This window comes from Vannielia sp. ABF1_015 (assembly GCF_056160745.1).
In genome coordinates, this window is record NZ_JBSWXT010000001.1 from 1,186,994 (window position 1) to 1,416,076 (window position 229,083).

Genomic DNA, 229,083 nt, shown 5'->3' on the forward strand with positions numbered 1-229,083 from the left:
GGTTTTGTCTGTAACCACGGTGGCCACGTCTCGATCCAGGCCCTGGGTCGCCCGTTCAAGCTGGGCCTCGATTGCCTGGGAGACGCCGAAGAGGTCGAGCACGCCCGGCTTGGCGTTTTCGATGATCCTGCGCAACTCGACGGTGCAGCGCGAAACCGCCTTGGCGATTTCCTGCAACTCGGTTCTGTCAGCGCCCGGTTCGGCGGCGAGCCGCGACACGCGCCGGTAGACGGTGGAGAGATCGGCGAGGGTTTGGTCGTGCAGTTCCATGCCAAGACGAAGGCGCTCGGTTTCCATCGCTTCCGTGAGCCGCTGCGCGCCGTGGCGGAGGCTATGCTCCCGCCCACGCGCCGCGCCTTCAGCCCGCGCCGAGGATTTGGCCTGATCCGACATGATGACGGCGTAGAAATAGGGCGCGATCAGGTCGGCCACGTTTTGCGCCTTGCGCACGTCATCCGGCCCGTAGGCGTCTCTGCGGGGAGAAGAGAAACTGAGCACGCCGATCACGTCGCCGTGGACGGTCAGCGGCACATGGATGCGGCTGCGCAGGTTGGCCTCGAAAATCGGCGCATCGTCTGCCCCGTCGAAGTGAAAGCGCGGATCCGCCCAGGCATCGCCCGTCACGAGGTTGCCAATTTCGCCGCTGAGCACTTGCCGCACTGGCGCGAGTTCGTTTGGTCGGCCCTCACCATCGCGGTTCCAAACCGTCTCGATGCCGGTTTCGAGCGCGAAGTGTTTTGAGCGGTCGCCCGGCAAAACAACCGCCACGTCGAGGTGGTGGTAATCCAGAAGCTTGGATTTGACGGCACCGGCGATGCCGTTGAGAACGTTCTGCAAATCCATCTCACCGGCCACGGCGCGAGATATGGCCAGGTAGTGATCAAGCTCCGTTTCCGCACCGTCCATCATCATGCGCCTCCTCCTCCGCGACGCGATGCTACGCGCTCCCCTGGCAGCCGCCAAGGTGCCGCGATGCGAGGGCACGCGTCATTGGCTGCGGATTCCCGCAAGGGCTCCTGCGTATTGCCGAAGGCGATTGCCCGTATCAGAGCCTGTTGAATGCGACGCTCCGAGCTACCCTGTCAGCCGGGAGGAGCCGCATTGGACAGCAAGTTGGAGGCCGCAGGGCGTGCAAGCCCTGCGCCGGAGCAGGAGCGAGCCGATCTGGTGGTGACGTTCGGCACGGACGAGCCGCCGGTGCCTTGGCGCCGCATTGCGCTCGGCCCCCTCTCCTTTCTGCTTTCCGATCAATCGATCCGTCGGATCAGCTGGCATGGTGTGGAGTTGGTGCGGGCGATCAGCTGGCCGATCCGCGATGAAAACTGGGCCACCTATGCGGCTGTTACGCTCGATGAGGCAACGGCACGGTCGGAAGGGCGCATCACTGGCCGCATCGAGCAATCTGTCGATGGCGGGCGGCTGGCCCTTACAGTCGAGTTCTCCGCCAGCGAGGAGGGCACGCTGTCGGTTGCGGTGACGATGACACCGAAGGGGGGAGCGTTTGCCACCAACCGTGCCGGGCTGACGGTGTTGCATCCGATACGCGGGCTCACGGGCGCGCCGGTGACGCTCACCCACCCTGATGGATCGAGCGAGGATGCCCGGTTTCCGGAACTGATCAAGCCGTCACAGCCCATGAAAGACATTTCGGCGCTTGCCTATGGCATTGGCCCGGCAGCGGTGGACATGCGCTTCGAGGGTGAGGTTTTCGAGATGGAAGACCAGCGCAACTGGTCGGATGCCTCCTACAAAACCTATTGCGTGCCGCTGAAGGAGCCTTTCACCTACGAGATCACCGAGCCGCAGACGCAGCGGGTCTCTTTTTCCTTCTCTGGCAGCCCCTTTGCCTCGACGCCCCAAGGCAGCGAAACGCCGCCGCGCGTTGAATTGCTGGGCCGGAATGCGCCCGATGTTGGGCTGGTTCTTGAAGAAGGCTGGCTCGGCGGCGCGCCCACGCTTGACGCCATGAAGTTATGTGGCGCGTCGCACCTGCTCCTGCGCATTGATGCGACGACGAGCGCCGCGTTCCTCGACGATGTCGTTCAACTGGCCCGGACCTTGGCGGTGGAGATCGACCTTGAACTGGTGCTTGATGACGCCCGCCCCAAGGCGGCGATGGAGGCGCTGGCGGTGCGCATTGCTACGGCTGGCATCGTGCCGCGCCGGGTAATCGCTTTGCCCGAGGCTTACCTCAAAAGCTACCAACCCACGGCGACCTGGCCCGATGGGCCGTCGCCCTCCGCTCTTGTCGAGATGGCGCGACAGGCCTTCCCCGAGGCGCTCATCGGTGGGGGCATGCTGACCAACTTCACCGAGTTCAACCGGTGCCCGCCGGAGCCGGAGCTGTGCGACTTTGTCTTTCACGGTAACTCGGCAACGGTGCATGCCAGCGACGACCTGTCCGTGGTCGAAACTCTGGAGGCCCTGCCGCAGGTCTTTCGGAGCGCAGAGGCGCTGGCGGGGCAGGCGGCTTATCGGCTGGGGCTGGTGTCTATCGGTATGAGAACCAACCCCTACGGCGCGAAGGTTTCGGATAACCCCGAACAACTGCGTGAAACGATGGCCCGCGCCGATCCGCGCCACCGTGGCCTCTTCGCGGCGGCATGGGCCGTGGGTGTTCTGGCCAGCACCGGCCAATCCAATGTGGAAGCGCTGTGCCTTGCGGCTCCCACTGGCCCTTTTGGCATTGCCTACACCCCGCAAGCCTACGCCCAGCCCGGTTTCGATCAAGGCGAGGGCGTCGTGGTGCCGCTGTTTCATGTTCACCGGGAGGCGCGCCGCTTGGCTGGGGCTCCTGGCGTGACGATGGGGGGGCTTCCTGAGGGCGTCGCCGCCTACGGCGCAAAGGTTGAAGGGCAAACACGGATCATGATCGCCAACCTTTCACAGGTGCGCCGTACCGTTACGCTCCCCGAGACAAGTTTGGCGCTTGTGCTGGATCGGGGCAGCGCCCGAACGGCGATGGCCGATTCCGACTGGCTGCGCACCGCGCTGCGTGTGCCAATGCAGGATCTCAGCCTCGCCCCCTATGCAGTTGGCTTCTTGTCGATGGGGGCGCAAGCGTGACTGGAATGGCCAGACAAACACGAGGGGCGGCGTTGCTGATGCCGATGCACCCGCGCCCAAGGACATCTGCGGATTGCCGCAGCCATCTGGCTGAAACGCCCCTTAATTGGCGCGGGGCCTCTCTCTACACTGTCGCGGGCGAGGGCCGGAGGAGAACGAGGGGGAGACAATGCTAAGAGGTGGAATCATCGGCACCGGCTTTTTTGCCGGCAATCACCTGAACGCATGGAAGATGGTTGAGGGTGCCGAGATCGTGGCGCTCTGCGACCTTGATGAGGCAAAGGCCCGCGAGGCTGCGGAGGCCTTCGAAGTCTCTCATGTTTATACCGGCGCCGAGGAAATGCTGCGCGACGGTGCCCTCGACTTTGTCGACATCATCACCACGGTGCCCAGCCATCGGCCGCTGGTTGAACTGGCTCTGCGGCATGGGGCGCATGTGGTCTGCCAAAAACCCTTTGCCGAGAACCTGGCGGATGCCAGGGCCATGGTGGAGGCCGCCGAAGCCGCCGGTAAAACGCTGATGGTGCATGAGAACTTCCGCTGGCAATCCGCCGTACGGCGGGTGATCGAGCTTGTGCGTTCAGGCCGTATCGGCGCCCCGTTTTTCTGCCGCGCATCGTTTCGCTCGGCCTACGATGTGTTCTCCGGCCAGCCTTACCTCGCTGAAGGCAAGCGTTTCATCATCGAGGATCTCGGTATCCACGTGCTCGATATCGCGCGCGCGCTGATGGGCGATGTGGAGCGCCTTGCCGCTGTGACCCATCGCGTGAACCCGAAAATCGCGGGGGAGGATGTGGCCACTATCCTGCTCACCCATGAGAGTGGCATGGCGAGCGTTGTCGACTGCTCCTACGGCACGCGCCGCAGCCCGGAGACCTTCCCCGAGACCCTGCTGGAAATCGACGGGCCCCGGGGCACGATCCGGCTGGATGCCGGTTACCGGCTGACCGTGCAGGCAGACGGGGCGGAGGAGCAACTGGACGTGTCGCCACCTGTGCTCGAATGGGCGGAGCGGCCTTGGCACAACATTCAGGAAAGCGTGGTTGCCATCCAAGAGCATTTCATCCGGTGCCTGTCGGAGGGCACGGCGCCGGAAACCTCCGGTGCCGACAATCTCAAGACGTTGGCACTGGTGGAGGCTGCCTATGTTTCGGCGGCCGAAGGGAGGAGCGTGCGGCCCGACAGCCTTGGTTGAGGGCGGCGCGAATAAAATCCGGAGCCCGAAAGTTGGGGTGCCGGTCAACACGGAGGAGAGAAAGACATGACGTTCAAGACCAAGATACTGGCCGCTGCGACGGCTCTGATGACGCTACCGGTCATGGCCGCAGCCGATACCATTGCGATCATCACGCCGAGCCACGACAACCCCTTCTTCAAGGCCGAGGCCGATGGCGCCGCCGCGAAGGCGGAAGAACTGGGCTACGAGACAATGGTGCTCGTGCATGACGATGACGCCAACAAGCAATCGGAACTCTTTGACAGCGCAATCGCCGCCGGCGTGGTTGCGATTATCCTCGACAACGCCGGGGCCGATGCTTCGGTGGCTGCCGTGCAGAAGGCCAAGGACGCGGGCATCCCCTCGTTTCTGATCGACCGCGAGATCACCGAAACTGGCGTGGCCGTCAGCCAGATCGTTTCGAACAACTACCAAGGCGCGCAACTCGGGGCCGAGGAGTTCGTGCGCTTGATGGGCGAAGAGGGCAAATACGCGGAACTGGTGGGCAAGGAGAGCGACACCAACGCAGGCATCCGCAGCCAAGGCTACCATGACGTGATCGATCAGTACCCCGAGTTGGAGATGGTCGCGCAGCAAACTGCCAACTGGTCGCAGACCGAGGCCTTCACGGTGATGGAATCAATGCTTCAGGCCAACCCTGACATCAAGGGCGTGATCTCTGGCAATGACACCATGGCAATGGGCGCTTGGGCCGCGCTGGAGGCCGCTGGCCGGACCGACGTGATCGTGGTGGGCTTTGATGGCTCCAATGACGTGCGCGACTCGATCCTCGCGGGCGGCATCAAGGCCACCGTGCTTCAGCCTGCTTACGCACAGGCGCAGATGGCTGTGATGCAGGCCGATCAGTACCTCAAAACTGGCTCCACCGGGCTCGACGAAAAGCAGCTGATGGACTGCGTGCTGGTGAACGGCGACAACGCCAGCCAACTCGAGACGTTCGCGCTGCAGTAAGCGACGGTGCACTTTGCGCCCCGCGCGTGCATGTCACGCGCGGGGCGCTGTCTTCACTGAGCGAGGAAACAACTCATGATCAGGCCACTCCTGCTTGCACTCGCAGCGGCGGCACTCACATCGGCGTCGGGCTGCAAGATCGTCTTCGACTCCGATGGCGATGACAGTGAAATTCCCGCAGGCCCTGAGGGGGACGACGCCCGCAACGCCAAGCGGCTCGAAGAGAGTTTCGAGCCACAGCTTTTGCCGCACCTGCGGGAGAACGCGGTGGAGATCGGCGAACTGCGTGCCGGGATCGCGGCGGATATCGAAGCCATCGGCACCGCCCGTGCGCAACGTGGCAGCGGGGCCGGTGCCGCATGGAATTTTCCCGTCTCCGGCGAGGGCGTGGTGGTTGAGGCCAATCTCGAAAGCCGGGCGCGGACCTTGGCGCTTGATACCGACGACGACGGCAAGGCCGACACAACGCTCCAGATGGGGCCGGTCATCAAGGGCACGGCCTTGCGCGATGGCGTGCCTTTCTACAATTTCGACGATTTTCGCGATCAGATCGAATATGCCAAGCTGGCCCGTGCCCTGAACGACGAGGTCACCGCACGCATCACGCTTCCGGAAGGGGAGCTTGCGGGGAGCACCGTGCAATTCTTCGGGGTGACACCGCTGCGCACGGCGAGCGAGGCAATCCTTGTGACCCCGACCGAAGTGACCTTTCTGCCATGAGTGAAGATCATCCCATCGGGCTTTCCATCCGCGATGCGGTGAAGGTCTACCCCGGCACGCGCGCGTTGAAGGGGGTCGATTTTGATATCCGCATGGGCGCCGTCAACGTGTTGGTCGGCGAGAACGGTGCCGGCAAATCGACGCTGATGAAGGTGATCTCGGGGGTGGAGGCGCTGACCGAGGGCGAGGTCACCATGAATGGCCAGCCGGTGCAGTTTCACAACAAGGATGATGCCGTGAAGGCGGGCATCGGGATCGTCTTTCAGGAGCTGAACCTCTTTCCCGAGATGTCGGTGGCCGAGAATATCTTTATCGGCAACGAGCTAACCCGCGGCGGGGTGCATCTGGACATCGCCGCCCAGCGGACTCGCAGCAGGGAGATCCTTCAGCGGCTGGAACAGGATATCGACCCGGACACCCCGCTCGGCTTTCTGAGGATCGGCCAGCAGCAGATCGTGGAGATCGCCAAAGCGCTGGCGCAGGATGCCCGAATCCTAATCCTCGACGAGCCAACCTCGGCCCTGTCTGCCGTGGAGGTTGAGGTGCTGTTCCGGCTGATTGACGAGCTCAAGGCGCATGGCGTCGGCATTGTCTACATCTCGCATCGTCTGGAAGAGCTGATCCGGCTCGGGGATTACATCACCGTGCTGCGCGATGGTGAGATCACCGGCGCTCGCAGCATGGACGGGGTCGACCTGCGCTGGATCGTGGAGGCGATGATTGGCGGCAAGTCGAAGGACTTTGCCGAACCGATCAGCCATGAACCGGGGGACGAGGCCTTTCGTGCCGAGGACGTCATGCTGCCCAAAATGGGCGGCGGGTTTCATGTTGATCACGTGTCTCTCTCGGTCCGCTCCGGCGAGATCGTCGGGATTTACGGGCTGATGGGCGCAGGCCGCACCGAGCTGATGGAGTGCATCATCGGCCGACATCCCGGCACCTCGGGAGGGCGCTATTTCATCGACGGCAAGGAAATTCGTAGCGGCGCAATTGCCGACCGCATCGCCAGCGGCATCGCGCTGGTGCCGGAAGATCGCAAGAAGGACGGCCTCGTGCAGATCATGGCGATCCGCGAAAACCTCACCCTGTCATCGCTCGGGCAACTGGCCCGCAGCTTTCATCTTGATCTCAGGCGCGAGGCGGGGCGGGCGATGGAGTTCATCAAGCGGCTCACAATCAAGGTCTCCAGCCAGGAAAACCCGGTTTCGTCCCTCTCGGGGGGCAACCAGCAGAAGGTGGTCATCGGCAAGGCGTTGATGACCCAACCCAAGATCTTGCTGATGGACGAGCCCACGCGCGGTGTCGACGTGGGGGCCAAGGCCGAAATCTACCGGGTGATGCGCCAGCTCGCGGTAGACGGCTTGGCGGTGCTGTTTTGCAGCTCGGAGATCGAGGAATGCATGGCCCTGAGCGACCGCATCCTGGTGATGGCGGACGGCAGGGTCACCGGAACATTCGACAAGCAGGCCGAGGCGGCGGAGGTCATTGCCGCCGCGACGCCCGGCGTAAATACCAAGGAGAACGCGGCATGAGCGCCACGGCAGACACACCAACCAAGGGCGGAACCAACTGGCTCCTTTTGTTGCTGAAGGCGCGCACCTTCGTGGCGCTGATCCTCGTGTTCGGTTACTTCTCCTTCGCCGCGCCCAACTTCCTGAGCGTGGCCAATGCTGTGCTTATCTCGAAGCACGTGGCGATCAACGCCTTCCTCGCTATCGGCATGACTTACGTGATCATCACCGGGGGCATCGACCTGTCGGTGGGCTCGGTCGTCGGCCTGACCTCGATGATCGCGGGCTACCTCATCCTCAACGGGATAGACCTTGGCCTCGGCTGGTCGATCCAGTTCAACACGCTGGAAATCGTGCTGCTCGTCTGTCTCGTCGGCGTTTTCGTCGGCTGGGTGAACGGGCTATTGATCACGCGGCTCAATGTGGCCCCCTTCATTGCGACGCTGGGGATGCTCTACATTGCGCGGGGCGCAGCGCTGCTGATGTCGGGTGGGCGGACCTTTCCCAACCTGAACGGCAACCCTGACTACGGCTCGCACACCTTTCCGCTGATCGGGGCTGGCACTCTTTTTGGTATCCCGTTGATGATCTGGATCCTGATCGTGGTGGCGCTGGTGGCAACCTATATAGCGCAGCGCACCCCGCTGGGCAGGCACATCTACGCCACCGGGGGCAACGAGAGCGGGGCCGAGCTTTCCGGCGTTCGGGTACGTCGGGTCAAAACCTTTGTTTACATGTTCTCCGGCCTCATGGCCGCGATTGTGGGCATCATCATCGCCTCCCAGCTCAAGGCGGCCCACCCGGCAACGGGGGAGTTCTTCGAGCTCAACGCCATCGCGGCGGCGGTGCTGGGCGGCACCTCCATGTCGGGCGGGCGGGGCCGGATCTGGGGCACCATCATCGGTGCCTTCGTGATTGGCATATTGTCTGACGGACTCATCATGATGGGGGTCTCGTCATTCTGGCAGATGGTGATCAAGGGCCTCGTGATCGTTGCCGCCGTCGTGGTCGATCAGGCGCAAAGCCGTCTGCAAGCGAGGGTGGCACTGGCGCAGGAGGCCGCGAGCTAGGGCTGGCGCCATTGGCCAGTAAGAGGGGCGATTGCGATGGCTGACACGAAGGCCGCTACGTAAGGCGTTTGGCCAGCCTTTCGCGCAACCTTGGTTTGCAGGGGTGTTGATGCCCTCTTCTCCCAAACCCGCAGGCGGAGCTTCGCACATAGGCTGTTGATGGCGTGAGCGGATCTGACGGAAGCACAGGCTGGCGGTGAGTCAGCCCCTTCCACCTGTGCCCGTTTCTTCGACAGCAGTGAAATTTGCCAAGCCGTTCTCGCCGCCCGGCCATTTCCGGCTGCGGGGTGCTCAGGGCTAGGCAAAAAGCCCCCAAAAACGACACTGCTTGACAATACTCACATGTTACATGTTACACGTCATGGACAGATGGTCCGGATGCGCGGTAGCGCCGAAGACCGGGGAGGAATTGACGTGACCAGCGATACCGTTTTGCGAGACCGGCTGAGCCGCGGGCTATTGACCGTTGCGCCCGGCGCGCCAGACCCGTTGACGGCCCGCATTGTGCAGGCGCAGGGCTATGATGCCGTCTACATGACGGGGCTTGGCGCGACGGCCGCGCGGCTGGGCCAGCCAGACCTTGGATTGCTGACGCAGACGGAAATGGCCGATCACGCCCGCGCGATGGTTCGGGCAGTGGATATTCCGGTGATCGCCGATGCCGACACCGGCTATGGTGGCGCGCTGAACGTGGCGCGGACGGTGCGGGAATACATGCAGGGCGGCGTTGCGGCGCTGCATCTGGAAGATCAGGTTTCTCCCAAGCGCTGCGGCCAGCTGGCCGGCGTGCGGCTGGTGTCTCCCGAGGAGGGCGCGGCCCGGTTGTCGGCGGCGGTGGAGGCGCGGGGCAAGAGCGACCTGGTCATCATCGGACGCACCGATGCGCTTCCGGCCATGGGGATGGACGAAGCTGTCGCGCGGGCGGCGCGTTACCGGGATACCGGCGTTGATCTTGTCTTCGTCGACGGGGTGAAGACCCGCGCCGAGGTTGAGGCCATCGCACAGAGGGTCGAGGGGCCAAAGGTTTTGAGCCTTGTCGATGGCACTGATGCCGCGCTGCTGACCACGGACGAGGTGCAGGAGATGGGCTTTGCCGTTGTCATGTATGCGGTGACGGCGCTCTTTACCGCAGCGCGCGCCACGCAAGACGCTTTGGCTGCCCTGAAAGCCGAGGGCCGGCCGGCCACGGCCGGGGCGCTCAGCTATGCCGAGTTCTGCGACGTGGTGGACCTGGCCGGACATCAGGCTTTTGCCCACAGGCACGGCGAATGACGGCGGTTGTCCTCATCACCGGCGCAGGCTCGGGTATCGGGCTTGCAACCGCGCGAGCCGTTGTGGCACGCGGCGCACGGGCGATCCTCTGGGACATCTCGGGCCCGGCGCTGGACGCGGCACGCGCGGAGCTTGGCGAGGACGCGGTCAGCACTGCGATCATCGACGTCTCTGACCCTGACGCCGTGGCTATGGCGAAGCTGGATGGCGTGACGCATTTGGTGAACAACGCAGGCATTCTGGGCCAGCGCATGGATTGGGCCGAGCTTGACGCTGACCACCTTCAGTCCGTCTTCCAAGTCAATCTTGTGGGGCTGATGCTGGTCACACAGGCGTTTGCCAAGGCGCGGGTGGGGCACCCGACGGCCAGTATCGTCAACATGTCATCCATCGCTGGCGAAAATGGTGGTGGCCCGGGCTTTGCCGCCTACGGCGCGTCCAAGGGTGCGATCATGGCCCTGACGCGTGCCATGGCGCGAGACTTTGCCCCTGATATGCGGGTCAACGCGCTGGCGCCGGGGATCATCGACACGCCTATACAAGACGCCATCATGACCGCGCCCAACGCGCGCGCGCAGGCTGCCGAGGGCATTCCCATGGGGCGCATGGGCACCGCCGGTGAGGTGGCGCAGGCAGCGGAATGGCTGCTGTTCGACGCCCCCTATACCACGGGCGAAATCATTCGCATCGCGGGAGGGCGACGGTGAAACTGGTCGATTATTTCTTCAAGGCGCTGGAGGTGGTGCTCGTCTTCCTGCTGGCGGGCATGACGATCATGGTCTTTGCAAATGTGGTGCTGCGCTACGGCTTTGGCTCGGGCATCGACATCAGCGAGGAGTTGTCACGATTCTTCTTTGTCTGGCTGATCTTCCTCGGGGCCATCGTTGCCATGCGGCACAACATGCACATGGGGTTTGACCTCGTGGTGACGAGCGTGAGCGAGCCGGTGCGGCGCGTGCTGCTGACGGTGGCCAACGGGCTGGTGCTGGCGGTTTGCATCATGGTGCTCTGGGGGGCTTTGGCGCAATTCCATGTCAACGCGACGAACATCGCGCCAGTTACACGGATGCCGATGTTCTGGGTGTTCGGGGTGCTGATCCCGATGTCCTCTCTGATCGGCCTGATGGCCGGGCTGCGGATGCTGGGTTATGCGACGGGCCGCTTGAAAGGCCTGCCGACCTCGGGGCGGAGTGTGGCCGAATGACCCTCGCCCTCTTCATCGTTACCCTCGCCATCACCCTGTCGATTGGCGTGCCGGTTGCCTTCGCCCTGCTGATATGCGCCGCCGTCATGGGCTTTCACATGGACCTGTTTGACGCGCAGGTGATCTCGCAGCGCATGGTCGTAGGGGCGAACAACTTTTCTCTGCTGGCGATCCCGTTCTTCCTGCTCGCCGGAGAGCTGATGAACGCGGGCGGCATGTCAAAGCGGATCATCGGTTTCGCCATGGCCTTCGTCGGGCATGTGCGCGGCGGGCTGGGCGTGGTGGCGATCTTTGCCGCGATCATCCTTGCCTCGCTCTCCGGGTCGGCGGCGGCGGACTCGGCGGCGCTGATCGCGATCATGCTGCCGATGATGAAACAATCGGGGCATGATGAGGCGCGCTCTGTCGGGCTCATGGCCTCGGGCGGTGTTATCGCGCCGATCATTCCGCCCTCCATCGCCTACATCATCTTTGCCGTGGCCACGAACCTGTCGATCACCCAGCTGTTCATGGCAGGCATCGTGCCCGGCGTGATGATGGGGCTTGGTGCCATCGTCGCCTGGTTGATCGTGGCGCGGCGCGACAATGTGCAGCCGCAGCCAAGGCAGGGCTGGGATGTGCGCCTGCGCGAGACCCGCAAGGCCCTGTGGTCGCTGGGCATGCCTGTGATCATCCTCGGCGGCATCCGCTTTGGCGTGGTCACACCAACCGAGGCCGCCGTCATTGCCGCTGTCTACGCCATCTTCGTCGGCATGGTGGTGCACCGCGAGTTGAAGGTGAGCCATCTGTTCCGCGTTTTCCGCGACGCGGCGCTGACCACGGCTGTGGTGATGATGTTGGCGGCGGCGGCCCTTGCGACGGCGTGGTTCATCACACTGGCGGACCTGTCCGGCATTGTGCTTGACCTCGTCGGCCCGTTGGTCGACAGCCCAACCCTGCTGCTGATCGTCATCATGGCGCTGGTGCTGATGATCGGCACCATGCTCGACATGGGGCCAACGATCCTGATCCTCGCGCCGGTGCTGCTGCCCGTGGTCGAGGAGGCGGGGATCGACCCGATCTACTTTGGCGTGCTCTTCGTCATCAACTGCGCCATCGGCTTGGTGACACCGCCCGTTGGCATCGTTCTCAGCGTCTCGGCCGGGGTGTCCGGCGTGCCGCTGCACAAGGTGGCCAAGGGCGCGGCGCCGTTTCTCATTGCGCAGATTATCGTGCTCGCGCTGCTGGTGATCTTTCCGCAACTCGTTCTCACGCCGCTGGATTGGCTGCGCTGAGCGCGTTCTCGACTGAATAAACAAGGAGGAGACCTGATATGAAACTGAAGACTCTCGCGGCTCTGGCATTTGCCACGGCCCTGACAAGCCCGGCGCTTGCCGCCGAATACGGCAGCCACACTTTCAAAATCTCGAGCGGCGCGGCCAAGGATCACCCGATTGCCACGGGCATCGAGGCGATGTCGGCCTGCATGGAAGAGGGTTCGGGTGGCAACATGAAGCTGCGCGCCTTCTACTCGGGCCAGCTCGGCGATGATGCCGATGCCACGCAGGCCACGCGCTCCGGCTCCATCGAGATGGTGGTGACGGGCTCTGCTGCAATCGCGGGCATTGAACCAGCGCTGGGCGTGTTCACCCTGCCGTTCATGTTCGAGAACGACGCCGAGGTTGATGCGATCATGACCGGCCCGTTCTTTGACTATGTCGCCGAGAAGATGCCCGAGCATGACCTCGTGATGCTGTCGATGTGGGAAAACGGTTTTCGCAACGCCACCAACTCCAAGCACCCGATCTTGGCGGTGTCGGATTTCGAGGGGCTGAACTTCCGCGTCATGCAAAACCCGATCTTCCTCGACACCTTCCGCCGTCTGGGTGCAAATCCGGTGCCGATGGCCTTTGGCGAGGTGTTCACCGCGCTGGAAACCGGCGCTGTTGACGGGCAGGAAAACCCGCTGCCGCTGATCGAAGCGACGAAGTTTTATGAGGTGCAGAAGTACCTCACCCTCACCCGTCACGCCTATTCGCCCAACCCGGTTTTGGTGAACAAGGGTGTCTGGGAAGGGCTGAACGGCGACGAGCAGGCACTGATTCAATCCTGTGCCGAAAGCGCCCGGGACGCGCAGATCGAGCGCTCGCGCGCTGCTGTGGGTGAATCCGCCGAGAAGCTGACCTCCGAAGGCATGGAAATCTCCGAAATGCCAGCCGAGGAGATGGCCAAGCTGCGCGAACTGGTGGCGCCTGTCTACGAGACCTCAATGGACTCCGTCGGCAAGGAAAACTTTGACCGGCTGTCCGAAGAACTGGCCAAAATTCGCAACTAAGCCCGCAAGGGCCTGACGGGACCGGCGCGTGGCTCTCCCCCGCGCGCCGGTCCACCCAATTTCAAGGATCGCACTCCCATGCCGCTCGACACCGCCTCCTTCATCGCTCGCCTTGCCGAGGCCTTCCCGGGCCCGGCGCTGCTGGCAGGCGACGACATTCCGGCGCGCAATCTGCATGACACTTCGTTTCTTCCGGATGTGACACCACTGGCCGTGCTCCGCCCGGATACGCCCGAGGCTGTGGCAGAAGCGGTGCGGCACTGTGCCGAGGCGGGCGTGCCGATGGTGCCCCAAGGCGGGCTGACCGGCCTGGCAGGTGGGGCCCACCCGATTGATGGCGCGGTGATGATCTCGCTTGAGCGGTTTTCGGGGATCGAAGAGATCGACCCCGCCAGCGCCACCATGACAGTGCGCGCGGGCACCCCGCTGGAGGTGATCCAAAAGGCCGCCGATGAGGCTGGCTTCTTTATCCCGCTGGACCTTGGCGCGCGCGGCTCCTGCCTGATTGGCGGCAATATCGGCACCAATGCGGGCGGCAATCGGGTGATCCGCTACGGCATGACCCGTGAGATGATTCTTGGCCTCGAATACGTGCTGCCGGACGGCACCTTGGTCAGCGGGCTGAACAAGATGCTGAAGAACAACGCGGGCTATGACCTGAAACAGCTCTTCATAGGCTCCGAGGGCACGCTCGGCATCGTCACCCGTGCGGTGCTGAGAATGCACCCTAAGCCCGGTTGCGTGAACGCGGCGCTTTGTGGCCTCGGTTCCTACGAAGATGTGGTTAAACTGCTGGCGGAGGCCCGGCGCGGGCTGGGGCCGATGCTGTCGGCCTTTGAGGTGATGTGGCCCGACTACTGGCAGGTGGTGACCGAGACAGTGGGCACACGCTCCCCGCTGGAGGGGCAGCACGCCTTTTATGTGTTGCTCGAAACCCAAGGGCTGGAAGAAGAGATTGACGGTCCGCGCTTCATGTCATGGGTCGAGAAGGTCTATGAAGCCGGCCTTCTGGAGGATGCTGCCATCAGCCAGAGCTTGTCGGATGTGCAGCGCTTTTGGGACGTGCGCGATGCTTGCGGCGAGTTCATGACGCGGCTCGGCCCGCATTGCGCTTTCGACATTGGTCTGCCGGTCACATCCATGGATGCCTTTGCCGGTGCTTGCCGGTCGCGTCTGGTCACGGCGATGCCGCAGGCGCTCAGCGTCTATTACGGGCATATCGGCGACGGGAACCTGCATATCGTGGCACTTGACCGCGCCGCCGCCGACCAGCCGATGAGCCAGATCAGCGCTATCGTTTACGATACGGTGCGCGACTTCGGCGGCACCGTGTCTGCCGAACATGGTATTGGACTGCTTAAGAAGCCCTACCTACCCTATACTCGCTCGGCCGAGGAATTGGCGCTGATGGCCCGCATCAAGGCCGCGCTCGATCCGGCAGGGCTGCTCAACCCGGGCAAGGTTATCGACGCCCCTATCGGAGATCGCACATGAACCCCCTGAAATCCCGTCTGCTGTCCGGCGAGTTCGTCACCGCCGCCTGGGCCGAACTGGGGCATCCCGACATCGCGGAGATCCTCGTGCGGCATGGCTGGCCCACCGTGCTGATCGACGGTGAGCACGGCATCGGCGACCTTGAAACATGGGTCGCGGTGGCCCGGGCCGTTGAAGCGGCAGGTGGCGAGACCCTCCTGCGCGTGCCGAACGGCTCCGACACGACCTTGAAGAAGGCGATGGACCGGGGCTTTCGGTCGATCATCGTGCCGATGGTGAACACGGTGGAGCAGGCAACCCGCATCGCGGCCTCCTGTCACTACCCGCAGCGCGGCGCGGGCGGCATCGGGCGTGGATATGCAGCGCCGATTGTGCGCGGCTCCGATTATGGCACGCGTCCCGATTATGCCGTGCAGACGGCAAACGACGATTTGTTGCTCTTCGTGCAATGCGAAACCCCGGAAAGCGTTGCCGCGCTGGCCGAGATCGCGGGCGTCGAGGGGATCGACGGAATTTTCCTTGGCCCGAACGACCTGGCCGCAACCATGGGGCATATCGAGGATATGGACCACGCGAGCCCACAAGCGGCCTTTGCCGAGGTGGAAGCCAAGGTTCGGGGCGCCGGCAAGCTTCTGGCCACGGTGCCGGGCGGCGGGCGCGACTGGGCGACCCTGCGCGACAAGGGCTTCAACCTGGTCGCCGGGGTCAACGATGTGTCCTTCCTTGTGGAAGCGGCCCGCGCCTCTGCGCAGGACCGCGACGCGCAGCTGGGCACCCAGACCGCGCGCACCGAGAGCGTCGCCCGCTACTGAACAAGGCCATGCTCACCACGGATTCCTTCACCGGTGGGGGCCTCCGTGATAGAACCTCCCAACCGCCGACGATACAGGGAAAACCCGCCAGATGCCTGCAACACCCGGGATGCAGATCGAACAGCCCAAGACGCTGACGGAGATCGTCGTAGAGCGCATACGCGCAGCGATCATCGACGGGCAGTTCGCCTTTGGTGAGAACATCTCGGAGGACAAGCTGGCCACTGCATTCGGCGTCAGCCGCTCACCCGTTCGCGATGCGCTGAATGCCTTGCAGTTTACCGGGCTGGTGACGATCAAACCAAAGCGCGGCAGCTTCGTTTTCAACCCGACCGGTGAGGAAGTTGCGGAGATTTGCGACTATCGTCTGATGCTTGAGCGCGAGGCGCTGCGGTTATCTATGGCTGCCGACCGGGAGGGTTTTTTGGCCGCGCTGGACGATGCCTTGGACAGAATGCGCGAGCGGATGCAGGCGGGTGACGAGATTGGCTATGTGCGGATCGACACGGAGTTTCACAACCTGTTCTTCGACCATTGCGGCAATGGCCTGGTGCAGAACGCCTTTGACCTTGTGGAGGCCCGTATTGCCACAATTCGCACAGCGCTAAACGCCCGCTTCAAGCAGCGCCGCGAAGACAGTTTTGACCAGCACGTTGCCATCGTTGAGGGGTTGAAGCGCGGAGATTGGGAGCAGGTCCACGATGTTCTGGGCAAGCACATCACCTCGATCCGAACCGATGCCATCGACGAATTGTCGCGCAGCGCGGCAGCCGGGTAATCGCGTCGGGATCTTTTGCTGGCTTCCAGCAAGGTGCTTAGGTGCGCAATCCCGATAGCGGGTAGGCCGCAAATGCCTCGATCGGCACTGTTTTCCCTTTTCTGTCGAGTTTGCTTGTAGATGAGGCTAGTTAGGCGGCCTGCAAATTGCCGGTCGTCGTGGAACCGTCGACCCGCGTGCGTTGTTAACCACTGCAATTGTATCGGCACCACACCAACCTGATCGTTCGGTTGCCTCTATCCGTCTGGCCGTTGGCCCGGCAGTGGCGCGGATATTTTCCCTCGAATTGGGGCAGGTGAGAGCCGCCATGCCGCTCCAATTAGCGGATCGCGCACTCGGAAGGCAGAATTTTTGTATCCACACCATTCCTTTACGATCTCTTCGATAGCAGCTTGACAATCGTAGTTCAGTTGTCCACGTACTGAACGGTATAGTTTAGGTGTGCCGAATGAACGAAGCTGAACAAGCATTGCTCGACGCCGCGTTGCGGGTGTTCTCGCGCTATGGCGTGAATCGAAGCAGTATGAGCGACCTCTGCGAGGAGGCCGGTGTATCGCGCCAGACTTTTTACAACCACTTCCGGAACAAGGGCGACATCCTCCGCGCGCTGATCCGAAGCTTCACCGAACGTGCTCTTGCCGGAATCGAAGCTGGCCGACGAACACGGTCCACGCTGGGTGACCAGCTTGACCTTGTTTTCGAACAAACCGTGGTCGCAGGCTACGACATGGTTACAGCGATGCCCAATGCCGAAGACTTCGTTGATGGCGTCCATGACAGCAGCAAAGAAGGCATGGAAGCCGCCCACCAACAATTTCGCGACGTGTTTGCAGAAATCCTCGCGCCATATGCTGCTACGCTGAACGACAGTGGGCTCGACGTGGTCGCGCTGTCGGAACTTTTGCAACGCGCGTCCAAGGCGGCAGGCCTCAACGCGCGCGACCGCGACCATCTTTTAACCCAACTCGCCACGCTGCGCCGACTCTGCCTCGCAGCGACCGGCCAGCCGAATGGCAACTGAATAAGGAACCTCCCGATGATCTCTTTGCCCCGTGTCGCCGGGCGGCACGCTTTGACCCATTTGGGGCTCGCTGCCCTTGCGACCACCGTTGCCCTTGGGGCCTTCATCGCGCCGGCCCGCGCCGAAACGCCTGTCGTCAAGCTCACCGAGGTGAGCGCCGGGGCGGGTGAACTGCGCCGTGCCTTCTTCGGCAAGGTCGTGGCCCGTGAAACTGTCGATCTGGCCTTTCAGGTCGGCGGTCAGGTTGTGGAGTTTCCGGTTGAAGAAGGCGCATCGGTGCCGGAGGGCGGGCTGGTTGCACGTATGGATCTGGAACCCTTCCAACTGGCGCTCGACGAGGCCGAAGCTCGCGCTGCCCAGGTCACCCGCACCTTGGAGCGGTATCAGAAGCTCGTTGGCTCGGCGGTTACGGAAACCAATCTGGAAGACGCGCAGACGCAGGTGGACCTTGCCAACATCGCGCAACAGGATGCCGAACGCTCGTTGCGCAATGCCACCTTGCAAGCGCCTTTCGACGCCATCGTGGCCGCACGGCTGGTGCCGAACTTTTCCACCGTCAATGCCGGCACGCCGGTGGTGCGGCTGCACGACATGTCGGATCTCAGGATCGAGATCGACGTGCCGGAGACGCTTTTTCAACGCGCCGGACAGGATCCAGACCTCACGCTCACTGCACAATTTCCAGCAAGTGAGCGCACGTTCCCGCTGGAGATTCGCGAGTTCAACGCCGAGACGGCGGAGGTTGGCCAGACCTATCGCCTGACCCTCGGCATGGCCGCGCCTGAGGACATCACCGTGCTCCCCGGCTCCTCGGCCAAGGTCAACGCGGTTCTGAACACCGGCGCCAGCCGCATCGAACTGCCCGCCTCGGCGATCGTGATAGAGAATGATCGCAGCACCAGCGTCATGGTTTTCGAACCCGCAGGTGCCGAGACGGGCACTGTCACCGCCACTCCCGTGGAGGTAACACCAACCGACCGTGGCACCGTTGCCGTTACCTCCGGGCTGGAGCCCGGGCAGGAGGTTGTTGCCATCGGTGGGGACCAGCTTGCCGACGGCACGCAAGTGCGTCGGTTCACCGGTTTCGGAGACTGAGCCCATGGATATCGCGCGCGCCTCCATAGATCGGCCGGTCTATACTTGGATCGTCATGCTGATCTGTCTGCTGGGTGGCATCTGGGGCTTTGCATCGCTTGGCCGTCTGGAAGATCCGGCCTTCACAATTAAGACCGCCGTGGTCGTTACACAGTATCCGGGTGCCTCGGCTGAAGAGGTGGCGCTTGAGGTCACCGAGCCGCTTGAATCGCAAATCCAGAAGATGAGCGAGGTCAAGGATATCGAGTCGATGAACCAGCCGGGTCTGTCTTGGATCACGGTGAACATGAAAGACAATTACGACGGCTCGGAACTGCCGCAGATCTGGACCAAGCTCAGGAACAGGGTGGGGGAGGCGGCGCTCCCCTCGGGGGCCACCGCGCCCTTCGTCAACGACAGTTTCGGCGACGTTTACGGGCTTTACTATGCGGTCACCGCGCCCGGCTATTCGGACGCCGAGATCAACCGGCTTTCCACCTATCTGCGGCGCGAACTGCTGACGGTGGACGGCGTGTCGGACGTGGCCCTTTCGGGCGTGCCCAACGAGGTGATCTACATTGAGCCGGACCCTGCGCTGACCGCCACAATGGGTATTCCGCCCACCGCGATCCTCGGGGCCGTCAACAGCGCCAACGAGATCGTCGATGGCGGCACCCTGCAAAGCACGGACGGGCGCATGCTGGTTCAGCGGCCCGAGGGCTCTGACAGCGTATCCGAGATTGCGGCGCTTTCCCTCGGTGTTAGCGGACAGATCGTTAACCTCACCGACTTCGCGCATATCTATCGCGGCCCCGAAGCCAACCCCGAGCTCATCGTGCGCCACAACAGCACGGATGCCTTCACGCTGGGGGTGGCCGGCATCGCCACCGAAAACATCGTCGAGGTCGGCAAGCGCGTGGATGCGCGGCTCGCCGAACTGCGCGAAACGCTGCCGCTCGGGATCGAGGTGCAATCGGTTTACCGTCAACACACGGTGGTTGAGGAGGCCTCCAACGCCTTCCTCGTAAACCTCGCGATGTCGGTTGGTATCGTGGTCGTGGTGCTGGCCCTCTTCATGGGCTGGCGCGCGGCGGTTGTCGTGGGCTCTACCCTGTTGCTGACCGTGGTGGGCACGCTGTTCTTCATGAACCTCGCTTCCATCGAGATGGAGCGGATCTCTCTCGGTGCGCTGATCATTGCGATGGGGATGCTGGTGGACAACGCCATTGTTGTGGCGGAGGGAATGCAGATTGCCATGCGGCAAGGCAAAAGCTCGCGTGAGGCCGCGACAGAGGCAGCCAGCAAAACGCAAATCCCCCTGCTTGGCGCAACCGTGATTGGCATCATGGCCTTCGCCGGGATCGGGCTTTCGCCGGATGCTACAGGCGAGTTCCTGTTCTCCCTCTTTGCCGTGATTGCAATTTCGCTGCTGCTCTCGTGGGTGCTCGCCATCAGCGCGACGCCGCTTCTGGGGCACTACTTTTTCAAGCGCGGCGCTGCGGGTGGTGGCGATGGCTACGATGGTGCTCTGTTTCGTGGCTATGCGGCGGTTCTACGCGCCTCGCTCAAGCTGCGCTGGCTGGTGATCGCCGCGCTGATCGGGGGGACGGCCGTGTGCTATATGCTCTTCGGCCAAGTCAAACAGCAGTTCTTCCCCGACAGCAACACGCCGCTCTACTTTGTCGATTACAAGCTGCCGCAGGGCGCGTCGATCCACCAGACCTCTGCCGATCTCTCCGTGATGGAAGACTGGCTGGCCGAGCGCGATGACGTGCGGGCGGTGACATCGTTCACCGGTCAGGGGGCTTCGCGTTTCATGCTGACCTATCAGTCGGAGGATCCGAACCCGAGCTACGGCCACCTCATCGTGCGTGTTTCTTCGCTTGACGTGATTGAAGGCGAGATGGACGAGCTCGAAGCTTTTGCCACTGAAGCGCTTCCGCAAGGCGAGTTCCGGGTGAAGCGGCTGGCCTTTGGCCCCGGCGGCGGTGCGCCCATCGAGGTGCGCTTCTCCGGCCGTGATCCCAATGTTCTGCGCGACCTTGCGGATGAGGCGATGGCGCGGATGAAGGCCGCCTCCGACAACGTCGTTGCTCTGCGCCAGGACTGGCGCGAACGCGAACTGGTGCTGCGTCCGATCTATGCCGAGGATCGCGCTCAGGACGCTGGCATTTCTCGCAGCCAGATCACTGAGACGCTCCAATTCGCAACCGAAGGAATCGACGCGGGCACCTTCCGTGAAGGTGACCGCCAGATCCCCATCGTCATCCGGTCGCCGCGCGATGCCGACCTCGCCCTGACCGATCACACGATCTACTCCGAAAGCGGCAACACGCTTGTATCGCTGGAGCAGGTGATCGACGGCTTCCGCTTTGAGCCGCAGGATACGCTGCTGCATCGCCGTGATCGGATGCAGGTGATCACCATGGGTGCAGACATACCGCGTGGGATGACCGCAGCACAGGTGCAGGCAGAGGTGCAGGATGCGGTTGAGGCCATGACCCTGCCCGAAGGTTACCGCATGGAGTGGGGCGGGGAGCTGGAGAGTTCCTCCGATGCACAGGCTTCGCTCGGCAGCCAATTGCCCCTGAGCGCCATTATCATGATCCTGATCTCTGTGCTCTTGTTCAACGCGCTACGTCAGCCGCTCATCATCTGGCTGTTGGTGCCGATGGGGGTCAATGGTGTGAGCCTCGCGCTTCTGGGCTCGGGCCTGCCCTTCACGTTCACCGCCTTGCTTGGGCTCCTCTCGCTCTCCGGCATGCTGATCAAGAATGGTATCGTGCTGGTCGAAGAAATCGACCTGACCCGTGAGGCCAACCCAGCCATGCCGCTGAAGGACGCCATCGTCTCCGCATCCACCTCGCGACTGAGGCCTGTCTTCCTTGCGGCGGCAACGACGATCCTTGGCATGTTGCCACTCCTGACCGACGCTTTCTTCCAATCTATGGCGGCAACCATCATGGGCGGCCTCGCCTTCGCCTCGGTCCTCACCCTGATCGCGGCCCCGGTGTTTTACTTCGTCATGTTCCGCAAAACGGACCTGAGAGCGAAAGCCGCCCTGGCAGCCACCCCGGCCTGATGGAACGTGCTCGGTGGCCGCCGAAAAACCGGTGCGCCACCGAGCACAGCAGGACTGGGCAGTGGGCAAGGCGCACCTGAGGCACTCGCTGGAAGTGGTCTGCGACAGCAAGAACCGGCGCACGTGCCATGCAGGAGCGGAAACGGCACAGCTACCAAGCGGAGGCGATGAAGGGTCGCCATCGCCAGCCAAACCCATGAGGGGCGTTGGCTCAGGTGGACGCAAACAAGATGCCCGGGCTGGCATCTGTCGTACCGCCCATAAGCAACTGCGCGGCGCAGTCATGCTCACGCCATACGATTGCTATAAACGTCTCTGAAAGAGGGGCGCTGCCTTGGGCACCGTAGTCCAATGCTATGCAAGGGGGCTGCTGGCTGGGGTGGTAGGATTCGAACCTACGGTACACGGTACCAAAAACCGCTGCCTTACCGCTTGGCTACACCCCAACAGCGAGGGGGTTCCTACTGAGTCTCGCGCCGCTGCGCAAGCCCCCAGGCGTGGGAAAATGCGGCTTATTCCACCTTCGTGCTGTGATCGAGCAGGTCGTCCTCGTGTCCTTCCTCGGCGCGCTCCGCCTCCACCATCGCTTCCAGTTCCTTTTCCTCCGTCGCGGCGACTTCGGCGAACTCGGTCACCGGGGCGGGCGCGGGTGCCGTGGGCTCCTGCGGGGTGGTCACGGGCGCACGCTCTGCTTCGCCCGGTGCGGCGGCGGGCAGGGCGCCAATCGGCGGATCGAGGCGCAGGCGGTAGGTGGTGTCTGGCACGGTCAGCCCATGGGCCTCCAGCGCGCCCTTGACCTGCCGCAGCGCCTCGCCCTTGGCCAGCAGCAGCGAGGTTTCCGTCTGGTCGATCCAGCCGGTGCAGGTCAGGATGATGCCCGCATCCGAAATACGGTCGATCCATGTCTTGGCGGCCGGGGTTTCGAGGATGAAGGGCAGGGCCTGCACCGTCTGTTCGGCGATGAGGCGCACCGCCTCCATGTCCATATCGCCCTCAAAACCGATCTCGAAGAGCACCCGGCGTTCGCGGTTGCGGCTGAAATTGACGATCCGGCTCTTGAACACCGTGGAGTTGGGGATGCGGATGTGGTTGCCGTCCCAGCTGAGGATGATCGTGGCACGGCTGGTCAGGCGGATCACCTTGCCCTCGTCGCCATTGATCTCGATGGCGTCATTGGGCCGGAACGGCTGACGGATCGAGAGCATGATCGAGGCAATGAAGTTCTCCACCGTGTCCTTCACTGCAAAACCGATGGCCAGACCGATGATACCGGCGGCACCGAGGATGGTGCCCAGCAGAGCGGTGGCGTTGAGGATATCCAGCGCCACCACGATGCCAGCGACCACGAAGGCCAGCCGCAGCAGCATCCGGTAGATGTCGGCGATGAAGGCATTGGGCGCGAGCCGGTCCCACGGCTGCTTCATGCGGGCCAGCAGAACCCCGATGAAGGCGACGATGAGGAAGGCTCCGAAGGCAATGATCAGCAGCGGGGCCCAAGCGATCATCTGGCCGATGCGCTCCTGAAAGCGCTCCATCGCTGGGTTCAGCCGCTCCACGACGTCGGTGCTTTCCACCACTTCATTCTCGATGGCAACCACGCCGTCGACCCGGGCTACGAGATCGTTCAGCGCACGGGCCTTGGCGGCGTCCAGCGTGGTGCCGCGCAGGGTGACGATGCCGGATTTCACCGCCACGGTCACATCCTCGTAGCCCTCCAGCTCGCTCAGGATGGCGCGGATGCGCTGGGCGATGGCCGCATCCTGCTCACGGCTTTCCTCCACACCGATGGTGCCCGTCGGCTGGCTCTCGCCGGCCTCCTGTGCGCGGGCCATGGGGGCGGGGAGGGTGAGGAGGAGGGCAAGGCTGAGGAGCAGGCAGCGAAGGGCAATGCGCATCGGGTCAAATCCGTGGGTGCTGGAATGTCGCGCCATGGTAGGCGGGCCGGGCGGCGGGGAAAAGCCCCGTTGCGCAGCGCAGCTCATCGCGGTACTGCACCTGCGGCGTGACCGCTCTTCGCAGACTTTCGTCTAGCGTTTCTTCACCACGAAGTAGAGCGCGGCGGCGGCGCCGGCGATGACCGCAAGGATCAGCAGGTATTTCAGCACGAAGAAGAGCAGCGGCAGCAGCAGCAGGCCGAGGTAACACAGCAGCACAACGCCCGCGCCCATCACAGCGGCCACCTCGTCATCGAAGCGGCGCTCTGTGGCGCGGTTGATGGCAAATCCGGCGGCAGCCCCGGCAATGAGAAGCAGAACGATATACATCAGGCCCCGAGCCTGCCCGGAAGCGTCAGCCCGCGCAAGAGTTCGGCGGCCTCCATTGGCCTTTTGCCCTGTCGTTGCGCCTGAAGCACCTCGACCGCGCCGCTGCCGCACGCCACCGTGAAGCCGCTCAGTACCTCGCCCGGCGCACCGCTGCCCTCGGCCAGCCGCGAGCGCAGCAGTTTTACCCGCTCGCCGTCCACGTCCGTCCAGGCGCCGGGGAAGGGGGAGAGGCCGCGAATGTGGCAGTCGACCTCTTTGGCCGAGCGGGTCCAGCCCACCGCTGCCTCCGCCTTGTCGATCTTCTCGGCATAGCTCACGCCCAGCTCGGGCTGCGGCATCGGCTCCAGCGCGCCCGCGCGTTCGGCAGCGCTCACGATCAGCCGTGCGCCGATTTCGCTAAGCCTGTCGTGCAAATCGCCCGTCGTCTCCTCCGCCTCAATCGCCGTGCTCTCGCGCAGCAGCACCGGCCCGGTATCCAGCCCTGCCTCCATCTGCATGATGCACACGCCCGTTTCCGCATCCCCCGCCATCACCGCCCGGTGGATCGGCGCGGCTCCACGCCAGCGCGGCAGCAGCGAGGCGTGGATGTTCATGCAGCCAAATCGCGGCGCATCCAGCACCGGCTGAGGCAGGATCAACCCGTAGGCCACCACCACGGCCAGATCGGCCCCGAGCGCTGCAAAGGCCTCCTGTTCCTCCGCGCCCTTCAGCCGGGCAGGGTGGCGCACCTCGAGCCCGAGCGCCTCCGCGCGGGCTTGCACGGGTGAGGGCCTGTCTTTCTTGCCGCGCCCGGCGGGGCGGGGCGGCTGGGTGTAGACGCAGGCAATCTCGTGGCCCGCGGCATGGAGCGCGTCCAGCGCGGGCACCGAAAAATCGGGCGTTCCCATGAAGATGATCCGCATCGCTGCCTCCCTCGTGCGGGCCTCAGCCCCGCTTGGCCGCCTTCTTCAGCAACATCTGCCGCTTGGTCCGGCTCAGCCGGTCAAAGAACATCCGGCCCCCCAGATGGTCGATCTGATGCTGCACGCTCGTCGCCCAGAGGCCTTCAAACTTCTTCTCCACCCGCGCGCCGCTCTCGTCGGTATAGGCCACCGCCACCCGCGACGGGCGCGACAGCTTGGCCGAAATGCCCGGCACATTCGGGCTCGCCTCTTCCCAGTCGAACAGCTCTTCGCCCAGCATGGTGATCTCGGGGTCGGCCAGCCGCACCGCCTGCCCGCGCTCCTTGGAGCAATCCACCACTGCGAGTCGCAGCATCACGCCGATTTGCGGTGCGGCGAGGCCATAGCCCGGCATGGCCTCCATCGTGTCCACCATGTCATCCCAGATCGCGCGGATTTCGTCGGTGATCTCGCCCACCGGGGCGGCAGCGGTTTGCAGGCGCTTGTCGGGCCAGGGGATGAAAGGGCGGGCGCTCATGCCCGCGCCTCTTCTTCGAGCCCGTCGATGATGAGCCTGCCGTCGAGATGGTCGGTCTCGTGCTGCGCAATCGCCGCCTCGGCCCCCTCAAGCTCCACGCTCTGCGCGGCACCGTCCAGATCGCGATAATCAAGCCGGATGCGCGCGGGCCGTGTTACCTGCACCGGACGTCCGGGGATGGAGAGGCAGCCCTCTTCCATCGTGGCCATCTCCTCACCCAGCGGTGTGATCACCGGATCGAGGCACACCCGCGGCGTCGTCTCTCCCGTCTTCCAGCCCGCATCCATCACGAAGATCCGGCGCAGCACGCCTACCTGCGGCCCGGCAAGGCCACGGCCCGGGGCGGCATACATGGTCTCCAGCATATCCGCGGCCAGCGCGGCCATATCCTCACCGCCCACCGGTGCGCAGATGGCCTTCAGCCGGTCGTCCGGCCATTGGACGATCGGCAGCACGGTCAAGCGCGGGCCTTCTCGCGTTTCAGCTTCTGCATCTTGCGGGTGATCATCTGCCGCTTCATCGGGCCGAGATAATCAATGAAGAGCTTGCCGTTCAGATGGTCGATCTCATGCTGCACGCAGGTGGCCCAGAGCCCGCTGAACTGCTCTTCCTGCTCACCGCCATCAAGCCCCTGCCAGCACACCTTCACCTCCGCCGGGCGGGTGACATCGGCATATTGCTCGGGAATCGAGAGGCAGCCCTCTTCATAGGTGTTCTGCTCTTCCGATGACCACACGATCTGCGGATTGATCAGCACCATCGGGCGGGCCTCTTCGGCATCGTCCTTGATGCAATCCATCACCAGCAGCCGGTGCATTTCGCCAATCTGCGGTGCGGCCAGCCCGATGCCGGGAGCGTCATACATGGTTTCTAACATGTCATCGGCCAGCCGCCGGAGCTCGCGGTCGAACTCGGTCACGGGGTCGGCGGGCTTTTTGAGCCGGGGGTCGGGGTGGATGAGGATATCACGCAGGGCCATGAGAGGGGATTTAGGACAGGCGCGGGCGCGGCGCAACAAGGGTTGCACCCGGCGTGCGCTGCGTTAGCTTCGCGACGAAGCAAGGAGCCACCATGAATTTCGACGAGATCATCGAACGCCGAGGCACCCATTCCGCGAAATGGGACAAGATGGAAGCGATCTATGGCGTGCCCGCCGACACCGGCTTGCCGATGTGGGTGGCCGACATGGATTTCCGCCCGCCCGCCTGCGTTCAAAGCGCCGTCGAGAAGATGGCCGCCCATGGGCTTTATGGCTACTACGGCGAAGACAGTGGCTATCTTGAGGCAATTCGCTGGTGGATGGCCGAGCGTCATGGCTGGAAGGTAGAAGACAGCTGGATTCACACCACCCACGGGCTGGTCAACGGCACCGCGCTTTGCGTCGATGCCTTTACCGCGCCGGGGGATGGCGTGGTGCTAATGACGCCAGTCTACCATGCCTTCGCCCGAGTCATCAAAGCGGCGGGCCGCGAGGTGGTGGAATGCCCGCTGGCGCTGCGTGACGGGCGCTACGAAATGGACTTCGACGCTTGGGATGCGCAGATGACGGGCCGCGAGAAGATGCTGGTGCTCTGCTCGCCCCACAACCCCGGCGGCCGGGTCTGGACCCGCGCCGAGCTGGAGGGCGTGGCCGCCTTCGCCAAGCGGCATGACCTTGTGCTTGTGTCGGACGAAATCCACCACGACCTGCTGATGCCCGGCCAGAGCCACACGCCCATGGCGCTGATCGACGGCGTGGAAGACAGGCTGGTGATGATGAGTTCCACCACCAAGACCTTCAACATCGCCGGTGCCCACACCGGCAACGTGATCATCCCCGACGAGCGCCTGCGGGCGCGCTTTGCCACCCGCATGGCGGCGTTGGGCCTCTCGCCCAACTCCTTTGGCCTGTTCATGGCCGAGGCCGCCTATTCGCCCGAGGGCGCAGAGTGGGTGGACGCGCTCTGTGCCTATCTGGACGGCAACCGAAAGGTTTTCGACGAGGGAATTTCAGCCATTCCCGGACTTGCTTCGATGCCGCTGGAGGCGACCTATCTTAGCTGGGTCGATTTTTCCGGCACTGGCATGGAGCAGGCAGAGTTCACGGGCCGGGTGGAGAAGGTCGGCAAGATCGCGGTGAATCATGGCGATACCTTCGGCAAGGGCGGCGAAAGCTTCCTGCGCTTCAACATCGCCACGCCTCGGGCGCGGGTCGCCGAGGCAGTGGAGCGGATGCAGGCGGCCTTCAGCGACTTGCAATAGGGCACCCGGAGGGCAGGCTAATCCTTCTGCCAGCCTTCGCGCTTGCGATAGATCGTTGAGGGTGAAAGCTGAAGGATACGGGCGGCACGAGGCACAGAGCCGCCTTCCCGCGCGATGGTCTCTTCGATCACCAAGCGCTCGATTTCTGCCAGCGGCTTTCCGATGAGCCCGTCAAGCTCCGGGCCGGGGGCAGGGCGCTCGGCGGCGTCCCGGTGGGCAACGCGCGCGGCTTCTGCGCGGGCTTCCACCTCGTGGTGAAGCTCCATCGGCAGCATCGAAAGCTGTACCTCTTCGGCATCATGCAGCACCACAACGTTGCGCAGAACGTTCAGCAACTGCCGCACGTTGCCCGGCCAATCGAGCGTGCAAAAAAGCTCTTCGACCTCGGGCGAAATCCGGGAGAAGCGCTTGTTCTCTTCGGCAGCAAATTCTGCCAGCGCGTGGTGGGCAATCTCGATCACGTCGCGCCCGCGCTCGCGCAGGGGCGGCAGGTGGAGCGGAACCACATGAAGGCGATAATATAGATCCTCGCGAAAACGCCCTGCACGCACTTCCGAAAGCGGGTCGCGGTTGGTGGCGCAAAGGATGCGCACGCTTACCTTGCGCGGCTTGGTGGAGCCGACGGGCTGGATGGTGGAGGTTTGCAGAAAGCGCAGCAGCTTGGTTTGCAGCCCCAGATCCATCTCGCAGATTTCATCGAGAAACAGCGTGCCCCCGTCCGCCGCCGCCGCCGCGCCGGGCTTGTCGGCCAGCGCGCCGGTGAAGCTGCCCTTGAGGTGGCCAAACACCTCGCTTTCCAGCAAGTCGCCGGGAATGGCCCCGCAGTTCAGCGCGATGAAAGGCCCGTTGGCGCGGGACGATGTGTCGTGCACCGCGCGGGCACAAAGCTCCTTGCCCGTGCCGCTTTCGCCCGAGATGAACACCGTGGCCATGGAGCGCGAAACCGAGCCGATCTTGTGCATCACCTCGCGCATCGGTGTGGAGGAGCCGATGAGGCCGGTCTGCTCGGCGGCAGGCAGTCGCGGCGCCGGGTCGGTCAGATGGCCGTTTCCATTGCGCTGCCCGGTGGCGCGGGCGTGGTCTGCCGTTGCGCCCGACACCGCGTCGAGCAAGCGGGCCTCATCAAAAGGCTTGACTAAAAACTCCCAAGCCCCTGCGCGCATCGCTTCCACCGCGCGGTTGATCGAGCCATTGGCGGTGATGACGATCACATGGGTAAACGGGTCTGCGGCGATGAACTCCTCGATCAGCTCCAGCCCGTCACGGTCGGGCAGCATGAGGTCCACCAGCACCACTCCCGGCCTATGCTGGCGAAACTTCTTCAACCCGTCTGCCGCGGTTGAGGCGCTTTCTACGCTGTGGCCTGCCGCCTTGAGCACGGATTCATACACCAACTGCATCGACGCGACGTCCTCGATGAGCAGCACTGGCGTCATTCAGAGGCCTCCCCGGTGGGGCGTTCGCCCTCGAAGCGGCTGGAGATCTCGGCGCTGATGCTCTTTATCAGGCCGGCGAGGCGGCTGTCGATCTCTACCAGAGTGCGGGCGAGGCTTTCAGACGGTTCGGCGCGATGCGCCGCGGCATTGGCGAGGTTGGCGAGGTCTTGCAGGGGCAGGGCGCCAACGGCACCGGAGAGCGAGATGATCACATGGGTCTGAGCGCGGATCTCATCGGCGTTTCCGATCGCCCCCGCCTGCGCCAGCGAGATGCGGCTGCGGCAAAGGTCGGCGTGCAGACGGCTGAGAAACTCGCGCCCGCCATCATCGCCCGAAATTGCGATCAACCGATCCAGCCTCTCAGGGCAAAAGTTCGGCGGCGGGCCCTCATGGCTGCGGGGTGGCTCTGGCGTCGCCTCGATCTGGCGCGGCGCGGTGCCACGGGTGCGCAGCATCAGCGTGGCGATGGATTGGCCAAAGGCTGCCAGCGAGCCGACCGGCTTGGCAAGGATCCCATCGGCCCCGGCATCATAGATCTTCTCGCGGTGTTCCTGCAGCACATAGGCGGTGACGGCCAGCATGGGGATGAGTCGGGTGTCGCCCTTCAGCGCGCGGGTGCGAGCGATCACCTCGGTGCCCGAAAGCTTGGGCATGTCGATGTCCACCAGCGCAAAGTCAAACCCGCCGCCCGACAGCAGGCGCAAGGCTTCTGCACCATCCGGGGCCAGCTTCCACGCTGCGCCGAGGTGGTCGAGCATCTGGGTGAAGAGCAGCTGGTTGGTGGCGTTGTCCTCCGCCACCAGCGCGGTGAGGCCCGACAGATCGGGCAGCGTCGGTGGCGCATCGGCGCTTGCAAGGTCGGCCCCGGCAGAGGGGTGCCATGCCCAAGATTGACGTGGCAGCAACAGCGAAACTTCGGCCCCGCCTTCACTGGAGTTCGAAACCTGAAGCTGCCCGCCCAACCGGGTGGCGATCTCCTTGGCAATGTGCATCCCCAGCCCGCTGCCCGGCTTCGTCTGCCCACCGGGCCTGCCGCCGCGCTCAAACAACCGTGCCAACGCCGCGTCAGAAAATCCGGGCCCCTGATCGCGCACGCGGAAGCGCAGTTCATCGCCGGAGCGCATGTCGACAGAAAGCACCACCTCGCCCCAGTCGGCATATTTGAACGCGTTCGAAAGCAGGTTGGCCAGCACCCTGTCGAGTGCCCCGGCGTCGAGGTGCAGCACTGTGGGCAGGTCGGCGGCGATATCGAGGCGCAGCGCCATGGAAAGCTCGCGGGCGTGGCCGGCCCAGCGGCGTTCAAGGTTGCGCATCACCGCCAGCAGGGGCACCGGCTCCTGCGCCGGATCGCGCTCTGGCATCGTCAGCCCGCCCTCTCCAAACTGGCGCAGGGCGCTGTCCAGCAGCCGGGCAAGGCTTTCTCCGGCAGTTGATACGCGCTGAAGCTGGGCCGCAGTGGCTGGATCAAGCTGAGAAAAGTCAACCAACCTCAATCCGCTGAGCACATCGGCTACAGCCGAGCGAATGTCGTGTGAGAACAGCTCAATGGTGCTGTTTGCTTTTTCTGTGCCCGGCGAGGGCACGGAGCCTGGCAGCCAGTCTTCAGCCATGATGAGACCCCGCCGTAAGTGGCGCAAAGCCGTCGATCGGAGATTCCCGCAAAGGTTGCACGATCGCTGGTTTTAAACAAACCCTAACTGCGCAGCCACTTGTCTTTAAAGGCAGGTTTTCCAGACCCATGGCTCGTATCTGGCCTTGTTACGCTGGGTAACCCAGCGTGGAGAGCGCCTCCTTGATCTCGTCAAGAATGGCGGGGTCGTCGATGGTGGCGGGCATCTTGTAGTCCTTGCCATCGGCGATGCTCACCATCGTTCCCCGCAAAATCTTGCCCGAGCGGGTTTTTGGCAGCCGGTCCACCACGCAGGCGAGCTTGAAGGCGGCAACCGGGCCGATCTTTGCCCGCACAAGGCCGATGCAATCCTTGATCACCTCTTCATGCGGCTTGTTGCAACCGGTGTTGAGGCACACAAACCCCATCGGCAACTGGCCCTTGAGCGTGTCGCTCACCCCGATCACCGCGCATTCGGCAACATCCGGGTGGGCGGCCAGCACCTCCTCCATCGCGCCGGTCGAAAGCCGATGCCCCGCGACGTTGATGACATCGTCGGTGCGGGCCATGATGTAGAGATAGCCGTCTTCGTCGATCATCCCCGCGTCGCCGGTTTCGTAATAGCCCGGGAAGTGCTCCAGATAGGCCTTCTTGTAGCGCGCTTCTGCATTCCAGAGCGTGGGTAGGGTGCCCGGCGGCAGCGGCAGCTTGATGGCAATGGCCCCCAACTCGCCCGGCGCCATTGGGTGGCCACCCTCGTCGAGGATCTGCACATCATAGCCCGGCAGCGGCACCGAGGGAGAGCCAAGTTTGATTGGCAACTCCTCGATCCCGATGGGATTGGCCGCGATGGGAAAGCCGGTTTCCGTCTGCCACCAGTGATCGACGATGGGCACGTTCAGCATCCGCTGCGCCCAGGTGATGGTGTCAGGGTCGGCCCGCTCACCGGCAAGAAAGACGGTCTTCAGGCACGAGAGGTCATACTTCGCCACCAGCTCGCCTTTGGGGTCTTCGCGCTTCACCGCGCGAAAGGCTGTGGGGGCGGTGAAAAAGCTCTTAACGCCGTGCTCTGCGATCACCCGCCAGAAGGTACCGGCATCCGGCGTGCCCACCGGCTTGCCCTCAAAGACAACAGTGGTGTTGCCGTGAATCAGCGGCCCGTAACAGATATAGCTATGGCCCACGACCCAGCCCACATCGGAGGCCGCCCAGAACACATCACCCGGATCGACGTTGTAGATGTTCTTCATCGTCCAGTTCAGCGCCACGATATGCCCGGCCGTATGGCGCACCACGCCCTTGGGTTGGCCGGTCGTGCCGGAGGTGTAGAGGATATAGGCCGGGTGGTTGCCCTCAACCGGCACGCATTCGGCAGGGGGCGCGCCGTACTGGAACGAGTGCCAGCCAAAATCGCGCCCCTCGACCATGTGGGCCACTTCCTGTTCGCGCTGGTGAATCACGCAGAACTCGGGCTTGTGGGTCGATTGCTCAATCGCGTCGTCCAGCAGCGGCTTGTAGTGCACGATCCGCCCCGGCTCGATGCCGCAGGAGGAGGCGAGGATGGCCTTGGGCTTGGCGTCGTCGATGCGCACCGCAAGCTCGTTGGCCGCGAAGCCGCCAAAGACCACGGAGTGAATTGCACCTAGGCGAGCACAGGCAAGCATGGCCTCCACCGCCTCGGGCACCATCGGCATGTAGATGATCACCACATCACCTTTCTCGACGCCCTTGGCCCGCAGCGCCCCGGCGAGAGTGGCAACGCGGTTGCGAAGCTCGGAGTAGGTGATCTTGTGGGTGCGCCCGGTGATCGGGCTGTCGTGGATGATGGCATATTGCGGCCCGCGCCCGGCTTCGACGTGCCGGTCCACCGCATTCCAGCAGGTGTTCACGCGAGCATCGGCGAACCACTCGAACATGTGCTCGCCCTTCTCGAAGAGCGCCTTGCTTGGCTTCTCGTCCCAGTCGATGGCCTCGGCAGCCTCCATCCAGAACTTCTCCGGGTCCGCCTGCCAAGCAGCGTAGACGTCTTTATATGCCATGTGACTCCTCCTCCGGCTTTCTCTTAGGGAGCCGTGTGCGCTTCTGGCAAGCGTTCTGGTGTGGGGCGCGGCAGAATGGCTCATAAGGTTTGCATTTTTGGCGAATCCAGGCTGCAAATATTTGCAAAACCCCGGAAACTTCGCTGCCTGCTTGGGGCTTTTGAGCAGGTTTGCAAATTTCTGGCAGTTCGAGTTTGCCCTCGGCAGGTAGCGCGCTGATTCTCTGCCAGCATGGCGCGAAACCAGCCCTCGCCTGCGCCCCGCCGCCACTCGCCCCTGCGCTGCGCAGAAAATCGCCTGATGCCTGCAAGGGGTGGCAGTCTTCCGCCGAGGTTGCAGGAAGCACACATGATTTGACACATCCCGCGGGAGTTTTGATTTGGGCCGGATTCGTGCCCTGTCTATCTGGCTACAGTGGGTCGCTGAGGTGCGCATTGAGCCAATTTAGTAAACAATCATAGCGAAGATTTTCCCTGTCCAAGCCCGGTCTCATCTCCTTGCGATCTCTTCCTTAGGTAAAATTGGCAAAATTTTACTCATCCCAAAGTTGAGGACTCGGCATCCCCAGATTTTTTCCGTAAGCCTTGATTCAACTTTAGCGAGTTCTGGGTGGGGGCACCCAGACAGACGGGGGCCAAGCTATGGCAACAGCAGACATTACTGTGACCGAATACATCGGGTCTCTGGCCGGAACTGATCTGTTTGGCGGGCAAACGATTTTGCTCAACGGGTTTGGCGGAAGCCAGACCGGGACGCTGGAAGATGACGACGGTTTTCTGGGTGACATCGATGATGGGACGGCCACCTATAACGGCGATCCGATCAACTATATCGGCAGTGGCACGGTTCAGCCGGGCATTGATGCGGGCCTCATCATCGTGCCGCTTGGCGCAAAGAGCGACGTGGTCGTGTTTGAGGCTGGGGGTAACACTTACTTCCACTATCCCGACGGTGAGCCAAACGTGTTGGGTGCGGTCGCGCTGATCGTTGATATCGACGACACGCCATACGAGGTGTTCACCCCGATCTGCTTCGGCCCCGATACGGTGATTCTAACTCCAAGCGGCTATTGCCCGGTCGGAGAGATCGGCGTGGGCGACTGGGTGTGCGATGCGGATGGCCGGGCCCACGAGGTGCTCTGGTCCTCGTCCCGAAAAGTCGAGATTCCCTCCCACCCGGCTTTCGACAAGTGGAGGCCCATCCGCATCGCACGCAACAGCTTCGGCAACGGGCTGCCATTCCGCGACACATACCTGTCCCCGCAGCATCGGGTGGAGCTGCGCGGTTGCCCCGCAGAGATGGTGCTGGGCGCCGAGCGATGCCTTGCGGCGGCCACGGGGCTGGTGAACGGCAAAGGGGTGCGGGTGGACCGCGAGGTGCCGTCTATCCGCTATCACCACTTGGCCTGCGCCGAGCATGTCTCGCTGGTGGCCAATGGGTTGCTGGCCGAAAGCCTCTATCTCAACCCCGAAACGCCCGAGTTCCGGCTGGACGCCGGATCACAGGAGGCGGCGCAGCTGTTTCCGGAACTGACAATGAAATTGAACGCGCCAGTCGCAAGCTGCCGGGAGGCGGCGGTGCTGGCCACGTTTTTCTAGGGCTTAGCAGACGCCCTGGAAAGCCGGCCTTTGCCCCCCAGGTTTGGGCCGGACCACCCGCGTTGCCCCTGCAGCGCGGGTGGTTTCTTATCTGCCCCCCCCAATTGACGTGGCGCGACGGCATTTTCCTTGGAAGACCGCCTTTTAATGGCGCCACGGCGCGTGAGCCGAACTTGACAAGTGTGCCAGGCCCGGTCGCCCGTCTCCGAGCTGCCGCCTTGCGTGGGCCGGGCGTGGCCGCTAAGCCGGTGATGACTGGCGAGGAGTTCAGAAAATGCGTGGAATTGCGGCTCTCATCGTGGCGGTCCTCAGCACGAGTGGCGCTGCCAGCGCCTCAGACCTGCGCGCGCAGTTGTCTGGCAAGGTGCTCTATTTCGAAGGTCGGGGGGAGGAGACCATCCTTTTAAGCCTCAACCCGGATGGCACCGGTATCGGGCAAGAAACGCGCGACGGGCGGCCTCGGCCTGAGGCGATCCGCTGGCGGGTAAAGGGCTCGCGGCTCTGCATCAAGGGCAAGCCGGGCGGAATGAGCGCCAGCGGGCGTGAAGAATGCGTGCTCGTCACCCTGCGCGGCAATCGCGTTAAGCTCGGGCCCAAAGGGAACGGGCTTGAGGGCGTGCTGACAACCCGCAAGAAGTGACCCGGCGGGCTATCGGCCTCTAGCTGTAGTGGCCCACCGGCGTGCCGGCCAGTGCCGACATGTTGAGAAGCCCGCGCGCGGTGATCGACGGCGTCACGATATGGGTGCGGTTGCCCATGCCCATAAGGATCGGCCCCACCTCCAGCCCGCCAGCGCGCATCTTCAGGATGTTACGCACCGCCGAAGCGGCATCGGCGGAAGAGAAGATCAGCACATTGGCCGCCCCGTCGAAGCGGGCGGCGGGCAGGTGGCGGGCGCGCAAATCGGGGTCTAGCGCAGAATCCACATGCATCTCGCCTTCATAGGCAAAGTCGAGGTCGCGGTCGTCGAGCATCTCCAGCGCCTCGCGCATCCGGCGCCCACCTTCGCTGTCGAGGTTGCCAAACTGGCTGTGCGAGCAAAGCGCTATCTTCGGCTCCAGCCCGAAGCGCCGCACATGCCGGGCCGCGCCAATCACCGTTTCGCAGATTTCATGCGGCTTCGGAAACTGGTGCACCTGCGTATCGGCGATGAACAGCGGCCCGTCTTCCAGAATCATCAGCGAAAGCGCGGCCACCGGGTGGTGCGCCTTGTCGGCAAGGATCTGGCGGACGTAGTTGAGATGCCAGAGAAACTGGCCAAAGGTGCCGCAAATCATGCTGTCGGCCTCGCCGCGATGCACCATCACCCCAGCAATCGCGGTGGTATTGGTGCGCATCACCGAGCGGGCAAGGTCGGGGGTGACGCCGCGCCGCGCCATGAGGGTGTGGTAGGTTTCCCAGTAATCGCGGTAGCGCGGGTCGTTCTCGGGGTTAACCAGTTCGAACTCTCGGCCCGGGCGTATCTTCAGCCCCGCCCGCTCGCAACGCGCCTCAACTACCTCGGGGCGACCGATGAGAATGGGCAGATCGGTGGTTTGCTCCAGCATCGCATCGGCGGCCCGCAGCACGCGCTCATCCTCGCCCTCGGCAAAGACGATCTTGCGCTCGGCCTGCGCAGCGGCCTCGAAAACAGGGCGCATGAGCAGGGCGGACTTGAACACAGAACGATCGAGCGTGGCCTTGTAAGCGTCAAAATCCTCGATCGGGCGGGCAGCCACGCCGCTCTCGCAGGCGGCCTTGGCCACGGCTGTGGCGACCACCCCCATCAAGCGCGGATCAAACGGCTTGGGGATAAGATACTCGGGGCCAAAGGTAAGCTGCTCGCCCTTGTATGCCGCCGCCGCCTCGGCGGAGGTGGTGGCACGGGCCAGGGCCGCGATGCCCTCGATGCAGCCGAGTTGCATGGCGTCGTTGATCTCGGTTGCCCCGCAATCCAGCGCGCCTCGGAAAATGAACGGAAAGCACAGGACGTTGTTGACCTGGTTGGGGTAGTCGCTGCGCCCGGTGGCGATGATCGCGCCGGGGGCCACCTCGCGCACGAGATCGGGCAGGATTTCGGGCGTGGGGTTGGCGAGGGCGAATATGATCGGCTTCTCAGCCATCTTCGCTGCCATCTCGGGCTTCAGCACGCCGGGGCCGGAGAGCCCGAGGAAGAGATCAGCACCTTCGATCACATCGCCCAGCGTCGCGGGCGAGGTGCCCTGCGCAAAAGCGGCCTTCTGCGGCGTCATCTCCTCCTCACGGCCCTCGTAAACAAGGCCGGCAATATCGCAGAGCCAGACGTTCTCTCGCTTTACGCCCAGTTTGAGCAGCATGTTTAGGCAGGCGATGCCCGCCGCGCCGCCGCCGGTGGAGACCACCTTGATATCGGCCCAGTCCTTGCCCGCCAGCCGCAGGGCGTTGGTGGCCGCCGCGCCGACGACGATGGCGGTGCCGTGCTGGTCGTCATGGAAGACGGGAATGTTCATCCGCTCGCGGCAGAGCTTTTCGACGATGAAGCAGTCGGGGGCCTTGATGTCTTCAAGGTTGATGGCGCCGAAGGTGGGCTCGAGCGCGCAGACGATATCGGCCAGCTTCTCGGGGTCTTTCTCGTCAACTTCAATGTCGAAGCAGTCGATATTCGCGAACTTCTTGAAGAGCACCGCCTTGCCCTCCATTACCGGCTTGGAGGCCAGCGCGCCGATGTTGCCCAGCCCCAGCACGGCGGTGCCATTGGAGACCACGGCTACGAGGTTGCCACGCGCGGTATAACGTGTTGCCAGCGCGTTGTTCTCGGAGATGGCGGTGCAGGCCTCTGCCACTCCGGGGGAATAGGCGAGTGACAGGTCGCGCCCGTTGGCCAGCGGCTTGGTCGCCCGCACCTCCAGCTTTCCGGGTTTCGGGTTGGCGTGGTAGAGCAGCGCGGCGCTTTCTGCCGGGCTATCGGGCGTGTCGTTCATGGGGTCTCCCGAAAGTGGTTTAACGTTAAACCATCTGGTTAGCGCGGAATGGCACAAAACCAACCCGCGTTCAAGCCCGTGGCCTGCCCGCGCCCCACTATGTCACAAGACTTTTGCATTTTGCAATTTCCTGTTTCGCCACGTTCTCGAACCGGTTAAAAACACCTTGGTCAATCCGGGCATCTCGCCCCATGGTTGGCCGATCCTCGAAGGCCAGTGTTTTACTGTATTGCGGTGCGAGGCAGTCGTGTGCGACCCAAGGACCAAGGGTGCATAAGAGAAGACCGCGCCTATCGGGTCGGGCCGAATTTTGCGGTTTGAAAGCGCAATGTGCGTGCAATGAGCGGCCAGTGGGCCGGGTGGGCAGGCGCCAAGGTAGACGGAGAGGGTGATGAATCTGGTCGATGCGGCGCGAAATGCGCGCGAAAAGGCTTACGCCCCTTACTCGCAATTCAAGGTCGGCGCGGCGATCCGGGCCGAGAGCGGCACAGTGTTTTGCGGCGTGAACGTCGAAAACGTGGCCTATCCGGAGGGCACCTGCGCCGAGGCGGGCGCAATTGCGGCGATGGTGCTTGGCGGCGACAGCAAGATCGCCGAAGTGGCGGTGATTGCCGATAGCCCCGCCCCCGTGCCCCCCTGCGGCGGTTGCCGCCAGAAATTGGCCGAATTCGCAGACATGGATGTGAAGGTAACGCTGGCCACCACCCGTGGTGAGGTGTTGGAAACCACGGTCGGGGCCCTGCTGCCCGGTGCCTTCGGCGCGGGCCATCTGGTGAACACGCCGGATAACAAGGCCTGAGCATGGACGCCCGAAAGGTTCTGCATGCCCTGCGAAAGAGCGAAACCCTCAGCCCGGAGGCGGTTGACTGGTTTGCCCATGCGCTCGCGGATGAACGCGTAAGCGACGCGCAGGTGGGGGCCTTTGCAATGGGCGTCTGCCACGCCCCCTTGAGCGCCGAGGCGCGGGTGGCTCTGACCCTTGCCATGCGCGACTCGGGCGAGGTGCTTCAGTGGGATCTCGATGGTCCGGTGGTCGACAAACATTCTACCGGCGGCGTGGGGGATTGCGTCAGCCTCGTGCTCGCCCCCGCGCTGGCCGCCTGCGGGGTGTACGTGCCGATGATCTCGGGCCGCGGGCTGGGCCACACCGGCGGCACGCTCGACAAGCTGGAGGCGATCCCGGGGTTCAGCTCCGAAATTCCGATCGACAAGCTGCAAAAGATCACCCGCGAGGTTGGCTGCGCCATTGCCTCTGCCTCGGTGGATATCGCCCCCGCCGACAAGCGGCTCTACGCAGTGCGCGATGTGACGGGCACCGTGGAAAGCCTGGATCTGATCACCGCCTCGATCCTCGCGAAAAAGCTGGCCGCCGGGTTGGGAGGGCTGGTGCTGGATGTCAAATGCGGCGCTGGAGCCTTCATGAAAACACCGGCCGAGGCCCGCAAGCTGGCGCGCTCGCTGGTGGAAACCGCTAACGGGGCAGGTTGCCCGACCCGGGCGCTTATCACCGACATGAGCCAGCCGCTTGTCCGCTCGGCGGGCAATGCGGTCGAGGTAACAGAGGTGATGGACACGCTCACCGGCTCAGGTGCATCCGGGCCTCTCAGCCACCTGACGGCCAAACTGGGCGGCGAATTGCTGGCGATGGTGGGGGTGACTAAAAATGCCTTCGATGGTGCCGATATGGTGCTCGACAAAATCCGCTCCGGCGAGGCCGCAGAGCGGATGGGCCGGATGGTCGCCGCGATGGGCGGGCCGAGCGACTTCCTTGGCCGTTGGCGCGACAGGCTGCCCGCCGCCCCGGCAACCGCCCGCGTGCGGCCCGAAGGCGAGGGCTACGTTGAGGCGATTGACACCGAAGCGCTGGGCCTTGCCGTGGTGGCCATGGGCGGCGGGCGAAAGCGCGCGCGCGACCGGATCAATCCCTCCGTTGGCCTCAGCCAGATCGCGCAAATCGGCGATCGGGTCGACAAGGAGCGCCCGCTGGCCCGCATCCATGCCGCCCGCCGCAGCGAGGTGGAGGCGTTTGAGCCTTGGGTGCGTGCGGCTTTCAAATTGAGCGAGACCCCGGTAAACCCTCCCAAGCTGGTGCTTGGACGGGTGGAGTAAATGCCGCGAGCCTTTCTGGTTGTGATGGATTCCGTGGGCTGCGGCGGGGCGCCTGATGCGGCGGACTTCGGCGATGAAGGCTCAAACACGCTGGGCCATATCATGCAGGCCTGTGCCGAGGGCCGCGCAGAAGAAGGCCGCAGCGGCCCGCTGAAAATGCCGGTGCTCGACGGGCTGGGGCTGGCCGATGCCGTCGCTCTGGCCAGCGGCGTCGTGGGCGAGGGCCTGACCGGGCACCCAACGGGCCTCTGGGGCTGCGCCACCGAGATTTCACCGGGAAAAGACACGCCCTCAGGCCATTGGGAGTTAGCAGGCGTGCCGGTGCCGTGGGATTGGCACTACTTCCCAGATGAAGATCCGGCCTTTCCGCAATACATCCTCGATGCGCTGGCCTCGATGGCGGGCACGGGCGGGACGCTTGGCAACCGGCACTCCAGCGGCACGGTGATCCTTGAGGAAGAGGGCACCCGCCACATGGCGACAGGCTGGCCCATCGTCTACACCTCGGCCGACTCGGTGCTCCAAATCGCCGCCCATGAAGAGCGCTTCGGGCTGGAGCGGCTGCTGGACCTCTGCCAAGAGATTGCTCCGACCATGCACGCGATGAAGGTTGGCCGCGTCATCGCACGCCCCTTCCTGGGCTCGCCCGAAGAGGGCTTCACCCGCACCACCAACCGCCGCGACTTTGCCATCGCTCCGCCCGAGCCGACCCTGTGCAACTGGGTGCAGGACGCGGGCCGCACGGTGCATGCGGTTGGCAAGATCAAGGATATCTTCGCCGGTCACGGCATTGATGACGTGGTAAAGGGCGATGACGCCGTGCTGATGCAGCATCTTTCGCGGCTTGTGGACGAGGCCGAAGAGGGCTCGCTCACCTTTGCCAATTTCGTCGAGTTCGACAGCCTCTATGGCCACCGCCGCGACGTTTCGGGTTATGCCCGCGCGCTTGAGTGGTTTGACGCCTGCCTGCCACCGATCCTCGCCAGGTTGCGTGCGGGCGACATGATGGTGTTCACCGCCGATCACGGCAATGATCCAACGTGGCGCGGCACCGACCACACCCGCGAGCGGGTGCCGGTGGTGATCGCGGGGCGGGGCGCGGGCGAAATCGGCCATTGCGGCTTTGTCGATGTGGCGGCCTCCGTGGCGGCGCATCTGAACGTACCGGCGAAGGGGCCGGGGAGGAGCTTTTTGTGAGCTGGAAACAACTGCCCAAGACAGAGCTGCACCTGCATCTCGAAGGCGCCGCGCCGCCGGAGTTCATCCGCTCCCTCGCCAAGGAGAAGAAAGCCGACATTGGCGGCATCTTCGACGAGCAGGGCAATTACGCTTACGCGGATTTTGCGGAGTTCCTGAAGGTCTACGAGGCGGCAACTTCTGTGCTGACCACGCCCGAGGACTATGCCCGCCTCACCCGCGTTGTGCTGGAGCAATGCGCCGAGCACGGGGTGATTTACGCCGAAACCTTCCTCTCGCCCGATTTCTGCGGCGGCGGCGATGTGAAGGCCTGGTGGGAGTATTGCGCGGCAATGGCCGAGGTGGCCGAAGAGGCCGAGAAGGATCTGGGCATAACGCTCAAAGGCATCATCACCTGCATCCGCCACTTTGGCCCCGAACAGGCCCGCGCCCCGGCGATCTGCGCCGCTGAGAGCGCGGGCGATTTCATCACCGGTTTCGGCATGGCGGGCGCAGAGACGGTGGGCAAGCCGGGCGATTATGCCTGGGCCTTCGACTGCGCCCGCGAGGCCGGGCTGCGGCTCACCTGCCATGCGGGCGAGTGGGGCGGCCCCGAGATGGTGCGTGCCACGCTGGACCAGCTTGAAGGCATCGAGCGGATCGGGCATGGCGTGGCGGCCTATCACGACGGCCCGCTGATGGAACGGCTCGCGGAAAACGGCATTACGCTGGAGGTCTGCCCCGGCTCCAACATCGCGCTCGGCGTCTTCCGCCACTGGCATGACCACCCGATCGAGAAACTGCGCGAAAATGGGGTCGCGGTGACGGTGAGCACCGATGACCCGCCGTTCTTTCACACTACGATGACGCGGGAATACGAAAAGCTGAACGAGGTGTTCGGCTGGGACGAGGGCGACTTTGCCGCGCTGAACGAAGACGCGATGGCCGCCGCCTTCTGTGACGAGAAAACCCGCGAAGACATTCTGAAGAGGCTTAAGACATGACCAAGCACCTGACCGTCGTCGATCACCCGCTGGTGCAGCACAAGCTGAGCCTGATGCGCGAGAAGGAAACGCCAACGGCGGTGTTCCGTCAGCTCTTGCGCGAGATCAGCCAGCTTCTGGCCTATGAGGTGACACGCGAGTTGCCGATGACGACCAAGCGGATTGAGACGCCGCTGGTGGAAATGGACGCGCCGGTTCTCGACGGTAAGAAACTTGCGCTGATCTCGATTCTCCGGGCAGGCAACGGGCTGCTCGACGGGGTGCTGGAGCTGATTCCAAGCGCGCGAGTCGGCTTTGTTGGCCTCTACCGCGATGAGGAAACGCTTCAGCCGGTCGAATACTACTTCAAGGTGCCCGCCGAGTTGGGCGACCGGATGGTCATTGCCGTCGATCCGATGCTGGCCACCGGCAATTCCAGCGCAGCGGCGATCACGAAGCTGAAGGAGGCAGGTGCCGTAAATATCCGTTTTCTCTGCCTTTTGGCGGCACCCGAGGGCGTGGCGCGGATGAAAGAAGCGCATCCCGACGTGCCGATTGTAACCGCAGCGCTCGACGAGCGGCTCAACGATCTGGGCTATATCATGCCCGGTCTGGGCGACGCTGGAGACCGGATGTTCGGCACCAAGTAATGGTTTGTCCCTTTACGCATTGCCGCTAATCCTTTAGCTTTGCTGGATATTTTTGGGGAGCATTCATGATGCTGAAACGTGTACTTTCGGCTGCCGCCGTTGTTGCATCTCTCTTTTCGGGCGCGATGGCGCAGGCCCAGTCCAAGGGCACCCCGGCGGAATTTCCGCCCGCCAGTTACAAGGGCGCGCAATACGTTGACAGCAAGGGCTGCGTTTTTGTGCGCGCCGGGTTTGAGGGCGCGGTGTCTTGGGTTCCGCGGATGACGCGGGGCCGCAAGCAGATCTGTGGGGTCAGCCCCACCTTTGCCAAGGCCCCCAAGCCGAACGTGCCGGTTGTGACCGATGCGCCAACGCGGACGGTGGCCGCACGCCCGGCCCCCGCGCAAACCCAAACCCGCACCCGCACGGCAACCTCAAGCGAGGCCACAACGCGGACCCGGGTGGTCAAACAGCGGTCTTCCGTCCCTTCTGCCACCACGCGTTCCGAGCCACGGGTTGTGCGCCGCGCGGCAACGCCTGAAACCCGTCAGGCGAGCACGCGGACGACCACGGAAACCCGGGTGATCCGCCGCCAGTCGTCCACCTCCTCAGTCACACGCGGCGAGCCAAGGGTGGTGCGTCGCGAGGTGGCTCCCGCGCCGCGCCAGCCCGCAGCCCAGCCGCGTGTTGTGCGGCGCTCTGCGGCTTCGGCCCCGGCCACCACGCGCCAGCCCGCCGCAGCCTCCTCCGGCCGCTACGTCCAGGTGGGCACCTTCTTTGACGATATCGAAGCTCGGCAAACCGCATCGCGGCTGCGCGGCGCGGGCCTGCCGGTGCGCACCCGCGCGATGACCCGCAGCGGCAAGCGAATGACCATCGTGATGGCCGGCCCGCTGGCCGGCAGCGCGTTGACGGCAGGGCTGCGCAAGGCGCGTGCACTGGGCTTCAGCTCGGCCTACGTCCGCTAGGGGCCAAGAGACATCTGAAAATGAATGCGCCTCGCAGGGAAACCTCGCGGGGCGCGTTGCGTTTCGAGAGGGCAGCCCATTCGCCCCCTGTCTGCGGCGCGGGGGCCGGTGGTGGGCCTGCCTACTCGCCGCAGATGCCTTGCAGAGCAACCCAGTCAGCATCTTCCAGCACGGGCTCCGCACCGCCACCACGCATCGGATCGGCCTCGATCAGCGGCAAGGTGCTCTCCCCGGTAACATCCACCGCATAGGCATAGGGCGTCGTGGCCAGCTTGGCCTCCGCGAAGCGCGCAAGCAGCGCCTCATCGGGCACAGGCGCTTGCGGTGCTGTCACGAGCTCCTCAGCATAGGCATCCAGCGCAGCCTCGGGCAGCGCGCCCGTCGTCAGCAGGCGGATGGTGGCGATAAGCCCGGCGTGCTCCAGCAGCCGTTCGAGTGGGTCTGTCTGCGCGGAGCGGGTGGCTTCGGCAAGGATGTAGCCAGCCACCACATCGGGACTCTCATAATCTTCCACCAGCGCGCGGTTCATCAGGATCAAACCGCCGGGCAGGGCCACGGTATTGGTGATTCCACCGCGCAGCACCAGCAGCCCGCCCTTTTCAGGCGCGCGCAGGCGTGTGTGCAGCCGGGCCAGCGCCCTGTCACCGCGCGGGCTACGGCAGGGCGCACCAGACACGCGCCCGATTGCCCGAAAAACATGCCCACCCAGCTCCGCGCGGGTCGGCTCCGGGACCACGCGCACGGTGTGCGAGGTCAGCGCCCCGGGCAGCCAAACAAAGGCAGCCACGGCCAACGCCGCCGAGCCGCCCCACAGGATCACCCGCCGCAGCCAGCCCTCGCGCGGCCTGCGCCGTGCAATCACCTGACGGACCCGCTCGACCGCCTCGATCATGGTCTCGTCTTCAAGCTCCAGTAGCTCCAGCGCCTCGGCAGAGGGAGCGTATAGCGCCGGCATCTCGCCGGGGTTCACCCGCTCCACGGCAGCAAGCGACCAATGCGAAAGCACCCGCCCCGCGCCATCGGTGATCGCGAGGGAAGCGTCGCCAAAGTTGACGACAACATTCTGCCGCTGCGCCTCCGGCTCAGGGCGCCAGAGGCCGGCACATTCCAACCGTTGATATTCTTTGAGCGCTGTCATGCGCGGGGTGGCCTGCTCGTTATTGCTCTTGTTCGTTGCGGCAACACTAGCGGGTTTTCGCTCACAAGGGAATCGGCAAGCTGTGCCGCCCTGCGGTGAGGCGGGGCGGCACAATCTGAAGTAGTTACATGCTGTTGAGGCTCACGAGATAGGCGTAGACATTCGCCGCATCTTCCTCGCCCTTCAGGCGGAACGACATCTTCGACTTGGCCTTCGAGTTGCCGGTGAACTCTTTGAGAAAGCCGCGCGGATCCTGCACGTAGGCCACGAAGTTCTCCTCGCTCCAGACAAGGCCGTTCTCTTCGCCGGCAGCCACCAGATCCTTGCTGTAGCGAAAGCCTTCAACCGCCCCGGCCTTGTGGCCAGCCACGTTGAACAGGTTGGGCCCGGTCTTGGAGGCCTTGCCCGCCAGCGTATCGCCCGCCTCGTTCTTGACCACGTGGCAGGTGACGCAGCGCTTGGCAAAGATCGCTTCGCCTTCTGCCGCATCGCCGCTCGGGGCGGGCATTTCGGCCATCTCGGTTTCAGTGGTCTCTGCGGCCTCATGGCTCTCGGCCAGCGCCGGGCCGGCCAGCAGGGCGGCGAGGGCGATGGCGGTAATAGGTGTTCTCATGGCTTCCTCCTTGAGGGGTTGTGCTGTGTGAACCCGCGCGTTCGTGTTGCCTTGTTAGCCAAGCCGCACCCCGATAAACACGCGACGCTGTGGCACAGGGATTCAAATAGATGAGCAAAGGCGCCGACCATCCGACGACGGTGCAGGCAGGGATGATCCCGGCCTGGGTGGAGGGGCAGCTGCAGCCGGTGGAAAAGCTGGCCGCGCACCGGCAGGGGCTTCGCCACAAGGCCGTGTCTGTCTTCGTCTTTGATGGAGAGCGGTTGCTGATCCAGCAGCGGGCGGCGGAAAAGTACCATACGCCCGGCCTCTGGGCGAACACCTGCTGCACCCACCCGCATTGGGGCGAGGATGACGCGATGTGCGCCGAGCGGCGGCTCGGTGAGGAGTTGGGCCTGCGCGGCGTAGCGCTGGAGCCGGTCGGCGAGGTGGAGTATCGCGCCGACGTGGGCGGCGGCATGGTGGAGCACGAGGTCGTGGCGATGTTTCGGGGCGAGGCCCCGGGGGCCGCGCTTCAGCCAGACCCGGCGGAAGTGCAGGCCGTGCGCTGGCTGACGCTGGAGGCGCTCGATGGCGAAATCGCGGCGACGCCAGAGCACTTCACACCTTGGCTGCGGATTTACATGGCAGAGCACCGGGGCGTGTTTGAACGCTGAAGCCAGCGCTTCGCGCCTTGTCGGCTTTCATCGCACCAGCGGTGAGGGCCAAATGGCCCGACGGGCGGCTAGGGCGTTACCTCAAGCGCGCATGCCGTCGGAGCGCAGGCGTTGCTATCGGCCATCGCCTCAAAGCGCAGGGTGGCGCCAAGGGCGATGAGCAGGGTGAGGGCGGCGATGCGCGCCATGGGCTGTCCTCCGGGTGCGTTTCACACCGGGCCGCTGCGGGCCCGTTGAAGGTAATACGCATCAGCAGGGCCAATCCTTTGACGGCATGGCGAAAAATTCACCTCACGCGCGGTAAGCTGCTGAAAGTTAGGAAAAGAAAGTTTGGTTGTGCGGTCAGGTGCCGTAGCGGGCGATGAACATGTCAATCGCGCCGTCAATCACCTGTTTGCGCTTTTCGGGGGTGAACTCGCACTCCAGCCCCATCAGGCATTTCACCCAAAGCTCGGCCTTGCACAGCTCCATGAGCTGATAGGCCGCCAGCTCGTAATCGTCGATATCATGCAGCTCGCCGCGGGCTTCGGCGTTTTGCAAAAGCGGCACGATGCTGTCGCGTACAAAGCGGGGGCCGTACTTGTAAAACTCGCGCCCCAGCTCCGGGAAGCGGCAGCTCTCGGCCACGCAGATGCGGAACATGCCGCGCCCGAGTTCGGAGAGCATGAACTCCTGCATCCGCTCGGCCACCAGCCGCAGAACTTCGCGCACCGGGCGGTTCGGGTCGATCTCCGACACAGCGATCTCGGCCTGACGCTGACACTCGCAAGTGGCAACTTCCATGAACAGCAGGCCCTTGTCGGGGAAGTAGCTGTAGAGCGTCGCCTTGGAAACCCCGGCTTCTTTGGCAATCAGGTCAACACTGGCGCCTTCGAATCCATCAGCCAAAAAGATCTTGCGGGCGCCTTCAAGCACCTGATCGAACTTCCTGCCGCGTTTGATTTCACCCACCGGTGCGTTCATGTCCAACTCCGTTCCCCTGACCAACTATAAACCAGACAGTTTAGTTCCGGCAAGGCAATGCGGGCCTCGCCGGAACTTTCCGTCGATGGAAGAGTGGTGGCTTCGCTCACTTGGAGCCAGCTTGGGTGCCCGTGGCAAGGATGGCGGGCGCGCTGTGGGAGCGGTCGGGCAACTCGGGCGCGCTGGGGCTTGCGGTGGAGGCGCTGGTAAAGGTCACACGGGGCAGGTCGGTCGCGAAACTGCCAGCGTTGGCAGCGTGAAGGGACGCGCCGAGGGCGATGAGAACGGTGAGGGCAGAGATGCGCAGCATCGGATTATCCTTTCGAATCTGAACTGAACCACTCGGTTCAGATGGGTATCTAAACCGTTCGGTTCGTTTTGCAAGACTTTTATGAACCGGCCGGTTCAGTTTTCTCCGCGCGGCCCCTGCGCCGCTGCGGATGGTGGACATTCGGGCAGGGGGCCGGGATAGTCGCCGCAAATCTGATTTGAGGAGGCGGGCCGATGGAAACGGTAGCGGAAAACAGGGCATTCGGTGGGGTTCAGGGCGTGTATCGGCACGGCTCAGAGGCGTGTGGCTGTGATATGACCTTCGGTCTGTTCCTGCCGGAAGAAGCCAAGGATGGGCCGGTGCCGGTGCTGTGGTATTTGTCCGGCCTCACTTGCACCCATGAGAACGCGATGACCAAGGCGGGCGCGCAGGGCTGGGCTGCCGAGCAGGGAATCGCGCTGATCTTCCCCGACACCTCGCCGCGCGGTGAGGATGTGCCCGACGACGAGGCCTATGACCTTGGCAAGGGCGCGGGCTTTTACGTGAATGCCACGCAGGAGCCTTGGGCCAAGCACTTCCGCATGTGGGATTACGTCGCCGAGGAATTGCCTTCTCTGGTCGGCGCGGAGTTTGCCGTCGACATGGAGCGCCAGGGCATCACCGGCCACTCGATGGGCGGCCACGGCGCGCTGACGCTGGCAATGCGCCAGCCGGGCCGGTTTGCCAGCGTGTCGGCCTTCGCGCCGATTGCCCATCCAACCCAGTCCGACTGGGGCAAAAAGCAACTCAGCGCCTATCTGGGCGACAGCGGCTGGGAGGAGCATGATTCCACGCTGTTGATGCGCGAGCGTGGTTTTGACGGGCCGGTGCTGGTGGATCAGGGCGGCAGCGACCAGTTTCTCGATCTGCTCAAGCCCGAGGCGCTCAGCGAGGCAATGGCGGCACGGCGGCAGGAGGGTAGCTTCCGGGTGCAAAAGGGCTATGACCATTCCTACTTCTTCGTCTCTAGCTTCATGGAAGAGCATGTGAGCTTCCACGCAGAGGCGCTCTGGTCAAAGTGACGATCTGGGTCGATGGAGATGCCTGCCCGGTGAAGGCCGAGGTGGAGCAAGTGGCCAGCCGGGTAAAGGTGCCGGTGAAGATAGTTTGCAACGGCGGGCTGCGGCCCTCGCCCAACCCGCTGGTGGAGGTGGTCTACGTCTCCGAGGGGCTGGACGTGGCCGATGATTTCATCGCCGAGAATGCCGGCAAGGGGGACGTGGTGGTGACCGCTGACATTCCGCTCGCGGCCCGCTGCGTGGAGGCCGGGGCGCTGGTGGTGAAGCCCGATGGCGAGCGGCTGACGGCGCGCAACATCGGCTCGGTGCTGGCGACGCGCGACCTGATGACCGGGCTGCGCGAGGCCAACCCGCTGAACCAGGGCGGCGGGGCGAAGCCGTTTTCGAAGGCGGATCGCTCGCGGTTCATGGATGGGCTGGAGCGGGCGCTCAGGGCGGCTGGGCGATAAGTGCAACAGATTTTGTTCTTGGTCTGTCCCGTGAACATTGGTTCTGGACTCGTGCTGCTTCATCCCTAACCTAAGAGCCATGATAGTCCCGAAGGAATCGGTGTGCGCTGATAGGGGCGGCGCAATTCGGCTCCGAGGGTGGCAGGCCCAACCTGCCCTTTTTGGTTGAAAGGACATTCCAATGGCCAAGAAGACTTTCAAGATCGGAAGGAACGCCGGGAACGGTCGTTTCACTACGGTCAAAAAGGCTCAGCAAGCGGCGAAGACGCACGTTGTTGAGACTATCAAAAAACCGGGTAAGTAACCGGATTTCAGGGTGGTTTTCTTGCAAGGAGGGCCACCCTGTTTCCATGAATCGCATAGCGGTCGCCGGTTGGCAACGTGCGATCAGCAGTTTTTCGGAATTGGTAGTCGGTGGGGGCGCAAGCGACATCGTGCGATTGAGGGTGAGAACAAAACGTGAAAATATGAAGCGAAGGAATCGCCCGTGTTTGCCGAACTGTCTGCCACATCGAACTTCACCTTTCTCACCGGGGCCTCGCATCCCGAGGAGTTGATGGAGCGTGCCGGGCTGATGGGCGTGCAGGCGCTGGCGGTTGCCGATGAGAACTCGGTGGCGGGCATCGTGCGGGCGCATCAACGGGGCCGGGAGATTGCGCGCTCGGTGGCGGCGCGGCGGGCGGCGATCGAGGCAGCTGGAGAGATTGGCCCGCCTGCACCGGAGTGGGCAGAGCGGGGCCCCTCGCTGGATCTGGACTGTGTGCCGCGCCTGCTGCCCGGCGCGCGGGTGGTGCTGAGCTGCGGCTTTCAGGCGACGGTATTGCCGCGTGATCGCACGGGGTGGGGGCGGCTGTGCCGTTTGCTCTCGCTCGGGCGGCTGAGGGCAGAGAAGGGGGCCTGCCTGCTGCATGTGGGCGATCTGGTGGAATGGGGCGAGGGGCTGGAAATTCTGGTGCATCCCGACGGCGATTGGCAGAGGGTCACGCAGCGGCTTGTGCGGCGCTTCGGCGAGGCGGTAAGCCTCTGTGCCGCGCCGCGCTATGACGGGCGGGACGCCGGGCGCATTGCACAGCTGGCGCGGGAGGCGAAGCGGCTGGGCGTGCTACTGGTGGCCTCGGCCCGCCCGATAATGCACCACGGCGCGCGGCGGCGGATGGCCGATGTGCTCACCGCGATCCGGCAGGGCTGCCGGGTGGATGAGCTGGGCCGCGCCGCGCTGGCCAATAGCGAGCAGCGGCTGCGCAGCGAGGCGGAAATGCTGCGGCTCTTTGCCGGCCATGAGGGCGCGGTGGCGCGGTCGGGCGAGGTGGCGGCGCGTTGCACCTTCTCGCTCGACGAACTGCGCTATGAATACCCCTCGGAGGTGAGCGGCGGCGAGACGGCGGGCGAGCGGCTGGCGCGGCTGGCGCGCGCGGGCCTGCGCTGGCGCTACCCCTCGGGCGCACCGGAAAAGGTGCGCGGGATGTTGGAGCATGAGTTGGAGCTGATCGGCAAGCTGGGCTACGAGCCCTACTTTCTGACCGTGCATGACGTGGTGGAGTTTGCCCGCTCGCGAGGCATCCTTTGCCAGGGGCGCGGCTCGGCGGCCAACTCGGTGGTGTGCTACTGCCTTGGGGTGACCTCCGTGAGCCCCGAGATCGGCACGATGGTCTTTGAACGTTTCGTCAGCGAGGCGCGGGACGAGCCGCCGGATATCGACGTGGATTTCGAGCATGAGCGGCGCGAGGAGGTGATCCAGCACATCTACGAGCGCTACGGGCGGCACCGCGCCGGGCTTTGCGCCACGGTCATCCACTATCGCGGCAAGCGGGCCACGCGGGAGGTGGGCCGGGCAATGGGGCTTTCGGACGATACGCTCTCGGCCATGTCCTCGCAGATCTGGGGCTGGGGCTCTGTCTCGGGCCAGATGATGGACAGCCGACTGCGCGAGATCGGGCTGGACCCCGCCGACAAGCGGCTGATGCTGACGCTGAGCCTGATCGAAGAGATACAGGGCTTTCCGCGCCACCTCAGCCAGCATGTCGGCGGGTTCATCATCACCGAGGGGCGGCTCGATGAGCTGGTGCCGGTGGAAAATGCCACGATGGAAGATCGCACGGTGATTCCGTGGGACAAGGACGATATCGACACGCTGGGCATCCTGAAGGTGGATGTGCTGGCGCTGGGGATGCTGAGTTGCATCCGCAAGGCGTTTGACCTGCTGGCCGAGCACCACGGCCAGCGGTTTGACCTTGCCACGCTGCCACCTGAAGACCCGCGCGTTTATGACATGCTCTGCAAGGCGGATAGCCTCGGTGTGTTTCAGGTGGAGAGCCGGGCACAGATGAACTTTCTGCCCCGGATGCGGCCGCGCTGCTTTTACGACCTCGTGATCGAGGTGGCGATCATCCGGCCCGGCCCGATTCAGGGCGACATGGTCCACCCCTTCCTGCGGCGGCGGAACGGGGAGGAGAAGGTGGAGTTTCCCTCCGACGAATTGGGCGAGGTTCTGGCCAAGACGCTGGGGGTGCCGCTGTTTCAGGAGCAGGCGATGCAGATCGCGATCATCGGGGCGGGGTTCAGCCCCGATGAGGCCGATCAGCTGCGCCGCGCGCTGGCGACCTTCAAGAAGCTCGGGCGGGTGAGCGATTTCGAGGGTCGGTTCATGAAGGGGATGCTGAAGAACGGCTATGACGCCGATTTCGCCGCCCGCTGCTTCTCCCAGATCGAGGGCTTCGGCTCCTACGGCTTTCCCGAGAGCCACGCGGCCAGCTTTGCACTGCTGGTCTATGCCAGCGCATGGCTGAAGCGGCACCACCCCGGGGTGTTTGCCTGCGCCCTGCTCAACAGTCAGCCGATGGGCTTCTATGCCCCGGCGCAGATCGTGCGGGACGCCCGCGAGCATGGGGTCGAGGTGCGCCCGGTCGATATCAACGAGAGCTTTTGGGACAATACGATGGAGCCCGACGGCAAGGGCGGTTTGGCGCTGCGGCTCGGGTTTCGCCAGATCAGGTCGATGCGCGAGGAGGAGGCGCGGTGGATCTGCGCGGCGCGGGGCAACGGCTATCTCGATGTGGCTGCGGTTTGGCGGCGCGCCGGGGTGGCACCGCAGATGGTGGAAGCGCTGGCAGAGGCCGATGTGTTCGCCACGCTGGGGCTGAGCCGGCGCGAGGCGCTGTGGCAGGCCAAGGCGCTGAAGGGCGATGCGCCGCTGCCGCTTTTCGCCGGGGCGCTGGAGGGCGAGGGCATCGCCGAGGCGGCGGCTGTGCTGCCGCAGATGAGCCTCGGGGAAGAGGTGGTGGAGGATTACGTCGCAATGCGCCTGAGCCTGCGCGCCCATCCGGTGGCGCTGCTGCGGCCGGTGCTAACCCCCGAAGCCGGTGGCCCCGCCCCCGCAATGTCAGGGCCGGGCACCGGGCGCGGGTTCAGGGTGCGGCAAGACCGTTGGGACGCTGGCGGGAAGAGCTGCGAAAGCAGCACGGTCTAGGCTGCTCGCAGCGGGGGGCGGTCAAACTCAATCCTCGAACAGCACCTTGCCCTCGGCGGCCATCTCATCGAGATCCACAAGCGCACTGAGGCCGTCCTTCACCTTCGCCTCCAACTCATCTTCCGCGCTCTTCACCTCCGGCAGCTTTGCCGCCACCGCGTCGATCCGGGCCAAGGGGATCACCACTGCGCCGTTCTCATCGGCCACGATCAGGTCTCCGCTTTGCACATACTGGCCGCCAATCGCGGCCCCCATGCCCACCGTGCCGGGGCCGTGGCCATAGGGGGAGTTGGGGTTCAGCCCGGTGCACCAGCAGGGCATGCCGTGGGCCATCACGCCCTCACGGTCACGCATTGGCCCATCGGTCACAAAGCCCGCCGCGCCAGCGTTCTTCATCATGCCGGTGATCTGGTCGCCCGCCGCCGAGCAGCCCTGATGGCCCTCGACCGCCGAAATCACAACGTCACCCGCCTCGATCAGCCCGAGGCTGGCCACCGTGGCCAAAATCTCCGCCGGGCCGTTGTTGGCCACCAGCGCAGGGCCGCAGATTGCAGGCTGGCCGAAGTCGAGCGGCGATATTGCCGTGCCGAGCGCGCCCTTGCCGTCCATCGCATCGCAGATAAAGCCGGTCGGCACACCGCGAAAGGCGTCGATCTGCGCGGCGGTGGGGCGGGGAAACGTCCGGCGAATGCGCAGGAGAGGGGGCTCTTCGATCATGTCAGTCAGGCTCCGGTTATGAAGTGCAAAAGGTAAAGGCTGCCCATGCCCGCAACGATGGCGGGCACAACGCCAAATCTCACCCCGGCCGCAAAGGCGGCGGCGGCGGCGAGCAGGCGGATAGGGTCTGTGGTGCCGCCCGTGGCGTCGGGCCAGAGTAGCAGCGGGGCAATGAGCGCCGGAAACACCGCAGCGCCCACGTATTTAAGGTGCAGCAGCGCCCAATCCGGCAATTGGCGCCCGCCCAGCAGGCCCAAAAAGGAAAAGCGGATCAGGAATGTGCCGAGCCCCAGCAGGGCGGTCAGCACCCAAAAGCCCGTCTCCGAAATCATGCCGTGGCCCTCCGCTTGAGCGCCAGTTCCACCTGCGCCCCGGCGAGGATGCCAAGCAGAGCGGCCATGAAGATGCCCAGCGACCATGGCAGCCCGGCAAAGGCGACAGAGCCAGCGCAGGCCACAAAGGCGGCCGCCATATGCGGCAGCGAGCGCAGCAGCGGCGCAACCAGCGCGATGAAGCAGACCGGCACGGCAAAATCGAGCGACCAGCTCGCCGGGATCGCCTCGCGCAGCAGCGCACCGGCCAGCGTGGAGCCGTACCAAAACGGGCAGATCAGGGCCATGCAGCCGAAGTAATAAGCTACCTTGGCGGGCGGGCTCATGTCGGGGCGCTCTTCATAGGTGCGCACCGCCACGGCGAAAGCCTGATCCACCATGAGGTAGGCGGCGAGCGCGCGCAGGCCGAGGGGGGCGTGGCCGATGTGCGGGACGAGGGCGGCGGAATACATCGCCATCCGCAGGTTGACCGCCAGCGCCGCAAGCAGCGCGATGAACACCGGAGCCTGATCCTGCAACAGCGCCAGCGCGGTGAATTGCGAGGCCCCGGCGATGACGATGGCTGACATGGCGAAGGTTTGCAGCACGTCGAGCCCGGCGTCGCGGGCCACCACGCCGAACATCATCGAATAGGGCACCACGATGAGGATGAAGGGGGCGCAGTCGAGATAACCGCGCCAGAAGGCTCGGTGCGGGCTCATTCGCGCAGGGCCAGCCGGAGCTTGAGCCATGTCACTGCAGAGACAGCCGTAGTGCAGCGGGCCTTGCCGCGTTCGATATCGTTAAGCTGGTGATCGCTCAGCATGGCCAGCTCCTTGGCACGTTCGCAATCGAGCAGGGCGGTGAGCATGTCGTATTTCGCGTTGATCGTGAAATAGCCGGTATCGACAGGCATGTTCAGCTCCGAGAGCCGCTGGCGCTCGGCGGTGATCCCGACATCGAAGCTCTGGCGGGCGGTCTCGTAGCACAGCATGGCAACGGCGGGCGTTTCATACTCCACCGCGTCGCAGGGTGCGAGGGCGGGTTCGATGCAGGCGGCGGCGAGCGCCGGGCTGGCGGCGGCTTCGGCACAGCTTGCGATGGCGTCGAGATCGACCTGCGCTTGCTGGCCGACGGCAGGTGAGGCGGCAAGCGCCGCCATGAGCATGGCTGCTCGATGTCTCATGAAGTCCTCCCCGAGCCGAGAATGCCCTTGCATTTGGTATACCAAACCGTGAAGTTGCCGCAAGCATGTCGCAGGGCGGGGAGGCCCTGAACGCAAGGGAGGCCCCAGCCATGAGCGATACCCGAGCCAACAAGCGATTCCGCAGCCAGGAGTGGTTCGACAACCCCAACAACCCGGGGATGACGGCGCTCTACGTGGAGCGCTACCAGAACCAGGCCTTCACCCGCGAAGAGATTCAGGGCGAGCGCCCGATCATCGGGATCGCGCAGACCGGCAGCGACCTTGCGCCCTGCAACAAGATCCACGTCTTCCTGATGGACAGGATCAAGGCGGGCATCCGCGACGGTGGCGGCATCCCGATGGAATTTCCGGTGCACCCGATTCAGGAAACCGGCAAGCGCCCGACAGCGGCGCTGGACCGTAACCTGAGCTATCTCGGCCTCGTCGAGGTGCTGCACGGCTACCCGATCGACGGCGTGGTGCTGACCACCGGCTGCGATAAGACAACCCCCGCCATGCTGATGGGCGCGGCCACAATGGATATCCCGGCCATCGCCCTCAATGGCGGGCCGATGCTGGACGGCTGGTGGAAGGGCAAGCTGGCGGGCTCGGGCACGATCATCTGGGAGAGCCGCCGCTTGCTGGCCGAGGGCAAGATCGACTACGATGAATACATGGGCCGGGTCTGCGCCTCTGCGCCCTCGCTGGGCCATTGCAACTCGATGGGCACCGCCAGCACGATGAACGCGATGGCCGAGGCGCTGGGCATGTCGCTCACCGGCAACTCCGCCATTCCCGCGCCCTTCCGCGAGCGCATGGCCATGGCCTATGAAACCGGCAAGCGGATCGTGCAGATGGTGCTGGATGACCTGAAGCCCTCCGACATCCTCAGCCGCGAGGCCTTCGAAAACGCGATCATGGTCTGCACCGCCATCGGCGGCTCCACCAACGCGCCGCCGCACCTGCAGGCGATTGCCCGCCATGCTGGCGTCGAACTGGACGTGAAGGATTGGGAGACCATTGGTTTTGACGCCCCGCTCTTGGTAAACATGCAGCCCGCAGGCGAATACCTCGGCGAAAGCTTCTTCCGCGCAGGCGGGGTGCCTGCGGTGATGGGCGAGCTGCTGAAGGCCAGGCGCATCCACGAAGGCGCGATGACCGCGACGGGCTACACCATGGGGGTGAACCTTGCGGGCATCGAGAGTGTGGATACACGGGTCATCAAAACCTGCGCCGAGCCGATGCGCGAGCAGGCGGGCTTCAAGGTGCTCTCGGGCAACCTCTTTGACTCGGCGCTGATGAAAACAAGCGTGATCTCTGAAGACTTCCAGAAGCGCTTTCTCAGCGAGCCCGGCAAAGAGGGCATATTGGAAGCGCGGGCCATCGTGTTCGAGGGCCCTGAGGATTATCACGACCGGATCAATGACCCGTCGCTGGACATCGACGAGCACTGTATCCTCTTCATTCGCGGCGTCGGCTGCGTGGGCTATCCCGGCTCCGCCGAGGTGGTAAACATGCAGCCCCCCGACGCGATGCTGAAAGAGGGCGTCAACCACCTGCCCACCGTGGGCGACGGGCGGCAATCGGGCACCTCCGAGAGCCCGTCGATCCTGAACGCCTCGCCCGAGGCGGTGGTCGGCGGCGGGCTGGCCTATCTCGAAACGGGCGACACCGTGCGCCTCGATCTGGGGGCAAGCCGGATGGATGCGGTGGTAGACGACGCCGAGTGGGCCGCCCGCAAAGAGGCTTGGAGCCCGCCAAAGCTGGAGCATCAAACGCCGTGGCAAGAGATTTACCGCACCCACGTTGGGCAACTGGCGCAGGGCGGCTGCCTTGAGTTGGCAACGGCTTACCAAAAGGTGCGCGAAGCGCTGCCACGCGACAATCACTAGGGGGAGTGGGTTTTACCCACCCTACAGCGGAGACGAACGGCGGGAAAATGACCCGCCCGAAGGGAGGACTTCATGACCAAGAGCATCATCATCACCGGCGGCGGCTCCGGCGTGGGCCGCGCCACCGCAGAAGCGTTCTTTGACGCGGGCTGGAAGGTTGGCCTGATCGGGCGGCGCAAAGAAGCGCTGGAAGAAACGGCAAACGGCCGCGAGGCACTGGTGCTGCCCTGTGACGTAACCGATGAAGCGGCCGTCGAGGCGGCGTTTGCGCAAGCCATGGGCGCTTGGGGCCGGGTCGATGCGGTGTTCAACAACGCCGGTGTCAGCCTCGGGGGCGCGCCGATCGACGAGATCGACGTTGCCGAGTGGCGCAAGCTGATCGACGTAAACGTCACCGGCAGTTTCATCACCGCGCGCGCCGCCTTCGGCGTCATGCGCAAGCAGGAGCCGCAGGGCGGGCGGATCATCAACAACGGTTCTGTCTCGGCCTATGTGCCGCGCTGGGGCTCCGCACCCTACACCGCCTCCAAACACGCCGTCACCGGCCTCACCCGCTCCATCTCGCTCGACGGGCGGCCCTTCAACATCGCCTGCGGGCAGATCGACATCGGCAATGCGCTGACGCCTATGGCCGCCAAGATGCAAAAGGGTGTGCCGCAGGCAGATGGCTCCATCGAGGTTGAGCCGGTGATGGATGTCAGCCATGTGGGCAGCTCTGTGCTGCACATGGCCGAGCTGCCGCTGGAGGCCAACGTGCAATTCATGACGGTGATGGCAACCAACATGCCCTACATCGGGCGGGGCTGATCGGCGGTTAGAAGTTCGGGTGGGCGGCGTCGATGATCTGGCGCTTCCGCACGGCGCGCTCGCGCTGCCAGATGTAAAGGCCGGAGCCGATGATGATAAGGCCGCCTGCGAGCGTCCAGATCGTCGGCCACTGGCTGAACACCAGAATACCGGAAACCGCAGCCAGAAAGATCTGGCTATAGACCATGGGCGCGAGGATGGAGGCATCGGCCCAGCGGTGCGCCGTGGTGGCGAGGATATGGCCGAACATGCCAAAGCCGCCGATGGCGAAGAGCACGGCGATCTGGGTTGCGGTTTCGGGCCATGTCCAGACGGAGGCGGCGAAGGGGGCGAGCACCACGGAGGCCAGCCCGGCGGACCAGACTTGCTGGGTGGCATTGGTTTCGATTCCGGCGAGCATCCGCGTCATCACGAAGTAGAGCGAGGCGGAGATCAGCGCGCCGAGCGAGAAGAACATCGCCGGGTGCCACTCTGCCCCCCAGGGCTGGATCACCACCAGCACACCGATGAAGCCGGTGGCCACGGCGAGGAAGCGGCGCAGCCCCACGGTTTCGCCCAGCAGCGGGATGGCCAGCAGCGTCACGACGATGGGGCCGGCGAACATGATCGTCGTGGTCACGGTGATCGGCAGATACTTCAGCGCGAAGAAGTTGAGCACGGTGGAGCCGAAGAGGAAGGTGGAGCGCAGAAATTGCTTGAGCGGCGCGCGCGAGCGGAAGCAACCCAGCCCCTCCTGCGGCAGGTAGATGGCGCAGGCATAGACGAAGTGCCCGAAGTAGCGCGCGAAGACCACCACCAGCACCGGCAGGCCGGTGAGCGTGAGCCACTTGGCCGAGGTGTCGATGCAGATGAAAAAGCACACCGCAAGCAGCATGGTGACAACGCCCGCGGCGGTGCGGTCTTCTCTGGGGAGTGGTTCGCTCAAGGATTGCGCCTCAGTTCGACATTCCGCCATCAATGGCGATGCACTGCCCGGTCATGTAACGGCTTTCATCGCTGCCGAGGTAAAGGGCAAGGTCTGCAATCTCCTGCGGCAGCCCGATGCGGCCCATCGGCTGGCGGGCAACAAAGGCCTTCATCGCGGCCTCGTAATCGCCGGTGGCCCGCAGGCGCTCGTGTAGCGAGGGGCTGTCAACGGTGCCGGGGCAGATCGCATTGCAGCGGATGCCGTCGGCTATGCAATCGGCGGCGACCGACTTGGTAAGCCCCAGCACGGCGGCCTTGGACGTGCCATAAACGAAACGGTTGGGCACGCCCATGATCGAGGAGGCCACCGAGGCGATGTTCACAATCGCCCCACCACCCTTGCCCCGCAAAATCGGCAACGCGGCTTGAATCGCGTGCATCTGAGCACGGACGTTGAGGTTGATGGCAAAGTCGAGGTCGCCGTCACTGGCCTCTTCGATGGTGCCCGCGTGCACGACCCCGGCGCAATTGACCAGAATGTCAGGCGCGGCGGCCTGGATGGCCGAGGTCAGCGCCGCACGGTCGAGCACGTCGAGCGCAAAGGTTTCCGCATCCAGCCCTTCCAGCAGGTCGGCCTTCAGGTCGGTCGCCACCACCTCCGCGCCCTCGCGGGCAAAGGTTTCGGCAATCGCCCGGCCAATGCCCTGACCGGCGGCGGTGATGAAGGCTTTCTTGCCTGCGAGTCTCATTTCGGATCCTTTCCGAGGTTGCCGCCCATCCAATCGACCAGTTCTGGCACCATGATATCCCCCGAGCCACCGTCGCGGGCCTCGCGCAGGGTGGCGTCTGTGGCGGTCGACATGCGGCTGTTGAGCCCGAGGTCCGCCGCCATCTGGCGATAATACCCCACGTCCTTCGCGCCATTGGTGACGGAGAAGGCCAAGTCGATCTGGCCGCCGGTGGCATAGTTCTTGATGAAGTCCATCATGCCCGAATGGTTCGGGCCGGCGGCCATCACGTCATAAAGCGCGCCGCGCTCAATGCCCGCCGCATCGGCCATGGCAAAGGCCTCTGACATGGCCGAAGCCGTTGTCATCGCATAGAAGTTGTTGATCAGCTTGATCGTGTGCCCGTTGCCGGACTTGCCGAGGTGAAAGACGTTCTCGCCCAGCGTGTCGAGCACCGGTTTCACCTTGTCGTAGGCGGCCTTGTCGCCCGCGCACATGATGTTCAGCTCACCCTTCTCGGCATGGGCCGGGGTGCGCCCCAGCGGCGCGTCGAGATAGGTGGCGCCCTTCTCGGAAAGGTCGGCGGCGATCTTCTGGGTGGAGGCGGGCAGCGAGGTGCCAAAGTCGATCACCACCTGCCCGGGCTTGGCCCCGGCCAGCACGCCATCCTCGCCGTAAATGCGGCCTTCCACATGCTCGGACGTGCCCATGCAGAGCATCACGATGTCCGCAGCCTCAGCCAGCGCGCGGGCGCTCTCGGCCTCAGAGCCACCGCGTGAGATCGCCTCTTCAATGCCGCTGCGGTCCCGGTTGCCAAGCGCAATCACCGGGTGGCCCGCCGCTTGCAGACAGCCCACCATGGCGCGGCCCATGAGGCCGAGACCGATGAAGCCAATGGTTTCCTTGCTCATTTCATACTCCCGTGTAGTCGCCCGGCACCTCTGCCGGGGTGATTGGCTTGTCGCTCTTGCCCGACAAGGCGGCGGCAAGTGTCATTTCCATTGCAGCGATTCCGTCGGCGCCGATGCAAAGCACGCTGTCTTGCCCGCCTGCGACGACTGCGGCGAAACGTTCGATCTGGGCAAGCAGCGGGTCGATCCGCCCAAAGCCCGCTCCCTCTTCCCGCACCAGCGGCTTCGACCACTCAATCTCACCCGGCGCGGATCGCCCCCAGCGGGTGAGCGAAGGGAAAGCCAGCGCGCCCTCGGTGCCGACGATACGAATGTAATCCTCGCCCGACCCGGCGATGGCCGGGTTCTCATAGCTCGCCGCCTCGAAAGACCAGGGTGAGGCCCCGGCGTCGGAGATAAGGAAGGAGCCAAGTGCCCCGTTGGCGAAGCGGAAGGCCACGGCGGCGGTGTCTTCAATCACGAAGCCGCGCCGGGCGGAGGAGAGCAGGGCGGTGGCCTCTGTCATGTCGCCCACGAAGAAGCGCAGCAGGTCGATCTCATGGGTGAGGTTCGTCAGCAGCGGTCCTGCACCGGGGGCGCGGCGCCAGTCGACATCATAGTAGGTGTTGTGCTTGCGCAGGCTCCAAAGCCCCTGCACGCCGACCATCTCGCCTATTCCTTCCAGCGCCTCGCGGGCGGCGATGGAAAAGGTGTGGCAGCGGCGGTGGTGGCCGGTGAAAAGCGGAAGGCCAGCAGCCTCCGCCTCGGCCACCACGGCGCGGGCCTCGTCGAGCGTGGCGGCGGTGGGCTTTTCAACCAGCACGGCCCAGCCACGCGAGAGGCAGGCGGAGGTGCTTGCGGCGTGGTCGCCCGTGGGGGTGGCGATGACGGCGGCGCGGGTGTGTGGCGGCACTTCTGCCAACGAACCCACAGCGCAAAGGCCCTGCGCAGCCAACTCCGCCCGGCGGGGGGCATAGGGCTCCACCACGGCGGTGATCTCCACGGCGGGCGAAGCGGTGCTCACCTCGACGTGGCGCATGCCAATGGAGCCTGCACCGACGATGCAAAGAGGCAGCGGAGCGGTCACGGGCGAGGACGTCTCGAAGGACAGACGAGCCGCATGTGGCTCATCGCGAGCATCGCCCGCTCTTCGCCCTGAATTGCGGCGAGCCCCCTCACATCACCGCCCCGATCTGCCAAGGGACGAACTCGTAGTCGCCAAGCCCCTGCGCTTCAGACTTGCTCTGCTCGCCCGAGGCCATGCGCAGCCACATCTCGTAAATCTCGCGGCCCACTTCCTCGACGGAAGCGCCTCCGGTGAGGATGCGGCCGGCGTTCACGTCCATATCCTCGGTCATCCGGTTGAACATCTCGGTGTTGGTGGCGACCTTCATCGACGGGCTGGGCTTGGCGCCAAAGGCGGAGCCGCGCCCGGTGGTGAAGCAGACGAGGTTGCAGCCCGAGGCGATTTGCCCCGTCACGGAGGCCGGGTCGTAGCCCGGGGAATCCATGAAAGTGAAGCCCTTGGCGGTGACTTCCTCGGCATATTTGTAAACGCCAGTCAGCGGCGTGGTGCCGCCCTTGGCCGCCGCGCCGAGCGACTTCTCAAGAATGGTCGTCAACCCACCCTTCTTGTTGCCGGGCGAGGGGTTGTTATCCATCGAGCCCTTGTTGCGGGCGGTGTAATCCTCCCACCACTTGATGAGGCCAATGAGCTTTTCGCCGGTCGCACGGTCTACCGCGCGGGCAGTCAGCAGGTGCTCGGCGCCGTAGATCTCAGGCGTCTCGGCCAGCACGCCGGTGCCGCCCTGCGCCACCAGCAGATCGCAGGCATAGCCCACGGCGGGGTTGGCGGTGACGCCTGACCACGCATCGGAGCCTCCGCATTGCAGGGCGACCGTGAGATCGGAGGCCGGGCAGTCTTCGCGCTGCACGTCGTTGACCAGCGGCAGCATGGCCTCGATCTTCTTGATGCCCAGCTCGACGGTTTTGCGCAGCCCGCCGACATCCTGAATGTTCATGGTCTGGAACAGCGGGCCGGGGACGAGGCCGTAGGCTTCGATCAGCCAGTCGATCTGGTTCATCTCGCAGCCCAGCCCGGCCATCAGCACCGCGCCGATGTTGGGGTTCTTGGCGTAGCCCCACATGACCCGTTGCAGCGCCTCGAACCCATCGCCATCGCCCGCCATGCCGCATCCCGTGCCGTGCACGAAGGCCACCACGCCATCGACGTTGGGATAGGCTTGGAGCGTGTCCGGGGTGAAATGCGCGGCGATCATCCGGGCGGCGGTGGCCGAGCAGTTCACCGAGGTCAGCACGGCGATGTAATTGCGGGTGCCGACCTTGCCGGAGGCGCGGCGGTAGCCTTTGAAGGTGTCGCGCTGCGCCGCCGGTTCGACAGGCCGCAGGTTGGTGGAAAACTCGTAAGCCGTGTCGACGTTGCGAAATTCGAGGTTGTGCGAATGCACATGCGCCCCTGCCGGGATCTCCTCCGCCGCATAGCCGATCACCTGCGCATATTTTCGCACCGGCGCGCCCTTGGCGATATCCTCAACGGCCATCTTGTGGCCACGCGGGATCAGCTGGGTGGCACCCTCTGTGCCAACTTCCAGCGGGCTGATGGCGGTGACAACGTTATCATCGGGAGAGAGGCGAACGGTTTGGCTCATATTGGCTCCGGGATGGTGGGCAAATTGCCCACCCTACAGGGGTGGATCAGGCGCAGACGGGGGCGTTGCCGTCCCATCGGTGAATCGGGATATGCGGCTCGGGCGCGAGGCGCGTGCGGGTGTCTTCCCACATCTGCTTCCAGATGCGCCAGTCCTTCAACTCGCTTTCCGGCTTGGCCCGAGAGCGGGCAACAAAATCGGGGAAGTGGGCGCGCCCGGTGGGCTGGCCGGTAACATTGTAGCGGATGTCAAAGGACCAGCGAAAATCATCGGCCACGTTATCCAGCGAGGCATGGGGCGTCAGCGGATGAAAGATCACCGCGCCGCCCGCCTTTACCGGCAGGGGGCGGGCCTTGCTCTCGTCCAGCAGGCCGGGGGCGATGGAGGTCTGCTTTTGCGGGCAATGCGGATACATTTGCGGCTTGCCGGGCACCACCTGAAGGCAGCCATTCTCCAGCGTGGCATCGGAAATCGCCAGCCACACGGTCACCATCTGCGTGTTGTCGCCCTCGGCATGGGCCACGGCGCGATCCTGATGCCAGTCGGTGGCCTGAATATGCGCGGTGGTTTCGCCCGCGCGCAGGGTGCGTGAGGGTGGCTTGAGGCGGACGTGCTGGATTGGGTTGGAGGTGATCTCGGGCCCGATCAGCGACTCCACCATATCCAGCAACCGCTCGCAGCGGAGCATCTCGAAAACCGCGGGGCCCTGATGCATCGGCGTGTCGGCGGTAAACGCGCCGCCGGGCAGGGTAATATCCATCGGCTGAAACCACTCGCACCCCGCCTCGTAGCTCACCAGCAGCTTCTGCCAAAAGTCCATGCCCTCCGACGCGGGCACCCGGCCCTCGGCGTGCCAGCCCTCGTAGAGCCGGTCGAGCAGGGCGGTGTATTCGGCCTTCACACCCTCCAGCACGGGGACGGGGAGCACGTCTTCAACAACGAGCACGCCTTCGGTGTTGAAGGTTTCAATCTGGGCTTGGGTGAGCATTCTGGCTTCTCCTCAGGCGCGGCAGGCGTCCAGTTTGTCCCAGTCGAACGCCATGCCGTGGCCCGGGTTCTCGGGCGCGGTGACATGGCCTTCCACCACGGTCAGCGGGGTTTCGATGTAGTCGTTCAGCCCAAAGCTGTGGGTCTCCATGAAGCTCCGGTTGGGGCAGGCGGCGAGCAGGTGAACTGTGACGTCATGGGCGCCGTGGCTGGTGACGGGCAGATGGTGGGCCTCGGCCAGCGCGGCGATTTTCATGAAGCCGGTCACACCGCCGCAGCCGGTGACGTCAGGCTCAGGGTAGCTAACGCCCTTGCTGTCGATCAGCGTCTTGAACTCCCAGAGCGTGCGCAGGTTTTCCCCGGTGGCCAGCGGGATGCCCCCTTCGGAGAGAATGCGGGCGTGCCCCGCCGGATCGTCTGGCGGGATAGGCTCTTCAAACCACGTCAGGTCAAACTCGCGAAAGGCGCGAGCGGCGCGAATGGCACCATCGACGGTGAACTTCATGTTGGCGTCGGTCATCAGCGGCATATCCGGGCCAAAGGCCTCTCGCATCCCCGCCATCCGAGCCACGTCCTCGCGCAGCGCATCGCGGCCGCATTTGATCTTGATGTGGCGGTGCCCGGCCTCGAAGTTGCGGTGAGTCTGCTCCACCAGCTCTTCCGGCGACAGGTGCAGATCGACCCCGCCCATATAACAGGGCACACGTGCGTCATATCCACCAAGAAGCCGCCAGAGCGGCAGAGCGGCGCGCTTGGCCTTCAAATCCCACAGCGCAATGTCGAGCGCCGAAAGTGCCATAACAGTCGGGCCGCCGCGCCCGCCGTAGTGGCAGGCCCACCAGAGATCTTTCCAGATCGCTTCAATCAGGTCGGCGTCGCGGCCCGCCACCCGCGGGGCCATCTCGCGGGTGAGAATATCGGCAATCGCGCCGCCGTTCACGCCGCAGGTATAGGTGTAGCCCACGCCCTCCGCGCCGTCAGAGTCGGTGACGCGGGCGGTGATAACCTCGAAATTCTCCATCGCGCCGTGCATCGAGTCTTCGAGCACCTGCGGCAGTGGGATGATGTAGTGGTCGGCCTGAAGGCGGTCGATCTGGGCCATGGAATTGCAAGCTCCTTGCGGCCTGAAAAATGGAAGCGCCGGGGCGAGGCTATGCCGCCCCGGCGGATATCAATGCCTCAGAGGAACACCGAGACAATCGGCGGCCAAATCAGCAGCACCGAGAGGGCCAGCAGCTGGAGGCAGATGAAGGGCAAGAAGCCACGGAAGATCGCCGTGAGGGTGATGTGCGGCGGAGCCACGGACTTCAGGTAGAAGGCCGCAGGGCCGAAGGGTGGCGAAAGGAAGCTGACCTGCATGTTCATACAGAACACCACACCAAACCAGATCGCCACGTGGCGCGGGTTCAGCTCGCCGAAGATGCCGATATCCTCAACCGGCAGCTTCAGCACGATCGGCAGGAACACCGGCATGATCAGCAACACGATGCCGACCCAATCCATGAACATCCCCATGATGAGGAAGATCAGCATCATTGCCAGGATCACACCCATGGTGGGCAGTTCGGCAGCAACGATCAGGTTGGCCACATAGGTTGGCCCGCCCGCGAGCGTGTAGGCCGCAGCAAGTGCGGCCGCGCCGATGGTCACCCAGATGATCGTGCCGGTGGATTTGAGCGTGCGCATCAGGCTGTCCCAGACGATATCAAAGCTCATCTCACGGCGCAGAACCGAGATGGTGAACACTGCCACCACGCCCATGCCCGCCGCTTCGGTGATGCCGGTGATACCCATGTAGATCGAGCCGAGCACCACGCCGATAACGATGATCGGCGCAACGAGGCCCTTGCCCATTTCCCAGCCCTCGCGGGTCTGCTCGCGGCCTACAAGGAACACCGCCGCAAGGCACAGCGCGAAGGCACCCGCGAGCCAGGGCATATGATAGACCATGCCGAGCGCAATCGGGTCGATCCCCTCGATCACGTAGCCCTCGCCGGTGGCCCAGAAGAATGCCGCGCGCAGGAAGAGCACGCCGGTGATCCAGAGGCCGAAGTAGGCGAGGAAGCCGAGGAAGCGAAGGCCCTTTTCCTTGCCCACCACTGCGCCTTCTTCCTCCGGCGGAAGCGGGGCCAGCGAGGGGTTCAGGTTGGTGCGGATCAGGATGTAGACGATGAAGAAACTGGCCAGCATGAAGCCAGGTAGGAAGGACGCGGTGAAGAGCGCCTTGATCGAGGTTTCCGTTACCAGACCGTAAAAGATCAGCACGATGGACGGCGGGATCATGGTGCCAAGGCTGCCGCTTGCACAGATCGTGCCGATGGCGAGGTTCTGATTATAGCCCAAGCGGAGCATCTGCGGCAGGGCAATGAGGCCCAGCAGCACCACTTCGCCGCCAATGATCCCCGACATTGCCGCCATGATCACGGCCATGATCGATGTGACGATGGCAATGCCGCCGCGCATCCGGCTCAGCCAGACGTTCAGCGAGTTGTACATGTCCTTGGCAATGCCCGTTCGTTCCAGCAGGGCGGCCATGAATATGAACAGGGGTATCGAGATCAGAACGTAGTTCGTCATCTGTCGATACACCGCCTGCCCGAGCACCGAGAAGGGGCCCTTGCCGAAGGTGCGGAACAGGATGTCGACGTCAAACTTGAGGATCAGCGTCACCACCGCAAGGAAGGCGGAGGCAAAGCCAAGGGGCATGCCGATGGCAAGCAGGATGAACATGCCTGCAAGGACGAGCAGGCTGAGGGTGCCGATATCGACCATGGATCAGTCCTCCAGCGTCTTGCGAATGTTTTCGATTTCTTGCTCGTCAAGCTCGTCGGTGTGGTGCTCGGGGGCCTTGTTCCAATCCGCGATGAGGTTGGACACGGCCTGAACGGCGACGAGACAGATGATGAACAGAATGGCGGCCTTCATGGTGCCCGGAATGGGCGGATCCCACGCGGTGCCGAAGGTCTCCATCCGCAGCAGGCGGGTCTTGGCATCGCCGTAGCCGCCCCAGACGAGGGCGAAGGTGAAGCCGAGGATGAGGCCGACCGACACGCAATCGGCGGTCTTCTGCGCCCAGCGGGGCATGATGTCGTAGATCACGTAGATGCGGATGTGGCTGCGCTGCTGCATGGCGTATTGCCCGGCAAACAGAAAGACCACGCCCGCGATCCAGAGCGAAAGCTCGTTGGCCCAAAGCGTCGGCCGCGAGAAGACGTAACGCGAGACCACCTCGTAGAACATGACGATAACGATCAGCGCGATCATGATCATCGCCATTCGCGAGGTCACAAGCGACAGAATGTCGAAAAACCCGCCGGGCTTGTCTTCGATCGCGCCAATGAAGTCCGAAAGGTAGATCGACCCGAAGAGAATGGCGCCAAGTAGGCTGCCAAGCATCGCCCAGACAATCGGCTTGCCGGCCGGGCGGATCATTTCGTGCATGCCATAGGCATCTTCGGAGATCAGGTTGTTGACCACCAGCCAAAGCCAGATCAGCAGGGCCACGGCGGTAAAACCAATCGCGGCCATCCGCACCGGGCCTCGGAGCGATCCGAGCCAAACACTTTCTTTTTCGAGAATTTCCGACACGGCGCGCCTCCCCAAGCGGTCATGTTTCAGGTGCAGCGCTTGTGCTGCGAAGGTGCGATGAGCCCCGGCGGGCGGGGCTCATCGGTGTGTCCGGGCGCACCTCGCAGCGCGCCCGGATCAAGCGATTACTCGCTGATCAGACCGAGCTGCGAGAGGTAGGCCTTGTGGCTTTCCAGCAGGGCAGCAGCCTCGGGCGAACGGGTGCCCCAGTCGTCCCATGCAGCCTGAGCGGCCTTGCGGAACTCGGCGCGGTCTTCCTCGGACCATGCGTGAAGGGTCACACCTTGCTCGGTGAGCATCGCAGCAGCTTCGGCGTTGGCCTTCTCGTTGGAGAGGGCGATCTGGAAGCTGAGCTTCTGCCATGCCGTGTCGATGATCCGGCGCTGCTGCTCGGTCATGCCGTCCCAGACGTCCTTGTTACAGGCAAGGTGGTCAGAGGGCATGGAGTGGAAGCCCGGGTAGGTGGCGTGCTTCACGATGTCGTAGAGGCCGAGGCCCACATTGTTGGCCAGGCCCGAGGCGTCAGCACCGTCGATGATGCCGGTTTCCAGCGCGGTGAAGATCTCGGTGAAGTCCATCACGATCGGCGAGGCGCCGAGCTTTTCGAAGATCTCGGTTTCCATGCCCGGGGGCGAACGGAACTTCCAGCCTTTCAGGTCTTCGAAGCCAGCGATGGGCTTGGAAGACGAAAGGCTCTCCTGGCCGTAGATCGACCAACCGATAAGCTGCATGCCCTGGGCGTTGTAGAGCTCCTGCGCAGCGGCGTAGCCGTCACCGTAGTAGAGCCAGGAATACTGCTGCCACGGGGTGTCGTAGCCGCCCATGATGTCGCCGACGAACTGGAACGCCGGGTTCTTGCCGGTCTGGTAGGCACCGCCGGTGGCGTCGCAATCGACGATGCCGTTGATGGCGGCGTCGAAGGTCTCGGTCGTGGCAACCACGGACGAAGAGTAGAACATCTCGACGGTGATATCACCGCCTGACATGGTCTGAACATCATCAATCCAGGTGGCCAGCGCCTGCCCGGTGGGGTGCTCGGTGGCGTAGTGGGTCTGAATCCGAAGCGTGATCGGCTCCGCGGACACGGCACCTGCCATAAGGGCAGCAGCAGTGGCCGTCGTGAAAACGGTCGAAAGTTTCATAGAGTTATCCTCCCTGCGCGGCCCTTTCCCTCCCCGGGATGAACCGCTTTTCATACGGCGCGTCCTCCAACGCGCGGCGAAAGATGGCATACCATCTGGAGCGGGACGCTAGCCGAAGCGTGGTCGACAATCAACGACTTTTGGTATACCAAATTTTCCGGAGAGGCACTTTTTGATGGTTGAACATTCGGCGTTTGCCCAAGTTCTGCCCGTGCCGTGGAGGGAATCGCGGGGAAGAGGCGGAATATGGCGGATAAACTGCTACCGGAGCAGATCGCGAAGCGTCTGCGGCGTGAAATACTGAGGGGCGCGCTGCGTCCGGGTGCTTCCATAAAGGAGCGCGACAACGCCGCAGAACTGGGCGTGAGCCGCACGCCGATGCGCGAGGCGATTCGCATTCTGTCGCTGGAAGGTCTGGTCGAGCTGCGCCCCTCGCGCAGCCCCATCGTGGCCGACCCGACATGGAAAGAGGTCGTGGACAATCTAGAGGTGCTGAAGGCGTTAGAGCTGCTCTCCGGCGAGCTTGCCGTGGCGCATGCGACCGAGGCCGAAATAGATGCCGCCGCCGCCGTGCAGGCCCGGATGGAGGAACTCGCCCCAACCACCGACGAGATCGACCTGTTCGAAATCGACATGGAGTTTCACAGTGCCATCGTCCGCGCCTCCGGCAACCCGGCTCTGGCAGAAACCCACGGTACCTATCTTGCCAAGCTCTGGCGCGCGCGGTTTTTGGGCAGCCGGATCGGGCGCAGCCAGCAACGTGTGTTCGACGAGCACAACGGCATCATTCAGGGCCTGCGCGACCGTGACAAGCGCAAGGTCAAAGTCACCATTTCGGCCCACCTCGATGCGCTGCGTCGCCAGATCCGCCGACATTTCGATACCAACACCCGCGTCGGCGAGTTGCAGCCCGGCGCACCTGCAAATGCCCCGGAGCCCACTCCTAACGTCAAGTGACGGCCCCGGACAGTGAACACTCAACAAAGGAAATGAGACTTTATGAAACTCTTGCGTTTTGGCCCCGCAGGCGCGGAAAAGCCCGGCATTCTCGACGGTGAAGGCAAGGTCCGCGACCTGTCCGGCAAGGTCGGCGAGCTTGCGGGCGAGGGCGTTTCACTCGAAGCGCTCGATGCGATCCGCGCGCTCGACGTGGCAAGCCTTCCGGTGGTCGAAGAGCCCGGCCGGATCGGCAGCTGCGTGGCCTCGGTGCCCAACTTCTTCTGCATCGGCCTGAACTACACCAAACACGCCGAAGAGACCGGCGCGGAGCCGCCCAAGGAGCCGATCATCTTTTCGAAGGCGAGCAGCGCCTTGAGCGGCCCCTTCGACACGGTCGTCATTCCGCGCGACTCCGCCAAAAGCGACTGGGAGGTCGAGCTTGGCGTCGTGATCGGCAAAGAGGCCCTCTATGTCTCCGAGGCCGATGCTCTGAGCTACGTGGCCGGATATTGCACCATCAACGATGTGTCCGAGCGCGAATTCCAGATCGAGAAGGGCGGCCAATGGATCAAGGGCAAATCCGCCCCCACCTTCGGCCCGACCGGCCCTTACCTCGTTACCGCCGACGAGGTGGCAGACCCGCAAAAGCTGCGCGTTTCGCTCGACCTCAACGGCGAGACGGTGCAGGATTCCAACACCGATGACATGATCTTCACCGTGGCCCAAATCATCAGCTACATGAGCCGTTTCATGAAGCTCCAGCCCGGTGACATCATCGCCACCGGCACGCCCTCGGGCGTGGGCATGGGCATGAAGCCGCAGCGCTTCCTCAAGCCCGGCGACGTGATGGAGATCGAGGTGGAGGGCCTTGGCCGCCAGCGGCAGGAGACCGTGGCGGCAGAGTAAGGAAACAGGGATGGCACGAACGGAAAACCTGAATGCCATCCTCTATTTCGAGTCGGTGGCGCGGCGGGGCACGCTCTCCCGCGCTGCCGAAGAGCTTTCGGTGTCCCCCTCCGCCGTCAGCCAGCAGATCAAGCTCTTGGAGCAGCAGCTCGGCGTAAAGCTGTTTCGCCGCGACGGGCGGCAGCTGTCGCTGACGCTGGAGGGCGAGCAGCTTTACCAATCGGCGGGCACCGCGCTGCGGATGCTGAAGGATGCGCGGCAAAACCTCGGGCGCTCGCGCGAGACCCGGCGCTTGAACCTGCGCGTGGCGCCCAGCTTCGGCGTGCTCTGGCTCGGGCCCCGGCTGTCGCGCTTCGTCGAAAAGCACCCGGAGTGGGAGTTGCGCGTGGACGCCGCGCCCGACCCCACCGATTTTGACCGCGAAATCATGGACCTCGACATTCGCTACGGCACCGGCAACTGGGGTGGCATGCATGTGGAGCCGGTGGTGGACGATCACATTCTGCCGCTGGCAACGCCGGCCTATCTGGCCGCGCTGGGGGGCAACCCGCTGGAGACGGGCCGGTTCATCGATTCCGCCCGCAACCTCTGCCAATGGGACACGTGGTTGCTGCGCAATGGCATCGAAACCCCCGCCAACCGAAAGAGCCTGCTGATGGACCGCTCGTCCATGGCCCTACAACTTGCGCTGGACGGTATGGGCATTGTGCTGGAGTCGCTGGCCGTGGCGAGTGCCGAGGTGGCGGAGGGGCGGCTGGTGCCGGTCATGCCCGATCTGCCGGTGCTGCGGTTTCCGGCGCATTGGGCGATCTGCCCGAGCCGCTATCTAAACCGAAAAGCGGTGCAGATCTTCCTTGGATGGATCTCGGAAGAGGCCGAGCGGCATGGGCGCGAGGTCGAGGAAATCGTGGCGCGGCATAGTTTGACGGTGGAAAGCTTCGAGAGCGCAGCGGAACTGGCGGGGTAGGGGAGCTGCTCATCCGCCCTTCGAGGCGTCTTCGCAGGGGCGAAGAGACGGGCGAGCCCGTGGATGAGCCCGCGCCCCAAGCAACCTTCAGTGAATCAGCGAACCGCCGTTCACATCCACCTCCGAGCCAGTGACATAGGCCGCAAGGTCCGAGGCAAGGAACAGCGCGCAGCCCGCCACGTCAGAGGCCTCCCCGGCGCGGCCCATCGGGATACCGTCAAGCACCATGGCCTTCATCTCGTTGGTCAGCTTGCCCGCCGTGATGTCGGTCGAAATGAAGCCGGGGCAAATGGCATTGGCCCGCACATTGTCGGGCGCGGCCTCGCGGGCCATTGCCTTGGTCAGCCCCAGTATCCCAGCCTTGGCCGCCGAATAATGCGGCCCACCAAAGATGCCGCCGCCGCGCTGAGCGGAGACGGACGACATGTTGATGATCGAGCCGCCTTTGCGCCCTCGCATATGCGGCAGCGCGGCCTGGCTCATATAAAGCGTGCCGCGCAGGTTCACATCCAGCACCGCGTCGTAATTCTCGGGTGCGATCTCCATGAACTTCAGCGGCTGGGTGATCCCGGCGTTGTTCACCAAGATATCCACCGCGCCGAAACCCTCCAGCACCGCCGCAAAGGCTGCCTCGCAGGCCTCCTTGTCGGTCACATTGCAGGCCAGCCCGATGTGGCCCTCGCCGGGCAGGTCCGCCGCCGCACCCGCAGCCGCATCGGCATCAAGGTCCAACACGGCCACGCGACAGCCATGCTCGGCAAAGAGCCGCGCGGTGGCCTTGCCAAGGCCGCGTGGAGAGGCGGCGCCGGTGATGATGGCAGTTTTTCCGGTGAGAAGATCGGGCATTGGCGTTTAGCTTTCGTGAACGGGTTTTCCGGTGAGCGCCTCATAGGCGCGGATAACAAGCGCATCATCCGCCTTGCCGTGGCCAAGGGCGCGGGCGGCGGAGAAGAGTTGCAGCGAGAGGGCGGCGAGGGGCACGGGCGCCTCGGCCTCCTTGGCGGTTTCTTCCACCAGCCCGAGATCCTTGATGAAGATATCGACGGTGGAGGTCACTTCCGGGTCGGCCTCCATCATTCGCGGGCCGCGATTGCCGAGCATCCAGCTCGCGCCGGCAGAGGCCATGACGATCTCATGCAGCTTCTCCGGGTCACAGCCCGCCTTCGCGCCAAAGCTTATCAACTCGGCGGCGGCGGCAATATGCACCCCGGCCGCAAGCTGGTGCACCACTTTGTAGGTCGCGCCCATACCCGGCTCATCGCCAAGTCGGTGGAGCGTGCCACCGGTGGCCTCCAGCACCTTTTCGGCGCGCGCGAACGCGGCGGCAGAGCCCGAGGCCATGATGGTGAGCGTGCCCGCTTCGGCCCCGACCTGCCCGCCCGAAACCGGCGCATCAAGCAGGTGGTGGCCCATTGCGGCCAGCTCTTCGCCGATAGCGCGGGCGGCAGAGGGGGCAACGGTGGACGAGAGCATGACGGTCGCGCCGGGAGAGAGCGCCTCGGCGGCCCCTGCCTCGAACAGCGCGGTACGGGCCTGCACGGCGTTGACCACCATGAGAATCAGTAGCGAAGCCCCGTTTGCCGCCTCCGCAGCAGAGGCCGCAGGGGTGCCGCCCATCTCTTTCAGCGCGTCAAGCGCAGGCTGCGCCATGTCGAACCCCGTCAGCGGAATGCCCGCCGCGAGGATGTTCTTCGCCATGCCGCGCCCCATGACTCCGAGGCCGATGATTGCCGTGCCAGTGTTCGTGTCAGTCATTGAGCCAGCCCTTTACCCTTGTGGTGATGCTACGCACCGATAGCCCGTATTGCTCATGAAGCGAAGGCAGCGCCCCGGCGTCGAGAAACTCATCAGGCAGGGCAACCTGCCGAAAGGGCACATGCACTTGGTTGCGGGCCAGCGCCCCGGCCACGGCCTCCCCCAGCCCGCCGGTGATGGAGTGGTTCTCCGCCGTCACCACCAGCCGCCCGCCCTTGGCGGCCTCGGCGCAAATCGTGGCCTCATCCAGCGGCTTGATGGTGGGCGAATGCAGCACGGCGCAGCTCACCCCGTCCTTCTCCAGCGCGGAGGCGGCGTCGAGGCAGCGCATCGTCATGAAGCCGGAGGAGACGAAGAGCACATCACTGCCGCCCCTTATTTCCTTGGCCTTCCCAAGCTCAAACTCATAGCCGTATTCGCCCAGCACGTTGGGCACCTTGCCGCGCAGCAGGCGCATGTAGGCCGGGCCGGGATAATCGGCCAGCGCACGGGTGGCTTGGTCGGTTTCCACCGCATCACAAGGGTCGAGCACCGTCATGTTCGGCATCCCGCGCATGATGGCGAGGTCTTCAGTGGCCTGATGGCTGGGGCCGTAGCCAGTGGTAAGGCCGGGCAGGGCGCAGACGATCTTCACCGGCAGGTTCTCCTCGGCAATCGCCATGACGATAAAGTCATAGGCGCGGCGCGAGGCGAAGACGGCGTAGGTGGTCGCAAAGGGGGTAAAGCCCTCCCGCGCCATGCCCGCTGCGGCAGACATCAGCAGCGCCTCGGCCATGCCCATCTGATAGAACCGGTCGGGGTAGGCCTCAGCAAACACATGCAGGTCGGTGTATTTGCTCAGGTCGGCGGTAAGGCCAACGATATCATCCCGGCTCTTGGCCAGATCAACGAGCGCGTGGCCAAAAGGGGCGGCCATGGTGTCGCGGCCCTCGGCATCCAGCGAGGCGATCATGGCAGAGGTGCGTGCGCCGCGCTCGGCGGGCTTTGGCCGGGCAATATGCGCGGGCGTGCGGCGGGAGTTGGGGCCGATACTCATGCGGGCTTCTCCCCGTCCAGATGGGCCAGCGCCTTTGCCCATTCCTCGGGCTCCACGCGGACGAAATGGGTAATCTCGCGCTCCTCCAGAAAGGGCACGCCCTTGCACATCTTGGTATTGCAAATAATCGCGCGGGGCCTCGGCTCTTTCAGGTGCCGCGCCCGGTCAAACGCCGCCACAACGGCGTCAATATCGTTGCCGTCCACCTCCTCGGCGTGCCAGCCAAAGGCCTGCCACTTGGCGGCCTCGGTGCCCGGCCCAGTGGCCAGCGCCTCCATCGTCGGCCCGTCCGCCTGCTGGTTGTTGAAGTCGACAATGGCGATGAGGTTATCCAGCTTCCACGCAGCGGCCCCCATGACCGCCTCCCAAGTGGAGCCCTCGCCCAGCTCGCCGTCACTCAACATGTTGTAAATAAAGGCGCCGTTCTTCTTGCGCTTCAGCCCCAGCGCCATGCCCACTGCAATGCCCAGCCCGTGGCCGAGCGAGCCGCCGGTAATTTCCATCCCCGGCGTATAGGCCGCCATGCCGCTCATCGGCAGGCGCGAGTCGTCCATCCCGTAGGTCTCAATCTCATCCTCAGGCAGAATCCCGGCCTCGATCATCGCCGCATAAAGCGCGATGGCGTAATGGCCGATGGAGAGAAAAAAGCGATCTCGCCCTTCCCAGTCGGGATCGCCGGGCCGATAGCGCATGGCATGAAAGTAAGACACCGCCAGAACGTCGGCCGCTCCCAGCGCCTGCCCGATATATCCCTGCCCCTGCACCTCGCCCATCCGCAGCGCATTGCGTCGGATGGCCCAGGCCCGGCGCGCAAGGCTCACGTTCGATCCTGCCGCGTGTTCCACTGGCCACTCCTCCCTTTGCGCTCCGGTTCTCCAACGAGGGTTCTGGCAGGGTGCTCGGCGGCAAACAACGACGTATTCTTAAACTGTGGTGAAGCCCTGCTTAATCACAGCATAGGAGAAATTGATAGATACGCCCGCGCAGGCCCGCCTAGTTTGCCGCCAACACAAGGGAGTCGTACATGAACCTGTCGAGCAAGCTGGCGGCACGGGTCGCTGAAGGAAAGCCGGTCCGCGTCGGGCTGATCGGGGCCGGAAAATTCGGCTCGATGATCCTCGCGCAGGCCCGGCACATCGAGGGGCTGCATGTGGTCGGCGTGGCCGATCTCGATGTGCAAAAAGCCCGCGGCTCGTTCGAGCGGGTGCATTGGCCGCGCGAGCAGTTCGCGGCCACCTCGGCACAAGATGCGCTCGCGAGTGGCCACACATGGATCACCGAAGACGCCGCCGCGCTGATGGCCTGCGACGAGATCGAATGCATCATCGAGGCCACCGGCCACCCGCTTGCGGGCACCCGCCACGCGCTGGCGGCAATCGCGGCAGGCAAGCATGTGGTTATGGTCAACGTCGAGGCCGATGTGATGGTCGGTGCGCTGCTTGCTGAAAAGGCCCGCGCGGCAGGGGTCGTCTACTCCATGGCCTATGGCGACCAACCGGCGGCAATGTGCGAGCTGGTGGATTGGGTCAAAAGCTGCGGCTTCGAGCTGGTGGCGGCGGGCAAGGGGATGAACTTCTGCCCTTCCTACCGCTACTCCACCCCCGATACCGTCTGGGACTACTTCGATTTCACTCCCGAGCAGGTGGCCTCGGGCGACTTCAATCCGAAGATGTACAATTCTTTTACCGACGGAACGAAAGCGGCCATCGAAATGGCGGCGGTCGCCAATGCCACCGGGTTGGATTGCCCGGTCAACGGCCTCGCCTTCCCGCCCGCCGGGCTGCAAGACCTTGCCGAAGTATTCAAACCGGTGAGCGAGGGCGGGCAGCTGGAGAAAGAGGGCATCGTCGATATCGCCGCCTCTCGCGAGCCCGATGGGCGCACCGTGCTGAACAACATCCAATACGGCATGTTCGTCACCTTCCGCGCGCCCAATGAATACACCCGCCAGTGCTTCAACCAATACGGGCTGATGACCGACAAGAGCGGTTGGTATGGCTCAATGTGGCGGCCCTTCCACCTGATCGGGCTGGAAACGGCGGTGTCAGTGCTGTCGGCCTGCCTGCGGCACGAGCCAACCGGGGAGTCCCGCCTGTTTCGGGCCGATGCGGTGGCAACGGCCAAGGGCGCGTTTGAGGCGGGCGACTATCTCGATGGCGAGGGCGGCTTCAAGGTTTGGGCCAAGGCCATTCCGGCGCGCGAGTCAGTCGCGCTCAACGCCCTGCCCATCGGGCTGGCGCATCATGTGAGGCTCAAGCGCTCGGTGAGCCGCGATCAGGTGGTGAGCTTGGACGATGTTGATATCGTTGACGATCTCGACATTCACAGCCTGCGGCAAGAGCAACGCCGACTGCTCTCGCCGGGGGCAGGGGGCTAACGCCCGCAAACGGGCCTAGGTGGCTCCCGGTGCGGCGGTGCTCTGACGGGCCACCAGTTCAACGCCAACCATCTCGACGCAGCTGCCATCATCGGCTGCAAGCGGGTCGTTCGTGGCTGCGATCCGTTCCAGCAGCAGCCGCGCAGCCCGCGCACCAAGGGCATGCCGGTCCTGCCGGATGGTGGTGAGCGCAGGGGTATAGACCTTGCTGAGATCAATATCATCGAACCCCACCACCGAAATATCCTCAGGCACCCGCACGCCCGCCGCCATCAGCGTTGACATCAGCGCAAAGGCCACCTGATCGGAGGCGCAGAACACAGCCGAGGGGCGCTCCCTCATGGCAATGATCCGCTGCGCGGCCTCCCGGCCCGAAGCCAGCGAGAAATCCCCCCGGATGATCCAGTCATCCCGGCTGGGCAGGCCAAGCCGCGCGCGCTCGGCCAGCATCCCCGCGCGCCGCGCCTTGGTCAGCACGTTGCCCGCCGGTCCGGTCACATGGGCAATGTCGCGATGGCCAAGATCATAGAGGTGCTGCACCGCCAGCCGCGCACCCGCTTCATTGTCAGATCGCACAGAGGGCAGGGTGGCCCCATCGACCCATTCGCAGGCAAAGACGATCCGGTCAGCCACGCCCGCCGCATCAAAGGCGGCAAGATCGCTCCGGGCCAACCCGCCATCGAGCGAAATCATCCCGTCGATCCGCCCGTCGAGGAAGTACCCGGCAAGTTCCCGCCCGCCGGATTCGCCGCTCGCGGTATCGGCAATGAGCACCGAGGTATCGCTGCCCGCAAAACTCTCTGAGATCGCGGCAAGGATCGTGCTGAAAAAGGGGTTGCCGAGGTTGGGCACCAGCACCAGCACCGCGCCCGCCCGCTGCATCCGCAGGTTCCGCGCGGCGTGGTTCACCCGGTAGCCGGTGATTCGCACCGCATCTTCCACCGCCTTGCGTGTGCTTTCGGTCAGCAGATCGGGATTCGACAGCGCCCTGCTCACCGTCGCGGTGGAAACCCCGGCAGCCCGTGCAACATCCCGAATTCTGACCGTTTTTTGAGCCATCGAATTAAATCCCTCGCGTCGCAGTCGTTTAGCGATGAACCCGCGCTTGACAAGGGCGGCTCTGGGCGAAAATATCCATGTAATCGTTTACATGCAAGCGTGGGCGCAAAGCTCTGAACGTGTAAACGATTACAAGCGCCGAAGAGGACGGCGCGTGACAGACATGGGCCGCCGGAAGGCGTGGCCCGCAGGGAGGAATAAAATGACGTTTCGCACCATCCTGATGGCGGGCACGGCGCTTTGCGCGGGTTCCGCTCTTTCTGCTGCCGATCTGGAGGTCACCCATTGGTGGACCTCGGGCGGCGAGGCGGCTGCCGTGCAGCAGTTTGCCACCGAGTTTGAAGGCCAGACCGAGCACAAATGGGTCGACGGCGCGATTGCCGGCGGCGGCGGCACCGCTCGCCCGGTGATGGTCAGCCGGATCATCGGCGGCGATCCCATGGGCGCCTTCCAGTTCAACCACGGCCGGCAGGCCGAAGAGCTGATCGAGGCCGGTCTCCTGCGCGACATGACCCACGTGGCCGAGGCCGAGGGCTGGAAAGATATCGTAAACCCCAGCTCCCTGCTCGACTCCTGCACGGTAGATGGCCGGATCTATTGCGCACCGGTCAACATCCACTCCTGGCAGTGGCTGTGGCTCTCCAACGGTGCCTTCGAGAAGGCCGGCGTGGACGTGCCAACCAACTGGGACGAGTTCGTGGCCGCCGCACCGGCGCTGCGCGAGGCCGGTATCCAGCCGATGGCGCTGGGCGGGCAGCCTTGGCAATCGTCGGGCGCCTTCAACGTGCTGATGGCCACGCTGGCCGGGCCGGATGTGCTGCAACAGGTCTACGGCGAGGGCGATGCCGAAATGGCGGCGGGTGAAGAGCTCGCGCGCGTATTCCAAGCCGCCGAAGACATGCGCGGCATGGTCGAAGGCTCCAACGTGCAAGACTGGAACCAGGCGACCAACCTTGTCATCACCGATGCCGCAGGCGGCCAGATCATGGGCGACTGGGCGCAGGGTGAGTTTGCCGTAGCCGGTGAGGTTGCGGGCGAAGATTACACCTGCCTGCCCGGCCTTGGCGTGATCGAGGTGCTCTCGACCGGCGGCGATGCCTTCTACTTCCCCGAAACCGGCGATGCCGAGACAGAAGCCGCGCAGGATGCCTTGGCCGCAACGCTGCTTAAGCCCGAAACGCAGGTGGCCTTCAACCTCAAGAAAGGCTCGCTGCCGATCCGGGGTGATGTGGACCTCGCCAATGCCAACGACTGCATGAAGAAAGGTCTCCAGCTGCTCGCCGACGGCAAAACCATGCCCGACGTGAACCAGCTGAACACCGAAGATACCAACAACCAGCTGAACGACCTCTTCGTCCAGTTCTTCCAGGATCCGTCGATCAGCGCCGCCGACGCTCAGGCCCGCTTTGTCGACATCGTGGCGAACAAGGACTGATACCGCGTCCACCCGGGGCCGGGCTGCGCAAGCGGCCCGGCCCCTTGGCTGAAATCGACCAGCGCGAGAGGGGAGCGTTATGGCCTCGGCCCGCCCGTTAGGGCTCTTTCGAAACATCAACGCCAAGATCGCCGCCATCCCGATGGTGCTGACGGCGCTTGTCGTATTCACCGGCGGCACGATCTGGACGGTGGTGTATTCCTTCACCAATTCCAAGCTTCTGCCCCGCGAGAAATGGGTGGGTTTGCAGCAATACGAGCGCCTCTGGGGCACCGAGCGCTGGAACGTGGCCATCGAGAACCTGCTGATCTACGGCGCCTGCATGGTGGTGTTCTCGCTGGTGATCGGCTTCGTGCTGGCAGCATTGCTTGATCAGAAAATCCGGTTCGAAAACACCTTCCGCACCATCCTGCTCTACCCCTTCGCCCTCTCCTTCATCGTCACCGGCCTTGTCTGGCAATGGCTGCTGAACCCAGACTTCGGCATTCAGTCGGTGATCCGGGCGATGGGGTGGGAGAGCTTCGATTTCGACCCGCTGTATAACGCGGATATCGTCATCTACGGCGTGCTGATCGCCGGGCTCTGGCAGGGCACCGGCCTCGTGATGTGCCTGATGCTCGCGGGCCTGCGCGGCATCGACCAAGAGATCTGGAAGGCCGCGCGGGTAGACGGTATCCCGATGTGGAAGACCTATATCTTCATCGTCATCCCGATGATGCGTCCGGTCTTCATCACCACCCTCGTCATCATCGCCTCGGGCATCGTGCGCCTCTACGACCTGATCGTGGCGCAAACCGGCGGCGGGCCCGGCATCGCCTCGGATGTGCCCGCCAAATACGTCTACGACTACATGTTCCAAGGCCAAAACCTCGGCCAAGGCTTCGCCGCCTCCACCATGATGCTGCTCGCCGTGCTGGTGGTCATCATCCCCTGGGCCTATCTCGAATTTGGAGGGAAGAAGCGTGTCTAACCCCGCAACCCTCTCCGCCACCGTGGCCGGGGCTGATGCCGCCGCGCCCGCGCTGTCCGGCCCCCGTGGCCCCAAGCCGCGCCGCCGCTTTTCGCGCCGCAACATCTTCATCTACGGCACGCTGATCGTGGTGGCGCTCTACTACCTGCTGCCGCTCTGGGTGATGGTGGTGACCTCGCTGAAGGGCATGCCGGAAATTCGCCTCGGCAACATCTTCGCCCCGCCGGTCGAAATCACCTTCGAGCCCTGGGTGAAGGCCTGGGCCGAGGCCTGCACCGGCTTGAATTGCGACGGACTTTCGCGCGGCTTCTGGAACTCGGTGCGCATCACGGTGCCTTCGGTGTTCCTCTCCATCCTCATCGCCTCGGTGAACGGCTACGCGCTCGCCAACTGGCGGTTCAAAGGGGCGGATATCTTCTTCACCATCCTGATCTTCGGGGCCTTCATCCCCTATCAGGTCATGCTCTACCCCATCGTCATCATCCTGCGCGAAATCGGCCTCTACGGCTCGCTCACCGGGCTGGTGCTGGTCCACTCCGTCTTCGGCATGCCGATCCTCACGCTGCTCTTCCGCAACTACTTCACCTCGCTGCCCGAAGAACTGTTCAAGGCCGCGCGGGTCGATGGGGCGGGGTTCTGGCAGATCTACCTGCAAATCATGTTGCCGATGAGCCTGCCGATCTTCGTGGTCGCGATGATCCTGCAAGTCACCGGCATCTGGAACGACTTCCTCTTCGGCGTCGTCTACACCAAGCCAGACCTGTACCCGATGACCGTGCAACTCAACAACATCGTCAACTCGGTGCAGGGCGTGAAGGAATACAACGTCAACATGGCGGCAACCCTTCTCACCGGTCTGGTGCCCCTCGTCATCTACTTCATCTCCGGAAAACTCTTCGTGCGCGGCATTGCTGCTGGCGCGGTCAAAGGCTGAGGCATGGAACACTCAATCGAAATCAAACACCTCGACCTGTCGTTCGGCGCCGTGAAGGTGCTGCAAGACCTCAACCTTGAAGTGGTCAACGGCGAATTTCTCGTGCTCCTCGGCTCTTCCGGTTGCGGCAAGTCCACCCTGCTCAACTGTATCGCCGGGCTGCTTGATGTGACCGACGGGCAAATCTGGATCGGCGGGCAAAACGTCACCTGGGAAGAGCCCTCCAAGCGCGGCATCGGCATGGTGTTCCAAAGCTACGCGCTCTACCCGCAGATGACGGTGCGCGGCAATCTGAGCTTTGGCCTCAAGAACGCCGGGGTGAGCAAGGCCGAGATCACCGAGCGGGTAAACCGCGCAGCGCAGGTGCTCCAGATCGAGCCGCTGCTGGATCGCAAGCCCTCTGCCCTCTCTGGCGGCCAGCGCCAGCGGGTGGCGATTGGCCGTGCGCTGGTGCGCGATGTCGATGTGTTCCTCTTCGACGAGCCGCTGTCCAACCTCGACGCCAAGCTGCGTGCCGATTTGCGGGTCGAGATCAAGCAGCTGCACCAGACGCTTGGCAACACCATGATCTATGTCACCCACGACCAGATCGAGGCGATGACCCTTGCCGACCGGATCGCCATCATGAAATCGGGGATGGTCCTGCAACTCGACACCCCGAACGAAATCTACAACCGCCCGGCCAACCTCTACGTGGCCCAATTCATCGGCTCCCCAACCATGAACTTCCTCGACGGCGAGCTGCGCGGCGGGGTCTTTCACTCCGCCGAGCTGGAAATCCCGCTTGAGGGTTACACCTGGCAAGACGGCCCGCGCGACGGGGCGGCGATGCTGGGCATCCGCCCCGAGCACGTGGCCTACCGCGAGATCGCAGAGAGCAAGCCCTTCCGCTTTGACAGCACGGTAGAGCTGGTGGAGCCGCTCGGCTCCGACACGCTGGTGCGCTGTGACGTGGGCGGGCGGCATGTCTGGGTGCGGCTCGACGGGCAGGTCGAGATCGCCCCGGGCGACCCGCTGCCGCTGGGCCTCTCCCCCGAGCGCTGCCACCTCTTTGACAAGACAACCGAAGCCCGGCTCTGAGCCGGAACCCACAGGACTGACCATGGATATCTCGTATCAACTCTATTCCTCGCGCGACGCTGGCCCGATGGAAGACACGCTCAAGTTGCTCGCCTCGCTTGGCTACACACAGGTCGAGGGCTTCGGCGGGGTCTACGCAGACCCCCACGCCTTCAAGGCCATGCTCGACGAAAACGGGCTCACCATGCCCTCCGGCCACTTCTTCCCGCTGGACAGCTTCGAGGAGGATTTTGACAAATCCATCGCCGCCGCCAAGGTGCTGGGGATGGAGCGCGTCTTCTGCCCGGCGCCTACCGATGAATATCGCAACGGCGCCGGAATGGCCGAGTGGAAAGACCTCGCCAACCGGCTGAACGAGGCCGGCAAGCGGGTGCGCGATGCTGGGCTACGCTTTGGCTGGCACAACCACCACTGGGAGTTTCAGGGCCTTCAGGAGGGCACCGTGCCCATGCAGGTGATCCTCGACATGGCCCCCGAGATCGAGTGGGAGATGGATGTCGCCTGGGTCGTGCGCGGCGGGGCCGAGCCGCTGCTCTGGATCGAGGCGCAGGCCGACCGGATCACCACCGCCCATGTGAAAGACATCGCCCCCTCCGGCCAAAACGAGGACGAGGACGGCTGGGCCGACGTGGGCCACGGCACAATGGATTGGCCCGCAATCATGGCCGCGCTGAAGGGCGCAGGCGTGGACCTGTTCGTGATGGAACACGACAAGCCGAATGACGCCAAACGCTTCGCCACCCGCTCCATCGAAGCCGTAAAGGGGTTCTGAGCCATGGCTGACACACTCGGAATCGGCGTCATCGGCTGCGGCAACATTTCCGCCGCCTACATGCGCCTCGCCCCCCTGTTCAACGGCATCGAAATGCGCGCCTGCGCCGACCTGAGCGAAGAGGCCGCCCAGGCACGTGCCGAGGAGTTCGGCCTGCGCGCAGAAAGCATCGAAGGGCTGTTGGCCGCAGATGACGTGGACATCATCGTCAATCTCACCGTCCCCAACGCGCATTTTGACGTGTCCAAACGCGTGCTGGAAGCGGGCAAGCATGTGTATTCCGAAAAGCCCTTCGTGCTGACGCTGGAAGAGGGCGAAGCGCTCAAGAAGATCGCGGGCGAAAAGGGCCTGCGTGTCGGCTCCGCGCCCGATACCTTCCTCGGCGGCGCCCACCAGCTTGCGCGCCATCTGGTCGATAGCGAGGCCGTGGGCCGCATCACCTCCGGCACCTGCTTCGTGCAGTCTCCGGGGATGGAAAGCTGGCACCCTAACCCCGATTTCTTCTTCCAGCCCGGAGCCGGCCCGGTGCTCGACATCGGCCCCTACTACGTGTCCAACCTCGTGCAACTGCTCGGCCCGGTGAAGCGTGTGGTGGCGATGAGTTCCAGCGCCAATGAATACCGCACCATCACCTCGCAGCCGCGCCACGGCGAGAAGATCAAGGTGGAAACGCCCACAACGATCCACTCGATCCTGCAATTCGAGAGCGGCGCTCAGGTAACGTTCATTGCCTCATGGGACGTCTGGCAGCACGGCCATTCCAACATGGAGCTCTACGGCACCGAGGGCACCCTGCATGTGCCCGACCCCAACTTCTTCGGCGGCGAGGTGCGGGTGACGGAAAAAGGCGCCTTCACCAACATTTCCGGCGAGTGGCAGCACCCCTTCGGCAAGTCCAACGAGGGCACGCGGGCCAACTACCGCACCGCCGGGCTGGCCGATATGGCGCAGGCCATCCTCGCAGGCCGCCCGCACCGCTGCTCGGATGACTTTGCTACGCACGTCGTGGATGTGATGACTTCCATCCTCAAGGCAGGCGAAGAGGGCAGGGCGCTCGACATTGCCACCACCTGCACCCGCCCCGAAGCCCTCGGCCCCGATGCGGCACAGGGTCTGCTGGCATGAGCGTCTATGCTGCCGCCGAAGACCGCTACGAGCGGATGGCCTATCGCCGCTGCGGCAAATCAGGCCTCAAGCTGCCCGCCATCTCGCTCGGCCTCTGGCACAACTTCGGCGATGACGCGCCTCATGAGACCAAGCGGCAAATCTGCCAAACAGCGTTTGATCACGGCATCACCCATTTCGACCTCGCCAACAATTACGGCCCGAGGCCGGGCGCGGCGGAGGCGGCGTTTGGCGAGATCCTGCGGACAGATTTTGCCCCCTACCGCGACGAACTGATCATCTCTTCCAAGGCAGGCTACGGCATGTGGCCCGGCCCCTATGGCGAGTGGGGCAGCCGCAAATATCTGGTGGCGAGTTGCGACCAATCCCTCAAGCGCCTCGGCCTCGATTACGTCGATATCTTCTACTCCCACCGCTTCGACCCCGACACGCCGCTGGAAGAAACCATGGGCGCGCTCGACCATATCGTACGCTCGGGCCGCGCGCTCTACGCCGGGATTTCCAGCTACAACAGCGAGCGGACGCGGGAGGCTGTGGCGATCCTGAAAGATCTCGGCACCCCCTGCCTGATCCACCAGCCGAGCTACAACATGATCAACCGCTGGGTCGAGCGCGACGGGCTGAAAGACACGCTCACCGAGCTGGGCATCGGCTCCATTGCCTTTACCCCACTGGCGCAAGGCATGCTGACGAAGAAGTATCTCGGCGGCGTGCCCGAGGGCAGCCGCGCCACGCAGGGCAAATCGCTGCGCAGCGAAATGCTCTCCGACCGCGCGATAGAGAACATCCGCAAGCTGAACGACATCGCCGAGCGGCGCGGGCAGACGCTGGCACAAATGGCGATCGCATGGGTTCTGCGCGGCGGCGGCATTACCACCGCACTGATCGGCGCGAGCAAGCCGAGCCAAGTGGTCGATTGCGTCGGAGCGGTGGGCAACCTCGAATTCACTGAGGCCGAACTGGCAGAGATTGACGAATACGCCGACGAAGAGGCCATCAACCTCTGGGCACAATCTGCCGAGCAAACCAAGGGAGCCGCGCAGCGATGATCCGCAACCCGATCCTCCCCGGCTTCAACCCCGACCCCTCGATCTGCCGGGTGGGGGATGAGTACTTCATCGCCACTTCCACCTTCGAGTGGTATCCCGGCGTCCAGATTCACCGCTCCAGGGATCTGGTGAACTGGGATCTCGCCTGCCGCCCGCTCTCCCGCGCCAGCCAGCTCGACATGCGGGGTGATCCGGATTCCTGCGGCATCTGGGCCCCCTGCCTCAGCTACGCCGACGGCCTGTTCTGGCTCGTCTATACCGACGTCAAACGCTACGACGGCAACTTCAAGGACGCCCACAACTACATCGTCACCGCGCCTTCCATCGAGGGGCCGTGGAGCGACCCGACCTATGTCAGTAGCCACGGCTTCGACCCTTCGCTGTTTCACGATGACGACGGTCGCAAATACTGGCTGGTGCTCCAGTGGAACCACATCAGCGCGAGCATCGGCGGCAAGCCAAGGACCAGCGCCTTCGACGGCATCCTCTGCCAGGAGTGGCACCCCGAGGAGGGGCTGAAGGGCGAGATCAAGGTCATCTCCAAGGGCTCCCTGCTCGGCCTCACCGAAGGCCCGCACCTCTCCAAGCGCAACGGATGGTATTACCTCACCGTGGCCGAGGGCGGCACCGGCTACAACCACGCCGTTACCATGGCCCGCAGCCGCGAGGTGTTCGGCCCCTACGAGCTGCACCCCGACACGCACCTGCTGACGGCAAAGGATGCCCCCGATGCGCCACTGCAACGCACCGGACATGGGCAAATCGTGGAGACCCCGCAGGGCGAAACCTACCACACCTTCCTCTGCTCTCGCCCGCTGCCCGGCCGGTTCTCGCCACTCGGCCGCGAGACCGGCATCGAAAAATGCGAGTGGCGCGACGACTGGCTCTATGTCGAAGGCGGCGGCACGCTGGCGCATCTGGAGGTGCCCGCGCCGTCTGACGTGGAGCAGCGCGCGCCGCAGGCGATCGAGCGCAAGTTCACCAACACCCTGCCGCCCGAGTTCCAATGGTTGCGCACGCCGGAGCCTGAGCGGATCTTTACCTTTACAGGCGAGGCGCTGCGCCTGATCGGGCGCGAGAGCATCGGCAGCTGGTTCGAGCAAAGCCTCGTCGCCCGGCGGCAGGAGCACCTGCAGTATCGCGCCTCCACCACGCTGGAAGCCTTCGACCCAACCACCTACCAGCAGGCCGCAGGCCTCACGACCTACTACAACCGCTACAAATTCTACTTCGCCGCCGTCTCCTTCACCGAGGAGCATGGCCGCTGCCTCATGCTCATGTCCTGCCCCGGCGACTGGCCCGATGGGCGCATGCAGTTCCCCGCCGCGCCGGTGCCTCTGGCTGATGGTCCGGTGGAGCTTGCGGTGGAGGTGGATCACGCCAAGCAACAGTTCCTCTACCGGCAGGGCGGCGGCAACTGGCAGCCCTTCGGGCCTGAGCTGGATGCCTCTGTGATCTCCGACGAGGGCGGGCGGGGCGAGCATGGCTCCTTCACCGGGGCCTTCGTCGGCATGGTCTGTTTCGACATCACCGGGCATGGCCGCACGGCGGATTTCACCCGCTTCTCCTACGACCCCACCTGATGTTCGCCGCGCTGGAGATTTTCGACCTCGAAACAGGCAAAAGCGAAACCCTGCTTGAAACCGATCGCCACATCGAAGCCCCCAACTGGGCCGATGATGCGCTGATCGTGAATGCCGAGGGCAGGCTCTACCGCGTGCCCCTCGACGCGCCGGATCTGGTGGAGATCGACACCGGCGGGCACACCCGCTGCAACAACGACCACGGCCTCTCGCCCGATGGCCACTGGCTGGCGATTTCCGACAGCAGCAGCACAGAGGCCTCCTGCATCTACCGGTTGCCGTCCTCCGGCGGCCCGCCCGCGCGCATCACTGCGCTCACCCCAAGCTGGTGGCACGGCTGGTCTCCCGATGGCGAAACCATGGCCTACACCTGCCGCCGAGAGGGCACCTTCGGCATCGCCACCATCCCTGCCGCAGGCGGTGATGAAACCGTGCTGATCGCAGGCGGCGGGCATTATGACGGGCCAGACTACACGCCCGACGGCAAACACATCTGGTTCAACTCCGACCGGGGCGGGCAAATGAACCTCTGGCGAATGCGGGCCGATGGCACTGCCCCGGAGAAAATGACAGGCGGCGCGAGCGTCGACTGGTTTCCCCACCCTTCGCCAGACGGCAAGCATGTGCTCTACCTCGCCTATCCAGCGGGCACCGACGGCCATCCCTTTGGTCGCGATGTCGAACTGCGGCTCATGCCCGCCGAGGGAGGCACGTCGCAACGGCTCTGCGCCTTTTACGGCGGGCAGGGCAGCCTCAACGTGCCGTCATGGGCCCCCGATGCCCGCCGCTTCGCCTACGTGCGCTACGCCCGGCCCTGACCCGTATCAGGCCTTGGCCGCGGCCTTGCCCACGCGCTCGGCCAAGGTCGCAAAGTTGCGGGCAGACTGAAGGTGCAGATAGGTGCACTCCAGCTCGTCGGTGCGGAACATCTCCATCACCGCCGCCTCGTCCAACGCCTTCAGCTTCTCCCGGTCGACGGTGAAGAACCCCTGCAAGGTGCGCTTTTCGCCTTCGGGCGTGGTGTAATTGGCCTGCATCGGCTTGAGCAGCTCCAAATCGGCCAGCCGCTTGGCATAGGCCTGCGTGCGCTGATGCTGGGTGTGGTAATCCTGCTGAAACTTCAGCACGTTCTGCAAGTATTCCGAGGGCTTGTCGCCGTCAAAGAGTGCCTCGCCCTTGCCCTTGCTGTTCAGCCCCGCGCAGCCTTCGTCCACATGCAGCGTTTGCGTGCCAGCATCATCCTGATGCGAAAGCACAAAAGGGTAGCGGCGGATATAGGCAGGCAGGTAGGTTCCAAGCCACTTTCCGTTCGCCCCGACAAAGGCATTCTTGGAGCCGTCGAGCCCAAGGATAACGGAGGGCACAGGCGCAGAGGCCTCCCCAGCAAAGACAATCGGGTATTCGGCGGCGCAAAGGGCAAACTCGGCGGCGGCGATCGGCACCGAGTTGACCTCGCGGGCAAAGCCGTAATCGCCCTTCAAATCAACGCTCATCTTGCCGTGGCGCGCGGCGTTCACCGCTGCGGGGGTATCATAAAAAAGTAGCTGCTTGGCCATCGCCCGTTCCTCACCTGTAAAATGCTTGCCCCCGTGTAACGGCTGGCTGCGGGGCTTTCAAAGGGATTGGGGCCGTAAAGCGCCCTGCACAAAAGAAAACAACTGTCTCGCGGCAGATGCTTCCAATGGGGCTCGGGGCAATCCGGATTACTCGGCCGATGCCAGTACCTTTGGCAGGCAGACGGTTCAGAGCAGGCCGCACAAGCCTGGGGCGGCGGGCCTTGAGGTGGCGGCGCAAGCGCAGTAAACATCGCAACAGGGCCACAGGCCCATGCCAGCACTGCCGCGCTCACAGCGGCGCCAGCGACCCAATCCAAAACCATGCAGGCCACGGCCATGCAGGAAGGTCGCCATGCTGATAAAACCCTCTGGAAATTTCCGCCTGCTCCCGCGCCTGCTTTCCGGCCCGCTTGCCGCCTTGCGGCGGCTCGCCCTCGCGCTGCTCCTCTCTCTCGCAGCGGCCAAGCCCGGCGCCGCGCAGGATGGCCCCGCGCGTGTGGCCTCCCTCGGCGGCGCTGTTACCGAAATCGTCTATGCGCTGGGCGAGCAGGGCAGGCTGGTGGCCCGCGACAGCACCTCAACCTTCCCGCCCGAAGCGCAGGCCCTGCCCAACGTGGGCTACGTGCGCGCGCTCTCCGCCGAAGGGGTGCTGTCTCTCGCGCCCGATCTGATCCTCGCTGAACAGAACAGCGGCCCGCAGGAGGCGCTCGATGTGCTGGCCGAGGCGCAAATCCCCCTCGTTCTGGTGCCCGACGGCTACGATGGCGCAGCGATCCGGCGCAAGATCGAGGTCGTCGCCGGCGCACTCGGCGTGCCCGCCAAGGGCGAGGCGCTGGCGCAACAGGTCGAGGCAGACTTGGCCGAGGCGACCCGGGCCGCGCAGCGCGATGCGCCGGTGCGCGTGCTCTTCCTCCTCTCCATGCAGGGCGGGCGGCTGATGGCGGCGGGGCGTGGCACATCCGCAGAGGGCATCATCACCCTTGCCGGTGCGCAAAACGCGCTCACCGGCTTCGAGGGCTACAAGCAGGTGGCCGATGAGGCCGTGCTGGAGGCCGCGCCCGAGGTGATCCTGATGATGGAGCGGGGCGGCGATCACGGCGGCGCGGTGGATGACATCCTCGCCCACCCCATCCTCGGTCAAACCCCTGCCGCACAAACCGGCTCGGTGCTCCGGCAGCCGGGCCTGCTCCTGCTCGGCTTCGGTCCGCGCACACCGCAAGCGGTCCGGGCGCTGAGTAAGGCTATCGCCGCCACCCGCCCATGATCGCGCCCATGCCCCTCCCACCAAGCGCCCCAAGGCAGTCCTCATGGCCGATGTGATGAACGCCCCGGCCACCCCGGCCCGCCGCCGCAGACTGGCCCCTCCCGCAGGCGACAGGCAACGCCGCGCGGCGCTGGCCATGCTGGCCCTTGCCGCCCTGCTGGCGCTTGTCTCCCTTGCGAGCCTCGGCACCGGCGCTTCTGGTACCAGCCTGCTTGCAGCACTGGGCCAGTTGGCAATGGGCGAAGAGATCGGCACGCGCGAGGCGCTCATCCTGTTCGATATCCGCCTGCCTCGTCTCGCGCTGGGCATCCTCGTCGGGGCCTCGCTGGCAGTGTCGGGCGCGGTGATGCAGGGGCTCTTCCGCAACCCTCTGGCCGATCCGGGGCTTGTCGGCGTCGGGGCAGGGGCCGGGCTGGGGGCGATCACCGCCATCGTTTTGGGGGGCCTGCTGCCCGTGGCCCTGCAAGCGGCCCTCGGCTACTACCTCGTGCCGGTCGCGGCCTTTCTGGGCGGCTGGGTCAGCACGTTGCTGCTCTATCGCATCGCCACCAGCCGGGGCCGCACATCGGTGGCGGTCATGCTGCTTGCGGGCATCGCCCTCGGGGCGCTGGCCGGGGCGGTCTCGGGGGTTCTCGTCTACATGGCGGATGACGCGCAACTGCGCGATCTCACCTTCTGGGGCCTCGGCTCGCTGGCCGGGGCGACATGGAGCAAGGTGGCCCTCGCCGCACCGCTGATCGCGCTCGCGCTGGCCGCCACGCCGTTTCTGGCCCGTGCGCTCAACGCGCTGGCACTGGGCGAGGCCCCGGCGGCGCATCTCGGCATCCCGGTCCAGCGGATGAAAAACATCGCCATCCTCTCGGTCGCCGCCGCCACCGGCGCTGCGGTGGCCGTTTCGGGCGGCATCGGCTTCATCGGCATCGTCGTGCCGCACCTGCTGCGCCTCGCCATCGGCCCCGATCACCGCTACCTGCTGCCCGCCTCGGCCCTGCTCGGGGCCTGCCTGCTGATCGGCGCAGATATGATCTCGCGCGTCGTCATCGCCCCCGCTGAGCTGCCCATCGGCATTGTCACAGCCACCCTCGGCGGCCCGTTCTTTCTGTGGATACTGCTGCGCAACCGCAGCCTGCTGGATATGTAACGCGATGTTCCGAGCAACCGATATCGCCGTGTCCCTCGCCCGCAAGCCAATCCTGCGCGGAGTGTCCCTTACCGCGCAGCCGGGCGAGGTCACGGTGATTGTCGGGCCAAACGGCTCCGGCAAAACCACCCTCCTGAAGGCCCTCACGCAGGAGGTGCCCAGCACCGGGCAAATCTCCCTCGATGGGCGCGATATAACCCGCATGTCGGGCTGGCAGCTTGCCGCACGCCGGGCGGTCCTGCCCCAGAGCAGCCACATCGCCTTTCCCTTCACCGTGCACGAAATCATTCGCCTCGGCATGTCCGCCAGCGCTACCCCGCCGCCGCCCGGCCGGGTGGAGGAGGCGCTGGCGCAGGTCGGGCTCGCGGGCTTTGCCGGGCGCTTTTACAACGAGCTCTCCGGCGGCGAGCAGCAGCGTGCCCAACTCGCCCGCGTCCTCACCCAAGTCTGGGAGCCGGTCGGGCCGGAGGGGCCGCGCTGGCTGTTGCTTGATGAGCCGGTCAGCAGCCTCGACATCGGCCACCAGCTTGAGGTGATGCAGCTGATGGCGGGCTACGCCGCCAGTGGCGGCGGCGTTATCGCGGTGATGCATGATCTCAACCTGACGGCCATGTATGCCGATCAGGTCATGCTCATGTCTCAGGGCCGCAAACTGGCACAAGGCCCGCCCGCCGAGGTGCTGACAGATGCCCGCCTTTGCGATGCCTACGGCTGCGCCCTGCGCGTCAACGCCACCCCGGCCGCACCCGCCACCTTCCTTCTGCCCCACACCGCCCGCCCTGCGGGCTGACCCATCTGAAAACACACCAAAGGAGACCCCCCATGTATCTTGCGATGAACCGCTTTACCGTGAAGGCCGAGAATGCCGAGGCCTTCGAGGCGCTCTGGCTGGGGCGCGAAACGCACCTCAAGGAGATGGAGGGCTTCAGGGAGTTCCACATGCTCAAGGGCCCCGAGCGCGAGGACGGCACCATTCTCTATGCCTCCCACACCGTCTGGGAAAGCGAAGATGCCTTCCGCGCCTGGACCCGGTCCGATCAGTTTCGCGCCTCGCACGCCAAGGCGGGCGGGCAGGGCAAGCTCTACGAGGGGCACCCCAACTTCGAAGGCTTCGCCCCGATCCAGCACATCGCCTGAGCCGCAGGCCCCACACCAACGAAAACCGCCGCGCGCCCTCCGGCACGCGGCGGTTTTGTTTTCTGGGCTCGCGGGGCGGCGATCAGAAGGTGAAGGCCGCCGAAACTTCCAGCGAGCGGCCCGCCTGCGGCAGCTCGTTGGGGTAAATCGTGTAATGCCGGTCAAACAGGTTATCTATGCCGATCCGCAGGCTGCTGCCCGCCATTCCCGCGCTGTCGGGCGTCCATGCGGCGTAAATGTCCAGCGTCTCCCAGCTCTCGCCCACCGCGCCGCCTGCTGGCACACGGTTCTGCTCTGCGGCCAGCGTTGCCTTGGCGCCAAACAGCCAGTCGTCGGCAGGCCGATAGCCCGCCTCCAGCGTCACCCGGTCTTGCGGGATCGAGGCCAGCGGGTCGCCATCCGCGCCCTCGCCACGGGCAATCGACAGGCCCCCGCCAACAAACCACGCCGCCGTGTCATACCGCGCCTCTGCCTCCAGCCCCCAAAGCCGCCCGTCGACATTGCTTGAGGTGGTCGTCCCGGCAAAGATATCCACCGTCTGCTCGATGTAGTTCTTCACCTCCGCATTATAGAGGCTGACCGAGAAGCTCAGCTTGTCATCCGCACGCCGCAGCCCGCGCTTTTCAAACCGGGTGCCAATCTCGAACTGAGTCGATTCCTCGGGCTTTAGATCGGGGTTGGGCACAAAGAAGTTGTCGGGCGGAAAGCCGAAGGGATTGCCCGGAAAATGCAGCCCGTCGTTGTAAAGCTCGCTCAGAGAGGCGGCGCGGTAGGCGCGGGAGAGGTTTGCAAAGACCTGCCAATTCTCGGTCGGGCGATAGCTCACGCCAATCCGAGGCGAGAAGAACTCCTCGCGCACATCCTCCAGCGTCGCATCGCCCGGTTCGCGCTCATAAACGTCATAGCGCAGCCCGGCGATCACATCGAATTGTGGCGAAAGCTCAAAGGTCGCCTCGGCAAAAACGCCGGTGGTCATCGCGCTGGCGGGCGGGAAGGTTGAGCGCGCCGCGCCGTCCCGCGTGCCCTCCTGGCTCTCGCGAAACAGCTCCAACCCGTACACAATCTCTACCGGCACCCCAAGCGTGAGCCGCGCGCGGTTTGTCACCTCCAGCCCGAGGCTGTCATAGGTCGTCTCATCATGGCGCGGGGCGCTCACGCGGTCTTCAGTAATCTTCAGCCGGTCGCCGTAGAACAGCACCGAAAGGTCCACCGCATCGTTGCCTTCGGGGTCAAACTCCCAGCTCAGCCGAAAGCTCTGCTCGCTGGCATCCCGGTCCACCTCCGGGTTCGAGCTTGAAGGGGCACCATTGGCCGAGGCAAGGGTCAGCGCGCTGTCGTGATAGTCCGAAAAGCTAAACTCGATCCGGCTGTCCGCCGATGGCTCGAAGCCCAGCTTGATCATGCCATTCTGCTGATCGAGCGCCGAAAACGGAATTTCCTCGCCCCCGCCCGCCGCATAGTTGCCCGAGGTGTCGCGCGTGCCCAGAAACAGCAGCGCATCCCACGCCCCCCAATCGGCATAAACCGCCGTATTGGCCCGCCATTGCCCGCCGTTGGTGGAATATCCCATACCAACCCGAGCGCCTATGGTGCGCCCCTCTTCCAGCAGGTCGTCGGCATCCACCGTCTCCACCGAGATCACCCCGCCGAGCGCGCCCGAGCCATAGAGCGTGGAGCCCCCGCCGCGCACCACTTCCACCCGTTTCACCAGCGCCGGATCAAGGAAAGACCGCCCCCTGTGGCCCTGGTTGAAGTTGAAGCGCCCGCCATCGAAGCGCAGCACAATCTGGTCATCGGTAAAGCCCCGAATGTTTGGCTCCAGCGCAATCGCACGTGGGCCGCCGCCGATGGTCACGCCGGGCATGTCCCCGATCAATTCCTGAAAGTCGCCCGCCTGACGGTTGGCCAGCGCCTCGCCGCTCAGGGTCGAGACGGCAACCGGCGTATCCAGCACCAGCCGCTCGCTGCGGGCGGCGGAGTTCACGTAGATCGGGTCCAGCGTAAAAGCCAGTTCCTGCGCCGTCGCTGCGCCCGTGAGGGCAATGAAGGCCGTTGTCGAATAAAGTGAAATCTGGCGCATCTGGTCCCCTTCCGCTGTGGCAAATCTGTGCTCGGCCTGCCGTCGGGGTGGGTCGCGTCTCAATGGCCCCTAAGTAATCTGATTGAAACTGTCAAGTATTCTCGCGGGTTGCCCGCCCGCCGGATCCCGCCAGTCGCCGCAGGGTGCAGCGAGCCGCTCCTTCAAGCAAACCAGGGCCAGTCAGCTTCCGCCCGCCGCTCCCGCGCCCAAAGACCTCGCCAGATCTTCCTGCGCCTCTTCCCATTCATCCGGCTGCCACCGGCGCTTGGAAAACGTGTGGTCCACCGTCGCATAGAGATCGGCATAGAGGCAGCCAGCGGCCCGTCAGGCCCCGGCGAGTTCTGCCGCAAAACGGGCGCAGATCGCGGCGGCCAGAATGGTGGGCTTGCGGTGGATACTGGCGGCCAGCAACCGGCTGGCGCGGGTGTAGCTGATGCAGTCATGCACCACGAGATCAACGGACTGGTTCGCCATTTCCTCCGCTGCCGCGCGGATGGTGGCGTCATCGGCATCCGGTTGCACCGGCACCGCAACGCACTCCCGCCCGGCGCTGCTCCAACGCTCGATACTGGCCTCGGCCTGCGCCGGTGTGGGGATAAACACCCCAAGCCGTCCCGCGCCGGGCGGCAGGCAACCCGCCACCGCGCCGCCGATCAGGTCGGACGCAAAATGCACGCCGGGGGCTTCCAGCGTCTTGAACCGACCGGTGCAGGCCACAATCGCCACGTCAACATTCTGCGCGGAAAGGTCGTTCAGCCGCGCGCCCATGCCCTCTGTCACCGCCGCCTTGCTGACAAGCACAGAGCGCCCGGTCGGCAGCGTGGTGTAAAGTGTGTCCTCATCGCTCTCGGGCGCGGCGGCGGCAAGGCCCGCATCGTCCAGATGATCCAGCGCGCCCAGCACCGAGATATCCGCCGCCGACTTCGGCAGCACATGCCGGAACTCGGCCAGCAGGGCAGGGCGGGGGGCCTGCCCTATGACGAGCAGGCCAATGGAGGGGCGGCTCATGCCGGCTCTTCTTCCTTCAGCGCGGCAGCTTCCCCGACCACGCGCACCCGGGTCCGGATCGCCCGGCCCGGCAGGTAGGAGAGCGGCAGGTCTTCCACATCGATCACCTTGATCGAGCTTTCCTCCGCCCCGGCCTCTACCGCGGCTGCAATCGCGGCGCTGCGGGCATGGGCAATCGCTTCGTCGCGGTCCATGTCGCGATAGATCCGGTCGGTCTCGCCCGAAATCTGCGCCATCGCGGCGCCCACGGCATTGGCCACGCCGCTGTGCTCCACATGGATAACCTCGGAAATCCCCGGTACCTTCTCGGGGATCAGCATCGCGCCGCCGCCCACCGCCAGCAGCGGCACCTCGGTGGCATCGGTCTTCATCCGGTCCACGCCCTCGGCAATGTTCTCGTGCATCTTGTCCAGCGCTGCCTGCACAAAATCGGCGGGCAGGTCGGCCACCTTGGCCGGATCGCCAAGGCTGATCAGGCCCGCAGCCACCGCAATGTCGGTTGCGGTGATCTGGTCGCCGCCAAACACAAGCGCCCGCTCACTCAGCCGATAGCCCACGGACTCGGGGCCAACCGTCACCGGGTCGCGCCCGATCTTGGTGCCGCCGCCCACCGCGATAGAAAGCAGGTCGGGCATCCGGAACAGCGTGCGCACGCCGCCCACCTCAACCACGTTGTTGGCCTCACGCGGAAAGCCGTTGACGAGGCAGCCGATGTCGGCGGTCGTGCCGCCCACATCGCAGACCATCGCGTTTTCCAGCCCGGCCAGCAAAGCCGCGCCGCGCATCGAGTTGGTCGGCCCGGACGCGAAGGAGAATACCGGGTATTCCCGCGCGGCTTCCGCCTTCACAACAGTCCCGTCGTTCTGCGTGATGAAAAGCTGCGCACCCAGCCCGCTCTCGGCCACCGCATCCACAAAGGCCTTGGTGGTGTCGCGCGCCAGCCCGATCAGCGAGGCGTTCATTAGCGCCACGTTCTCGCGCTCCAGCAGGCCGATCCGGCCCAGCGTGGAGGATTTCGTCACGTGGATGTCAGGCGCCTCGGCCTTCAAAATCTCGGCGGCACGATCTTCGCATTCGGTGGTCAGCGGCGAGAAGGTGGCAGAAACCGCAACCGCCTCGATCCCGTCTTTCACCATCTTGCGGGCCGCTTCGGCCACGGCCTTCTCGTCCATCGGCACCAGCGGGCGGCCATCATATTCGTGCCCGCCCTCCACCAGATAGACGCCGCCGTTGACCTTCGCGGCCAAGTCCTTCGGCCAATCGCAGAACGGCACAAGGCTGGCGGAGGCGGGCAGGGAGACGCGCAGCGCCGCCGCCCGTCCGAGGTTGCGCCGCTCGACCACCGCATTGGTAAAATGCGTGGTGCCGATCATCACCGCCACCACATCGCGGGCCTCGTCCCCGGCCTTTTCGATAACCTCCTTCAGCGCGGTGCGCACACCGCTGGTCACATCGGCGGTGGTGAAGGTCTTGACCGCGGCAATCACCCGGTCCCCGTCCAGAAGGGCCGCATCCGTATTGGTGCCGCCGACGTCGATGCCAATGCGTTTCATCAGTTGGGCTCCTTGAAGACGGATGTGAAATCGAGATCGAAACCGAAGGCCCTCGGCCCCACGGCGGCAATCCCCTTCTCGCTGAGAAAGACGCCGGGCGCGGGCAGGGCCAGCACGCTGACACGCTGGCCAAAGCGCAAGACGTCGGTGCCAATGCCATCGCCCGATACGGTGTCGAGCAGGCAAATCAGATCAGGCGTCATCACCACCGGCTCGCCGTCAAGATAGGCCACCGAAAATTCATTCTGGAAATGCACCACCATCTCCTTGCCGGCAAAATCGTCGAGCCCCTCGATCCGGGCCTTACCCCGCAAAAAGCCCTCGGTCGCCCGGCGCTCGATATCCACGATCTTGCCCGCAAAGAGCCGCTTGCCCTCGGTGGCCGAAAGCACCGCCTCGATCGGGTCGGTGTGGGCCGCCCGCGCCTTCAGCACGTTGGAGCCCAGCGCAATGGCCTTGGAAACGGAGTAGAGCACCCCATGCTGCTTGACCTCTGCGCCCGAGCGCGGCGCCTTGCAGGTGGCGGCGACAGAGCCGATCTCGGTGCAGGCCTTGCGGCTGATCCGCTCCATCCAGCGCCACGAGGCGGCACGCGGAATAATCACCTCATTGTCTCGAATGTCGGCCATCGTCAGCGGGTAGCAGCGCAGGCCTGCCACGGCGACAGAGGTCATCTGCGCCTCCGGATAGGCCCGGCCCATGGTGTCGGCGTCCACCACCGGATAGCCGGTCAGCGCCGCCACCATCATCGGGTGCACCCCATTGCCGCCGCCGATCTCCAGCGCCATCACCGCATCAAACTTGCGGCCGAGGTATTCCTCCATCATCCGCAACGGCTTGAGAGCGAACTCCGGGTCAGAGAGCCGCTCCTGCCCCACCAGCGGTGCGCCCATGTTCGACAGCACGGCCACCACGGCGTCATCATCCAGCGTAAGCGGGTCAACCAAGGTCACCTCGCGCCCGGCCTCATAGAGCAGGCGCATGTTCAGCAGTTTCTGATAGGGGTCGCCGCCGCCGCCGGTGCCCAGGATCCACGCACCAACGGCCAAGGCCTCAATGTCCTCGGCCGACAAAACACGGTGCGTCTGGCTGGGGGTTCTCTGGGCCAGAGTGTTCATTTCACATCCTCTCAAACCGTCAGGCCCCGCGCCAGAGGAGCGCGCGCCTGTCCATGGCCGCAATCCGGCCCGTTACTGAGCAGAACTTCCGCCTCCAAACCGCCTTTCTGCAAATAGCCTTTCGCTATGGTCCAAATTCGCGCGGGCTATCTTGAGCGCCGATTCACGCCCTCCGAGCCCGCCGCTGCCTCTTGTTTGTGCGTTTTACCCGGCCAAGCGCCAGATTCTGATCCGCAGGCAGCCAGACCATAGGCTCAGCCAATGGCGGCCATTCGCATTCGCTGTTTTGCCTCCTAGAGCGCTTCTGAATTGATGGTCCCCACAGGCCGCCCGGTTCGACGGGCAGCCAATGACCTTCAGTGGCCTCACGTGGGCCTCTCAGACGGAGAGTAGACATGAAACTTAGAATGTTGACTTCGGCCATGGCCCTCGCCGCGACGCTCGTGTCGCCGGTTCAGGCCGCCGAAAAACGTGATGGTGAGTTCTGGATGGTGATCGGCGGACGTCAGGCGGTGTCGCATATCGACCCGGGCCAGTCCTACGACTATTCCATTCGCATGATGACGCAGGCCCTCTACGACGGCCTCGTCAAATACAGTGGCAACCCGCCCGAGGTGGAGCCTTGGCTGGCAACCGACTGGACGACTTCCGACGATGGCCTCACATGGACCTTCAACCTCGCCGAGAATGCCACCTTCCATAACGGCGATCCGGTAACCGCCGAAGCCGTTGTCTACTCCTACCAGCGCGTGCTGGAGATGAACGAGGGCGTCGCATGGATGCTTTCCGATATTCTCAAGCCCGAGAACATCAAGGCCACCGGCGAGCACACGGTCGAGTTCACCCTCGATCGTCCCTACGCGCCCTTCCTCTCCTTCCTGCCCTGGTGGTTCGTGGTGAACCCCGCACAGGTCGAGCCCAACGTGGTCGATGGCGACTTCGGCAAAGCCTGGCTCTCCGAGAACGACGCCGGCTCCGGCCCCTACGAGCTGGAACGCTTCGACCAAGGCACCGCCTACTGGCTGCGCCGGGATGACGACTACTGGAAGGGCTTCCCCTATGAGGCCGAAGACATGGGCGGCATTATCTACCGCCTGATTCAGGAAAGCTCCTCGCAGCGTGCGGCGCTGATGTCGGGCGAGGCCGATCTGGTGACGGATCTGACGCCCGAAGAGTTCGAAGTCGTTGGCGCACGCCCCGATATCGAGGTCTCTTCCACCCCCGCGCTCACCACCTTCGGGCTGAAAATGAACACCCAAGGCGAGTACATGTCGGACGTAAACCTGCGCAAAGCGGTGGCCCACGCGTTTGATTACGAAACCTTCGTTCAGGTCTACAACGGCAACGCCAAGCTCCAAACCTCGCCCTTCGCCGATGCGATCCGCGGCAAGGTCGAGATCGACATGCCGCGCCAGGACATCGAGAAGGCCAAGGAGTATCTCGGCAAAACCGAGTGGCCCGAGGGCGGCATCACGCTTGAGTATGTCTACGTGCAGGGCCTCGAACAGCAACGCCAGATGGGCCTGTCGCTGCTCAACAGCCTCAAGGAGTTGAACATCGAGCTCGAAATGGTGCCGCTGACCTGGCCCAACATGGTGGCGCGCGCCTCCTCCATCGAAGAAAGCCCCGACCTGCTGGCAATCTTCGCCACCCCGGTCTCGACCGACCCGGATGCGGTTGCGATCCAGTATCACCCGTCCTCGCACGGCAAGTACTACGGCTCGCACTTCCTTGAAGACGAGGAGCTTAAGGCGATGATCGAAGAGGCCCGCCGCATCTCCGATTGGGAAGCGCGTGCCCCGATCTACGCCAAGATCCAGCAGCGCATCGCCGATCTCCAGCCAGAGATCTTCGGGATGCTCCGCCAACGCCAGTTCGCCTACCGGACCTACGTGCAAGGCTATGTCGATAGCCCGATCCGCATGACCGGCGAGGTCGATCTCTACCCACTCTACATCCAGCCGTAAATCCACTCACGGCAACCAGTCCGGGCGGCCTTTTGTGCCGCCCGGATACCTGAGGATACCATACCCCGATGCGCAGACTGATATTGAAACGCCTTGGCCTGATGGTCGTGATGCTCCTCGGCCTCGCGGTCATCACCTTCACCATCGCCAATGTCGCCCCCGGCGACCCGGCCCGCCTCGCCGCGGGGCCGGATGCCTCGCAAGAGATGGTGGAGCAGGTCCGGGCCGAACGTGGCTTCGACAAGCCGGTGCCCGTGCGCTTCATGATCTACCTCGGCCAACTGGCGCGCGGTGATCTGGGCACATCCGTCTACACGGGCCGCGAGGTCTCCCGCGATATCGCCCAGTTTCTTCCGGCCACGGTCGAGCTTGTGCTCTTCGCCATCACCATTGCCATCGTCTTCGGCATCCCGCTCGGCGTGCTCGCGGCGGTCTGGCAAAACAAGGCCACCGACCACGGCATTCGCCTGCTCGCCGTCTCCGGTGCCGCGCTGCCGATGTTCTGGCTCGGCCTCATGCTGCAATGGTATCTCGCGCTGGAGCTTGATCTCTTTCCGCTCGGCGGACGCCTTGGCGTGTTCGACGATGTGCCCCCCAAGATCACCGGCATGATCACCGTCGATGCGCTGCTCAACGGCGATCCGGCCACGGCGCTCACCGCGATGTGGCACATGGTGCTGCCCGCGCTGGCGCTGAGCCTGCCCGCACTGGCCGCCATCATCCGCGTCAACCGCGCCGAGATGCTCGAAGTGCTGGGGCGTGACTACGTCACCAACGCCCGCGCCCAAGGCATCGGCCCGTTCCGCATCATCGCCGTCTACTCGCTAAAAAACGCCATCCTGCCAACGCTGGCGATGATCGGCCTGCGCTTCGGCTGGATGCTGGGCGGCACCGTGCTGGTCGAAGGGGTGTTCGACTTTCCCGGCGTCGGGCTCTACGCCGCCAAGGCCGCCGTATCGTCGGACTTCGAGCCCATCATGGCCGTCACGCTCATTCTGGGCGCGGCCTTCATGTTCACCAACCTGCTGATCGACCTCGCCTATGCGCTGCTCGATCCGCGCGTGCGCAATCAGGTCTGAGGAGGGGCTGATGTCCACCACCACCGCAACCCCCGCAGAGCCGGTGTCCGCCCGCCCGATGCGCTTTCGCGAAACGCGTCGACTGGTGCGCACCTATTCGCGCAGCTTCTCCTCCATGGTTGGGCTGGTGATCGTGGCGATCTTTCTCTTCATCGCCGCCTTCGGCCCGCTGCTCGCCCCCTATCCCGAAGATGCCTACGGCGCGGTGGATTTCGGGGCCAAGCTGCTGCCCCCCTCTGCCGAGCATTGGTTCGGCACCGATCAGGTCGGGCTCGATATCTTCTCCCGCGTGCTGATCGGTGCCCGCACGACGCTGCAAATCGGCCTCACCGTCACCGGCATCGCCATCCTGATCGGCGTGCCGCTCGGCCTGATCGCCGGCATGGCGGGCGGCTGGCTGGCCGAAACCATCATGCGGATCACCGATATCTTCCTGTCGATCCCCGGCCTCATCCTCGCCATCGCCATCGTCGGCGCGCTCGGCCCCGGCATCGGCAATGCCATGCTGGCACTCTCTCTGGTCTGGTGGCCCGGCTACGTGCGGCTGGTACAGGCCAAAACCCTTAGTCAGCGTAACGAAACCTATGTCGACGCCGCCCGTGCGCTGGGCGCCGGGCCGCTCAGGGTGGTCTTTATTCATGTGCTGCCCAACTGCCTCTCTCCGATCATCGTGAAGGCCTCGATGGATATGGGCCTCGCCATCCTCGGGGCCGCATCTCTCGGCTTTCTCGGCCTCGGCGCACAGCCGCCCTTCCCCGAATGGGGCGCGATGATCTCCACCGGCCGCTCTTACTTGCCCGACTGGTGGTGGTGCTCGCTGTTTCCGGGGCTGGCGATCTACTTCACCGTGCTCGGCTTTAACCTCCTGGGCGATGGCCTGCGCGACGTTCTGGACCCGAGGCAACGATGAGCACACCCGCACCAACACTCGAAATCGACGATTTCTCGCTGGTCTTCGACACCTTCGACGGCACCTACCACGCCATCGACCGGGTGAGCCTTGCGCTGAAGCCCGGCGAGGCGCTCGGGCTGGTGGGCGAAACCGGCTGCGGCAAATCGGTGCTGACCCGCGCCGCCTTCGGCCTCGTGCCCACACCGCCCGCCCGCATCACCTCCGGCTCCGTGCAGCTGGAGGGGCGCGAGCTGCTCGGCCTGAGCGACCGGGCCCTGCGCGGCGTGCGCGGCAAGGACGTGGCGATGATCTTTCAGGATCCCATGACCTACCTCAATCCGGTGTTCCGCGTCGGCACCCAGCTGGTCGATGCGATCCGTGCGCAATCGGGCGGCAAGGCCAGCAAGGCCGAGGCGCGCGAGCTGGCTCTGGAGATGCTGGAAAAGGTCCACCTGCCCAACCCCGACCGCCAGTTTCGCGCCTATCCCCACGAGCTCTCCGGCGGCATGCGCCAGCGCGTGCTGATTGCCATGGCGCTGGCCGCCAAGCCCAAGCTGCTCATCGCTGACGAGCCGACGACGGCACTCGATGTCACCATTCAGGCCCAGATCCTCGACCTGATGGCCGAACTGGTCGAAGATATGGGGCTGACGATGATCATGATCTCCCATGACCTCGGCGTTGTGGCGCAGGTCTGCTCCCGCGTCGCAGTGATGTATGCCGGCAAGATCGTCGAAGACGCCCCGATCCGCCGTATCTTCGACGCGCCTTCGCACCCCTATACCCAAGGGCTTCTGGCCGCGCTGCCGCATCCCTTCAAACCGGTCGACAAGCTTGCCTCCATCCCCGGCTCCCTGCCAGACCTGCTGAACCCGCCGCCGGGCTGCCGCTTCGCCGCCCGCTGCCCCAAGGCCCACGCCGCCTGCGCCGCGCCGGTCGCCTTCCGCGAGGTGGAGCCCGGCCACAACGTCGCCTGCACGCTCTACGAGCCGACCGACATCAAGGAGCCCGCCCATGAGCATTGACATGCTCGCCATCCGTGATCTCGATGTGCACTTCCCGCTCGCCAACGGGCAGGTGGTGCGCGCGGTCGATGGCGTCTCGCTGTCGCTGAAGCCCGGCGAAACCCTCGGCCTCGTGGGCGAGAGCGGCTCAGGCAAGACGACCGTCGGCAAAACGGTTCTGCGGCTGGTCGAGGCAACGTCAGGCGAGATCGACATCGACGGCATTGATGTGCGTGCCGCCGGGCAAAAGGGGCTCAAGGCGCTGCGGCGCAAGGCCCAGATCATCTTTCAGGATCCCCATTCCTCGCTCAACCCACGCATGACCATCCGGCGCGCCGTGGCGGAGGGGCTGATCCTCAACACCACCCTGCGCGGCGAGGCGCTGCGCACCAAAGTCTCGGACATGCTCATTTCGATGGGCCTTCCGCCGCAGTTCCACGACCGATTCCCGCATGAGCTGTCCGGCGGCCAAAAGCAGCGCGTCTGCATCGCCCGCGCCCTCGTGCTCGATCCCGACCTGCTGGTGCTCGACGAGCCAACATCCGCACTCGACGTCTCGGTGCAGGCCCAGATCCTCGGCGTTCTGAAGGATCTGCGCGTCAGCCGCCCCAAGCTCACCCAGCTCTTCATTTCGCACAACCTCGCCGTCATCCGCTTTCTGTGCGATCGGGTGGCGGTGATGTATCTCGGCAAGATCGTTGAGGAGGGGCCGGTAGAGCAGGTCTTCAACGACCCGCGCCACCCCTATACCCGCGCCCTGCTCTCGGCGGTGCCCGTGCCCTCTGCCGCGGAGCGCCCCGAGCGCGCGCGGCTGACGGGCGATATCCCCAGCCCCACCGCCGTGCCCAAAGGTTGCGCCTTCCACACCCGCTGCCCGATCGTTAAGATGGGCACCTGTGACACGCTGCCACCCGAGCCTCTGCCACTCGGCCCGGGTCGGCAGGCGCGCTGTCACTTCGCAGACCAGACGAAAGGCGCACTCACGGCATGAGCTTCCCGCTCGACCGACTGGCTCTCCAGCTGGATTGGAACCTCCTGCGGACCTTCATGGTCATCGTGCAGGAGCGTTCGATCACGGCTGCCGCAGTGCGCTTGAACGTCTCTCAGCCCTCAGTCTCGGCGGCCCTGCGCCGCCTGGAAGAGCGGCTGGAGCTGCGTCTGGTCGAGCGCGGCAGCGGCCAGACCTTCGTGATTACCCGTGAGGGCGAGGCGGTCTACCGGGAGGCGCTGGAAATCTATGGCGGCGTGGTGCGGCTCAACGATCTGGCGGCAGAAGGCGGGCGCTCGCTTTCCGGCAATGTCGTGGTCTGCCGCTCCTCTCACCTTGAGATGGATGCCATCACCCCGGTGCTCGAAGAGTTTCGCCAGCAGCATCCCCGCGTCACCCTGTCGATCCGCTCCGCCTCGTGCCACGAGGTCTCGCAGGCATTGCAGCAGCGCATCGCCTCCGTCGGCTTCTGCACCCAGATCGACCCGGCCATCCAACGGGTGCGCGCCCATCCGATCCAACCGCAGGAGTTTGGCGTCTACTGCGGCCCCAAGCACCCGCTCTTCCGCCAGTCGGTAATCGACCCCGAAGCGCTGGCCGCCTCCGATGTGGTCGGCTACGAAGAAGACAGAATGGCAGGCGCTCTCTCTGCGCTGGCGCTTTGGCGCGTGCGCCACGGCATCGGCGGCAAGTTCATCGCCGCCGCCACCGGCATCATCGACCTCTCGGAACTGATCGAAAGCGGCACCGCCATCGGATGCATGGCCCGCACCCACGCCCTGCGCTACGGCGCGCGGCTCTGGCAAATCCCGGTGCAGGCCACGCCGCCGGTGATCGACGTGTTTTCTGTGGTCGATGTCGAGCGCCATATGACACCGGTAGAAACCGCGCTGCTCGATCACCTCGAAGACGCAGGCCTCGCCGCCCGCCCCGTGCCCCGCTCAGAAACCTGAGAGCGCGCCGCCACCTCGGCCTCAAACCGGCGAGTTCCGGCCATCTCGGCAGACATCCCCCTTGACGCTGAATCACCTAAGCGTCAGTGGGCCTGTCCTATTTTAGATCGGTTCGCATTCGACCGGACACTGCCCCGGTGCGTGGACCCGGGGCGAAAGGGGGGCCTTGGCCTTCCCACGCTCACCATCCCCGGTCGGAGGGGGGGGCTCCGGCGCCCTTGTGGCAAAGGGGATACACCGCCGGCTCAACCGGAGGTGGGGGTGGGCGCCCTATGTTGTTCCGCCCTGCCGGCAACTAGACTTTGTGGGAGTGGTCACGGTTTTGAATTGGGGAGAGTGTCTTGTCGCTGCGAAACCTTTTGCTGAAGTCATCGCTCCTTGCTGCCGTCACGGCCCTGATACCGGGATCGGAGGCTTCGGCCACCACCTTCACCAGCACGGTGCCGGGGGCGGGCATTCCGCTTCCCTCGGTCTATCCCGAAGCGGGGGGTGTCGTGATCGTGATGGTGGGCGTCAACGGCAATATCTATTACCAATTCTCCGACCCGGACGGCGCCTTCGTCGGCTTCCAGAACAACGGCCAGCCCGCGCGTTTCCGGGGCAACCCCTTCACCATCAACGATCCGATTCCGCTGGATTGCGGCATTCGCTCCTGTACCGAGTATTTTGGCGGGTCGATCGCGCAGGTTTACATCCGGTTTTCGGCCTATGACGGCGACACTCAGCCCGGCGGCTTCGATCAGAATGACATCAGCCTCATTCTGAACGGCACCAATGTAGGCAGCTGGTCGGGGCTGACGACCGAAATCACCAACAACTCGGGCACCACCAGCTTCGGCTTTGCTACCGGTTTCGGCAACAACACCTTCAACACCGGCTGGTTCAGCTCCACCAACCAGACCCTGCTGAACGACATCCTCACCAGCGGCCAGACCAGCACGCAGGTGTTCGACAGCGACCCCAATGACAACTACTGGGACTTCACCCGCGGCAACAGCCTCGGCGACGAGGCGCTGCGGACGATCGCGCCGGGCTACGAGTTCGAGAAGACAGCCGACAAGACGGAGTTCACGGCCGTTGGCGAGGTGATCACCTACACCTACGAGGTCACCAACATCGGGTCGGTGAACATCAACAACCTCACGGTGACCGACGACAAGATCCCGAATGTCACCTGCGACAAAACAACCATCAACGAAACGACCGGTGGTGGCACGGAAGAGATGGCGACCTGCACCGGAACATATGTGGTTACGCAAGAGGACTACGATGCGCAGGAGGTGGTCAACATCGCGCAGGCGCAGGGCGACCCGGAGTATGGCTCGCTGGGCGCGGTGACCGATAGCTGGGAGGTCGAGGGGCCCGCGGCATTGCAGCCGTCTCTTATTATAGAGAAAACGGCCAGCGTGGGCAGCTTCTCCACCGAGGGCGAGGTTATCACCTATACCTACGAGGTCACGAATGACGGGGATGCCACGGTTAGCGATATCGTTGTGACCGACGACCGGATCCCTGGCACGATCTGCACCATGGCCAGCCTTGTGCCGCAGGCGCCGAACAACACCCAGAGCTGCACCGCGCAGTATACGGTGACGCAGGCCGATATCGACGCCTTCATCAACAGCGGCACCCAGCTGATCAACGAGGCCGAGGCCGAGGGGGAAGACCCCAATGGCGCGACCGTGACCAGCCCCGTCGACAGCGTGGCGCTCGATGGCCCTGCGGCAACGCCGACATTGATCATCGCCAAATCGGCGCTACAGGCAGATTTCGATGCGGTCGATGACCTGATCCAGTTCGAGATTGCGATCACCAACACCGGCAACGTCACGTGGCCCGCACCGCCGACGATCACCGACGATCTGGTGAGCGATGCGGTGATTTGCCCGGCCGGCCCGGTGGCACCGGGAGCGTCGATCACCTGCACGGCAGACTACCGGATCCAGCAGGAAGACCTCGATGCCGAGGGGGTGGAAAACATCGCCGAGGCCAGCATTACCGTGGGCGGCGTGACCGAGACAGGGCAGGCCGATGTGACCGTGCCCGCCGTCATCACCACCGGACTTGAGATCCTCAAACAACAGCCTGCGGGAGATGCGACCACCTTCGAGGCTGTGGGTGAGGCGCTGAACTACGAGTATGTGCTGACCAACACCGGCAACGTCACGCTTGAGACGCCCACGATTGCCGATGACAAGGTGAGCGCCAGTTGCGCCGATGCCAGCATCCCGCCCGGCGGGTCGATCACCTGCACCTCGGATGCGCCTTATCTCGTGACGCAAGACGATCTCGACGCGGGAGAGGTGACCAACACTGCCTCCGCAGATGCCGTTACAGGGCAGGGCGCTCCGGTGGAGAGCGACCAAACGAGCCTGACCATTAACGCCGATCAGCAGCCGGAGATCACCCTCGCCAAGACCGCCGAGGCGGTGGACCCGGCGGATTACGCCCCGGGCCTTCCGGTGACCTATACCTACGAGATCACCAACTCCGGCAATGTGACCTTCACCGACCCGATCGAGGTGACGGATGACAGATTCCCCGGCCCGATCGACTGCGGCAACGCCCCGCTCGTGCCCGGCGCGTCGCGGACCTGTCAGGCGACCTATACAGTCACTCCGGCCGACTTTACCGCCGGCTCGGTGACCAACACCGCCACGGCGAGCGATGGCACGACGACCTCCAACTCCGACACGGCGACCGTGCCGCAGGATGGCACGCCCGGCCTTACACTGGTGAAGACGCCGCAGCCTGGCTCGACCTTCGATGCGGCGGGCGACAGCATCACATATGACTTTGAGGTGACGAACACCGGCGACACACTCTTCGTGCTCGGCCTCCAGAACTTCTCGGTCGACGACCCGAAGATCGCCGCAATCAACTGCCCGGCTGTGCCTGCGCTGCTTACGCCCGGGGATGCGATCACCTGTACCGGCACCTACAGCCCCGTTACCCAGGCCGAGGTGGATGCGGGCGAGGTGGTGAACACCGCGACCGCCAGCATCGACGCCCCTGCTGGCCGACTGACCTCGCCCAGTTCAACCGCGACGGTCGAAGCCGATATCTCCCCCGAGATGAGCCTAACCAAAACCGGCCCTGCCAGCTTCGGCGCGGTCGGCAGCACCGTGACCTATACCTTCGAGATCACCAACGAGACGGCGCAGACGATTTCTTCGGCGAGCGTGACCGACCCCAAGATCCCGGGTCTGGCGTGCAGCTTTACCGATATTCCGCCCAATGGCGTGGTGTCCTGCCAGGGCGAATATGTGGTGACACAGGCCGATCTCGACAGCGGCCAGATCGACAACACCGCCAGCGCCACCGGCATTGCCCCCACGGGCGAGAGCCTGAGCGCGACCGCGAGCGAGACGGTCACCGCCGACCCGGCGGCGCAGGTGCGCGCGCTGTCGCTCGACAAGACGGCCAACCTCGACCCCTTCGCGGCTGCGGGTGACGTGGTGAACTACAGCTTTGCCGTGACCAACACCGGCACCGTGACCCTGAGCGACATCGTCGTGGACGACCCGCTCTTGGGCTACAGCTGCACCATCGCCACGCTTGCTGTGACCGCGACCGACGATACCACCTGCACCACCACCTACACGATCACCCAAGCCGACATTGACCGCGGCTTCGTGGAGAACACCGCCACCGCCACCATTCCGGGCGAAGCGCCGGTGCCAAGCACCTCCAATATATCCGGCCCGGCCCGGAGTGCGGCTTTCACCGTCGAGAAGACCGCCAGCGCCGACACCGAGGTTGCTGTGGACACCGTGGTGACCTACAGCCACGTCGTCACCAATACGGGCAATGTCACGCTTGAAGACGTGACCCTGACAGACACTCACACCGATGCCTCCGGCAACGTCACCACGCTCACCTTTTCTCCCTCCAACGTGATCGCCAGCCTCGCCCCTGGGGCCAGCGTTACGTTGTTCACCAGCTACACCGTTACTCAGGCCGATATCGACGCGGGCGGCACCTTGGACAACGCCGTTAGCGCCACGGCCGATGCACCTGACGGGGTGGATGACCCGGTGGCCAGCGATGACGAAACTGTTGATCTGGAAGATGCCGCACCGGCACTTCGCGTGGTCAAGTCAGAAGAGGACGGCAATGGCAGCTACGGCGCTGTTTCCAGCGTCGAGTATTTCACCTTCGAGGTGTTCAACGATGGCAACGTGACGCTCTCGGGCCTCACCATCAGCGACCCGCTGACCGCCAGCAGTTGCCCCCTCGCCGATATCCCTCCCGGCACCAGCGTGACCCAATGCTCCAGCGGCAACCCGCTGCGTGTTGGCTATCCGATTACCCAAGAAGACGTTGACCGGGGCTCTCTGATCAACACTGTCACCGTTTCTGATGGCACGCTCACTGCGACCGACAGCGTTACGCTCTCTGGCCCGGCGCAGCTGCCGGCGATCTCGATGGTCAAGTCGCCCACTTCGGGTGCGGACTTCACCGACGTGGGCGACACCATCACCTATGACTACGTGATCACCAACGAGGGCAACGTGACCCTCACCGGCCCGTTCAGCGTGGTGGATGACAAGGTATCCGTCAGCTGTCCGGCAACGCCGACGGCGGGTATCTCCGTCAGTGCGCCGGGAAACACGCTCACTTGTACGGCGACCTATGCGGTGACGCAGGACGATCTGGATACAGGACAGGTGACGAACCTCGCCACCGCCTCGGTGACCCAATCGGTTACGCCGGGGGGCAGCGTGACCGTCGAGTCGGATGAGGAAAGCGCAACCGTTCTGGCGGACCAGGGCCCGGAGCTCTCGATCGACAAGCGGATCACCCCGAACACGCCGAGCACTTACCGCGACCCCGGTGACGAGGTGAGTTACGATTACATCGTCACCAACAGCGGCAATGTCACCATTCCCGGCCCGATCACCGTGGATGACGACCAGATCGGCACTGGTCTCACCTGCGCCGCGGGGCCGCTTGCGCCCGGTGCCAGCGTGACCTGCACCCATAGCTGGACGGCCGATCAGCCCGCCATCGACGCGGGCGAGATCACCAATACCGCCAGCCCCGTTGCCACTTTCGGCGGCGTGCCTGTGCCTGCGGGCAGTGACAGCGTGACAGCGCTGGCCGTGCAGGAGCCCGAGATGCTGATGGAAAAGAGCTTTGTCTCGATCACCAACGACACCTTCACCGTAAACGAGGTGATCACCTACCAGTACCGGGTGGAGAACACTGGAAACACAACGATCACCACAGAGCCGGTGGTATCGGACAACGTGATCACCGATCCGAACGACATTAGTTTGACGACCCCGGCGACCTTCCCTGCCGGGGGGCTGCTGCCGGGTGAAGAGCTTATTTACACCGGAACCTACACCGTGACGGCGAATGATGTGACGCTTGGGTCTGTCACCAATACCGCCACCGCCAGCAGCGATGGCACCACCTCCAACCCCTCATCTGTGACGACACCGGAAAACGTGGAAGCTGCGCTCGCCATCGAGAAGAGCGCCGATGTGACCAGCTTCTCGGCGCTGAACGACCCGATCATCTATACCTACACGGTCGAGAACTCCTCCGAGGGCACGGGTGGCATCGCCCCGGCAATTCCCGAGCCGATCACGGTTGAGGATGACAAGATCACCGGCACCATCAGCTGTGAACCCACCGACCTAGGCGTGCTCGACCCCGGTGAGACCACCACCTGTACTGCCACTTACTTGGTAACGCAGGAAGACCTGGACGCGGGCGAGGTGACGAACTCCGCCGTGGCAGAGGCCACCTTTGACCCTGCCGGAACTCCGACGCAGGTGCTCTCCCCCGCCGACAGCGTCACCGTCACCGGCGAGCAGCTGCCTGCGCTGACCACCGAAAAAACCGTGATCGCAGGGCCGGACCCGGCGGCGGAAGGCGATGAGCTCACCTACCGGATCACCACCGAGAACACTGGTAACCAGACGCTCTCGGGCGTCGAGATCACCGATGCCCGGATTCCGGCGCTGACCTGCACGGTTGATGCCGCACCCGCCGTGGTGCCGGTAACGCTTGACGTGGGCCAGTCGCTCGTCTGTGAGGGCACCTACACGGTGACGCAGGAGGATATTGACGCGCAGGAACTGGAAAACACTGCCGATGTCACCGCCACCAACCCGGCGGGCACGCCAGTGACCGACAGCGCCACCACGACCCATCCGCTTGAGGCGTATGATCCAGAGGTGACGGTGATCAAGGACCTGCGCGACACCGAGCCCGACGCCGCCTTCTCTGCTGTGGGGCAGGAGGTTGTTTACCTCATCACTGTGCAGAACACCGGCAACATCACCCTCGACACAATTGACGTGACCGACAGCATCGTGCCCGGCACCTGCACCGTTGGCCCGCTTGCACCGGGCGAGGAGGACGCAACCTGCGAGTTCACCTATACGGTGACGCAGGCCGACATCGACCGCGGCTTCATTGACAACACCGCCAGCGCCGAGGCCCAGCCCGCCACGCCGGACAGCGACCCGGTGACTGGGGAAGACACGCTCACCGGTGACGGGCCGGAGCAAGAGCCTGAATACGCGCTGAACAAGGTTGCTGACCTCGCCAGCTTCAACGCTGTCGGTCAGGTGATCACCTATACCTACACGGTGGCCAACACAGGGAACGTCACGCTGAACGCCAGCGGTACGGACCCGCCTGTTGTCAGCGATGACCGTATTTCCGCCATCACCTGCGAGCCGACACCTGCTGGCGGGCTGCTGCCGGGTGACTTCATTGAGTGCACCGGCACCGATACTGTCACGCAGGATGACCTTGACGCAGGCAGCATAACCAACGTTGCCTCGGTCTCCTCGGCTGAAGCGCCCTTTGATCCGGGCAACCCCGGCAATGCTGGCGCGACCGAGACAGTGCCTGCGGTGCAAACCCCCGGCGTGGCCGTTGTAAAGGAAGCCAACGACTCGACCGAGGTGGTCGAGGGGCAGACCATCACCTACAGCTACACCGTCACCAACACTGGCAATGTACGCTTGTTCGACGTGACCCTCACCGACGCCCACACCAGCGCCGCCGGCACTGCGCCGCTCGCCATTGAGAACGGCGGCGTGATCGCCACGCTGGAGCCGGGCGTGCCCGTCACGCTGACCGCCACTTACGAGGTGACGCAGGCCGATATCGACGCGGGCAATGACCTGACCAATGCCGTCAGCCTCACTGCGGACAGCCCCGATGGCAGCACGCCAACGGCCAGTGATGACGAGGTGGTCACCGTCGCGCCCGACCAGCCGGAACTGGAAGTGATCAAGCAGGTGCAGGGCACACCCGGCACCACGCTCAACAGCACCGTGACCTTCGAGATCACGGTGGAGAACACTGGCAACGTGACCCTGACAGGGGTCTCGCTAGCCGACACGCTTCGGCGGCAGGATGCCACCGACATCGCCCCCGCGCCCACGCCAGTTTTGACCGAGGGCGACGGCGCGGAGCTATCGCCCGGCGAGGTCTGGACCTACGAGGTGAGCCATGTGCTGACCCAGGAGGATATCGACGCGGGCGGGCTGGTGAACTCGGCCACCGCCACCGGCACCGCGCCGGATGGCGACCCGGTGAGCGACGTGTCCGACAACGGCGCTGGCAACGGTAGCAGCCCCACGCCCTTTGCCATCCCCGAAGCGCCTGCGGTGGAAACGCTGAAAGCGGTGACGATACCGGCCGAGGAAGTGGGCGAGGTGGTGACTTTCACCATCACGGTTGAGAACACCGGCAACGTGACCCTCACCGATGTGGCGGTGACCGACGATGGTCTCACCCGGCTCGACAGCACCCCGCTGACGCTGGCCTCCGGCCCCACATTCGCGGGCGCTACGCTCGGTTCCGGCGAGGGCACGCTTCAGGTGGACGAAGTGGCGAGCTACACCGCGACCTACGTGCTGACGCAGGATGATATTGATGCGGGCGGCGTGCAGAACGTGGCCACCGGCTCGGCGACTTCGCCGGGCGGGGCAGGGGTGCAGGACCCGACGGACACGCCGGCGGTGAACGAGATCGCCCCTGCCCCCGCCATCGACATGAGCAAGGCGCTCGCCGCGGGCGGACCGACCTTTGATGCCGTGGGCGATGTGCTGGACTACGAGTTCACTGTCGAGAACACCGGCAACATCACCCTCACCGATCAGATCGTGATCGACGATCCGCTCATCACCGATGCTGGCGGCACAATCGACTGCCCGGTGCCGCCCTATGCGCCGGGTGCGGTTGTTGTCTGTACCGGCAGCTATACCGTCACGCAGGACGACATTGACGCTGGCGAGGTGCTCAACAGCGCCACCGCCAGCGCGGGCGATGCCGATCCGGTGACCGATGACGAGACGGTTCCGGCCCAACAATTGCCTGCAGTGACGGTCGACAAGGTGGCAGAGGAGCTGCCCTCGGAGGAGTTCGTCACCGGGCGCGAGGTGAGCTACACCTACACGGTGGAGAACACCGGCAACGTGACGCTGACCGAGCCGGTCGCCATCTCCGACAACCTGATCCCCGATGTGACCTGTCCGGCGCTGCCCGCAGGCGGGCTTGCCCCCGGCGCGACGCTCGAATGCACCGGCACCTACACGATCACTTCGGAAGATGTGGAACTGGCCAGCACCACCAACCTCGCCACCGCGAGCAGCGGCGGCACAGACTCGCCGCAGGTGTCGGAGACCATCCCGCTTGATGGCGTGCCGGCCCTGACCATAGTGAAAGACCTTGGCTCCGTCACCGATGCGGGCGGTGCCCCGCGCGCGGACGACCAGTTTGCCGAGGTGGGCGACCTGATCACCTACAACTTCACCGTCACCAATACCGGCACCGTGGCCTTTGCCCGGCAGGTGGATGTGTATGACGATCACTTCCCCGATCCGATTGCCTGTTTCATCCCTGACCCGGCCACCAACCCCGACCTGATCGCGGGTGAAGTGGCCGAATGCTCGGCGGTTTACGAGGTGACGCAGGAGGATCTCGACGCGGGCGAGGTATTGAACTCGGCCTATGCGCAAACCGACTATGGTGACATCCCGACCATCGTGACCAGCCCGCCCGAAACCGAGCTGACCGAGGCGGCGACCGACCCGCAGATCGAGATCCTGAAAGAGGTCGACAGCGCCAGCTACACCCAGCCGGGCGACGTGCTGACCTATACGTTCACGGTCACCAACACCGGCAACCAGACGCTAAGCAGCGTTGAAGTGGCCGACCCGCTGCTGGCCGATCTGGATTGCAGCTTTGCCACCCTCGCGCCCGGGGCGGCAGAGATCTGCACCGGCACGCTGACCATCACCCAAGAGGAGATGGACGCGGGCCAGGTGGAAAATGTGGCCTCGGTCGAGGCGATCACGCCGCAGGGCGATGGGGTGGATGACACCAGCGATCCGGTTGTTTCCAGCGCGCCCGCGGTACCGAGCGAGCTGGTGCTGGTGAAGTCCGCCACGCCCACTCCCTTCGGCGGCGTCGGCAGCTCCATCACCTACGGCTTCGCGCTCACCAACAACGGCCCCTTCACGTTGGAAGACGTGACGGTGACCGACCCAATGGTGCCGGGCTTCAGCTGCACCGTGGCCAGCATCGCAGTGGGCGAGACCAACAGCTCGAGCTGCTCCATGCCCTACACGGTCACGCAGGAAGACGTGGACGCAGGCGAGATCACCAACAGCGCCTCGGCCACGGGCACCACGACCACGGGCCAGACCTCGGAAGCAGTGGACGAGATCACCACACTAGGCCCCGATGCGGACCCGTCGATTGACGTGATCAAGACGGCCATCGTGCCCGCAACCACGGTTGGCTCGGTCGTGACCTACGAACTGGCAGTGGAGAACACCGGCAACGTGACGCTCGATATCTCGGGCATTTCCGACGAGATGGAGCGGATCGCCACCGGGCGACCGACCTTCCTGACCACGCCGTTCGTCTATGCCTCCGGCGATGCCGACACAGACGACCGTCTCGATGTGGGCGAAACTTGGGTGTACACGGCGACCTATGAGATCACTCAGACCGATGTGAACGCGGGCGGGGTCTCCAACACCGCGACAGTCACCGCGACTGACCCGAGCGGCACGCTGGTTACCGGCGTTTCCGATGATGGTGTGGATGGCAACGGCGACGACAATCCGACGCTGGTTGAGATCACCCCCGAGCCTGTGCTCGACGTGGTCAAATCCATCTCTCAGACGGGGACCGTGGCGGATGACGAGGTGATCTTCCTCATCGAAGCCTTCAACCGGGGCAACGTGAGTATCCTCAATGCCGAGCCGAGCGACGTGCTGACACGGCGCGATGGCACCGACATAAGCGCCGGGGTTTCGGCACCGGTGCGGGTGGGACCGAATGCCACCGCCCAGACCATCGAACCCGGTGAAAGCTGGCAGTGGGAGGTGAGCTACACGCTGACGCAGGAGGATGTGGACGCCGGTGGCATCTCGAACCTTGCGACGGTTGATGCCGAGGGGCCGCAGGGCGACCCTGTGAGCGATGTCTCGAGCGACGATGACCCGGGCGATGGCAACCCGGCCGTAGACCCGACAGAACTGGTCATCGAGGCCGCGCCGGGCATCGAGACGGTGAAGAGGGTCATCGCCGGTGCACCAACGGCGGCGGGCGAGAGCGTGACCTTCGAAATCGTGGCGGCCAATACCGGCAACGTGACCCTCTCGGGCGTGACGCTGGAAGATACTCTGACCAATCTCGACGGCACCCTGCTCACCCCCGACAGCATCAGCCCCGCGCTTGATGCGGGCGGCGATATCGGGCCGGACGAGAGCACAAGCTGGCAGGTGGTCTACACGCTCACTCAGGAGGATGTGGACGCAGGCGGCATCGAGAACACCGCGACCGCGACAGGCACCAACCCCGGCGGCCTGCCGATTTCGGATATGTCGGACGATGGCGATGATGACGACGGCAATGCGCTGAACGACCCGACACAGGTGATCGTGGCACCCGATAACACGCTGAACGTCGAGAAGACGGCCTCCACGCCCGAGCGGGTGGCGGGCAGCCTCTTCCGCGTGACCTTCACCATCGCGGCCGAAAACGCGGGCAACGTGACGCAAGAGAACGTGCAGGTTACCGACGATCTTGCTGCATGGGTTGTGCCTGCCGAACTTTCGAGCGTGACGGTGCCTGTCGTGTCCGGCTTCGAGGCGGCCAGCCCCAATACCGGTTTCGATGGCGCGAGCGATACTGCCACGCTGGCCCCCGGCGCGGTGCTGCTGCCCGGCCGGACCGGGACAGTGACCTTTACCGTGGAGTTCGACATCGCGGATGGAAGCCCGGCACAGGACAACGTGGCCGAGGTCACGACCGATCGTGTGACCGTGCCGGTAACGGCGGCAGCGGGCATTCCGGGGCTTGAAGAGGAACCAGACCTGCTGGCCGAGAAAACCGTGCTCTCTGCCGGGCCGTTCCGCGCGGGCTCGATCGTGCGCTACGAGGTGACCTTCACCAACAACAACACGACCGGCGAAAGCGGGCTGACGCTGGTGGACCAGCTCCCCGGCGGCATGCGCTATGTGACCGGCAGCGCCACCTTCAACGGGGCAGAGACGCCTGCCCCGGTTGTCAGTGGTCGCACCCTGCGCTGGGACGACATCGACCTCGCCCCCGGTGAAACGGCCACCCTTCGCCTTTCGGCTCTGCTGCTCGAAGGGGCAGGGGAGTTCACCAACATCGCCTTCGCTTTGGATGACCGGGGCGTGCAGGTTTCCAACACTGCCGAGGCCACGATCGACGTGGCGCCAGAGCCGGTGTTCGATTGCGGCGATGTGATCGGCAAGGTCTTCGATGACCGGAATGGAAACGGCTATCAGGATCCACCTCCGGGCCGTCCTGCTGTGGTGAGCGATCAGGAGTATTACTCCAAGGGCAAGTTCCAGACTGCGCCCGAGGTAATCGAGCAGCAGCAGAAGGGCGAGCCGGGTATTCCAGGGGTGCGCCTTGTCACGGTGCGCGGCGATATCATCACCACCGACGAGTTTGGCCGCTACCACGTGCCTTGCGCGCTGCTTCCGGCCAAGATCGGCTCCAACTTCACCCTCAAGCTCGACGAGCGCTCGCTGCCCACCGGCTACCGGGTGACCACCGAGAACCCGCGGGTGATGCGCCTGACGGCAGGCATCATGACCGAGCTGAACTTCGGCGCGAAGCTGGGCAAGCTGGTCGAGGTGGACCTGACGGCCAAGGCCTTCGAGCGCGGCACCAACCGGCCCTCTGCGGCGCTGGTGCAGGGTGTGGACGGGCTGGTGAAACAAATAGGCAAGACCCCAACGGTGCTGCGGGTCACCTACTACCGGGCGAGTGAAAGCCCCGATCTGGCGCGCGCCCGCCTGAGGGCGGTGGAGGCGCTGATCCGCAAGCGCTGGCGCGGCGGCTACAAGCTCCAGATCGAAACGACGATTGCGAGGGTTCAGTGATGTTCGGCATGGTCAGAAACTTCGGTCTTCGCAGCCTGCTTCTCGGAGCTACGGCAATTGTGGCGCTGCCGGTGCGCGCGCAAGATGGCGCGGGCTTTGCCATCTCCATTGACGGGGCCACGGTGGCGGGCGATCCGGTGATCCAGCGCACGGTGCCGCGCCCTGACGTGCAACTGGCGGAGGCCGACCTGCGCATTCAGTATGGTGGGCTCACCGTCACGCCCCGGCTCGACCTCGAGATCGTGGGCGATGCGCTGGGGCCTGTGGTGCAGCTTCAGACGGCGCTGAACTACCCGGCCTTCGTGCAACGCGCCGAGATCCTCGTTTACGATGCCACAACGCGCGGCGCGCCCCGGCTGGCGAGCCGTCAGGCCGTGGCGGTGAACGGCGCGGCCAGCGTGACCGTACCGGGCGAAGAGGCCTATGCGGTGCTGCGGGTCTATGACGCCAAAGGCCGCTTCAACGAAACCGCCCCGCTGGCGCTCCACACGGCCGACAGCCGGGCGCGGGTGGATGGCGTGGAGGAGGGCACCGACGCCACCGCGCGGCAGGGCTTTCGGGTCTATGGCGGGGCGGTGACCGTTTCGGGCAGCAGCGTGGCGCCGGGTGCGCGGGTGGTGACGATGGGGGAGACCATCCGCCCCGATGCCTCGGGCCGCTTCGTGGTGCAGCGCATTCTGCCGCCGGGCCGCTACCCGGTGCAGGTAGCGGTGCAGGGCGGCGGGCAGAAGGTGGATATCGTCCGCGATATCACCGTGCCCCGCTCCGAACGGTTCTACGTGGCCACCGGCGATGTGACATGGGGCTTCAACGAGGTCTCCGGCGAAGAGCGCGAAACCTACACCACCGGGCGCTTTGCGGGCTATCTCAACAGCCGCTACGCCAGCGGCACCGAGCTCACGCTGCAACTCGACACCGGTGAAGGCGATATCGGCGATATCTTCCGCGACCTCGACGAGCGAGACCCGCGATCGGTGCTGCTGCGGGTGGACCCGGATGACCTCTATCCGACCTACGGCGACGACAGCACGCTGGTGGATGACACGCCTACCTCGGGCAAATTCTACCTCCGGGTCGAGCGCGACAACAGCTACCTGACCTGGGGCGACTTCAAGGCCGATGTGAACGGTGGCTACCTGCGTAACGAACGCACGCTCTACGGCTTTTATGGCCATTACGAGACCCCGGCGGCCACCAGCCACGGCGAACCGCGTGCAACGGTCGACGTGTATGCCGCCCAGCCCGAGCGGATCACCCAGCGTGACGTGCTGCGCGGCACCGGCGGCTCGGTCTATTTCTTGCGGCGGCAGGATATCGGGATCGGCACCGAGACGGTGACAATCCAGATCCGCGATGCCTCCACCGGGCGCGTGCTGGAAACGCGCCGATTGATCGCCGGTCAGGACTACCAGATCAACTACATCCAGGGCGTTGTGACGCTGGCTGCGCCGCTTTCGTCTTACGGCAGCGGCAACGGGTTGGTCATCACCGATCCGGGTGGCTCCAACGATGTGAACCTCGTGGTGAACTACGAGTATTCGCCAACCTCCACCGATGTGGACACCTTTGCCTATGGCGGGCGTGTGGAAGGCTGGGTGAGCGACAAGGTTCGCCTGGGCGTGACGGTGATGAGCGAAGACACCGACGACGGTGACCAACGCGCAGCCGGGGTGGACCTGCTCTGGCGGCATAGCGAGAACACCTTCGTTTCGCTCGACTATGCAATGAGCGAGGGGCCGGGCTTCAGCTCCAACCTCTCCACCGATGGCGGCCTCGTCTTCGATACATCCACCGGCGCAGGCGGCAATGGCGAAGCCTTCCGGCTCGACACGCGCGTGGACCTGCAAGATCTGGGGCTCAGCGCCGAGGGGTTCTTTGCCGGCTACTTCGAGCGGCGCACCGCGGGTTTCTCGACCCTCGATTACGACACTACCAACGACGAAGAGCTTTGGGGCGTGAGCCTCGACATGAAGGCCAGCGACCGGCTCGATCTGGCGTTCTACTACGACAGCTACGAGAATGACGCGGGCGAGCATGACAAGGAGGGCGGGGTTGAGCTGGAATATGCGCTGAGCCAGCGCATGACCCTTGGCGTGGGCCTCGAGCATCTTGACCGTCGCGACAGCAGCGACGACGGCAACCGCACCGATGCGGCGGTGCGCCTGACCTATGCCACCGGCCCGGAGACCGAGGTTTATGGCTACGTTCAGAAAACCCTTTCGCGCTCGGGCGACCTCTCCCGAAACGACCGCTACGGCGTGGGCGGCACCTTCGAGCTGGGCCGCAACTGGACGCTGGAAGGCGAGCTATCGGATGGTGACCTCGGGAGGGGGGGGCGGCTGCTCTTCCGGCACGAGAAGGGCGAGTACGAGACCACCTACTTCGGCTACGAGCTGGACCCGGACCGCGAGCTGACAGGGGTGGATCTTGATGGCAGCGACAACGGGCAGTTCGTCTTCGGCGGCACCCGGGAGCTGGGCGACGGGCTCACCGCCTTCGGCGAGAACACCTACGACATGTTCGGCAAGCACCGGGCGCTCACCTCGAGCTATGGCGCTCAATACAAGCACACCGACTACCTGACCTACTCGGGCACCTTCGAATACGGCCAGATCCGCGACCAAGTGAACGGCGACTTCGAGCGCCATGCGCTGAGCCTCGGTGTAGCCTATCAGAACGAGCGGACCACCGCCTCAGCGCGTCTGGAGTTTCGTAAGGAGGACGGCTCGATCTCGGGCTCGTTGCGTGACAGCGAGACCCTCCTCTTCGTGGCCGACGCACGGCACGAAATCGACGATGCGCGCAGGCTCGTGTTCAGCCTCGATGCCTCGACCACCGAGGGCGAGGGGGTGATTGTGGAGAGCGGCGACCTCGTAGACCTGCAGCTGGGCTATGCCTTGCGCCCGGTCGACAACGAAAAGCTGAACATCCTCTTCCGCTACCGCTACCTGCTCGACACCTACGGCGAACAACTCGACAACGACGACGAGCCGGGCGCGCTGCAACGGACCCATGTGCTTTCTGCCGAAGCCTCCTACGACTTGAACAAAGAGTGGACACTCGGGGTGAAGGTGGGCGGCCGCTTAAGCGAGACCGCCGCCGATAAAGACAGCGACTGGGAGCAGAACAACGCAACCCTCGCGGTGGCCAACCTGCGCTATCACTTCGTGCACAACTGGGATGCGCTGGTGGAGGTGCGGGCGATGCACTTCGAGCAGACCGGCACCACCGAATACGGCGGCCTCGGCGCGGTTTACCGGCATATCGGGCCGAACGTGAAGCTCGGGCTGGGCTACAACTTCGGCTCCGTCTCCAGCGATCTGACCGACATCGAATACGATGAGCGGGGCGCCTTCGTGAACCTTGTGGCGAGCTTTTAGGCACGGGCGGAACTGAGCAGGTCGAGCTGGAAAAACGCCGTCCTCTTTCGGACGTTCAATAGATCAGGATGGTTCTTGATGGCCTGAAGGGCGAGGACAGCATTGCCGAGCTGTGCCGTCGTGAAGGCATTGCCCAGAGCTTGTACAATAGCTGATCCAAGGAATTCCTCGAGACTGGAAAGAAGCCTCTGGCGGGCGACGCGCCGCGTGCGGCAACTTCGTCAGAGGTCAAGGATCTGCGCCTTGAGGCCCGTGATCTGAGGGAAGTTGTCGCTGAGCAGGCCCTGGAACTGCGGATGCTCAAATGCGCATGATCGCGTATGGGGAAGACGACGAATGAGGTATCCCGCATCCGAGAAGCCGGAGATCATCCGCCGCGTTGAGTGACTGTTTCAATCACCCAAGCCAGCCGCTGACGATTCCTCCCTTCGCGTTGCACGCCCATTCTGATCCGCCCCCGGGTAAGTCGATACATCGCCTCCTTTGTGGACGCTCGGCGGCAATTCCGACCAAAAACTACTCGATTATCGCCGCTCCCCGCGCGCTATGAAAAAACATCGGAAAATTTCATTTGTCTTCCTTGAAATTTCCGGTCTATTTTTCACGAAGGGCTTGCAACAAGCCAGCCGCCGCGTGAGCCGGCGGCCCCGAAAGCGGCGGAGTCTAGATGATTGGCGGCGACATCAGAGCATTGCGCACGACACGGAACCTGACGCTCAAGGAGTTGGCGGAGGCGCTTGACCGGTCCGTAGGTTGGCTGAGCCAGGTGGAGCGCGGCTTGTCTGAACCGTCGATGAAGGACCTCCGCGCCATGGCCCGGATCTTCGACGTGCCGCTTTCGATGTTCTTCGGGGCCACCGACGGTCCCGAAGAGGAGCGCGGCCACGTTGTCCGCGCGAGCGCCCGCCGCGAGATCGGTGAGCGCGACGAAGGCCTCGTCGAATCCCTCGTCTCGCCAGACCTGACCGACGAATTCGAGGTCATCCACTCCACCTTCCTGCCCGGCAGCGCGCTCGACGAACCCAAGCAGCGCGCCACCACCGAGGTCGCTTACCTCGTCTCCGGGCGGCTCGACATCTTCATCGGCGATCAGCGCTTCACCATCGAGGCGGGCGACAGCTTCCGCATCAAGGGCTCCGAATACCGCTGGGCCAATCCCTACAACGACCCCGCCTGCGCGATCTGGGTCATCTCCCCCCCTGTCTACTGAGGTTTCATCATGGCTCTTCCCTCCACGGCCCGTGTGGTCATCATCGGCGGCGGTGTCGTCGGCACCTCCGCTCTGTACCATTTGGCCAAGGCCGGTTGGACGGATTGCGTCCTGCTTGAGAAAAACGAGCTGACTGCGGGCTCCACATGGCATGCGGCGGGCAACTGCCCCAACTTCGCCGCCGACTACGGCATCATGAACATGCAGCGCTACGGGCTGGCGATGTATCGCGATCTGGCAGCCGAGGTCGATTATCCGATCAATTATCACGTCACCGGCGCGGTGCGGCTGGCCCACACCCACACGCGAATGATGGAGTTCGAACGCGTGGCCGACATGGCCGCCCAAATGGGCCTGCAAATGGACATGTGCACACCCGATGAGCTTCAGGCCCACATGCCCTTCATGGAAACCCATGATCTCGAAGGCGGGCTCTGGGATCCGCTCGATGGCGATATCGACCCCTCTCAGGTCACGCAGGCGCTGGCCAAGGGTGCCCGCGCGCTTGGCGCCACCATCGCCCGCTTCACCCCCGCCACCGGCGTCAGCCGGGAGAATGGCGAATGGGTCGTGCACACCGAACAGGGCGACATTCGCGCCGAATACGTGGTGAACGCCGCCGGCTACTACGCCGCCCGCGTCGGCGAGTGGTTCCTGCCGCACGGCGGGCGCGAGGTGCCGCTCACCGTCATGAGCCATCAGTATTTCCTCACCGAGGCGATCCCCGAGATCAGGGCCTGGACCGAGGAGAACGGCCGCAAGGTGCCAATGCTACGCGACGTCGACAGCTCGTATTATCTGCGCCAGGATACCTATTCGCTGAACCTCGGGCCGTATGAGCGCAACTGTCAGGTCGGCTGGGCATCGGGCGCGGAGATGCCCGAGGATTTCAGCTTCCAGCTGTATCCCGACGATCTTGACCGTCTGGAATGGTACATCATGGATGCAATGGAGCGCGTGCCGCTGCTGGGCTCCCAAGGTGTGCAGCGCAACATCAACGGCCCGATCCCCTACGCGCCCGATGGCCTGCCGATGATCGGCCCCATGCCCGGCGTGCCCAATGCCTTCGAGGCGCACAGCTTCACCTTCGGCATCGCGCAGGGCGGCGGCGCGGGCAAGGTGCTGTCCGAATGGATCATGCATGGCTACACCGAATGGGATATGTGGTCGGTCGATCCGCGCCGCTACACCGACCACGCCGATGCCAGCTTCACCACCGCCAAGGTGATCGAGACTTACGGCCACGAATACGCGATGCACTTTCCGCATCACGAATGGCCCGCCGGGCGCGACAAGAAGCTGTCACCCAACCATGAGCGCCTGCTGGCCGATGGCGCGCAGATGGGCGCCTACAACGGCTGGGAGCGCGCCAACTGGTTCGCCAAGGCGGGCGACGACACCTCCGAAGAGGCAACCCACACATGGGATCGGAACGGCCCGTGGCACGCTCGCGTCCGCGAAGAGGTGGAGGCCGTGCGCGATGGCGCGGGGGTGATCGACCTCGCCGGCTTCTCGCGCTTCGGCCTCAAGGGGGACGGCGCCGCCGAAGCGCTGCGCGGCCTCGTAACCGGTGCCCTGCCCAAGGTGGGCCGGATGAACCTGATCTACATCGCCGACGACCGGGGCCATGTGCTGACAGAGATGTCCTGCATCCGCCACGGCGAGGATGATTTCACCTTGATGACCGCCGCCGTGGCGCTTTGGCACGATGGCGAGATCCTGCGCGCCGCCATGCCCGAGACGGTGACGATCACCGACAAGACCCGCGACGTGGTGGCCATGCTGGTCACCGGGCCAAAATCGCGCGAGGTGCTCGCCGGGCTTTCCGATGCCGATCTGACCCTCGGCTGGCTGACCCACCAGCAGGCAAACGTGGCCGGCAAGCCCGCGATGCTGGCCCGCGTCTCCTTCGCCGGCGAGCTGGGCTGGGAGGTGCATTGCGCCCCCGAGGATGCCGCCGCCGTCTATGCCGCGATCCGCGACGCGGGCGCCGCGCCCTTCGGGATGTATGCGCTGAACTCCATGCGCATCGAAAAGGGCTACCTGACGTGGAAGGGCGATCTGTCCGCCGACTACGGCCTCTACGAGACCGGCCTCGGCCGCTTCGTCAAACTGGACAAGCCGCAGGACTTCCCCGGCAAGGCCGCGTTGGCCGAGGCCACGCAGCCGCCCGCGAAACGGCTGGTCTCGCTGACGGTCGAGACCGGGCAGCAGGACGCGCCCTACATGGCCAGCGTCATGCAGGGCGACACGCTGGCTGGCGTGGTGCTCTCCTCGGCCTATGGCCACCGGGTCGATGCGGCCATCGCGCTGGCCATGCTCGATGCCTCCGTTCCGGCAGGCGCCACCGTCGAGGTGGTCGTCTATGGCCAGCGGCTGAGCGCCACGGTCAACGAATGCCCCTGCCTGTGGGATGCGGACAACGCCCGCATCCGCGCCTGACCCCCGATCTGAAAGGACGCTAACAATGGCTCTCCCCCCTGAACGCGCCCGCGTCGTGATCGTCGGCGGCGGTGTGATCGGCTGCTCCGTGGCCTATCACCTCACACAACTCGGCTGGAAAGACGTGGTGCTGCTCGAACGCAAGCAGCTCACCTCCGGCACCACATGGCACGCGGCAGGCCTCATCGCCCAACTGCGCGCCACCAAGAACATGACCAAGCTGGCGAAATATAGCCAAGAGCTCTACGGCCAGCTCGAAGAGGAAACCGGCGTTGCAACCGGCTTCCGCCGCAACGGCTCCATCACCGTGGCCCTGTCGGACGAGCGCCGCGAAGAGATCCTGCGGCAGGCGTCGATGGCCCGCGCCTTCGGCGTCGAGGTCGAAGAGATCAGCCCGTCCGAGCTGAAAACCCGCTACCCCCATGTCAACGTCGATGACGTGAAGGCCGCCGTCTACCTCGACAAGGATGGCCAAGGTGATCCGGCGAACATCGCACTGGCGCTGGCCAAAGGCGCCAAGATGCGCGGCGCGCAGGTGATCGAGCGCACCAAGGTCACGGGCTTCGGCCGCGATGGGCGCCGCATCAACAGCGTGTCCTGGCAGGCCGAGAGCGGCGAGAGCGGCACCATCGAATGCGAGATGGTCGTCAACTGCGCTGGCATGTGGGGCCACGAGGTTGGCCGCCAGATGGGCGTCAACGTGCCCCTCCACGCCTGCGAGCACTTCTACATCGTCACCGACACCATCCCCGGCCTCACCCAGCTGCCCACCCTGCGCGTCCCCGAGGAATGCGCCTATTACAAGGAAGACGCGGGCAAACTGCTGCTGGGCGCCTTCGAGCCCGTGGCCAAGCCCTGGGGCATGAACGGCATCTCCGAAGACTTCGAGTTCGACCAACTCCCTGAAGATTTCGACCACTTCGAGCCGATCCTCGAACAGGCGGTCAACCGTCTGCCCATGCTGGCCGAGGCGGGCATCCACACCTTCTTCAACGGGCCGGAAAGCTTCACCCCCGATGACGCCTATCACCTTGGCCTTGCGCCGGGGATGGACAACGTCTGGGTCGCCGCCGGGTTCAACTCCATCGGCATCCAGTCGGCAGGCGGCGCGGGCTCTGCGCTCGCCGCGTGGATGGACACGGGCGAAAAACCCTTCGATCTGGGCGATGTGGACATCGCGCGGATGCAGCCCTTCCAAGGCAACAAGACCTACCTCTTCGAACGGTCCAAGGAAACGCTGGGCCTGCTCTACGCCGACCACTTCCCCTACCGCCAGAAGGCCACCGCCCGCGGCATCCGCCGCTCGCCGCTGCACGAGGCATTGCTGCGCGAGGGCGCGGTCATGGGCGAATTCTCGGGCTGGGAGCGCGCCAACTGGTTCGCGGACGAAGGGCAAACACCCGAATACCAATACAACTGGAAGCGCCAGAACTGGTTCGACAACGCCGCGCGCGAGCACAAGGCCATCCGCGAGAACGTCGGCATTTACGATATGTCCTCCTTCGGCAAGATCCGAGTCGAGGGCCCGGATGCCGAGGCGTTCCTCAACCACGTCTCCGCCTCCAACCTCTCGGTCCCGGTCGGCAAGATCGTCTACAGCCAGCTGCTCAATGCCTCCGGCGGGATCGAGGCGGATGTGACCATCACCCGCCTGTCGGAAACCGCCTACCTCGTCGTCACCCCCGCCGCTACGCGGCTGGCCGATCAGGAATGGATGCGCCGCCACATGGGCGATTTCCGCGTAACCCTGTTCGATGCCACCGCGTCCGAAGCCGTGATCTGCGTCATGGGGCCCAAATCGCGCGACCTGCTGGCGCGGGTGTCGCCCAACGACTTCTCCAACGAGACAAACCCCTTCGGCACTGCGCAGGAGATCGAGATCGGCATGGGCCTCGCCCGCGCGCACCGCGTCACCTATGTGGGCGAGCTGGGCTGGGAGCTGTATGTCAGCACCGACATGGCCGCTTATGTCTTCGAGGTGCTGCGCGAAGCGGGCCGCGACATGGATGCCAAGCTGTGCGGGCTGCACATGATGGACAGTTGCCGCATCGAAAAGGGCTTTCGCCACTTCGGGCATGATATCTCGTCCGAGGATCACATCCTGGAGGCAGGCCTCGGCTTTGCGATCAAGAAAACCGATGTGGATTTCATCGGCCGCGACGCCGTGCAGCGCAAGCGTGACGAGGGCCTGCAAAACCGCCTCGTCCAGTTCAAGCTGACCGACCCGGAGCCAATGCTCTATCACGCCGAACCCATCGTGCGCGACGGCGCCATCGTCGGCTACCTCGCGTCCGGCGCTTACGGCCACCACCTCGGCGCGGCGATGGGCATGGGGTACGTCCCCTGCGCAGGTCAGTCGGTGCAGGATGTGCTCGGCTCCACCTACGAGATCGAAGTCGCCGGTCGCCGCGTCCGGGCCGAGGCCTCGCTCAAACCCTTCTATGACCCGAAATCGGACCGCGTGAAGGTCTGACCGTCACGCCCACCAGCAACCAACAGGAGCACGCAACAGATGAAAATCCTCGTCCCCGTCAAGCGCGTGATCGACTACAACGTGAAGGTCCGCGTCAAACCGGACGGCAGCGGCGTCGATCTAGCCAACGTCAAGATGTCGATGAACCCCTTCGACGAAATTTCGGTCGAGCAGGCAATCCGCCTGAAGGAAGCCGGCACCGCCACCGAGGTGGTCGTGGTCTCCATCGGTGAGAAGAAGGCGCAGGAAACGCTGCGCACCGCGCTCGCCATGGGTGCCGACCGCGCCATTCTGGTCGAGGCCGACACTGGCGACGATATCGAGCCGCTGACCGTCGCCAAGATCCTCGCCAAGGTCGTGGCCGATGAGGCCCCCGAGTTGGTCATCGCCGGCAAGCAGGCGATTGATAATGACATGAACGCCACCGGCCAGATGCTGGCCGCGCTCTTGGGCTGGGGTCAGGCGACCTTTGCCTCCGAGGTCGAGGTAGAGGGTGGCAAGGCCTCCGTCACGCGCGAAGTCGACGGCGGCTTGCAGACCATCTCTGTCAAGCTTCCGGCGGTCATCACCACCGACCTGCGCCTGAACGAGCCGCGCTATGCCTCGCTCCCCAACATCATGAAGGCCAAGAAAAAGCCGCTCGAAGAGAAGACCGCCGCCGATTACGGCGTCGATCTCGCGCCGCGCCTCAAGGTGCTGGCAACCGAAGAACCGGCAGGCCGCGCGGCGGGCATCACCGTCGGCTCGGTCGAAGAACTGGTAGGCAAACTCAAGGAAGAGGGGCTGGTCTGATGGCTGTACTTCTACTGGCAGAAATGGCCGGCGGCGCGCTGGCGCTGGATGCAACCGCCAAGGCCGTCACTGCGGCGGCGCAGCTGGGCGACGTGACCGCGCTGGTCTGTGGTCCCACGGCAGCGGGCGAAGAGGCCGCAAGCCTTGAGGGCGTGGCCAAGGTGTTGGTCTGCGAAGATGCCGCCGTCGCCAACGGGCTGGCCGAGAACGTGGCGCAGCTGATCCTCGATCAGGCGCAGGGCGTCACCCATATCGTCGCCCCGGCGGGAAACTCCGGGCGCAACGTGCTGCCGCGCGTGGCTGCGCTGCTTGACGCCATGGTGATGACCGACGTGACCGAGGTGGTCTCGCCCGACACCTTCAAGCGTCCGATCTACGCGGGCAACGCGATCCAGACGGTGCAATCGCTCGATCCGGTCAAGGTGCTGTCGATCCGCACCACCGGCTTCGATGCCGCCGGCACCGGCGCGGCGGCCCCGGTCGAGGCCGTTGCGCTGTCGGCTGTGTCGGACCTGAGCGTGCATGTGGAAGACAAGGTCGTTTCGTCCGACCGGCCAGAGCTGACCTCGGCCAAGGTGGTCGTCTCTGGTGGGCGCGGTATCGGGTCCGAAGAGAACTTCGCCCTCGTCTCCACCCTCGCCGACAAGTTGAACGCGGCCGTTGGCGCCTCGCGCGCAGCGGTGGACTCCGGCTTTGCCTCCAACGATCTGCAGGTCGGCCAGACCGGCAAGGTGGTGGCGCCTGACCTATATATCGCGGTTGGCATCTCCGGCGCGATCCAGCACCTCGCGGGCATGAAGGACAGCAAGATCATCGTGGCGATCAACAAGGACGAAGACGCCCCGATCTTCCAGGTGGCAGATTACGGTCTGGTCGCCGACCTCTTCGATGCCGTACCCGCACTGACAGAGGCGCTCTGAGCCATGGGCGCGCAGCTGATAGACGGCAAGGCCTACGCACAGGCGGTCCGTGCCCGCGTCGGGCTGCGCGTCCGCGAACTGGTGGCCGAGACCGGGCAAACCCCCGGTCTGGCCGTGGTGCTGGTGGGCCACGATCCGGCTTCCGAGATCTACGTCCGCTCCAAAGGCAAGCAGGCGGTCGAGGCGGGCATGGCCTCCTTCGAGCACCGCCTGCCCGCCGACACCAGCGCCGAAACCCTTCTGGCGCTGATCCACCAACTCAACGAAGACAACCTCGTGCACGGCATCCTCGTGCAACTGCCGCTGCCGGACCACCTCGATGCCCGCGAGGTGATCAACGCGATCTCGCCGCAAAAGGACGTGGACGGCTTCCACATCTCTAACGTCGGCATGGTCGGCACCGGGCAAGATGCCATCGTCCCCTGCACGCCGCTGGGCTGCATGATGATGCTGCGCACCCTGCATGACGACTTTCGCGGCAAGACCGCGCTGGTCATCGGCCATTCCAACGTTGTCGGCAAACCCATGGCGCGGCTGCTGCTAAACGCCGATTGCACGGTGATGGTGGCGCACAAATCCTCCACCAACATCCCCGAACTGGCCCGCATGGCCGATATCGTCGTGGCCGCCGCGGGCGTGCCCGGGCTGGTCAAGGCTGATTGGCTCAAGCCCGGCGCCACCGTCATCGACGTCGGCATCAACCGCGTCCCCGCGCCTGACCTCGGCCCGGACAAGACCCGCATCACCGGCGATGTCGATATCGCCGCCCGCGAGGTCGCCGGGGCCATCACCCCCGTGCCCGGCGGCGTCGGCCCCATGACCATCGCCTGCCTTCTGGCCAACACGCTCTCCGCCTATTGCCACCTGCTCGGCTTGCCCGACAGGCCCATCTCTCTAGACCTCCAGGACCCGACATGACCAAGTTTTGCCTGACCGTGACCTGCCCCTCCCGGCGCGGGATCGTTGCCGCGATCTCCACCTTCCTCGCCGACCACGCCTGCAACATCACCGACAGCGCCCAGTTCGACGATCAGGAGACGGGCCAGTTCTTCATGCGCATCAGCTTCGTGCCCGAAGAGGGCGCGGCGCTGGACAAGCTGAACACCGGCTTTGCCGCCATCGCCAGCGAGATGGAGATGACCTACGCCTTCCACGACGAGGCCGAGAAGATGAAGGTCGTCATCATGGTCTCGCGCTTCGGCCACTGCCTGAATGACCTGCTCTACCGGGTAAAGATCGGCGCGCTCCCCGTCGAGGTGGTCGCGGTGATCTCCAACCACATGGATTATCAGAAGGTGGTGGTGAATGCCGACATCCCTTTCCACTGCATCAAGGTCACGAAAGACAACAAGCCACAGGCCGAAGCCGCCATCATGAAGGTGGTCGAAGATACCGGCGCCGAACTCATCGTGCTGGCTCGCTACATGCAGATCCTGTCTGACGAGATGTGCCAAAAGATGTCGGGCCGGATCATCAACATCCACCACTCCTTCCTGCCGTCGTTTAAGGGCGCGAACCCCTACAAGCAGGCCTATGAGCGCGGCGTGAAGCTGATCGGTGCCACCTCGCACTACGTCACCGCCGACCTCGACGAGGGCCCGATCATCGAACAGGACATCGTGCGCATTACCCACGCACAAAGCGCCTCCGATTACGTTTCGCTCGGCCGCGATGTGGAGGCCTCCGTGCTGGCCCGCGCCATCCACGCCCATGCCCACCACCGCGCCTTCCTCAACGGCAACAAAACGGTGGTCTTCCCCGCCTCTCCGGGCAGCTTCTCCTCCGAGCGGATGGGCTGAGGAGCAGCGTTCAACCGGACCCATAAAGACAATGGATTGGACCTAAGCACAGATCCAATCCCGCGATACCCAAAGGGGGCCGCGAGACCCCAAGCGCCTGAGGATGAAGTTTCCATGACCACACCGCACCAGACCCCTGAAGATGTCATTGCAGCCTACGCGCGCACCAATCTGATCGGCAACGCCCGCGTGCCCTCTGCCGCGGCGCTCGATGTGCTGAACCCCGCCACTGGCAAGGTGATCGGGCAGGCCGCCGCCAGCAACGCCGATGAAACCGCCGCCGCCGTGAGCAACGCCAAGGCCGCGCAGGTCGAATGGGCCAAGGTGCCCGCCCGCGATCGTGGCAAGGCCGTTGCCGCCGCCGCCCGCGCCGTGGCCGCGCAGGCCGAGCTGATCGCGCAGGTTCTGGCGCGCGAAACCGGTAAGGCCATCTGCACCGAATGCCGGGGCGAGGTGGCGGTGGCCGCCGATATCGTCGAGTTCTACGGCGGCCTCGGCTCCGAGCTGAAGGGCCAGACCGTGCCCTACAACCCCCGGATGCTCACCATGACCACGCGCGAGCCGCTTGGCGTTGTCGCGGCCATCGTGCCGTGGAATGTGCCGCTCGTGCTCTTCGCGCTCAAGGTCGGCCCGGCGCTGGTTGCGGGCAACACCGTGGTGGTCAAATCCTCCGAAGAGGCCCCCTTTGCCACTTACCTCTTTGCCGAACTGATGATGCAGCACCTGCCCGCGGGCGTGCTGAACGTGGTCAACGGCACCGGGGCCGATTGCGGCAACGCGCTGACCAGCCATCCGGATGTGGCCAAGATCACCTTCACCGGCTCCGAGGCCGTGGGCGAAACCATCAACAAGATCGGCGCGGGCCGCATCATCCCCGTCTCGCTGGAGCTGGGCGGCAAATCCGCAATGATCGTCTGCGAAGATGCCAACCTCGACAAGGCCGTGGCCGGAGCGATCTCGGGGATGCGCTTCACCCGTCAGGGCCAAAGCTGCACCGCCGCCAGCCGCATCTACGTGCACGAGAGCCTGCACGACGCCTTCATGGAGCGCCTCGGCGCCGCGCTGGACAAGCTGGTCATCGGCGATCCGCTCGATGAGGCCACCGATGTGGGCACCATCATCAACGCCAAGCAGGTTGCCACCATCAACGGCTATATCGCCAAGGCCGAAGAAACCCCGGGCGCCTCCGTCCACCGCTACGGCACCCTGCCGAGCGACGCCGCGCTCTCGCCCGAGCTTTTCGCCCAGCCCACCATCCTCACCGGCCTGCCGGACGATCATCCCTGCGTGATGGAAGAAATCTTCGGCCCGGTCGCCGTGGTCCAGGCATGGTCCGATTACGATGCGGTGATGGACCTCGCCAACTCCACCCATTACGGGCTGGCGGCCTCGGTCTGGACATCGAGCCTCTCCACCGCGCTCGACAGCACGGCGCGGCTGAATGCGGGCTACGTGCAGGTCAACCAGAACCTGACGATCCAGCCCAACGTCTCCTACGGCGGGTTCGGCCGCTCGGGGCAGGGCAAGGAAGCCTCGTTGGAGGCCATGGTCGAGCATTTCACCCGGTCCAAGACCATCGTTATGAACTTCGACTGATGCGGCGCTGATGCCCGACATCGTGATCCTCGCCGCCGCCACGCTGGCGGCGGGTTTTCTGCGGGGCGTGACCGGGTTCGGTTTCGCCCTTGCTGCTGTTCCGCTCTACTCCCTGAGCGTGCCGCCCCTTCAGGCCGTGATCCTCGCCCAGATGCTCCAGATCGCCGCCGCCCCCGTCGATTTCCTGCAGGTCCGCCGCCATGTCGACAAGCGCGCGCTGGGGTTGCTCTGCGCCGGGGCCATCCTCTGCACCCCCATCGGCGCCTTCTTCGCCCTGCGCTTGTCGGCCGATGTGCTGCGGCTGTCCATCGCCGTGGTGGTGCTGCTGGGGCTGGTGGCGCTGCTGGCGCGGTTCACCGTGAAGGGCGGGCGCGGCCCCGCCGTGGCCGCCGGGGCGGTGGCCGGGCTGCTGGGTGGGCTGGCCGCCATGCCCGGCCCGCCCGCCGTGGCCTATTTCCTCGGGCGCGGGGCCGACAAACGGGTCAGCCGCGCCTCGCTGCTGCTCTTCTTCGCCTTCACCGCCTGCGTGGCGCTTGGGTCGCTGGCCCTTGCCTCCGACGTGCTGCGCTGGGAGATGCTCCTGCGCGCCGCCAGCGCATGGCCGCTGATGATCCTCGGCACATGGGCCGGCACCCGCCTCTTCGAGCGGCTGGGCGAGGGCCACTACCGCAGCGCGGCGCTCGGCGTGCTCTTCCTCTCCGCAATCCTCACCGGCGCCAAAGGACTCGCAGGGCTGCTCTGAGGCGGCACGCGAGAGGACGCAGGCCCATCGCGTCTTCGGCCGCGGCAACGGCCCCGGCATCTAACCCGTCCCCACCCAAGCACCGGGCAGCGCACCCATCGGCTTGTCCGTGGTGCACCCAACCATCCGTTTCACGGGCAGCCCCGCCGGTTCTGCACGGCCCGCGCCCCGGCCGGACATCGCACGTCTGACCAAGCCGCAAACGAAAAACGCCACCCGCAGAGGGTGGCGTCTGTCTTTGCTCTGCCTTGGGCTGGCGCCGTCAGGAGCGGCCCTTCCACGGCACCAGCCAGCCCTCGGCCTGGCGCATCAGGATGTCGATGGCAAAGCCGATGATCCCGATGATGACGATCCCCATCATCACGATGTCGGTGGCCTGGAACTTTGACGCGGCCACGATCATCTTGCCCGCCCCTTTTTCGGCAGCCACCAGCTCGGCGGCAACCACCGTGCCCCAGCATACGCCCATGGCCACCCGTGCGCCGGTGAATATCTCGGGCAGCGAGTTGGGCACGATCACATGGCGCAGCACCTGCCACTTCGAGGCACCCAGCGAATAGGCGGCGTGCACCTTGGTGATGTTCACCCCCGAAACGCCCGCCCGGGCGGCGATGATCATCACCCAGAGCGCGGCAAGAAACAGCAGCACGATCTTGCCCTGCTCGCCGATGCCGAACCAGATGATCACCAGCGGGATCAGCGCCAGCGGCGGCACCGGCCGCATGAACTCGACGATCGGGTCAAACCAGCCGCGCGCCCAGCCCGAAAGGCCCATCGCGTAGCCCAGCGGGATGCCAACCAGCGAGCCCAGCACGAAGCCTGCGACCACGCGCCAGAGCGACCAGCCCACATGCTCCCAGAGCGACACGTTCTGATAGCCGTTCTTCGCGATGTCGATGAACTGCCCCACCACCGCCTCGGGCGAGGGCATCCAGATCGGCTCCATCTGGAGGCCCTTATCCGGCGTGAAATTGAGCGAGCCCTTCGCCGTCATCGCCACCTTGCCATGAGGGACTGAAACCGTCTCTCCCGGCGCGATGGCCTGGCCCGCCACGGAGGTGATCCGCGCGTCCTCGCCATCATTGCGCTGCGCGCTGATCAACACCGACCGCCAGGCCGCAACCGTGGCGCTGTCACTGGTGACAAAGCCCGTGGCAGGCCCCGGCGCCGGGTCTTCCGCCGAGGCATCCGCGTCATGCACCGTCACGGTCACGGTGCCTTCCCCCGTGCTGCCGTCCGGCGCTTCGGCGGTATATTCAAACGAGGTGGTCCCGGTGTAGGGCCCCGGCACATGCAGTGGCACCAGCTTCGAGCCGGTGAAGGCACCCCAGACAAGAAACACCACCACCAGCGACAGCACCGAGGCGACCCGATCCGGCAACACCGCGCTTTCATCCCCGAAGGTCACTGTCTTGAGCGAGGTGAAATCGCGCATCCGCCTCACCCGGCGGCGCACCAGCGTGATGGCAAAGGCTGCGCCGAAGAACAGCGCGACATAGACAAGAAGTATCAAAAGCCCGGTCATGTCAGTTTTCCGCCCCGCCCATGATTTCCTCTTCCATTTCCCAGATCATCCCCAGGATCTCGTTCTTCATTTCGCCAAACTGCGGGTCTTCCTTGACGCTGCGCAGATCGCCGCCCACGGCCTTGTCGGCAAAGGGCAGACGGTATTCGCGGTGAATGCGCCCGGGGCGCGGTGCCATCACCAGCAAGCGCTCGCCCAGCAGCAGCGCCTCATCGACCGAGTGGGTGATGAGAATGATGGTCTTGCCGGTCTCCTTCCAGAGCTTCAGCACCAGCCCCTGCATCTTCTCACGGGTCAGCGCATCGAGCGCCCCCAAAGGCTCGTCCATCAGGATCACGTCCGGGTCGTTGGCAAGGCAGCGGGCCAAGGCCACGCGCTGCTGCATGCCACCCGAAAGCTCGTAAACCGCCTTGTTCTTGAAGGCGCGCAGGCCGACCGTATCCAGAAGGCTCTCGACGATTGTGTTGCGGTCGTTCTCCGGCATCCCCTTCATCCGGGGGCCAAATTCAACGTTGTGGCGCACGTTCATCCATTCGAACAACGCGCCTTTCTGAAACACCATGCCGCGCTCTGAACCGGGCCCTGTCACGGGCCGCCCGTTCAGCGTCACCTCGCCATCGGTCTGCGACAGAAATCCTGCGAGGATATTCAGCAAGGTAGACTTGCCGCAGCCTGATGGGCCGAGGACCGAAATCAGCTCCCCCTTCTGGATATCGAGCGACACGTCCTGCAACGCCTGAACGTGCCCGCCCCTCGGCAGGTCAAAACGCATGGACAGATTGTCGATGCTGAGAAATGGCATGAGAGCGGGTTCCCTTCGTGGAAATGCGGGTGCTGGCGGGCCGCGCGGCCCGCCAGCGGCTGGGCTTTACTGGCCGGCGACAGCCGAGAGCGGGCCGGTGTTCACCGCGTCCTCGTAGCTGTCCAGCGCAGCATCGATGCTTCCCGCTTCCACGAACACATCTGCCACGCCCTTCATGAAGGTGGCCGCGTTCCCGCCCAGCCACTTCTCCGAAAGCTGGTCTTCCACCGAGGGAAAGGTGAAAGTGGAGATGGAAGCCTCGGCCGCCTCGGGCGACATGCCCGCCTCGACGGCGATCTTGCTCAGCATCTCGGGGGCCTTGTTGGCGCTCCATTCGGCGTTGTATTGCGCGGTGACAGCCAGGAAGTCCGATACCATCTCGGAATTCTCGATGACGAAGTCCGCAGGTGCGGAGGTCACATCGAAGACGAGAATGCCCAGCTCTTCCTTCTCGGCACCGGTGAGGAGCACATTGCCATGCTCCTTCATGCGTGCCAGCCCGCCGCCGTAGCCGCAGGCAAAGTCGACAGCACCCTGGGCCAATGCGGCGGCACCGTCAGCGGGGGCCATGTCCACCACGGTCAGCGAGCCGACATCGACGCCGAAATGGTCCATCTGGCGCAGGAAGCCGTAGTGCGCCGCAGTGCCCAGCGGCACGGCAACCTTCTTGCCGGCCAGCTCATCGGCGCTGTCCTTGTCGATCTCCAGTGCGCTCGCGACCACGCAGTTGTCGTTCTCGGAGTAGCTGACGGCCACGTCGACCACCTGCAGCGGCTGCCCGGCAGAGGCGGCAACGACGAAGGGGGGCACGCCTTGGCTGATCGAGATCTGCACGTCGCCCGAGGCCATCGCCGCCGACATCGCCGTGCCGGTCTCGAAGGACACCCAGTTAACGGTTGTCCCGAGCGCCTCGTCATAGGCACCGTCGGCCTTGGCGGCCAGGAACGGCATGGGCCATTCGAGGAAGTAGCCCACCGTGAGCTCCTGAGCGTTGGCAGCCTGTGCGGCCAGCACCAGCGCCGATCCAGTCATCAGTTTGGCAAAGGTTTTCATCATTGTCTCTCCGTCGTTTTGCATTCCTGCCGCGTGAAGACGTCTTTGGCTCTTGAGGCCCATGCCCCGACGCTCGCGACTGATCCAAAGAAGACATCGCCCCGAACGTCCTACTCAACGCTGCCAATCGATCGGACTCATTGAATTGAAAGGATTGGCCCTATGGGATCCGCCGACGTGTTGAATATTTGGGCAATAGCCGGTTTCGGGGAGCGATTGCACCCGATTATCGGTGCCTCCTCATTCCTCCCCCTGTCCGAAAGGTCCGCGCAATGAACAGCATCATGTCTCCGAACGACCTCAGCGATATCGTTAGCGCCGACCGTGCCCATGTCTGGCACCACATGACCCAGCACAAGGCGCATGAATCTGTGGATCCCACCGTCATGGTCGAAGGCAAGGGGATGCGCGTGTGGGATACCCGCGGCCGCGAGCATCTCGATGCCGTCTCCGGCGGCGTCTGGACGGTAAACGTGGGATACGGCCGCGCCAGCATCGCGCAGGCCATCGCCGAACAGATCACCAAGATGAACTATTTCGCGGGCAGCGCAGGGTCGATCCCGGGCGCGCGCTTCGCTGAACGGCTGGTCGAGAAGATGCCGGGCATGAGCCGGGTCTACTACGTCAACTCCGGGTCCGAGGCGAACGAGAAGGCCTTCAAGATGGTCCGCCAGATCGCCCACAAGCACTTCGGCGGCAAGAAGCACAAGATCCTGTTCCGCGAGCGCGATTATCACGGCGCCACCATCACCACGATCTCCGCAGGCGGCCAGCCCGAGCGCAACGCAGGCTACGGTCCCTTCACGCCCGGCTTCGTGCAGGTGCCCCATTGCCTCGAGTATCGCGCCCAGTGGGATGTCGAGAACTATGGCGAGCGCGCTGCCGACGCCATCGAAGAGGTGATCCTGCGCGAAGGCCCCGAAACCATCGGCGCGCTCTGCCTCGAGCCGGTCACGGCAGGCGGCGGCGTCATCACCCCGCCCGAGGGCTATTGGCAGCGGGTGCGCGAGATCTGCGACCGCTACGATATCCTGCTGCATATCGACGAGGTAGTCTGCGGCGTCGGGCGCACCGGCACTTGGTTCGGCTACCAGCACTACGGCATCAAGCCCGACATGGTGACCATGGCCAAGGGCGTCGCCTCGGGCTATGCGGCCATCGCCTGCCTCGTCACCACCGAAGAGGTCTTCGACCGCTTCAAGGATGATGCCGCCGACCCGATGAGCTTCTTCCGCGATATCTCCACCTTCGGCGGCTGCACCGGCGGTCCGGCGGCGGCGCTGGAGAACATGGCGATCATCGAGGAAGAGGGCCTGCTGGAGAACACCACTGCCATGGGCGCCCGTCTGATGGACAACCTCCGCGCACTGGCAGAGCGACACAGGGTCATTGGCGACGTCCGGGGTTTGGGTCTCTTCTGCGGTGCCGAGCTGGTGGCCGACCGCACCAGCAAGGAGCCGGTGCCAGAGGCGCAGGTCAAGGCCGTTGTGGCCGACTGCATGGCGCAGGGCGTCATCATAGGGTCCACCGCGCGGGCCCTTCCGGGGCTGAACAATACGCTCTGCCTTGCGCCCGCGCTGATCGCCACACCGGATGACATCGACACCATCACCGAGGCCATCGACGGGGCACTGGGCCGGGTCTTCGCCTGACCGAAAAGGGGTTTGCGAGGGGGGTGGCGCGCGCATAACCTGCCGCGCAACGCCTCCTTCAAAGAAAGACCCCAGGTGCCCATTCCGCCGGAAATCTTCCTGCTCCCTCAAGGCAGCACCGCCACGCTGCAGCAGCAGATCCAGCAGATTGTGGCCGACGCCATCGTCACCGGCCGCTGCGCCCCGGGCGAGCGCCTGCCCTCCTCGCGCCGGTTGGCCCAGCACCTCGGCGTTTCGCGCATCACCGTGACGCTGGCCTACAGCGAGTTGGTGTCCAACGAATATCTCTACGCCCGCGGCGGCTCGGGCTTCTACGTCGCCGAGAACGCCCCGCGCCGCCCCACCTTTCATGAAGGCCCCCAAGGCCCCGCACCCGCGATCGACTGGCAACGCCGCCTCCGCAAGGGCATCCCCGAACGCGACGACATCCTGCGTCCCTCCAACTGGAGCGACTACCGCTACCCCTTCATCTACGGCCAGTCCGACCCCGGCCTTTTCGACCACGCAAACTGGCGCAAATGCGCCATTCAGGCGATGGGGCGGAAGGAATTCGACAGCCTCACACGCGACAGCTACCAGCACGACGACCCGATGCTGGTGGAGTACATCCTGCGCCACATCCTGCCGCGCCGGGGCATTCATGCCACGCCCGACGAGTTGATCGTCACCATGGGCAGCCAGAACGCTCTGTGGATGGTCGCGCATCTCCTGCTGGATCAAGCGCCCAGAACCGTGGCAGAAAACCCCTGCTATCCCGGTCTGCGCAAGATTTTCGACCAGAAGGGTGCTGTCGTCACCTCGGTTGATGTGGATGACGAGGGCTTGCCGCCCGAGCACATCCCGCGGGAATGCGACCTCGTCTTCACCACGCCCAGCCATCAGGCGCCCACGAATGTCACGATGCCCTTGGCGCGGCGAAAGGCGCTTCTGGAACGTGCCGAACAGGACGACTTCCTTGTCGTGGAGGACGACTACGAGTTCGAGATCTCGTTTCTCAGCTCACCCGCCCCGGCGCTGAAATCGCTCGATAAGGGCGGGCGTGTTATCTACGTGAGTTCCTTTTCCAAGTCGATCTTTCCGGGGCTGAGGCTTGGCTACATGGTGGCCGCGCCTGAGTTGATCCGCGAGGTGCGCAGGTTGCGCTCCGTCATGCTGCGTCACCCGCCAAGCCACCTCCAGCGCACCACCGCCTACTTCCTGTCTCTGGGCCATTTCGACAGCCAGCTTCACCGGATGACACGAGTCTATGCCCAACGTCGCGCAATCATGGAGAACGGCCTAAGAGAGCTTGGCCTTGGCCAAATGCGGCCCCGGGCCACCGGCGGTTCGTCTTTCTGGATCGAGGCGCCGCCCGGCATTGACACTTCGAGCCTTGCGATGAAATTGCGCGCGCAGTCGGTTCTCATCGAACCGGGGCAGGCTTTCTTTGCCCGCCGATCGCCGGATACGTCGCATTATCGGCTCGCCTATTCGACGATCCCGACCAACCGCATTCAGGACGGAATGAAACTGATCGCATCCGCCCTGTCGCCGTAGGCTCTTGGGCTCATGTTGGATCCGAATTCGGCGGTACAACTCGGTGAGTCGAAGCACCGAGCGGTAATGCGCTGGCTGAGCGCGGCCGGGGGAGGGCAGGACGAAGGGCGATCCTACTTGGCTTGACGATGCAAATCCCATGATTTAGACCCCGAGACTGCTGAGCGGGCGTTGTGTAGTGGTAAGACCTTAGCCTTCCAAGCTAATGACGCGGGTTCGATTCCCGCCGCCCGCTCCAAAAATTTCCTCAGTCGTTTTTGGCCATCCGCCCGGGCCACGCAGCCGCAGCGCGGCGCGCACCCCTCGTGATCTACTGCAACCGCCGCGCCAGCCAGCTGCGCCACTCGGCGCGCGAGCCTGCAAAGGCGTTCAGGTCTACCTTGCCCGCCACACCCGGCACCAGCCCGGTGCCGCTGTACTGCCAAAAGCTCCAGCGCTCCTCGGGGTAATGCTCGGAGGGGTGCGCCGTGACCGCCCGCAAGAAAAATTCGGTGCCCCGGAGCCGGCCAAGATCGTTGCGGCGGTAAAAGTCTGGCGTGGTGTAAACCACCGGCGCGGTGCCGTAATGCGCGGTGACGATGCGGGAGAACTCGCGGATGCTGGCACGCACCTCCTCTGCCGGCGGGCGCTTCTTGCAGGTGGGGGAGAGGTGATTCCACTCCATGTCCAGCATCGGCGGCAGGTCTCCCTTGCGGCGCGGCACGTTCTGAACGAACCACTCGGCCTGCGTCCGTGCATCGGTGCAGAAGTAATAAAAATGATAGCCCCCCACCGGCACGCCAGCGCGCCGCGCGCCATCGGCATTGAGCTGCCAGCCCGGGTCCAGATGGTCGCCGCCCTCCGTCGCCTTCAGCCATGCAAAGGAAACGCCCGCCTGCCGCGCCGGTGTCCAGTCAATCTCGCCCTGATAGCGGGCGGCGTCGATGCCATGCACCTGAAAGTTGGCAGGGGAGGGGCCAGACCACTCATGCGGGTCCAGATCACCAAAGCCACGCGGAATCCCCGGAGCGCGGCTGGCACTCACATGTGTCACTGTCGCGCGCTCGCCCTGCACCAGCGCGGGCACCGTTGCGCCCTCCGGCGCGTCGATCCGCCCGCTGCCACCGCCACAGCCCCACAGCAGCACCGCCGCCGTTGCCAGCCCAAGCCCGGTTTGCCATCTCATCGCCATTGCCGTTCTCCTGCCCCTGCCGCCGCTCTAAAGCGAGCCTAAGCCGATTTGCGCCGCGTTGCACATCACAGTTTCAACCTCGCGCGGGCGCTGCGCGGCAAGTTGCCCCTCTTGCCGCCCAGCCGCGCGCCCGTTACTCCCTTCGCCCGAAGAGGAGAGCCTATGGCGCGTGCCCCCCAGACCAACCCCGATGATCGCCCCGGCTCGCGCCGCGTTGGCGCGCTGCGTGCGCTCGCGCCGTTCTTCGCGCCCTACAAGCTCATGGCCCTCGCCGCGCTCGGTGCGCTGATCCTCACCGCCGGCGTCTCGCTGATCCTTCCCCTCGCCGCCCGCCGCGTGGTCGACAACTTCGGCACCGCCGATGTTGCCCTGCTCGATCGTTACTTCTTCGCCGCCATCGGCATCGCCGCCATCTTCGCGCTCGGCACCGCGCTGCGCTACTGGCTGGTCACACGGCTGGGCGAGCGCGTGGTGGCCGACATCCGCAAAGCCGTGTTCAACCGGATGATCGGCATGAGCCCGGCCTATTACGAAAAGCTGATGACCGGCGAGGTGCTCTCGCGCATCACCACCGATACCACGCTGATCCTCTCGGTGATCGGCTCCTCGGCCTCATGGTTTTTGCGGAATATCCTGCTCTTCGTCGGCGGGCTGATCCTGATGTTCTTCACCACGCCCAAGCTCTCGCTAATGGTGCTCGGCATCATCCCCGTGGTCATCATCCCCATCCTCGTGCTGGGCCGCCGCTTGCGCAGCCTCAGCCGCGAAAACCAGGACTGGATCGCCGCCTCCTCCGGCAACGCCTCCGAAGCCCTGCTGGCGGTGCAAACCGTGCAGGCCTTCACCCACGAGGCCCCCAGCCGCGAACAGTTCGGCGAGGTGACCGAGCAAAGCTTCACTTCCGCCAAAAGGCGCATCACCGTGCGCGCGGCAATGACCGCGATCATCATCTTCGTGGTGTTCTGCGGCATCCTCGGCGTGCTCTGGATCGGCGCGCGCGATGTGCGCGATGGCGTGATGACGGCGGGTGAGCTTGTGCAATTCGTCATCTACGCCGGCATCATGGCGGGCGCCGTGGCCGCGCTGTCTGAAATCTGGGGCGAGTTGCAACGCGCCGCCGGGGCGACCGAGCGGCTGATCGAGCTGCTGGTTGCCGAGGATTCGGTGGCAGATCCGGCAGAGCCGCTTGCGCTTGAGGGCCGTGCCCGCGGTGCCATCGGCTTCAGCGACGTAGTGTTCCACTATCCCACCCGCCCCGGCGAGGCCGCGCTCTCTGGCGTGTCCTTCACCGTGCAGCCGGGCGAAACCATCGCCCTCGTCGGCCCCTCCGGGGCAGGCAAATCCACGATCTTCCAGCTTCTGCTGCGCTTCTACGACCCGGCCTCCGGCGAAATCACCCTCGATGGCACCCGGCTCGACGCGGTCACGCGCGAGGCCCTGCGCGCCCAGCTCGCCCTCGTGCCGCAAGACCCGGTGATCTTCGCCGCCACCGTGACCGAAAACATCCTCTTCGGCTGCCCAGATGCCAGCCGCGCCGAGGTCGAGGCCGCCGCCAAGGCAGCCGCCGCGCACGAGTTCATCACCGAGCTGCCCGAGGGCTATGACACCTACGTCGGCGAGCGCGGCGCCATGCTCTCCGGCGGGCAAAAGCAACGCATCGCCATCGCCCGCGCCATCCTGCGTGACGCCCCCGTGCTGCTGCTCGACGAGGCCACATCGGCGCTCGATGCCGAAAGCGAGCAACTGGTCCAACAAGCCGTCGAGGCCCTCTCGGCAGAGCGCACGACGCTGATCGTTGCCCACCGCCTTGCGACCGTGAAAAAGGCCGACCGTATCCTTGTCTTCGAAAAAGGCCAGATCGTCGCCGAAGGCACCCACGACAGCCTCGTCGCCCAAGGCGGCCTCTACGCCCGTCTGGCCCGGCTCCAGTTCACCGAAGGGCTGGCGGCCGAGTAACTCCGCAGTCACGGCGCATCTGTCGTGCGGTCACCGCGCAGGCCGGTGCACCGCCACACCCGCAACCACCAGCGCCACGCCCAACAGCTCTTCCCACCCCGGAACCTGCGCCAGCACGAGAGCACCGATCACCGCAGCCATCGCGGGCAGGAGCGCCAGCATCAGCGCAAAGCTGGCCCTTGGCAGCCGCGCCATCGCAAGCTGGTCGCAGACGTAAGGGATGACCGAGGAGCAGAGGCCAACGCCCACGCCCGCGATCACCAGCCAGGGATCACCGAAAGCGCGGGTGGCCTGCAGCAATCCGATCGGCATTACGAAAACAGCGCCAAGGCACATGGCCGCGCCCAGCCGCTCGATCCCGCCCGCCGCGCCGCCCTCCGAGGCGCGGTGGCCCAGCACCACGTAAAGCATGAAGAGCCCGCCGTTCAGCACAGCCCAGCCCAGCCCCGCCAGCTCGGCCCGCCACCCCGGCGCTGCGCCAAAGAGCCCCGGCAGATCGAGCAGCAGCGCAACGCCCGCCACAGTCAGCCCCAGAGCGCCCCAGTTGCGCGCGCTGCGCAGTCCCCAGAGCGCGAGGCCGACAGTGCCAAGAAATTCGATTGCCGCTACCAGCGCCATCGGCACCCGTTCCAGCGCGAGGTAGAAGGCCGAGTTCATCACCGCCAACGTCGCCCCGAGACCCACCGTCAGCGCCAGCTCCCGCCCCCGCGCGCGCGCCAAAACGCGCCATGGGCGGATGACGGGGGCGAAGATCAGCGCGGCCGAGGTGATGCGGAACCACGCCACGCCCAGCACCCCGACGGCGGGGAAGAGTAGCACCGCAAAGGCGGGCCCAAGATAGTGGAACAGGGCCGACACGCCAAACCAGGCGTGGGGCGGAATGGAGGCGGGGGCTTGGCGTAAGGCTTTCATGGCGGCAGTATCGAAGGCAAATACCTTGCCGGATATGGTCGGTCAGAGATATTGGGGGGAGAGTTCCGTGGATTCATCGGTCAAAGTGGCCAACTATCGTCGTTTCGAAAGCTACACGCTTGATGCGGCCGACCGGGCGATTCTCCGGCTGCTGATGGAGGATGCCCGAATGCCACGTGCGCAACTCGCACGTCGGGTCGGCCTGTCGCCGCCCGCCGTGGCCGAACGGGTCCGCCGGATGGAGGAGGCCGGGGTGATCACCGGCTACCACGCCCATGTCGCGCCATCGCGCCTCGGCTTCGCGCTCACCCTGCTGATCCGCGCCCGCCCAGCACCCGGCCGGATGGAGGAGATGGTGCAGGCCATCGACGCCACGCCTCAGATCGTCCATTGCGAGCGGGTTTCGGGCGAGGATTGCTTCGTTGCCCGTGCCCATGTGCGCGACGTGTCCGAGATGGAAGCGGTGATCGACCGGCTTGTGCCCTTTGGCGCAACCCATAGCTCTGTGGTGCAATCGGCCCCCGTGGCCGATCGTGCCCGCGGCTTGCTCACTGCGCCCTAGCCCATTGCCGCCTCCCCGCAACCCCACGTCACATCCCTATCGCGCTTGATCCCAGCGCGGCTCTCGCTCACACTCGCCGCACTGGACGAGGCCGAAAACGGCCCGCCACGACGGGGAGGACGACCATGAGCTTTCAGAGCACCGCAGATCTGCGCGCGATCGAAAACCAGATGACCTGGGAAGAGCGGGGCATGCCCGCCACGATCTACGATTTCATCTCGGCCACCAAGGCCAAGCACGGCGCGCGCCCTGCGCTCAGCTACCAGATCTTCTCCGATCCCGGTGCCAAGGCCGAGACCCTCAGCTGGAACGAGCTGCACGCCAAAACCACGCAGGCCGCAAACCTCTTCCGGTCGCTGGGCGTTGGCCCCAACGACACCGTCGCCTACCTGCTGCCCAACGCCAATGAAACCGTGGTCACCCTGCTCGGCGGCGCGGTGGCGGGCATCGTCAACCCGATCAATCCGCTGCTGGAGCCCGATCACATCGCCGCCATCCTGCGCCAGACCGGTGCCAAGGTGCTGGTGACGATGAAGAGCTTCCCCAAGTCCGACGTGGCCCAGAAGGCGGCCGAGGCCGTGAAGGACGCGCCGAATGTCACCCATGTGCTCGAGGTCGACCTGCTGCGCTACGTCACCGGGCTGAAGAAGTTCATCATCCCCTTCATCCGCCCGAAGACGGCCACCACCCACCACGCCAAGGTGCTGGATTTCAATGCAGAGCTGGCCAAACAACCCGCCGACAAACTCACCTTCGACGACCCCAAGGAAGACCGCGTCGCCGCCTATTTCCACACCGGCGGCACCACCGGCATGCCCAAGGTGGCGCAGCACAAGGTCTCGGGCATGGTCTATAATGGCTGGATCGGGCACGAGCTGCTCTTCACCGAGCAGGATAACGTGCTCTGCCCGCTGCCGCTGTTCCACGTCTTCGCCTGCCACGTCATCTTCATGGCCGCCATCGCCAGCGGCATGCATGTCGTCTTCCCCACCCCTGCCGGCTATCGCGGCGACGGGGTGTTCGATAATTTCTGGAAATTGATCGAACGCTGGAAAATCAGCTTCATCATCACCGTGCCCACCGCGCTCTCGGCGCTGATGCAGCGGCCCGTCGATGCCGATGTCTCCACTGTCAAAACCGCCTTCTCCGGTTCCTCCCCGCTGCCTGTCGAGCTGTTCAACCGCTTCGAAAAGGCCACCGGCGTCGAGGTGGTCGAGGGCTACGGGCTGACCGAATGCACCTGCCTCGTGGCCTGCAACCCGCCCTCGGGCGAAAAGAAGATTGGCTCCGTCGGCCTGCCCTTTCCCTATACCGAGGTGAAAATCCTCTGTGACACGCCGGACGGCCCAACAGAATGCGGCACCGATGAAGTGGGCGAAATCTGCGTGTCCTCCCCCGGCGTGTTCCCGGGCTCGACCTATACCGAAGAGGACAAGAACCACAAACTCTTCCACCACGATGTCTATCTGCGCACCGGCGATTTGGGCCGGATCGACGAAGAGGGCTACCTCTGGATCACCGGCCGCGCCAAGGATCTCATCATCCGCGGCGGTCACAACATCGACCCGGCAGAAATCGAAGATGCACTGGCTGGCCATGAGGCGGTGGCCTTTGCCGGGGCCATCGGCCAGCCCGACGCCCACTCGGGCGAGCTGCCCTGTGCCTATGTCGAGCTGGTGAGCGGGGCCAATGTCACCGAACAAGAGCTGATCGACTTCGCAAACACCCGCATCCACGAGCGCGCCGCCTACCCGAAACACCTCGAAATCCTGCCTGAGCTGCCCAAGACAGCGGTGGGCAAGGTGTTCAAACCCGACCTGCGCAAAATGGCCATCACCCGCGTCTACAACGGCGCGCTTGAGGGCACCGGGGCCGAGGTGGCCGAGGTTGTGGAAGATAAAAAGCGCGGTCTGGTGGCCAAGCTGAAGAAAACCGGCGAGGCCGACGAAGCCAAGGTGGCCGAGGCCCTCGGCAGCTTCACCCGCCCGTGGGAATGGGCCTGAGCCTCAGCTTCGACAAAGCCCACTAGCCCGGCAGTCGGCGGGCTTCACCAATGGCCCACCCGCCCGAGGCAGACGCGATCCAATCGCGCGCCTCGCGGCGCATTACATGCTTTGTCTGCCGCCCGGCGGCACCTGTTGCGCCCGAAATGGCAGGGTGATCTCCAGCGGCAGCCGAGAGGCCCCGCCCTCCAACCTGTGCCCGGGCGTCATCACCAGCCGCGCCGTCGCGGGCGGCCCCGGATCAACCGCAAACTCCACCGCCTGCAACGGATGCCGCGCCATCTCTTCTGCCGTCATCTGCCCAATATCCGCCCGCACCTGCCCGGCAAACCACCCGCGCGCCCGCGCCTCGAACGCCTCCGGCGTTTCGCCCTCCGGCGCATCGGCGGCCATGCGCATGACATGCTGCGCATAGCGGGTGGCGCACAGCAGGTAGGGCAGGCGGGTTAAAAGCCGCTCGCCCGTGCTTTCCTCCCCGCCGCCCGGATCGGCCGCGAGGCTCTGCGCCCCGGCAAAGCACAGCCGCCACGTGCCCTTGCGGCGGAGCAGCGCGGTCAGGCCGAGCCGCGCCAACTGGCTCTCCTGCCGCTCGTCCACCTCCACCGCCATCGGCGGCATCGCCTCCGGGTCCACCCCGACCGGCTCCGGCACCCCCTCCACCGCACCGCCGCTCTCTATTCCGCGAATATCCGTCGCCCAGCCCGTTCGGGCCACCGAGCGGGCGATATTGGCCGCCATCGCCAGCGCCGGATTGCTCCAGCAGCCTAGGCCCTCCTCCTCGAAAGAGAAGGCCTCCACCGGCGCAGTGGCATTGCCCCACGGCAGGCGGGCGCGAATGCCGGGCAGGCAGAGGCAGAGATAGCGGCTCACCGGAGCGGCGCGCAGGGCACGCCAGCCGTTATGGGCGGGCCCGTCAAAGGCCTGTTCCAGCGCGGGAGGCAAGGTGCCCGCCTCTCCAAACAGCCGCATCGACGCGTCGGTCAGCACCGGCATCTGGCAGAGCGCCCCGATCCGGGCGAGTGCGGCGAGGCGCGGCACATCGGTGTGATCGAAGGCGCAATCCACAGCCAGCACCGCGAAGGGTGCCGCGCCGGGGTGGGCATAGATGTCATCATAGAGCCGGGCCTTCAGCGGCGATGCGGCCCATTGCTCGGACGCGCCCAGCATCTCATCGGGCCCCGCCGCATCCAGCACCTTCAGCACCACTTTGCCGCCCGGCGGGATCTGCCTTGCCAGCCCCTCCAACCCGCGCCACGCCGCCTCCAGCGCCCGCATCCTCGGATGGCCGATAATCGCATTCATCTGCGCCGAAAGCGTGGCGTCGATCTGCGCAATCATCGCCGTCAACGTCGCCTCCGGATCGCCAGAAACGCAGCCGGGCCGCCGCAGCGCCTCCACCGCGAAGCGCCCCAGAAGCCGATCAACCTCGGCTCCCCGCTCCTCCGCACTCTGGCGCGGCGGCACGCGCCCCCGGGTCAGCATGTCGGAAAATTCCGAAAGTTCAGCGGCCTCCGGCGCCCTCTGTCGCCTTCCCCCGAACATCCTGCGCAGCAATCCAAACATTGCACCCTCCACCCCTGCCAGCCTGCGCCCACCGCCCGCGCCAATCAACCCCACCGATACCATCGACTGCCTTGACCCCACCGCGCGCGCCATGCCCCCTCGCCACAGGTTTCCGGCCCACACCGCCTGTTTCCGATACGCCCGCCCGGCGTGACGTTTCCGCCGCCTTCTTGGTCGGGGGCGGTGTTTTGCCCGGAGCAGGACCGTGCGATAGAATGGGGCATAATAGCAGGAGAGCCAGCCGCGATGAACAAGGCCAGCAGAGAGTTTGCCCGCCGCGATGCCAGCCAGCCCAAAGGGCGGCAGGTTGAAGAGGCGGCGCTGGAGGAGGTGAGCCGCCTGCTGGGCGAGATGCCCCGCCGCCGCGACATGCTGATCGAAGCGCTGCACCTGATACAGGACGGCTGCGGCCACCTCTCGGCGGCCAACCTCGCCGCGCTGGCCGACATGTTCCGCCTCGCGCAGGCCGAGGTCTACGAGGTTGCCACCTTCTACCACCACTTCGACGTGGTGAAGGAGGGCGAACCCGCCCCCGCGCCGGTCACCATCCGCGTCTGCGAGTCGCTCACCTGTTCGCTCGCCGGCTCTGCCAAGCTGATCGAAACCCTGCGCGCCAGCACCGACCCGGAGCGCATCCGCATCCAGCCCGTGCCCTGCATCGGCGCCTGTGATCGTGCCCCCGCCGGGCAGGTCGGCAAACGCGCCGTCGATCATGCCAAGCCAGACAATCTGATCGAAGCCGCCACCGGCCCGCTCGACCCGGTGATCCCCGATTACGAGGGGCTGGAGGCCTACCGCGAGGGCGGCGGCTATGCTGTTTATGAAAAGGTCAGGGCAGGGGAGATCACCCCCGATGCCGCCATCGACACCATGTCGGATGCAGGCCTGCGCGGCCTCGGCGGCGCGGGCTTCCCGGCGGGCCGCAAATGGGGCTTCGTGCGCGGCTACGAAGGCCCCCGCCTGATGACGGTGAACGGTGACGAGGGCGAGCCCGGCACCTTCAAGGACCGTTGGTGGCTGGAGCGCCAGCCGCACCGCATGCTGGAGGGCGCGCTGATCGCCGCCCATGTCGTCGGCTGCGACCGCATCTACATCTACATGCGCGACGAATACCCGGCGGTGCTGGCGATCCTCAAAGCCGAGGTCGAGGCGCTGGAGCACGCGGGCTTCGCCCATGTGCCTATCGAAATCCGGCGTGGGGCAGGGGCCTACATCTGCGGTGAAGAGAGCGCGATGATCGAAAGCATCGAAGGCAAGCGCGGCCTCCCCCGCCACCGCCCACCCTACATCGCCGAGGTCGGCCTCTTTGGCCGCCCCACGCTCAACCACAATGTCGAAACCCTCAGCTGGGTACCCGACATTCTCGCCCACGGCGCGGCATGGTTCGCCGATCAGGGCTATGGCCAAGACAACAACGGGCTGCGCAGCTACTCCGTCTCGGGCCGCGTCGCCAATCCGGGCGTCAAACTCGCCCCCGCCGGCATCCCCCTGCAAGAGTTGATCGACGTGCACTGCGGCGGCATGGCCCCCGGCCACACCCTCAAGGCCTTCCTCCCCGGCGGCGCCTCGGGCGGCATCTTCCCCGCCTCAGAGGCCCACCGCCCGCTCGACTTCGGAGAATTCGAGAAAGACGGCGGCTTCATGGGCTCCCACGCCGTGATGATCCTCTCTCAGGAGGACTCCGCCAAGGAGGCCGTGCTCAATCTCACCCATTTCTTCGAGCATGAAAGCTGTGGCCAATGCACCCCCTGCCGCTCGGGCACCGCCAAGGCGGCGGCAATCCTCTCGGGCGATGAACCCTCCGAGGACCTCCTGAACGACCTCATCACCGTGATGACAGACAGTTCCATCTGCGGCCTCGGCCAAGCGGCAGGCAACCCCATCCGCCACCTCATCCGCTACTTCCCGGAGGAGCTGGCATGAGCCCCCGTAGGGTGGGCAATCTGCCCACCACCCGCTCCTCACAAACGCACCCCAAGCCGGGCGCGCGCCTGCCCGTGGGGTGGCGCTGCAACGGTGTCACCGTGGCACTTTATGGTTCAGCGGTCATCTTCCCTCCAAGGTCATCCCAAGCATCACCAAAGCACCAGCCCGCCGGGACGGGCAGGCGCTCGCCCGGCGCCTTCGGCTTGATTCCGGGCGTGGCCCTCCCCTTCCAGAACACGCTCCAACTGGAGACCCCCCGATGAAAGACCTCCCCGCCTCCGTCACCTTCCTGCTCGACGGCAAGGAAGTCACCGCCTCCCCCCACGAGACCATCTGGCAGGTCGCCAAGCGGGAGGGCACCGCCATCCCGCACCTGTGCTACAAGGACGACCCCGAGTATCGCTCCGATGGCAACTGCCGCGCCTGCATGGTCGAGATCGAGGGCGAGCGCACCCTTGCCGCCTCCTGCAAGCGCCGCGTCTCCGAGGGCCTCAAGGTCCAAACCGGCACCGAACGGGTCAAGACCAACCGCCGCCTCGTCTTCGACCTGCTCGCCTCCGACATGCCCTCGCGCGACACCTCGCCAGACCCGGACGCCCGCTTCTGGCACCAGGCCGAACTCGCGGGCCTCTCCGAAACCCACTTCCCCTCAACCCGCCCCGGCGCGAAATCCGAAATCCCGGTCGACTCCATCTTCCGCGACGCCTCCCACCCCTCCATCGCCGTCAACCTTGATGCCTGCATCTCCTGCACCCTCTGCGAGCGCGCCTGCCGCGACGTGCAGGTGAACGACGTGATCGGCATGGCCTCCCGCGGCACCGGCAACCTGCCGGTCTTCGACCAGGCCGACCCGATGGGCCTCTCCTCCTGCGTGGCCTGCGGCGAATGCGTCCAGGCCTGCCCCACCGGCGCGCTGATGGAAAAGACCCTGCTGAACCCGGAGGCCACCAAGCGCACCGAATACGCCGAGAAGAAGGTTGAAAGCGTCTGCCCCTTCTGCGGCGTCGGCTGCCAGACCGAACTCAGCGTGAAAGAGGGAAAGATCATCCAGGTCGAGGGCCGCAAAGGCCCGGCCAACCGGGGCAAGCTCTGCATCAAGGGCCGCTTCGGCTATGACTATGTGCTCTCCCCCGAGCGCCTCACAAAGCCGCTGATCCGCCGCGACGACGCCCCCAAAGACGCCCACGCCAAGCTCTCTACCGACCGCATTGCGGAAGTCTTCCGCGAGGCCACATGGGAAGAGGCGCTGGAGCGCGCTTCAGGCGGCCTCAAAACCATCATCGACCGGGATGGCGGCCACGCCCTCGCAGGCTTCGGCTCCGCGAAAGGCACCAATGAAGAGGCCTACCTCTTCCAAAAGCTCGTCCGGCAAGGCTTCGGCACCAACAACGTCGATCATTGCACCCGCCTGTGCCACGCCTCCTCCGTGGCCGCGTTGATGGAGGGCGTCGGCTCCGGCGCCGTCTCCGCCCCCTTCACCGATGCCGAGAAATCCGACTGCATCATCATCATCGGCGCGCGGCCCGAGCAAAACCACCCCGTCGCCGCGACCTACTTCAAACAGGCCGCCAAAAACGGCGCGACCCTCATCGTGATGGACCCGCGCAAGCAGGGCCTGATGCGCCACGCCACCCATTCCGTGGTGTTCGAGCCGGGCCGCGACGTGGCCCTGCTGAACGCGATGATCCACACCATCATCGACGAGGGGCTGACCGACGCGCAATACATCCAGGCCAACACCTCCGGCTTCGAGGCGCTGAAGGAAAAGGTCAAAGGCTTCACCCCCGAAGAGATGGCCCCGATCTGCGGCGTCCCCGCCGATGAGATCAAGGCCATCGCCCGCGCCTTCGGCAAGGCCGAACGCGGCATCATCTTCTGGGGCATGGGCATCTCCCAGCACGTCCACGGCACCGACAATTCCCGCTGCCTCATCGCGCTCTCGCTCATCACCGGCCACGTCGGCCGCCCCGGCACCGGGCTGCACCCGCTCAGGGGGCAAAACAACGTGCAGGGCGCCTCCGACGCGGGCCTCATCCCCATGTTCTACCCCGATTACAAATCGGTGGAGAGCGCTGATCTCATTGATAAATACGAGGATGCCTGGGGCCGCCCGCTCGATCACGTGCGCGGCCTTACCGTGGTCGAGATCATGCACGCCATCCACGACGGCAAGATCAAGGGCATGTATGTGCAGGGCGAAAACCCGGCCATGTCCGACCCAGACCAGCACCACGCCCGCGCGGCGCTGGCCAGCCTCGAACACCTCATCGTGCAGGATATCTTCTTCACCGAAACCGCATGGCACGCCGATGTCATCCTCCCCGCCTCCTCGCAGGCCGAGAAACTGGGCACCTACACCAACTCCAACCGTCAGGTGCAGCTTGGCTGCCCGGTGCTCGACCCGCCCGGCGAAGCCCGGCAGGATTGGGAGCTGATCCGCGATGTCGCCAACGGCATCGGCTGCGGCTGGTCCTACACCGATGTGCCCGAGGTCTACGCCGAAATGGCCGCCCTCATGCCCTCGCTCGCCAATATCAGCTGGGAGCGGATCGAGGCCGAAGGCTCCGTCACCTACCCGGCGGCGGCAGAGGACGAGCCGGGGCAGGAGGTCATCTTCACCGAGGGCTTCCCAACCGAAGACGGCCGCGCCCGCATCGTGCCAACCGACCTCGTGCCCCCCGACGAGCTACCCGATGACGAGTTCCCCCTGGTGCTAACGACAGGCCGAATGCTCGAGCACTGGCACACAGGCGCGATGACCCGCACCAGCCACGCGCTCAACGCACAGGAGCCGGAGCCCGTGGTGTCGATGCACCCGCGCGACATCGGCCGCATGGGCTTCACCCGCGGCCAGCAGGTGACGGTCGAAACCCGCCGCGGCGATATCACCCTCACGCTCCGCGCCGACCGCGACGTAACCCAAGGCATGCTCTTCATCCCCTTCTGCTTCCGCGACGCACCGGCCAACTTCCTCACGAACCCCCAACTCGACCCCTTCGGCAAGATCCCCGAGTTCAAGTTCGCCGCCGCCCGCATCCGCGCCGCCACCTGACCCTGCACGCAACGCCCCAATGAGAGGCGCCCGCCTCAGGGGAAAGGCGGGCGCTGTCGGCAAGGCCGCGGTGCGGAAGGGAGTTCCGACATCTTCTACCCTAGCGGTATCGCCCGCCCCACTAAACTCACCGCTTTTGGGGAGGTCATCACCCCGCAACCCGCTCTTGGCCCGTCACCATTCGCATCGGCGGCCAAGCCCATGCGCTACCTCTAGGAACCGGGGCCACGCTTTGCGGCACCGGAGGCAATCAGCGCCTCTATCTGATCGGGGGTAAAGCCCGCAGCCGCCAAAACCTCCTCTGTGTGCTCGCCGATGGCCGGGGCAGGGCGCTCGATGCTCGGGTTGCCCTCCGACATCAGGAAAGGCGCAACCGGCACCTTATGGGTGCCCTCGCGGCCCAACGGGGCCGGGGTTTCCTGCAGCAGCCCCCGGGTGGCAAGCTGCGGATCCTCAAGCGCCTCCTGCATGGTGCGAATGCGCCCTGCCGGCACCTGATGCTGGCGCAAAAAGTCCTGCCATTCATCGGCGCTGCGGGTGAGGAAAACCTCTTTCAGCACCGCCTCCTCCGCCGCGTGGCTCTCAAGCCGCTCCGCATTGCTCGCTTTCACCATATCCGGCCGCCCCAGCGCCTCCCAAAGCCGCTTCTGCTGGCGCATGTTTGCGGCCCCCAGCATCAGCAGGCCATCGGCGGTCTCATAGGCCCCGATGCCCGCCAAGGCAAAGCGGTTGCCCTCGGGCTTCGGGGGCTTCCCGCCGATGTTGAGCGCGGCGATATGGGTGCTCATCAGCATCAGCGTGGCATCAAACATCGCAAGGTCCACATGCTGCCCCCGCCCGGTTTGCGTGCGCTGGAAAAGCGCGGCGGAAATGGCGAAGGCGGTCATATAGCCGGTGGCATAGTCCACCACGGGCGCGCCGGTCTTCAGCGGTGCGCTCTCTTCGGAGCCGGTAAGGGCCATAAGCCCCGCAACCGCCTGAAAAACGAAATCATAGCCGGTTTCCTCGCCGCGCGGCCCTTCGCGCCCGAAGGCCGAAACCGAGCAGTATACAAGACCGGGGTTCAGCTTGCTGATCTCGTCATAGCCAAGCCCCAGGGCCTCAAGCGCCCCGGGCCGGTAATTTTGCACAAAAACATCGGCATCCTTGAGCAGCGCCTTCAGCGCTTCCTGCCCGCCCTCCGTCTTCAGGTCCAGCGCGACAGAGCGCTTGTTGGCCCCCTGCGCAAGGTAGGTGGTGCCCATACTGGCGGCATTCAGCTCCTTGTCCGGGCCCTGCTGGCGCACCTGATCGGGCTCATCGGGATGGTCAATCTTGATCACGTCAGCGCCCAGCACGGCAAGCTGATAGGCGGCAAAGGGGCCAGCCAGAACATGGGTCGCGTCGATAACCTTGAGGCCTTCAAAGGCACGGGGCATGGGTGTCTCCTGTTGATGTTGCGGCGCGTCAAAGCGCGTCGTTCTTGCGGCCCGCGCGGCTGGTCAGCCGGGTAAGCCATTGCAGGTTGGGCATGATGACAAAGATGCGGGCAAGGTGCATGGCCGTCACAAGGGCAACGTCCTGCCCAAGAATACCCGCCGTCAGCGCCATTTCGGTGGTGCCGCCCGGCGCAAAGCCGAGCACCATGGTGGGAAAGGCCGCGCCCAAAACGCGGCTGGCCAGCCAGGCCCCGCAGGCGCAGAGCGCCAGCAGCAGCGCCGAAGTGACGAGCACCGAGCTAACAAGGCTCTTGCGCTCGGTAAAGGTGCGCCGGGTAAAGCAGGAGCCAAGCCACGTGCCCAGCACAACTTGAGCAAGGCCAAGGACAGGCTGAGGAATGTCAAACGCCGGCTGCCCAAGCGCCGAGAGCGCGGCAGCCATGAAGAGCGGACCGAGGAAGAAGGGGTTGGCCAGCCGCAGCAGCTTGAACAGAACCGGCCCGGCAATAGCCCCGGCGAGGGTCACGCAGAAGGCGACAATCCCGTGATGCACCTCCGGCGGTGGCAGGGCCACCGAGCTGTCGCCCACGAGGTAGAGCATCATCGGGAAGAGGGTGACAACAAGCGCAATCCGCATGGTCTGGGCAAAGATCACCGGCGCAGGCGCAACCCCGTGGTGCTCGGCCAGCACACCCGCCTCAACCGGCGAGGTGGGCACCACCGACAAAAAGGCCGTAACGCCGTCGGTGCCGTAAAGCCGCCGCTGAACAAGGCTCACCAGCACAGAAATTGCCACAGTATAGAGGCTGACAAAAATGAGCAGCGGCGCGGTTTGCAGCAGTGATTGAAACGCCGCCGGGGTGAAGTGCGCCCCAACAAAGGTGGCCACGGTGATCTGCCCAAAGGGGCGCGTCTGGACCGGAACGCGCACAGCCAAGGTGCCGGTCGCGGTGATCAGGCCGGAGGCAACGAGCGGGCCGATCATCCAAGGCAGCGGCAGGCCCAGCAGGCTAAAGATCAGGCCCGCCATGCCAGATGCCGCGTAAAGGCAGGCGAGCGCAGGCAGGTAACTCACGTGGGCGCGTCCTCCCCGAGGCGGATCAGCGCATCAAGCATCAACACACCCGATCCCGGCGCAAAGATCGCAACCGGGTTCACCTCGGCCTCCTCAACGCGCGGATGCAGTGCAAGGCGCGAAAATGCGGCAACGGCCTGCGCAAGGGCTTCAAGATCGCCCGGCGCATGGCCTCGATAGCCGCGCAGCGGCGCAAAGCCCTTGATGGCAGCAACCATCTCGCGGGCCGCCTCAAGGGAAACGGGGGCAGGGCGCGTTGCGGCATCGCGGTAAACCTCCGCCAGCACACCGCCCGCGCCCACCGTAACGACGGGGCCGACCAGCGGGTCACGCGTGAGGCCGATGATCGCCTCGCCAAGCCCGGGGTGCATTTCCTGCACCAGCACGGCGTCAAGCCGGTAGCCCGGCGCATGGGCCTCGGCGGAGGCTTGCATCTGGCTGATGGCCGCGGCGAGGGCTTGCTCGCTCTCGATCCCCAGCACCACGGCCCCCGCCTCCGATTTGTGCGGCAGATCGGGTGAAACGAGCTTGGCAACCAGCGGAAAGGCCAGCCCAAGAGGGCTCGGCAGCGGCGCGCCGGGCGCGAGCAGCAGGGTGCCGGGGCGGGCAAGCCCCAACGCCTCAAAGAGCGCCCCCGCTGTCGCCTCCGACTGTAGCCCGGTTGGCAAGTCGGTGAGCTGTTGCGCGGCGGCCTCCGGCAGGGGGGCGGCAGAGGCGGGGGCCGGGGCAAGGGCAGGGGGCCTATCCTTCAGCAACAGGGCAACGGTTTCGGCGCAGGTTTCGAGGTTGCAGAAGGCAGGGATGCCCGCCGCGTCCAGCAGGGCAAGGCCCTCCGGCGCATGGGGCAGCGGAAAGCCCACCACGGGGGCGGCGCCTTCGGGCGCCTCGCGCACCGCATCGACAATGGGGGCCACCGCCAATTCGGGGTTGAACTGCGCCGAGGAGCCGACAGCGACGACGATCACACCGGTGTCCGGGTCGTACATCAGGCGGTCCACCACCGCGCGCATGGTGTCATATTTCGTGCCCGCCAGCGTCACATCAACCAGCTTGCCGTGGCCCAGCGGGATGCCCCGCGCCGAAAGCTCCGCGCGGGCGGCCTCGCTCAAACCGGCAATCTCAACCCCGCGCGCGGCCAGTTGGTCAATCACCATCGCGCCGCCGCCACCAGTGGTCGAAATCACCGTGGCCCGGCGCGGGCGCCCCTCGGGCAGCGGTGCCCGGGCGAGCGCACGCGGGGCCTCGATGAGCGTGTCAAACTGCTCCGCCTCGTGAATCCCGATCTCGCGCAAAAAGGCCGAAACCGCTTCGCGCCCGCCCGTCATCGCCCCGGTGTGAGAGACGGCAAGCGCGCGGCCCTCCTCGGATGCGCCAATCATATAGGCAACAACCGGTTTCCCCCGCGCCCGCGCGCCGCGTGCAAAAGCCGCCAGTGCCTCCGCATCGCGGATGGTCTCAAGGAAGAGCTGAAAGGCATGGGTCTCCGGGTCGTCCAGCAGCAGCTGCCCCAGCGTGCCCACACCGCAGCAGGCTTCGTTGCCAAGCGAAACGAGGGTCGAAAACCCGTGCCCCCGCTCCTGCCCACGCGACAGGAGCGTGCCGATCACGCTGCCGCTCTGCGACAGCACAGCCGTGTGGCCACGGATGATCGAGGGCGCGGCGAAAGCGGCGTTGGTGGTGCAGACAAACCCGGAGGCGGTGGAAACCACACCGGTAGAGTTGGGGCCGATCAGCAGAATGCCCGCATCTCGGGCGATGGCCGTGGCCCGCTGCTGGCGGGCCACGCCCTCCGGGCCAGCCTCGGCAAACCCATCAGCCAGCATCGAAACAACGGCAATGCCCTTTTCGGCGCAGTGCTCAAGCGCGGTCAGCGCAGGCTCGGCGTCAAGCAGGATATAGGCGTGGTCAACAGGCTCCGCGATCTCGGCAACCGAGGCGGCGGCAGGCAGGCCCATCACCTCGGCGCTGCCGGGGTTCACCGGCAGGATGCGCCCGCCAAACCCGTGCTGCCGCAAAAAGGTCAACGGGCGGGCCGTGAGCTTCTTGGGGTTGGACGAGGCCCCAACGAGCGCCACCGCACGAGGTGCGGTGAGGGCTTTCAAAAGCTCCGCTTCAGGTCTGCTCAACATGCTCGGGCCATCACTCGGCGGCGACAACGTTGGGCGCGCGTTGCGAGAAACGGCGATCAAAGATGCCCTCGGCAATCCGGTTCTTCAAAATCTCGATAGAGCCCCCCGCGATCATCCAGCCGCGCGTGCGGCGCAGCGCGTATTGCGCGGTGCTCTCCTCCGAAAACCCGAGGCCCCCAAGGATCTGCACCGCCTCGTTTGCGGCAAAAAATCCGGCCTCGTTGCAGGCGAGCTTGGCAATGGCGGTTTCCTGCGCCGAGGGAAGGCCCCGCTCGCCGTTCACGGCGGCGCGCATCAAGAGCAGGTTCGCGGCCTCCAGCTTCACCGCCATCTCCGAGAACTTCCACTGCAAGCCCTGAAACTCGCAAAGCGCGCGGCCAAATTGCTGGCGCTGGGCGGCGTGGTCGCGGGCAAGGTTGAAGGCATGCCGCCCCACCGCAAGGGCCCGGGCAGAGTTGCCAAGCCGCTCCACGTTGAACCCGGCAATCTGTTTCTTGAAGCCCCCCGGCCCAAGCAGCACGTCCTCCTGCGGAACGTAAACATTGTCGAAGTAAAGCTGCGACCACGTCTCGCCATTCATGAAGGTGGAGGGCTTGCCGACGGTAAAGCCGGGCGTGTCCCGCGCAATCAGCACCGAGCCAATGCCACCCACGCCCGGCCCGTAGCGCAGATAAACCAAAAACACCTCCGCCTCCGACGAGTGGGTGCCAAAAATCTTGGTGCCGTTCACCCGAAAGCCGCTGCCGTCCGGCGTGGCGGAGGTGCGCAGGTCAGTCACCGCAGAGCCAGCCTCCGGCTCGGTCATCCCGAGCGAAATCAGCGCCTTCCCGGCGAGAATCTTGCCAAGGTAGCGCTCTTTCTGCTCCGCCGTGGCGAATTCGGCGAAGGTGCGGACAGGGCCGAAGTTGGCAGCCTGAATCACGTCTCCCGAACGCGGGCAAACCTCGGCGACGGCCTGAATCGCAAGGATGGCGTTCACAAGCCCGCCCCCAATGCCCCCGTCCTCTTCCGGAATCGTGATGCCCAGCAAGCCCATCTCGGCAAACCGCGCGGCCACATCCCAAGGATAGCTCTCGGCATTCGCCCGCGCCGCCGCACCCTCGGCCAGCTCGGCCTCGGCAAAACGGCGCACCGTGTCATAAAACATCTGCTGTTCGTCGGTCAGGTTAAAATCCATCGGGCGGGCATCCAATTCACATCTTCTTTGCAGCAGTCTAAACATCCCATTCAGGGACAATACCGCCATTGAGGTCGGACAAGGGAAACCTCCGCTTATGGATCGCCGATACCGAGACCTGCCGCTCAATCCGTTGAGGGCTTTTGCGGTGGCCTCGCAGCACAAAACCTTCACCTCCGCCGCACAATACATGGGCGTGAGTCAGGTTGCCATCAGTCGGCAAATCTCGACGCTGGAGGATTACCTCGGGGTAAAACTCTTCGTGCGAGGGGCCCGGTCGGTCAAGCTCACCGACGTGGGCCGCACGCTGGGCGCCGAGGTCAGCGTGCTTTTTGAAGAGCTGGAGCGGGCAACCCACGGCGTCCTCTCCGAAGAAAGCGAAAACACGATCAAGCTGAGGATCTACCCGACCTTCGCCCAGCACTGGCTTCTGCCCCGTCTCGGGGAGTTTCAGGCGCTCTACCCCGAATATCGCTTCCGGCTGGATACCACGGTAGAGCCGCTGGATTTTCGCGGCACCCACCTCGACGTTGCAATCCAGCTCGGGCACGGCACATGGCGCGATGCCAAGAGCCGCAAGCTCTTCGACGAGACGGTGGATGTCGTGTGCAGCCCCGCCTACGCCGAGGCGCACGGCGGGTTGGCCAGCGAGGCTGAGCGCGCGGGCGCCGAGCTTCTGCACGCCAAATACCGGCGCAAGGAGTGGGAGATCTGGTCAGCGCAGTCGGAGACGGACCTGAGCGGCCTCAGCGGGCAGGAGTTCGACAGCTCGCTGCTGGTCTATCAGGCCGCGGCGCATGGCTTCGGGCTGGCGCTGGGGCAGGTGGACCTGCTCGCCAAGGAGTTGGAAGCGGGCAAGCTGATCCGCCCCTTCGGCAAGCCGGTCACCACCGGGGCGGCCTTCCACGTGATCTGGCCAACGATGAAATCGGTCTCGACAAAGACCAAGCATTTCATCGACTGGTTGCTGGATGCCTCGGGAGAGCCCCGCGCCTTCTTCAAGAAAAAAAGGGCAACCTCCGGCGCGGAAGAGGGCTGACCGCAGGTTTGCGTTGCATGACTTCCTGCGAGGTTAAACCCGGGCCAACATCGCCCTAGGGTGCGGCAAAGCTGCAAAGGGGGCGCAGATGCCGCGCATGTTTCATGAACTGGTCGGAGACCCGCACAAATCCGTGCCGCTGCTCCTGCTCCACGGCATGTTCGCCAGCCGCCGGATGTGGGATCTGAACCGCGCCGCACTGGCAGAGCAATTCCCGCTCGTTCTGGTCGATCTACCCGGCCACGGCGCCTCGCCGCCACTTTCCGAGGGGGCCGATGCCGCGCCGAGCGCGCTGGTGGCAGAGCTGGAGCGTATCCGCGACGCCCTCGGCGTGGAGCGCTGGAGCCTCTGCGGCCAGAGCTTCGGGGCGGGCGTGACGCTGCACTACGCTCTGGCCCATCCCGATCGCGTCGCGGCGCAGGCGTTCACCAACTCCCGCACCACCTTCCGCAACGCCTACGGGCCGGAAGAGACCGTGCTGCGCAAAGGGCGGATCGAACGCATCCGGGCCGGTGGGCGCCAAGCCATGCGGCGCGAAGTGTTCCACCCCCGCCATGCCAAGCGATTCCCCGAGCCGATCAAAACGGTGCTCTCAACAGAGGCCGACGCGATCGAGATCGAAACCTACCTGCGCCTCATCGGTGAAACCGCGCCAGCCCTCTCGCTCTACGGGCGCGATGCGCAGCCAAAAGTGCCCACGCTGCTGATCAACGGGCGGCACGAGCGCGCCTTTCAGCCCTGCCGCGATGAGCTCGCCGCCGCTTGGCCAGGGATGGACATTTCCGACATCGACGGTGGCCACGCGGTAAACATCGAAAACCCCGAGGGCTTCAATACGGCGCTGATCAGGTTCCTTCAGCGGCAGTTAGGCTAACCGCTGATTATGTCACGGTGACGGTTTCCGAGTTGTGAGGGCAGGCGCGCACAGCGATGATCGCGCCAAAGGGAATAGCCCGTCGCAGCGCGTGCTGATGCGGCTATCGGAGGACGAATGAACGAGATGGAGCAATCCCCCCGCGCGGCCTGGGTGGCCCATGCCCGCGAAGGCCAATTGGCCTATCAGTGGAGCCCGGATGCAGGCCGCGCCGTCTGGCAGCCGCGCGTGGTCTGCCCCTTCGGCGGCCGTGCGCCGCTGGAATGGCGCGTCAGCGCGGGCCGCGGGGTGATCCACGCCATCACGCTGACCCACCCGGTAAAGGGCGCGCCCTACACGGTGGCGCTGATCGACATGGACGAGGGCTTTCGGATGATGAGCCGGGTCGAGGGCGCACAGGGCGATCCGTCCGAGATCGGCCGCCGCGTGGTGCTGCGCTTCGTCCCGGGCGAAGGCGAAGAGCCGCCGGTCCCGGTGTTCGATCTGGAGGGCATGCAATGAGCGGAACGACACGGGGCGGCACGGCCATCGTCGGCGTGGCCGAGAGCGATCTCGGCAAGGTGGCCGAAGGGGTGACCCCGCAGGATCTGATGGCGCAGGGCATCCTGCGGGCACTCGATGACGCCGGGCTCACGCTGGGCGATGTCGATGGGCTGTTCCTCGCCGCAAGCCAACTCCGAATGCCGACAATCTCCCTGTGCGAATACCTCGGCATTGCGCCGCGCTACATGGACAGCAGCTTCACCGGCGGGTCGTCCTTCGAGGCGCTCGCGGCCCATGCGGCGCTGGCGCTGGAGGCCGGGGCCTGCGACGTCGCGGTCATCGCCTATGGGTCCACCCAGCGCAGCCAGCGCGGCAAGTTCACGCCCCAGCGCGACCTGAACGACTATGACGCGCCCTTCCGCCCGCGCCTGCCGATCACCGGCTACGCGCTGGCCGCCAGCAAGCATATGGCCGACTATGGCACCCGCCGGGAGGATCTCGCCGAGATCGCTGTTGCCGCGCGCAGCTGGGCCAAGCTCAACCCCGCCGCCTTCGACCAGCGCGACCTGACGGTGCAGGATGTCCTCGAGTCCAAGATGATCTCCACCCCCCTCACCGTGCGCGATTGCTGCCTCGTCACCGATGGCGGCGGCGCGGTGGTGATGGTGCGGGCAGACCGGGCAAAGGCGATGAAGCAAAAGCCGGTCTACCTGCTCGGCCACGGCGAGGCGCAGCAGCATCACGCAATCACCAACATGCCAGACCTTACGGTCACCGGGGCCAAGGCATCCGGCGATCAGGCCTATGCAATGGCCGGACTGGCCGCAAAAGACATCGACGTGGCCCAACTCTACGACGCCTTCACCATCACCACCCTGCTGTTTCTTGAAGACCTCGGGTTTTGTCCCAAGGGCGAGGGCGGGGCCTTCGTGCGGCAGGGCGGCATCGCGCCGGGCGGGCGGCTGCCGGTCAACACCTCGGGCGGCGGGCTGTCCTATTGTCACCCCGGCATGTTCGGCCTGTTCCTGATGATCGAGGCAACCCGGCAGCTGCGCGGTACCTGCGGCGCTCGGCAGGTGGCAGGCGCAGAAACGGCAATCGCCCACGGCAACGGCGGCGTTCTCGCCGCGCAGGCAACACTGGTGCTGGGCACCGAAGCGACACTCTGAAACGGAAGAACACATGAGCAAGCAACTCGAAGGCAAGGTCATCGCGGTCACCGGCGCGGGGCGCGGGGTCGGCAAGGGCATCGCCCTCTGCCTCGCCGCCGAAGGCGCAGCCGTGGTGGTAAACGACATCGGCGCCACGCTCGACGGCGAAGGGCTCGATGCCTCTCCCGCGCAAGAGGTCGTGGCCGAGATCGAAGCCGCCGGGGGCCGCGCCGTGGCCTGTGGCGACAGCGTTGCCGAGCATGACGGCGCAGGCCGGATCGTGGGCGCGGCGCTCGATACATTCGGGCGCATCGACGGCGCGATCCACAGCGCCGGCATCCTGCGCGACTCGATCTTCCACAAGATGCAGCCCGAAGATTTTGAGCGCGTTCTGCGCGTGCATCTCTTCGGGGCCTTCAACATCGCCTCCGCCTGTGCGCCCCACTTCCGGGCGCAGCAAAGCGGCGCGTTGGTGTTTATGACCTCAACCGCCGCCCTGATCGGCTCCGTCGGGCAGGCCAATTATGCCGCCGCCAAAATGGGCATCGTCGGCCTTTCCCGAGGCATCTCGCTCGACATGGCCCGCTTCAACGTGCGCTCCAACTGCATCGCGCCCCACGCCTTCTCGCGGATGATCGAAAGCGTCCCGGGCCGCTCGGAGGAAGAGCGGGAAAAGCGCCGCCGCACCACCAGCCCCGACCAGATCGCCCCGCTCGCGGCCTTCCTCTGCTCGCATGGTGCAAATGAGGTGACAGGCCAGATCTTCGGCGCACGCGGTAACGAGGTCTACCTCTACAACCAGCCCCGCCCCGTGCGCACCCTGCACCGGGCCGATGGCTGGACGGTCGAAAAACTGGCAGAAACGCTCCCCGCCGCGCTGAAGGCAAATTTCACCCCGGCAGAGCGCACCAAAGACGTGTTTCCCTGGGAGGCGATCTGAGCCAATGCTGAACGTCGACGCCCTCGAAGCCTGGACGTTTCCGCCGCTGGCGCAGAGCTACGGCGCTGATGAAACCATGCTCTATGCCGCCACCCTCGGCTTCGGGCAGGATCCTCTCAACGCAAACCAGCTTCGCTTCGTCTATGAAAAAGAGCTGGCAGCCGTGCCCACCTTCGCCGCCATACTCTGCCACCCCGGCCGCTGGACGGCCGCGCCCGAGCTGGGGGTGACGCTGCACAAGACGGTGCATGGCGAGCAGCGGGTCTTCCTGCATCAGCCGCTCGCCCCCACCGGCGATCTCGTGGCCCGGGCGCGGGTGCAGGCGGTGCAGGACAAGGGCGAAAAGGGCGCACTGATCCACGCGGCCCGCACCATGTATGACCGCGCCAGCGGCGCCCCGGTGGCAAGTATCCTGCACAGCAGCTTCTGCCGCGCCGATGGTGGCTTCGGGCGTGAGTTCGGAACCGCCCCCAAGGCCGAAAAGCTGCCCGAGCGCGCGCCCGACGTGGTGGTCAACATCCAAACCCGCCCCGAGGCGGCGGTGCTCTACCGGCTCAACAACGATCGCAACCCGCTGCACATCGACCCGGCCCATGCCGCGAAGGCGGGCTTTGATCGCCCCATTCTGCACGGCCTCTGCACCTGGGGCCTCGCGGCGCGCGCAATGCTTGAAGGCGTGCTGGACTATGACGAAACCCAGCTGCGCTCCGTCGAGGCCCGCTTCTCGCGCCCGGTGTTTCCGGGAGAGACGGTGCGCTTCGAAATCTGGCGCGAGACGGGGCTCTGCCGCTTTCGCGCCCGGGTAGAGGCGCGCAACGTCACGGTGCTCGACGCCGGGCGTTGCCTCACCGGCGCAGGGCACCCCGACCCCGATTACAGGGTGCCCGCATGAACCCCGACTGGAACGCCATGCCGGAGGAGGCATTTCGCGCCCACCTGCGGGCGTTCATCGCCGAGCGTTGCCCCGAGGCGCTGCGCCACTTGCGCCTGCGCCAGCCGCCCGCCGTCACCATGCCGTGGTACAAGGCGCTCCACGCGGCGGGGATGATCGCCCCGGGCTGGCCCGCCGAACTGGGCGGCATGGCGCTAACCCCGGAGCGCCACCTCCTGTTCATCGAAGAGATGGAAGCCGCCGGCACACCTTGGCTGCATGACAGCGGCGTGCGCAATCTCGGCCCGGCGATCATCGCCTTCGGAACCGAGGCGCAGAAGGCAGAGTATCTGCCCAAGATCGCGGCGGGCGAGCAGATCTGGTGCCAAGGCTACTCCGAGCCGGGCGCCGGGTCAGACCTTGCCGCACTGCGCTGCGCCGGGCGGATCGAGGGCGATACAATCACCATCACCGGCCAGAAGATCTGGACAACATCAGCCCATCACGCCACCCATTGCTTCTGCCTCCTGCGCACCGCTTCGGATGGCCCCAAGCAGCACGGCATCACCTTCGTCCTCGTCAACATGGTCACCCCCGGCATCACCGTGCGCCCGATCCGCAACCTCGGCGGCGAAGATGATTTCTGCGAAGTGTTCTTCGACGAGGTGACAGTCGCCACCGATTGCATTCTCGGGGCCGTGGATGACGGCTGGAAGGTCGCGCGCTCGCTCCTTGGCTTCGAGCGGATCTGGGCCGGATCGCCGCGCCGGGCGCGCAAGGCACTGGCCGAGCTGGAGGCTGTGGTCGAGGCTGCGGGGCTGGCAGAAGACGGGCTCTGGCAAGACCGGCTGGTGCGGGCCGAGTTCGATGTGCTCGACGGGCAGGATCTCTATCGCAGCTTTGCCGATCTCGTCAGCACCGAGGGCCATGTCGGCACCGAGGTCTCGGCGCTGAAGATCACCGCCACCGAGGCCTTCCAGCGGATCAGCGAATGGACTCTGGAGGCGGCAGGGCAGGGCGGCGTCGCAGAGGTGGCCCCCGTGCCGGGCCAGCCCGCCCCGGCCTTCACGTGGTTCGAAAGCCGCGCGCCGGCCATCTTTTCGGGCGCAAACGAGATACACCGCAACATCCTCGCCCGGCGGGTGCTGGGGCTGGGCAAGGAGGCCGCGCAATGACCACGCTCGATGCCGATACCGCCCGGATGATCGCCGACAGCGTTGCGAGCCATGTGAAAACGCCAGAGGCAGCAAACCCTGTCGCCGAACTTCACGCGCAGGGCTGGCTGCACTGCGCCCTGCCCGAAGAGGCCGGGGGCCTCGGCTTCGGCGTGGACGCGGCGGCGCTGATCGTCGGCGGGCTGGCCCGGGCTTGCCGCGCAGAGCCGGTCGCCGCCACCTACATGGCCGCCCGCCTTCTGGCGCTTGTGGCACCACAAAGCCCCTCGGCGCAGGCGCTGGCCTCCGAGGGGCAGTTGGTGTCTCTCGCGCTGGGCAAGCTGCGCAGCGAGGGGAGGCACTTGAGCGGCACGCTGCTCCACGTGCCGCCCGCGCCGGTGCATCTCGTGGTGGCAGGCGATGTGCTCCATGCGGTGCCGGGCACCACGGCGCGGCGGTCTCGTGTTGATGGCTGCACGCTGGAAACGCTCTCGCTGGAGGGCATGACGGCAGAGCAGCTTGCCGAGGGCCCCGCTGTGTCGGCGGCGCTCCGGCAGGTGCTGGCCGAGGGGCGGCTGGTGGTCGCCGCCGAACTGCTCGCCCACGCCGAGGCCATGCAGGAGCTCACGCTGGAGCACCTGCGGACACGGCAGCAATTTGGCCAGAGCCTCGGGCATTTTCAGGCCCTGCAGCACAAGGCGGTGGATCTCTACAGCGCCGCTCTGCAAGGCCGCGCGGTGCTCGACGCCGCCCTGTCTCGCGCCGCCCACGGCCTTGCCCCCAATGATCTTGATCGCGCGGCCTTCCGGGCCAAGACGCGGGTGAACGATGCCGCAATGGCCACGGCCAAGGGCGCAATCCAGATGTTCGGCGCGCTGGGCATCACCGATGAAAGCCCGCTCGCCCCCCATATCAAACGCGTGCTCGCGCTGGTGCCGTGGCTCGGCACCTCCGCCGAGCTGCGCCGCGCCTATGCCCGGATCGGGCGGGTGCTGACAGGCACCGACAAAAAGGACCAGGCCGCATGACCGCCCCTATCACGCCTCCTCGCGCGGAGGTCACCTCCGGCCTCGACGCCATGTTCAAGCCGCGCGCCATCGCCCTCGTGGGTGCCTCGGACGATCCCTACAAGATCGGCGGTCGCCCCCTGCGCTACATGGCCGAAGCGGGCTCGGCGGTGCAGCTCTTCCCGGTCAACCCAACGCGCGACAGGGTGCAGGGCATCAAGGCCTACGCCTCCATCAGCGCGATCCCGCAGCAGGTCGATCAGGTGATCCTCGCGGTGCCCGCCAGCCGGGTGGAGGCGGCGGTGGAAGACGGGCTCGCCGCCGGGGTCCGCAGCTTCGTGATGTTCTCGGCCGGGTTTGCCGAGGCGGGCGAGGCGGGGGCGGCGGCGCAGGCCGCGCTGGTCGAGCGCATCCGCGCAGGCGGCGCGCGTCTGCTCGGCCCCAACGCGATGGGCCTCTTCAACACCAACGACAGGATCTTCGCCACCTTCTCCTCCGCCCTCGACAGGGGCATCCCGCAGATCGGCCGGGTCGGCGTGGTCAGCCAGAGCGGCGCGGTGGGCAGCTATATCCAGAACCTGATCTTCACACGCGGCGTGAACATCTCCAAATTCGTGGCCACCGGCAACGAGGCCGATGTCGAGGCCTCGGAATGCCTCGAATGGATGGCCCGCGACCCCGACACCGATGTGCTGGTGGTCTACCTCGAAACCTGCCGCGACGGGCCCGGGCTGATCCGGGCGCTCGAGGTGGCGCGCGCGGCGGGCAAGCCGGTGATCGTGCTGAAAGCCGGGCGCACCGAGGCCGGGCAGCACGTGGCCGCCAGCCACACCGGGGCCATGGCAGGCTCTGCGGCGGTGTTCGACGCGGCGCTCTCGGCGGCAGGCGCGCACCTCTGCCGCTCGCTCTCCGAGCTGGTGGAGCTCACCTACACCTGCGCCAACGGCGTGCTCCCGCCAGATCGCAACCTCGCCATCATCACCGTCTCCGGCGGCATCGGCGTAATGTCGACAGATTCAGCCATCGAACAGGGTATGGACTTGCCGCCCATGAGCGCGGCGGCCTTCGACACAATCCGCAAAAGCCTGCCGCTGGCCGTGGGGCGCAACCCGCTCGACACCACGGCCGCCACCATTGGCGACCGGACGCTCTTCATGGATGCCGTCGCGCAAATGCTGGCGAGCGAGTCCTATGGCTTGGTCATGCTCTTCGTCGGCAACGCCGGGCTCAACACCCGTGACCCCAAGATCATGGCCGAAGGGCTGACAAAGCTGGTGCAGGCCTACCCCAAAACGCTCTTCGCCATCTGCACCCAATCCACCCCCGAAAACGCCAAAGCCTTCGAAGCCACCGGTTTCCTCGTCTACGAAAACCCCGAATCCTGCGTCGCCGCCTTCGCGGGCGCGGCGCGGCTCGGTGAGGTTCTGCGCACCCCGCCTGCGGCGGGTAAGGCGCTGCCGCCGCCCGTTGCCCTGCCGCCACGGCCCGACGAGGTGACCTCGGCAGAGCTTCTCGCCGGGGCGGGCCTGCGCTTTGCCCGCTGCGCAACGGCACAGAGCGCCGAGGAGGCGGTGCACCTTGCCGGGTCCATCGGCTACCCGGTGGTGCTGAAGGTCCGCTCGCCCGACATTGCCCACAAATCCGAGGTGGGCGGGGTCAAGGTCGGCCTTGCCGATGCCGATGCGGTGCGTGACGCCTACGAAGCCATCATGGCCTCCGCCCGCGCCGCCGCACCAAAGGCAGAGATCCTCGGCGTCAGCGTCAACGAGATGGTATCGGGCGGCGTCCAATGCATCCTCGGCACCCACCGCGATGCCACCTTCGGCCCGATGGTGATGGTCGGGCTCGGCGGCATCTACACCGAGGTGCTGAAAGACACCGCGATGCGCCCCGCACCGGTGGCCCGCGATGAGGCCCTAGGGATGATCCGCAGCCTTAAGGGCTTTGCCCTGCTCGACGGCGCACGCGGGGCCGAAAAGGCCGACATTGGCGCGCTGGCAGAGGCCATCGTCACCCTCTCCCGCTTCGCCGCCGCCCAAGGGGAAGGGCTGGAAGGGGCCGAGATCAACCCGCTGATCGTGCTGCCCGAGGGCTGCATCGGGGCAGACGCGCTGGTGATCCCCACGCGTTGAGGCCTGGGCCAGGCCGCTTCGATCCACAGGTCGGATAGGCGAAACCGGCCAGCGCGGCGCACCGCCCCTCGCTCATCCGGGCTCGGGGCAGGCGGATCACCGCCCGGTAAACTTAGCCTCCCGCTTCTCACGAAAGGCACTCACCCCTTCGTTGAAGTCATGGGTCTGGTGCACGCCCGGCTGGGTGAGCGCTTCGAGCTCAAGAAACTGGTCAAGGCTCGGGCTCTGCGCCATCTGAAACATCTTCTTGGCCATGGCGATCGCATAGGTGGGTGCCTCGGTGTATTCCTCCGCAAAGGCGCGCGTGGCCTCTGCCAGCTCGGCGGCGGGCACAACCCGGTTGACCATGCCCAACCCCTCCGCTTCCGGCGCGCCGACAAAGCGGGTGGAATAGACCAGCTCACGCGCCTTCGCCTGCCCCAGCAGCCGGGTCAGGAAGAAAACCGCCCCCGTGTCCGGTGCCAGCCCGCGCCGCGCGAAAATGGCCGAAAAGCGGGCATCCTCTGCGGCGATGATGAAGTCGGCGGCCATCGCCATCGAAAGCCCCAGCCCCACGCAAGCCCCCTGCACCGAGGCGATCACCGGCTTCTCTGTGTTGTAAATCGCCCGGATCAGCCGGTGCCCGTTCCATTGCAGGTTATTGCGCGAGCCCTTCGGGTCGCGCTTTTGAATCTTGTCCACATCGGCCCCGGCGCAAAAGGTCTCGCCCTTGGCGTCCAGCACCACCACGCGCACCTCGTCCTCCTCATTGGCGCGGTCAAAGGCGTGGCGCAGCTCCACGCGCATCTCGCCCGCCAGCGCATTCTTGCGTTCGGGGCGGTTGAGCGTGATGCGGGCGATAGCGCCCTCGCGGCAGTAGTCGATCTCGGCCATGTCGTTCCTCCCGGTCTCAGCGACCCTGTTCCAGCCGCGCCGCCCAATCGGCGCGCGCAGCCTGATATTCTTCCACCATCCTGTCCACCAACTCGGCGGCAGGCGGGGCATCGGTGATCTCTCCCACGCCCTGGCCCGCGCCCCAAATGTCTTTCCAGCGCAGGTGGCGCTCGCCCGGCGTGCCGGTAATGCCCTCAGCCGGCCGCTTGATCTCATCAAGGTCAAGGCCCGCGCGGGTGATCGAGGGGCCAAGGTAATTGGCCGGCGTGCCGGAGAAGTAGGGCGTGTAGATGATGTCCTCCGCCTCCGCCTCCACCAGCATATCCTTATAGTCGGAGACCGCCGCGCTCTCGGCGGTGGCGATAAAGCGGGTCCCGATATAGCAGAGATCCGCGCCCAAAAGCTCGGCGGCCAGCACCTGCGCGCCAGAGGTCAGCGCCCCGGCAAGGATGATCGGGCCATCCCAAAACGCGCGCACTTCGGAGAGAAAGGCAAAGGGGTTGAGCAGGCCGCCATGCCCGCCCGCGCCCGCGCAAACAAGAATAAGCCCGTCAACCCCGGCGCGAATGGCACGCTTGGCATGGCGCACCGTGGTGACATCATGAAACACCAGCCCGCCATAGGCGTGAATGCGCGGTGTCACCGCATCGGGCGCGCTCATCGAGGTGATGAGCAACGGCACCTTATGGTCGATGCAGGTCTGAAGATCGGCCTCCACCCGCGGGTTGGTTTTGCGCAGGATGACGTTGACGGCATGGGGCGCAAAGGAGCGGCCCTCGGCACGCGCGGTATCGCGGGCGGCCTCCACCTGTGCCAGCCATGTTGAAAGTTCTTCCTGCGGGCGGGCATTGAGCGCCGGGAATGAGCCTATCACGCCACTGCTGCACAGCGCCGTGACGAGCGCCGGGTTGGAAACAAGAAACATCGGCGCGGCAACAACCGGCAGGCGCAGCCCGGCGCGCAGGGCATGCACCGCGGCGCGGGCGCTGTTTCTGTCTGGCGTGCTGTCATTCATCGGCCTGGCCTCTCCTGCGGTGTCGGAATGCCCCCGATGTGCCAGCCGGGGCCGGTCGGGCATAGTGCACAAATGCTGCCGAGCTTTAACCAGAGGTTAGCCTTGGGTGAGCAGGCCCGCATCCTCCGCACCGGCGTTTTCGGGGTAGAAACAGAGGTAGCGCGTAAGCGCCAAACACGGTGCGGGAGAGGCGCATCGAATCGGCTCCGGCGGGGGCCGATCGCGCGGCGCATTGCGGCCGGCCTGGCCGGTTCCAGCCCCGCTCTTGGCCGCAACACCTTGGAAGCGGAGGAATAAGTCACTGTGCAAAACCCCTTTCTGGCTTGGGTTTGAGGCCGGAAAAACTTTCAATTGACAAAAAGCTACATCATAGACTTTTCTAGGGGAAGGCCCGCGCAGGCCACCGTGATGCCGGAGATCTCCGGGGCAGGGTGGCACCGGCAGGCCAAGAGCGGTCGGGAGCAGGTCAAAAGCCTGAGGAGCCGCTGAAAACGGGAGGGAGCTGCATGTATCGGATCGACTACGTGGACATCGTGGGAGGGGCCCTGCTCATCCTCTTCGGTGCAGCCGTAACCTACGTTTCGGTCACCTACTACCCAATGGGCACGCCCAGCCGCATGGGCCCCGGAATGTTCCCGGCAGGCCTCGGCGTGGTGCTGGTGGTGCTCGGCCTGCTGCTCGCCCTTCAGGCCCTGCGGCGCCCGGGGCACCAGCCCGATATCAGAATTTTCTCGCCGCTGTTCATTCTCGGCGGCATCGCCGCCTTCGCCGCGATCATCGTGCCCTTCGGTCTGATCCCCGCCATCGTCGCGATCCTCGTAATCTCCTCGCTGGCCGATCTGAAGATCCGCCCGGTGAGCCTTGCGATCAGCTGCATCGGCCTCAGCCTCTTCGCGCCCTTCGTCTTCGTCTTCCTGCTCGGACTGCGTATCCCTCTGCTTCGGTGGCCCTTCTGATGGATTTTATCGGCAACCTCGCCCTCGGCCTCAGCGTCGCCTTCACGCTGCAAAACCTGTTCTATTGCTTCCTCGGCGCGCTGCTCGGCACGCTGGTGGGGGTGATCCCCGGGCTCGGTGTGCTCGCGGCAATCTCGATGCTCTTTCCGCTGACCTTTCACCTTGAGCCCACCACGGCGCTGATCATGCTGGCGGGCATCTGGTATGGCACCACCTACGGCGGCTCCACCGCCTCGATCCTGCTCAACCTGCCCGGCACGCCCGCCAATGCCATCACTTGCCTCGACGGCTACCCGATGGCCAAACAGGGCCGCGGCGGCATCGCCCTGTTCATGACGACAGTGGCCAGCTTCTTCGGGGCCTCCTTCGGGATCGTCCTGCTAACGCTCTTCACGCCAATCATCGCAGACTATGCGCTGCGGTTCGGCTCGGCGGAGTATTTCGCGCTGATGTTGATGGGCCTCGTCGCCTCCTCCACCATTTCCGACGGCTCGGCGATCAAGGGCCTCGCCTCCGTCACAATCGGCATCGTGATCGGCCTCGTAGGCATGGATACCCAGACCGCAACAGTGCGCTTCGCCTTCGGAAGCCTCGGCCTGCTGGAAGGCATCAGCCTGATCGCACTGGCGATGGGCGTCTTCGGCGTGGCCGAAATCATCATGTCGGTCCGCCGCGTGAACGCCGCCGACATCGACCCCGAAAGCGTGAAGCTGAAAGCCATCGTTCCAACCCGCGATGACGTGCGCCGCTCGTGGATGCCAATGCTGCGCGGCGGCTCAATGGGCTCGTTCTTCGGCACCCTGCCGGGCACCGGCCCGTCGATTGCGGCCTTCCTCTCCTACGCGGTGGAAAAGCGCCTCTCCAAAACGCCCGAGCGCTTCGGCAAAGGGGCCATCGAGGGCATCATGGGGCCGGAAAGCGCCAACAACGCCGCCGACCAAACCGCCTTCATCCCCACGCTGTCGCTCGGCGTGCCGGGCAGCGCCACCATGGCGCTGATGCTCGGCGTGCTGATGATCCACGGCGTCGCGCCGGGGCCAAACCTCATCAGCACCGAGCCAGAGCTGTTCTGGGGCCTTATCATGAGCTTCTGGGTCGGCAATATCATCCTGCTGCTGCTGAACATCCCGCTGATCGGCCTCTGGGTGCGGATGCTGACAATTCCCTATCACCTGCTCTACCCGGCGGTGCTGATGTTCATCTGCATAGGCGCCTACACCTCGGGCTTCTCGCCGCTCAACATCTGGATGGTCGCGGCCTTCGGGGCGCTGGGCTACGCGATGCGGATCTTCCGCTTCCCCGGTGCCCCGCTGCTGCTGGGCTTCGTGCTGGGCCCGCTGATGGAAGAGCACTTCCGCCGGGCCATGGTGCTGGCACGCGGAGATTTCGCGGTGTTCTTCGAGCGCCCCGTAAGCGCCGTCATCATGGCAATCACCGGCCTCGTGCTGATCTGGGGCGTCTGGAGCTCCGAAAACCTGCGCGCCAAGCGCCGCGCCCGTTCTGAGGCCCGTGCTGAAGGCCGTTCCGAGGCGCAAGCGTCGGAGCGCACCACCCCCGCAAATGCCGAAGATGAGGCACCAAGCGGAACCAATTGAATTGGCCGGGGCCACCCGCTGACGGCGGCGGGCATGGCCACGACCACAAGACCGGCGAGACCCGCCCGCAAGGGGCTGGCCGCCACAACAGAGGAGGAGACCTCATGAAGAAGATGATCACTGCCCTGGCAATCGCTGCGGGCCTCGCAACACCGCTCGCGGCTCAGGATTGGCCAACCGGCACGGTATCCATCGTGGTGCCCTATTCGCCCTCGGGCAACACCGACATTCTCGCCCGCCACATTGCGCCCTACCTCGAAGAGAAGTGGGGCCAGCCCGTGGTGGTCGACAACAAGCCCGGCGGCGGCTCGATGGTGGGCACCGCACAGGTGAGCCAAGCCAACCCCGATGGGCTGACTCTGCTGATGACAACATCAGCCTATGTCACCGCCCCGGCCATTCAGCCCGATCTGCCCTTCGATCCGCGCACCGATCTCGTGCCGGTCGCCAACGTGGGCTACGTCTCCTACATCCTGCTGACGCAGGGCGATTCCGAAATCGACTCGCTTCCGGAGTTCGTCGAGGACAGCAAGGAAAACCCCAAGTTCGCGGCCACCGCCGGCCTCGGCACCACCACCCACTTCGCGATGGAGCAGTTCATCGCCCAATCGGGTGCCAACTTCGACGTGGTGCACTTCAAGGGCGGCGGCCCTGCCGTGGTGGCGATCCTGAGCGGCGAGGCCGATATCTACGGCTCCTCGGTCAGCTCGGCGGGTGACAACATCGCCGCTGGCAAGGTCAAGGTGCTCGCCGTGCTCGGAAACGAGCGGATCGACGCGCTGCCCGACGTGCCTTCCACGGCCGAGCTCGGCTACCCGGAAACGCAAATCCACCAGTGGGTTGGCGTCTTTGCACCCGGTGGCACCGACTCCGAGATCGTTGCCAAGATCAACGCCGACATCAACGAGGTGCTCCGCAACGAGGAGTTCATCGCCACAGTCACCCCGCTCGACTGGACGCTTGAACAAAGCACGCCCGAAGGCTTTGCGGCCGAGGTCGACGAAGAGCTGACCAACTGGAAGACGCTCGCCGAAGAGCAGGGCATTTCCCGCTAAGGGTTCTCCCAGCCGGCCGCCCGTTTTCGGGTGGCCGGCCTTTTTTCTGAACAACAGCAGCGCCCTATGCCCCCCCTCCCCATCTGCGCCATCCTTGATGACTACCAAAACGCGGCCCTCTCCGTGGCCGATTGGTCTGCGCTGGAGGGCCGGGTGGAGCTGCGCCGCTTCGATTCCCACCTTGGCGGCGAGGCCGAGGTGGCCAAGGCGCTGGCGGGCGTAGAGATCGTGATCGCCATGCGCGAGCGCACGCCCTTTCCGCAAAGCCAATTCGCGCGTCTGCCCGACCTCAAGCACCTCATCACCACCGGCGCACGCAACCGCAGCATAGATCTGGAGGCCGCCCGCGCGCATGGGGTCACGGTCACCTGCACCGGCAACGCTGGCAACCCGGCCGCCGAACTGGCCTGGGCCGGGATGCTGGCCGCGCTGCGCAACATTCCCGCCGAGGTGCAGAACTTTCGCGCATGCGGCCCTTGGCAGGAGGGCCTCGGCCGTTCGGCAGAGGGCCGGCGGCTTGGCATTGTCGGCCTTGGCAAACTCGGTGCCAAATGCGCCCGCTACGGCCAAGCCTTCGGCATGGAGGTGGCAGGCTGGACCCGCACCAACCTGCCCGCCCGCGCCGAGGCGCTGGGCATCCTGCCGCTCCCGCTGGAAGAGCTCTTCGCCACCAGCGATGTGGTGATGATCCAAATGTCCCTCGTGCCCGAGACACGCGGTTTCGTCACGCCGGAGCTGCTGGCCCGAATGAAGCCCGATGCGCTTATCGTCAACACCTCGCGCGGCCCGATCATAGACGAGGCGGCCCTGATCGCCGCGCTTGAGGCAGGCCGCATCGGCGGCGCGGTGCTCGACGTGTTCGAGCATGAGCCGCTCCCGCACAACCATCCGTTCCGCCGCCTGCCCAACGTGCTGCCCACCCCGCACATCGGCTATGTCACCGAAGAGAACTACCGCGTCTACTATGCCGATGCGGTAGAAAACCTGCTGGCCTGGCTCGATGGCGCACCGATCCGGGTGCTGGCATGAGCGAAGACACCGCAACCGCAAGCGCGCTGAAAAAAAGCGCGGTCTCCCGCTACCTCCAGCTTGCGGGGCATTTTCGGCGTCAGATCGAAACCGGCGAATGGCCGGTCGGGCACCGGATCTCCACCGTGGTCGAACTGGCCGAAGAATGCGGCGTGGCCGGGATGACCGTGCGCCGCGCGCTCGACATCCTCGAAAAAGAGGGGCTGATCGAGCGCTTCCGCGCCAAGGGCACCTTCGTGCGCGAAATGCCCAAGAAGGATCTGTGGTGTGACATCCGCACCGATTGGAGCGCGCTCCTGAACGCCCGCTATGCAAACCGCATCGAGGTGCTCTCCAACGAGCTTGGCCAAGCCCCGCACTTCCTCGCCTCCGAAGAGTGGCCGGGCCGCCCCGCCCAGCAGTATCGCCGACTGCGGCGGCGCTACTGGCGCGAGGGCGTTCCCTTCATGCTGGCCGATGTCTACATCGACGAAACCGCCTTTCAGGTTCTGCCCGAAGGCAGCGCCGAGCGGCTCACCGCGCTCCGCCTCGTCTCCGACCTGCCCGACAGGCCAATCGCCAACGCCCAGCAGGAACTCACAATCCTCGCCGCCGACCTCACCCTCGCCAGCGTGCTTTCTGTCCCGCAGGGCGCACCGATGGCACGAATGGTCCGGCTGGCGGTGGATCATGAAGATATCCGCGTGCTGGTGGCGGATGGCATCTATCGCGGCGACAGCACCAAGCTGCGCCTGAAGCTGAAGTGATCTGACAGGAGAGAACCGATGAGCGCCGCTCTGGGAGAAAGAAAAACCGTCCGCAATGGCGAGGCCGTGGTGTCCTACGGGGTGCTTGGCCCATCGGGCGATGAGGCGCCAACGCTCTGCCTGATCGCCTCCACCGGGCGCGGGCCAGAGGATTTTGCCCATCTGGCCGAGCGGCTGGCAGCCGGTGGGCTGCGCGTGGTTCTGCCCTGGCCGCGTGGCACGGGCAAAACGACCGGCCCTCTGGAGAGCATCACCTTCCACGACCTCGCCGCCGATGCCGCCGCCGCGCTGGAGGCCGAGGCGGGCAAGGGCGGCGCGGTGATCGTCGGCCATGCCTACGGCTGCTGGATCGCACGCACCGTGGCGCAAGACAGGCCCGATCTCGTGAAGGGCATAATCCTGCTGGCCGCAGGCGGCGGCAAATGGCCGGATGAACTCTCCAAGGCCATCGAGGTGGCCATGACGCCGAGTGCGCCCGAGGCCGATCGTCTGGCCGCGCTGCAACTCGGCTTCTTCGCCGAGGGGCATGACCCGAGGCCGTGGCTTGAGGGCTGGCACGCCGATCTCGTTGTGGCCCAGCGTGCCGCCCGCGCGGCAACCGACCGTGACAGCTGGTGGCCCAGCGGCACGGCACCGATCCTCGACATCGTCGGGCTTCAGGATCCGTTTCGCGCACCCGACGCCCGCGATTTCTACGTCAAGGAATTCGCGCCGCGCGTCGAGCTGGTGACCGTCGATGGCGCCAGCCATGCGCTCCCCGATGAAAAGCCCGATGAAGTCGCCGCCCTGATGCTGGAATGGGTCAATACCCTTCAGCCCGGCAATTAAACCTATACATATAGTTTAATCTGTTTTATGGCCATGCGTGGCCGGGCATCCCTCGCGCCAAACCGCGCCCGCACCGGAGGACCACACCCGTGAACAGCCAAACCGAAGCCCCTTCGCCCGGCAGGGTCGCCTTCCGCATGGATGGCCCCATCGCCGTGCTGGAAATCGACAATCCCCCGGTCAACGCAGGCTCCCACGCGGTGCGCACCGGGCTGGTGGAGGGCATCGCCAAGGCGGCCGAGGGGCAGGCGCAGGGCGCGGTGCTGGTGGGGGCTGGCCGCAGCTTCATCGCCGGTTCCGACCTGCGCGAATTCAACAAGGCACTGGCCTGGCCCGAGCTGCCGGATGTGATCGCCGCAATCGAGGCCGCGCCCTTTCCGGTGGTGGCGGCGCTGCATGGCGTGGCGCTCGGCGGCGGGCTGGAGCTGGCGCTGGGCTGCGACTACCGCGTGGCCGCGCCCGATACGATGGTGGGCCTCCCCGAGGTTTCGCTCGGCATGATCCCCGGCGCAGGCGGCACCCAACGGCTTCCGCGCCTGATCGGGCGTGGCAAGGCGATGGACCTGATCTGCCGCGCCGCCCGCATCCCGGCCCGCGAGGCCCTGCCGCTCGGGCTGGTCGATGCGCTCAGCGAGGGCGATATGCTGGAAGATGCCAAATCCTTCCTCAACGCTGCACCCCGCCCCAAGCGCCTCAGCCGCGATCTGATGCCCCCGGCCGAAAGTGATGAGGCGCTGGAGGCCGCGGCGGCGGCGGCCCTGAAGCGCGGCAAGGGCCGGCCCAACGTGGTCGAGGCCATCCGGCTGGTGCGCGCCTCGGTGGAGGAGGCAGGCCCGGTCCTCGTTGATGAGCGCGAAACCTTCCAACGCCTGCGCCGCAGCCCGGAGGCCCATGCCCTTCGTGCCCTTTTCTTCGCCGAACGGCGGGCCGGGTCGGTCGCCGGCATCAACCCCAAGTCGGCGCGTCCCGTGCGCCGTGTGGGGGTCGTCGGGGGCGGCACCATGGGGCAGGGCATCGCACGCGCCTTCCTCGCCGCTGGCCTCCCGGTGGTGCTGATGGAACGCGACAGCGCGGCGCTCGACGCGGCGCTTGTGGCCTTGCGCGGGTCTTATGAAACGCAGGTGTCCAAGGGGCGGCTCACCGAGACCGAGGCCAAGGCACGCACCGCCGCCCTCAGCGGTGCAGTCGAGGCCAGCGCGCTTGCACAGTGCGACCTCGTCATCGAAGCGGTCTTCGAGGACATGGGCGTGAAAAAGCAGGTCTTGGCACAGCTCGAAGCTGCCTTGCCGCCCGAGGCGATCATCGCCACCAACACCTCCTATCTGGATATTGACGAAATGGCCGCCGCGCTCACCCACCCCGAGCGGGTGCTGGGGCTGCACTTCTTCTCCCCTGCAGACATCATGAAGCTGCTTGAGGTGGTCCGCGCACAAAAAACCGCACCAGACGTGCTGGCCACCGGCCTCAAGCTCGCCCGCAAGCTCGGCAAGCAGCCCGTGGTCGCGCGGGTGTCCGAGGGTTTCATCGGCAACCGGATCTACGCCGCCTACCGCCGCCGCGCCGAGCTTTTGGTGCTCGATGGTGCCAGCCCCGCGCAGGTCGATACCGCCGTCACCGGCTTCGGCTTCGCCATGGGCCCCTTCGCCGTGGCCGATATGTCGGGCCTCGATATCGCATGGGCCATGCGCAAGCGTCAGGCCGCCACCCGCGACCCGGCAGCCCGCTATGTCACCATCCCCGACCGTCTCTGCGAGGCCGGGCGGCTTGGCCGCAAAACCGGGGCAGGGTGGTATGATTACGCCAGCGGCAAGGCCCAGCCTGACCCGGCGGTGGAGGCGATCATCACCGAAGAACGGCAAAAAGCCGGGGTCACACCGCAGGACTTCAGCGCCGAGGAGATCCAGCGCCAGCTCATAGCTGCCATCGTCAACGAGGCCGCCCTTCTGCGCGATGAGGGCGTGGCCGAGCGGGCCTCCGATGTCGATGTGGCGCTGGCCAATGGCTACGGCTTTCCACGCTGGCGCGGCGGCCCGCTCTATTGGGCATCCGCGCAAGACCGCGCCGCGCTGGAGGCCGACATGCAAGAACTGGCCCGCGCCGTGGGTCATGGCCACAGCGCCGGGCCGGTGGCCCGTGTGCTGGGCGAGATTGAAACCGGATACGAGGGCTGAGATTTGGAAAACGTCTACATCTGCGACTATGTCCGCACCCCGATTGGCCGCTACGGCGGCAGCCTCTCCTCGGTGCGGGCGGATGACCTCGGCGCCCTGCCGCTCAAGGCGCTGCTGGCACGGCACGAGGGCCTGGACTGGGAGGCCACGGTCGATGTGATCTACGGCTGCGCCAATCAGGCCGGCGAAGATAACCGCTCGGTCGCCCGCATGGCGCTGCTGCTGGCGGGCCTGCCCGAAACGGTTTCGGGCACCACGATGAACCGCCTCTGCGGCTCTGGCATGGATGCGGTGCTGGCCGCCTGGCGCCGTCTCGCGGTGGGCGAGGGCGACCTCGCCATTGCCGGCGGCGTCGAAAGCATGAGCCGCGCGCCTTTCGTCATGCCCAAGGCCACCTCGCCCTTCAGCCGGGCGAACAGCGTCGAAGACACCACCATCGGCTGGCGCTTCATCAACCCGAAGATGCAGGAGATCTACGGCACCGACTCCATGCCCGAAACGGCAGAGAACGTGGCCGAGGAGTTTTCGATAAGCCGCGAAGATCAGGATGCCTTCGCCCTGCGCTCGCAGGAGCGGGCAGCGGCGGCCATCGCCTCGGGCGTGCTGGCAGAAGAGATCATTCCGGTCGAAATTCCGCAGCGCAAGGGCGACCCGGTGGTGTTTTCGACCGATGAGCACCCCCGCGCGACATCGCTGGAAAAGCTGGCGGCGTTGAAGGCACCGTTCCGCGCGGGCGGCTCGGTCACGGCAGGCAACGCCTCGGGCGTAAATGACGGCGCGGCGGCGCTGATCCTCGCCACCGAGGCCGGAATGCAGCGCCACGGGCTCACCCCGCTGGCGCGTGTGACGGGAGGCGCAACCGCAGGCGTGGCCCCCCGGATCATGGGCATCGGCCCGGCGCCGGCCACCGAGAAGCTCTGCGCCCAGCTCGGGCTCAACCCGGTCGATTTCGATGTCGTCGAGCTCAACGAGGCCTTCGCCAGCCAAGCCCTCGCGGTGCTGCGCCGCCTTGGCCTTCCCAATGACGCCGCTCACATCAACCCCAACGGCGGGGCCATCGCGCTCGGCCACCCGCTTGGCATGTCCGGCGCACGGATCACCGGCACCGCAGCGCGTGCGCTGGCGCGCGGGGCGGGCAAGCGTGCGCTGGCCACCATGTGCATCGGCGTGGGGCAGGGCATTGCCATTTCGCTGGAGGCCGTGTGATGGAGAACCCCATGAAACTGCACTGGTCCCCCCGCTCGCCCTTCGTCCGCAAGGTCATGATCGTTCTGCATGAAACCGGCCTGCTGAATCAGGTCGAACTCAGCCGCAACGTGGTGGCCGTGCAAATGCCCACCCCGCCCGAAGTGCTGGCAGACAACCCGCTTGGCAAGATCCCGGCACTCGTCACCGAGGATGGCCGCCAGCTGATCGACAGCCGGGTGATCTGCGAATACCTCGACCTGCGCGCAGGCACCGGGCTGTTTCCCGCCGAGGCACGTCTGCGCATCGCGCATCTCAACTGGCAGGCACTGGCCGATGGCATGACGGATGTCCTGCTGATCTGGCGCACCGAGCTGACCCGCGAGGCCGGGCCGTGGCAGGCCGTGGTGGAGGGTTGGCGCACAAAGGTGCAGGCCGCGATGGCGCGGCTGGAGGCCGAAACGCCGGAGATTGCCGAGGTGCCCTTCGGCATCGGCCACGTGGCGCTTGTCGCCGCACTGGGCCAGATGGATTTCCGCTGGCCGGATTGCAGCTGGCGCGATCACTTCCCGCAGTTGGCCGCGCTCGAAGCCGAATGGGCCAAGCGCGATTCCGTTGCCGCCACCGCCGTTGAGGATGACCAAGGCAGCGACTCGGGCGCGCTGACCAAGGGCCAGCTCACCTTTTCAGCATAAGGCAAAAGTCTAGGTTTTCTGATTGATTGCGCTACCATTCGTCGCTACGCTCAAAGCGAAACGGCAGTCTGGGGTGTGTGATGCAAGGTGGAAATTCCGAGAACGCAACGGTCAAGGCCCTGCAAAAGAGCAACGTGGCCCGCTACATCCAGCTTGCCAGCCTGTTCCGGCAACGGATCGAGAACGGCGAATGGGAGGTCGGCTCCAAGATCCCCACGGTGATGGAACTGGCCAAGCAATGCGGCGTGGCCACCATGACCATCCGCCAGTCACTCGACATCCTCGAAAAGGAGGGGCTGATCGCGCGCTATCGCGCCAAGGGCACCTTCGTTCTCGAACGCCCCCGCCGCGACCTCTGGTGCGAGGTCAAAACCGATTGGTCCGGCCTGCTGATCGCCCGCGACAACGCGGTGATCGAGATCCTCGGCGACGAGCGCAACGTGCCGCTGCCCCGTGGCGATGATCACATCGGCACGCCAGCCCCCGCCTACCGGCACCTGAAGCGCCGCCACAGCCGCGACGGTGCCGCTTTCCTGCTGGCCGATGTCTATGTGGACGAGCGGATTTGCCCGCTCATTCCCGAAGAGGCCTACACCACCGTCACCGCAATGCGGCTGGTCTCCGAGTTGGAGGGCCAGACGGTGACAGATGCCAATCAGGTCGTAACAATCGGCTCCGCCGACCTCGAAACCTCATCCGAGCTCAACATTTCCATCGGCGACCCGGTGGCCAAGGTCCGCCGCATGGCGGTAAATCAGGATGGCGATGTGATCCTGATGGCCGATGGCATCTACCGGGGCGACATGATGAAGATCGAGGTGAAGCTGCGGTAGGGCACGGCACAGTTGCCACGCCACGCGCGTCATCCTCGGGCGTGACCCGAGGATCTCAAGCCACCCATCGCGCCCTAAGACCCAAGGATAACGTGCCGTAGGGTGGGCAATCCTGCCCACCACCCCACCACCCTATCAGCTCTTGAACACCGGGGCGCGCTTCTCGCGGAAGGCAGCCATGGCCTCGGCAGTGTCGTCCGAGGTCGAGAGCGCCTTGGTCTGGCCCTGCTCAAAGCGGTAGCCCTCGTAGATCGAGACCCCCTCGGTCATCTGAAAGCTCTTCTTGGCGGCCCGCACGGCAGAGGGGCTGGCCTTGGCAATATCGGCGGCCAGCGCCTGTGCGGTGGCCATCAACTCTTCCGGCGCAACGCAGGCAGAGGCCACGTTCATCCGCAGCAACTCGGGGCCATAGACCCGCCGCGCGGTGTAAATCATCATCCGCGCATCGCTCTCGCCGAAGTGACGGCGCACATGCGCCACCCCGCCGGCAAGGCCCACCATCACCTCGGTCATCTGCAGGAAGCCCTTTTCCGAGGTCACGATGATGTCGCAGCACAGCGCGGTGACACAGCCCGCGCCGATGGCCGCACCGTTCACGGCGGCGATGATCGGCTTGGGGCATTCCAGCAGGCAGTCAAAGCTGGCGCGCACCCGGCGATTGTGGGCGGTGTAATGCCCCGGATCCTGCGTCGGGCGCTCCGAAAGGTCGGCCCCGGCAGAAAAGGCCTTGCCCTCGCCGGTGAGCACGATGGCCCGCACATCCGTCCGGTCCCCCAGCGCGTCGATCACCTCGGCAATCTCCTCGCGAAAGCGATTGTTCTGCGCGTTCACCGGCGGGCGGTTGATCGTGACGGTGGCAACGAAATCGGCCACCTCAAGTGTGAGGGTCTCATACTCGCTCATCGGCGTAGTCTCCTGTCGTCAGTCCAACACCGGGCGCAGCATCTCAAAGCTGGGCGGCGGCACGGTGTATTCGCGGTAGCCCATGCGGCCCAGCGGCTTCAGTTCTTCCACATCCACCAGCCCGTCCTTCAGCACGCGCTCGTCAATGTGAATGCCCACAACCTCGCCAATGGCCAAGCGGTTGGTGCAGGGCAGCCCGCTGGAGGGGGAGAGGGTGATAACCTGGCTCAGCTTGCACTCCACCGCCACCGGGCTCTCGGCAACACGCATCACCGGGATGTTCTCGCAAGGCACGGCAGTGAGGCCGGAAGCCTCGAATTCGTCCACCTCGGGCGGATAGGTGGCGGAACTCTGGTTCATCTGGTCGCGCAGCTCGAAGGTGGCGAGGTTGCAGCAGAAGTATCCGGTGGCCTCGGCATTGGTAATGCTGTCCTTCGCGCTATCCGACGAAAACATCACATGCGGCGGGTTCGACGAGATCGCGTTGAAGCAGCTGTAGGGCGCCAGATTGGGCGTGCCATCCGCCGCAGCGGTCGAGATCCAGCCAATCGGGCGAGGCACGATGAGGGCCAGCCAGGGGTTATGCGGAAGCCCGTGGCCCTCGGTGCGCGGGTCGTAAAACATCAGCCCTCCTCACCCGATCGGGGCATCTCGGCCAGCTTGCCTTCGGCGCGCGGCAGGTTGGCCGTCACGCCCTCGGGCAGGGGCACACGATGCACATTCAGCGTCATCGCCACCATCGAGTAATAGCCGATCACGGCGGTCAGCTCCACGGCCCCCACCTCGCCCCAACGGGCCACGATGGCAGCATAGGTGCGCTCGCTCACATCCCCGCGTTGCACCAGCTCGCAGGCAAAATCATAGATTTCGCGGGCAATCACATCTCCACCGAACTCGGGCACCGAGCAGGTGCGGATCGCCTCGGTGATGGCCGGGTCCAGCCCTGCGCGGTCTGCATCACCGGCATGAATCGCCCACTCCAGCTCACTGTTCCAACGCCGCGCGGTCACAAGGATCGCCAACTCGTTGAGATGGGTCGGCAGCGAAGTCTCAAACCTCAGCACCTGCCCCAGCCGCTGCCACCGGTCGGCCAGCACCGGGTTATGCAGCGCAGCCCGGAGCGGGCCAACAAGCGTGCGGCGCGGGCCGGATACGATCTGCTCGTAAACCTCCCGCTGCGCGTCGGTCATGGTTTCGGGCACCGGGAAGCTGATGCGGCCCCCGTTGGCGGCGCTTTGGCTCTGCTGGCTCATTGTTGCGTCTCCTTGAGTCCGAGGGCTTTGAGCACCTCTTCTGTATGTTCTCCGAGCAGCGGCGGGGCGCGGTCGAAGGCGAGCGGGGCATTGGCAAAGTTGAGCGGGCTGACCACCTGCTTCACGCTGCCCGAAAGCGGGTGGGGGATGTCGCGCAGCATCTCGCGGTGCTGCACCTGTGGCTCGTCGAAAACCCGGCCCACGGTGTTGATCGGCCCCGAGGGCACACCGGCGGCAGCGAAGCTCGAAACCCAATGGTCGATCGTGCCCGAGGCCAGCGCCTCGATCAGCAGGCCCTCCAGCTCTTCGAGGTTCTCGACCCGGGCGGCATTGGTGGCAAACTTCGGATCATCCGCCAGCGCGGGCTGCCCGATCACCTCGGCAAACTTGCGGAACTGCCCGTCATTGCCCACCGCCAGCACGATGTAGCCATCCTTCACCGGATAGACGTTCTGAGGCTGGATGTTCGGATGGCGGTTGCCACGGCGCACCGGTTCCTTGCCGGAGACCAGAAAGTTCATCGCCTGATTGGCCAGCATGGCCACCGAGACGTCGAGCATCGCAAGGTCGATATGGTCGCCCTTGCCGGTCTGGTCGCGGTTGGCAAGCGCGGCCAACACACCGATAGAGGCATACATGCCGGTCATGATATCAACGATCGGCACGCCCACCTTCTGCGGCCCGCCGCCGGGGGTGTCATCCGGCCCGCCCGTCACGCTCATCAGCCCGCCCATGCCCTGAATCATGAAGTCATAGGCCGCATCGCCCGCCATCGGCCCGGTCAGGCCAAAGCCGGTGATGGAGCAGTAAATCAGCTTCGGGTTCACCGCCTTCAGGTCTTCATAGCCAAGGCCCATCCGGTCGAGCGTGCCGGTCTTGAAGTTCTCCAGCAAAATGTCGCTCTCGGCGGCCAGCGCCTTCACCACGGCGCGGCCCTCCTCGCTCTTCAGGTCCAGCTCCACCGAACGCTTGCCGCGGTTAACCGAAAGGTAATACCCGGCCTCCTTCGTGGGCTCTCCGCCCTCATCCTTCAAAAACGGAGGGCCCCAGCGGCGGGTGTCATCCCCCTCGCCAAGCCGCTCCACCTTGATGACATCGGCACCGAGGTCGGCAAGGATCTGGCCACTCCAGGGGCCAGCCATGATCCGGCTGAGATCGAGAACGCGAACATGCGAGAGGGGGCCGGGCATCAGCGGGTCTCCTTGGTCAGGTCTTGCGCGCTCGCATCGAGAAAGGCGGCAAGCGCGGCGTTGAAGGCTTCGGGGTTCTGAAAGTTGGGCAGGTGGCCAGCACCGGGAATGTCGGCAAACCGCGCTCCCGGCACGCCGCCAAAGTGCTTGCGCACCGCCTCGGGCATCGCGCCGTCCTTCTCCCCGGTGATCCCGAGGAGGGGCACGGTGAGGCTGGGCACAACATCGGCGTGGTCATAACTTGCCAGCGCTTGGGTCGCGGCGGCAAAGCCCTCCACCGGCGTGGCAGCAACCATCGCCTTCAGGCGCAAAAGGGCAGGGGCCTCCGGGTCGACACCGGGCATCCAGCGCGCCACGGTCGTCTCCGCAATCTCCTCCATCCCCTTCACCCGCGCCGTGTCGCGGCGCTCGCCCCAAAAGGCCTCGCGCCCGGGGGCCGAGCGGGCCACACCGTCCACAACAACAAAGCGCTCAAAGCGGTCGGGCGCGGCAGCATAGGCCGCAAGGCCGGTGGGCACGCCCATCGAAAGGCCGATAAAGGTGCAACGGCCAACCTCCAGCGCATCCAGCAGGGCCACCACGTCGGCCCCGTAGCGGCTGAAATCCATCGCGCCCTCTGTCACGTCAGAGCTTCCATGGCCGCGCTGGTCATAGCGGATCACCCGGTATGCGCCCGCAAAGGCCTCGGCCTGCGCATCCCAAACCGAAAGGTCGGTCAGCACCGAGTTGGAAAACAGCAGGCAGGGCGCGCCCTCCGGCCCATCAATGCGGGCGTTGAGGCGGGTGCCATCGGGGAGGGATATGTCGCGGGTCGATGTCATCTGTTCTTTCTCATTCAGGGTGCCCCGCGGCACAGCGGCCGCGGGGCAGTCTCTCTTTACTGGCAGCCCCAGCTCTCGCTTTCGGCGGACCAGGCCACATAGGTCGGGTAGGGGCACATCGGGCGCGTGCGCTCGGGCGTGCCGCCGCTGATCTGCATGTCGGGGGCGGTGCCTTCCTCGACCCAGGCCACCAGCGCGTCCAAGGCCGGGAACTTCTCAGGCCCGATCCCGGTGCGGCCATGCCCAAGGCCCGGCAGCAGGTAGAGGCGAGCAAAGGCATCAGTCGCCTCGGCGCCGTAGCGCGCCTGCACGGTCTCAAACCAGTTGGTCGTGTCGATAGCCGAGATGCCGCTGTCGCCCATGCTGTGATAAACAATCAGCTTGCCGCCGCGCAGCATGAAGGCATCAAGGTCGGCGCGGGTGGAGTCGACAAATTGGCTGGCGTTGTCGGGCGCGGTCATATCGTCAAAATCGAAGGTCCACGGATCAAAGTCGGCATCGCCGGGCTGGCGAAAGACCGTCTTGATCGAGGTATTGCGCGCCTTGCGCCCGTTGTTGGGCCAAGCCTCCGCATCGCCGAGGTGCCAAAGCCGAAAATCCGCGCCCGCATCATAGGGGTAGGGCACGTAAAGCTCTTCACCAGCCGAATTCACCGGCCCGCCATGCAGCTTGGTCCATGCGTCGGCCTGCGCCTGGGTGATGCAGCCCTCGCCGCCGCCCTCCGCGCAGATGATGCCAGAGATGTCGTAGTCGCAAAGCCGGGCGCTATCGACAACACCATCCTCCAGCCCGTCCAGCGCATCGCACTGTGCGGTGATGTCTGCGTTGATCACCGCCAGATCGTCGTCCGAATAGGCCCCTGCCAGAAGCGGGCGCCCCTCGTCGTCCTTGGGCGCGATCTCGCCCAACACCTTGAGGCTCCATGCGGTGGCAACATGGCCACGTGTCTGCCGCAGGATCGGGGTTCCGGCCACGATGCCGTCAAAGAGGTTCGGCGTGCGCATCGCAGACTGAAGCCCCTGCCGCCCGCCGTTCGAGGCGCCAAGAAAATAGCTATGCGCGGGATAGCGGCCATAGGCCTCGCGGATCACCACCTTGGCGATGGTTCCGGCCAGTTCGACCGAGTTGTAGCCGTAGTCGATCAGGGCCTTGCGCTCGAGCCCGAAGGTCGCGTCGGACCGGCTGCCAAGGTCGTGCCCGCCATCGGTGGAAACCACGGCATAGCCCAGTGTCAGGGCATTGGGGTTGCTCCGGGTGTTGGTGCCCACGGCCGCCCGCAGCGAGCCATCGGTGCCGCCGCCGCCCTGAAAGAACATCCGGTCATTCCAGTCTGCCGGCATCCGCACTTCAACCCCGGTGGCATAAGCCTTGCCATCGGTGCCGGTGCGCTCCTCCATGTAAATCACGACGCGGCAGTGATCGGGGTAGGTGGCCTTGCCAACCATCGCGGCATCGCCGGTCAGGTATTCAGCCGTGGCGACCCGGGTATCGGTGTAGGCAAGGTCTGCAACGGCGGCGCAGCTCTCGGGGGTCATCTGCGCCTGCGCGGCGCTTGCGCCCAACAGGGCGGCCATCAGGCCCGACATGAGCGTCAGGGGGTGGGTGTGCATTCGAACTCCTCCTTGAATGCGGGTGTAATCGGTCATCCGGACTCGCCCGCCTTCAGGCTGCGCGGGCGGGTGGCGTAGCCAACGCCATAGACCAGCGCGAGCGCGCCAAGCCCGGCAAGGTCAGACATCCGCTCCGGCACCAGCAGGCAAAGGCCGCCCGCCAGCAAAACCAACGCCTCCCAGCCCTTCGCGCGGCGGTTCAAGAGGTAAAGCCAGCGCTCCGAGGCCGCAGCCAGCATCAGGATCGACAGGATCGCGGTAGAGACCGAACGGATGATATCCGGCCAGTCGCCCTGCAGGATCAGGCTGGGGTTCAACACAAAGAGGAACGGCAACACAAAGAGGATCGCGCCAAGCCGCATGGCGGTAACGCCCGTGCGCATCGCCGGAGCCTTGGCAATGGACGAGGCCGCCACAGCCGCCATCGCCACCGGCGGCGTGATGTAAGAGAGCATCGCCCAGTACAGGATAAACAGGTGGCTCGCCATCTGGCTGAAGCCCCCCTGCACCAGCGCGGGGGCGAGCACCACAGCCAGAAAGATGTAACAGGCCGAAACCGTCATCCCCATCCCGAGGATGAAGGAGGTGAACGCGCCGAAAAGCAGCAGCAGGTAAGGGTTGCCGCCCGCGTATTGCAGCAGCTCGCGCGAAAAGGCGTTGCCCACCCCGGTGATCGCCAGCGCGCCGACAACCATGCCAACGCCCGCCAGCACGCCCACCAGCATCCCGATGGTCGCGCCCGTCTCCATCACCAGCCGCAGCACCGGCTCCAGCACGTTGTCCTTGCGGGCCCGGATCAGCGCGGTGACAAGCAGCAGGATGGTCACATAAAACGGGGCCTTGGCCTCGGCGTTGGTGGCTAGCAGCATCACCACAAGCGCAACGAGGCTGATCAGAAAGACCCAGCCGGAACGCAGCACCAGCAGGAGCTTCGGCAGTTGGTCGCGCGGCAGGCCCTTGAGCCCGTTCTTGGCGGCGTAGCAGTCGGTCTGGATCAGCAGCACAAGGTAGAACAGCAGCGCAGGCACGGCGGCGGCCACCATGATGTCCGCATAGGGCACGCCCATGAAGGAGGCCATGACAAAGGCCACCGACCCCATGACCGGGGGCATCAAGGCACCGCCGGTCGAGGCACAGCTTTCCACCGCGCCCGCATAGGCCGGCGGGTAGCCGCATTTCTTCATGGTCGGGATGGTCATCGCGCCGGTGGAGATGACGTTGGAGATAACACTGCCCGAAAGCGAGCCAAAGAAGCCCGACGACAGGATCGCCACCTTGGCCGGGCCGCCCCGTGCATGGCCCATCAGCGCCGAGGCGAGGTCCATGAAGAACACCCCGCCGCCCGACACGGTGAGCGCCACGCCAAACACGATGAAGCCAATCAGCAGGTCGGCGATCACCCGGATCGGGATGCCAATGATGCTCTCCACGCCAAGCGAATGGCTGAGCACGGTTTCGGGCAGGCTCAGCTGCACGCCCCAGAGAAAGCCGGGGAGATAGCCGGTATAGAGCGGGAAGGCGGCAAAGATGGCGCAGATGATGAACAGCGGCATACCGGCGCAACGGCGCACCGCTTCGAGCGACAGCAGCACAAGCCCGCCCGCCATGAAGGTCACGGGGGTGGGGGCCACGTATTCCCAGCCACGGTTCAGGATCTCGTCGGTATGCGCGGCGAAATACAGGCAAATGCCAAAGGCCAGCGCCGAAAGCGCCCAGTCATACCAGCGCACCCGCGCCGCATCGGCCTCCCGCGCCGGGTTCGCCAAGAAGGCCACCGGCATGAACAGGCCAACGATGATGTAATAATAGGAGGTGCTGATCGGCCGAAAGCCCAGCGTCTGCAGGTTGAAGATCTGGTTGACGATGATCGCCAGACCTACCGCCGACAGAACGAAGGTCACAAACCACGCCGCACCCGAAAGGCGCTGCTCCGGTTGCGACCAGAGCTTCGGGGCGGGGGCGGCGATGGGTGTATCTGCTGTTTGCATGGTTGGGTCCGGAAATCAGGGGCGTAAGCGCGGCCCTAAAGAGGGGTGGGCAGCGCGAAAGACAGGCTTTCGCGCCGCCGCCGTCATCGGGCACCCCGGTCTGGGGCAGGGGTGCCCGAGTGGCTCAGTTGAGCATCTCGGCCTTGTAGGCCTCCCAATAGGCGGGCCAGTCCTCGTCGGAGACACCCTCGGCATCGGCCTTGGCCAGCGCTTCGGGCCATGCAGCCTTGATCTTCTCCAGCTCAGCCAGCCGCGCCTCGTTCCACGCGTCGTCTTCCGCGTCCCACACACCCTTCTCGCGCAGATACTTGATCGCACCGGGGTGGAAGGGCGCACCGGCAGGGGAGGTGCCGGCATCTTCGAGGTTCCAGCGGTTCATCACCTGGTTGCCGTCTTTGAACAGGTCATAGCTCTCGTCGAGCGCCTTGATCAGGGCATAAACCTCGTCATCGCTGACATCGGCATAGGTGGCGAGCTGCGGGTAGCGATAGCCCAGCAGGTCCGCCGGATCATCCTCGGAGATGCTGACGCCAACGGTCATCTGGGTGGGCGAGAACACCGGCGCGCTCTCACGCACCCTTGCCCAGCCCTCTTCGTCCGAGCCCGGCATGTCCAGCCAACGCACACCGCGCCCGCCTTCAGCCTCGCGCAGCGCGGCCACGGTGGGGGTCACGGTGACAACGTCGATCTCGCCTGCAATGAAGCCCTGCACCATCGCGCCGTAGCCCGGGTAGGTCACAGCCTCGATGTCATCCTTGGTCAGCCCGCCAAACGCCAGTTCGGCCGCGATGTTCATGTCGATGGACGGGTTCGCCTGCACATAGCCAACCTTCTTGCCGCGCACATCGGCAACCGTCTGGATCTCGGTATCGAGCCCGGTGATGAGGCCCACGGCGGCAGGGCGACCAAGCAGTACGCGGGTGTCCTGCGGGCCCCAGTCCTTGGCGGCAAACTCATAGCTGGCTTCGGCGGCAAACAGAATCTCATTGCCCATGAAGCCGAAGTTCGCGCGCTTGGTCTTGAGCGGCAGCAGGCGGCCAATGCCGGTGCCCGAAGGCGTGATCCGCACGGTAGCGCCGAATTTCTTGTCGAGCGCATCGGCCATCGCCGAGGCTTCCACATAGCCGGTCGAGCCAAGGTCGTAGGATGTCCAGACCATGGTCTTTGGCAGCGCGCTGTCCTGCGCCGTCAGGGCCTGGCCCGCAAAGAGCGCAACGGACATGGCCGTTGCCTTCAAGAAGTTGGATCGCAGCAAGTTATTTCCTCCCATTGCTCCGGAAACTTATCGCACGGTGATCGCGCCACGGTGGTGTCTCGCCCACCATCTTAGGGGAGCGACTTTGTAAAAGTCAATTTTATACTTTTATTGTTTTATTGGGGTTTTCAGACCCTTGCGAGGCGCTCAACTCGGCAGTTCGAGAATCGCCTTGGCGAGCATGTTCCGCATGATCTCGGTCGAGCCGCCAAAAATGGTGGTGGGGCGGGCCGACAGATAGGTCGCGGCGGCGTGCAGCTGCCGGTCGCCCTCGGGCGGATGCGCCAGCCCGGCCTCCTCGCCCGCAACCTCCATCATCAACTCCGAGATCCGCTGGTAAAGCTCGCTCTGGAAGATCTTCAACATCGCCACGTCCGCCCCAATGGGCCGTCCGTCCCGCAGCATGTCCACATAGGTCTCAAACAGATCGCCAAGGTCGGCCACATCGCACTGCAGGGCCACGTAGCGATCCCGAAACACCGGATCGTGCCAAACACCGGCCCGCTGCGCGATGCGTTTCAGCCGGGTCATCGCAGCAGCCGAAAGGCGCGGCGCTCCGATAAACACCCGCTCGTGCCCAAGCAGGGCCTTGGCCGCCGTCCAGCCCTCATTCACGCCGCCAACAATGTGATCGGCAGGCACGCGCACGTCGTCAAAGAACACCTCGCAAAACTCCGCCTCGCGTTCGAGGTTCTCGATGTTGCGGGTGGTGACTCCGGGGGCATCCATCGGCACCAGCAAAAAGCTGATCCCGGCTTGCTTCTTCACCGTCTTGTCGGTGCGGGCGAGGATGAAAATCCAGTTGGCATCCATCCCGAGGGTGCACCACGTCTTCTGCCCGTTGATCACCCACTCGTCGCCATCCAGCACCGCCTCGCAGCGCACCGCAGCAAGGTCCGAGCCCGCGCCGGGCTCGCTGTAGCCCTGCGCCCAGATATGCTCGCCCGAGAGGATCTTGGGCAGGAATTCCTCCTTCTGCGCCTCGGTGCCGTATTTGAGCAGCAGCGGGCCCAGCATGACCGGGCCGATATCGTTGACCCGGGCAGCGCCATAGCGCTCAAATTCCTCGATCAGGATCAGGTGCTTGCCCGCCGTCAGCCCCATGCCGCCATGCTCGCGCGGCCATGTCGGGCAAATCCAGCCATGCTCGGAGAGCACCAGATACCACGGCTTGACCTCCTCCCAATGCAGGCGGCTCAGCGCATAGCGCGGAATATCGGGGTAGTTGGTTTCCACAAAGTCACGGGCCACCGCACGAAACTCGGCATCACTCATCGCGTTGAAATCGGGCAGGTCTTTCATGCGGCCTTCTCCTCGTCCTCGTCGAGCATGTGTGCCAGCAGCGCACGCAGCCCGCGCGGTGCGCCAAACAGATTGGCCTCGCTCATCGCCTTGCGCACGAACAGCCCCACATCGGCCTCGTCCGTAATCCCCATTGCGCCGTGCATCTGCACCGCCTCGCGCGCAACATGCATCGCCAGTTCCGCCGCCCGCAGCTTGACCCGCGCCGCGCCTCGCGCCCGGGTGAGCGCATCGGCCCCGGTGTCAAACCTCCGGGCCGTGGCAAAGATCGCCGCCCGCGACAGCTCAAGGCTCACCTTCATCTCGGTCGCCCGGTGCTGAAGCGATTGGAAGCTCCCGATTGGCCGGTCAAACTGTTTGCGCACGCGTAGGTAATCGAGCGTGATCTCCAAGGCCCGCTCCGAGAGGCCCAGCAGATAGGCCGCATGGGCCAGCGTCGCGTCCTCGATCACCGCCTGCGCCGAGGGGCAGGGAAAAAGCGCGGCATCCGCCTCGAAGGTGATCGTGCAGAGCTGGCCACCATCCAGCGTGTCCGCCGCCTCGATCGTGGCGGCCTCGCGCGGTAGCACCGCCACACCATCACCCGTGAGCACCGCAATCAGATCGGCCCCGGAAGCCCCCTGAACGGCGCATTTGCGGCCCTTTAGCTGGCCACCTTCGGCACCGCCCTGCCAAGTCAGGCTGCCCACGGCATCCTGCCAGGCCCAGGTCATCACCTGTGCACCGGTCATCGCTTCTTCCGGCATGTTCTCCTGAAGCAGCGCACCGGCCATGATCGCGGGCAGCACCGGCTCGGGCAGCAGCCCGCCGCCCAGCACCCGGGCCAATTCGCAGGTCTCGCGCATGCCAAGGCCCAGCCCTCCGGCCTCCTCGCCCACGCGCATCAGGAACAGCCCCAACGCGCCCGCCTCGGCCATCACCGCGCGGTCATAGCCCGGCCCGTCAAACCGCGCCTTGCGCACCCGGTCCAACGCGCCATCGGCAGGCACAATCGCCCGCGCGCTCTCCACGATCATCCGGGCGTTCTCAACCCACTCTTCGCTCATCGTTCCATCCATCCCCAGCGTCCTACTTTACCGCGCCCGCATCGCGCAGCGCGGCCACCTCATCCGCGCCAAGCCCCATTTCGCGCAGCACCTCGTCGGTGTGCTCCGCATGAAGCGGCGGGTGGCGGCCATCGGGCGTGCTCGAAGCAGAAAAGCGCACCGGGTTGCCCACGTAGCGCACCCGCCCCGCGCGCGGGTGGTCGAGCGCCTTCAGCAACCCGCGCTCCTGCACCTGCTCCATCGCAAACACGTCTTCAAAGCTGTTGAGCGGCCCGGCGGGGATGCCAATGGCCTCCAACTCCGCGTAGCAGCTATCGGCCTGCTTTTCGGCGAGCTTCTCGGCGATCATCGGCACCAGCACGTCGGCATTGGTGACGCGGGCCAGGTTGGTGGCAAATCGGGGGTCTTCGGCCACACCCTCCAGCCCCAGATAGTCGCAAAAGCGGGCAAACTGCGGATCATTGCCAATGGCAATCATGATCGGCCGGTCGGCGCAGTCGAAGGCCTGCCACGGGCAGGTGATCTGCGAGGCCGTGCCATTGCGGCGCGGCAGCTTGCCCGAAGAGAGGTAGTTCATCGCCATATGCGAGGCGGCGTGGATCTGCGTGTCGAGCAGCGCGATGTCGATAAACTGGCCCTCGCCCGAAACCGCATCGCGGTGGTTGAGCGCCGCGAGAATGGCCGAAACCGCGTATTGCCCGGCGGTGATGTCGGAAATCGAGTAGCCCACCAGCGCAGGCCCCGCACCGGGCAGGCCATCGGCGGTGCCGGTCATGCTCAAAAGCCCGCTCATCGCCTGAAAGATCGGGTCATACCCCGGCAGATGCGCCATCGGGCCGGTCTGGCCAAAGCCGGTGATCGAGCAGTAAACCAGCTTCGGGTTGATCTCGGCCACGGCGGCATAGTCCAGCCCGAAGCGGGCAAGATTGCCGGTCTTGAAGTTCTCGATCAGCACATCGGCTTCGGCAATCAGCGCCTTCGCCAGCCTCTGGCCCTCGGGGTGCTTCAGGTCCAGCCCGATCGAGCGCTTGCCCCGGTTCATCGCAAGGAAAGAAGAGGTCTCGCCGGTCGATTCCCCGTCGGGGCCAAGGTGCGGCACGCCCATGCGGCGCACATCGTCGCCGCCCTTCACATGCTCCACCTTGATAACGTCGGCCCCGAAGTCGGCCAGCATCTGGGCGGCCCACGGGCCAGCAAAGACACGGCTGAAATCCAGCACCTTGATATGACCCAAAGCTCCGGCCATCCGCAGCCTCCCTTCTGCAACAGTTGCTCATACCTGCGACGAGTCGGCCCGCTTGTGCAAGATAAAAATTGTAATTATGATTTATTCACTCATTGCCCTGTGTCGGGCAGTCTGATCAGGAGGACAAGCGGGATGGTCACAGTAGAAACCGCGATGGATCTGGCCCATCACACCGGCAAGCCGCTTGGCGCGACCGCGTGGATGGAGATCACCCAGCCGCAGATAGACGCCTTCGCCGACCTCACCGGCGATGACCACTGGATCCACGTTGATGTCGCCCGCGCCGCCCGCGAACAGCCGGGCGGCAAGACCATCGCCCACGGCCTCTTCCTGATCTCCCTCATCCCCCGCCTGCAACGCCAGCTCTTCAAGATCGAACGCCGGGGCGCAGGGCTCAATTACGGCTACGACCGTGTCCGCTTCACCGCGCCCGTCCCGGTGGGCAGCCACGTGCGACTAACCCAAACCATCACCGCCGCCACACGGCGCGGTCAGGGCACGCAGCTGGCAATAACCTCAACCATCGAGATCCAAGACAACGCCCGCCCCGCATTGGTCGCAGACGGCCTGCTGCTCATAGGCGACCCGCCGCCCTAGGCCCTCCGCAAAAGGCCGGCGCAATCGCCGCCCACGCAAACGCGCCTTGCCTGCGCGGGGCAGGGGAGGCGCGCTATCGCCACACGCAGGAGCCTGACGATACGTCAGGGGGAGCAAACCGACGCTTGGTCACATGAGTTAATAAAGTAGCTCTATAGTTCCGCCCGGAATGAGGAGGCCGCTCTTGTGATTAAGTCAATTTCCTTTCTGGCACGAAAACCGGGCCTGTCGCGGGCCGAGTTTCTGGACCACTGGCGCAACGTGCACGCCCCGATGTGCCACAAGGTTCCTGGCCTCAGAGGATACACCATCTCTGTCGTCGCGCAGGACCACAGCCGCGCCGATGTGCCCGCTCTGGATTTTCCGGAATTCGATGGCATCGCACAAACCTGGTATGATGACGCCGAAGCCCGCGCCGCAGCGGCGGCCTCCCCCGAAGGCAGCGCATGGCACCGCGACGGCGGTCAGATCATCGGCGGCATCCGCATGTTCGTCACCCGCGAGCAAACCGTGATCCCGGTCGCCTCCGACCCGCGCCCGCGCTTCAAGGCCCTCTCCGTCATTCGCAAAAAGGCGGAGCACAGTGACGAGGCATTCCACAACCACTGGACGCAGACTCATGCCGAAATGGCAAAGGGCGTGCCCGAGCTTCAGGGCTTCGTGCTGTCAGATCAGGTCTCGACAGAAGAGCGCGCCGATATCCCAACCCTGCCGCTCGACGGCCCGGTCGATGGATTTGCCGAGAGCTGGGTGCACGACCTTGAAGCACGCCGCCGCATGGTCGCCTCGCCAGAAGCAAAGGCGTGGTTCCGCGATGGGTCGCTCTTTCTCGGTCAGGTCCGCACCTTCGTGCTGGAAGAAACGGTGATGGTGCCGCTCTGAGGCGCGGCCCTGTCCACGTCAGGGCCAAAGCGGCCCGCAAGACAATCAATTCAATGGGAGGAAGAATCAGATGAACACCTACAGCCGCAGGTCGGCCCTCAAACTCGGCGCAATGGCGGGCATGGCCCCGCTTCTCTCGGCCCCGGCCCTGGCCCAATCCGATGCGCTGCCGGATACCCTCGTGTGGAGCACCTACGATCTGGGCTCCTCCGGCTATGTCGAAGCCTCCGCCATCGCCGATGCGATGGGCTCGGCCTACGGAACACGCATCCGCCTGCAACCCTCGGCCACCGCGCTTGGCCGCATCATGCCGCTGAAGCGTGGCATCGCCAACGCGGGCTTTCTGGCCAATGAAGTCTATTTCGCAACCCGCGGCCTCTACGAGTTTGCCGCGCGGGACTGGGGGCCGCAGGATATGCGCGCCGTGATCGGCCGACCGGCCACAACGGCCTTCGCGGTAACCAAGGAGAGCGGCATCAAGACGCTCGAAGACCTGCGCGGCAAGCGCATCGCCTATACCGTGGGCAACCCCTCGGCCATCATCAAGGCAGACGCGATGCTCGCCGGGGGCGGCCTGACGCGCGAAGATGTAGACATCGTCGATTTCCCGAGTTTCGGGGCGGCGCTCCGCTCGCTTCAGGAGGGTCTGGCCGACGCCGTGCTCGCTGGCAGCACCGCTTCCGTGCTCTACGAGCTTGAAAGCTCCAGCAGGGGCATTTCATGGATCGAGCTGGACCCGGATGACAGCAAGATCTGGGAGGCCATGAACAAGGTCATCCCGATCTTCGCGCCCTACCGCGAGACGGTGGGGGCTGGCATTTCGGGCGGGGATGGCGTCAACCTCGCCGCCTACCGTTACCCGATCATGACAGTCTATGCCGATGCCGATCCGGCCGTGGTTCGGGCCACGCTCGCGGCCATCGACAAGGTCTACCCGGATTTCGAGTCGGCCACAGCGATCATGCCGCAATGGAAGCTGGAGCTTTCCGGAACAGCGCCGATCGACGCCCCCTTCCACGAAGGCGCCGTGAGCTACCTCGGTGAACGGGGCGTCTGGACCGACGAGTTGGACGCATGGAACGCGGCCCAGACTGAGCAGCTGAACGCGCTGCAAGACGCATGGGCCTCGCTCTCTTCCAACAGCAGCCTGAGCGATGAGGCTTTTGCCGAGGCCTGGACCGAAAAGCGCAACGCGCTCCTGACCGGCCTGTAAACCAACCGGGGCCGCCGGAGCTATCCCACCAGCTACCCGCGGCCCCTCCGCAGCCGGCTTTTCACGGATGAGTGCTGCTCTGATCCGTCAAGCCCACCGATGCTGTTCCATTGCGCTGCATCGTCTTTCCATGCCCAAGCAATGCGGCACCCCGCCTAACCTTAAGTTAGTCTCAGGCGCTTGTGAAGTTATGGGTAGATAGTATCATATAGCTATGTTTTTAATTCTTGGGAGGATGGAATGAAACGGAATCAGCTTGGTTCGCTCGGGCGCGCCGGCCTTGGGCACATTGCTGCGGGGCTGCTCGCTATGGCCGCAGTCACAGGCGCGGCTCATGCCCAAACGGCATGGCCCAACGAAAAGCCAGTCACACTCATTGTTCCGGCAACACCGGGCGGAATGGTCGATATCCCCAACCGGATCGCAGCCGACGTGTTGCAGGAAGCAACCGGCGGGACATTTGTGCTCGAGCACAAGGCGGGCGCCGGTGGCACCATCGGGACGCAAGCCTTGCTCAGCGAGCCCGCCGATGGCTACACGATGCTGCTCATCAGCTCCGCGGCAACAATCGCGCCGGTGCTTTATCCCGACACAATCGGAAACCCGCTGGAAGACCTCGAGCCAATCAGCCTCGTCGCCGAGATCCCGGTCGCCATCTCGGTGCCGGCCGATAGTGATCTGACCTCGATCGAGGACGTGATCGAAGCCGCCAAGGCAGATCCCGACCTGCTGGCCTTCGGGAGCGGCGGCATCGGCAGCGGCAACCATCTGACCAGTGAGCGCCTGCAGCGCGAAGCCGGTTTCACCATGACCCACATTCCCTATGGCGGCGTCTCCGCCGCGAATGCCGGCATGCTCGCCGGTGAGGTCGACATGACCTTCACCAGCCTGACATCGGCGCGCAATCTGCAGGCGAGCGGGCAGGGCCGCATCATCGCCGTCGCCTCCGCCGAACGGCACCCTGCGCTGCCCGATGTGCCAACCTTGTCAGAAACCGTGCCCGGCTTTACCTCGGTCAATTGGTTTGGCTTCGTCGGTGCCAAGGGCTTCCCGGCAGACGTGCGGGACAAGATCCAAGCGGCCCTCCAAGCCTCGATCACCGAAGGCGACGCACTGGAAAGGGGCGAGAAGGCTGGTCTTACATTGCTGTTCTCCGGGCCGGACCCGCTTCGTGAGCACATGGAAAACGATGTGCCGCGCTTCAAAGCTCTTCTCGAAGAGCTTGGCATCGGCGCGCTCCAGTAAGCCCTCGAGCAAGTCGGCGGTCGGGCCCCGCGGCCCGTCCGCCCGCTTGCAAACCCTGCATCGGGAGGATGCCTTGCAACGCTTCTTGACCACCGACGTCATCGCCGGCCTTTTCATTCTGGTCGCCGGGAGTGCAATAGCGGGCTACTGTTACGCCTCATATCCAATCGGAACGGCCCGGAATGTCGGGCCAGCCGTCTTTCCGCTCCTCGTCGGTGCCTTCATGGCATTCTGCGGGCTTTTTCAAATTGTCATATCGCTGATGCGAGGCGGCCAATTGCCCGAAGTCGAGCTGCGACCGTTGCTCGCGGTGCTGGCCAGCCTCGTCACATTCGCGGTCTTGATCGAACCCTTGGGCATCATGCCCGCCGTCTTTTGCCTCACGCTGGTGAGCGGCCTCGCCCGCAAGGGCACCCATCTGGGAAAGATCTGCCTCTTGGGCGCGGGGCTCTCTCTCGCGGCGGCGGGGCTCTTCGGTGAAGTCCTCGGCATCTCCGCCCCGCTCGTGCGCTGGCCGTTCTGATATGGCCCGCGCCGCAAACACCGGACCACACCGATGAATTCCACCTTCGACAACATGGTCATGGGCCTCGCAACGGCCTTTTCTCCTGAAACGCTGATGTATTGCCTGATCGGGGTGTTTCTCGGAACACTTCTCGGCGTCATCCCCGGAATCGGCACCCTGATTTCGCTCTCGCTGCTGTTTCCCTTCACGTATTATCTCGATCCCACCTCGGGCATCGTGATGCTGGCAGGCATCTACTATGGCACCACCTATGGCGGCTCCATCGCCTCGGTGCTTCTCGGCCTGCCGGGCACGCCCGCAAACGTGGCCACCGTGGCGGACGGCCACGCGATGGCCAAACAGGGCAGGGCCGGCGTGGCGCTCTTCATGACAGCCATTGCCTCCTTCATCGGCGGCAGCGTCGGTATCCTGCTGATGACCTTCGCCGCACCGGCGATTTCGCGGCTGGGGCTCAGTTTTGCCGCGCCGGAGTATTTTTCGCTGATGCTGATGGGGCTCGTGGCGGCTTCAACCATGGCCTCGGGGTCGGCGGCCAAGTCACTGGCGATGGTCGCCTTCGGCATTTTGCTGGGGCTGGTCGGGCTCGATACAAACTCGGGCATCGCGCGGATGTCGTTTGGAATCCCTGAGCTTTCAGACGGGCTGAGCCTCGTCATCCTCGCCATGGGCCTGTTTGGCGTTGCCGAGATCGCCGGGTCGATCACCCGGCTTGGCGTCAACGCTGTAACGCAAGGGCGGGTCGGCTTTCGCTCCATGCTGCCGGGCCGCACCGACCTGAGGCGCTCGGCCGGTGCAATCGGGCGGGGGTCAGCGATTGGCTCCTTCTTTGGCACCCTGCCGGGCACCGGCGGGCTGATCGCCGCCTTCATGTCCTATCTGACCGAGCAGCGCCTCTCGCGCCGAAAGGACGAGTTTGGCAAAGGCGCGATCGAAGGGGTCGTCGGCCCAGAAAGCGCCAACAATGCGGCTGATCAAACAGCATTCATTCCGACGCTGACGCTGGGAATTCCCGGCAGCGCCTCAATGGCGATCATCCTCGGCGTCCTCATCATCCACGGCATCACACCCGGCCCGCTGCTCATTACCGATCACCCAGACCTGTTCTGGGGCCTGATCATGAGCTTCTGGGTCGGAAACCTGATGCTCCTCGTCCTGAACATCCCGCTCGTCGGGCTCTGGATCCGGCTGCTGAAGATCCCCTATCACTACATGTATCCCAGTGTGCTGGCCTTCTGCTGTCTCGGGGTATTCTCGGTCAACTCCAGTTCCTTCGAGGTCTGGATGATGGTTGGCTTCGGCATTCTGGGCTACGCAATGCGCCAGCTTTCCCTTCCAGCCGCGCCGCTCATCCTTGGCTTCGTGCTGGGGCCGCTGATGGAGGTGCATTTCCGCCGTTCGCTCCTCGTGTCGCGGGGCGATCCGGCGATCTTTATCGAGCGTCCGATCAGCGCCGTGCTCCTCGTGATCTGCGTTGTCCTGCTCGCGCTGGCGGTCGTCGGGCCGATGCTGGCGCGCCGACGCGCGGCTCTTGCGCCAAAAGAGTCCCGGTCGGGAGCAACTTGAGCCATGCACTACGATCCTATCCTCAAAGACCATGGCCTCCCGCATGACCCCTTCCTCGCCCTCGTCTCGCCGCGCCCGGTCGGCTGGATCTCCAGCCTCAATGAAGAGGGCGTGGTGAACCTCGCGCCCTATAGTTTCTTCAACGCGGTTTCAGTGCGGCCCCCGATCCTCATGTTCTCGAGCGCAGGCCGCAAACACAGTCAGGCCTTCACAGAGGGCGGCGGCGACTTCGTGGCAAACCTGGCCACCTATGACCTGCGAGAGGCGGTCAACGACTCGGCGGCCACTATCCCGGCGGAGCAGGGCGAACCGGCGCTGCTCGGGCTGGAAATGGCGCCTTCGCGTGCCGTGAAGCCGCCGCGCGTGGCGGCATCGCCGGTGGCGCTCGAGTGCGTGTATCTGGAGACGGTTCCGGTGCACGACCGTGACGGCCAAAAGACCCCCAGCAGCATGATCCTCGGGCAGGTGGTGAGCGTCTACATAGATGACGCGCTAATCGTCGACGGGAGGGTAGAGCTTGACCGGGCCCGCCCGTTGTCGCGCCTTGGGTATCTCGATTACGGCACGCTTGGCGAGATATTTGCCATGGAGCGAAAGCCATGAGAGCGTTCGATGTCACCTACCCGGAGCAGTTTGTCTCGGTGCCGGGTGCCCGTCTGTCCTATCGTGATAGCGGCGGCAGCGGGCCTGTCATGGTGTTTCTCCACGCGAACACAGGCACGACAGAGAGCTGGGAGCCGCAGTTTGACCACTTTGCCGCGCGGGGATGGCGGGTTGTCGGGCTGGATCGCCGAGGGCTGGGCGGAAGCCTTCCCAAGCCCGAGACTGGGCCACAGCCCGGCAGCCTCTCGGAGGATCTGGAAGCGCTGTTGGCACATCTTCGGCTCGGCGAGGTCGTGCTGGTCTCGGTCGCGGGCGGTGGCTTTCATGCGCTCGACTACACAGCTTGGAAGCCGGCGCGCGTGCGGGCGCTGGTGGTTGCAGCTTCCAACGGGCGCCTCAGTGAGCCTGCGGTGCAGGCGGCGATCACGGCCCTGAAGGTGCCTTGGCTGACGGAAGACAACCACCAATACCTCGAAATAAGCCCGAGCTACCGGCTGACCCAACCCGAGGGCGTAAAGCGCTGGCTCGAAATCGAACATCGTGCCCGGGCACAGGGCGGCGGGGTACTCCAGCCGCTGAGGGAGCCCAACACCTTCGCCAAGCTCGCCACCATCTCCGCGCCGACGCTGATACTTGCGGGCTGCGCCGACATGCTCTCGCCGCCCCCCCTCATGCGGCTCTGGGCGGATCATGTGCCGGACCATGAGTTCTTCACCATTGAAGGCGCAGGCCACGCATTGCCCTGGGAGTGCTCAGAACGCTTCAACGCAATTGTCGAAGACTTCTTGCAGCGTCGGCTTTCTGAATAGGCTGGCAAACCGGCACGCGTTGGCATTGCCGCTTGTCGCGCGGCAACGATCGCCTACGCCTCGCAGATCGCATTCAGACGGGTCGAAGCGTCGCGAAAACTCTGGCGCAGTGGCATTTCCAGTTCAGAAGGATGCCCCCCAGCTCTCCGGAAAAGCCCCCACGCGTAGGGAATCTCCGTCTGAAGCGAAACAACATCTGCCCCCGACACCCCGATGCCATAGGCCGATACGGGATCGACAATCGCGATGCCAAGCCCGGCGCGTGCTGCGACGATTGCGTTCAGCGAACTGTTGGTGGTCAACTCGCTCTGCGGCTCGATCCCTTCCTTGGCCAAGGCCGCGGTGATGGCGTGCTTGATCCGATAGCTGTTGCCAACCGTCAGAAGGCGCGTTGTCTTGAGGCGGGCAAGGTCCAGCGGGGCGGCCTCGGCACCGGGCGGCAAGATCGCCACCAGCGATGACGTTGCAGTGCAAAGACACTCGAGGTTTGCGTGTGCGAGCGGTTTGGAACAAAGGCCATAGTCGGCCGCACCACTGTCCAGCGCATGGGCAAGGTGCTCGGCATCCATCGTCGGTATGCCAACGCTCGGCGGCATCAACTCGGCCAATCCATGCAGGATCGCCGGCACAATTCCTGCGGCCATGGCCGGGGTGGCCGCCAAGGTGAGCGATTGCAGGCTTTCCTCCCGCAGGGCCGCGGCGCGCGTTGAAACCTGCCGAAACGACGCCAGCACCTGTTGCGCGTCCTCAAAAAACTTGAGCCCCTTCACGGTCGGAGAGATGCGCGGCCCGTTGCGCTCAAACAGCGAAAACCCGACAGCGGCCTCAAGGTCTTTGATCGTGCGCGTAACGGCAGGTTGGCCCACCTGCAACTGCCCGGCCGCAGCGGTCATCGACCCGTTCGCGACCACGGCGGCAAAGACCTTCAAATCCTGAATGTCGAAGGCGTCACTATTTCGGTTTGACATACTGCGGCCTCAATGTTCTACATTTAGCATATGAAGCGCACCACTATGCGCTCAGCGAATTATTAACACGCGCGCTGGACACGGGCCATGCGGAAAGAGCAACCATGACTTCAAAAGACGCGATTGACCTGGCCCTTGGAGCCTCCGGCGCCGAGACGTTGAAAGAATTGCGCAACCGCCGCCCGGCATTCGTTGATGGCAGCGAGGCGTGCCGCGCTTCGGTGCTCGACCCGCAGGATGATCTTGGCCTCAGCCCTGCGTTGCGAGCGGCCATCGCACGCCGCGTCGCCGCGACCGGCGGGAACGAGCGGGTGGTTGACGGCTACCCATGCCCGGAAGACCCCGCGCTTGCGGCCTTGGCAGAGGGAGATGAACCCACCGATGCCGCCTTGGCAACGCTTGCGCGATACGCCGACATGATTGCCGCAATGCCGTCTAAAGCCTCGGCAGAGGAATTACAGCAGTTGCAGCAGGCCGGGTTCTCGGTGCCCCAGATCATCGCCCTGTCGGAGTTGCTGGCACAGGTGTGCTACCAGATCCGCATCGTGCATGGGCTGTCCCTTCTGGCGGAGTCAGGCGAATGAGCAGTGCAATACCGCAAATCAAGCTGAAGCCGCTCACCTGGACCCCGCATCTGCCCCCGGTCGAGGTCGCCGATGCCACTCCGCGTCAGCTGGAGGCGATGAAGGTGACCCCTTCGGCCAAGAAGGTCTCCGCCTATGTCCGGACGCTGGTCCATGACCCCGACAGCTACGTCGCGCGCACGGAGCTCTTCAACGCGATCATGTATGCCGAGGGCGGGCTGCCGCGTGCAGATCGCGAGTTGGGGGCCCTCGCCGCATCCCTCATCAACGGGTGCCAATACTGCGCCAATGTGCACGCCCGCCAGCACGCCAATCTCACCGACCCCGGCGTGACATCCGCGCTCTACGCCGGCCGGCGCGATGCTCTTGGGCCACGTGATACCGCGATCTTCAACTTTGCCGAGGCGCTTACGGCAACACCGCCGCGCGCCGACCAGTCCCACATCGCCGCCCTCCGTGACGCCGGAATGGACGATGCGGAAATTCAGGATCTGATCCACGCCATCGCAATCTTTGGATGGGCCAACCGGCTCATGCACCCGCTCGGTCACTCCAGCTGAAAGACAACCAACATGACCCCTGTCGAAACTCCTGACGCCCCCGCAGCCATCGGCCCCTATAGTCAGGCGATGCGGATTGGCGACCTGCTCTTTGTTTCCGGCCAACTCCCGATCGACCCGGCAACCGGTGCCTTTGCGGGCGAAGATGCGGTCGCCCAGATGCGCCAATGCCTCGCCAATATCGCGGCAATCGCGGTGGCCGCAGGCACCGACATGTCGCGCACCGTTAAAACGACGATCCTGCTCACCGACCTCTCCGGGTTCGAGGCCGTCAATGCGGTATATGCCGAAGCCTTCAGCGCACCTTTCCCGGCGCGCGCCTGCTATGAGGTCTCTGCCCTGCCGAAAGGGGCGATGGTCGAGGTCGAAGCCGTGATTGGCTGCTGAGATGGTTCCGCACCCCACCGATTGCCGCGCCCTACCGCCCTTGCCGGACTGCCCTGAACGAGACTGGGCCTGCCGCGCCCTGACGCTTCTTCAGGGCGATGCGCACCGCTCGGCAGATACCCACCTCATCAAGCCTGTGTTCTCCGGGCTGGAGGGCATCTCGATCTACCTCAAGGACGAAAGCACCCATCCAACCGGAAGCCTCAAGCATCGTCTCGCGCGTTCTCTGGTGCTCTACGGCATCTGCAACGGCCATATCCGGCAAGGCACCACGCTGGTCGAGGCCTCTTCCGGCTCCACCGCCGTATCCGAGGCCTATTTCGCCAAACTTCTCAACCTGCCCTTTATCGCCGTCATGCCGCGCAGCACCTCGCCACAGAAGGTCTCCGAGATTGAGCGGTTCGGCGGCAAGTGCCACTTTGTCGATAGCGCAGCCGCTGTCTATGCCGAGGCGCAATCCGTCGCCGAGCAGACCGGCGGCCACTATCTGGATCAGTTCACCTTCGCCGAGCGCGCGACAGACTGGCGCGGCAACAACAACATCGCCGAAAGCATCTTCGCCCAGATGGAGAGGGAGCCGCAGCCGGTTCCGGAATGGGTGATCATGAGCGCGGGCACCGGCGGCACCTCGGCCACCATCGGGCGCTATATCCGCTATCGCAACCTTGCCACCCGCCTCTGTGTCGTGGATGTCGAGCATTCAGCCTTCTACGACTGCTACAAAACCGGCGACCGCATGGCCACCTGCGCCCAAGGCTCCCGCATTGAAGGCATCGGCCGGCCACGGGTGGAGCCCTCGTTTCTGCCGGAGGTGATCGACCACATGATCCGCATCCCCGATGTCGCCTCAATCGCGGCGATGCAGGTGTTGTCCGAAAGGATCTTCCGCCGGGTTGGCGGCTCCACCGGCACAAACTTCTTCGGCCTGTGCTGGACCGCCGCGCAAATGTTGAAGGAAGGCCGCAAGGGCTCGCTCGTGTCGATCATCTGCGACAGTGGCCAGCGCTACACCGATACTTACTACAATCAGGACTGGCTCAAGGCTCAGGGGTTCGACCTTGCGCCCTGGAAATTGGCGCTGGAGACCTTTCTCGACGGCGGGGAACTGGCGTTGCCACCAATCTGACGCTCTTGATCTCATCCGAATCATCAAGGCTCGCCTCGGCGGGCCTTTTTGCGTTTTAGGCATAATGACACGCCAAACATGCACAAAAAACAGGCAACTTTCATCCAAATTTTCGGATCTGGGAGGGCATGGCGCATTCATTCACATTTTGCATTGATTGATAAGATCAATTCACGTTCGCTGTTACCATGAACAGGAAAGACTTCCTCACCTTCCTCAAAGTTGCCGAGACCGGATCGGTCACCTTGGCCGCAGAGCTGCTTGGTCGCTCCCAACCGTCAGTCACACGCTGTTTGCAGGATCTCGATAATCGGCTGGGCTTTCCTCTGTTCGAACGGGCAGGCCGGCGCATCTCGCTCACACCCGAGGGTGTCGCCTTCGAAGAAGAGGCGCGGCGGATGCTGGCCATGCTCGATGACCTCCCAGCTCGCACGCGGGCCCGCGCCAGCCAGATGGAGCGGCCGCTGACCATTTCGGCCACCTACGCGCTCGGCACTGGCCTCGTGCCACAGGCCATCGCGCGTTGGCCGGCCCTTGAGCGCCCCCGCGAGATCCAACTGATCCAGGCCACGCCCAATGCCGTCGGGCAGGATCTGCGCAGTGGAAACGCCCGCATCGGCCTCGCCTCGCTTCCGCTGGATGTGCCCGGCGTGAGCGCCCAGCGCCTCTATTCCGCGCCCCTTGTTGTTGCAATCGCCGAGGCCCGGGCCGCCGAGTTTCCCGAAGGCCGCGCCGTTTCGCTCACCGAGATCGCGGAAGAAACCGTCGTAACCATGCTCGACCAGACCCGCCTTCAGGGCCGGATCCGGCAGGCGCTTGATGCTGCGGGCCTCGTGCCCGAGCGGACGATACGGGCAAACTCCTCGGTGCTGGCACTGCAACTGGCGCGGCTGGCCGACACCGTCGCCGTGGTGGAGCCGATCACCGCCTACGGCGCAACGCCGCCCGGGGTCATCCTGCGGCCCTTGGCCGAAACAATTGATTTCACCTTCGGTTTCTTCGTGGCCGAGGGCGCCGAAGCCACGGCGAGCACACAGACCTTCTTCGACCTCTGTGAAGAAACCCTCAAAGACCTCATCCCGCACATCCGCCGCATCGACGGTGCCCTCCCTTCCGAGACGTGAGACTGAAAATGACCGACCGCACAGAGGGGCTCAAAGCCCTCGAAGACCGCCTCGCCAAGGATCTGAGCCTGCTGGAGCTTCCCTCAAAGTCATGGGTGCCGCCCCGCACACATAACGGCCAGCCAGTTCGCGACGTTATCTTCGTCGGCGCAGGCATGTGCGGGCTGGCGGGGGCGGCGCGGCTGATGCTGGCGGGCGTCGACAACATCGTTCTCTACGACGCCGCGCCCGAAGGGTTCGAAGGGCCGTGGGAAACCTTCGCCCAGATGAAAACCCTGCGCTCGCCCAAAACCCTTGCAGGCCCCAGCCTTGGCCTGCCCGCCCTGACATTCCGGGCCTGGTTCGAGGCGCAGTGGGGCGAGGCCGCCTTTGAGGAGATGGACAAGATCCCCAAGGGCATGTGGATGGACTACCTGCGCTGGTATCGAGCCGTGCTCACCCTCCCCGTGGTCAACGAAACCCGCGTCACGCTGGTAGAGGACGCCGGGGAAGGGCTGATTGCCGTGACCCTGCAAGATGCTGCCGGCAGCCGCGTCGAAACCTGCCGCCACCTCGTGTTGGCAACCGGTCGCTCCGGCCTTGGCGGCGGCGCGACCCCGGAGTTTCTGACCAAGATAGACCAGCGCTTCTGGGCCCACAGCGCCGATACGATCGACTTCGACGCTCTCAGAGCAAAGCGGGTCATCGTGATCGGTGCCGGAGCCTCGGCGATGGACAATGCCGCCGCCGCGCTCGAAGCCGGGGCCGCTAGTGTCGACATGCTGATCCGCCGCAAGGAAATGCCGCGCGTCAACAAGATGACCGGGATCGGCAGCCAAGGGGTCGTCCACGGCATGCGGTATCTGCCTGATGCGTGGAAATACCGCTTCAACGATTACGTTAACGACGAGCAGGTGCCTCCGCCCCGCAGTTCCACCCTGCGTGTGACCCGCCATTCCAACGCAAGCACCTATCTCGGCTGCCCGGTCGAGGATGTTACCGAGGCCGACAATCACCTGTTGGTCAAAACCCCCTTCGCAACCTTCGAAGCCGATTACGTGATCGCGGCAACAGGGTTTCGCAACGACTTCACGGGCCGCGACGAATTCGCCAGCTTCGCCCCCCATATCCGAACATGGCGCGACGGGGTCTATGAGCCGTCAATGGGCTCGCCCAAACCCTTCATGACCGACGCGCCCTATCTCGGGGATGCCTACGAATTTCTGGAGAAAGAGCGCGGCACTTGCCCGATGCTGGCCCGGATCCACTGCTTCAACGATGCCGCCATGTTGAGCCACGGCAAGCTCTCGGGCGACATCCCTGCCATCTCCGCCGGTGCCGACAGGCTGATGCGCGGCATCGTTGCCGAACTCTTCGCCGCAGATGTCGAAAGCCACTTTGCCGGGCTGAAGGCTTATGACACCCCCGAGTTGCAGGGCGACGAATGGGTAGACGCAACGCCGAGCCTGCTGGAGGTTGCGAAATGAGCCTGACAGGCCGCGAAGACTACATCACGCTCAACGACTGCCGGTTTCGCTACCGGATCGACGGCGAAGACAATGCCGAAACCATCATCCTGCTGCATGGCGGGCGCGGCGCCGGAGACCATATCGGCGAATGGGGCGCCTATAGCGCGCTTGCAGATAGCTACAGGATCATCGCCTTCGACCAGCGCGGCTGTGGCCTGACCGAGATCGCCTATCCGATGAATTTTCGCCAATACGCCGATGATGTGGAGGCTTTCCGTCGCCACTTCTGCGGTGAAACCGGCAAGATCATCCTTCAAGGCGGCAGTTTCGGCGGCATGATCGCTCTCACCTACGCGGTGCATTACCAGCAGCACCTAAGCCATTTGCTCCTGCGCGGCACTGCGCCGAGCCACCACCACGAGGCCGAGGCGATCGAAACCTTCAAGGCGCGAATCGACAAGGTGCCGTCGGCCTCGCCTGAAATGATCGACAAGCTGTTCTCGACGACAATCACCGATGACACCGAGTTCCGGCTGATCTGGTTCGCCCTTCAACCGCTCTACTACGAGCAATTCGACCCGAACGCAGCGCTTGAGCGCACCCGCACGATGCATCTCCACGCCGAGACCCACAACGAGATGTTCCGCGAAAAGGAGCATGATCTGCGGGACGCGTTAAAGAGCATGACGGTCCCGACGCTGGCCTTCTGCGGCGAGAAGGACTGGGTCTGCCCGCCGAGCCAGACCAAGCTCATCGCAGAGCTTTGCCCCAATGCCACGGCGTGGCTCGTGCCGGGTGCGAACCATTCGTGCCATCAGGAAAAGACCACCGAAGTTGTCGCCCGCATTCGCGCCTTTCTGAAGGGCGAGCAGCAATGATTGGCTTCATCCTCCGTCGCCTTGGCGAGTCCCTTCTGGCCGTCTGGGGCGTCGTCACCATCGTCTTCTTCGTCACCCGCGTTCTCGGAGACCCGGCGGCGCTGTTGCTTCCCATCGGGGCCACTCCGGAAGACATCGAGGCGCTGCGCACCCAGCTGGGCCTCAACCTGCCGATCCTTGTGCAATACGGAAAGTTCCTCGTGAACGCCGTGCAGGGCGATTTCGGCATCTCCTTCCAGCACGGTCGGGATGCGATGCAGGTTGTGCTCGAGCGCCTGCCGGCCACCGCTTTGCTCGCCTTTACCGCCATCGCGCTCGGCCTGCTGATCGGGGCTTTGGCCGGGTCCATCGCGGCCCTCAAGCGGGGGCGGGCCATCGAGCTCTTGGTCATGGCAGTCGCGCTGCTGGGGCAGGCCACGCCCGTGTTCTGGCTCGGAATCATGCTGATCCTGTTCTTCGCCGTAAACCTCGGCTGGCTGCCCACCGGCGGCTACGGCACGATCTGGCACCTCATCCTGCCCGCCTTCACGCTGGCCGTCTTCGTCTCGGCTTCCATCGCGCGCCTGCTGCGTTCGTCAATGCTGGAGATCCTTCAGGAGGACTATATCCGCACCGCCAAGGCCAAGGGGCTTCTGCGCTCCACGGTCTTCTTCTGGCACGTCGCCCGCAACGCGTTGATCCCGGTGGTCACGATGACCGCGATCTTGACGGGCGAACTGCTCGGGGGCTCGGTGGTGACGGAGACGGTGTTCGCCTGGCCCGGCATAGGGCGGCTGATCATTCAGGCGATCGAGGCCAAAGACTTCCCCGTGATCCAGGCCGGTATCACCCTGATTGCCGCGATCTTCGTGCTGATCAATTTCCTTGTCGACCTGCTGTACGGGGTGCTCGATCCCCGTATCCGCACGGCCCGCTGAAGAGCCGCGATATGAAACATTTCCTCAAAGAACTCTCCCGCTCCAAGGCCGGCCTCGTCGGCGCGGTCCTGATCGTCGGCATCATCCTGATCGCTCTCCTTGCGCCGGTCCTTGACTTGCCAGACCCGACGCGCGGCGATCTGCGGGCACGCCTCGCTGGCCCAACATGGGAGGGGCTCTTCTCTCCCGGCGCCCACCCGCTCGGCACCGATGAGGTCGGTCGTGATATCCTCTCGCGCCTGATCCACGGCTCGCGCATCACTCTTCTCGTCGCCACCACCGCCGTGCTTCTGGGTGGCATCGTGGGCACTGTGCTGGGCATTGTCGCAGGCTATAAGGGCGGCATCATCGACCGCCTGCTGATGCGCCTCGTCGACATCCAGCTTGCCGTGCCCCTGATGCTGCTCGCGCTGCTGGTGGTGGCAGCCCTCGGCCCCTCGCTGCGCAACGTGGTGCTGGTGCTCGCGCTGACCTCGTGGATCCGCTACGCCCGGATCATCCGCGCACAGGTGCTCAGCTTGCGCGAGCGCGAGTTCGTCCAGTCGGCCCGCGCCATCGGCGCATCGACGAGCCGGATCATGTTCCTTCACATCCTGCCCAACGTGCTCACTCCGGCCCTCGTGGTGGGCACGCTCGAACTGGCCCGCGTCATCATCATGGACTCGGCCCTCTCTTTCCTCGGCCTCGGCGTGCAGCCGCCAACCCCCTCCTGGGGTCGGATGTTGGCCGATGGTCGCGTCTACCTCTCCTCGGCGTGGTGGGCCGTGACCTTCCCGGGCCTCGCCATCGTGCTGACCGTGCTGTCCGTCAACCTCTTCGGGGATTGGCTGCGCGATTACTTTGACCCCAAGACACGGAGCGCCAGATGAGCCTCTCTCCCGATACTCCCCGTCCCCGCATCGCCCGGCTCAAGGCCGCAATGGCCGCCGAAGGGATTGACGTACTGGTGTCGTTCAAGCCAGAACACACCTTCTACATGTCCGGGTTCAACCCGATCCTCTATTCCCACCCGGTCATCGCGATCCTGCCCGCAGAGGGTGAGCCCACGCTGCTGGTCCATGCCCTGCGCGACGCACATGGCCGCGACGAGGGCTTCGTGAGCGACCTGCGCGCCTACGGTGTCTGGTCCACCACCAAGACGATGGGCCCCAACTGGCAAGACGCGCTTGGCGCGATCCTCGCTGAAAAGGGGCTTGAAAGCGCTCGGATCGGGCTGGAAGCCGACAGCACTCCGGTCACACGGTGGAAGATCGTGGAAGGGCTCATGCCCGGTGCAGAACTGGTAGACAGCTCAGCCCTGATCGACCGCTGTCGGCTCATCAAGGATCCCGACGAAATCGCCAACGCCCGCATCGCCGCCCAAATGGCTGACCTCGGCATGGAGGCCGCGATTGCTGCGCTGGCCGCAGGCGGCACCGAGCGCGAGGCCCACACCGCCTCGCAAGCCGCGATGAACGAGCATTGGACCCACAAGCTGCCCGAGACGGTCGAAGTGGCCGATTTCGGCGGGCTCGAGGGTGGCATGGTCAACGGCTTGTCAACATGGGTGCTCTCCGGCCCCCGGATGTTCCGCAACTGCGACAACTCCATTCCCCGCAAGCCGCAGCCGGGCGAGTTCGTGGCAATCTTCATCTGGGCCATCGCCAATGGCATCCACGCCGAGAACGAACGCACCGTGGCCATCGGGCCAGCGCCGGAAAAACGTCGCCGGGCGCTCGATACGATCCTCAAGATCCGCGAAGAGACACTCCCGCTGATGACCCCCGGCACCCCGCTGGCGGAGCTCTACAACACTGCCAAGCGCGGGCTGATCGCGGCAGGCTACGATGCCAACATTCCGGGCCGCATCGGCCACACCATCGGCATCGGCGCCCATGAGCATTTCTCGCTCGATGGCAAAACCGACGTGATCCTCGAGCCCGGCATGCTCTTCACGCTGGAGCCCAACCTGCGCATCCCCGATCAGGATGTCTCGACCCAGATCTCCGACACCATCCTCATCACCGAAACCGGCCACGAGTTCCTGACAAAGTCGCGTGGCGGCTACATCGAGGTCTGACGTGGCACCCCTTCTGGACATCCGCAACCTGACCGTCGAGTTCGTAACCCCGGGCGGGATCGTGCAGGCCGTCAACGACCTGAACTACAGCGTCGAGGCGGGGGAAACCCTCGGCATTGTCGGAGAGTCCGGCTCGGGCAAGTCCGTCCACATCCTCGCGCTCCTCGGCCTCTTACCCTCACCGCCAGCGCGGATCGTCTCCGGGGAGGCGTGGTTTGACGGGCGCAACCTGATGGCCCTCTCCGACAGGGAACTGCGCGAAATTCGCGGCGGCCAGATCGGCATGGTCTTTCAGGATCCAATGTCCTCGCTCAACCCCGTGCTCACCGTAGGCCGCCAGCTGCGTGAAGTGCTGGTGCGCCATACTGACCTGACGGGCAGCAAGCTCAAGGCCCGGATGATCGAACTGCTCGATATCGTCGGCATCCCCCATCCCGAGGCCCGGCTCTCGCAATATCCGCACGAGTTTTCCGGCGGCATGCGCCAGCGGGTGCTGATCGCCATTGGCATGGCCTGCAATCCGCGCCTCCTCATCGCGGATGAAGCCACCACTGCGCTCGACGTGACGGTGCAGGCCCAGATCCTCGACCTCGTGCGAAAGCTGAAGCAAGAGTTCGGCACCACTGTCATCTGGGTAACCCATGACATGGGCGTGGTCGCCGAATTGGCCGATACCGTGCAAGTCATGTATGGTGGGCGCATCATGGAGCGTGGTCCGGTGCGCCCGGTCTTTCACGATCCCCGCTCGGCCTACACTTGGGGTCTGCTCAAGTCGCTACCAACCGAAGGCGCACGCACCCAGCGCCGCCTCTACCAAATTCCCGGCAGCCCGCCCAACATGGCCAATCTGCCCGCGGGCGACCCCTTTGCGCCACGCAACCCGTTTGCAACCGAGCAATGCCGGCGCGAAGTGCCGCCTTTGCGTGAGGTCGGGGATGTTCCGGGCCACATGGTCGCCGCCTGGTATGATCTTCCCAGCCTGTTGGCGACCCATCAGGAGGGGCAGCAATGAGCGAAACCCAACTCCTCGAAGTCAAGAAACTACAACGCAGCTTCGGCGGCGAGAAACGCCTGTTCGGCGCGCCCGCGCCCGTGATCCACGCAATCAACGATGTCAGCTTCGAAATTGCCGATGGTGAAACCCTCGGCCTTGTCGGCGAAAGCGGCTCGGGCAAATCGACGATAGGACGCGCGGTGCTGAACCTTGAGGCGGCGGACGCCGGATCGGTGAGGTTCCGTGGTAAGGAGTTGAACGGTCTCAGCCCCACGGAGCTGAAGCCCTATCGCCGCGAAATGCAGATGATCTTTCAGGATCCCTATTCGGCGCTCAATCCCCGCATGAAGGTTGGCCGCTTCGTGGCCGAGCCGCTGGTGGTGCATGAGGTGGAGCATGGCTCGGCACTGACCGACAGGGTCGCCGAGCTATTCAAGGTCGTCGGCCTCGATCCGGCATTCATGAGCCGTTATCCGCATGAGTTTTCCGGCGGTCAGCGCCAGCGGATCAACATCGCCCGTGCCATCGCCCTCGAACCCGCGTTCATCGTGGCCGACGAACCCATCACCGCGCTCGACGTGTCGATCCAGGCCCAGATCGTGAACCTGTTTCAGGATCTGCAAGACCAGATGGGCCTGGCCTACCTGTTCATCGCCCACGACCTGAGCATGGTGCGCTATCTCTGCCAGCGGGTCGCCGTGATGCTGCGGGGGCGCATCGTCGAGCTGGCCCCGACAGAGCAGATATTCTCAGACCCGCGCCACCCATATACCCGCTCGCTTCTGGCCGCGATCCCTGTCCCCGACCCGGATCGCAAACGCCCAGACCGCCCGCCCTTCGACGTGTCGGCCAACATACCGCCGCGCGAAGCCGAAATGATCGAGGTCACGCCCGGTCACTTCGTCCTCGACCAGCAGATCCGATGAAAAGGGTCCGTCCGACAGCACTCACGCAACGATAGGGAACGCCATGACCAACTTGCCTCGACTTCTCGCCACCACCGCCCTTGCCGCGGCCATTGCCCTCCCGGCGATGGCGGCGGATGTCACCATCGCCCAGACCTCCGCGGTCAACACGCTGGACCCGCACGGCTCCGCCTCCGTGGGCCTCGATCTTTCGGTTCTGAGCCACATCTACCCCACGCTCATCCTGCGCGAGCCGAACTATGATCTGGTTCCGTCGCTGGCCACATCATGGGAAGCGGTCGATGACCTGACATGGAAGTTTACCCTCACCGAAGGCGCGACCTTCGCCAACGGCGAACCGCTGGATTCCGAGACCGTGGCCTGGAACATCGCCCGGGTGACCGATCCCGACAACCCCAAGCGCATTTCCTCGTGGTTCAGCCAGATCGAAGGCGTCAACGTGATTTCGCCCACCGAGTTCGAGATCAAGACCTCGTCTCCTTACCCAGCCCTCCCGGCGCAGTTCTCCATGTTCATGCTGCTCCCGCCCAAATGGGCCTCCGAGCATGACCCGGTGACCGAAACCATGTCGGGCTTCAAATACACGATCTCCGAGAATGTCCCCGGAGACCACATCACCATGGTGCCGAACGAGGAGTTCTGGGGCGATGCCCCGGCGCAATTTGATAGCGTCACATTCCGCGTCATCCCCGAGACCGCCAGCCGCATCGCCGCGCTGATGGCCGGCGAGGTCGACCTGATCAACAAGGTGCCCGCGTCCGAACTGGCGCGCATCGACGAGAGCCCCAACGCCTCCGCGGGTGCGGTCGACAGCACTCGCTCGGTCTTCATCAAGTTCAACACGGAGAAGGCCCCGCTTGACAATAAGCTCTTCCGTCAGGCCCTTAACTACGCGGTCGACAAGGAACTGATCGCCGAAGCGCTGTTTGACGGGCGCGCCAACGTGTCGAACTGCCAAGTGATGACGCCCGACTACTTCGGCTACAACCCGGATCTGGAGGCCTATCCCTACGACCCGGAGAAAGCCAAGGCACTGCTCGCAGAATCCGGCGTCGACCTGAGTCAGACGATCGAATTCGAACTGCCGTCGGCCACCTACCTGCAGGGCGAAGAGGTGACACAGGCGGTCGCCCAGATGTTTGGCGACGTTGGCGTGAAAACCGAGATTCAGGCGATGGAATTCGGCGCCTACCTCGACAAGTACCGCAAAGCGCACGACCTTGGCCGCCTTTCGCTGCTCGGTCAGGCCTGGGCCACCATCGACGCCGACGGTCTGCTGACCCTGTTCAAGCCCGGCAACCAGTACTCCTACTGGAACGACGCGGCGTTTGACGAACAACTCGTCGCCGGCATCGCCACCACCGATGTCGCGGAGCGCGAAGCCGCCTATAAGAAAGCCACCGAGATCATGTGCGAAGAGGCCCCCGTGGTCTTCCTCTACGCCCAGCCGGCAACCTATGGCGTCTCCACCAAGGTGAGCTACACCGCCCGCGGTGACGATTGGCTACGTGCCTTCGACATGACCCCGGCAGAGTGATCCGGCGTCGCTGAAAAACCTTACGGCAGGCAGCTCGCGGTTGCCTGCCGCTTTCTTCCGGAGGAGCCCCTTGGAACTGTTCGCCAGCCATTTCGGCACCTATGAGATCGCGCGCGATCCTGCGGGCCCCCGGCTCCTGCCCTTCCGCCATGACCCAAACCCGTCTCCCCTCGGCCAAGGCTTTCTCGCCTTGGCAAACCACGCCACGCGCATAACGCGGCCAATGGCCCGCAAAAGCTGGCTCCAAGGCCGGCACGCTACACCGGGCAGCACCCCGCGCGGCGCGCCGGATGAATTCGTGCCAATCACCATGGAGGAGGCCTGCGCCCTTGCGGCCAAAGAACTGGACCGCGTGCGCCACACTCACGGCAACGGGGCAATCTTCGGCGGCTCCTATGGCTGGGGTTCCGCCGGTCGCTTCCATCACCCGCAAAGCCAACTCAAGCGGTTCCTCAACCTCGCAGGTGGTTTCGTGTCGGCCCGTAACACCTACAGCTACGGCACCGCCAAGGTTTTGCTCCCTCATCTCGTTGGTCCCGAATACGCCGATCCCGGCGGCTTCAACCCGAGCTGGGACCAGATCGTTGCGGCCAAGCCCTTCCTGCTGAGCTTCGGCGGAATGCGCCTTGCAAACGCGCAGGTCGAGGCAGGCGGCACCGGAGCGCACCGCACCGCTGGTTGGCTCCAGCGTTTCGCGCGAGCGGGCGGCGAGATGCTCACCCTCTCGCCCGATAGCCGCGACGCGCCAATCGGCGCGCATCAGCCAATCAACGCGGGCACAGATGCCTGCGCCATGCTCGCAATGGCCCACGTTCTGCTGACCGAAGGCTACGTTGATGAGGCCGCCGTGGACCGGATCAGCACCGGTTTTGATGATATCCGCGCCCTGATCCTCGGCACGGCAGACGGCATCCCCAAAACCCCGCATTGGGCAGCACAAAAGACCGGCCTTCCCGAAGAGCGCCTGACAGAGATCGCCCGCAAGCTGGCCACAGGTCCGGCGCTCATCAACCTCTCATGGTCACTACAGCGCGCGACGGCCGGCGAGCAGCCCTATTGGGCCGCGCTCGTCCTCGCCACCCTCGCCGGCCAGATCGGCACCCCGGGCTGTGGCCTTGCCTGCGGTCTCTCGGCAGTGTCCTCCATCGGCAACCCCATCAACCGGATGCGTGGCCCGGCGCTCCCTCAGGGCACCAACCCGGTCCGCGATTTCATCCCGGTCGCCCGGCTCACCGAAATGCTGGAAGATCCCGGCGGCACGATCACCTACAACGGTGGCCCGCTGCGCCTCCCGGATATCCGTCTTGTGTGGTGGGCCGGCGGCAACCCGTTCCACCATCACCAGGATCTCAATCGCCTCGCCCGCGCCTGGCAACGGCCCGAAACCATCATCGTGCAAGAAAGCGTCTGGACCGCTACCGCCCAGCATGCCGACCTGGTGTTTCCCTCGGCGCTACCCTTCGAGCGCGAAGACATCGCCGCATCCTCCCGGGATGACTGGATCATTCACTCACGGCAAGTCATGCCTCCCCCCGAGGGCGTCGAAACCGACCACGCCGTGCTGGCCCGCATCGCCACGCATCTCGGCCTCGGCGCGGCCTTCACCGAGGGCCTGTCCGTGCGGGATTGGCTAGGATCGCTCTACGCTGGCTACCGCGCAGCACACCCCGATTTGCCGGACTGGGAGAGTTTCGCAAAAAGCGGATTCGCCCAGCTCGCAATTCCGCGTGCCGAAGAGGTCGATCAACCGCTGGCGCAGTTCGTTGCAAACCCGGCCAAAGCGCCGCTCTCCACCCCGAGCGGCCTGATCGAGCTTCTCCCGCCCCTGCTTCGGCGGCAGGACAACCGCCTCAACGCCGCCCTGAGCGCGCCTATCCCCAGCGACATGGCCGAGCCAAGCGCCTACCCCCTCCGCCTCTTGTCGCCCCAGCCCGAAGCCCGCCTGCACAGTCAACTTGACGGCGCAGCCGCCGCAGCGCAGGCGCGGCGCCACGGCTGTGAGGTCGCCCGCGCCAACCCCGCCGACATCTCCGCCGCCGGTCTCGAGGATGACAGTATTGCGGTCATCTACAACGACCGCGGCGCCGTCAGAATCGCCCTGCAGGCCGATTCACGCGTCAGCCCCGGTCATATCGTCCTGCCCACCGGGGGCTGGTATCGGCCGACGCGCAAAGCAGACGGCAGCCTGCTGGATCTGGGCGGAAACCCCAACACCCTGACGAGAGACATGGGGTCTTCCGAGCTTTCACAGGGAGCAAGTGCGGGGGGAACGCGCGTAGCACTCCGCGCTTTGCCCGCATAAGGCCACGCGTCCCTCGGTTTGCTGCGTTCAGCCCGTTCCAGAGGTCCCAACTCGGGCGGCGAATGTGCCCGAACCAGCCGGCCAATCGACGCGCAGATGGCAACCCCCGTGCCCAATTCCGGCGCAGCTCTGCAACCAGCTGTCCCGGCTAGCTTTCGCCACGTTCAGGGCTGCGTCGCCCTGCCGCCTAAGATTCCCGAGCCGAGCGTGGCGCGCGGCGACACTAGGCCGAAATTCCGGGCAAGGCATGGCCTCTCGCCCCAGTAGGTCGCGCCAGCGAACTGCATCGGACGAGCCCCTCAACAGGGTAGGGGGAACATAGTCACATCGGGAGAGAGATGGTGCTGTGAGAGAGGATTGAACTCTCGACCTCACCCTTACCAAGGGTGTGCTCTACCACTGAGCTACCACAGCATCCGGTCCGGGGCGGCGAGGTGCGACGCCCGGCGTGAGGGGCCTTTTACATTACACGCACTGAAGTGCAAGCCTTCTCTAGGGCAATTTTGCCGCCTTTTTCAGCTTCCCGCCCGGTCCGATCACGCCGCGCAGATCGGCCCGGCCCGCACCGGCGCCGCGATGGGCGATTTCCGCCAGCGCCTCATGCAGCCGCGCGTCGATCCAGCGGCAGGTCGCCACCCGATTCTCGTCAGGATGCTCCAGCCTGTGGCGGATCTGCGGGTTGGTGTTCAACTCAAACACCGCCGGCCCCTGTGGCGTCAGCGCAAAGTCCACCCGCCCGTAATCCATGCCAGAAAGCGCCATCACCCGCGCCACCAGCTTGCGGTGCGGCCAATCCTCCAACTCGGCGTGATCGGCGGCATACTCCGCCGCACCCGCCGCCCCCTTCACGCCCGTTTTCGCCACCCAATGATGGTCCGACACGGTTGGGCCGGGCACAACCCTGCCGCCAACCCCGAAGCCCGCGCGCTTGCGAAACACGCCGCCTTCCTTCTCCAGCGGGGCGTACTCCACGAAAAACAAATCAGAGATTGGGTAGCCCGCCGCCATCGCCGCCTCCAACGCGGCCTCGGCCTCCTCCGCGCCGTGCAGCAGGTCGCCGATCACGCCGCGATGTGCGGCCATGGTGCGCAGAAACACCGGAAACCGCGCCGGGCGCTCGCCCTGGGCGGGCAGGGCGCAGCCAAAGCTGTTCACCCCCTCCCGGTGCAGCACCTTCAGCAGCGCGCCGCGCGGCAGGAACTTCGCCGGATCGTTCAGCACCGGCGCGCCCGTGTCGCCGATCCGCGCCCGCAGCACCGACACCATCTCAAGCTCCCATGGCGCCATCCGCTCAAAATCGGTAAACACGGCGGCCCCTGCGGGCAGCGGCCAGCGCCCCAGCCGCTCGTAACTGAAGATCTTGATCCGGTAGCCGAACCGCGGCGCATGTTCGCGCATCTCGCGCAGCGTGTTCCTGAAGGGTTTTCTCAGGAAAAACATGAGAACGGGGAGGGAAGCCATATGCAAAACCTTGACAGTTAACCCTGGGTCGCCCCTAGTATCGACGGAGAGAAACCCCAAGACGAGAGTGTATTTCATGACCAAACTCGACCGCAGCAAACTGCTTGGTTTCAAACTCGATTCAGCCGTCAACGACGGGGCCAAGATGGGCACCAAGGACGGCGTCAAGATGGGTGCCAAGCCCGGCTTCAAAATGGGCGGCAAGCTTGGCCTCAAGATGGGCGACAAGGCTGCCGCCCCTGCGCGCCGGGCCTGAATGCCTGACACCGGGCGCGGGCCTGCGCCCGCACCCCCTGATGACACGCTCTACAGCTTCGCGCCCAACCCGGCGCGGGCTGAGTACGTTGACGCGCGGATGCACGATGAGCTGGCCGCGAGCCTGAGCCACCTCGCCGAGGCCACCGAATACAGGCCGGAAATCTCCGCTCCGCTGGCCGAGGCCGCCGCGCGCATCGCCGGTGGGCTCCGCGTCGGGCCGGAGGCCTTTGGCCGATACTTCCACATCGCTGCACTGCTGCTGGAGGAGTTGCCAGACGAGGTGCCGCCCCACCTCGCGCCGCTGACCGCTGCCACCAGCACCCCGCGCCCGCCGCTCACCACGTTGCCGCGCGGTGGGGCAGGGGAGGTCGATGCCCTGCTCGATCTGCGGATGGGCGAGGACGCCGCCAATTTTGCCCCCTCGACCGAGGCCAAGGCCGCCGACCTCGCAGAGCGTCTCGCTCAAGGCTTCGCCCTGATGCAACAGGCGCTGACCGATCTCTACGCCGAGCTCACCGCAATCATCCACCGCATCATCGCCGCCGAGGGGCGCAAGGGCGCGAAAACCCAGTTCGACGGCGCCTCTCACTACCAGTTCTGGGGTCTCCTGCTGCTCAACCCCGCCTTTCACAAGACCCGGCTGGCGATTGTCGAGGTGCTGGCCCACGAGGCTTCGCACTCATTGCTCTTCGGCCTCACCATTGAAGAGCCGCTGGTGCACAACCCCGATGAAGATCTCTATCCCTCGCCACTGCGGATCGACCCGCGCCCGATGGATGGCATCTACCACGCCACCTACGTCTCTGCCCGCATGGCTTGGGCGATGGAAACCATCGCCGCCTCCGGGCTGCTCTCCGAGGCCGAAAAGGCCGAGGCGCTGGAGGCCGCCCGCACCGACCGCGCCAATTTCGCTTCCGGCATCTCGGTGATCGACGCCCACGGCGATCTCTCGCCCACGGGGGCCGCCATAATGACGCGCGCCCGCGCTTGGATCGAGGCCTGAACCCTGGGCGGCACGGCAATGCCCGGTAAGGCCTGCCAAGGGATGGACGCCGCCCGCCCCTTGTCCTAAAGCTCTTTCATGAGCAAAAGCGACAAACCGGCAGCGTCGCGCGAAGAGCGGCTGAAGCAGGCGCTCAAGGCCAACATGGCCCGCCGCAAGGCGCAGGCCAAGGCACGGTCTGGGGCGCAATCCGGCAAGACAACAGACAAAACGGCAGAGCCGAGCGGTAAAGAGGGCGACAATGGATAGAATCGTGGTCAAGGGCAACGGTGCCCTCTCGGGAGATATTCCAATCTCGGGCGCAAAGAACGCCTGTCTCACCCTCATGCCAGCCACGCTGCTCTCCGAAGAGCCGCTGACGCTCACCAACGCGCCGCGCCTCTCCGACATCCGCACCATGACAGCCCTGCTCCAGTCGCTCGGCTGCGAGGTCACCTCGCTGCAAGAGGGCAAGGTGCTCACCATGTCGTCGCATGACATCAATAACCACAAGGCCGATTACGATATCGTCCGCAAGATGCGCGCCTCCATCCTCGTGCTCGGCCCCATGCTGGCCCGCGATGGCCACGCCGTTGTGTCGCTGCCCGGCGGCTGCGCCATCGGTGCCCGCCCGGTTGATCTGCACCTGAAAGCGCTTGAGGCCATGGGCGCGGAGCTGGAGCTGAAAGACGGCTATGTCCACGCCAAGGCCCCTGGAGGCCGCCTCAAGGGAGCCGAATACGAGTTTCCGCTGGTCTCCGTCGGCGCCACCGAAAACGCCCTGCTCGCCGCCGTGCTGGCCAAGGGCACGACCGTCCTCAAGGGCGCGGCCCGCGAGCCCGAAATCGTCGATCTGGCCAATTGCCTCATCAAGATGGGCGCGCAGATCGAGGGGGCCGACACCGGCACCATCACCATTCAGGGCGTCGACAGCCTGCACGGCGCAACCCACCCCGTTGTTACCGACCGGATCGAGCTTGGCACCTACATGCTCGCCCCCGCCATCGCCGGCGGCGAGGTCGAGCTGCTGGGCGGCCAGCGCGCGCTGGTCGGGGCCTTTGCCGACAAGTTGGAGGAGGCCGATATCGAGGTCACCCAAACCAACCGCGGCCTGAAGGTGAAGCGCAAGAATGGCCGCGTCCGCGCCGTCGATGTAGTGACCGAGCCCTTCCCCGGCTTCCCGACCGACCTTCAGGCGCAGATGATGGCCCTGATGTGCACCGCCGAGGGCACCTCGGTGCTCGAAGAGAAAATCTTCGAAAACCGCTTCATGCACGCCCCTGAGCTGATCCGCATGGGCGCCAACATTGATGTGCAGGGCGGCCATGCCACCGTCACCGGCGTCGAAAAGCTCAAGGGCGCCCCGGTGATGGCCACGGACCTGCGCGCCTCGGTCTCCCTCATCCTCGCCGGTCTGGCCGCCGAGGGCGAAACCGTCGTGAGCCGCGTCTACCACCTCGATCGCGGCTATGAGCATGTCGTGCGCAAACTCTCCGGCGTCGGCGCCCATATCGAGCGTCTGCACGAAAACTAAAGCCGTCAGGCCGCGCCCCCGCGTCAGCCGTCCCGTCCGTCGCGCAGGAAGGCGGTGGGGGAGCAGCCCATCACCCGCGAGAACTCGCGGTTGAAGTTCGATTTCGTGTTGAACCCGCTGCCCAGCATCGCCTCGGTCACACGCTCACCCGCCTCCAGCCGCTGGCAGGCCTCGGCCACCCGATAGCCGTTCACATAGCGCGAAACATTCTCGCCCCTCACCCGGTTGATCGCCCCCGAAAGCTGCTTGATCGGCACATGCAGCCGCCGGGCCAGCCGCGCCAGCGTCAACTCCGGGTCCAGATGGGGCCGGGCCTCTGCCATCAGCGCATCCAGCCGCGCAACCAGCGCCGTGTCCTCCTCCGAGGGGCCGGGAGCCTCCGGCGCGGCGGCCTCCTCTTCCTCCTCCGCCGTCCCTTCCGCATCGCGGCTGAGCGCCAGCAATCCGATGCCGAGCAGGGTGAACGAGGTGAAAAAGCTGATGATCAGCGGCCGCCAGTCGGCATGGCCCAGCCGCAGCGCGATGCCGATCAGCGCGTCCGACAGGGCCGAAACGATCAGCAACAGCCCCATGGCCCTCCATATCCGCGCCGGCACCGGGCCCGCGCCAAGCCGGGCGCGCGGCAGCGCCTCGTCGATCCGCAGCCGGATCAGGATCGCCGCGCCATAGCCTGCAAAGAGCGCGGGCAGCACCACGTCCAGCGTGATCGGCGCAAAGACCGTGCTGAAGGCGACAAAGGCGGGGCCAAGCAGATGCAGCCAGTCACGCCGAAAGTCGAGGGCGCGCAGCGCGGCCGATTGAAACGCCAGCCATGCCAGCGGCGGCATCGCCACAGCCGCCGTCAGCTGAAGCAGCCAGAAAAACCACAGCCCGTAATGCTGGGTCAGCGAAATCACCAGCGCCTGAAGCCCGCAAACCGCCAACAGCACCAGAAACAGCCCATGCCGGTCCCCGGCAAGCGCATGGCGCAGGGTCAAAAACCCAAGGATCAGGGCAACGACGAGTGGAATCGGAAGCGTCAACATCACGCCCGAATAGACCAGGATCCGGTTTCGGACGACCTCAAACCGGTTCAAGGACGCGCAAACAGGCCACCCCATGCAAGCCGGGGTCATCATCCAAACCAAGGAGCCACATGATGAACCCCCTGCTTTGCACCGCCGCCCTCGTCGCGGCCATCGCCACCCCCGCCCTCGCCGAGCCCACCGTGGGTTTCGACAGGTTCGATATCCGCGCCACCCACCGCTCGGCCCCCATCGCCGCCGGGGTCTGGTATCCGGTCGGTCGGCCCACCTATGCCGCCCCGGTCGGAGACAACATGATCTTCGAAGGCGAAGAAGCCTATATCGGCGCCGCGCTGCCCGAGGACGCGCTGCCGCTCATCGTCGTCTCGCACGGTTCCGGCAGCAGCATCGACGGCACCGCCTGGCTCGCCGCCGGTCTGGCCGAGCGCGGGGCCATGGTGGTGGTGCTCAACCACCCCGGCACGACAACGGGCGACAGCTCGCCGCGCCGCACCGTGCGCCTGTCGGAGCGGGCGGCGGATCTGAGCGCCGCGCTCGACCATGTGCTGGCCGATCCGCAGCTCGCCACGCATATCGACCGTGAAAGGATCGCCGCACTGGGCTTCTCGCTCGGCGGCTCCACGGTGCTCGGCATCGGCGGGCTGCGGCTCGATGCCGGGGCCTATCGCGACTTCTGCCAAACCTACGGAGAAGCGGCGCAGGATTGCCTTTTCCTGACGCGCGGCGGCGTCGACTTCGATCACCTGCCGCCGGAGTTCTCCGCCAACATGTCCGATCCCCGCTTCACCTCCATCGTCGCCGTCGATCCCGGCTTCACCTATGCGGCGGTGCCCGAGAGCGCGGCGGCGGTCGAGGTGACGGTGCAACTCGTCTCTCTGGGCGACAGCTTCCCATGGTTCACCACCGACCTGCGAACAGAGGGCAGCGGTCTGGTCGACAGGCTGCCGCAGGTCGAACACAGCATCATCCCCAACGCCCACCACTATTCCTTCCTGCCGATCTGCAAGGAAAACGCGCCGGAACTGCTGAAGGAGGAGGGCGAAGACCCGATCTGCGATGATCCCGAGGGTTGGAGCCGGGCCACCGCCCATGAGGCTTCCCTCACCGCGATCGCGAAGTTTCTGGACCTCTAGGCAGATCAGCCCGGCACGCCCCTGCCGCCGGTCGTCCGGCGGCAAGCGGGGCGTGTCGGCCCCACCGGTGCACCTCGGGGTTTGGCTCCATACCTGCTCCTGCGCGCGAACGCTGGCTTAACCTCGCCTAAGCGTGCAAAAACCGCGTATGCATGGGTTGTGCATCACTTGTGCATCGCTTGTGGCCCATTAACTCTCCTTAACAGATCGCCGTCTGTTAACCTGCCGGGACGGTGGGGCAGGGGCGGCTTGTGAGGCTGCGCCGAAACCCCTATGTCTTTCAGGTGATGCAAGAATTACCTGCAATTCCGCCCCCGGAGGCTCATCGTGGCTGAAGACGCCAAGTTTGAAGACGGGGCAGACCGCCCGATCTACCTCGCCGCCATGGATGACGGCTCCGTGCCCATCGTCTCTGCGCTGGTGCAAGATGCGGTCTTTCCGATCACCGAGATGAAGTATGACAAGGCGAGCCGCGAATTTGCCTTGTTGCTCAACCGCTTCCGCTGGGAAGACAAGGCCCGCGCCGAGGCCCGCAAGCGCCCCTATGAGCGGGTGCAATCGGTGCTGCGGGTGGGCGATGTGCTGGGCGTGGCAACCATGGGCATCGACCGGTCCGAGCCCGATACAATCCTGTCACTGCTGGCAATCGCTTGGGAAGAGGGCGAAGACGGCACCGGAACGCTCACGCTCACGCTGGCGGGCGACGGGGCGATCCGCCTTTCCGTTGAGTGCCTCGACGTGGTGCTCAAAGATGTCACCCGCCCCTATGTCGCCCCCTCCCGCAAGGCCCCGGAGCACCCCGAAGAGTGAGCATCCGGCGGCTTGGGCCAGCTGACGCGGAAGGCTTCCGCGCCCTGCGGCTCGAAGCGCTTGAACTGGCCCCCGAGGCGTTTGGCGAAGATCTTTCGCAAGCGCAGGGCAAGACCGATCTCGACTATGCCAACCGTCTGGAAATGGGCGACAATTTCGGTGCCTTCGCGGGGGGCGAACTGGTCGGCATGTTGCTCTACATGCGCGAGGACGGCCACAAGATCGGCCACCGCGCCTTTGTCATGTCGGTCTATCTCCAGCCCGCCCATCGCGGCACCGGGCTGGCCTCCGATCTGCTCGGCGCGGCCCTTGCGCTGGCCCGTGAGAGCGGCGTGGCGCAGGTGGAGCTCTATGTCTCCTCCGCCGCCCCCCGCGCCAAGGCCTTCTATGCTCGCGAAGGCTTCGTTGAGGTGGGCCGCAGCCCCCGCGCGCTCTGCGTTAACGGAAGTTACCACGACGAGCTGCATATGATGTTGCGGCTGGACCGTCTTGAGAGCGGCCCGGCAGGCGGGTAAGAGGCTCCCAAAGGAGAGCCCATGCCCGTCTTTCTCGATACCACCGCTGCCGATTTCGAAGGCCAGTTTCAGGCCCTGCTGAACGCCAAGCGCGAGGATGCGCCCGATGTAGACGAGGCGGTGGCCGCCATCATCGCCGACGTCCGCACCCGCGGCGATGAGGCGGTGATCGAGCTGACCGAGAAGTTCGATCGCCTCAGCTTAACCCCTGAAACCCTTGCCTTTTCCGAGGCCGAGATCGAAGAGCACTGCGCCCGTGTGCCCGCCGCCGAGGCCGCCGCGCTGGAGCTGGCCGCCGAGCGTATCCGCGCCTACCACGTCCGTCAGATGCCCGAAGATGCCCAGTGGACAGACCCGGACGGCGCCACCCTCGGCTGGCGCTGGGGCCCTGTGTCCGCCGCCGGTCTTTATGTGCCGGGCGGCCTCGCCAGCTACCCCTCCTCGGTGCTGATGAACGCCGTTCCCGCCCAGGTCGCAGGCGTCGAGCGCCTCGTCATCGCCTGCCCCACCCCCGGCGGCGAAGCCAACCCCCTCGTCCTCTACGCCGCCCGCCTCGCCGGGGTCAAAACCGTCTACCGCATCGGCGGGTCTCAGGCCGTTGCGGCGCTGGCCTATGGCACGCAAACTATTGACCCGGTTGATAAAATTACCGGCCCCGGCAACGCCTTCGTCGCCGCCGCCAAGCGCCGGGTCTTCGGCAAAGTGGGCATCGACATGATCGCCGGACCCTCTGAAATCTTGGTTATCGCAGACGCCGAAAACGACCCGGATTTCCTCGCCCTCGACCTGCTCTCTCAAGCCGAGCACGACGCCTCCGCCCAGTCGATCCTCATCACCACCGATGCCGATTTCGGCAAGGCCGTGGCAAAGGCCATCGACACCCGCCTGCAAACCCTCGAGCGCCGCGAGATCGCAGGCGCAAGCTGGCGCGACAACGGCGCCGTCATCACCGTCCGCAGCCTCGAAGAGGCGGCAGACCTGTCCGACCGCATAGCCCCCGAGCACCTCGAGCTCTGCGTCGCAAACCCCGAGAAACTCAGCGAAAAAATCAACCACGCCGGCGCCATCTTCCTTGGCCAGTGGACCCCTGAAGCCATCGGAGATTACATCGGCGGCCCCAACCACGTGCTCCCCACCGCCCGCTCCGCCCGCTTTTCTTCCGGCCTCTCGGTGATGGATTTCCTCAAGCGCACCACGCTGGCCAAGATGACCCCAGAAGCCCTCCGCGCCATCGGCCCGGCGGCAGAAACCCTCGCGCAGTCCGAAAGCCTCCAAGCCCACGGCCTTTCCGTGCGCGCCCGTCTCGACAAGCTGAACCGCTAGACTTTCGCTGCATTGCAGTAACGGCCCGCAGGCGCTACTTCTTTCCGAAGCCACGGAGACACGCGCCCATGAGCCGCATCTGTCATATCGAGATCGACGACGCCAACCTGCCGCCGCCCACGCCGGAAATCGAGCAGGAGCGCAAGGTGGCCATCTTCGACCTGCTGGAAGACAACAGCTTCATCCCAACGGGTCGAGACGGCTACGAAATGCCCCCCGGCCCCTACCGCTTGCACCTGTGCATCCGCGAGCGGCGGCTGGTGTTTGATGTGTCCGACGAGCAGGACAACGAAATCGGCGCCTTCCACCTTTCGCTCTCGCCCTTCAAGCAGGTGGTGAAGGATTACTGGCAGATCTGCGAAAGCTACTATGACGCGGTCAAAAAGCTGCCGCCGCACCAGATCGAGGCCATCGATATGGCCCGTCGCGGCATCCACAACGAGGGCGCGCGGGTGCTTCAGGAACGGCTGGAGGGCAAGGCCGAGGTCGATACCGACACCGCCCGCCGCCTCTTTACCCTCATCTGCGTTCTGCACTTCGGGAGCTAGGCTTGGGCAAGGCATTCCCCTCCTCGGTTCTCTTCTGCTGCGACCATAACGCCGTGCGCTCGCCAATGGCCGAAGGCTTGATGAAAAAGCTCTACGGCCACGATGCCTATGTGCAGTCGGCCGGGGTTTACAACGACCTCGATGTTGACGGCTTTGCCATCGCCGTCTGCGACGAGATCGGGGTGGAGCTGCACCGCCATCGCTCGCGCAGTTTCGAGGAAATGCAGCAATGGGGCGATGATCTTTCGGGGTTCGATCTAATCGTCGCCCTCTCCCCCGCCTCCCAACGGCAAGCGCTGGAGATGACGCGGGTCTTCCACCTCGATGTCGAATACTGGCCCATCATGGACCCCTCCGGCCTTGGCGAGACCCGGGAGGCCAAGATGGGCGTTTATCGTCAGGTGCGCGACCAGTTGCTTGACCGGATGAGGCAGCGCTTCGGTCCGCCGACGCAAAAGTAGCCAGCCGGTCAAAAAGGTCACAAGCGCCCGAGGGAACTCGATTTCCGCTTGATTTGTTGCCCCTTTGAGCGCATCTAGTGCCGCGTCCGCCACAGTGCGGCAACAGTGCAACAATGGAGTGACCATGGCCAAGGAAGAACTGCTCGAATTTCCCGGTGTCGTGAAGGAGCTCCTGCCTAATGCGACGTTCAGGGTCGAGCTGGAAAACGGCCATGAAATCATTGCGCATACGGCAGGAAAACTTCGCAAAAACCGGATCCGCGTCCTCACCGGTGACAAGGTGCAGGTTGAGATGACGCCCTATGACCTGACCAAGGGCCGCATCAACTACCGCTTCCGGTAAGATGCGACTCATCCTCGGATCCGGCAGCCCGCGTCGTCGCGAGCTGCTGGGCCAACTCGGGATTATACCCGACGAAATCCGCGCCGCCGATATTGATGAAAGCCCGGCCAAGGGGGAGCTTCCGCGCCCCTATTGCAGCCGCATGGCCGTTGAGAAGGCCGAAGCGCTGCCTCCTAGCGCGGGCGAAATCGTGCTCACCGCCGATACCACCGTGGCCCTTGGCCGCCGCATCCTCGGAAAGCCAGAGGGGCGGGCCGAGGCGGGGGCATTTCTGCGCGCGCTCTCGGGCCGCAGGCATCGCGTCATCACCGCGCTGGCGGTGCGCAGCGAGGCCGGGATGTGGCAGCGCGACGTGGTCACATCGGTGAAGATGAAGCGCCTTTCGCAGGCCGAGATCTTCGCCTACCTCGAAACCGGCGACTGGCAGGGCAAGGCTGGCGGCTATGCCATTCAGGGCCCGGCCGGGGCCTTTATCCCGTGGATTTCCGGCAGTTACTCTGCCGTGATGGGCCTGCCGGTGGCAGAAACCGCGCAGCTGTTGGTCGCGGCGGGCTACCCGCTTTATGGGGAGACATCATGAAGGGACGCCAGATCATCCTCGATCACGTGGCTGGCCGCGAAGCCGCCGCGCTCATGGTCGATGGCCGCCTGCACGATCTGCTCATCGAAGCCCCCGGCACCGTCCGGCCTGGCGCGATCTGGCGCGCCAAGGCGGAGCGTCAGGCGAAAGGGCAGGGGGGCATCTTCCTCGCTGCGCAGGGCCAGCGCTTCTGGTTGCGTCAAGCCAAGGGCATCGCACCCGGTGAGGCGCTGGTGGTGCAGGTCACCGGCTTTGCCGAGGTTGAAAAAGCCCCGCCCGTCACCCGCAGCCTCACCTTCAAATCGCGCTACGTCATCGTCACCCCCGATGCCCCGGGGGTAAACGTCGCCCGCTCGATCCGCGATGAGGACGAGCGCGACAGGCTCAAACTTGCTGCGTTGGAAGCGCTGGAAGGCCGCGACTGGGGGCTGATCCTGCGCTCGTCCTGCGTCGGGACCGAGGAGAGCGAGATTGCCGAAGACGTTGCCACCATGCTGGCCACCGCCGAAGCCGCGCTTTCCGAGGGCGAGCTGGGTGAGGTCTACCCCGGCGACGGCCCGCATCTTCTGGCCTGGCGCGAGTGGACCGAACCTGCCGAGGTGATAACCGAGCCCGGCGGCTTCGAAAGCCACGGTGTGCTCGATGCGCTTGCCGCGCTTCAGGGGCCGGGCGAGCAAGCAGGGGAGGCCACGCTCTATGTCGAGCCCACCCGCGCGCTGGTCGCGGTGGATGTGAACACCGGCGCAGATATGTCTCCCGCCGCCTCGTTGAAGGCCAATATCGCCGCCGCCAAGGCCCTGCCGCGTGCGCTGCGGCTGCGCGGCCTCGGCGGTCGCATCGTGGTGGATTTCGCGCCCATGCCCAAGGGGCAGCGCAAGCAGCTGGAGCAAAGCATCAAGGCCGCCTTCCGTACCGACCCGATCGAGACGGTGCTCGCCGGGTGGACGCCGCTTGGCCAGTATGAGATGCAACGCAAGCGCGAGCGCCTGCCGCTTTCTCTCACCCTGCCCGAGGAGGCCCTGTGACCTGCCCGATCTGCAGCAAGGACACCGACCCGAAGTACCGCCCCTTCTGCTCCCGCCGCTGCGCCGATCTCGACCTCGGCAAATGGCTCACCGGTGCCTACGCGGTGCCCTCGGATGACCCTGAAGACATCGAAGAGGCGCTGCGCCTGAGCGGTGACGAGACCCCGCCCAAGCCGCATTAGCGCCGCCACGACATCGTGCGCGCGGAGGGCTGGGGCAGGGGCCAAGACAGCCACCTGCCACCTCTTCACGTTGGATCAGTTGACAACAAACCCATGAATCCCGCTGGCGGTCGTGCCCGTGGCCGCCACCTGCCGCGTGCCCACCGGCAAAATCGCCCGGTCGCCCACCGTCACGCTGCGCGCGGCCCCGGCCTGGGTGGTGATGGCAAGGGTGCCGCCGGTTTCCACGTAAAGCGCCACGCAAACGCTGGGCAGATCGGTGCCGTCAGCCGGGGTGATCGGAATGATATCCGTCGCGGGCCCCGAGAGGCTTGGGGAGCGGTTCTTGAAGGGATCGTGCATTGTGTCGGTCTCTTTTCTGATGCTGATGTCATGCGCGTCGGCGGCCCTCGCCATGGCAGCGCGCGAACCGGGGAGACCCTAGGCGAAGGTGAATAACGCTTCCCGACAGCACCGCACGCTCCACCGCGGTTTGATCCATGTCATGTGAGCGCGGTTCGGCCCCCGCTAGCCTGCAGGCACGCAATGAGGAACCTCGCCAGATGCGCCTGACGACCCGAACCAACCTTGCCATGCGCGTGCTGATGTTCTGCGCCACCTACCCGGACCGCCAGCACCGCTCCGCCGATATCGCGCGGGCTTGTGATGTTTCGGTCAATCACCTGATGCAGGTGGTGCCCGTGCTACACCGCCAGGGCTATGTTCGCGCCACCCGTGGGCGGTCAGGCGGGGTCGAGCTGGCCGCACTGCCCGAAAAGGTGCGCGTGGGCGAGGTGTTTCGCCACTTCGAGGCCGCGCTGCCTTTTGCCGAGTGTTTTTCGGAAGATGACAACACCTGCCCGCTGATTTCCGCGTGCCGCTTGCGCCCGGCGCTGGAGCAGGCGCTTGCCGCGTTTTATGGGGCGCTCGATGACGTGACGCTGGAGCAGCTTGTGGCCGGTAACAGCGGCTTGGAGGTGTTGTTTTCCCAGCAAGCCGTCGCGCCTGTGGTGCCAGAGTGCAGGGTCTCGCCCTAGCAGCGCGTTGCCGCCTGCGCTCCCCTCTGGCACGCCGCATAAACCGCCGCTCTTCAGCCCCAAATAGCATGGCCACCCGCCACAACCGGTGCTAGAAAAATGCCCGAGGCACTTTCGCGCCTCGTTTTCAGAGTGCCTGGGGAACGATGGGTAAGACACCGAAAGAACCGCCAGTCGTGGTTGGGATCGCAGCTTCGGCAGGCGGGTTGGAGGCGATGTCTCTCTTCCTGCAAAACCTCCCAAAAGGGCTGAATTGCGCCTTTGCGCTGGCCCAGCACATGTCGCCCAGCCATGAGAGCATGCTGGTCAAGCTGCTCTCGCGTGAAACCAGCCTTGACGTTAGGGAAATAACAAGCCCGATAGAGCCCAAGGCCGACACCATTTATATCCCGCCACCCGGAAGCGACGTGGGGTTTGAAGATGGCAAGCTGTTGCGGCTTAATCCGTCCGGCCACCCTGCCACCCCCAAACCCTCCGCCGACAGGCTCTTCAATGCGCTGGCCGAGGGGTTGGGTGCGCATTGCATGGGGCTGGTGCTCTCGGGCACCGGAAGCGACGGCAGCTATGGGGTGCAGGCGATCCGCGAGGCGGGCGGCATCACCATCGCGCAGGAGCCCGCTTCAGCAAAGTATGATTCCATGCCGGTCAGCGCCGTGCGCACCGGCTGCGTCGATCTGGTGCTGACACCGCAACAAATTGGCCAACACCTCGAAAAGATCCTCAGCCAGCCGCGCGATCTCGAAGAACTCAAGAAAATGGGCGAGGAAGCGACCAAAAACGCCGACCTCTTCCAAATCCTGCTGGCCCACACCATGGTCGACTTTCGCCAGTATAAGGAAAGCACGATCAACCGCCGTGTGCACCGCCGGATGGTGGCCAAAGGCATCACTTCGCAGGCCGAATACGTGGATTTCTGCCGTCGCAGTCAGGAGGAGGTGGA

General features: G+C 65.0%; 196 protein-coding genes, 3 tRNA genes and 1 pseudogene (2 of these 200 only partly in view). 132 read left to right on the forward strand and 68 right to left on the reverse strand.

Annotation, left to right across the window (positions count from 1 at the left end):
* Window positions 1-912, reverse strand: the 5' portion of a protein-coding gene (locus tag ACXAG6_RS06120; RefSeq protein ID WP_475336056.1) for a GAF domain-containing sensor histidine kinase. Its footprint begins 408 nt before the window's first position; 912 of the gene's 1,320 nt are visible here — the first part of the coding sequence; its start codon is at window positions 910-912; its stop codon lies off the left edge, out of view.
* Between the two features lie 147 nt (window positions 913-1,059).
* Between ACXAG6_RS06120 and ACXAG6_RS06125 the strand changes: the two genes are divergently transcribed.
* From ACXAG6_RS06125 to ACXAG6_RS06205, 17 genes are all read left to right on the forward strand, one after another.
* Window positions 1,060-3,066, forward strand: a complete 2,007-nt coding sequence (locus ACXAG6_RS06125; protein ID WP_475336059.1) for a D-apionate lactonase family protein — start codon at window positions 1,060-1,062, stop codon at window positions 3,064-3,066.
* 169 nt (window positions 3,067-3,235) lie between these two features.
* Entirely contained in the window at window positions 3,236-4,261 is a 1,026-nt protein-coding gene (locus ACXAG6_RS06130; RefSeq protein WP_475336061.1) for a Gfo/Idh/MocA family protein, read from the forward strand.
* A gap of 66 nt (window positions 4,262-4,327) precedes the next feature.
* The gene (locus tag ACXAG6_RS06135) at window positions 4,328-5,254 is read left to right on the forward strand and encodes a substrate-binding domain-containing protein (protein ID WP_475336064.1); all 927 of its coding nucleotides are present in this window, start codon (window positions 4,328-4,330) and stop codon (window positions 5,252-5,254) included.
* 75 nt (window positions 5,255-5,329) lie between these two features.
* Entirely contained in the window at window positions 5,330-5,974 is a 645-nt protein-coding gene (locus tag ACXAG6_RS06140) for a DUF2291 family protein (protein ID WP_475336066.1), read from the forward strand.
* The gene (locus ACXAG6_RS06145; RefSeq protein WP_140013129.1) at window positions 5,971-7,506 is read left to right on the forward strand and encodes a sugar ABC transporter ATP-binding protein; all 1,536 of its coding nucleotides are present in this window, start codon (window positions 5,971-5,973) and stop codon (window positions 7,504-7,506) included. The genes ACXAG6_RS06140 and ACXAG6_RS06145 overlap by 4 nt, the downstream gene beginning before the upstream one ends.
* On the forward strand, window positions 7,503-8,555 hold the full coding sequence (locus ACXAG6_RS06150; protein WP_475336069.1) for an ABC transporter permease: 1,053 nt from the start codon (window positions 7,503-7,505) through the stop codon (window positions 8,553-8,555). The genes ACXAG6_RS06145 and ACXAG6_RS06150 overlap by 4 nt, the downstream gene beginning before the upstream one ends.
* Window positions 8,556-8,969: 414 nt before the next feature.
* Window positions 8,970-9,827: an isocitrate lyase/PEP mutase family protein gene (locus tag ACXAG6_RS06155; protein ID WP_475336071.1), complete on the forward strand. Its 858-nt coding sequence runs from the start codon at window positions 8,970-8,972 to the stop codon at window positions 9,825-9,827.
* Entirely contained in the window at window positions 9,824-10,534 is a 711-nt protein-coding gene (locus tag ACXAG6_RS06160) for an SDR family NAD(P)-dependent oxidoreductase (RefSeq protein ID WP_475336073.1), read from the forward strand. Before ACXAG6_RS06155 ends, ACXAG6_RS06160 begins: the two co-directional genes overlap by 4 nt.
* Window positions 10,531-11,031, forward strand: a complete 501-nt coding sequence (locus ACXAG6_RS06165; protein ID WP_475336076.1) for a TRAP transporter small permease — start codon at window positions 10,531-10,533, stop codon at window positions 11,029-11,031. The genes ACXAG6_RS06160 and ACXAG6_RS06165 overlap by 4 nt, the downstream gene beginning before the upstream one ends.
* Window positions 11,028-12,305 (forward strand): TRAP transporter large permease, encoded by a 1,278-nt coding sequence (locus ACXAG6_RS06170; protein WP_475336078.1) that lies wholly within the window; start codon window positions 11,028-11,030, stop codon window positions 12,303-12,305. The genes ACXAG6_RS06165 and ACXAG6_RS06170 overlap by 4 nt, the downstream gene beginning before the upstream one ends.
* 38 nt (window positions 12,306-12,343) lie before the next feature.
* Window positions 12,344-13,345 (forward strand): DctP family TRAP transporter solute-binding subunit, encoded by a 1,002-nt coding sequence (locus ACXAG6_RS06175; RefSeq protein WP_475336081.1) that lies wholly within the window; start codon window positions 12,344-12,346, stop codon window positions 13,343-13,345.
* 78 nt (window positions 13,346-13,423) lie between these two features.
* Entirely contained in the window at window positions 13,424-14,839 is a 1,416-nt protein-coding gene (locus ACXAG6_RS06180) for an FAD-binding oxidoreductase (protein ID WP_475336083.1), read from the forward strand.
* Entirely contained in the window at window positions 14,836-15,651 is an 816-nt protein-coding gene (locus ACXAG6_RS06185; RefSeq protein ID WP_475336085.1) for an HpcH/HpaI aldolase family protein, read from the forward strand. Before ACXAG6_RS06180 ends, ACXAG6_RS06185 begins: the two co-directional genes overlap by 4 nt.
* A gap of 91 nt (window positions 15,652-15,742) precedes the next feature.
* Window positions 15,743-16,429, forward strand: a complete 687-nt coding sequence (locus tag ACXAG6_RS06190) for a GntR family transcriptional regulator (RefSeq protein WP_475336087.1) — start codon at window positions 15,743-15,745, stop codon at window positions 16,427-16,429.
* Between the two features lie 448 nt (window positions 16,430-16,877).
* Window positions 16,878-17,450 (forward strand): TetR/AcrR family transcriptional regulator, encoded by a 573-nt coding sequence (locus ACXAG6_RS06195; RefSeq protein ID WP_475336090.1) that lies wholly within the window; start codon window positions 16,878-16,880, stop codon window positions 17,448-17,450.
* A 15-nt stretch (window positions 17,451-17,465) separates the two neighbouring features.
* Window positions 17,466-18,545: an efflux RND transporter periplasmic adaptor subunit gene (locus tag ACXAG6_RS06200; RefSeq protein ID WP_475336093.1), complete on the forward strand. Its 1,080-nt coding sequence runs from the start codon at window positions 17,466-17,468 to the stop codon at window positions 18,543-18,545.
* Between the two features lie 4 nt (window positions 18,546-18,549).
* Entirely contained in the window at window positions 18,550-21,606 is a 3,057-nt protein-coding gene (locus tag ACXAG6_RS06205) for an efflux RND transporter permease subunit (RefSeq protein WP_475336095.1), read from the forward strand.
* Window positions 21,607-21,977: 371 nt separating this feature from the next.
* Here ACXAG6_RS06205 and ACXAG6_RS06210 read toward each other — a convergent pair.
* From ACXAG6_RS06210 to def (ACXAG6_RS06240), 7 genes are all read right to left on the reverse strand, one after another.
* A tRNA-Gln gene (locus ACXAG6_RS06210) sits at window positions 21,978-22,052 on the reverse strand.
* 66 nt (window positions 22,053-22,118) lie between these two features.
* Window positions 22,119-23,501 carry a mechanosensitive ion channel domain-containing protein gene (locus ACXAG6_RS06215; RefSeq protein ID WP_475336098.1) on the reverse strand — a complete coding sequence of 461 codons (1,383 nt, stop codon included), beginning with the start codon at window positions 23,499-23,501 and terminating at the stop codon, window positions 22,119-22,121.
* Window positions 23,502-23,633: 132 nt separating this feature from the next.
* Complete coding sequence (locus ACXAG6_RS06220; protein ID WP_475336100.1) at window positions 23,634-23,870, reverse strand: hypothetical protein; 237 nt, start codon at window positions 23,868-23,870, stop codon at window positions 23,634-23,636.
* Window positions 23,870-24,772 (reverse strand): methionyl-tRNA formyltransferase, encoded by a 903-nt coding sequence (gene fmt, locus ACXAG6_RS06225; RefSeq protein ID WP_475336102.1) that lies wholly within the window; start codon window positions 24,770-24,772, stop codon window positions 23,870-23,872. The genes ACXAG6_RS06220 and fmt overlap by 1 nt, the downstream gene beginning before the upstream one ends.
* A gap of 22 nt (window positions 24,773-24,794) precedes the next feature.
* On the reverse strand, window positions 24,795-25,289 hold the full coding sequence (gene def / locus ACXAG6_RS06230; RefSeq protein ID WP_475336105.1) for a peptide deformylase: 495 nt from the start codon (window positions 25,287-25,289) through the stop codon (window positions 24,795-24,797).
* Window positions 25,286-25,744: a peptide deformylase gene (gene def / locus ACXAG6_RS06235; RefSeq protein ID WP_475337931.1), complete on the reverse strand. Its 459-nt coding sequence runs from the start codon at window positions 25,742-25,744 to the stop codon at window positions 25,286-25,288. The genes def (ACXAG6_RS06230) and def (ACXAG6_RS06235) overlap by 4 nt, the downstream gene beginning before the upstream one ends.
* A gap of 2 nt (window positions 25,745-25,746) precedes the next feature.
* Window positions 25,747-26,268, reverse strand: coding sequence for a peptide deformylase (gene def / locus ACXAG6_RS06240; protein ID WP_475336106.1), 522 nt, complete (start codon window positions 26,266-26,268; stop codon window positions 25,747-25,749).
* A 92-nt stretch (window positions 26,269-26,360) separates the two neighbouring features.
* On the opposite strand from def (ACXAG6_RS06240), the gene ACXAG6_RS06245 reads away from it, so the two are divergent.
* On the forward strand, window positions 26,361-27,530 hold the full coding sequence (locus ACXAG6_RS06245) for a MalY/PatB family protein (protein ID WP_475336108.1): 1,170 nt from the start codon (window positions 26,361-26,363) through the stop codon (window positions 27,528-27,530).
* A 17-nt stretch (window positions 27,531-27,547) separates the two neighbouring features.
* Here the strand turns inward: ACXAG6_RS06245 and ACXAG6_RS06250 are convergent, their stop codons facing one another.
* The 3 genes from ACXAG6_RS06250 to prpE form a co-directional block, all read right to left on the reverse strand.
* On the reverse strand, window positions 27,548-28,966 hold the full coding sequence (locus ACXAG6_RS06250; RefSeq protein ID WP_475336111.1) for a sigma-54-dependent transcriptional regulator: 1,419 nt from the start codon (window positions 28,964-28,966) through the stop codon (window positions 27,548-27,550).
* The gene (locus ACXAG6_RS06255) at window positions 28,963-30,576 is read right to left on the reverse strand and encodes an ATP-binding response regulator (protein ID WP_475336113.1); all 1,614 of its coding nucleotides are present in this window, start codon (window positions 30,574-30,576) and stop codon (window positions 28,963-28,965) included. Before ACXAG6_RS06255 ends, ACXAG6_RS06250 begins: the two co-directional genes overlap by 4 nt.
* A 148-nt stretch (window positions 30,577-30,724) precedes the next feature.
* A complete protein-coding gene (gene prpE, locus ACXAG6_RS06260) occupies window positions 30,725-32,614 on the reverse strand; it encodes a propionate-CoA ligase PrpE (protein ID WP_475336115.1) in 1,890 nt (629 codons plus the stop codon).
* A 641-nt stretch (window positions 32,615-33,255) separates the two neighbouring features.
* Between prpE and ACXAG6_RS06265 the strand changes: the two genes are divergently transcribed.
* Together ACXAG6_RS06265 and ACXAG6_RS06270 are read left to right on the forward strand one after the other, a co-directional pair.
* Complete coding sequence (locus tag ACXAG6_RS06265; protein WP_475336118.1) at window positions 33,256-34,212, forward strand: Hint domain-containing protein; 957 nt, start codon at window positions 33,256-33,258, stop codon at window positions 34,210-34,212.
* 274 nt (window positions 34,213-34,486) lie between these two features.
* A complete protein-coding gene (locus ACXAG6_RS06270) occupies window positions 34,487-34,852 on the forward strand; it encodes a hypothetical protein (RefSeq protein WP_475336120.1) in 366 nt (121 codons plus the stop codon).
* Window positions 34,853-34,871: 19 nt separating this feature from the next.
* Here ACXAG6_RS06270 and ACXAG6_RS06275 read toward each other — a convergent pair whose 3' ends face one another.
* Window positions 34,872-37,151, reverse strand: coding sequence for an NADP-dependent malic enzyme (locus ACXAG6_RS06275; protein ID WP_475336121.1), 2,280 nt, complete (start codon window positions 37,149-37,151; stop codon window positions 34,872-34,874).
* 391 nt (window positions 37,152-37,542) lie between these two features.
* On the opposite strand from ACXAG6_RS06275, the gene ACXAG6_RS06280 reads away from it, so the two are divergent.
* From ACXAG6_RS06280 to ACXAG6_RS06305, 6 genes are all read left to right on the forward strand, one after another.
* The gene (locus ACXAG6_RS06280; RefSeq protein ID WP_475336123.1) at window positions 37,543-37,950 is read left to right on the forward strand and encodes a cytidine deaminase; all 408 of its coding nucleotides are present in this window, start codon (window positions 37,543-37,545) and stop codon (window positions 37,948-37,950) included.
* Window positions 37,951-37,952: 2 nt separating this feature from the next.
* A complete protein-coding gene (locus ACXAG6_RS06285; RefSeq protein WP_475336126.1) occupies window positions 37,953-39,260 on the forward strand; it encodes a thymidine phosphorylase in 1,308 nt (435 codons plus the stop codon).
* A complete protein-coding gene (locus ACXAG6_RS06290; RefSeq protein WP_475336128.1) occupies window positions 39,261-40,457 on the forward strand; it encodes a phosphopentomutase in 1,197 nt (398 codons plus the stop codon).
* Window positions 40,454-41,440, forward strand: coding sequence for an adenosine deaminase (locus ACXAG6_RS06295; RefSeq protein WP_475336130.1), 987 nt, complete (start codon window positions 40,454-40,456; stop codon window positions 41,438-41,440). Before ACXAG6_RS06290 ends, ACXAG6_RS06295 begins: the two co-directional genes overlap by 4 nt.
* Complete coding sequence (gene upp / locus ACXAG6_RS06300; RefSeq protein ID WP_140013157.1) at window positions 41,437-42,069, forward strand: uracil phosphoribosyltransferase; 633 nt, start codon at window positions 41,437-41,439, stop codon at window positions 42,067-42,069. Before ACXAG6_RS06295 ends, upp begins: the two co-directional genes overlap by 4 nt.
* Before the next feature lie 65 nt (window positions 42,070-42,134).
* On the forward strand, window positions 42,135-43,016 hold the full coding sequence (locus ACXAG6_RS06305; protein WP_475336133.1) for an SPOR domain-containing protein: 882 nt from the start codon (window positions 42,135-42,137) through the stop codon (window positions 43,014-43,016).
* Between the two features lie 121 nt (window positions 43,017-43,137).
* On the opposite strand, the gene ACXAG6_RS06310 is transcribed toward ACXAG6_RS06305, so the two are convergent.
* Entirely contained in the window at window positions 43,138-44,154 is a 1,017-nt protein-coding gene (locus ACXAG6_RS06310; protein ID WP_475336135.1) for a hypothetical protein, read from the reverse strand.
* 124 nt (window positions 44,155-44,278) lie between these two features.
* On the reverse strand, window positions 44,279-44,767 hold the full coding sequence (locus tag ACXAG6_RS06315) for a c-type cytochrome (RefSeq protein ID WP_475336137.1): 489 nt from the start codon (window positions 44,765-44,767) through the stop codon (window positions 44,279-44,281).
* A gap of 110 nt (window positions 44,768-44,877) precedes the next feature.
* Between ACXAG6_RS06315 and idi the strand changes: the two genes are divergently transcribed.
* Entirely contained in the window at window positions 44,878-45,423 is a 546-nt protein-coding gene (idi, locus tag ACXAG6_RS06320) for an isopentenyl-diphosphate Delta-isomerase (protein WP_475336139.1), read from the forward strand.
* Between the two features lie 342 nt (window positions 45,424-45,765).
* Here the strand turns inward: idi and ACXAG6_RS06325 are convergent, their stop codons facing one another.
* Both ACXAG6_RS06325 and ACXAG6_RS06330 read right to left on the reverse strand, forming a co-directional pair.
* Window positions 45,766-46,386: a TetR/AcrR family transcriptional regulator gene (locus ACXAG6_RS06325; protein ID WP_140013161.1), complete on the reverse strand. Its 621-nt coding sequence runs from the start codon at window positions 46,384-46,386 to the stop codon at window positions 45,766-45,768.
* A gap of 106 nt (window positions 46,387-46,492) precedes the next feature.
* Complete coding sequence (locus tag ACXAG6_RS06330) at window positions 46,493-46,696, reverse strand: hypothetical protein (protein WP_140013162.1); 204 nt, start codon at window positions 46,694-46,696, stop codon at window positions 46,493-46,495.
* 194 nt (window positions 46,697-46,890) lie between these two features.
* Here ACXAG6_RS06330 and fghA point away from each other — a divergent pair, with 194 nt between their 5' ends.
* The 3 genes from fghA (at window position 46,891) to ACXAG6_RS06345 (ending at window position 51,630) form a co-directional block, all read left to right on the forward strand.
* Window positions 46,891-47,718 (forward strand): S-formylglutathione hydrolase, encoded by an 828-nt coding sequence (gene fghA / locus ACXAG6_RS06335; protein WP_475336142.1) that lies wholly within the window; start codon window positions 46,891-46,893, stop codon window positions 47,716-47,718.
* Window positions 47,715-48,164, forward strand: coding sequence for a YaiI/YqxD family protein (locus ACXAG6_RS06340; protein ID WP_475336144.1), 450 nt, complete (start codon window positions 47,715-47,717; stop codon window positions 48,162-48,164). The genes fghA and ACXAG6_RS06340 overlap by 4 nt, the downstream gene beginning before the upstream one ends.
* A 487-nt stretch (window positions 48,165-48,651) precedes the next feature.
* Window positions 48,652-51,630 carry an error-prone DNA polymerase gene (locus tag ACXAG6_RS06345; RefSeq protein WP_475336145.1) on the forward strand — a complete coding sequence of 993 codons (2,979 nt, stop codon included), beginning with the start codon at window positions 48,652-48,654 and terminating at the stop codon, window positions 51,628-51,630.
* 27 nt (window positions 51,631-51,657) lie between these two features.
* Here ACXAG6_RS06345 and ACXAG6_RS06350 read toward each other — a convergent pair whose 3' ends face one another.
* The 4 genes from ACXAG6_RS06350 to ACXAG6_RS06365 are packed head-to-tail and all read right to left on the reverse strand — an operon-like array spanning window position 51,658 to window position 53,844.
* Window positions 51,658-52,347: an RraA family protein gene (locus tag ACXAG6_RS06350; protein WP_140013166.1), complete on the reverse strand. Its 690-nt coding sequence runs from the start codon at window positions 52,345-52,347 to the stop codon at window positions 51,658-51,660.
* A 5-nt stretch (window positions 52,348-52,352) separates the two neighbouring features.
* Window positions 52,353-52,679, reverse strand: a complete 327-nt coding sequence (locus ACXAG6_RS06355; protein ID WP_475336147.1) for an AzlD domain-containing protein — start codon at window positions 52,677-52,679, stop codon at window positions 52,353-52,355.
* Window positions 52,676-53,380 (reverse strand): AzlC family ABC transporter permease, encoded by a 705-nt coding sequence (locus ACXAG6_RS06360; protein WP_475336149.1) that lies wholly within the window; start codon window positions 53,378-53,380, stop codon window positions 52,676-52,678. Before ACXAG6_RS06360 ends, ACXAG6_RS06355 begins: the two co-directional genes overlap by 4 nt.
* Window positions 53,377-53,844 (reverse strand): hypothetical protein, encoded by a 468-nt coding sequence (locus ACXAG6_RS06365; protein ID WP_475336152.1) that lies wholly within the window; start codon window positions 53,842-53,844, stop codon window positions 53,377-53,379. Before ACXAG6_RS06365 ends, ACXAG6_RS06360 begins: the two co-directional genes overlap by 4 nt.
* Window positions 53,845-53,954: 110 nt before the next feature.
* Between ACXAG6_RS06365 and ACXAG6_RS06370 the strand changes: the two genes are divergently transcribed.
* Together ACXAG6_RS06370 and ACXAG6_RS06375 are read left to right on the forward strand one after the other, a co-directional pair.
* Complete coding sequence (locus ACXAG6_RS06370; RefSeq protein ID WP_475336154.1) at window positions 53,955-55,736, forward strand: IlvD/Edd family dehydratase; 1,782 nt, start codon at window positions 53,955-53,957, stop codon at window positions 55,734-55,736.
* 72 nt (window positions 55,737-55,808) lie between these two features.
* A complete protein-coding gene (locus ACXAG6_RS06375; protein ID WP_140013171.1) occupies window positions 55,809-56,543 on the forward strand; it encodes an SDR family oxidoreductase in 735 nt (244 codons plus the stop codon).
* A 7-nt stretch (window positions 56,544-56,550) separates the two neighbouring features.
* Here the strand turns inward: ACXAG6_RS06375 and ACXAG6_RS06380 are convergent, their stop codons facing one another.
* From ACXAG6_RS06380 to ACXAG6_RS06425, 10 genes are all read right to left on the reverse strand, one after another.
* Window positions 56,551-57,468: a DMT family transporter gene (locus ACXAG6_RS06380; protein WP_475336157.1), complete on the reverse strand. Its 918-nt coding sequence runs from the start codon at window positions 57,466-57,468 to the stop codon at window positions 56,551-56,553.
* A gap of 10 nt (window positions 57,469-57,478) precedes the next feature.
* Window positions 57,479-58,198, reverse strand: coding sequence for an SDR family oxidoreductase (locus tag ACXAG6_RS06385; protein ID WP_475336160.1), 720 nt, complete (start codon window positions 58,196-58,198; stop codon window positions 57,479-57,481).
* Complete coding sequence (locus ACXAG6_RS06390) at window positions 58,195-59,088, reverse strand: NAD(P)-dependent oxidoreductase (RefSeq protein ID WP_475336162.1); 894 nt, start codon at window positions 59,086-59,088, stop codon at window positions 58,195-58,197. Before ACXAG6_RS06390 ends, ACXAG6_RS06385 begins: the two co-directional genes overlap by 4 nt.
* A 1-nt stretch (window position 59,089) precedes the next feature.
* The gene (locus ACXAG6_RS06395; RefSeq protein WP_475336164.1) at window positions 59,090-60,154 is read right to left on the reverse strand and encodes a Gfo/Idh/MocA family protein; all 1,065 of its coding nucleotides are present in this window, start codon (window positions 60,152-60,154) and stop codon (window positions 59,090-59,092) included.
* Window positions 60,155-60,242: 88 nt separating this feature from the next.
* Window positions 60,243-61,736 (reverse strand): UxaA family hydrolase, encoded by a 1,494-nt coding sequence (locus ACXAG6_RS06400; RefSeq protein ID WP_475336167.1) that lies wholly within the window; start codon window positions 61,734-61,736, stop codon window positions 60,243-60,245.
* A 46-nt stretch (window positions 61,737-61,782) separates the two neighbouring features.
* Entirely contained in the window at window positions 61,783-62,724 is a 942-nt protein-coding gene (locus tag ACXAG6_RS06405) for a phytanoyl-CoA dioxygenase family protein (RefSeq protein WP_475336169.1), read from the reverse strand.
* 12 nt (window positions 62,725-62,736) lie between these two features.
* A complete protein-coding gene (locus tag ACXAG6_RS06410) occupies window positions 62,737-63,825 on the reverse strand; it encodes a mandelate racemase/muconate lactonizing enzyme family protein (RefSeq protein ID WP_475336171.1) in 1,089 nt (362 codons plus the stop codon).
* A 77-nt stretch (window positions 63,826-63,902) separates the two neighbouring features.
* Entirely contained in the window at window positions 63,903-65,495 is a 1,593-nt protein-coding gene (locus tag ACXAG6_RS06415; RefSeq protein WP_475336173.1) for a TRAP transporter large permease, read from the reverse strand.
* Window positions 65,496-65,498: 3 nt separating this feature from the next.
* Window positions 65,499-66,311, reverse strand: a complete 813-nt coding sequence (locus tag ACXAG6_RS06420) for a TRAP transporter small permease subunit (protein WP_475336176.1) — start codon at window positions 66,309-66,311, stop codon at window positions 65,499-65,501.
* Window positions 66,312-66,436: 125 nt separating this feature from the next.
* Window positions 66,437-67,453: a TRAP transporter substrate-binding protein gene (locus ACXAG6_RS06425; protein WP_475336178.1), complete on the reverse strand. Its 1,017-nt coding sequence runs from the start codon at window positions 67,451-67,453 to the stop codon at window positions 66,437-66,439.
* A 246-nt stretch (window positions 67,454-67,699) separates the two neighbouring features.
* On the opposite strand from ACXAG6_RS06425, the gene ACXAG6_RS06430 reads away from it, so the two are divergent.
* The 3 genes from ACXAG6_RS06430 to ACXAG6_RS06440 are packed head-to-tail and all read left to right on the forward strand — an operon-like array spanning window position 67,700 to window position 70,265.
* Entirely contained in the window at window positions 67,700-68,410 is a 711-nt protein-coding gene (locus ACXAG6_RS06430; RefSeq protein WP_475336183.1) for a GntR family transcriptional regulator, read from the forward strand.
* A 42-nt stretch (window positions 68,411-68,452) separates the two neighbouring features.
* Window positions 68,453-69,298, forward strand: a complete 846-nt coding sequence (locus ACXAG6_RS06435) for a fumarylacetoacetate hydrolase family protein (RefSeq protein WP_475336185.1) — start codon at window positions 68,453-68,455, stop codon at window positions 69,296-69,298.
* 10 nt (window positions 69,299-69,308) lie between these two features.
* Window positions 69,309-70,265 (forward strand): LysR substrate-binding domain-containing protein, encoded by a 957-nt coding sequence (locus tag ACXAG6_RS06440; protein WP_475336187.1) that lies wholly within the window; start codon window positions 69,309-69,311, stop codon window positions 70,263-70,265.
* Window positions 70,266-70,352: 87 nt separating this feature from the next.
* On the opposite strand, the gene ACXAG6_RS06445 is transcribed toward ACXAG6_RS06440, so the two are convergent.
* From ACXAG6_RS06445 to ACXAG6_RS06460, 4 genes are read right to left on the reverse strand one after another with little or no spacing between them, the layout of a single operon-like run.
* On the reverse strand, window positions 70,353-71,111 hold the full coding sequence (locus ACXAG6_RS06445) for an SDR family NAD(P)-dependent oxidoreductase (protein ID WP_475336190.1): 759 nt from the start codon (window positions 71,109-71,111) through the stop codon (window positions 70,353-70,355).
* A gap of 6 nt (window positions 71,112-71,117) precedes the next feature.
* Window positions 71,118-72,020 (reverse strand): NAD(P)-dependent oxidoreductase, encoded by a 903-nt coding sequence (locus ACXAG6_RS06450; protein WP_475336192.1) that lies wholly within the window; start codon window positions 72,018-72,020, stop codon window positions 71,118-71,120.
* Window positions 72,013-73,056 (reverse strand): transketolase family protein, encoded by a 1,044-nt coding sequence (locus tag ACXAG6_RS06455; RefSeq protein WP_475336195.1) that lies wholly within the window; start codon window positions 73,054-73,056, stop codon window positions 72,013-72,015. Before ACXAG6_RS06455 ends, ACXAG6_RS06450 begins: the two co-directional genes overlap by 8 nt.
* Entirely contained in the window at window positions 73,053-73,901 is an 849-nt protein-coding gene (locus ACXAG6_RS06460) for a transketolase (RefSeq protein WP_475336197.1), read from the reverse strand. Before ACXAG6_RS06460 ends, ACXAG6_RS06455 begins: the two co-directional genes overlap by 4 nt.
* A gap of 179 nt (window positions 73,902-74,080) precedes the next feature.
* Here ACXAG6_RS06460 and ACXAG6_RS06465 point away from each other — a divergent pair, with 179 nt between their 5' ends.
* Window positions 74,081-75,433 (forward strand): NAD(P)H-dependent oxidoreductase, encoded by a 1,353-nt coding sequence (locus ACXAG6_RS06465; protein ID WP_475336199.1) that lies wholly within the window; start codon window positions 74,081-74,083, stop codon window positions 75,431-75,433.
* Between the two features lie 15 nt (window positions 75,434-75,448).
* Here the strand turns inward: ACXAG6_RS06465 and ACXAG6_RS06470 are convergent, their stop codons facing one another.
* Window positions 75,449-76,492 carry a LacI family DNA-binding transcriptional regulator gene (locus tag ACXAG6_RS06470; protein ID WP_475336202.1) on the reverse strand — a complete coding sequence of 348 codons (1,044 nt, stop codon included), beginning with the start codon at window positions 76,490-76,492 and terminating at the stop codon, window positions 75,449-75,451.
* A gap of 202 nt (window positions 76,493-76,694) precedes the next feature.
* On the opposite strand from ACXAG6_RS06470, the gene ACXAG6_RS06475 reads away from it, so the two are divergent.
* The 9 genes from ACXAG6_RS06475 to ACXAG6_RS06515 all read left to right on the forward strand — a co-directional run bounded on the left by ACXAG6_RS06475 (window position 76,695) and on the right by ACXAG6_RS06515 (window position 86,258).
* A complete protein-coding gene (locus ACXAG6_RS06475) occupies window positions 76,695-77,927 on the forward strand; it encodes an ABC transporter substrate-binding protein (RefSeq protein WP_475336204.1) in 1,233 nt (410 codons plus the stop codon).
* Window positions 77,928-78,006: 79 nt separating this feature from the next.
* The gene (locus tag ACXAG6_RS06480) at window positions 78,007-78,897 is read left to right on the forward strand and encodes a carbohydrate ABC transporter permease (protein ID WP_140013191.1); all 891 of its coding nucleotides are present in this window, start codon (window positions 78,007-78,009) and stop codon (window positions 78,895-78,897) included.
* Window positions 78,890-79,831: a carbohydrate ABC transporter permease gene (locus tag ACXAG6_RS06485; RefSeq protein ID WP_475336207.1), complete on the forward strand. Its 942-nt coding sequence runs from the start codon at window positions 78,890-78,892 to the stop codon at window positions 79,829-79,831. The genes ACXAG6_RS06480 and ACXAG6_RS06485 overlap by 8 nt, the downstream gene beginning before the upstream one ends.
* Window positions 79,832-79,834: 3 nt before the next feature.
* Complete coding sequence (locus ACXAG6_RS06490) at window positions 79,835-80,911, forward strand: ABC transporter ATP-binding protein (protein WP_475336209.1); 1,077 nt, start codon at window positions 79,835-79,837, stop codon at window positions 80,909-80,911.
* Window positions 80,912-80,933: 22 nt separating this feature from the next.
* A complete protein-coding gene (locus ACXAG6_RS06495) occupies window positions 80,934-81,683 on the forward strand; it encodes a sugar phosphate isomerase/epimerase family protein (RefSeq protein WP_475336211.1) in 750 nt (249 codons plus the stop codon).
* A 3-nt stretch (window positions 81,684-81,686) separates the two neighbouring features.
* On the forward strand, window positions 81,687-82,808 hold the full coding sequence (locus ACXAG6_RS06500) for a Gfo/Idh/MocA family protein (RefSeq protein WP_475336213.1): 1,122 nt from the start codon (window positions 81,687-81,689) through the stop codon (window positions 82,806-82,808).
* Window positions 82,805-83,857 carry an L-glyceraldehyde 3-phosphate reductase gene (gene mgrA, locus ACXAG6_RS06505; protein WP_475336215.1) on the forward strand — a complete coding sequence of 351 codons (1,053 nt, stop codon included), beginning with the start codon at window positions 82,805-82,807 and terminating at the stop codon, window positions 83,855-83,857. Before ACXAG6_RS06500 ends, mgrA begins: the two co-directional genes overlap by 4 nt.
* Complete coding sequence (locus ACXAG6_RS06510; protein WP_475336218.1) at window positions 83,854-85,440, forward strand: glycoside hydrolase family 43 protein; 1,587 nt, start codon at window positions 83,854-83,856, stop codon at window positions 85,438-85,440. Before mgrA ends, ACXAG6_RS06510 begins: the two co-directional genes overlap by 4 nt.
* Window positions 85,440-86,258, forward strand: a complete 819-nt coding sequence (locus ACXAG6_RS06515) for a TolB family protein (protein ID WP_475336220.1) — start codon at window positions 85,440-85,442, stop codon at window positions 86,256-86,258. Before ACXAG6_RS06510 ends, ACXAG6_RS06515 begins: the two co-directional genes overlap by 1 nt.
* A gap of 6 nt (window positions 86,259-86,264) precedes the next feature.
* Here ACXAG6_RS06515 and ACXAG6_RS06520 read toward each other — a convergent pair whose 3' ends face one another.
* Entirely contained in the window at window positions 86,265-86,996 is a 732-nt protein-coding gene (locus ACXAG6_RS06520; protein WP_475336223.1) for a SapC family protein, read from the reverse strand.
* 352 nt (window positions 86,997-87,348) lie between these two features.
* Between ACXAG6_RS06520 and ACXAG6_RS06525 the strand changes: the two genes are divergently transcribed.
* The 4 genes from ACXAG6_RS06525 to hmuQ are packed head-to-tail and all read left to right on the forward strand — an operon-like array spanning window position 87,349 to window position 90,538.
* Complete coding sequence (locus tag ACXAG6_RS06525) at window positions 87,349-88,260, forward strand: heme/hemin ABC transporter substrate-binding protein (RefSeq protein ID WP_475336225.1); 912 nt, start codon at window positions 87,349-87,351, stop codon at window positions 88,258-88,260.
* 43 nt (window positions 88,261-88,303) lie between these two features.
* Entirely contained in the window at window positions 88,304-89,401 is a 1,098-nt protein-coding gene (locus ACXAG6_RS06530) for a FecCD family ABC transporter permease (RefSeq protein WP_475336227.1), read from the forward strand.
* Between the two features lie 4 nt (window positions 89,402-89,405).
* Window positions 89,406-90,191: a heme ABC transporter ATP-binding protein gene (locus ACXAG6_RS06535; RefSeq protein ID WP_475336229.1), complete on the forward strand. Its 786-nt coding sequence runs from the start codon at window positions 89,406-89,408 to the stop codon at window positions 90,189-90,191.
* A 32-nt stretch (window positions 90,192-90,223) separates the two neighbouring features.
* Entirely contained in the window at window positions 90,224-90,538 is a 315-nt protein-coding gene (gene hmuQ, locus ACXAG6_RS06540; RefSeq protein ID WP_475336232.1) for a heme-degrading protein HmuQ, read from the forward strand.
* Between the two features lie 82 nt (window positions 90,539-90,620).
* Here hmuQ and ACXAG6_RS06545 read toward each other — a convergent pair whose 3' ends face one another.
* The 4 genes from ACXAG6_RS06545 to ACXAG6_RS06560 form a co-directional block, all read right to left on the reverse strand.
* Window positions 90,621-92,618 carry a TonB-dependent hemoglobin/transferrin/lactoferrin family receptor gene (locus ACXAG6_RS06545; RefSeq protein WP_475336234.1) on the reverse strand — a complete coding sequence of 666 codons (1,998 nt, stop codon included), beginning with the start codon at window positions 92,616-92,618 and terminating at the stop codon, window positions 90,621-90,623.
* 324 nt (window positions 92,619-92,942) lie between these two features.
* On the reverse strand, window positions 92,943-93,626 hold the full coding sequence (locus ACXAG6_RS06550) for an AroM family protein (protein ID WP_475336236.1): 684 nt from the start codon (window positions 93,624-93,626) through the stop codon (window positions 92,943-92,945).
* Entirely contained in the window at window positions 93,623-95,179 is a 1,557-nt protein-coding gene (locus tag ACXAG6_RS06555; protein WP_475336239.1) for a hydantoinase/oxoprolinase N-terminal domain-containing protein, read from the reverse strand. Before ACXAG6_RS06555 ends, ACXAG6_RS06550 begins: the two co-directional genes overlap by 4 nt.
* The gene (locus ACXAG6_RS06560) at window positions 95,179-96,297 is read right to left on the reverse strand and encodes a DUF917 domain-containing protein (protein WP_475336240.1); all 1,119 of its coding nucleotides are present in this window, start codon (window positions 96,295-96,297) and stop codon (window positions 95,179-95,181) included. The genes ACXAG6_RS06555 and ACXAG6_RS06560 overlap by 1 nt, the downstream gene beginning before the upstream one ends.
* 395 nt (window positions 96,298-96,692) lie before the next feature.
* Between ACXAG6_RS06560 and ACXAG6_RS06565 the strand changes: the two genes are divergently transcribed.
* The 18 genes and pseudogenes from ACXAG6_RS06565 (at window position 96,693) to ACXAG6_RS06650 (ending at window position 130,941) form a co-directional block, all read left to right on the forward strand.
* Window positions 96,693-98,264 (forward strand): ABC transporter substrate-binding protein, encoded by a 1,572-nt coding sequence (locus ACXAG6_RS06565; RefSeq protein WP_475336242.1) that lies wholly within the window; start codon window positions 96,693-96,695, stop codon window positions 98,262-98,264.
* 68 nt (window positions 98,265-98,332) lie between these two features.
* Window positions 98,333-99,343, forward strand: a complete 1,011-nt coding sequence (locus tag ACXAG6_RS06570) for an ABC transporter permease (RefSeq protein WP_475336244.1) — start codon at window positions 98,333-98,335, stop codon at window positions 99,341-99,343.
* A 10-nt stretch (window positions 99,344-99,353) separates the two neighbouring features.
* Window positions 99,354-100,253 (forward strand): ABC transporter permease, encoded by a 900-nt coding sequence (locus ACXAG6_RS06575; protein WP_475336246.1) that lies wholly within the window; start codon window positions 99,354-99,356, stop codon window positions 100,251-100,253.
* Window positions 100,250-101,260: an ABC transporter ATP-binding protein gene (locus tag ACXAG6_RS06580; protein ID WP_475336248.1), complete on the forward strand. Its 1,011-nt coding sequence runs from the start codon at window positions 100,250-100,252 to the stop codon at window positions 101,258-101,260. Before ACXAG6_RS06575 ends, ACXAG6_RS06580 begins: the two co-directional genes overlap by 4 nt.
* Entirely contained in the window at window positions 101,250-102,230 is a 981-nt protein-coding gene (locus ACXAG6_RS06585) for an ABC transporter ATP-binding protein (protein ID WP_475336250.1), read from the forward strand. The genes ACXAG6_RS06580 and ACXAG6_RS06585 overlap by 11 nt, the downstream gene beginning before the upstream one ends.
* Entirely contained in the window at window positions 102,227-103,180 is a 954-nt protein-coding gene (locus tag ACXAG6_RS06590; protein WP_475336252.1) for a LysR family transcriptional regulator, read from the forward strand. The genes ACXAG6_RS06585 and ACXAG6_RS06590 overlap by 4 nt, the downstream gene beginning before the upstream one ends.
* Before the next feature lie 341 nt (window positions 103,181-103,521).
* Window positions 103,522-115,587 carry a DUF7507 domain-containing protein gene (locus ACXAG6_RS06595; RefSeq protein ID WP_475336255.1) on the forward strand — a complete coding sequence of 4,022 codons (12,066 nt, stop codon included), beginning with the start codon at window positions 103,522-103,524 and terminating at the stop codon, window positions 115,585-115,587.
* A gap of 8 nt (window positions 115,588-115,595) precedes the next feature.
* Complete coding sequence (locus ACXAG6_RS06600) at window positions 115,596-118,967, forward strand: hypothetical protein (RefSeq protein WP_475336257.1); 3,372 nt, start codon at window positions 115,596-115,598, stop codon at window positions 118,965-118,967.
* Window positions 118,968-119,029: 62 nt separating this feature from the next.
* A pseudogene (locus ACXAG6_RS06605) lies at window positions 119,030-119,351 on the forward strand (IS3 family transposase); the annotation flags it as partial.
* A gap of 283 nt (window positions 119,352-119,634) precedes the next feature.
* On the forward strand, window positions 119,635-120,177 hold the full coding sequence (locus ACXAG6_RS06610; protein ID WP_475336259.1) for a helix-turn-helix domain-containing protein: 543 nt from the start codon (window positions 119,635-119,637) through the stop codon (window positions 120,175-120,177).
* A 6-nt stretch (window positions 120,178-120,183) separates the two neighbouring features.
* The gene (locus tag ACXAG6_RS06615; protein ID WP_475337932.1) at window positions 120,184-122,619 is read left to right on the forward strand and encodes a GcvT family protein; all 2,436 of its coding nucleotides are present in this window, start codon (window positions 120,184-120,186) and stop codon (window positions 122,617-122,619) included.
* 25 nt (window positions 122,620-122,644) lie between these two features.
* Window positions 122,645-125,092, forward strand: a complete 2,448-nt coding sequence (locus tag ACXAG6_RS06620; RefSeq protein WP_475336262.1) for a GcvT family protein — start codon at window positions 122,645-122,647, stop codon at window positions 125,090-125,092.
* A gap of 39 nt (window positions 125,093-125,131) precedes the next feature.
* Window positions 125,132-125,884, forward strand: a complete 753-nt coding sequence (locus ACXAG6_RS06625) for an electron transfer flavoprotein subunit beta/FixA family protein (protein WP_475336264.1) — start codon at window positions 125,132-125,134, stop codon at window positions 125,882-125,884.
* A complete protein-coding gene (locus ACXAG6_RS06630; RefSeq protein ID WP_475336266.1) occupies window positions 125,884-126,804 on the forward strand; it encodes an electron transfer flavoprotein subunit alpha/FixB family protein in 921 nt (306 codons plus the stop codon). The genes ACXAG6_RS06625 and ACXAG6_RS06630 overlap by 1 nt, the downstream gene beginning before the upstream one ends.
* A gap of 3 nt (window positions 126,805-126,807) precedes the next feature.
* Window positions 126,808-127,722 (forward strand): bifunctional methylenetetrahydrofolate dehydrogenase/methenyltetrahydrofolate cyclohydrolase FolD, encoded by a 915-nt coding sequence (gene folD / locus ACXAG6_RS06635; RefSeq protein ID WP_475336268.1) that lies wholly within the window; start codon window positions 126,808-126,810, stop codon window positions 127,720-127,722.
* Window positions 127,719-128,603 (forward strand): formyltetrahydrofolate deformylase, encoded by an 885-nt coding sequence (gene purU / locus ACXAG6_RS06640; RefSeq protein WP_475336269.1) that lies wholly within the window; start codon window positions 127,719-127,721, stop codon window positions 128,601-128,603. Before folD ends, purU begins: the two co-directional genes overlap by 4 nt.
* A 114-nt stretch (window positions 128,604-128,717) precedes the next feature.
* Complete coding sequence (locus ACXAG6_RS06645) at window positions 128,718-130,199, forward strand: aldehyde dehydrogenase family protein (protein WP_475336271.1); 1,482 nt, start codon at window positions 128,718-128,720, stop codon at window positions 130,197-130,199.
* A 10-nt stretch (window positions 130,200-130,209) separates the two neighbouring features.
* Complete coding sequence (locus tag ACXAG6_RS06650) at window positions 130,210-130,941, forward strand: sulfite exporter TauE/SafE family protein (protein ID WP_475336274.1); 732 nt, start codon at window positions 130,210-130,212, stop codon at window positions 130,939-130,941.
* 262 nt (window positions 130,942-131,203) lie between these two features.
* Here the strand turns inward: ACXAG6_RS06650 and ACXAG6_RS06655 are convergent, their stop codons facing one another.
* From ACXAG6_RS06655 to ACXAG6_RS06665, 3 genes are all read right to left on the reverse strand, one after another.
* Entirely contained in the window at window positions 131,204-132,466 is a 1,263-nt protein-coding gene (locus ACXAG6_RS06655) for an ABC transporter permease (protein ID WP_475336276.1), read from the reverse strand.
* A 1-nt stretch (window position 132,467) separates the two neighbouring features.
* Window positions 132,468-133,268 (reverse strand): taurine ABC transporter ATP-binding protein, encoded by an 801-nt coding sequence (locus ACXAG6_RS06660; protein WP_475336279.1) that lies wholly within the window; start codon window positions 133,266-133,268, stop codon window positions 132,468-132,470.
* Between the two features lie 66 nt (window positions 133,269-133,334).
* Entirely contained in the window at window positions 133,335-134,324 is a 990-nt protein-coding gene (locus tag ACXAG6_RS06665; RefSeq protein ID WP_475336281.1) for a taurine ABC transporter substrate-binding protein, read from the reverse strand.
* A 281-nt stretch (window positions 134,325-134,605) separates the two neighbouring features.
* Between ACXAG6_RS06665 and ACXAG6_RS06670 the strand changes: the two genes are divergently transcribed.
* The 3 genes from ACXAG6_RS06670 to ACXAG6_RS06680 all read left to right on the forward strand — a co-directional run bounded on the left by ACXAG6_RS06670 (window position 134,606) and on the right by ACXAG6_RS06680 (window position 137,747).
* The gene (locus tag ACXAG6_RS06670) at window positions 134,606-135,973 is read left to right on the forward strand and encodes an aminotransferase family protein (protein WP_475336283.1); all 1,368 of its coding nucleotides are present in this window, start codon (window positions 134,606-134,608) and stop codon (window positions 135,971-135,973) included.
* A 75-nt stretch (window positions 135,974-136,048) separates the two neighbouring features.
* On the forward strand, window positions 136,049-137,509 hold the full coding sequence (pdxR, locus tag ACXAG6_RS06675; RefSeq protein WP_475336285.1) for a MocR-like pyridoxine biosynthesis transcription factor PdxR: 1,461 nt from the start codon (window positions 136,049-136,051) through the stop codon (window positions 137,507-137,509).
* Between the two features lie 164 nt (window positions 137,510-137,673).
* Window positions 137,674-137,747 (forward strand) — tRNA-Gly (locus tag ACXAG6_RS06680).
* A 72-nt stretch (window positions 137,748-137,819) separates the two neighbouring features.
* On the opposite strand, the gene ACXAG6_RS06685 is transcribed toward ACXAG6_RS06680, so the two are convergent.
* A complete protein-coding gene (locus ACXAG6_RS06685) occupies window positions 137,820-138,680 on the reverse strand; it encodes a glycoside hydrolase family 25 protein (protein WP_475336287.1) in 861 nt (286 codons plus the stop codon).
* Window positions 138,681-138,842: 162 nt separating this feature from the next.
* Here ACXAG6_RS06685 and ACXAG6_RS06690 point away from each other — a divergent pair, with 162 nt between their 5' ends.
* Entirely contained in the window at window positions 138,843-140,636 is a 1,794-nt protein-coding gene (locus tag ACXAG6_RS06690; RefSeq protein ID WP_475336290.1) for an ABC transporter transmembrane domain-containing protein, read from the forward strand.
* 30 nt (window positions 140,637-140,666) lie between these two features.
* Here ACXAG6_RS06690 and ACXAG6_RS06695 read toward each other — a convergent pair whose 3' ends face one another.
* Complete coding sequence (locus ACXAG6_RS06695) at window positions 140,667-141,548, reverse strand: EamA family transporter (RefSeq protein WP_475336292.1); 882 nt, start codon at window positions 141,546-141,548, stop codon at window positions 140,667-140,669.
* A gap of 67 nt (window positions 141,549-141,615) precedes the next feature.
* Between ACXAG6_RS06695 and ACXAG6_RS06700 the strand changes: the two genes are divergently transcribed.
* Together ACXAG6_RS06700 and ACXAG6_RS06705 are read left to right on the forward strand one after the other, a co-directional pair.
* Window positions 141,616-142,110, forward strand: coding sequence for an Lrp/AsnC family transcriptional regulator (locus ACXAG6_RS06700; RefSeq protein ID WP_475336294.1), 495 nt, complete (start codon window positions 141,616-141,618; stop codon window positions 142,108-142,110).
* Between the two features lie 125 nt (window positions 142,111-142,235).
* Window positions 142,236-144,113, forward strand: a complete 1,878-nt coding sequence (locus tag ACXAG6_RS06705) for an acyl-CoA synthetase (protein WP_475336296.1) — start codon at window positions 142,236-142,238, stop codon at window positions 144,111-144,113.
* Between the two features lie 102 nt (window positions 144,114-144,215).
* Here the strand turns inward: ACXAG6_RS06705 and ACXAG6_RS06710 are convergent, their stop codons facing one another.
* Window positions 144,216-145,676 (reverse strand): type VI secretion system contractile sheath domain-containing protein, encoded by a 1,461-nt coding sequence (locus ACXAG6_RS06710; RefSeq protein WP_475336299.1) that lies wholly within the window; start codon window positions 145,674-145,676, stop codon window positions 144,216-144,218.
* Between the two features lie 246 nt (window positions 145,677-145,922).
* Between ACXAG6_RS06710 and ACXAG6_RS06715 the strand changes: the two genes are divergently transcribed.
* Together ACXAG6_RS06715 and fdhF are read left to right on the forward strand one after the other, a co-directional pair.
* Window positions 145,923-147,599, forward strand: a complete 1,677-nt coding sequence (locus ACXAG6_RS06715) for an NAD(P)H-dependent oxidoreductase subunit E (protein WP_475336301.1) — start codon at window positions 145,923-145,925, stop codon at window positions 147,597-147,599.
* 262 nt (window positions 147,600-147,861) lie between these two features.
* Window positions 147,862-150,654, forward strand: coding sequence for a formate dehydrogenase subunit alpha (gene fdhF / locus ACXAG6_RS06720; protein WP_475336304.1), 2,793 nt, complete (start codon window positions 147,862-147,864; stop codon window positions 150,652-150,654).
* Between the two features lie 212 nt (window positions 150,655-150,866).
* Here fdhF and ACXAG6_RS06725 read toward each other — a convergent pair whose 3' ends face one another.
* The 4 genes from ACXAG6_RS06725 to ACXAG6_RS06740 are packed head-to-tail and all read right to left on the reverse strand — an operon-like array spanning window position 150,867 to window position 156,453.
* A complete protein-coding gene (locus ACXAG6_RS06725) occupies window positions 150,867-152,072 on the reverse strand; it encodes a CaiB/BaiF CoA transferase family protein (RefSeq protein WP_475336306.1) in 1,206 nt (401 codons plus the stop codon).
* A gap of 28 nt (window positions 152,073-152,100) precedes the next feature.
* Window positions 152,101-153,147: an AbrB family transcriptional regulator gene (locus tag ACXAG6_RS06730; protein ID WP_475336308.1), complete on the reverse strand. Its 1,047-nt coding sequence runs from the start codon at window positions 153,145-153,147 to the stop codon at window positions 152,101-152,103.
* Window positions 153,144-155,276 (reverse strand): acetate--CoA ligase family protein, encoded by a 2,133-nt coding sequence (locus tag ACXAG6_RS06735; protein ID WP_475336311.1) that lies wholly within the window; start codon window positions 155,274-155,276, stop codon window positions 153,144-153,146. Before ACXAG6_RS06735 ends, ACXAG6_RS06730 begins: the two co-directional genes overlap by 4 nt.
* Before the next feature lie 10 nt (window positions 155,277-155,286).
* Window positions 155,287-156,453 carry an acyl-CoA dehydrogenase family protein gene (locus ACXAG6_RS06740; protein WP_475336313.1) on the reverse strand — a complete coding sequence of 389 codons (1,167 nt, stop codon included), beginning with the start codon at window positions 156,451-156,453 and terminating at the stop codon, window positions 155,287-155,289.
* 97 nt (window positions 156,454-156,550) lie between these two features.
* On the opposite strand from ACXAG6_RS06740, the gene ACXAG6_RS06745 reads away from it, so the two are divergent.
* The 9 genes from ACXAG6_RS06745 (at window position 156,551) to ACXAG6_RS06785 (ending at window position 166,104) form a co-directional block, all read left to right on the forward strand.
* A complete protein-coding gene (locus ACXAG6_RS06745) occupies window positions 156,551-157,492 on the forward strand; it encodes a LysR substrate-binding domain-containing protein (RefSeq protein WP_475336315.1) in 942 nt (313 codons plus the stop codon).
* An 88-nt stretch (window positions 157,493-157,580) separates the two neighbouring features.
* Window positions 157,581-158,366 (forward strand): alpha/beta fold hydrolase, encoded by a 786-nt coding sequence (locus tag ACXAG6_RS06750; protein WP_475336318.1) that lies wholly within the window; start codon window positions 157,581-157,583, stop codon window positions 158,364-158,366.
* A gap of 117 nt (window positions 158,367-158,483) precedes the next feature.
* Window positions 158,484-158,867 carry a Zn-ribbon domain-containing OB-fold protein gene (locus tag ACXAG6_RS06755; RefSeq protein ID WP_475336320.1) on the forward strand — a complete coding sequence of 128 codons (384 nt, stop codon included), beginning with the start codon at window positions 158,484-158,486 and terminating at the stop codon, window positions 158,865-158,867.
* Window positions 158,864-160,018, forward strand: coding sequence for an acetyl-CoA acetyltransferase (locus tag ACXAG6_RS06760; RefSeq protein WP_475336322.1), 1,155 nt, complete (start codon window positions 158,864-158,866; stop codon window positions 160,016-160,018). Before ACXAG6_RS06755 ends, ACXAG6_RS06760 begins: the two co-directional genes overlap by 4 nt.
* 13 nt (window positions 160,019-160,031) lie before the next feature.
* Complete coding sequence (locus ACXAG6_RS06765; protein ID WP_475336325.1) at window positions 160,032-160,940, forward strand: SDR family oxidoreductase; 909 nt, start codon at window positions 160,032-160,034, stop codon at window positions 160,938-160,940.
* Between the two features lie 4 nt (window positions 160,941-160,944).
* Entirely contained in the window at window positions 160,945-161,832 is an 888-nt protein-coding gene (locus tag ACXAG6_RS06770) for a MaoC family dehydratase (RefSeq protein ID WP_475336327.1), read from the forward strand.
* Window positions 161,829-162,986, forward strand: a complete 1,158-nt coding sequence (locus ACXAG6_RS06775) for an acyl-CoA dehydrogenase family protein (protein ID WP_475336329.1) — start codon at window positions 161,829-161,831, stop codon at window positions 162,984-162,986. The genes ACXAG6_RS06770 and ACXAG6_RS06775 overlap by 4 nt, the downstream gene beginning before the upstream one ends.
* Complete coding sequence (locus tag ACXAG6_RS06780) at window positions 162,983-163,993, forward strand: acyl-CoA dehydrogenase family protein (protein ID WP_475336332.1); 1,011 nt, start codon at window positions 162,983-162,985, stop codon at window positions 163,991-163,993. The genes ACXAG6_RS06775 and ACXAG6_RS06780 overlap by 4 nt, the downstream gene beginning before the upstream one ends.
* Complete coding sequence (locus ACXAG6_RS06785) at window positions 163,990-166,104, forward strand: acetate--CoA ligase family protein (protein WP_475336334.1); 2,115 nt, start codon at window positions 163,990-163,992, stop codon at window positions 166,102-166,104. Before ACXAG6_RS06780 ends, ACXAG6_RS06785 begins: the two co-directional genes overlap by 4 nt.
* 96 nt (window positions 166,105-166,200) lie before the next feature.
* Here ACXAG6_RS06785 and ACXAG6_RS06790 read toward each other — a convergent pair whose 3' ends face one another.
* Window positions 166,201-166,977, reverse strand: a complete 777-nt coding sequence (locus ACXAG6_RS06790; protein WP_475336337.1) for an enoyl-CoA hydratase/isomerase family protein — start codon at window positions 166,975-166,977, stop codon at window positions 166,201-166,203.
* 16 nt (window positions 166,978-166,993) lie between these two features.
* Entirely contained in the window at window positions 166,994-167,992 is a 999-nt protein-coding gene (locus ACXAG6_RS06795; RefSeq protein ID WP_475336338.1) for an NAD(P)H-dependent flavin oxidoreductase, read from the reverse strand.
* A gap of 506 nt (window positions 167,993-168,498) precedes the next feature.
* On the opposite strand from ACXAG6_RS06795, the gene ACXAG6_RS06800 reads away from it, so the two are divergent.
* The 10 genes from ACXAG6_RS06800 (at window position 168,499) to ACXAG6_RS06845 (ending at window position 179,085) form a co-directional block, all read left to right on the forward strand.
* The gene (locus tag ACXAG6_RS06800) at window positions 168,499-168,948 is read left to right on the forward strand and encodes a tripartite tricarboxylate transporter TctB family protein (protein ID WP_475336341.1); all 450 of its coding nucleotides are present in this window, start codon (window positions 168,499-168,501) and stop codon (window positions 168,946-168,948) included.
* Window positions 168,948-170,543, forward strand: coding sequence for a tripartite tricarboxylate transporter permease (locus tag ACXAG6_RS06805; protein ID WP_475336343.1), 1,596 nt, complete (start codon window positions 168,948-168,950; stop codon window positions 170,541-170,543). The genes ACXAG6_RS06800 and ACXAG6_RS06805 overlap by 1 nt, the downstream gene beginning before the upstream one ends.
* Before the next feature lie 104 nt (window positions 170,544-170,647).
* Window positions 170,648-171,598 carry a Bug family tripartite tricarboxylate transporter substrate binding protein gene (locus tag ACXAG6_RS06810; RefSeq protein WP_475336345.1) on the forward strand — a complete coding sequence of 317 codons (951 nt, stop codon included), beginning with the start codon at window positions 170,648-170,650 and terminating at the stop codon, window positions 171,596-171,598.
* Window positions 171,599-171,664: 66 nt separating this feature from the next.
* Entirely contained in the window at window positions 171,665-172,627 is a 963-nt protein-coding gene (locus ACXAG6_RS06815) for a D-2-hydroxyacid dehydrogenase family protein (RefSeq protein WP_475336348.1), read from the forward strand.
* The gene (locus tag ACXAG6_RS06820) at window positions 172,624-173,373 is read left to right on the forward strand and encodes a GntR family transcriptional regulator (protein ID WP_475336350.1); all 750 of its coding nucleotides are present in this window, start codon (window positions 172,624-172,626) and stop codon (window positions 173,371-173,373) included. The genes ACXAG6_RS06815 and ACXAG6_RS06820 overlap by 4 nt, the downstream gene beginning before the upstream one ends.
* An 18-nt stretch (window positions 173,374-173,391) precedes the next feature.
* The gene (locus tag ACXAG6_RS06825) at window positions 173,392-174,201 is read left to right on the forward strand and encodes an alpha/beta fold hydrolase (protein ID WP_475336352.1); all 810 of its coding nucleotides are present in this window, start codon (window positions 173,392-173,394) and stop codon (window positions 174,199-174,201) included.
* An 89-nt stretch (window positions 174,202-174,290) separates the two neighbouring features.
* Entirely contained in the window at window positions 174,291-176,372 is a 2,082-nt protein-coding gene (locus tag ACXAG6_RS06830; protein WP_475336355.1) for a 3-hydroxyacyl-CoA dehydrogenase NAD-binding domain-containing protein, read from the forward strand.
* Window positions 176,373-176,375: 3 nt separating this feature from the next.
* Window positions 176,376-177,578: a 3-oxoadipyl-CoA thiolase gene (gene pcaF / locus ACXAG6_RS06835; RefSeq protein ID WP_475336357.1), complete on the forward strand. Its 1,203-nt coding sequence runs from the start codon at window positions 176,376-176,378 to the stop codon at window positions 177,576-177,578.
* Window positions 177,579-177,589: 11 nt separating this feature from the next.
* Window positions 177,590-178,252 carry a glutathione S-transferase gene (locus tag ACXAG6_RS06840; protein WP_475336359.1) on the forward strand — a complete coding sequence of 221 codons (663 nt, stop codon included), beginning with the start codon at window positions 177,590-177,592 and terminating at the stop codon, window positions 178,250-178,252.
* Between the two features lie 80 nt (window positions 178,253-178,332).
* Window positions 178,333-179,085: a GntR family transcriptional regulator gene (locus tag ACXAG6_RS06845; RefSeq protein ID WP_475336362.1), complete on the forward strand. Its 753-nt coding sequence runs from the start codon at window positions 178,333-178,335 to the stop codon at window positions 179,083-179,085.
* Between the two features lie 135 nt (window positions 179,086-179,220).
* On the opposite strand, the gene ACXAG6_RS06850 is transcribed toward ACXAG6_RS06845, so the two are convergent.
* From ACXAG6_RS06850 to ACXAG6_RS06900, 11 genes are all read right to left on the reverse strand, one after another.
* Complete coding sequence (locus ACXAG6_RS06850) at window positions 179,221-179,988, reverse strand: enoyl-CoA hydratase/isomerase family protein (protein WP_475336363.1); 768 nt, start codon at window positions 179,986-179,988, stop codon at window positions 179,221-179,223.
* 18 nt (window positions 179,989-180,006) lie between these two features.
* The gene (locus tag ACXAG6_RS06855; protein WP_475336364.1) at window positions 180,007-180,612 is read right to left on the reverse strand and encodes a flavin reductase family protein; all 606 of its coding nucleotides are present in this window, start codon (window positions 180,610-180,612) and stop codon (window positions 180,007-180,009) included.
* Window positions 180,612-181,241 carry a carboxymuconolactone decarboxylase family protein gene (locus ACXAG6_RS06860; protein ID WP_475336366.1) on the reverse strand — a complete coding sequence of 210 codons (630 nt, stop codon included), beginning with the start codon at window positions 181,239-181,241 and terminating at the stop codon, window positions 180,612-180,614. Before ACXAG6_RS06860 ends, ACXAG6_RS06855 begins: the two co-directional genes overlap by 1 nt.
* On the reverse strand, window positions 181,238-182,431 hold the full coding sequence (locus ACXAG6_RS06865) for a CaiB/BaiF CoA transferase family protein (protein ID WP_475336369.1): 1,194 nt from the start codon (window positions 182,429-182,431) through the stop codon (window positions 181,238-181,240). Before ACXAG6_RS06865 ends, ACXAG6_RS06860 begins: the two co-directional genes overlap by 4 nt.
* The gene (locus tag ACXAG6_RS06870) at window positions 182,431-183,252 is read right to left on the reverse strand and encodes an alpha/beta fold hydrolase (RefSeq protein WP_475336370.1); all 822 of its coding nucleotides are present in this window, start codon (window positions 183,250-183,252) and stop codon (window positions 182,431-182,433) included. Before ACXAG6_RS06870 ends, ACXAG6_RS06865 begins: the two co-directional genes overlap by 1 nt.
* Before the next feature lie 56 nt (window positions 183,253-183,308).
* The gene (locus ACXAG6_RS06875; RefSeq protein ID WP_475336372.1) at window positions 183,309-184,862 is read right to left on the reverse strand and encodes a tannase/feruloyl esterase family alpha/beta hydrolase; all 1,554 of its coding nucleotides are present in this window, start codon (window positions 184,860-184,862) and stop codon (window positions 183,309-183,311) included.
* A 32-nt stretch (window positions 184,863-184,894) separates the two neighbouring features.
* Window positions 184,895-186,850 carry a TRAP transporter permease gene (locus tag ACXAG6_RS06880; protein ID WP_475336374.1) on the reverse strand — a complete coding sequence of 652 codons (1,956 nt, stop codon included), beginning with the start codon at window positions 186,848-186,850 and terminating at the stop codon, window positions 184,895-184,897.
* Window positions 186,851-186,974: 124 nt separating this feature from the next.
* Window positions 186,975-188,072, reverse strand: coding sequence for a TAXI family TRAP transporter solute-binding subunit (locus ACXAG6_RS06885; protein ID WP_475336376.1), 1,098 nt, complete (start codon window positions 188,070-188,072; stop codon window positions 186,975-186,977).
* A 180-nt stretch (window positions 188,073-188,252) separates the two neighbouring features.
* Window positions 188,253-189,407, reverse strand: a complete 1,155-nt coding sequence (locus ACXAG6_RS06890; protein WP_475336379.1) for an acyl-CoA dehydrogenase family protein — start codon at window positions 189,405-189,407, stop codon at window positions 188,253-188,255.
* A complete protein-coding gene (locus ACXAG6_RS06895) occupies window positions 189,404-190,465 on the reverse strand; it encodes an acyl-CoA dehydrogenase family protein (protein WP_475336381.1) in 1,062 nt (353 codons plus the stop codon). Before ACXAG6_RS06895 ends, ACXAG6_RS06890 begins: the two co-directional genes overlap by 4 nt.
* A 10-nt stretch (window positions 190,466-190,475) precedes the next feature.
* On the reverse strand, window positions 190,476-191,699 hold the full coding sequence (locus tag ACXAG6_RS06900) for a CaiB/BaiF CoA transferase family protein (RefSeq protein ID WP_475336383.1): 1,224 nt from the start codon (window positions 191,697-191,699) through the stop codon (window positions 190,476-190,478).
* A 132-nt stretch (window positions 191,700-191,831) separates the two neighbouring features.
* On the opposite strand from ACXAG6_RS06900, the gene ACXAG6_RS06905 reads away from it, so the two are divergent.
* The 8 genes from ACXAG6_RS06905 (at window position 191,832) to ACXAG6_RS06940 (ending at window position 199,137) form a co-directional block, all read left to right on the forward strand.
* Window positions 191,832-192,296, forward strand: a complete 465-nt coding sequence (locus tag ACXAG6_RS06905; RefSeq protein ID WP_475336385.1) for a MaoC family dehydratase — start codon at window positions 191,832-191,834, stop codon at window positions 192,294-192,296.
* Window positions 192,297-192,482: 186 nt separating this feature from the next.
* On the forward strand, window positions 192,483-193,178 hold the full coding sequence (locus ACXAG6_RS06910) for an EthD domain-containing protein (RefSeq protein WP_475336387.1): 696 nt from the start codon (window positions 192,483-192,485) through the stop codon (window positions 193,176-193,178).
* A 70-nt stretch (window positions 193,179-193,248) separates the two neighbouring features.
* The gene (locus ACXAG6_RS06915) at window positions 193,249-194,391 is read left to right on the forward strand and encodes a TAXI family TRAP transporter solute-binding subunit (protein ID WP_475336390.1); all 1,143 of its coding nucleotides are present in this window, start codon (window positions 193,249-193,251) and stop codon (window positions 194,389-194,391) included.
* Window positions 194,392-194,790: 399 nt separating this feature from the next.
* Window positions 194,791-195,636 (forward strand): tripartite tricarboxylate transporter substrate binding protein, encoded by an 846-nt coding sequence (locus tag ACXAG6_RS06920; RefSeq protein ID WP_475336392.1) that lies wholly within the window; start codon window positions 194,791-194,793, stop codon window positions 195,634-195,636.
* On the forward strand, window positions 195,581-196,159 hold the full coding sequence (locus ACXAG6_RS06925; RefSeq protein ID WP_475337934.1) for a tripartite tricarboxylate transporter TctB family protein: 579 nt from the start codon (window positions 195,581-195,583) through the stop codon (window positions 196,157-196,159). The genes ACXAG6_RS06920 and ACXAG6_RS06925 overlap by 56 nt, the downstream gene beginning before the upstream one ends.
* Before the next feature lie 33 nt (window positions 196,160-196,192).
* The gene (locus ACXAG6_RS06930; protein WP_475336394.1) at window positions 196,193-197,725 is read left to right on the forward strand and encodes a tripartite tricarboxylate transporter permease; all 1,533 of its coding nucleotides are present in this window, start codon (window positions 196,193-196,195) and stop codon (window positions 197,723-197,725) included.
* 3 nt (window positions 197,726-197,728) lie between these two features.
* Entirely contained in the window at window positions 197,729-198,328 is a 600-nt protein-coding gene (locus tag ACXAG6_RS06935; protein ID WP_475336396.1) for a flavin reductase family protein, read from the forward strand.
* Window positions 198,325-199,137, forward strand: a complete 813-nt coding sequence (locus tag ACXAG6_RS06940; RefSeq protein WP_475336399.1) for an alpha/beta fold hydrolase — start codon at window positions 198,325-198,327, stop codon at window positions 199,135-199,137. The genes ACXAG6_RS06935 and ACXAG6_RS06940 overlap by 4 nt, the downstream gene beginning before the upstream one ends.
* A 53-nt stretch (window positions 199,138-199,190) precedes the next feature.
* Here ACXAG6_RS06940 and ACXAG6_RS06945 read toward each other — a convergent pair whose 3' ends face one another.
* Window positions 199,191-200,105 (reverse strand): LysR family transcriptional regulator, encoded by a 915-nt coding sequence (locus ACXAG6_RS06945; protein WP_475336401.1) that lies wholly within the window; start codon window positions 200,103-200,105, stop codon window positions 199,191-199,193.
* A 104-nt stretch (window positions 200,106-200,209) separates the two neighbouring features.
* Here ACXAG6_RS06945 and ACXAG6_RS06950 point away from each other — a divergent pair, with 104 nt between their 5' ends.
* The 14 genes from ACXAG6_RS06950 to ACXAG6_RS07015 all read left to right on the forward strand — a co-directional run bounded on the left by ACXAG6_RS06950 (window position 200,210) and on the right by ACXAG6_RS07015 (window position 214,947).
* Window positions 200,210-200,689 carry an esterase gene (locus tag ACXAG6_RS06950; RefSeq protein WP_475336403.1) on the forward strand — a complete coding sequence of 160 codons (480 nt, stop codon included), beginning with the start codon at window positions 200,210-200,212 and terminating at the stop codon, window positions 200,687-200,689.
* Window positions 200,686-201,249, forward strand: a complete 564-nt coding sequence (locus ACXAG6_RS06955) for a peroxidase-related enzyme (RefSeq protein ID WP_475336406.1) — start codon at window positions 200,686-200,688, stop codon at window positions 201,247-201,249. Before ACXAG6_RS06950 ends, ACXAG6_RS06955 begins: the two co-directional genes overlap by 4 nt.
* A 12-nt stretch (window positions 201,250-201,261) precedes the next feature.
* Window positions 201,262-201,636, forward strand: a complete 375-nt coding sequence (locus ACXAG6_RS06960; RefSeq protein WP_475336408.1) for a Rid family detoxifying hydrolase — start codon at window positions 201,262-201,264, stop codon at window positions 201,634-201,636.
* Entirely contained in the window at window positions 201,626-202,762 is a 1,137-nt protein-coding gene (locus tag ACXAG6_RS06965; RefSeq protein WP_475336410.1) for a PLP-dependent cysteine synthase family protein, read from the forward strand. The genes ACXAG6_RS06960 and ACXAG6_RS06965 overlap by 11 nt, the downstream gene beginning before the upstream one ends.
* A 188-nt stretch (window positions 202,763-202,950) precedes the next feature.
* Window positions 202,951-203,886, forward strand: a complete 936-nt coding sequence (locus ACXAG6_RS06970; protein WP_475336411.1) for a LysR family transcriptional regulator — start codon at window positions 202,951-202,953, stop codon at window positions 203,884-203,886.
* An 8-nt stretch (window positions 203,887-203,894) separates the two neighbouring features.
* Window positions 203,895-205,352, forward strand: coding sequence for an NAD(P)-binding domain-containing protein (locus ACXAG6_RS06975; protein ID WP_475336413.1), 1,458 nt, complete (start codon window positions 203,895-203,897; stop codon window positions 205,350-205,352).
* On the forward strand, window positions 205,349-206,212 hold the full coding sequence (locus ACXAG6_RS06980) for an alpha/beta fold hydrolase (RefSeq protein ID WP_475336415.1): 864 nt from the start codon (window positions 205,349-205,351) through the stop codon (window positions 206,210-206,212). Before ACXAG6_RS06975 ends, ACXAG6_RS06980 begins: the two co-directional genes overlap by 4 nt.
* A complete protein-coding gene (locus ACXAG6_RS06985; RefSeq protein ID WP_475336417.1) occupies window positions 206,209-207,129 on the forward strand; it encodes an ABC transporter permease in 921 nt (306 codons plus the stop codon). The genes ACXAG6_RS06980 and ACXAG6_RS06985 overlap by 4 nt, the downstream gene beginning before the upstream one ends.
* Window positions 207,130-207,140: 11 nt before the next feature.
* Window positions 207,141-207,998 carry an ABC transporter permease gene (locus ACXAG6_RS06990; protein ID WP_475336418.1) on the forward strand — a complete coding sequence of 286 codons (858 nt, stop codon included), beginning with the start codon at window positions 207,141-207,143 and terminating at the stop codon, window positions 207,996-207,998.
* Window positions 207,995-209,188 carry a M24 family metallopeptidase gene (locus ACXAG6_RS06995; RefSeq protein WP_475336420.1) on the forward strand — a complete coding sequence of 398 codons (1,194 nt, stop codon included), beginning with the start codon at window positions 207,995-207,997 and terminating at the stop codon, window positions 209,186-209,188. Before ACXAG6_RS06990 ends, ACXAG6_RS06995 begins: the two co-directional genes overlap by 4 nt.
* 1 nt (window position 209,189) lies before the next feature.
* Window positions 209,190-210,200, forward strand: a complete 1,011-nt coding sequence (locus ACXAG6_RS07000) for an ABC transporter ATP-binding protein (protein ID WP_475336422.1) — start codon at window positions 209,190-209,192, stop codon at window positions 210,198-210,200.
* Entirely contained in the window at window positions 210,197-211,108 is a 912-nt protein-coding gene (locus ACXAG6_RS07005) for an ABC transporter ATP-binding protein (protein WP_475336424.1), read from the forward strand. The genes ACXAG6_RS07000 and ACXAG6_RS07005 overlap by 4 nt, the downstream gene beginning before the upstream one ends.
* A 43-nt stretch (window positions 211,109-211,151) precedes the next feature.
* Complete coding sequence (locus tag ACXAG6_RS07010) at window positions 211,152-212,645, forward strand: ABC transporter substrate-binding protein (protein WP_475336426.1); 1,494 nt, start codon at window positions 211,152-211,154, stop codon at window positions 212,643-212,645.
* Between the two features lie 70 nt (window positions 212,646-212,715).
* The gene (locus ACXAG6_RS07015; RefSeq protein ID WP_475336428.1) at window positions 212,716-214,947 is read left to right on the forward strand and encodes a molybdopterin-dependent oxidoreductase; all 2,232 of its coding nucleotides are present in this window, start codon (window positions 212,716-212,718) and stop codon (window positions 214,945-214,947) included.
* A gap of 339 nt (window positions 214,948-215,286) precedes the next feature.
* On the opposite strand, the gene ACXAG6_RS07020 is transcribed toward ACXAG6_RS07015, so the two are convergent.
* Together ACXAG6_RS07020 and ACXAG6_RS07025 are read right to left on the reverse strand one after the other, a co-directional pair.
* Window positions 215,287-215,361: transfer RNA gene (locus ACXAG6_RS07020), tRNA-Thr, on the reverse strand.
* A 78-nt stretch (window positions 215,362-215,439) separates the two neighbouring features.
* Window positions 215,440-216,387: a hypothetical protein gene (locus tag ACXAG6_RS07025; protein ID WP_475336431.1), complete on the reverse strand. Its 948-nt coding sequence runs from the start codon at window positions 216,385-216,387 to the stop codon at window positions 215,440-215,442.
* Between the two features lie 97 nt (window positions 216,388-216,484).
* Here ACXAG6_RS07025 and ACXAG6_RS07030 point away from each other — a divergent pair, with 97 nt between their 5' ends.
* The 4 genes from ACXAG6_RS07030 to murA all read left to right on the forward strand — a co-directional run bounded on the left by ACXAG6_RS07030 (window position 216,485) and on the right by murA (window position 219,182).
* A complete protein-coding gene (locus tag ACXAG6_RS07030) occupies window positions 216,485-216,664 on the forward strand; it encodes a hypothetical protein (RefSeq protein WP_475336433.1) in 180 nt (59 codons plus the stop codon).
* The gene (locus ACXAG6_RS07035; RefSeq protein WP_475336435.1) at window positions 216,665-217,669 is read left to right on the forward strand and encodes an aKG-HExxH-type peptide beta-hydroxylase; all 1,005 of its coding nucleotides are present in this window, start codon (window positions 216,665-216,667) and stop codon (window positions 217,667-217,669) included.
* Window positions 217,670-217,747: 78 nt separating this feature from the next.
* Window positions 217,748-217,918, forward strand: coding sequence for a hypothetical protein (locus tag ACXAG6_RS07040; RefSeq protein ID WP_475336438.1), 171 nt, complete (start codon window positions 217,748-217,750; stop codon window positions 217,916-217,918).
* Window positions 217,911-219,182, forward strand: coding sequence for a UDP-N-acetylglucosamine 1-carboxyvinyltransferase (gene murA, locus ACXAG6_RS07045; protein WP_475336439.1), 1,272 nt, complete (start codon window positions 217,911-217,913; stop codon window positions 219,180-219,182). The genes ACXAG6_RS07040 and murA overlap by 8 nt, the downstream gene beginning before the upstream one ends.
* Before the next feature lie 23 nt (window positions 219,183-219,205).
* On the opposite strand, the gene ACXAG6_RS07050 is transcribed toward murA, so the two are convergent.
* Window positions 219,206-220,207, reverse strand: a complete 1,002-nt coding sequence (locus tag ACXAG6_RS07050) for a helix-turn-helix domain-containing protein (protein WP_475336441.1) — start codon at window positions 220,205-220,207, stop codon at window positions 219,206-219,208.
* Window positions 220,208-220,320: 113 nt separating this feature from the next.
* Here ACXAG6_RS07050 and ACXAG6_RS07055 point away from each other — a divergent pair, with 113 nt between their 5' ends.
* From ACXAG6_RS07055 to ACXAG6_RS07100, 10 genes are all read left to right on the forward strand, one after another.
* On the forward strand, window positions 220,321-221,340 hold the full coding sequence (locus ACXAG6_RS07055) for an alpha/beta hydrolase family protein (protein ID WP_475336443.1): 1,020 nt from the start codon (window positions 220,321-220,323) through the stop codon (window positions 221,338-221,340).
* Between the two features lie 327 nt (window positions 221,341-221,667).
* On the forward strand, window positions 221,668-222,150 hold the full coding sequence (locus tag ACXAG6_RS07060) for a DUF2948 family protein (RefSeq protein ID WP_254695427.1): 483 nt from the start codon (window positions 221,668-221,670) through the stop codon (window positions 222,148-222,150).
* A complete protein-coding gene (locus ACXAG6_RS07065) occupies window positions 222,147-222,665 on the forward strand; it encodes an N-acetyltransferase family protein (RefSeq protein ID WP_475336447.1) in 519 nt (172 codons plus the stop codon). The genes ACXAG6_RS07060 and ACXAG6_RS07065 overlap by 4 nt, the downstream gene beginning before the upstream one ends.
* Before the next feature lie 21 nt (window positions 222,666-222,686).
* On the forward strand, window positions 222,687-223,988 hold the full coding sequence (gene hisD / locus ACXAG6_RS07070; protein ID WP_475336449.1) for a histidinol dehydrogenase: 1,302 nt from the start codon (window positions 222,687-222,689) through the stop codon (window positions 223,986-223,988).
* A gap of 68 nt (window positions 223,989-224,056) precedes the next feature.
* Window positions 224,057-224,536: a UPF0262 family protein gene (locus ACXAG6_RS07075; RefSeq protein WP_475336451.1), complete on the forward strand. Its 480-nt coding sequence runs from the start codon at window positions 224,057-224,059 to the stop codon at window positions 224,534-224,536.
* A 65-nt stretch (window positions 224,537-224,601) separates the two neighbouring features.
* Window positions 224,602-224,997, forward strand: a complete 396-nt coding sequence (locus tag ACXAG6_RS07080) for an arsenate-mycothiol transferase ArsC (protein WP_254695491.1) — start codon at window positions 224,602-224,604, stop codon at window positions 224,995-224,997.
* Window positions 224,998-225,121: 124 nt separating this feature from the next.
* Window positions 225,122-225,340 (forward strand): translation initiation factor IF-1, encoded by a 219-nt coding sequence (infA, locus tag ACXAG6_RS07085; RefSeq protein WP_074254530.1) that lies wholly within the window; start codon window positions 225,122-225,124, stop codon window positions 225,338-225,340.
* Between the two features lies 1 nt (window position 225,341).
* Window positions 225,342-225,920 (forward strand): Maf family protein, encoded by a 579-nt coding sequence (locus ACXAG6_RS07090; RefSeq protein WP_475336454.1) that lies wholly within the window; start codon window positions 225,342-225,344, stop codon window positions 225,918-225,920.
* Window positions 225,917-226,945 carry a ribonuclease E/G gene (locus ACXAG6_RS07095; RefSeq protein WP_475336456.1) on the forward strand — a complete coding sequence of 343 codons (1,029 nt, stop codon included), beginning with the start codon at window positions 225,917-225,919 and terminating at the stop codon, window positions 226,943-226,945. Before ACXAG6_RS07090 ends, ACXAG6_RS07095 begins: the two co-directional genes overlap by 4 nt.
* Window positions 226,942-227,127 (forward strand): DNA gyrase inhibitor YacG, encoded by a 186-nt coding sequence (locus ACXAG6_RS07100; RefSeq protein ID WP_140013231.1) that lies wholly within the window; start codon window positions 226,942-226,944, stop codon window positions 227,125-227,127. Before ACXAG6_RS07095 ends, ACXAG6_RS07100 begins: the two co-directional genes overlap by 4 nt.
* A 75-nt stretch (window positions 227,128-227,202) precedes the next feature.
* On the opposite strand, the gene ACXAG6_RS07105 is transcribed toward ACXAG6_RS07100, so the two are convergent.
* Window positions 227,203-227,469 carry a spike base protein, RCAP_Rcc01079 family gene (locus ACXAG6_RS07105; protein ID WP_140013232.1) on the reverse strand — a complete coding sequence of 89 codons (267 nt, stop codon included), beginning with the start codon at window positions 227,467-227,469 and terminating at the stop codon, window positions 227,203-227,205.
* Window positions 227,470-227,669: 200 nt separating this feature from the next.
* On the opposite strand from ACXAG6_RS07105, the gene ACXAG6_RS07110 reads away from it, so the two are divergent.
* On the forward strand, window positions 227,670-228,143 hold the full coding sequence (locus tag ACXAG6_RS07110) for an RrF2 family transcriptional regulator (RefSeq protein ID WP_475336460.1): 474 nt from the start codon (window positions 227,670-227,672) through the stop codon (window positions 228,141-228,143).
* Window positions 228,144-228,319: 176 nt separating this feature from the next.
* Window positions 228,320-229,083: the start of a chemotaxis protein CheB gene (locus tag ACXAG6_RS07115; protein ID WP_475336462.1), read on the forward strand. The gene runs 2,407 nt beyond the window's last position; only the first 764 of its 3,171 coding nucleotides appear in the window; the start codon lies at window positions 228,320-228,322; the stop codon falls past the right edge of the window.

What these genes read in the sequence shown, in the direction of transcription:
- ACXAG6_RS07110 (WP_475336460.1), top strand. Translation starts at nt 227,670, where the DNA reads ATGCGCCTGACGACCCGAACCAACCTTGCCATGCGCGTGCTGATGTTC.
- ACXAG6_RS07030 (WP_475336433.1), top strand. Translation starts at nt 216,485, where the DNA reads ATGACCAAACTCGACCGCAGCAAACTGCTTGGTTTCAAACTCGATTCA.
- ACXAG6_RS06825 (WP_475336352.1), top strand. Translation starts at nt 173,392, where the DNA reads ATGAGCGCCGCTCTGGGAGAAAGAAAAACCGTCCGCAATGGCGAGGCC.
- ACXAG6_RS06280 (WP_475336123.1), top strand. Translation starts at nt 37,543, where the DNA reads ATGAATCTGGTCGATGCGGCGCGAAATGCGCGCGAAAAGGCTTACGCC.
- ACXAG6_RS07105 (WP_140013232.1), bottom strand. Translation starts at nt 227,469, where the DNA reads ATGCACGATCCCTTCAAGAACCGCTCCCCAAGCCTCTCGGGGCCCGCG.
- ACXAG6_RS06205 (WP_475336095.1), top strand. Translation starts at nt 18,550, where the DNA reads ATGGATATCGCGCGCGCCTCCATAGATCGGCCGGTCTATACTTGGATC.
- fdhF (WP_475336304.1), top strand. Translation starts at nt 147,862, where the DNA reads ATGAAAGACCTCCCCGCCTCCGTCACCTTCCTGCTCGACGGCAAGGAA.
- hisD (WP_475336449.1), top strand. Translation starts at nt 222,687, where the DNA reads ATGCCCGTCTTTCTCGATACCACCGCTGCCGATTTCGAAGGCCAGTTT.
- ACXAG6_RS06530 (WP_475336227.1), top strand. Translation starts at nt 88,304, where the DNA reads ATGGCCGATGTGATGAACGCCCCGGCCACCCCGGCCCGCCGCCGCAGA.
- ACXAG6_RS06925 (WP_475337934.1), top strand. Translation starts at nt 195,581, where the DNA reads ATGTGCCGCGCTTCAAAGCTCTTCTCGAAGAGCTTGGCATCGGCGCGC.
- ACXAG6_RS06200 (WP_475336093.1), top strand. Translation starts at nt 17,466, where the DNA reads ATGATCTCTTTGCCCCGTGTCGCCGGGCGGCACGCTTTGACCCATTTG.
- ACXAG6_RS06740 (WP_475336313.1), bottom strand. Translation starts at nt 156,453, where the DNA reads ATGGATTTTAACCTGACCGACGAACAGCAGATGTTTTATGACACGGTG.
- ACXAG6_RS06450 (WP_475336192.1), bottom strand. Translation starts at nt 72,020, where the DNA reads ATGACTGACACGAACACTGGCACGGCAATCATCGGCCTCGGAGTCATG.
- ACXAG6_RS06600 (WP_475336257.1), top strand. Translation starts at nt 115,596, where the DNA reads ATGGTCAGAAACTTCGGTCTTCGCAGCCTGCTTCTCGGAGCTACGGCA.
- purU (WP_475336269.1), top strand. Translation starts at nt 127,719, where the DNA reads ATGACCAAGTTTTGCCTGACCGTGACCTGCCCCTCCCGGCGCGGGATC.
- ACXAG6_RS06265 (WP_475336118.1), top strand. Translation starts at nt 33,256, where the DNA reads ATGGCAACAGCAGACATTACTGTGACCGAATACATCGGGTCTCTGGCC.
- ACXAG6_RS06885 (WP_475336376.1), bottom strand. Translation starts at nt 188,072, where the DNA reads ATGTCCGTTGCGCTCTTTGCGGGCCAGGCCCTGACGGCGCAGGACAGC.
- ACXAG6_RS06805 (WP_475336343.1), top strand. Translation starts at nt 168,948, where the DNA reads ATGGATTTTATCGGCAACCTCGCCCTCGGCCTCAGCGTCGCCTTCACG.
- def (WP_475336106.1), bottom strand. Translation starts at nt 26,268, where the DNA reads ATGGCCCTGCGTGATATCCTCATCCACCCCGACCCCCGGCTCAAAAAG.
- ACXAG6_RS06410 (WP_475336171.1), bottom strand. Translation starts at nt 63,825, where the DNA reads ATGGCCCAGATCGACCGCCTTCAGGCCGACCACTACATCATCCCACTG.
- ACXAG6_RS07040 (WP_475336438.1), top strand. Translation starts at nt 217,748, where the DNA reads ATGAGCAAAAGCGACAAACCGGCAGCGTCGCGCGAAGAGCGGCTGAAG.
- ACXAG6_RS06575 (WP_475336246.1), top strand. Translation starts at nt 99,354, where the DNA reads ATGTCCACCACCACCGCAACCCCCGCAGAGCCGGTGTCCGCCCGCCCG.
- ACXAG6_RS06545 (WP_475336234.1), bottom strand. Translation starts at nt 92,618, where the DNA reads ATGCGCCAGATTTCACTTTATTCGACAACGGCCTTCATTGCCCTCACG.
- ACXAG6_RS06170 (WP_475336078.1), top strand. Translation starts at nt 11,028, where the DNA reads ATGACCCTCGCCCTCTTCATCGTTACCCTCGCCATCACCCTGTCGATT.
- ACXAG6_RS06685 (WP_475336287.1), bottom strand. Translation starts at nt 138,680, where the DNA reads ATGGCGATGAGATGGCAAACCGGGCTTGGGCTGGCAACGGCGGCGGTG.
- ACXAG6_RS06950 (WP_475336403.1), top strand. Translation starts at nt 200,210, where the DNA reads ATGACTTCAAAAGACGCGATTGACCTGGCCCTTGGAGCCTCCGGCGCC.
- ACXAG6_RS06850 (WP_475336363.1), bottom strand. Translation starts at nt 179,988, where the DNA reads ATGAGCGAGTATGAGACCCTCACACTTGAGGTGGCCGATTTCGTTGCC.
- ACXAG6_RS06735 (WP_475336311.1), bottom strand. Translation starts at nt 155,276, where the DNA reads ATGTTGAGCAGACCTGAAGCGGAGCTTTTGAAAGCCCTCACCGCACCT.
- ACXAG6_RS07035 (WP_475336435.1), top strand. Translation starts at nt 216,665, where the DNA reads ATGCCTGACACCGGGCGCGGGCCTGCGCCCGCACCCCCTGATGACACG.
- ACXAG6_RS06655 (WP_475336276.1), bottom strand. Translation starts at nt 132,466, where the DNA reads ATGACCGGGCTTTTGATACTTCTTGTCTATGTCGCGCTGTTCTTCGGC.
- ACXAG6_RS06565 (WP_475336242.1), top strand. Translation starts at nt 96,693, where the DNA reads ATGAAACTTAGAATGTTGACTTCGGCCATGGCCCTCGCCGCGACGCTC.
- ACXAG6_RS06980 (WP_475336415.1), top strand. Translation starts at nt 205,349, where the DNA reads ATGAGCCTGACAGGCCGCGAAGACTACATCACGCTCAACGACTGCCGG.
- ACXAG6_RS06995 (WP_475336420.1), top strand. Translation starts at nt 207,995, where the DNA reads ATGAGCCTCTCTCCCGATACTCCCCGTCCCCGCATCGCCCGGCTCAAG.
- ACXAG6_RS06930 (WP_475336394.1), top strand. Translation starts at nt 196,193, where the DNA reads ATGAATTCCACCTTCGACAACATGGTCATGGGCCTCGCAACGGCCTTT.
- ACXAG6_RS06355 (WP_475336147.1), bottom strand. Translation starts at nt 52,679, where the DNA reads ATGATTTCGGAGACGGGCTTTTGGGTGCTGACCGCCCTGCTGGGGCTC.
- ACXAG6_RS06900 (WP_475336383.1), bottom strand. Translation starts at nt 191,699, where the DNA reads ATGGCCGGAGCTTTGGGTCATATCAAGGTGCTGGATTTCAGCCGTGTC.
- ACXAG6_RS07025 (WP_475336431.1), bottom strand. Translation starts at nt 216,387, where the DNA reads ATGTTTTTCCTGAGAAAACCCTTCAGGAACACGCTGCGCGAGATGCGC.
- ACXAG6_RS06245 (WP_475336108.1), top strand. Translation starts at nt 26,361, where the DNA reads ATGAATTTCGACGAGATCATCGAACGCCGAGGCACCCATTCCGCGAAA.
- ACXAG6_RS06370 (WP_475336154.1), top strand. Translation starts at nt 53,955, where the DNA reads ATGAGCGATACCCGAGCCAACAAGCGATTCCGCAGCCAGGAGTGGTTC.
- ACXAG6_RS06330 (WP_140013162.1), bottom strand. Translation starts at nt 46,696, where the DNA reads ATGCTGCGCATCTCTGCCCTCACCGTTCTCATCGCCCTCGGCGCGTCC.
- ACXAG6_RS06690 (WP_475336290.1), top strand. Translation starts at nt 138,843, where the DNA reads ATGGCGCGTGCCCCCCAGACCAACCCCGATGATCGCCCCGGCTCGCGC.
- ACXAG6_RS06495 (WP_475336211.1), top strand. Translation starts at nt 80,934, where the DNA reads ATGGATATCTCGTATCAACTCTATTCCTCGCGCGACGCTGGCCCGATG.
- ACXAG6_RS06985 (WP_475336417.1), top strand. Translation starts at nt 206,209, where the DNA reads ATGATTGGCTTCATCCTCCGTCGCCTTGGCGAGTCCCTTCTGGCCGTC.
- mgrA (WP_475336215.1), top strand. Translation starts at nt 82,805, where the DNA reads ATGAGCGTCTATGCTGCCGCCGAAGACCGCTACGAGCGGATGGCCTAT.
- ACXAG6_RS06315 (WP_475336137.1), bottom strand. Translation starts at nt 44,767, where the DNA reads ATGAGAACACCTATTACCGCCATCGCCCTCGCCGCCCTGCTGGCCGGC.
- ACXAG6_RS06840 (WP_475336359.1), top strand. Translation starts at nt 177,590, where the DNA reads ATGAAACTGCACTGGTCCCCCCGCTCGCCCTTCGTCCGCAAGGTCATG.
- ACXAG6_RS06755 (WP_475336320.1), top strand. Translation starts at nt 158,484, where the DNA reads ATGAACGAGATGGAGCAATCCCCCCGCGCGGCCTGGGTGGCCCATGCC.
- ACXAG6_RS06125 (WP_475336059.1), top strand. Translation starts at nt 1,060, where the DNA reads ATGCGACGCTCCGAGCTACCCTGTCAGCCGGGAGGAGCCGCATTGGAC.
- ACXAG6_RS06135 (WP_475336064.1), top strand. Translation starts at nt 4,328, where the DNA reads ATGACGTTCAAGACCAAGATACTGGCCGCTGCGACGGCTCTGATGACG.
- ACXAG6_RS06710 (WP_475336299.1), bottom strand. Translation starts at nt 145,676, where the DNA reads ATGTTTGGATTGCTGCGCAGGATGTTCGGGGGAAGGCGACAGAGGGCG.
- ACXAG6_RS06590 (WP_475336252.1), top strand. Translation starts at nt 102,227, where the DNA reads ATGAGCTTCCCGCTCGACCGACTGGCTCTCCAGCTGGATTGGAACCTC.
- ACXAG6_RS06890 (WP_475336379.1), bottom strand. Translation starts at nt 189,407, where the DNA reads ATGAAAGACCTGCCCGATTTCAACGCGATGAGTGATGCCGAGTTTCGT.
- murA (WP_475336439.1), top strand. Translation starts at nt 217,911, where the DNA reads ATGGATAGAATCGTGGTCAAGGGCAACGGTGCCCTCTCGGGAGATATT.
- ACXAG6_RS06515 (WP_475336220.1), top strand. Translation starts at nt 85,440, where the DNA reads ATGTTCGCCGCGCTGGAGATTTTCGACCTCGAAACAGGCAAAAGCGAA.
- ACXAG6_RS06455 (WP_475336195.1), bottom strand. Translation starts at nt 73,056, where the DNA reads ATGAGTATCGGCCCCAACTCCCGCCGCACGCCCGCGCATATTGCCCGG.
- ACXAG6_RS06385 (WP_475336160.1), bottom strand. Translation starts at nt 58,198, where the DNA reads ATGAGACTCGCAGGCAAGAAAGCCTTCATCACCGCCGCCGGTCAGGGC.
- ACXAG6_RS06570 (WP_475336244.1), top strand. Translation starts at nt 98,333, where the DNA reads ATGCGCAGACTGATATTGAAACGCCTTGGCCTGATGGTCGTGATGCTC.
- ACXAG6_RS06695 (WP_475336292.1), bottom strand. Translation starts at nt 141,548, where the DNA reads ATGAAAGCCTTACGCCAAGCCCCCGCCTCCATTCCGCCCCACGCCTGG.
- ACXAG6_RS06855 (WP_475336364.1), bottom strand. Translation starts at nt 180,612, where the DNA reads ATGTTTTACGACCCGCGCACCGAGGGCCACGGGCTTCCGCATAACCCC.
- ACXAG6_RS06650 (WP_475336274.1), top strand. Translation starts at nt 130,210, where the DNA reads ATGCCCGACATCGTGATCCTCGCCGCCGCCACGCTGGCGGCGGGTTTT.
- ACXAG6_RS06870 (WP_475336370.1), bottom strand. Translation starts at nt 183,252, where the DNA reads ATGACATCGACCCGCGACATATCCCTCCCCGATGGCACCCGCCTCAAC.
- ACXAG6_RS06630 (WP_475336266.1), top strand. Translation starts at nt 125,884, where the DNA reads ATGGCTGTACTTCTACTGGCAGAAATGGCCGGCGGCGCGCTGGCGCTG.
- ACXAG6_RS06790 (WP_475336337.1), bottom strand. Translation starts at nt 166,977, where the DNA reads ATGGCCGAGATCGACTACTGCCGCGAGGGCGCTATCGCCCGCATCACG.
- ACXAG6_RS06665 (WP_475336281.1), bottom strand. Translation starts at nt 134,324, where the DNA reads ATGATGAAAACCTTTGCCAAACTGATGACTGGATCGGCGCTGGTGCTG.
- ACXAG6_RS06185 (WP_475336085.1), top strand. Translation starts at nt 14,836, where the DNA reads ATGAACCCCCTGAAATCCCGTCTGCTGTCCGGCGAGTTCGTCACCGCC.
- ACXAG6_RS06620 (WP_475336262.1), top strand. Translation starts at nt 122,645, where the DNA reads ATGGCTCTCCCCCCTGAACGCGCCCGCGTCGTGATCGTCGGCGGCGGT.
- ACXAG6_RS07010 (WP_475336426.1), top strand. Translation starts at nt 211,152, where the DNA reads ATGACCAACTTGCCTCGACTTCTCGCCACCACCGCCCTTGCCGCGGCC.
- ACXAG6_RS06255 (WP_475336113.1), bottom strand. Translation starts at nt 30,576, where the DNA reads ATGGCTGAAGACTGGCTGCCAGGCTCCGTGCCCTCGCCGGGCACAGAA.
- ACXAG6_RS06430 (WP_475336183.1), top strand. Translation starts at nt 67,700, where the DNA reads ATGGCGGATAAACTGCTACCGGAGCAGATCGCGAAGCGTCTGCGGCGT.
- ACXAG6_RS06445 (WP_475336190.1), bottom strand. Translation starts at nt 71,111, where the DNA reads ATGCCCGATCTTCTCACCGGAAAAACTGCCATCATCACCGGCGCCGCC.
- ACXAG6_RS06325 (WP_140013161.1), bottom strand. Translation starts at nt 46,386, where the DNA reads ATGAACGCACCGGTGGGTGAAATCAAACGCGGCAGGAAGTTCGATCAG.
- ACXAG6_RS06520 (WP_475336223.1), bottom strand. Translation starts at nt 86,996, where the DNA reads ATGGCCAAGCAGCTACTTTTTTATGATACCCCCGCAGCGGTGAACGCC.
- ACXAG6_RS06435 (WP_475336185.1), top strand. Translation starts at nt 68,453, where the DNA reads ATGAAACTCTTGCGTTTTGGCCCCGCAGGCGCGGAAAAGCCCGGCATT.
- ACXAG6_RS06625 (WP_475336264.1), top strand. Translation starts at nt 125,132, where the DNA reads ATGAAAATCCTCGTCCCCGTCAAGCGCGTGATCGACTACAACGTGAAG.
- ACXAG6_RS06810 (WP_475336345.1), top strand. Translation starts at nt 170,648, where the DNA reads ATGAAGAAGATGATCACTGCCCTGGCAATCGCTGCGGGCCTCGCAACA.
- ACXAG6_RS06555 (WP_475336239.1), bottom strand. Translation starts at nt 95,179, where the DNA reads ATGAAACGCATTGGCATCGACGTCGGCGGCACCAATACGGATGCGGCC.
- ACXAG6_RS06955 (WP_475336406.1), top strand. Translation starts at nt 200,686, where the DNA reads ATGAGCAGTGCAATACCGCAAATCAAGCTGAAGCCGCTCACCTGGACC.
- ACXAG6_RS06195 (WP_475336090.1), top strand. Translation starts at nt 16,878, where the DNA reads ATGAACGAAGCTGAACAAGCATTGCTCGACGCCGCGTTGCGGGTGTTC.
- fmt (WP_475336102.1), bottom strand. Translation starts at nt 24,772, where the DNA reads ATGCGGATCATCTTCATGGGAACGCCCGATTTTTCGGTGCCCGCGCTG.
- ACXAG6_RS06780 (WP_475336332.1), top strand. Translation starts at nt 162,983, where the DNA reads ATGACCACGCTCGATGCCGATACCGCCCGGATGATCGCCGACAGCGTT.
- ACXAG6_RS06310 (WP_475336135.1), bottom strand. Translation starts at nt 44,154, where the DNA reads ATGACAGCGCTCAAAGAATATCAACGGTTGGAATGTGCCGGCCTCTGG.
- ACXAG6_RS06815 (WP_475336348.1), top strand. Translation starts at nt 171,665, where the DNA reads ATGCCCCCCCTCCCCATCTGCGCCATCCTTGATGACTACCAAAACGCG.
- ACXAG6_RS06500 (WP_475336213.1), top strand. Translation starts at nt 81,687, where the DNA reads ATGGCTGACACACTCGGAATCGGCGTCATCGGCTGCGGCAACATTTCC.
- ACXAG6_RS06845 (WP_475336362.1), top strand. Translation starts at nt 178,333, where the DNA reads ATGCAAGGTGGAAATTCCGAGAACGCAACGGTCAAGGCCCTGCAAAAG.
- ACXAG6_RS06305 (WP_475336133.1), top strand. Translation starts at nt 42,135, where the DNA reads ATGATGCTGAAACGTGTACTTTCGGCTGCCGCCGTTGTTGCATCTCTC.
- ACXAG6_RS06945 (WP_475336401.1), bottom strand. Translation starts at nt 200,105, where the DNA reads ATGTCAAACCGAAATAGTGACGCCTTCGACATTCAGGATTTGAAGGTC.
- upp (WP_140013157.1), top strand. Translation starts at nt 41,437, where the DNA reads ATGACCAAGCACCTGACCGTCGTCGATCACCCGCTGGTGCAGCACAAG.
- ACXAG6_RS07055 (WP_475336443.1), top strand. Translation starts at nt 220,321, where the DNA reads ATGAACCCCCTGCTTTGCACCGCCGCCCTCGTCGCGGCCATCGCCACC.
- ACXAG6_RS06175 (WP_475336081.1), top strand. Translation starts at nt 12,344, where the DNA reads ATGAAACTGAAGACTCTCGCGGCTCTGGCATTTGCCACGGCCCTGACA.
- ACXAG6_RS06510 (WP_475336218.1), top strand. Translation starts at nt 83,854, where the DNA reads ATGATCCGCAACCCGATCCTCCCCGGCTTCAACCCCGACCCCTCGATC.
- ACXAG6_RS06660 (WP_475336279.1), bottom strand. Translation starts at nt 133,268, where the DNA reads ATGCCATTTCTCAGCATCGACAATCTGTCCATGCGTTTTGACCTGCCG.
- ACXAG6_RS06215 (WP_475336098.1), bottom strand. Translation starts at nt 23,501, where the DNA reads ATGCGCATTGCCCTTCGCTGCCTGCTCCTCAGCCTTGCCCTCCTCCTC.
- ACXAG6_RS06275 (WP_475336121.1), bottom strand. Translation starts at nt 37,151, where the DNA reads ATGAACGACACGCCCGATAGCCCGGCAGAAAGCGCCGCGCTGCTCTAC.
- ACXAG6_RS06990 (WP_475336418.1), top strand. Translation starts at nt 207,141, where the DNA reads ATGAAACATTTCCTCAAAGAACTCTCCCGCTCCAAGGCCGGCCTCGTC.
- ACXAG6_RS06375 (WP_140013171.1), top strand. Translation starts at nt 55,809, where the DNA reads ATGACCAAGAGCATCATCATCACCGGCGGCGGCTCCGGCGTGGGCCGC.
- ACXAG6_RS06760 (WP_475336322.1), top strand. Translation starts at nt 158,864, where the DNA reads ATGAGCGGAACGACACGGGGCGGCACGGCCATCGTCGGCGTGGCCGAG.
- idi (WP_475336139.1), top strand. Translation starts at nt 44,878, where the DNA reads ATGAGCAAAGGCGCCGACCATCCGACGACGGTGCAGGCAGGGATGATC.
- ACXAG6_RS06645 (WP_475336271.1), top strand. Translation starts at nt 128,718, where the DNA reads ATGACCACACCGCACCAGACCCCTGAAGATGTCATTGCAGCCTACGCG.
- ACXAG6_RS06290 (WP_475336128.1), top strand. Translation starts at nt 39,261, where the DNA reads ATGCCGCGAGCCTTTCTGGTTGTGATGGATTCCGTGGGCTGCGGCGGG.
- ACXAG6_RS07090 (WP_475336454.1), top strand. Translation starts at nt 225,342, where the DNA reads ATGCGACTCATCCTCGGATCCGGCAGCCCGCGTCGTCGCGAGCTGCTG.
- ACXAG6_RS06470 (WP_475336202.1), bottom strand. Translation starts at nt 76,492, where the DNA reads ATGGCTCAAAAAACGGTCAGAATTCGGGATGTTGCACGGGCTGCCGGG.
- ACXAG6_RS06775 (WP_475336329.1), top strand. Translation starts at nt 161,829, where the DNA reads ATGAACCCCGACTGGAACGCCATGCCGGAGGAGGCATTTCGCGCCCAC.
- ACXAG6_RS06390 (WP_475336162.1), bottom strand. Translation starts at nt 59,088, where the DNA reads ATGAGCAAGGAAACCATTGGCTTCATCGGTCTCGGCCTCATGGGCCGC.
- ACXAG6_RS06880 (WP_475336374.1), bottom strand. Translation starts at nt 186,850, where the DNA reads ATGCAAACAGCAGATACACCCATCGCCGCCCCCGCCCCGAAGCTCTGG.
- ACXAG6_RS06220 (WP_475336100.1), bottom strand. Translation starts at nt 23,870, where the DNA reads ATGTATATCGTTCTGCTTCTCATTGCCGGGGCTGCCGCCGGATTTGCC.
- ACXAG6_RS06145 (WP_140013129.1), top strand. Translation starts at nt 5,971, where the DNA reads ATGAGTGAAGATCATCCCATCGGGCTTTCCATCCGCGATGCGGTGAAG.
- ACXAG6_RS06715 (WP_475336301.1), top strand. Translation starts at nt 145,923, where the DNA reads ATGAACAAGGCCAGCAGAGAGTTTGCCCGCCGCGATGCCAGCCAGCCC.
- ACXAG6_RS06285 (WP_475336126.1), top strand. Translation starts at nt 37,953, where the DNA reads ATGGACGCCCGAAAGGTTCTGCATGCCCTGCGAAAGAGCGAAACCCTC.
- ACXAG6_RS06560 (WP_475336240.1), bottom strand. Translation starts at nt 96,297, where the DNA reads ATGAACACTCTGGCCCAGAGAACCCCCAGCCAGACGCACCGTGTTTTG.
- ACXAG6_RS06365 (WP_475336152.1), bottom strand. Translation starts at nt 53,844, where the DNA reads ATGAGACATCGAGCAGCCATGCTCATGGCGGCGCTTGCCGCCTCACCT.
- ACXAG6_RS06465 (WP_475336199.1), top strand. Translation starts at nt 74,081, where the DNA reads ATGAACCTGTCGAGCAAGCTGGCGGCACGGGTCGCTGAAGGAAAGCCG.
- ACXAG6_RS06800 (WP_475336341.1), top strand. Translation starts at nt 168,499, where the DNA reads ATGTATCGGATCGACTACGTGGACATCGTGGGAGGGGCCCTGCTCATC.
- ACXAG6_RS06785 (WP_475336334.1), top strand. Translation starts at nt 163,990, where the DNA reads ATGACCGCCCCTATCACGCCTCCTCGCGCGGAGGTCACCTCCGGCCTC.
- prpE (WP_475336115.1), bottom strand. Translation starts at nt 32,614, where the DNA reads ATGGCATATAAAGACGTCTACGCTGCTTGGCAGGCGGACCCGGAGAAG.
- ACXAG6_RS06490 (WP_475336209.1), top strand. Translation starts at nt 79,835, where the DNA reads ATGGAACACTCAATCGAAATCAAACACCTCGACCTGTCGTTCGGCGCC.
- ACXAG6_RS06770 (WP_475336327.1), top strand. Translation starts at nt 160,945, where the DNA reads ATGCTGAACGTCGACGCCCTCGAAGCCTGGACGTTTCCGCCGCTGGCG.
- ACXAG6_RS06405 (WP_475336169.1), bottom strand. Translation starts at nt 62,724, where the DNA reads ATGCTCACCCAAGCCCAGATTGAAACCTTCAACACCGAAGGCGTGCTC.
- ACXAG6_RS06610 (WP_475336259.1), top strand. Translation starts at nt 119,635, where the DNA reads ATGATTGGCGGCGACATCAGAGCATTGCGCACGACACGGAACCTGACG.
- ACXAG6_RS06475 (WP_475336204.1), top strand. Translation starts at nt 76,695, where the DNA reads ATGACGTTTCGCACCATCCTGATGGCGGGCACGGCGCTTTGCGCGGGT.
- ACXAG6_RS06580 (WP_475336248.1), top strand. Translation starts at nt 100,250, where the DNA reads ATGAGCACACCCGCACCAACACTCGAAATCGACGATTTCTCGCTGGTC.
- ACXAG6_RS06745 (WP_475336315.1), top strand. Translation starts at nt 156,551, where the DNA reads ATGGATCGCCGATACCGAGACCTGCCGCTCAATCCGTTGAGGGCTTTT.
- ACXAG6_RS06860 (WP_475336366.1), bottom strand. Translation starts at nt 181,241, where the DNA reads ATGAGCCAGCAGAGCCAAAGCGCCGCCAACGGGGGCCGCATCAGCTTC.
- ACXAG6_RS06935 (WP_475336396.1), top strand. Translation starts at nt 197,729, where the DNA reads ATGCACTACGATCCTATCCTCAAAGACCATGGCCTCCCGCATGACCCC.
- ACXAG6_RS06250 (WP_475336111.1), bottom strand. Translation starts at nt 28,966, where the DNA reads ATGACGCCAGTGCTGCTCATCGAGGACGTCGCGTCGATGCAGTTGGTG.
- ACXAG6_RS06550 (WP_475336236.1), bottom strand. Translation starts at nt 93,626, where the DNA reads ATGAGCCGCCCCTCCATTGGCCTGCTCGTCATAGGGCAGGCCCCCCGC.
- hmuQ (WP_475336232.1), top strand. Translation starts at nt 90,224, where the DNA reads ATGTATCTTGCGATGAACCGCTTTACCGTGAAGGCCGAGAATGCCGAG.
- ACXAG6_RS06270 (WP_475336120.1), top strand. Translation starts at nt 34,487, where the DNA reads ATGCGTGGAATTGCGGCTCTCATCGTGGCGGTCCTCAGCACGAGTGGC.
- ACXAG6_RS06750 (WP_475336318.1), top strand. Translation starts at nt 157,581, where the DNA reads ATGCCGCGCATGTTTCATGAACTGGTCGGAGACCCGCACAAATCCGTG.
- ACXAG6_RS07075 (WP_475336451.1), top strand. Translation starts at nt 224,057, where the DNA reads ATGAGCCGCATCTGTCATATCGAGATCGACGACGCCAACCTGCCGCCG.
- ACXAG6_RS06725 (WP_475336306.1), bottom strand. Translation starts at nt 152,072, where the DNA reads ATGCCCCGTGCCTTTGAAGGCCTCAAGGTTATCGACGCGACCCATGTT.
- ACXAG6_RS06130 (WP_475336061.1), top strand. Translation starts at nt 3,236, where the DNA reads ATGCTAAGAGGTGGAATCATCGGCACCGGCTTTTTTGCCGGCAATCAC.
- ACXAG6_RS06140 (WP_475336066.1), top strand. Translation starts at nt 5,330, where the DNA reads ATGATCAGGCCACTCCTGCTTGCACTCGCAGCGGCGGCACTCACATCG.
- ACXAG6_RS06820 (WP_475336350.1), top strand. Translation starts at nt 172,624, where the DNA reads ATGAGCGAAGACACCGCAACCGCAAGCGCGCTGAAAAAAAGCGCGGTC.
- ACXAG6_RS06795 (WP_475336338.1), bottom strand. Translation starts at nt 167,992, where the DNA reads ATGAATGACAGCACGCCAGACAGAAACAGCGCCCGCGCCGCGGTGCAT.
- ACXAG6_RS06875 (WP_475336372.1), bottom strand. Translation starts at nt 184,862, where the DNA reads ATGCACACCCACCCCCTGACGCTCATGTCGGGCCTGATGGCCGCCCTG.
- ACXAG6_RS06480 (WP_140013191.1), top strand. Translation starts at nt 78,007, where the DNA reads ATGGCCTCGGCCCGCCCGTTAGGGCTCTTTCGAAACATCAACGCCAAG.
- ACXAG6_RS06160 (WP_475336073.1), top strand. Translation starts at nt 9,824, where the DNA reads ATGACGGCGGTTGTCCTCATCACCGGCGCAGGCTCGGGTATCGGGCTT.
- ACXAG6_RS06180 (WP_475336083.1), top strand. Translation starts at nt 13,424, where the DNA reads ATGCCGCTCGACACCGCCTCCTTCATCGCTCGCCTTGCCGAGGCCTTC.
- ACXAG6_RS06585 (WP_475336250.1), top strand. Translation starts at nt 101,250, where the DNA reads ATGAGCATTGACATGCTCGCCATCCGTGATCTCGATGTGCACTTCCCG.
- ACXAG6_RS06975 (WP_475336413.1), top strand. Translation starts at nt 203,895, where the DNA reads ATGACCGACCGCACAGAGGGGCTCAAAGCCCTCGAAGACCGCCTCGCC.
- ACXAG6_RS06440 (WP_475336187.1), top strand. Translation starts at nt 69,309, where the DNA reads ATGGCACGAACGGAAAACCTGAATGCCATCCTCTATTTCGAGTCGGTG.
- ACXAG6_RS06350 (WP_140013166.1), bottom strand. Translation starts at nt 52,347, where the DNA reads ATGATCGAAGAGCCCCCTCTCCTGCGCATTCGCCGGACGTTTCCCCGC.
- ACXAG6_RS06895 (WP_475336381.1), bottom strand. Translation starts at nt 190,465, where the DNA reads ATGGATGGAACGATGAGCGAAGAGTGGGTTGAGAACGCCCGGATGATC.
- fghA (WP_475336142.1), top strand. Translation starts at nt 46,891, where the DNA reads ATGGAAACGGTAGCGGAAAACAGGGCATTCGGTGGGGTTCAGGGCGTG.
- infA (WP_074254530.1), top strand. Translation starts at nt 225,122, where the DNA reads ATGGCCAAGGAAGAACTGCTCGAATTTCCCGGTGTCGTGAAGGAGCTC.
- ACXAG6_RS07095 (WP_475336456.1), top strand. Translation starts at nt 225,917, where the DNA reads ATGAAGGGACGCCAGATCATCCTCGATCACGTGGCTGGCCGCGAAGCC.
- ACXAG6_RS07005 (WP_475336424.1), top strand. Translation starts at nt 210,197, where the DNA reads ATGAGCGAAACCCAACTCCTCGAAGTCAAGAAACTACAACGCAGCTTC.
- ACXAG6_RS06415 (WP_475336173.1), bottom strand. Translation starts at nt 65,495, where the DNA reads ATGGTCGATATCGGCACCCTCAGCCTGCTCGTCCTTGCAGGCATGTTC.
- ACXAG6_RS06970 (WP_475336411.1), top strand. Translation starts at nt 202,951, where the DNA reads ATGAACAGGAAAGACTTCCTCACCTTCCTCAAAGTTGCCGAGACCGGA.
- ACXAG6_RS06190 (WP_475336087.1), top strand. Translation starts at nt 15,743, where the DNA reads ATGCCTGCAACACCCGGGATGCAGATCGAACAGCCCAAGACGCTGACG.
- ACXAG6_RS06425 (WP_475336178.1), bottom strand. Translation starts at nt 67,453, where the DNA reads ATGAAACTTTCGACCGTTTTCACGACGGCCACTGCTGCTGCCCTTATG.
- ACXAG6_RS06535 (WP_475336229.1), top strand. Translation starts at nt 89,406, where the DNA reads ATGTTCCGAGCAACCGATATCGCCGTGTCCCTCGCCCGCAAGCCAATC.
- ACXAG6_RS06915 (WP_475336390.1), top strand. Translation starts at nt 193,249, where the DNA reads ATGAACACCTACAGCCGCAGGTCGGCCCTCAAACTCGGCGCAATGGCG.
- ACXAG6_RS06905 (WP_475336385.1), top strand. Translation starts at nt 191,832, where the DNA reads ATGGTCACAGTAGAAACCGCGATGGATCTGGCCCATCACACCGGCAAG.
- ACXAG6_RS06400 (WP_475336167.1), bottom strand. Translation starts at nt 61,736, where the DNA reads ATGAGCCAAACCGTTCGCCTCTCTCCCGATGATAACGTTGTCACCGCC.
- def (WP_475336105.1), bottom strand. Translation starts at nt 25,289, where the DNA reads ATGAGCGCCCGCCCTTTCATCCCCTGGCCCGACAAGCGCCTGCAAACC.
- ACXAG6_RS06670 (WP_475336283.1), top strand. Translation starts at nt 134,606, where the DNA reads ATGTCTCCGAACGACCTCAGCGATATCGTTAGCGCCGACCGTGCCCAT.
- ACXAG6_RS06865 (WP_475336369.1), bottom strand. Translation starts at nt 182,431, where the DNA reads ATGCCCGGCCCCCTCTCGCATGTTCGCGTTCTCGATCTCAGCCGGATC.
- ACXAG6_RS06765 (WP_475336325.1), top strand. Translation starts at nt 160,032, where the DNA reads ATGAGCAAGCAACTCGAAGGCAAGGTCATCGCGGTCACCGGCGCGGGG.
- ACXAG6_RS06525 (WP_475336225.1), top strand. Translation starts at nt 87,349, where the DNA reads ATGCTGATAAAACCCTCTGGAAATTTCCGCCTGCTCCCGCGCCTGCTT.
- folD (WP_475336268.1), top strand. Translation starts at nt 126,808, where the DNA reads ATGGGCGCGCAGCTGATAGACGGCAAGGCCTACGCACAGGCGGTCCGT.
- ACXAG6_RS06920 (WP_475336392.1), top strand. Translation starts at nt 194,791, where the DNA reads ATGGTCGATATCCCCAACCGGATCGCAGCCGACGTGTTGCAGGAAGCA.
- ACXAG6_RS06705 (WP_475336296.1), top strand. Translation starts at nt 142,236, where the DNA reads ATGAGCTTTCAGAGCACCGCAGATCTGCGCGCGATCGAAAACCAGATG.
- ACXAG6_RS06150 (WP_475336069.1), top strand. Translation starts at nt 7,503, where the DNA reads ATGAGCGCCACGGCAGACACACCAACCAAGGGCGGAACCAACTGGCTC.
- ACXAG6_RS06360 (WP_475336149.1), bottom strand. Translation starts at nt 53,380, where the DNA reads ATGAGCCCGCACCGAGCCTTCTGGCGCGGTTATCTCGACTGCGCCCCC.
- ACXAG6_RS07080 (WP_254695491.1), top strand. Translation starts at nt 224,602, where the DNA reads ATGGCCGAAGGCTTGATGAAAAAGCTCTACGGCCACGATGCCTATGTG.
- ACXAG6_RS06960 (WP_475336408.1), top strand. Translation starts at nt 201,262, where the DNA reads ATGACCCCTGTCGAAACTCCTGACGCCCCCGCAGCCATCGGCCCCTAT.
- ACXAG6_RS06940 (WP_475336399.1), top strand. Translation starts at nt 198,325, where the DNA reads ATGAGAGCGTTCGATGTCACCTACCCGGAGCAGTTTGTCTCGGTGCCG.
- ACXAG6_RS07050 (WP_475336441.1), bottom strand. Translation starts at nt 220,207, where the DNA reads ATGTTGACGCTTCCGATTCCACTCGTCGTTGCCCTGATCCTTGGGTTT.